The sequence below is a fragment of the Duganella sacchari genome (assembly GCF_900143065.1).
In the GTDB taxonomy this organism is placed as follows: domain Bacteria; phylum Pseudomonadota; class Gammaproteobacteria; order Burkholderiales; family Burkholderiaceae_D; genus Rugamonas; species Rugamonas sacchari.
On sequence record NZ_FRCX01000001.1, the window covers coordinates 397026 to 627711 of the forward strand.

The 230686-nt window shown below is 62.2% G+C and carries 203 protein-coding genes, 1 tRNA gene and 1 riboswitch (2 of these 205 only partly in view); of the genes, 75 read left to right on the top strand and 129 right to left on the bottom strand.

Annotation, left to right across the window (positions count from 1 at the left end):
• From BUA36_RS01940 to BUA36_RS01960, 6 genes are all read right to left on the bottom strand, one after another.
• Positions 1 to 1017 carry the 5' portion of a patatin-like phospholipase family protein gene (locus BUA36_RS01940; protein WP_072780887.1) on the bottom strand. Its footprint begins 90 nt before the window's first position, so 1017 of the gene's 1107 nt are visible here — the first part of the coding sequence; it begins with the start codon at positions 1015 to 1017; the stop codon falls past the left edge of the window.
• Between the two features lie 67 nt (positions 1018 to 1084).
• Complete coding sequence (locus BUA36_RS01945; RefSeq protein ID WP_072780888.1) at positions 1085 to 2548, bottom strand: catalase; 1464 nt, start codon at positions 2546 to 2548, stop codon at positions 1085 to 1087.
• Positions 2549 to 2972: 424 nt separating this feature from the next.
• Positions 2973 to 3251 (bottom strand): DUF3304 domain-containing protein, encoded by a 279-nt coding sequence (locus tag BUA36_RS01950; RefSeq protein ID WP_072780890.1) that lies wholly within the window; start codon positions 3249 to 3251, stop codon positions 2973 to 2975.
• Positions 3223 to 3429, bottom strand: a complete 207-nt coding sequence (locus BUA36_RS30615) for a hypothetical protein (RefSeq protein WP_167544235.1) — start codon at positions 3427 to 3429, stop codon at positions 3223 to 3225. The genes BUA36_RS01950 and BUA36_RS30615 overlap by 29 nt, the downstream gene beginning before the upstream one ends.
• A gap of 76 nt (positions 3430 to 3505) precedes the next feature.
• Positions 3506 to 6076 carry a cyanophycin synthetase gene (cphA, locus tag BUA36_RS01955; protein WP_072780891.1) on the bottom strand — a complete coding sequence of 857 codons (2571 nt, stop codon included), beginning with the start codon at positions 6074 to 6076 and terminating at the stop codon, positions 3506 to 3508.
• Positions 6077 to 6096: 20 nt separating this feature from the next.
• On the bottom strand, positions 6097 to 8259 hold the full coding sequence (locus BUA36_RS01960) for a cyanophycin synthetase (RefSeq protein WP_072780893.1): 2163 nt from the start codon (positions 8257 to 8259) through the stop codon (positions 6097 to 6099).
• 206 nt (positions 8260 to 8465) lie between these two features.
• On the opposite strand from BUA36_RS01960, the gene BUA36_RS01965 reads away from it, so the two are divergent.
• Entirely contained in the window at positions 8466 to 10736 is a 2271-nt protein-coding gene (locus tag BUA36_RS01965) for a cyanophycin metabolism-associated ABC transporter (protein ID WP_084559943.1), read from the top strand.
• A gap of 4 nt (positions 10737 to 10740) precedes the next feature.
• Positions 10741 to 11208 (top strand): cyanophycin metabolism-associated DUF1854 family protein, encoded by a 468-nt coding sequence (locus BUA36_RS01970; RefSeq protein ID WP_072780896.1) that lies wholly within the window; start codon positions 10741 to 10743, stop codon positions 11206 to 11208.
• Positions 11209 to 11247: 39 nt separating this feature from the next.
• Here BUA36_RS01970 and BUA36_RS01975 read toward each other — a convergent pair whose 3' ends face one another.
• Genes BUA36_RS01975 through BUA36_RS02010 form a run of 8 tightly spaced genes read right to left on the bottom strand, consistent with a single transcriptional unit; the run spans position 11248 to position 20525 of the window.
• Positions 11248 to 12489 carry an NAD(P)/FAD-dependent oxidoreductase gene (locus BUA36_RS01975; RefSeq protein ID WP_072780897.1) on the bottom strand — a complete coding sequence of 414 codons (1242 nt, stop codon included), beginning with the start codon at positions 12487 to 12489 and terminating at the stop codon, positions 11248 to 11250.
• A complete protein-coding gene (locus tag BUA36_RS01980) occupies positions 12486 to 12869 on the bottom strand; it encodes a RidA family protein (protein ID WP_072780899.1) in 384 nt (127 codons plus the stop codon). Before BUA36_RS01980 ends, BUA36_RS01975 begins: the two co-directional genes overlap by 4 nt.
• A 30-nt stretch (positions 12870 to 12899) precedes the next feature.
• Positions 12900 to 13733: a tryptophan 2,3-dioxygenase gene (gene kynA, locus BUA36_RS01985; protein ID WP_072780900.1), complete on the bottom strand. Its 834-nt coding sequence runs from the start codon at positions 13731 to 13733 to the stop codon at positions 12900 to 12902.
• Positions 13730 to 14986, bottom strand: a complete 1257-nt coding sequence (gene kynU, locus BUA36_RS01990; RefSeq protein WP_208861845.1) for a kynureninase — start codon at positions 14984 to 14986, stop codon at positions 13730 to 13732. Before kynU ends, kynA begins: the two co-directional genes overlap by 4 nt.
• Positions 14983 to 16146 carry an aminotransferase class I/II-fold pyridoxal phosphate-dependent enzyme gene (locus tag BUA36_RS01995; RefSeq protein ID WP_072780902.1) on the bottom strand — a complete coding sequence of 388 codons (1164 nt, stop codon included), beginning with the start codon at positions 16144 to 16146 and terminating at the stop codon, positions 14983 to 14985. Before BUA36_RS01995 ends, kynU begins: the two co-directional genes overlap by 4 nt.
• The gene (locus tag BUA36_RS02000) at positions 16143 to 17603 is read right to left on the bottom strand and encodes a M81 family metallopeptidase (protein ID WP_072780903.1); all 1461 of its coding nucleotides are present in this window, start codon (positions 17601 to 17603) and stop codon (positions 16143 to 16145) included. The genes BUA36_RS01995 and BUA36_RS02000 overlap by 4 nt, the downstream gene beginning before the upstream one ends.
• The gene (locus tag BUA36_RS02005) at positions 17600 to 18925 is read right to left on the bottom strand and encodes an MFS transporter (RefSeq protein WP_072780905.1); all 1326 of its coding nucleotides are present in this window, start codon (positions 18923 to 18925) and stop codon (positions 17600 to 17602) included. Before BUA36_RS02005 ends, BUA36_RS02000 begins: the two co-directional genes overlap by 4 nt.
• A complete protein-coding gene (locus tag BUA36_RS02010) occupies positions 18918 to 20525 on the bottom strand; it encodes a serine hydrolase domain-containing protein (RefSeq protein ID WP_072780906.1) in 1608 nt (535 codons plus the stop codon). The genes BUA36_RS02005 and BUA36_RS02010 overlap by 8 nt, the downstream gene beginning before the upstream one ends.
• A 50-nt stretch (positions 20526 to 20575) precedes the next feature.
• Between BUA36_RS02010 and BUA36_RS02015 the strand changes: the two genes are divergently transcribed.
• On the top strand, positions 20576 to 21184 hold the full coding sequence (locus BUA36_RS02015) for a TetR/AcrR family transcriptional regulator (RefSeq protein WP_072780908.1): 609 nt from the start codon (positions 20576 to 20578) through the stop codon (positions 21182 to 21184).
• Here BUA36_RS02015 and BUA36_RS02020 read toward each other — a convergent pair.
• From BUA36_RS02020 to BUA36_RS02070, 11 genes are all read right to left on the bottom strand, one after another.
• Entirely contained in the window at positions 21144 to 22187 is a 1044-nt protein-coding gene (locus BUA36_RS02020; RefSeq protein WP_072780910.1) for an enolase C-terminal domain-like protein, read from the bottom strand. The two genes, BUA36_RS02015 and BUA36_RS02020, sit on opposite strands and share 41 nt — an antisense overlap.
• Before the next feature lie 9 nt (positions 22188 to 22196).
• Entirely contained in the window at positions 22197 to 24440 is a 2244-nt protein-coding gene (locus tag BUA36_RS02025) for a TonB-dependent receptor (RefSeq protein WP_167544242.1), read from the bottom strand.
• Between the two features lie 232 nt (positions 24441 to 24672).
• Positions 24673 to 25710, bottom strand: coding sequence for a hypothetical protein (locus BUA36_RS02030; protein WP_229255587.1), 1038 nt, complete (start codon positions 25708 to 25710; stop codon positions 24673 to 24675).
• Positions 25711 to 25786: 76 nt separating this feature from the next.
• Positions 25787 to 27355, bottom strand: a complete 1569-nt coding sequence (locus tag BUA36_RS02035; RefSeq protein ID WP_072780913.1) for an oleate hydratase — start codon at positions 27353 to 27355, stop codon at positions 25787 to 25789.
• A 132-nt stretch (positions 27356 to 27487) separates the two neighbouring features.
• Entirely contained in the window at positions 27488 to 28774 is a 1287-nt protein-coding gene (locus BUA36_RS02040; protein ID WP_072780914.1) for a sugar MFS transporter, read from the bottom strand.
• A 34-nt stretch (positions 28775 to 28808) separates the two neighbouring features.
• Positions 28809 to 31337, bottom strand: a complete 2529-nt coding sequence (locus BUA36_RS02045; protein WP_072780915.1) for a glycoside hydrolase family 3 protein — start codon at positions 31335 to 31337, stop codon at positions 28809 to 28811.
• A gap of 24 nt (positions 31338 to 31361) precedes the next feature.
• Positions 31362 to 32729 carry a GH1 family beta-glucosidase gene (locus BUA36_RS02050; protein ID WP_072780917.1) on the bottom strand — a complete coding sequence of 456 codons (1368 nt, stop codon included), beginning with the start codon at positions 32727 to 32729 and terminating at the stop codon, positions 31362 to 31364.
• 5 nt (positions 32730 to 32734) lie between these two features.
• Positions 32735 to 34030 (bottom strand): glycoside hydrolase family 5 protein, encoded by a 1296-nt coding sequence (locus BUA36_RS02055; RefSeq protein WP_072780919.1) that lies wholly within the window; start codon positions 34028 to 34030, stop codon positions 32735 to 32737.
• A 98-nt stretch (positions 34031 to 34128) separates the two neighbouring features.
• Entirely contained in the window at positions 34129 to 35139 is a 1011-nt protein-coding gene (locus BUA36_RS02060; RefSeq protein WP_072780920.1) for a LacI family DNA-binding transcriptional regulator, read from the bottom strand.
• A gap of 82 nt (positions 35140 to 35221) precedes the next feature.
• Complete coding sequence (locus tag BUA36_RS02065) at positions 35222 to 36487, bottom strand: ABC transporter substrate-binding protein (RefSeq protein WP_072780922.1); 1266 nt, start codon at positions 36485 to 36487, stop codon at positions 35222 to 35224.
• Positions 36488 to 36717: 230 nt separating this feature from the next.
• Positions 36718 to 37083 (bottom strand): VOC family protein, encoded by a 366-nt coding sequence (locus tag BUA36_RS02070; protein ID WP_072780923.1) that lies wholly within the window; start codon positions 37081 to 37083, stop codon positions 36718 to 36720.
• Positions 37084 to 37209: 126 nt separating this feature from the next.
• On the opposite strand from BUA36_RS02070, the gene BUA36_RS02075 reads away from it, so the two are divergent.
• Genes BUA36_RS02075 through BUA36_RS02090 form a run of 4 tightly spaced genes read left to right on the top strand, consistent with a single transcriptional unit; the run spans position 37210 to position 39908 of the window.
• Positions 37210 to 38688: a pilus assembly protein TadG-related protein gene (locus BUA36_RS02075; protein ID WP_072780925.1), complete on the top strand. Its 1479-nt coding sequence runs from the start codon at positions 37210 to 37212 to the stop codon at positions 38686 to 38688.
• Positions 38685 to 39116, top strand: a complete 432-nt coding sequence (locus BUA36_RS02080) for a TadE family protein (protein WP_072780927.1) — start codon at positions 38685 to 38687, stop codon at positions 39114 to 39116. Before BUA36_RS02075 ends, BUA36_RS02080 begins: the two co-directional genes overlap by 4 nt.
• A complete protein-coding gene (locus BUA36_RS02085; RefSeq protein WP_072780928.1) occupies positions 39103 to 39681 on the top strand; it encodes a TadE/TadG family type IV pilus assembly protein in 579 nt (192 codons plus the stop codon). The genes BUA36_RS02080 and BUA36_RS02085 overlap by 14 nt, the downstream gene beginning before the upstream one ends.
• The gene (locus tag BUA36_RS02090; RefSeq protein ID WP_072780930.1) at positions 39672 to 39908 is read left to right on the top strand and encodes a hypothetical protein; all 237 of its coding nucleotides are present in this window, start codon (positions 39672 to 39674) and stop codon (positions 39906 to 39908) included. The genes BUA36_RS02085 and BUA36_RS02090 overlap by 10 nt, the downstream gene beginning before the upstream one ends.
• 244 nt (positions 39909 to 40152) lie before the next feature.
• Here the strand turns inward: BUA36_RS02090 and BUA36_RS02095 are convergent, their stop codons facing one another.
• Both BUA36_RS02095 and BUA36_RS02100 read right to left on the bottom strand, forming a co-directional pair.
• On the bottom strand, positions 40153 to 40428 hold the full coding sequence (locus BUA36_RS02095; RefSeq protein WP_072780931.1) for a hypothetical protein: 276 nt from the start codon (positions 40426 to 40428) through the stop codon (positions 40153 to 40155).
• Between the two features lie 142 nt (positions 40429 to 40570).
• A tRNA-Pro gene (locus BUA36_RS02100) sits at positions 40571 to 40647 on the bottom strand.
• Positions 40648 to 40795: 148 nt separating this feature from the next.
• Here BUA36_RS02100 and BUA36_RS02105 point away from each other — a divergent pair.
• Positions 40796 to 41542, top strand: a complete 747-nt coding sequence (locus BUA36_RS02105) for an SIR2 family NAD-dependent protein deacylase (RefSeq protein WP_072780932.1) — start codon at positions 40796 to 40798, stop codon at positions 41540 to 41542.
• A gap of 5 nt (positions 41543 to 41547) precedes the next feature.
• Here BUA36_RS02105 and BUA36_RS02110 read toward each other — a convergent pair whose 3' ends face one another.
• The 5 genes from BUA36_RS02110 to BUA36_RS02130 all read right to left on the bottom strand — a co-directional run bounded on the left by BUA36_RS02110 (position 41548) and on the right by BUA36_RS02130 (position 48833).
• Positions 41548 to 42255, bottom strand: coding sequence for a fumarylacetoacetate hydrolase family protein (locus BUA36_RS02110; RefSeq protein WP_072780934.1), 708 nt, complete (start codon positions 42253 to 42255; stop codon positions 41548 to 41550).
• Between the two features lie 86 nt (positions 42256 to 42341).
• The gene (locus BUA36_RS02115; RefSeq protein ID WP_072780935.1) at positions 42342 to 42953 is read right to left on the bottom strand and encodes a TetR/AcrR family transcriptional regulator; all 612 of its coding nucleotides are present in this window, start codon (positions 42951 to 42953) and stop codon (positions 42342 to 42344) included.
• 90 nt (positions 42954 to 43043) lie between these two features.
• Positions 43044 to 44480 (bottom strand): AdeC/AdeK/OprM family multidrug efflux complex outer membrane factor, encoded by a 1437-nt coding sequence (adeC, locus tag BUA36_RS02120; RefSeq protein ID WP_072780937.1) that lies wholly within the window; start codon positions 44478 to 44480, stop codon positions 43044 to 43046.
• A 1-nt stretch (position 44481) separates the two neighbouring features.
• The gene (locus tag BUA36_RS02125; protein WP_072780938.1) at positions 44482 to 47613 is read right to left on the bottom strand and encodes an efflux RND transporter permease subunit; all 3132 of its coding nucleotides are present in this window, start codon (positions 47611 to 47613) and stop codon (positions 44482 to 44484) included.
• 11 nt (positions 47614 to 47624) lie between these two features.
• On the bottom strand, positions 47625 to 48833 hold the full coding sequence (locus BUA36_RS02130; RefSeq protein ID WP_072780940.1) for an efflux RND transporter periplasmic adaptor subunit: 1209 nt from the start codon (positions 48831 to 48833) through the stop codon (positions 47625 to 47627).
• A 202-nt stretch (positions 48834 to 49035) separates the two neighbouring features.
• Here BUA36_RS02130 and BUA36_RS02135 point away from each other — a divergent pair, with 202 nt between their 5' ends.
• From BUA36_RS02135 to BUA36_RS02145, 3 genes are all read left to right on the top strand, one after another.
• On the top strand, positions 49036 to 51186 hold the full coding sequence (locus BUA36_RS02135; RefSeq protein WP_072780941.1) for a diguanylate cyclase domain-containing protein: 2151 nt from the start codon (positions 49036 to 49038) through the stop codon (positions 51184 to 51186).
• 100 nt (positions 51187 to 51286) lie between these two features.
• Complete coding sequence (locus BUA36_RS02140) at positions 51287 to 52783, top strand: ATPase domain-containing protein (protein WP_072780943.1); 1497 nt, start codon at positions 51287 to 51289, stop codon at positions 52781 to 52783.
• A 2-nt stretch (positions 52784 to 52785) separates the two neighbouring features.
• Positions 52786 to 54315: a hybrid sensor histidine kinase/response regulator gene (locus BUA36_RS02145; RefSeq protein WP_072780944.1), complete on the top strand. Its 1530-nt coding sequence runs from the start codon at positions 52786 to 52788 to the stop codon at positions 54313 to 54315.
• Here BUA36_RS02145 and BUA36_RS02150 read toward each other — a convergent pair whose 3' ends face one another.
• The 8 genes from BUA36_RS02150 to BUA36_RS02185 all read right to left on the bottom strand — a co-directional run bounded on the left by BUA36_RS02150 (position 54316) and on the right by BUA36_RS02185 (position 63473).
• A complete protein-coding gene (locus tag BUA36_RS02150; RefSeq protein WP_202413452.1) occupies positions 54316 to 55065 on the bottom strand; it encodes a hypothetical protein in 750 nt (249 codons plus the stop codon).
• 162 nt (positions 55066 to 55227) lie between these two features.
• Positions 55228 to 57135 (bottom strand): MFS transporter, encoded by a 1908-nt coding sequence (locus BUA36_RS02155; RefSeq protein WP_072780946.1) that lies wholly within the window; start codon positions 57133 to 57135, stop codon positions 55228 to 55230.
• 68 nt (positions 57136 to 57203) lie between these two features.
• Positions 57204 to 58766 (bottom strand): PepSY-associated TM helix domain-containing protein, encoded by a 1563-nt coding sequence (locus BUA36_RS02160; RefSeq protein WP_072780947.1) that lies wholly within the window; start codon positions 58764 to 58766, stop codon positions 57204 to 57206.
• Positions 58763 to 59032, bottom strand: a complete 270-nt coding sequence (locus BUA36_RS02165; RefSeq protein WP_072780949.1) for a hypothetical protein — start codon at positions 59030 to 59032, stop codon at positions 58763 to 58765. The genes BUA36_RS02160 and BUA36_RS02165 overlap by 4 nt, the downstream gene beginning before the upstream one ends.
• Positions 59022 to 59294 (bottom strand): hypothetical protein, encoded by a 273-nt coding sequence (locus BUA36_RS02170; RefSeq protein WP_072780950.1) that lies wholly within the window; start codon positions 59292 to 59294, stop codon positions 59022 to 59024. The genes BUA36_RS02165 and BUA36_RS02170 overlap by 11 nt, the downstream gene beginning before the upstream one ends.
• A 12-nt stretch (positions 59295 to 59306) precedes the next feature.
• On the bottom strand, positions 59307 to 61469 hold the full coding sequence (locus tag BUA36_RS02175; RefSeq protein ID WP_072780951.1) for a TonB-dependent receptor: 2163 nt from the start codon (positions 61467 to 61469) through the stop codon (positions 59307 to 59309).
• A gap of 85 nt (positions 61470 to 61554) precedes the next feature.
• Positions 61555 to 62835, bottom strand: a complete 1281-nt coding sequence (locus BUA36_RS02180) for a sensor histidine kinase (RefSeq protein ID WP_072780952.1) — start codon at positions 62833 to 62835, stop codon at positions 61555 to 61557.
• Positions 62835 to 63473 carry a response regulator gene (locus tag BUA36_RS02185; protein WP_072780953.1) on the bottom strand — a complete coding sequence of 213 codons (639 nt, stop codon included), beginning with the start codon at positions 63471 to 63473 and terminating at the stop codon, positions 62835 to 62837. Before BUA36_RS02185 ends, BUA36_RS02180 begins: the two co-directional genes overlap by 1 nt.
• A 143-nt stretch (positions 63474 to 63616) precedes the next feature.
• Between BUA36_RS02185 and BUA36_RS02190 the strand changes: the two genes are divergently transcribed.
• Together BUA36_RS02190 and BUA36_RS02195 are read left to right on the top strand one after the other, a co-directional pair.
• Positions 63617 to 64246 carry an energy transducer TonB gene (locus BUA36_RS02190; protein ID WP_072780954.1) on the top strand — a complete coding sequence of 210 codons (630 nt, stop codon included), beginning with the start codon at positions 63617 to 63619 and terminating at the stop codon, positions 64244 to 64246.
• Positions 64247 to 64372: 126 nt separating this feature from the next.
• Positions 64373 to 64927: an outer membrane protein gene (locus BUA36_RS02195; RefSeq protein WP_072780955.1), complete on the top strand. Its 555-nt coding sequence runs from the start codon at positions 64373 to 64375 to the stop codon at positions 64925 to 64927.
• Between the two features lie 50 nt (positions 64928 to 64977).
• On the opposite strand, the gene BUA36_RS02200 is transcribed toward BUA36_RS02195, so the two are convergent.
• The 6 genes from BUA36_RS02200 to BUA36_RS02225 all read right to left on the bottom strand — a co-directional run bounded on the left by BUA36_RS02200 (position 64978) and on the right by BUA36_RS02225 (position 71741).
• Complete coding sequence (locus tag BUA36_RS02200; protein WP_072780956.1) at positions 64978 to 65601, bottom strand: 4'-phosphopantetheinyl transferase family protein; 624 nt, start codon at positions 65599 to 65601, stop codon at positions 64978 to 64980.
• Between the two features lie 111 nt (positions 65602 to 65712).
• On the bottom strand, positions 65713 to 66792 hold the full coding sequence (locus tag BUA36_RS02205; protein WP_072780957.1) for an ABC transporter ATP-binding protein: 1080 nt from the start codon (positions 66790 to 66792) through the stop codon (positions 65713 to 65715).
• 25 nt (positions 66793 to 66817) lie between these two features.
• Positions 66818 to 68587: an ABC transporter permease gene (locus BUA36_RS02210; RefSeq protein WP_072780958.1), complete on the bottom strand. Its 1770-nt coding sequence runs from the start codon at positions 68585 to 68587 to the stop codon at positions 66818 to 66820.
• A gap of 12 nt (positions 68588 to 68599) precedes the next feature.
• Complete coding sequence (locus BUA36_RS02215; RefSeq protein WP_072780959.1) at positions 68600 to 69685, bottom strand: ABC transporter substrate-binding protein; 1086 nt, start codon at positions 69683 to 69685, stop codon at positions 68600 to 68602.
• Positions 69686 to 69708: 23 nt separating this feature from the next.
• A complete protein-coding gene (locus BUA36_RS02220) occupies positions 69709 to 70677 on the bottom strand; it encodes a Bug family tripartite tricarboxylate transporter substrate binding protein (protein ID WP_208861846.1) in 969 nt (322 codons plus the stop codon).
• Positions 70677 to 71741, bottom strand: coding sequence for a porin (locus BUA36_RS02225; protein ID WP_072780962.1), 1065 nt, complete (start codon positions 71739 to 71741; stop codon positions 70677 to 70679). Before BUA36_RS02225 ends, BUA36_RS02220 begins: the two co-directional genes overlap by 1 nt.
• Positions 71742 to 71934: 193 nt before the next feature.
• Here BUA36_RS02225 and BUA36_RS02230 point away from each other — a divergent pair, with 193 nt between their 5' ends.
• From BUA36_RS02230 to udk, 6 genes are all read left to right on the top strand, one after another.
• Complete coding sequence (locus BUA36_RS02230) at positions 71935 to 72648, top strand: response regulator (RefSeq protein WP_072780963.1); 714 nt, start codon at positions 71935 to 71937, stop codon at positions 72646 to 72648.
• Between the two features lie 5 nt (positions 72649 to 72653).
• The gene (locus BUA36_RS02235; RefSeq protein ID WP_072780965.1) at positions 72654 to 74093 is read left to right on the top strand and encodes a sensor histidine kinase; all 1440 of its coding nucleotides are present in this window, start codon (positions 72654 to 72656) and stop codon (positions 74091 to 74093) included.
• Between the two features lie 28 nt (positions 74094 to 74121).
• Entirely contained in the window at positions 74122 to 74463 is a 342-nt protein-coding gene (locus BUA36_RS02240) for a ribonuclease E inhibitor RraB (RefSeq protein WP_072780967.1), read from the top strand.
• A gap of 53 nt (positions 74464 to 74516) precedes the next feature.
• Entirely contained in the window at positions 74517 to 74819 is a 303-nt protein-coding gene (locus tag BUA36_RS02245) for an ArsR/SmtB family transcription factor (RefSeq protein WP_072780968.1), read from the top strand.
• Between the two features lie 63 nt (positions 74820 to 74882).
• On the top strand, positions 74883 to 75875 hold the full coding sequence (locus BUA36_RS02250) for a zinc-dependent alcohol dehydrogenase family protein (RefSeq protein ID WP_072780970.1): 993 nt from the start codon (positions 74883 to 74885) through the stop codon (positions 75873 to 75875).
• Positions 75872 to 76507: a uridine kinase gene (gene udk / locus BUA36_RS02255; RefSeq protein ID WP_072780972.1), complete on the top strand. Its 636-nt coding sequence runs from the start codon at positions 75872 to 75874 to the stop codon at positions 76505 to 76507. Before BUA36_RS02250 ends, udk begins: the two co-directional genes overlap by 4 nt.
• Here udk and BUA36_RS02260 read toward each other — a convergent pair.
• The gene (locus BUA36_RS02260) at positions 76500 to 78413 is read right to left on the bottom strand and encodes a methyl-accepting chemotaxis protein (protein WP_072780974.1); all 1914 of its coding nucleotides are present in this window, start codon (positions 78411 to 78413) and stop codon (positions 76500 to 76502) included. The genes udk and BUA36_RS02260 overlap by 8 nt on opposite strands.
• 145 nt (positions 78414 to 78558) lie before the next feature.
• On the opposite strand from BUA36_RS02260, the gene BUA36_RS02265 reads away from it, so the two are divergent.
• The 4 genes from BUA36_RS02265 to BUA36_RS02280 all read left to right on the top strand — a co-directional run bounded on the left by BUA36_RS02265 (position 78559) and on the right by BUA36_RS02280 (position 82468).
• Entirely contained in the window at positions 78559 to 79983 is a 1425-nt protein-coding gene (locus tag BUA36_RS02265; RefSeq protein WP_072780975.1) for a HAMP domain-containing sensor histidine kinase, read from the top strand.
• On the top strand, positions 79973 to 80536 hold the full coding sequence (locus BUA36_RS02270; protein ID WP_072780977.1) for a hypothetical protein: 564 nt from the start codon (positions 79973 to 79975) through the stop codon (positions 80534 to 80536). Before BUA36_RS02265 ends, BUA36_RS02270 begins: the two co-directional genes overlap by 11 nt.
• Positions 80533 to 81933, top strand: coding sequence for a sigma 54-interacting transcriptional regulator (locus BUA36_RS02275; protein WP_072780978.1), 1401 nt, complete (start codon positions 80533 to 80535; stop codon positions 81931 to 81933). The genes BUA36_RS02270 and BUA36_RS02275 overlap by 4 nt, the downstream gene beginning before the upstream one ends.
• Positions 81934 to 82141: 208 nt before the next feature.
• The gene (locus BUA36_RS02280; RefSeq protein WP_072780980.1) at positions 82142 to 82468 is read left to right on the top strand and encodes a BON domain-containing protein; all 327 of its coding nucleotides are present in this window, start codon (positions 82142 to 82144) and stop codon (positions 82466 to 82468) included.
• Between the two features lie 112 nt (positions 82469 to 82580).
• Here the strand turns inward: BUA36_RS02280 and BUA36_RS02285 are convergent, their stop codons facing one another.
• Together BUA36_RS02285 and BUA36_RS02290 are read right to left on the bottom strand one after the other, a co-directional pair.
• Entirely contained in the window at positions 82581 to 83903 is a 1323-nt protein-coding gene (locus BUA36_RS02285; RefSeq protein ID WP_072780982.1) for a homoserine dehydrogenase, read from the bottom strand.
• 22 nt (positions 83904 to 83925) lie between these two features.
• Positions 83926 to 85158: a pyridoxal phosphate-dependent aminotransferase gene (locus BUA36_RS02290; RefSeq protein ID WP_072780984.1), complete on the bottom strand. Its 1233-nt coding sequence runs from the start codon at positions 85156 to 85158 to the stop codon at positions 83926 to 83928.
• Between the two features lie 184 nt (positions 85159 to 85342).
• Between BUA36_RS02290 and BUA36_RS02295 the strand changes: the two genes are divergently transcribed.
• The 10 genes from BUA36_RS02295 to BUA36_RS02340 all read left to right on the top strand — a co-directional run bounded on the left by BUA36_RS02295 (position 85343) and on the right by BUA36_RS02340 (position 95551).
• Positions 85343 to 85735: an Mth938-like domain-containing protein gene (locus BUA36_RS02295; protein WP_072780985.1), complete on the top strand. Its 393-nt coding sequence runs from the start codon at positions 85343 to 85345 to the stop codon at positions 85733 to 85735.
• Entirely contained in the window at positions 85735 to 87396 is a 1662-nt protein-coding gene (locus BUA36_RS02300; RefSeq protein WP_072780987.1) for a glycosyltransferase family 39 protein, read from the top strand. Before BUA36_RS02295 ends, BUA36_RS02300 begins: the two co-directional genes overlap by 1 nt.
• Before the next feature lie 15 nt (positions 87397 to 87411).
• On the top strand, positions 87412 to 87783 hold the full coding sequence (locus BUA36_RS02305) for an SMR family transporter (RefSeq protein ID WP_072780989.1): 372 nt from the start codon (positions 87412 to 87414) through the stop codon (positions 87781 to 87783).
• A gap of 67 nt (positions 87784 to 87850) precedes the next feature.
• Positions 87851 to 88990, top strand: a complete 1140-nt coding sequence (locus BUA36_RS02310) for a DegT/DnrJ/EryC1/StrS family aminotransferase (protein WP_072780990.1) — start codon at positions 87851 to 87853, stop codon at positions 88988 to 88990.
• Positions 88991 to 88995: 5 nt separating this feature from the next.
• Complete coding sequence (locus BUA36_RS02315; protein WP_202413541.1) at positions 88996 to 90009, top strand: glycosyltransferase; 1014 nt, start codon at positions 88996 to 88998, stop codon at positions 90007 to 90009.
• Positions 90002 to 90934: a formyltransferase gene (locus BUA36_RS02320; RefSeq protein WP_072780992.1), complete on the top strand. Its 933-nt coding sequence runs from the start codon at positions 90002 to 90004 to the stop codon at positions 90932 to 90934. The genes BUA36_RS02315 and BUA36_RS02320 overlap by 8 nt, the downstream gene beginning before the upstream one ends.
• Before the next feature lie 41 nt (positions 90935 to 90975).
• A complete protein-coding gene (locus BUA36_RS02325; RefSeq protein ID WP_072780993.1) occupies positions 90976 to 92028 on the top strand; it encodes a bifunctional UDP-4-keto-pentose/UDP-xylose synthase in 1053 nt (350 codons plus the stop codon).
• 33 nt (positions 92029 to 92061) lie between these two features.
• Positions 92062 to 93006, top strand: coding sequence for a polysaccharide deacetylase family protein (locus tag BUA36_RS02330; RefSeq protein WP_072780995.1), 945 nt, complete (start codon positions 92062 to 92064; stop codon positions 93004 to 93006).
• Between the two features lie 21 nt (positions 93007 to 93027).
• Positions 93028 to 93483, top strand: coding sequence for a peroxiredoxin (locus BUA36_RS02335; RefSeq protein WP_267875096.1), 456 nt, complete (start codon positions 93028 to 93030; stop codon positions 93481 to 93483).
• Positions 93484 to 93739: 256 nt separating this feature from the next.
• Positions 93740 to 95551 (top strand): PhoH family protein, encoded by a 1812-nt coding sequence (locus tag BUA36_RS02340; protein WP_072780996.1) that lies wholly within the window; start codon positions 93740 to 93742, stop codon positions 95549 to 95551.
• Between the two features lie 73 nt (positions 95552 to 95624).
• Here BUA36_RS02340 and BUA36_RS02345 read toward each other — a convergent pair whose 3' ends face one another.
• Positions 95625 to 96272, bottom strand: coding sequence for a CCXG family PEP-CTERM protein (locus BUA36_RS02345; protein WP_072780998.1), 648 nt, complete (start codon positions 96270 to 96272; stop codon positions 95625 to 95627).
• A 280-nt stretch (positions 96273 to 96552) separates the two neighbouring features.
• Between BUA36_RS02345 and BUA36_RS02350 the strand changes: the two genes are divergently transcribed.
• Both BUA36_RS02350 and BUA36_RS02355 read left to right on the top strand, forming a co-directional pair.
• Positions 96553 to 96840, top strand: coding sequence for a type II toxin-antitoxin system HicB family antitoxin (locus BUA36_RS02350; RefSeq protein WP_072781000.1), 288 nt, complete (start codon positions 96553 to 96555; stop codon positions 96838 to 96840).
• 116 nt (positions 96841 to 96956) lie between these two features.
• Positions 96957 to 97517: a PEP-CTERM sorting domain-containing protein gene (locus tag BUA36_RS02355; RefSeq protein WP_072781002.1), complete on the top strand. Its 561-nt coding sequence runs from the start codon at positions 96957 to 96959 to the stop codon at positions 97515 to 97517.
• A 6-nt stretch (positions 97518 to 97523) separates the two neighbouring features.
• Here BUA36_RS02355 and BUA36_RS02360 read toward each other — a convergent pair whose 3' ends face one another.
• Positions 97524 to 97958 carry an acetyltransferase gene (locus tag BUA36_RS02360; RefSeq protein WP_072781003.1) on the bottom strand — a complete coding sequence of 145 codons (435 nt, stop codon included), beginning with the start codon at positions 97956 to 97958 and terminating at the stop codon, positions 97524 to 97526.
• Positions 97959 to 98028: 70 nt separating this feature from the next.
• Between BUA36_RS02360 and BUA36_RS02365 the strand changes: the two genes are divergently transcribed.
• Complete coding sequence (locus BUA36_RS02365; protein ID WP_072781005.1) at positions 98029 to 98229, top strand: heavy-metal-associated domain-containing protein; 201 nt, start codon at positions 98029 to 98031, stop codon at positions 98227 to 98229.
• On the opposite strand, the gene BUA36_RS02370 is transcribed toward BUA36_RS02365, so the two are convergent.
• The 13 genes from BUA36_RS02370 to BUA36_RS02435 form a co-directional block, all read right to left on the bottom strand.
• Complete coding sequence (locus BUA36_RS02370) at positions 98230 to 98952, bottom strand: glutathione S-transferase (protein WP_072781007.1); 723 nt, start codon at positions 98950 to 98952, stop codon at positions 98230 to 98232. It lies immediately after the preceding gene.
• A gap of 39 nt (positions 98953 to 98991) precedes the next feature.
• Positions 98992 to 101031, bottom strand: coding sequence for a TonB-dependent receptor (locus BUA36_RS02375; RefSeq protein ID WP_072781008.1), 2040 nt, complete (start codon positions 101029 to 101031; stop codon positions 98992 to 98994).
• A complete protein-coding gene (locus tag BUA36_RS02380) occupies positions 101028 to 105053 on the bottom strand; it encodes a cobaltochelatase subunit CobN (RefSeq protein ID WP_072781010.1) in 4026 nt (1341 codons plus the stop codon). The genes BUA36_RS02375 and BUA36_RS02380 overlap by 4 nt, the downstream gene beginning before the upstream one ends.
• Positions 105040 to 105375, bottom strand: a complete 336-nt coding sequence (locus BUA36_RS02385; RefSeq protein WP_072781012.1) for a DUF2149 domain-containing protein — start codon at positions 105373 to 105375, stop codon at positions 105040 to 105042. Before BUA36_RS02385 ends, BUA36_RS02380 begins: the two co-directional genes overlap by 14 nt.
• A gap of 1 nt (position 105376) precedes the next feature.
• Complete coding sequence (locus tag BUA36_RS02390; RefSeq protein ID WP_072781013.1) at positions 105377 to 105973, bottom strand: MotA/TolQ/ExbB proton channel family protein; 597 nt, start codon at positions 105971 to 105973, stop codon at positions 105377 to 105379.
• Positions 105974 to 106140: 167 nt separating this feature from the next.
• Positions 106141 to 106361, bottom strand: a riboswitch (cobalamin riboswitch).
• A gap of 52 nt (positions 106362 to 106413) precedes the next feature.
• Positions 106414 to 106800 carry a Cu(I)-responsive transcriptional regulator gene (gene cueR, locus BUA36_RS02395; protein WP_072781015.1) on the bottom strand — a complete coding sequence of 129 codons (387 nt, stop codon included), beginning with the start codon at positions 106798 to 106800 and terminating at the stop codon, positions 106414 to 106416.
• Positions 106797 to 109013, bottom strand: a complete 2217-nt coding sequence (locus tag BUA36_RS02400; RefSeq protein WP_229255588.1) for a heavy metal translocating P-type ATPase — start codon at positions 109011 to 109013, stop codon at positions 106797 to 106799. Before BUA36_RS02400 ends, cueR begins: the two co-directional genes overlap by 4 nt.
• Before the next feature lie 67 nt (positions 109014 to 109080).
• Positions 109081 to 109920: a FecR family protein gene (locus BUA36_RS02405; protein WP_229255589.1), complete on the bottom strand. Its 840-nt coding sequence runs from the start codon at positions 109918 to 109920 to the stop codon at positions 109081 to 109083.
• On the bottom strand, positions 109889 to 115075 hold the full coding sequence (locus BUA36_RS30890) for a beta strand repeat-containing protein (RefSeq protein ID WP_208861847.1): 5187 nt from the start codon (positions 115073 to 115075) through the stop codon (positions 109889 to 109891). The genes BUA36_RS02405 and BUA36_RS30890 overlap by 32 nt, the downstream gene beginning before the upstream one ends.
• 15 nt (positions 115076 to 115090) lie before the next feature.
• Positions 115091 to 116674, bottom strand: coding sequence for a ShlB/FhaC/HecB family hemolysin secretion/activation protein (locus tag BUA36_RS02420; protein WP_072781018.1), 1584 nt, complete (start codon positions 116672 to 116674; stop codon positions 115091 to 115093).
• 155 nt (positions 116675 to 116829) lie between these two features.
• A complete protein-coding gene (locus BUA36_RS30620) occupies positions 116830 to 123828 on the bottom strand; it encodes a YDG domain-containing protein (RefSeq protein ID WP_072781020.1) in 6999 nt (2332 codons plus the stop codon).
• A 258-nt stretch (positions 123829 to 124086) separates the two neighbouring features.
• On the bottom strand, positions 124087 to 126366 hold the full coding sequence (locus tag BUA36_RS02430; protein WP_072781022.1) for a CHASE2 domain-containing protein: 2280 nt from the start codon (positions 126364 to 126366) through the stop codon (positions 124087 to 124089).
• A gap of 9 nt (positions 126367 to 126375) precedes the next feature.
• The gene (locus BUA36_RS02435; protein ID WP_072781024.1) at positions 126376 to 127995 is read right to left on the bottom strand and encodes an HD family phosphohydrolase; all 1620 of its coding nucleotides are present in this window, start codon (positions 127993 to 127995) and stop codon (positions 126376 to 126378) included.
• A gap of 220 nt (positions 127996 to 128215) precedes the next feature.
• On the opposite strand from BUA36_RS02435, the gene BUA36_RS02440 reads away from it, so the two are divergent.
• Together BUA36_RS02440 and BUA36_RS02445 are read left to right on the top strand one after the other, a co-directional pair.
• A complete protein-coding gene (locus tag BUA36_RS02440) occupies positions 128216 to 129112 on the top strand; it encodes an MBL fold metallo-hydrolase (protein ID WP_072781026.1) in 897 nt (298 codons plus the stop codon).
• A gap of 10 nt (positions 129113 to 129122) precedes the next feature.
• Positions 129123 to 131447, top strand: a complete 2325-nt coding sequence (locus BUA36_RS02445) for a GspE/PulE family protein (RefSeq protein WP_072781028.1) — start codon at positions 129123 to 129125, stop codon at positions 131445 to 131447.
• Here BUA36_RS02445 and BUA36_RS29880 read toward each other — a convergent pair.
• The 4 genes from BUA36_RS29880 to BUA36_RS02465 form a co-directional block, all read right to left on the bottom strand.
• The gene (locus BUA36_RS29880) at positions 131330 to 131905 is read right to left on the bottom strand and encodes a hypothetical protein (RefSeq protein ID WP_139260328.1); all 576 of its coding nucleotides are present in this window, start codon (positions 131903 to 131905) and stop codon (positions 131330 to 131332) included. The two genes, BUA36_RS02445 and BUA36_RS29880, sit on opposite strands and share 118 nt — an antisense overlap.
• A gap of 89 nt (positions 131906 to 131994) precedes the next feature.
• A complete protein-coding gene (locus tag BUA36_RS02455) occupies positions 131995 to 132450 on the bottom strand; it encodes a GNAT family N-acetyltransferase (RefSeq protein ID WP_072781031.1) in 456 nt (151 codons plus the stop codon).
• A 10-nt stretch (positions 132451 to 132460) separates the two neighbouring features.
• Positions 132461 to 133312 (bottom strand): metallophosphoesterase, encoded by an 852-nt coding sequence (locus tag BUA36_RS02460; protein ID WP_072781550.1) that lies wholly within the window; start codon positions 133310 to 133312, stop codon positions 132461 to 132463.
• A gap of 173 nt (positions 133313 to 133485) precedes the next feature.
• Complete coding sequence (locus tag BUA36_RS02465) at positions 133486 to 133869, bottom strand: hypothetical protein (protein ID WP_072781033.1); 384 nt, start codon at positions 133867 to 133869, stop codon at positions 133486 to 133488.
• 103 nt (positions 133870 to 133972) lie between these two features.
• On the opposite strand from BUA36_RS02465, the gene BUA36_RS30135 reads away from it, so the two are divergent.
• Positions 133973 to 134389 (top strand): hypothetical protein, encoded by a 417-nt coding sequence (locus BUA36_RS30135; protein ID WP_139260329.1) that lies wholly within the window; start codon positions 133973 to 133975, stop codon positions 134387 to 134389.
• Positions 134386 to 134838: an AbrB/MazE/SpoVT family DNA-binding domain-containing protein gene (locus BUA36_RS02470; protein ID WP_072781035.1), complete on the top strand. Its 453-nt coding sequence runs from the start codon at positions 134386 to 134388 to the stop codon at positions 134836 to 134838. The genes BUA36_RS30135 and BUA36_RS02470 overlap by 4 nt, the downstream gene beginning before the upstream one ends.
• Positions 134839 to 134864: 26 nt before the next feature.
• Here BUA36_RS02470 and BUA36_RS02475 read toward each other — a convergent pair whose 3' ends face one another.
• The 7 genes from BUA36_RS02475 to rpsF form a co-directional block, all read right to left on the bottom strand.
• Positions 134865 to 135875: an inorganic phosphate transporter gene (locus tag BUA36_RS02475; protein ID WP_072781036.1), complete on the bottom strand. Its 1011-nt coding sequence runs from the start codon at positions 135873 to 135875 to the stop codon at positions 134865 to 134867.
• A 21-nt stretch (positions 135876 to 135896) separates the two neighbouring features.
• Complete coding sequence (locus BUA36_RS02480) at positions 135897 to 136523, bottom strand: DUF47 domain-containing protein (RefSeq protein ID WP_072781038.1); 627 nt, start codon at positions 136521 to 136523, stop codon at positions 135897 to 135899.
• Between the two features lie 61 nt (positions 136524 to 136584).
• Positions 136585 to 137970, bottom strand: coding sequence for a replicative DNA helicase (locus BUA36_RS02485; protein WP_072781039.1), 1386 nt, complete (start codon positions 137968 to 137970; stop codon positions 136585 to 136587).
• Between the two features lie 122 nt (positions 137971 to 138092).
• Positions 138093 to 138545 (bottom strand): 50S ribosomal protein L9, encoded by a 453-nt coding sequence (gene rplI / locus BUA36_RS02490; RefSeq protein WP_072781041.1) that lies wholly within the window; start codon positions 138543 to 138545, stop codon positions 138093 to 138095.
• Between the two features lie 27 nt (positions 138546 to 138572).
• The gene (gene rpsR / locus BUA36_RS02495; RefSeq protein WP_072781043.1) at positions 138573 to 138863 is read right to left on the bottom strand and encodes a 30S ribosomal protein S18; all 291 of its coding nucleotides are present in this window, start codon (positions 138861 to 138863) and stop codon (positions 138573 to 138575) included.
• A 15-nt stretch (positions 138864 to 138878) separates the two neighbouring features.
• Positions 138879 to 139184 carry a primosomal replication protein N gene (priB, locus tag BUA36_RS02500; RefSeq protein ID WP_072781045.1) on the bottom strand — a complete coding sequence of 102 codons (306 nt, stop codon included), beginning with the start codon at positions 139182 to 139184 and terminating at the stop codon, positions 138879 to 138881.
• A 21-nt stretch (positions 139185 to 139205) separates the two neighbouring features.
• Positions 139206 to 139586 (bottom strand): 30S ribosomal protein S6, encoded by a 381-nt coding sequence (gene rpsF, locus BUA36_RS02505; RefSeq protein WP_072781047.1) that lies wholly within the window; start codon positions 139584 to 139586, stop codon positions 139206 to 139208.
• 157 nt (positions 139587 to 139743) lie between these two features.
• On the opposite strand from rpsF, the gene BUA36_RS02510 reads away from it, so the two are divergent.
• Both BUA36_RS02510 and lexA read left to right on the top strand, forming a co-directional pair.
• On the top strand, positions 139744 to 140463 hold the full coding sequence (locus BUA36_RS02510) for a DUF5695 domain-containing protein (RefSeq protein ID WP_072781049.1): 720 nt from the start codon (positions 139744 to 139746) through the stop codon (positions 140461 to 140463).
• Between the two features lie 102 nt (positions 140464 to 140565).
• A complete protein-coding gene (gene lexA / locus BUA36_RS02515) occupies positions 140566 to 141204 on the top strand; it encodes a transcriptional repressor LexA (RefSeq protein WP_072781051.1) in 639 nt (212 codons plus the stop codon).
• On the opposite strand, the gene BUA36_RS02520 is transcribed toward lexA, so the two are convergent.
• The 21 genes from BUA36_RS02520 to BUA36_RS02620 form a co-directional block, all read right to left on the bottom strand.
• Positions 141131 to 141580 (bottom strand): hypothetical protein, encoded by a 450-nt coding sequence (locus tag BUA36_RS02520; protein WP_072781053.1) that lies wholly within the window; start codon positions 141578 to 141580, stop codon positions 141131 to 141133. The two genes, lexA and BUA36_RS02520, sit on opposite strands and share 74 nt — an antisense overlap.
• A 2-nt stretch (positions 141581 to 141582) precedes the next feature.
• Complete coding sequence (locus BUA36_RS02525; RefSeq protein WP_072781055.1) at positions 141583 to 142827, bottom strand: cystathionine gamma-synthase family protein; 1245 nt, start codon at positions 142825 to 142827, stop codon at positions 141583 to 141585.
• A 2-nt stretch (positions 142828 to 142829) separates the two neighbouring features.
• On the bottom strand, positions 142830 to 144356 hold the full coding sequence (gene purF, locus BUA36_RS02530; protein ID WP_072781057.1) for an amidophosphoribosyltransferase: 1527 nt from the start codon (positions 144354 to 144356) through the stop codon (positions 142830 to 142832).
• A 40-nt stretch (positions 144357 to 144396) separates the two neighbouring features.
• Positions 144397 to 144885: a CvpA family protein gene (locus tag BUA36_RS02535; protein WP_072781059.1), complete on the bottom strand. Its 489-nt coding sequence runs from the start codon at positions 144883 to 144885 to the stop codon at positions 144397 to 144399.
• Between the two features lie 14 nt (positions 144886 to 144899).
• Entirely contained in the window at positions 144900 to 145895 is a 996-nt protein-coding gene (locus tag BUA36_RS02540; protein WP_072781061.1) for an SPOR domain-containing protein, read from the bottom strand.
• A 22-nt stretch (positions 145896 to 145917) separates the two neighbouring features.
• Positions 145918 to 147207: a bifunctional tetrahydrofolate synthase/dihydrofolate synthase gene (gene folC / locus BUA36_RS02545; protein ID WP_072781062.1), complete on the bottom strand. Its 1290-nt coding sequence runs from the start codon at positions 147205 to 147207 to the stop codon at positions 145918 to 145920.
• A gap of 81 nt (positions 147208 to 147288) precedes the next feature.
• Positions 147289 to 148161, bottom strand: a complete 873-nt coding sequence (gene accD, locus BUA36_RS02550; RefSeq protein ID WP_072781064.1) for an acetyl-CoA carboxylase, carboxyltransferase subunit beta — start codon at positions 148159 to 148161, stop codon at positions 147289 to 147291.
• A gap of 123 nt (positions 148162 to 148284) precedes the next feature.
• A complete protein-coding gene (locus BUA36_RS02555) occupies positions 148285 to 148560 on the bottom strand; it encodes a hypothetical protein (RefSeq protein WP_072781066.1) in 276 nt (91 codons plus the stop codon).
• 1 nt (position 148561) lies between these two features.
• Positions 148562 to 148837 carry a BrnT family toxin gene (locus BUA36_RS02560; RefSeq protein WP_072781067.1) on the bottom strand — a complete coding sequence of 92 codons (276 nt, stop codon included), beginning with the start codon at positions 148835 to 148837 and terminating at the stop codon, positions 148562 to 148564.
• Between the two features lie 69 nt (positions 148838 to 148906).
• Complete coding sequence (gene trpA, locus BUA36_RS02565) at positions 148907 to 149704, bottom strand: tryptophan synthase subunit alpha (RefSeq protein WP_072781069.1); 798 nt, start codon at positions 149702 to 149704, stop codon at positions 148907 to 148909.
• 10 nt (positions 149705 to 149714) lie between these two features.
• Positions 149715 to 150935, bottom strand: coding sequence for a tryptophan synthase subunit beta (trpB, locus tag BUA36_RS02570; protein WP_072781070.1), 1221 nt, complete (start codon positions 150933 to 150935; stop codon positions 149715 to 149717).
• Entirely contained in the window at positions 150913 to 151611 is a 699-nt protein-coding gene (locus tag BUA36_RS02575; RefSeq protein WP_072781072.1) for a phosphoribosylanthranilate isomerase, read from the bottom strand. The genes trpB and BUA36_RS02575 overlap by 23 nt, the downstream gene beginning before the upstream one ends.
• Before the next feature lie 10 nt (positions 151612 to 151621).
• Complete coding sequence (truA, locus tag BUA36_RS02580) at positions 151622 to 152425, bottom strand: tRNA pseudouridine(38-40) synthase TruA (RefSeq protein ID WP_072781073.1); 804 nt, start codon at positions 152423 to 152425, stop codon at positions 151622 to 151624.
• Positions 152426 to 152476: 51 nt separating this feature from the next.
• Positions 152477 to 155170, bottom strand: coding sequence for a motility hub landmark protein FimV (locus tag BUA36_RS02585; RefSeq protein WP_072781075.1), 2694 nt, complete (start codon positions 155168 to 155170; stop codon positions 152477 to 152479).
• 196 nt (positions 155171 to 155366) lie between these two features.
• Positions 155367 to 156494: an aspartate-semialdehyde dehydrogenase gene (gene asd, locus BUA36_RS02590; protein ID WP_072781076.1), complete on the bottom strand. Its 1128-nt coding sequence runs from the start codon at positions 156492 to 156494 to the stop codon at positions 155367 to 155369.
• 24 nt (positions 156495 to 156518) lie between these two features.
• Positions 156519 to 157586, bottom strand: coding sequence for a 3-isopropylmalate dehydrogenase (leuB, locus tag BUA36_RS02595; protein ID WP_072781078.1), 1068 nt, complete (start codon positions 157584 to 157586; stop codon positions 156519 to 156521).
• Positions 157587 to 157598: 12 nt separating this feature from the next.
• Positions 157599 to 158246 carry a 3-isopropylmalate dehydratase small subunit gene (gene leuD, locus BUA36_RS02600; RefSeq protein ID WP_072781079.1) on the bottom strand — a complete coding sequence of 216 codons (648 nt, stop codon included), beginning with the start codon at positions 158244 to 158246 and terminating at the stop codon, positions 157599 to 157601.
• Positions 158247 to 158285: 39 nt separating this feature from the next.
• Complete coding sequence (locus tag BUA36_RS02605; protein WP_072781081.1) at positions 158286 to 158411, bottom strand: entericidin A/B family lipoprotein; 126 nt, start codon at positions 158409 to 158411, stop codon at positions 158286 to 158288.
• Between the two features lie 45 nt (positions 158412 to 158456).
• Positions 158457 to 159860 (bottom strand): 3-isopropylmalate dehydratase large subunit, encoded by a 1404-nt coding sequence (gene leuC / locus BUA36_RS02610; protein ID WP_072781082.1) that lies wholly within the window; start codon positions 159858 to 159860, stop codon positions 158457 to 158459.
• Between the two features lie 197 nt (positions 159861 to 160057).
• Positions 160058 to 161965, bottom strand: a complete 1908-nt coding sequence (locus BUA36_RS02615; protein ID WP_072781084.1) for a chemotaxis protein CheA — start codon at positions 161963 to 161965, stop codon at positions 160058 to 160060.
• Complete coding sequence (locus BUA36_RS02620; RefSeq protein ID WP_072781086.1) at positions 161965 to 162801, bottom strand: protein phosphatase CheZ; 837 nt, start codon at positions 162799 to 162801, stop codon at positions 161965 to 161967. The genes BUA36_RS02615 and BUA36_RS02620 overlap by 1 nt, the downstream gene beginning before the upstream one ends.
• A 267-nt stretch (positions 162802 to 163068) precedes the next feature.
• On the opposite strand from BUA36_RS02620, the gene BUA36_RS02625 reads away from it, so the two are divergent.
• The 6 genes from BUA36_RS02625 to BUA36_RS02650 all read left to right on the top strand — a co-directional run bounded on the left by BUA36_RS02625 (position 163069) and on the right by BUA36_RS02650 (position 167392).
• Complete coding sequence (locus BUA36_RS02625) at positions 163069 to 163536, top strand: universal stress protein (protein ID WP_072781088.1); 468 nt, start codon at positions 163069 to 163071, stop codon at positions 163534 to 163536.
• A 79-nt stretch (positions 163537 to 163615) separates the two neighbouring features.
• Positions 163616 to 164260, top strand: a complete 645-nt coding sequence (locus tag BUA36_RS02630) for a response regulator (RefSeq protein ID WP_072781089.1) — start codon at positions 163616 to 163618, stop codon at positions 164258 to 164260.
• 205 nt (positions 164261 to 164465) lie between these two features.
• Complete coding sequence (locus BUA36_RS02635; RefSeq protein WP_072781552.1) at positions 164466 to 165257, top strand: Crp/Fnr family transcriptional regulator; 792 nt, start codon at positions 164466 to 164468, stop codon at positions 165255 to 165257.
• Positions 165258 to 165436: 179 nt separating this feature from the next.
• Positions 165437 to 165637 (top strand): hemin uptake protein HemP, encoded by a 201-nt coding sequence (gene hemP, locus BUA36_RS02640; protein ID WP_072781554.1) that lies wholly within the window; start codon positions 165437 to 165439, stop codon positions 165635 to 165637.
• Between the two features lie 106 nt (positions 165638 to 165743).
• Positions 165744 to 166076: a hypothetical protein gene (locus BUA36_RS02645; protein WP_072781091.1), complete on the top strand. Its 333-nt coding sequence runs from the start codon at positions 165744 to 165746 to the stop codon at positions 166074 to 166076.
• A 14-nt stretch (positions 166077 to 166090) separates the two neighbouring features.
• Positions 166091 to 167392, top strand: a complete 1302-nt coding sequence (locus BUA36_RS02650) for a DUF2325 domain-containing protein (RefSeq protein ID WP_084559949.1) — start codon at positions 166091 to 166093, stop codon at positions 167390 to 167392.
• 96 nt (positions 167393 to 167488) lie between these two features.
• Here the strand turns inward: BUA36_RS02650 and BUA36_RS02655 are convergent, their stop codons facing one another.
• The 5 genes from BUA36_RS02655 to BUA36_RS02675 are packed head-to-tail and all read right to left on the bottom strand — an operon-like array spanning position 167489 to position 171907.
• A complete protein-coding gene (locus BUA36_RS02655) occupies positions 167489 to 168853 on the bottom strand; it encodes a sulfite reductase subunit alpha (protein WP_072781092.1) in 1365 nt (454 codons plus the stop codon).
• A complete protein-coding gene (locus tag BUA36_RS02660; protein ID WP_072781094.1) occupies positions 168850 to 169875 on the bottom strand; it encodes an FAD:protein FMN transferase in 1026 nt (341 codons plus the stop codon). Before BUA36_RS02660 ends, BUA36_RS02655 begins: the two co-directional genes overlap by 4 nt.
• A gap of 7 nt (positions 169876 to 169882) precedes the next feature.
• A complete protein-coding gene (locus BUA36_RS02665) occupies positions 169883 to 170722 on the bottom strand; it encodes a DUF4198 domain-containing protein (RefSeq protein ID WP_072781095.1) in 840 nt (279 codons plus the stop codon).
• Positions 170723 to 170731: 9 nt separating this feature from the next.
• Positions 170732 to 171241 (bottom strand): DUF2271 domain-containing protein, encoded by a 510-nt coding sequence (locus BUA36_RS02670; RefSeq protein ID WP_072781097.1) that lies wholly within the window; start codon positions 171239 to 171241, stop codon positions 170732 to 170734.
• An 18-nt stretch (positions 171242 to 171259) separates the two neighbouring features.
• Positions 171260 to 171907, bottom strand: coding sequence for a PepSY-associated TM helix domain-containing protein (locus BUA36_RS02675; protein ID WP_072781099.1), 648 nt, complete (start codon positions 171905 to 171907; stop codon positions 171260 to 171262).
• Positions 171908 to 172063: 156 nt separating this feature from the next.
• On the opposite strand from BUA36_RS02675, the gene BUA36_RS02680 reads away from it, so the two are divergent.
• Positions 172064 to 172561 (top strand): pyridoxamine 5'-phosphate oxidase family protein, encoded by a 498-nt coding sequence (locus BUA36_RS02680; RefSeq protein ID WP_072781100.1) that lies wholly within the window; start codon positions 172064 to 172066, stop codon positions 172559 to 172561.
• A 51-nt stretch (positions 172562 to 172612) separates the two neighbouring features.
• Here the strand turns inward: BUA36_RS02680 and BUA36_RS02685 are convergent, their stop codons facing one another.
• From BUA36_RS02685 to BUA36_RS30625, 6 genes are all read right to left on the bottom strand, one after another.
• The gene (locus BUA36_RS02685; protein WP_072781102.1) at positions 172613 to 173011 is read right to left on the bottom strand and encodes a KGG domain-containing protein; all 399 of its coding nucleotides are present in this window, start codon (positions 173009 to 173011) and stop codon (positions 172613 to 172615) included.
• 125 nt (positions 173012 to 173136) lie between these two features.
• Entirely contained in the window at positions 173137 to 173790 is a 654-nt protein-coding gene (pdeM, locus tag BUA36_RS02690) for a ligase-associated DNA damage response endonuclease PdeM (RefSeq protein WP_072781103.1), read from the bottom strand.
• On the bottom strand, positions 173787 to 176204 hold the full coding sequence (locus tag BUA36_RS02695) for a ligase-associated DNA damage response DEXH box helicase (RefSeq protein WP_072781105.1): 2418 nt from the start codon (positions 176202 to 176204) through the stop codon (positions 173787 to 173789). The genes pdeM and BUA36_RS02695 overlap by 4 nt, the downstream gene beginning before the upstream one ends.
• On the bottom strand, positions 176201 to 177820 hold the full coding sequence (locus BUA36_RS02700) for an ATP-dependent DNA ligase (protein WP_072781107.1): 1620 nt from the start codon (positions 177818 to 177820) through the stop codon (positions 176201 to 176203). Before BUA36_RS02700 ends, BUA36_RS02695 begins: the two co-directional genes overlap by 4 nt.
• Entirely contained in the window at positions 177813 to 178826 is a 1014-nt protein-coding gene (locus tag BUA36_RS02705) for a ligase-associated DNA damage response exonuclease (protein ID WP_072781109.1), read from the bottom strand. Before BUA36_RS02705 ends, BUA36_RS02700 begins: the two co-directional genes overlap by 8 nt.
• A gap of 79 nt (positions 178827 to 178905) precedes the next feature.
• Entirely contained in the window at positions 178906 to 179073 is a 168-nt protein-coding gene (locus BUA36_RS30625) for a hypothetical protein (RefSeq protein WP_167544243.1), read from the bottom strand.
• A 133-nt stretch (positions 179074 to 179206) separates the two neighbouring features.
• Here BUA36_RS30625 and msrC point away from each other — a divergent pair, with 133 nt between their 5' ends.
• Positions 179207 to 179713 carry a free L-methionine (R)-S-oxide reductase MsrC gene (gene msrC, locus BUA36_RS02710; RefSeq protein WP_072781110.1) on the top strand — a complete coding sequence of 169 codons (507 nt, stop codon included), beginning with the start codon at positions 179207 to 179209 and terminating at the stop codon, positions 179711 to 179713.
• Here the strand turns inward: msrC and BUA36_RS02715 are convergent.
• Positions 179710 to 180453: a GntR family transcriptional regulator gene (locus BUA36_RS02715; protein ID WP_072781112.1), complete on the bottom strand. Its 744-nt coding sequence runs from the start codon at positions 180451 to 180453 to the stop codon at positions 179710 to 179712. The two genes, msrC and BUA36_RS02715, sit on opposite strands and share 4 nt — an antisense overlap.
• Before the next feature lie 260 nt (positions 180454 to 180713).
• On the opposite strand from BUA36_RS02715, the gene BUA36_RS02720 reads away from it, so the two are divergent.
• A complete protein-coding gene (locus BUA36_RS02720) occupies positions 180714 to 183368 on the top strand; it encodes a TonB-dependent receptor (protein WP_072781113.1) in 2655 nt (884 codons plus the stop codon).
• 75 nt (positions 183369 to 183443) lie between these two features.
• Here the strand turns inward: BUA36_RS02720 and BUA36_RS02725 are convergent, their stop codons facing one another.
• From BUA36_RS02725 to BUA36_RS02750, 6 genes are all read right to left on the bottom strand, one after another.
• On the bottom strand, positions 183444 to 184676 hold the full coding sequence (locus BUA36_RS02725) for an RNA polymerase sigma factor (RefSeq protein WP_084559976.1): 1233 nt from the start codon (positions 184674 to 184676) through the stop codon (positions 183444 to 183446).
• A gap of 31 nt (positions 184677 to 184707) precedes the next feature.
• Positions 184708 to 185520: a YciI family protein gene (locus BUA36_RS02730; protein WP_072781116.1), complete on the bottom strand. Its 813-nt coding sequence runs from the start codon at positions 185518 to 185520 to the stop codon at positions 184708 to 184710.
• 34 nt (positions 185521 to 185554) lie between these two features.
• Positions 185555 to 185968 (bottom strand): YciI family protein, encoded by a 414-nt coding sequence (locus BUA36_RS02735; RefSeq protein ID WP_072781118.1) that lies wholly within the window; start codon positions 185966 to 185968, stop codon positions 185555 to 185557.
• A 13-nt stretch (positions 185969 to 185981) separates the two neighbouring features.
• Positions 185982 to 186455, bottom strand: coding sequence for a VOC family protein (locus BUA36_RS02740; protein WP_072781120.1), 474 nt, complete (start codon positions 186453 to 186455; stop codon positions 185982 to 185984).
• Between the two features lie 76 nt (positions 186456 to 186531).
• Complete coding sequence (locus BUA36_RS02745) at positions 186532 to 187923, bottom strand: heavy metal sensor histidine kinase (protein ID WP_084559950.1); 1392 nt, start codon at positions 187921 to 187923, stop codon at positions 186532 to 186534.
• A complete protein-coding gene (locus BUA36_RS02750) occupies positions 187923 to 188594 on the bottom strand; it encodes a heavy metal response regulator transcription factor (protein WP_072781123.1) in 672 nt (223 codons plus the stop codon). The genes BUA36_RS02745 and BUA36_RS02750 overlap by 1 nt, the downstream gene beginning before the upstream one ends.
• Positions 188595 to 188722: 128 nt before the next feature.
• On the opposite strand from BUA36_RS02750, the gene BUA36_RS02755 reads away from it, so the two are divergent.
• The 3 genes from BUA36_RS02755 to BUA36_RS02765 are packed head-to-tail and all read left to right on the top strand — an operon-like array spanning position 188723 to position 190807.
• A complete protein-coding gene (locus BUA36_RS02755; RefSeq protein WP_072781124.1) occupies positions 188723 to 189055 on the top strand; it encodes a CzcE family metal-binding protein in 333 nt (110 codons plus the stop codon).
• A gap of 4 nt (positions 189056 to 189059) precedes the next feature.
• A complete protein-coding gene (locus tag BUA36_RS02760; RefSeq protein WP_229255590.1) occupies positions 189060 to 189455 on the top strand; it encodes a DUF305 domain-containing protein in 396 nt (131 codons plus the stop codon).
• Positions 189452 to 190807 (top strand): YncE family protein, encoded by a 1356-nt coding sequence (locus BUA36_RS02765; RefSeq protein WP_072781127.1) that lies wholly within the window; start codon positions 189452 to 189454, stop codon positions 190805 to 190807. Before BUA36_RS02760 ends, BUA36_RS02765 begins: the two co-directional genes overlap by 4 nt.
• A gap of 43 nt (positions 190808 to 190850) precedes the next feature.
• Here BUA36_RS02765 and BUA36_RS02770 read toward each other — a convergent pair whose 3' ends face one another.
• Complete coding sequence (locus tag BUA36_RS02770) at positions 190851 to 191585, bottom strand: alpha/beta fold hydrolase (protein WP_084559951.1); 735 nt, start codon at positions 191583 to 191585, stop codon at positions 190851 to 190853.
• Positions 191586 to 191880: 295 nt separating this feature from the next.
• Here BUA36_RS02770 and BUA36_RS02775 point away from each other — a divergent pair, with 295 nt between their 5' ends.
• From BUA36_RS02775 to BUA36_RS02795, 5 genes are all read left to right on the top strand, one after another.
• The gene (locus BUA36_RS02775) at positions 191881 to 195120 is read left to right on the top strand and encodes an efflux RND transporter permease subunit (protein ID WP_072781129.1); all 3240 of its coding nucleotides are present in this window, start codon (positions 191881 to 191883) and stop codon (positions 195118 to 195120) included.
• On the top strand, positions 195110 to 196264 hold the full coding sequence (locus BUA36_RS02780; protein ID WP_072781131.1) for an efflux RND transporter periplasmic adaptor subunit: 1155 nt from the start codon (positions 195110 to 195112) through the stop codon (positions 196262 to 196264). Before BUA36_RS02775 ends, BUA36_RS02780 begins: the two co-directional genes overlap by 11 nt.
• Entirely contained in the window at positions 196261 to 197664 is a 1404-nt protein-coding gene (locus BUA36_RS02785) for an efflux transporter outer membrane subunit (RefSeq protein WP_072781132.1), read from the top strand. The genes BUA36_RS02780 and BUA36_RS02785 overlap by 4 nt, the downstream gene beginning before the upstream one ends.
• Positions 197665 to 197744: 80 nt before the next feature.
• The gene (locus BUA36_RS02790; protein WP_072781134.1) at positions 197745 to 198233 is read left to right on the top strand and encodes a Dps family protein; all 489 of its coding nucleotides are present in this window, start codon (positions 197745 to 197747) and stop codon (positions 198231 to 198233) included.
• Between the two features lie 74 nt (positions 198234 to 198307).
• Positions 198308 to 199771 carry an aldehyde dehydrogenase family protein gene (locus tag BUA36_RS02795; protein WP_072781135.1) on the top strand — a complete coding sequence of 488 codons (1464 nt, stop codon included), beginning with the start codon at positions 198308 to 198310 and terminating at the stop codon, positions 199769 to 199771.
• 3 nt (positions 199772 to 199774) lie between these two features.
• On the opposite strand, the gene BUA36_RS02800 is transcribed toward BUA36_RS02795, so the two are convergent.
• Positions 199775 to 201460, bottom strand: coding sequence for a methyl-accepting chemotaxis protein (locus BUA36_RS02800; RefSeq protein ID WP_072781137.1), 1686 nt, complete (start codon positions 201458 to 201460; stop codon positions 199775 to 199777).
• 187 nt (positions 201461 to 201647) lie between these two features.
• Here BUA36_RS02800 and BUA36_RS02805 point away from each other — a divergent pair, with 187 nt between their 5' ends.
• Entirely contained in the window at positions 201648 to 203267 is a 1620-nt protein-coding gene (locus BUA36_RS02805) for a sensor domain-containing diguanylate cyclase (protein WP_072781139.1), read from the top strand.
• Here BUA36_RS02805 and BUA36_RS02810 read toward each other — a convergent pair.
• The 8 genes from BUA36_RS02810 to BUA36_RS02845 all read right to left on the bottom strand — a co-directional run bounded on the left by BUA36_RS02810 (position 203227) and on the right by BUA36_RS02845 (position 212443).
• The gene (locus BUA36_RS02810; RefSeq protein ID WP_072781140.1) at positions 203227 to 204765 is read right to left on the bottom strand and encodes an HAL/PAL/TAL family ammonia-lyase; all 1539 of its coding nucleotides are present in this window, start codon (positions 204763 to 204765) and stop codon (positions 203227 to 203229) included. The two genes, BUA36_RS02805 and BUA36_RS02810, sit on opposite strands and share 41 nt — an antisense overlap.
• Entirely contained in the window at positions 204762 to 205502 is a 741-nt protein-coding gene (locus tag BUA36_RS02815; RefSeq protein ID WP_072781142.1) for an ABC transporter permease, read from the bottom strand. Before BUA36_RS02815 ends, BUA36_RS02810 begins: the two co-directional genes overlap by 4 nt.
• Complete coding sequence (locus tag BUA36_RS02820) at positions 205499 to 206494, bottom strand: ABC transporter ATP-binding protein (RefSeq protein WP_072781560.1); 996 nt, start codon at positions 206492 to 206494, stop codon at positions 205499 to 205501. Before BUA36_RS02820 ends, BUA36_RS02815 begins: the two co-directional genes overlap by 4 nt.
• Entirely contained in the window at positions 206491 to 207639 is a 1149-nt protein-coding gene (locus BUA36_RS02825; protein ID WP_084559953.1) for an ABC transporter permease, read from the bottom strand. The genes BUA36_RS02820 and BUA36_RS02825 overlap by 4 nt, the downstream gene beginning before the upstream one ends.
• The gene (locus BUA36_RS02830) at positions 207636 to 208562 is read right to left on the bottom strand and encodes a glycine betaine ABC transporter substrate-binding protein (RefSeq protein WP_072781146.1); all 927 of its coding nucleotides are present in this window, start codon (positions 208560 to 208562) and stop codon (positions 207636 to 207638) included. The genes BUA36_RS02825 and BUA36_RS02830 overlap by 4 nt, the downstream gene beginning before the upstream one ends.
• Complete coding sequence (locus tag BUA36_RS02835; RefSeq protein WP_072781148.1) at positions 208562 to 210811, bottom strand: TonB-dependent receptor; 2250 nt, start codon at positions 210809 to 210811, stop codon at positions 208562 to 208564. Before BUA36_RS02835 ends, BUA36_RS02830 begins: the two co-directional genes overlap by 1 nt.
• 98 nt (positions 210812 to 210909) lie before the next feature.
• A complete protein-coding gene (locus BUA36_RS02840) occupies positions 210910 to 211917 on the bottom strand; it encodes a glycoside hydrolase family 53 protein (protein WP_072781150.1) in 1008 nt (335 codons plus the stop codon).
• 250 nt (positions 211918 to 212167) lie between these two features.
• On the bottom strand, positions 212168 to 212443 hold the full coding sequence (locus BUA36_RS02845; protein WP_072781151.1) for a hypothetical protein: 276 nt from the start codon (positions 212441 to 212443) through the stop codon (positions 212168 to 212170).
• A gap of 154 nt (positions 212444 to 212597) precedes the next feature.
• On the opposite strand from BUA36_RS02845, the gene BUA36_RS02850 reads away from it, so the two are divergent.
• Positions 212598 to 213491 carry an ion transporter gene (locus BUA36_RS02850; RefSeq protein WP_072781153.1) on the top strand — a complete coding sequence of 298 codons (894 nt, stop codon included), beginning with the start codon at positions 212598 to 212600 and terminating at the stop codon, positions 213489 to 213491.
• A 4-nt stretch (positions 213492 to 213495) separates the two neighbouring features.
• On the opposite strand, the gene BUA36_RS02855 is transcribed toward BUA36_RS02850, so the two are convergent.
• Both BUA36_RS02855 and BUA36_RS30630 read right to left on the bottom strand, forming a co-directional pair.
• Positions 213496 to 214290, bottom strand: a complete 795-nt coding sequence (locus tag BUA36_RS02855) for a class I SAM-dependent methyltransferase (protein WP_072781154.1) — start codon at positions 214288 to 214290, stop codon at positions 213496 to 213498.
• Between the two features lie 272 nt (positions 214291 to 214562).
• Positions 214563 to 214739, bottom strand: coding sequence for a hypothetical protein (locus BUA36_RS30630; RefSeq protein ID WP_167544244.1), 177 nt, complete (start codon positions 214737 to 214739; stop codon positions 214563 to 214565).
• 207 nt (positions 214740 to 214946) lie between these two features.
• Between BUA36_RS30630 and BUA36_RS02865 the strand changes: the two genes are divergently transcribed.
• The 5 genes from BUA36_RS02865 (at position 214947) to BUA36_RS02885 (ending at position 220953) form a co-directional block, all read left to right on the top strand.
• Positions 214947 to 215294 (top strand): putative quinol monooxygenase, encoded by a 348-nt coding sequence (locus BUA36_RS02865; protein ID WP_072781158.1) that lies wholly within the window; start codon positions 214947 to 214949, stop codon positions 215292 to 215294.
• Positions 215295 to 215314: 20 nt separating this feature from the next.
• The gene (locus tag BUA36_RS02870; protein WP_072781159.1) at positions 215315 to 216064 is read left to right on the top strand and encodes an SDR family oxidoreductase; all 750 of its coding nucleotides are present in this window, start codon (positions 215315 to 215317) and stop codon (positions 216062 to 216064) included.
• 131 nt (positions 216065 to 216195) lie between these two features.
• Positions 216196 to 217140 carry an alpha/beta fold hydrolase gene (locus BUA36_RS02875; protein WP_072781161.1) on the top strand — a complete coding sequence of 315 codons (945 nt, stop codon included), beginning with the start codon at positions 216196 to 216198 and terminating at the stop codon, positions 217138 to 217140.
• Between the two features lie 193 nt (positions 217141 to 217333).
• A complete protein-coding gene (gene mutS, locus BUA36_RS02880) occupies positions 217334 to 220012 on the top strand; it encodes a DNA mismatch repair protein MutS (protein ID WP_072781163.1) in 2679 nt (892 codons plus the stop codon).
• Positions 220009 to 220953, top strand: coding sequence for a hypothetical protein (locus tag BUA36_RS02885; protein WP_072781164.1), 945 nt, complete (start codon positions 220009 to 220011; stop codon positions 220951 to 220953). The genes mutS and BUA36_RS02885 overlap by 4 nt, the downstream gene beginning before the upstream one ends.
• Before the next feature lie 3 nt (positions 220954 to 220956).
• Here the strand turns inward: BUA36_RS02885 and BUA36_RS02890 are convergent, their stop codons facing one another.
• Positions 220957 to 221502: an FKBP-type peptidyl-prolyl cis-trans isomerase gene (locus BUA36_RS02890; protein ID WP_072781166.1), complete on the bottom strand. Its 546-nt coding sequence runs from the start codon at positions 221500 to 221502 to the stop codon at positions 220957 to 220959.
• Positions 221503 to 221634: 132 nt separating this feature from the next.
• Between BUA36_RS02890 and BUA36_RS02895 the strand changes: the two genes are divergently transcribed.
• From BUA36_RS02895 to BUA36_RS02935, 9 genes are all read left to right on the top strand, one after another.
• Positions 221635 to 222546: an AraC family transcriptional regulator gene (locus BUA36_RS02895; RefSeq protein ID WP_072781562.1), complete on the top strand. Its 912-nt coding sequence runs from the start codon at positions 221635 to 221637 to the stop codon at positions 222544 to 222546.
• 93 nt (positions 222547 to 222639) lie between these two features.
• Positions 222640 to 223194: a carboxymuconolactone decarboxylase family protein gene (locus BUA36_RS02900; protein WP_072781167.1), complete on the top strand. Its 555-nt coding sequence runs from the start codon at positions 222640 to 222642 to the stop codon at positions 223192 to 223194.
• A gap of 2 nt (positions 223195 to 223196) precedes the next feature.
• The gene (locus BUA36_RS02905) at positions 223197 to 224267 is read left to right on the top strand and encodes an acyl-CoA dehydrogenase family protein (RefSeq protein ID WP_072781169.1); all 1071 of its coding nucleotides are present in this window, start codon (positions 223197 to 223199) and stop codon (positions 224265 to 224267) included.
• Positions 224264 to 225058 carry an ABC transporter ATP-binding protein gene (locus BUA36_RS02910; RefSeq protein WP_072781171.1) on the top strand — a complete coding sequence of 265 codons (795 nt, stop codon included), beginning with the start codon at positions 224264 to 224266 and terminating at the stop codon, positions 225056 to 225058. The genes BUA36_RS02905 and BUA36_RS02910 overlap by 4 nt, the downstream gene beginning before the upstream one ends.
• A complete protein-coding gene (locus BUA36_RS02915; protein ID WP_072781172.1) occupies positions 225055 to 226284 on the top strand; it encodes an ABC transporter substrate-binding protein in 1230 nt (409 codons plus the stop codon). Before BUA36_RS02910 ends, BUA36_RS02915 begins: the two co-directional genes overlap by 4 nt.
• Before the next feature lie 3 nt (positions 226285 to 226287).
• Positions 226288 to 227055, top strand: coding sequence for an ABC transporter permease (locus tag BUA36_RS02920; RefSeq protein ID WP_072781174.1), 768 nt, complete (start codon positions 226288 to 226290; stop codon positions 227053 to 227055).
• Positions 227056 to 227083: 28 nt separating this feature from the next.
• Complete coding sequence (locus tag BUA36_RS02925) at positions 227084 to 228205, top strand: cupin domain-containing protein (RefSeq protein ID WP_072781176.1); 1122 nt, start codon at positions 227084 to 227086, stop codon at positions 228203 to 228205.
• 18 nt (positions 228206 to 228223) lie between these two features.
• Positions 228224 to 228709: a DUF7931 domain-containing protein gene (locus BUA36_RS02930; RefSeq protein WP_072781564.1), complete on the top strand. Its 486-nt coding sequence runs from the start codon at positions 228224 to 228226 to the stop codon at positions 228707 to 228709.
• A 277-nt stretch (positions 228710 to 228986) separates the two neighbouring features.
• Complete coding sequence (locus BUA36_RS02935) at positions 228987 to 229238, top strand: hypothetical protein (protein ID WP_072781177.1); 252 nt, start codon at positions 228987 to 228989, stop codon at positions 229236 to 229238.
• Positions 229239 to 229405: 167 nt separating this feature from the next.
• On the opposite strand, the gene bamC is transcribed toward BUA36_RS02935, so the two are convergent.
• Entirely contained in the window at positions 229406 to 230605 is a 1200-nt protein-coding gene (gene bamC, locus BUA36_RS02940) for an NlpB/DapX family lipoprotein (protein WP_167544245.1), read from the bottom strand.
• A gap of 77 nt (positions 230606 to 230682) precedes the next feature.
• Positions 230683 to 230686, bottom strand: partial view of a 4-hydroxy-tetrahydrodipicolinate synthase gene (gene dapA, locus BUA36_RS02945; RefSeq protein ID WP_072781179.1) — the 3' end only. 872 nt of this gene lie beyond the right edge of the window; 4 of the gene's 876 nt are visible here — the last part of the coding sequence; its start codon lies beyond the right edge, outside the window; it ends in the stop codon at positions 230683 to 230685.

Consider the following 230686-nt stretch of genomic DNA (forward strand, 5'->3'; position numbering starts at 1 on the left):
GTCATAGCCCGCCTGCCAGCGCGCGCGGATGCCGGACGCGCTGAAGTCGATATCCTTGGTGTGATCCTCATTGCCGATGCGCGGCGCGCGCAGCGAGACTATATGCATATCCGTGCCGCAGCCCCATGACGCCAGCTCACGCACATCCGCCTGCGCCAGTTCCTGCTGCGGCAGATGCTTGGTCAGCTCGCGGATCACATGGCGCAGCCGGTGCAGCTTGCGCTGCTGCTCGATATTGCTGGCGCGGCTCGCGTACTGGATCTCCTTGTGCTTGTCCAGCACATCCATCACGCTTTGCGGCTCGCTGCCATCCGGGTTCCACACCTGCACGGAGAAGATCACCGAGCTGCGGCGCGGCTCATCATCGAGCACCGCCTCAATCGGCGTATTGGAATAGATGCCGCCGTCCCAGTAAGGCTCACCGTCGATGCGCACCGCAGGGAATGCCGGCGGCAGCGCACCAGACGCCATCACATGCTCGACGCACAGCGGCTCCCTGCGCGTATCGAAATAGCGCATCGCGCCGCTGCGCGCATTCACCGCGCCCACCGTCAGGCGCATATGCTTCGCATTGAGATAATCAAAGTCCACCAGCGCTTCCAGCGTGCTGCGCAAAGGCGTGGTCTGATAAAACGATGCATGCTCGATGCCGACCCGCGCTTCCGGATTCCACCACGACGCCAGGTTAGGCTCAAAGAACGCCGGTATGCCCTGCCCCACCGTAATCGCGTTGGCGATCGCACGCGGCATGGTGGAAAAGCCAAACGAGTTGCGCTCCATGCGATGCCAGAATTCGCGCAACTGGTCCAGCCGGCGCTCCGGCGGATTACCGGCGATGATGGCGCCATTGATCGCGCCGATGGACGTGCCGATCACCCAGTCCGGCTCGATGCCGGCTTCGTGCAAGGCCTGGTAGACACCCAGTTGATAGGCGCCCAATGCGCCGCCGCCCTGCAGGACCAGAACAATCTGGCCCGGCAAGGCGATCGACGGCGGGCAAGCGGGTTTGCGGCTCAAATCAGACCTCCACGGTGCACTGCAACATCACGATTGTAGTGCACTTCGTGGCCGGCTGCCGTCACCTTTAGGCCACGTTGACGCCGCGTGCTTTAAGTGCTGCGCGCACGCCCGCACCGTAGGCTGGATCGGCCTGGTCGAAATGCGCCAGTTGCCGGTTGATGATCTCGGCACTGACCTGGCTCAGCGGACCTGCGATGTTGGCGAACAGGTTTTGCTGCTCGTCCGCTGGCATCAGGCGGAACAGATCACCGGCTTGCGTGTAATCGTCCTCCTTGCCACGGCCATCGTAGCGCCCCGCCGCGCATTCCAGCGCCAGCGGTGGTTCGCCATGGCCCATGCCGTGTGGATTGCTGCCATTGGCCTGCACCGGATCATAGTTCTGCGAGGCGCCACCGTTGAACGTCGCCATCGCGCCATCGCGCTGCTGGTTGTGGAACGGGCAGCGCGGTGCGTTCACCGGCAGATGCTGGTGGTTGGTGCCGACGCGGTACAGCTGTGCATCGTGGTAAGCGAACAAACGCGCCTGCAGCATCTTGTCCGGCGAGTAGCCCAGGCCCGGCACCACGTTCGACGGCGACAACGCAGCCTGTTCCACTTCCGCGTGGTAGTTGACCGGATTGCGGTTCAGCTCCAGTACACCCACTTGCAGCAGCGGGAAATCCGCATGCGGCCAGACCTTGGTCAGATCAAACGGATTCCAGCCAGTGCGCGCTTCCCATGCCGCCAGCTCAGCCTCGGTAGCCACCTGCACCTTGACGTCCCAGCGCGGGAAGTCACCGCGTGCAATCGCGTTGAACAGATCACGCTGCGAGTAGTCTGGATCGGTGCCGGCAATGCGTACCGCTTCGTCGGCGCTCAGGTTCTTGATCCCTTGCTGCGTCAGGAAATGCCACTTTACATACACACGTTCACCGGCGGCGTTAATCAGGCTGTAGGTGTGGCTGCCGAAGCCGTGCATGTGACGGTAGCCATCCGGCGTGCCACGGCTGGAAAACAGCGTCGTCACCTGGTGCAGGCTCTCGGGCGTGCGGCTCCAGAAATCAAACATCGCGGTTGGCGATTTCAGATTGGTTTGCGGATCGCGCTTTTGCGTGTGGATGAAGTCCGGGAACTTGATGCCGTCCTTCAGGAAGAACACCGGCGTGTTGTTCCCCACCAGATCCCAGTTGCCTTCTTCGGTATAGAAGCGCAATGCAAAGCCGCGTGGATCACGCTCCGTATCAGCGCTGCCCTTCTCACCGCCCACGGTCGAAAAGCGCAGGAAGGTGTCGGTCTGCTTGCCCACTTCCGCAAACAGCCTGGCCTTGGAGTACTTGGTGATATCGCCGGTGACAGTGAACGTACCATACGCCCCCGAACCCTTGGCGTGCACGACACGCTCAGGAATGCGCTCGCGGTTGAAATGCTGGAGTTTTTCAATCAGATGGAAGTCCTGCAGCAGCACCGGGCCACGCGGGCCGGCGGTCAGGGAATTCTGGTTATCGGCGACAGGGATGCCGGAGGCGGTCGTGATAGGTGGTTGGCTCATACTATAGCTCCTCGTTATTTGATAGCGTGGAGCTATTTTACCCAGTGGGGTCAATAAATAAAATCTATATATATCTATGATATTTATAGATAATTTCTATCGAAATGCTTCCAGCTATATTGAAGTCCGGCGTTGGTCGATAGCGCGATGATGTCGCGCTGGCCCGTCTCCTGTAGCATATCGTCAGCCAGGAAAGCTTCTACCATCAAGTTGGATCGTCACCGTCGATGGATAACGCGTAGAGGCGACTGACACTGGAAAAGGCGGCCAGCGCGGCGCCAAGCTGATCTGTTATTGCTGTGATTTGCATATTAAAACACGGGATACCAAGTTACTTTTTTAACATTATCCCTCGGGAAAAGAAATTCCCGCGTTCAATTGCAATCTCACCAAAAATCACAGCAAATGACGCGTGTGGCTGCAATCATGGCTCATCGTTTGGTTTTCCGACAAAGGGAATCGGATGGGCTGCGTTATATGGGACGATAGACGTGACGATGACACGCACTTCATCATTTGGAAAAAAGTGGATGTAGATACTGCCTGTCTGACTATATTTTTCGACCTCCACTATTTTTTCTTTCACAATGTCCTGAATCCCCACAGGCATATTCCATCTCACCAGTACTTTCATTCCCGGATACCAAACGCGTGGGATAGAAGCACAGCAAATGTTAGCCACGCCAGCGCCCCAGCGATCCATCCCCCCCGCCCGCGCCGTCAACCGAAGCAGAGTAGATGTAATTGCCGGTATGGTTGACAATCCCGACCTGCGCGGGGGCCCTGTCGATGGCTTGCTGCAGCGGTTTGCCGGCCGTACATCCGGTAAATGCCAAAACTAAAACAACGGCCAATGGGAGTAAATATGCATGTCGCTTCATTTTCTCTTTCCTGATTATCTAGCACGGACGTAAAAAAGCCGACCCGCAGGCCGGCTTTTGAAGGAAGCTGAAATCCTCAGACTTCCTTGATGCGCTTGGCGATGTGGGCCAGTGCGTCTTCCACCTGGTCGATCAGGATCAGGCACAAGTCGCCGTCCTGCAGGCGCGACAAGGCGGTGTCGATGGCTTTGAACTCGCCGTAGATCTCTTCGATGTGCGACGTGCGCGGTGCGCCGTTCAGACCGGAGCGCAGCAGCGCGACGACTTCACCATCCACGCGGCCACGCTGGCAGGCGTCTTCGTACAGCAGCACGTCGTCAAACGCGCGGCCAAGGATTTCGGTCTGCTGCGTGATGTCCTGGTCGCGGCGGTCGCCGGCGCCGGAAATCACCACCACGCGGCGCTTGGCCGGAATGGTTTCGACAGCCTTTACCAGCGCCAGAATCGCGTCCGGGTTATGGCCGTAGTCGGCGATCAGCGTGGCGCCTTTGTAATCGAACACATTGAAGCGACCAGGCGCATTGTCGGAATCATTGGCGAAGGTTTTCAGGCCCAGGCGAATCGCGTCCCAGCTGATGCCCACGCCCCACGCGGCCGCCACCGATGCCATCACGTTCTCGACCTGGAAGCCGATCGCGCCATTGCGCGTGATCGGTACTTGCGACAGCGGGATGGTGTGCTGCTCGCGCCCTTCCGCCGCCACGATGTGGCCATCTTCCACGTACACGGTGCGGCAGCCTTGCGCCAGGTGCGTGGCGATCACCGGGTGCGTACGGTCCGCGCCAAAGAAGATCACCTTGCCACGGCAGTTCGCCGCCATGCCGGCCACGATCGGGTCCACTGCGTTCAGTACCGCAAAGCCGTGCTCCGAGACGTTCTGCACGATCACGCGCTTGAGTACCGCCAGGTCTTCCACGGTGGTGATGTAGTTAAGGCCCAGGTGGTCGCCCATGCCGATGTTGGTCACCACGGCGACCTGGCAGCGGTCGAAGGCCAGGCCTTCGCGCAGGATGCCGCCACGCGCAGTTTCAAACACGGCGGCATCCACGTCCGGATGCAGCAGCACGTTGCGCGCGCTGCGTGGACCGCTGCAATCGCCGCTGTCGGTCTGGCGGCCCTCGATGTAGACGCCGTCGGTATTGGTCATGCCGGTGCGCAGGCCGCTAGCGGTCAGCAGGTGCGCGATCAGGCGCACAGTGGTGGTCTTGCCGTTGGTGCCGGTCACCGCCACCACCGGGATGCGGCCGTTCTCGCCCGGCGCAAACATGGTGTTGACGATGGCCTCGCCCACCGCGCGGCCTTTGCCGAACGATGGCGCGATGTGCATGCGCAGGCCAGGTGCGGCGTTCACTTCCACCACGCCGCCACGCTGATTTTCAATCGGTTCCAGCACGTTGTCGCACACCACATCGACACCGCACAGATCGAGGCCGATCATTTGCGCTGCTTCCACCGCGCGTGCCGCCACTTCCGGGTGCACGTCATCGGTGACGTCGGTGGCGGTGCCGCCGGTCGACAGGTTGGCGTTGTTGCGCAGGATGACGCGCTGACCGTGCGATGGTACCGAATCCGCTTCCAGGCCTTGCAGCGCCAGGCGCGCAATCGCGATATCGTCGAAACGGATCTTGGTCAGCGAGGTCGAATGGCCGGAGCCGCGGCGCGGGTCGGCATTGACGATGTTGACCAGCTCACGCACGGTGTGCTTGCCATCGCCCACCACATGCGGTGGATCGCGGCGCGCTGCGGCCACCAGCTTGTTGCCGATCACGAGCAGGCGGTAATCGTGGCCTGGCAGATAGCGCTCAACCATGACGTCGTCACGGAATTCTTTGGCGGTGCGGAAGGCAGCTTCCAGATGCTCCCTGGTCATGATGTTGACCGTAACACCCTTGCCCTGGTTGCCGTCCTTCGGCTTCACCACGACAGGCAGGCCGATTTCCTGTGCGGCTTTCCAGGCATCGGCTTCGTCTTCCACCGAGCGGCCGATAGGCACTGGCACGCCGGCGGCATGCAGCAGCTTCTTGGTCAGCTCCTTGTCCTGTGCGATGGTCTCGCCAATCGCGCCGGTGGTGTCCATTTCAGCAGCCTGGATGCGGCGCTGTTTCGAGCCCCAGCCAAACATCACCATCGAACCTTCGGTCAGACGGCGGAAGGGAATGTCGCGTGCCACCGCAGCGTTGACGATGGCGCCAGTGCTTGGGCCGAGACGCACGTCTTCATCCAGGTCGCGCAGTTCTTCCAGCACGGCAGCCAGGTCGAATGGCGTGTCGTTCAGCGCCGCGTTGATCAGGGCTTCCGCCTGCTCGGTGGCGCGGCGGCCGACCGCTTCTTCGGTGTATTCGACCACGGTTTGGTAGATGCCGTCTTCCAGCGTGGCCGTGGTGCGGCTGAACGTGACCGGGCAGCCGGCTTGCGCTTGCAGGCTCAGTGCAGCCTTTTCCAGCACGCGTGCCAGCGGCACAGCGTCGGAGGTGCCGGTTGGATGCAGGGCGCCGATGGCCGGGAAGCGTGCGCGCAGGCGCTGTTCGAAACCGGCCAGCGTGGCGATCGATTGTTCTTCCGGCGGGCACGAGACGATGACTTCCACCGCAGTGTGGTGGCTCCAAAGATTCGGGCCGCGAAGGGCGCGGGTGCGTATAACTTCCATTCTTCTTGTTCTTTCAGTGATCAGTGATGCGTTTTCTTCGGGGCTGCCTCAAAGGTGCGCAGACCGGCGCCGATCAGTTCAGGCGTCAGGCCCAGCGCCCAGCCGGCGGCAATCGCAGCCAGCACAGCTTCCGGCGGCACCAGCGGCGACAACGGCAGGCTGGCCACCTCGGTGCTGCCTTCGGCCATGACGATGCAGTCGGCACGCAGGAACACCACGCGCTTGTTTTCCTGGCGATGCGCGGCGATGGCGGCCAGCTGTTCATCAACGCCGTAGAAAATCACGTCGCCGTCGCACAGGTCCGCCATCTCCACCACTTGCGGATCGGCGGCGTTCAGCACCGCTACACCGCTCGGCAGCACCACGTCCACTTGCGAACGCAGCACGCTGTACAGCTTGTCGGCACTGTCGATGTGGAATTCGCTCAGCTCTTCAAAATCGCTGACGTCGGTGACCACACCCACGGCGCATTTGTCGTAGGCCAGGCCTTCGCTCAGGATCATGCGCGCGCTCGATTCAAATACGCCTGCCTGGACACTCTTGTTGAGCAGCAGGCGCTCGCCGGTTTCCCAGTCGCCCAGACTATCGCGCGACAGTTCGCGGCCATTGACGAACAGGCCGTCGGCGCACGTCAGGCCGGTTTTCTTGCCACTGATTTGCAGCAGCCAGGCGATCAGGCGCGAGGCCACGGTGGTGCCATGCTTGCCGGTGATGCCGACGATCGGCATGCGGCCCGTCTCTTCGCCAAACAGGTGGTCGACAATCGCCTCGCCGACATTGCGTGGTTCGCCCACGGCAGGCTTGAGGTGCGCAAGCAGACCGGGGCTGGCATTGACTTCGATGATGGCGCCGCCCGTCTCGTGCAGCGGACGGGTGATGTCCGACGTCACCAGGTCGATGCCGGCGATGTCCAGGCCAACGATGCGCGCCGCCAACGATGCCATGGCCGCCACTTCCGGATGCACCTTGTCGGTGACATCCACGGCCACGTTGCCGTTCGGCTGGATCAGCACTTTATAGCCATCGGCCGGAACCGAATCCGGCGTCAGTCCCTGGCGCTGCAGTTCCAGCACGATCTCGCCGGAGGTACGCGGCGTCACCAGACCCAGTGGGAATTCTTCGGTGTCGCCACGGCGCGGGTCCGTATTGATTTGCGTATCGCACAGTTCCACGACGGTGGACTTGCCATCGCCATGCACCCACAGCGATTCACCGGACGCGGCAGCCACCATGCGGCGGCCCACCACCAACAGGCGGTGCTCGTCGCCGACGATGAAACGCTCCACGATCACGCTGCTGCTGTCGCCCTCTTCCGCGGCCAGATGGTAGGCGGCGGCGATGTCAGCTTCGTTGCTCAGGTTCAGCGAAACGCCACGGCCATGGTTGCCGTCGTAGGGTTTCAGCACGACTGGCAGGCCGATGTCCTGCGCCGCTTCCCAGGCCTGCTCAGCGCTGGTCACCAGCTCGCCTTCCGGTACTGGCACGCCACAGGACGACAGCAGGGTCTTGGTCAGGTCCTTGTCGCTGGCGATGCCTTCCGCAATCGCGCTGGTATGTTCGGTTTCCGCAGTCCAGATGCGGCGCTGTGCCGCGCCATGACCCAGCTGCACCAGGTTGCCATCGGTCAGGCGGATGAAGGGAATCTTGCGCACGCCAGCGGCGTCAACGATGTTGCCGGTGCTTGGGCCGAGGCACAGGCTCTCGACCATGTCGGTCAGCTTGGCAACGGTGGCGTCGAGGTCATAAGGCTGATCTTCGATCATGGCCATCAGCAGGTCGCGGCCAGCGGCCAGCGCGGCGCGGCCGACTTCTTCCTGGCGGGTGCGGAAGGCCATTTTGTACAGGCCACTGTCAGGGATGATTTCGCGGGTCTTGCCGAAGCCGGTTTTCATGCCGGCCAGGTTTTGCAGTTCCAGTACCACGTGTTCCAGGATATGGCCGGCATAAGTGCCGTCGCGCAGACGCTCCAGGAAGCCGCCATGCTCGCCCACGCCGCAGCGGTGGACGATCAGGCCCGGCAGGAGCGCCGTCAGTCGTTCGAACAGACCGGGCAACAAATTCGAGGGGAAGTTCTCCAGCTCGCCAATATCCAGCCACGCCTCGATCACTGGGCGATAGGTCCAGATGTTGGGTCCGCGCAAATGGGTTACGCGGAGAACTTCAATGTCTTTCTTCTTAGTCATGTATTGATTCTTGTAACTTTGTTATCGGCCTGTCCAGCCCGCGCCGTATTGTAAACCCTGTACCCTTGGCCTGCCGCTGTGCGGTATACTTGCCGCTACTGCAAAACATCTGGTTTTATTGTTTTCTGTCAAATGTTTAATCACTGACAGAATACCGTAAATGCGCCGATGTATCAGCCCTTTTCCCCTCAGGAGTACGCCGCACGATGACAACAGAACAACTTCCCACCGTATCCAGCTCTGGCGATCTCCCTGAACGCTGGCGTTCCGAGATACAGGCACAACTTTCCCAAGGGGAAAACGTTGTAAGTGCCTTGGAGGTTGACCTGGATCAGCAACTTCGTTTCGCGAAGGGTGTTGTGCTGGTCACGGCCCGCCGTGTTCTGGCGCGCGCACCAGGTGCAAACACGTGGCAATCGTGGCCATTTACGCCGGATCTGATGCTCAAGCACCACGATCATGCTGGCGTCGGCCATCTGGAGTTAATGAATAAGCAAGGCCGCCTGGCCGCCTGGCGTTTCACGCTGGGCCAGAACCTGGCGGCGATCCGCCTGATCGAACAGTTTGATGCCCACCTCGACAGCCACTCGACCGGCCAGCCGGTGGTGCAGGAAGAAAAAAATATCTGCCCAAGCTGCAAGGCGCCGCTGGAGCCGGACCAGGAAGAATGCCCGGTCTGCACCAAGGTGGTGTACACGCCGCCATCGACGTGGACGCTGTTCCGCCTGTGGCGTTTCGCCCGGCCTTACAAACTCCAGTTGGGGCTGGGCTTTGCGCTGATGCTGCTGTCCACTGGCGCGCACATGATCCCGCCCTACCTGACCATCCCATTGATGGACGAGGTCCTGATCCCCTACCAGAACGGCAAGGAAGTTGATCCGTCGCTGGTGGCGCTGTACATGTCCGGCCTGGTGGGCGCGGCCGTGATGGCGTGGATTTTCGGCTGGGGCAAAACCTATGTACTGGCGCTGGCCTCGGAGCGCATCGGCGCCGACCTGCGCACCACCACCTATGAGCACTTGCTGCGTCTGTCGCTGGAGTATTTCGGCGGCAAGCGTACCGGCGACCTGATGTCGCGTATCGGCTCCGAAAGCGACCGTATCTGCGTGTTCCTGTCGCTGCACCTGCTGGACTTCCTGTCGGACTGCCTGATGATCGTCATGACCGGCGTGATCCTGTTCTCGATCGATCCTTGGCTGGCCATCTTCACGCTGCTGCCGCTGCCGTTTATCGCCTGGATGATCCACATTGTGCGCGACCGCCTGCGCACCGGCTTCGAAAAGATCGACCGCGTATGGGGCGAAGTGACCAACGTGCTGGCCGATACCATTCCCGGCATCCGCGTAGTGAAAGCCTTCGCGCAAGAGGCGCGCGAAGCGACGCGCTTCCGCACCGCCAACAAGCACAATCTGGCGGTGAACGATAAGCTGAACCGCGTGTGGTCGCTGTTCTCGCCAACCGTGTCCTTCCTGACGGAGCTGGGCCTGCTGGTGATCTGGGTGTTCGGTATCTACCAGGTATCCAAGGGTCATATCACGGTGGGTGTGCTGTCCTCGTTCATCGCATATTCGAGCCGCTTCTACGGCCGTCTGGACTCGATGAGCCGTATCGTCTCGGTGACGCAGAAATCGGCATCGGCTGCCAAGCGTATCTTCGACATCCTGGACCACGTGTCGTCAGTGCCGGAACCGGCCAGGCCCGTCAAGCTGGATAAGGTCGAGGGCAATATCACGCTGCGCGAAGTGGGCTTCCGTTACGGGAACCGCGCGGTCAACCGTGGCATCGACCTGGAAATCAAGGCAGGCCAGATGGTGGGCCTGGTAGGCCATTCGGGTTCCGGCAAATCGACGCTGGTCAACCTGATCTGCCGCTTCTACGATGTGGCGGAAGGCGCCATCATGCTCGATGGCGTGGACATCCGCTCGTTTGCCGTGTCGGACTATCGCCGCAATATCGGCCTGGTGCTGCAGGAGCCGTTCCTGTTCTTTGGCACCATTGCCGAGAATCTGGCCTACGGCAAACCGGAGGCGACGCGTGAAGAGATCATTGCCGCCGCCCGTGCCGCGCACGCGCACGAGTTCATTCTGCGCCTGCCACAAGGTTATGACTCCATGGTCGGCGAGCGTGGGCAAGGCCTGTCGGGCGGCGAGCGTCAGCGCATCTCGATTGCACGTGCACTGCTCATCGATCCGAAAATCCTGATTCTCGACGAAGCCACTGCCTCGGTGGACTCGGAGACTGAAAAAGAAATCCAGAAAGCGCTGGACAATTTGGTCCAAGGCCGCACCACCATCGCGATTGCGCACCGCCTGTCCACCTTGCAGAAAGCCGACCGCCTGGTCGTACTGGATCGCGGCGTGGTCGTGGAGGATGGCCCGCACGATGAGCTGATGGAACAGAAAGGCGCCTACTACCGCCTGTATCAGGCGCAGGCGCGCAATGTCGACGCCGATCTGAACGACGGCATCAAGGAATAAGCATATGACGACGACATTTGAACTGACCCGCAATCCCTTTGGCCGCCTGGTCCTGACCACCACGGCAGGCGTGGTGCATGAAGGGGTATCGCCCGTGCGCGCCTTTCCCGTGCAGGCGCCGGACGACGGCATCTCGATGCTCAACAGCGATGGCAAGGAAGTGGCGTGGATCGACCGTATCGGCGACCTGCCAGCTGCCATTGGCGCGCTGGTCAGCGAAGAACTGGGCGGCCGCGAATTCATGCCGGAGATCTCGCGCATCAACAGCGTGACCAGCTTTGCGACGCCATGCACCTGGAACGTCGCAACCGACCGTGGCGACACCGAGTTCGTGCTGCGCGGCGAAGAAGACATCCGCCGTCTGACGGTCGACACACTGCTGATCTCCGACATCCACGGCATCCACTATCTGATCCGCGACATCCGCGACCTGGACAAGCACAGCAAGAAAATCATCGACCGCTTCCTGTAAAAAGCATGAGCGCTCAGGCACAGCGCTGGGCATCTACTGCTATCCTCCAAACCGCTGCGGAGCATAACCGTCCGCACTGATGAACGGCGTGCCGCCCTCGATCAAGTCGGCCAGCAGGCGCGCGCTTGCCGGCCCCAATGTGAACCCCTGATGGCCGTGGCCGAAGTTGAACCACAGGCCGGGATGACGGCCTGCCGGCCCAATGACGGGCAGCATGTCGGCCACGCAGGGGCGGCTACCCATCCACGGAGCTGATTCAACGGGCGTGCCCAGATCAAGCAATTGGCGCGCGGAGGCTTCGGCCTGGGCCAGCTGGCGCGGCGTGGGACGCGCATCAACGCCGGCGATTTCAGCGCCGGTTGTGATGCGCAAACCGCGGCTCTGCGGCGACATCACATACCCCCGTTCCGCATCCAGCGTGGGAACCGACGGCATGGCGCCGCCTGTGTAGTGACGGTGGTAGCCGCGTTTGACGAATAGCGGCAGCCGATAGCCGAATCGGCGAATGAGATTGTCAGACCAAGGTCCCAGCGCGATCACGACCTGTGCGGCGTCGATGGGGCCGTCCATGCTGTCGGCCTGCCATGCCGCGCCGCGCTGCCGCAGCGTCAATCCATCACCACGCACAAAATGCCCACCGCTTTGCCGGAACAGCGCGGCATAGCGCTCCACCAATTTGCCGGGGTCGGTCACACTCCACGAATCAGACCAATGCACCGCGCCGGCCAGCGTCGTGCGAAATCCCGGCTCGGCGCGTGCCAGCTCCGCACCGTCCAGCGCGCGGGAATCGATGCCGTACATGCGCTGCAGACGTTCAGCCTCCGCCAACGCCGCCGCAAACGACTTACCACTGCGAAAAGCCAGACGCAGCCCCGTGCGCCGCACCAGATCATCCGCATCGGCCAGGCGCAGCAGGCGCTCATGTTCGCTGGTCGCATGGGCGATCAATGCAGCGTAGTGGCGGCTGATTGCCGCGTGAGGGCTGGGCGCCGAGGCGCGCCAGTATTGCCACAACCTGGGCAGCACCGCCAGCGTGAACAGCGGATGGTAGTTGACGCTGGGCGCCAGGCCCAGCGCCGCCGCCAGCAGCGCACCGGCGCTGCGCGGCATCGGATACGGCTCCACCGCTTCCCGCTGAATCACGCCGGCATTGCCGTAAGACGTTTCCTGCCCCGGCATGCGGCGGTCCAGCAAGGTCACGGCGTGCCCGCGTAACACCAGCTCGAGCGCAGTACAGGTTCCCACCATGCCGGCGCCGATCACCAGTATCGGTCGCTTCATCGGCTTGCCACCTCGGAGTGCGGCTGCGCGTCGGCGCTGTCTGCGGCAATCACGGTGATCTCCACGCGCGCGCCGGGCAGCACCAGCGGTGCGACGACGGTGGTGCGGACCGGGTACGGCGCAGTGAAATGCTGCTGGTAGACAGCGTTAAAAGCCGCGAAGTCCTCCGGGTGCGTCAGGTAGACAGTGACCTGCACGACGTCACGCAGAGCCAGACCGGCGCCGTCCAGCGTTGCAGCTATGCGCTGCAGCGTCAACCGGGTCTGGGCTTCGATAGCGGATGGCATGGCGCCATCCGGCCCAAGCGGCAGCTCGCCCGACAGGAAAACCAGGCCGCCAGCGCGGCGCCATTTGGAAAAGGGAAGATTGTTATTGCTCATACATTGCCTCGGAGGTTGAAAAGAAACGGGTTACAGCGCCGTGCGCAGGGTCCACAATTCGGGGAACATCACCTGGTCCAGCATGCGCCGCAGATAGCTGACGCCAGACGTGCCGCCCGTGCCGCGTTTGAAACCAATAACGCGCTCGACCGTGCTGACGTGGCGGAAGCGCCACAGCCGTAATGCCTGCTCGATGTCAGTCAGCTTTTCGGCCAGCTGGTACAGATCCCAATGCAAATGCGGCGCCTGATATACGGCAAGCCATGCGGCCTCGACTTCTGGACTTGGCTCGTATGGCGCGCGCCAGTTGCGCTGCGTGTGCGACGCCGGCACAGGGATGCCGCGCCGCGCCAGCAGGCGCAAGGTTTCGTCATACAGCGATGGCTGGGCATAGGCCGCTTCAAGCTGTTGCCGCCTTGCGGCGTGGTGCGCGTGCGGCTCCAGCATGGCGGCATTTTTATTCCCCATCAAAAATTCAATCGACCGGTATTGCCAGCTCTGGAAGCCCGAGCTGTTGGACAGCGAGGGACGAATGGCGGCATATTCCGGCGGCGTCATGGTGGACAGCACGTCCCAGGCCTGTACCAGCTGCGCCATGATGTGCGAGACGCGCGCCAGCATCTTCAAGGCTGGCGCGCACTGGTCATCTGCAATGCAGGCCACCGCATCACGCAGTTCATGCAGCATCAGCTTCATCCACAGTTCACTGGCCTGATGCTGGACAATGAACAGCATTTCATTGCGGTCTGCTGACAGCGGATGCTGGGCGTTGAGGATGTCGTCCAGGTGCAGGTAGTCGCCATAACTCATGTCGCGGGAAAAATCGAGTTTGGCGCCATCTTCGTGGACACTGGCGGCGCTCATGTGACAGCTCCTTTACGGTGGTAGCGGGCCTGCCGCCAACTACCCGAGTCGAGCACCCGGGCCAGCTCCTGCACCGCGTCCCAGACGTCGACGTAGCGCGTGTACAGCGGCGTAAAACCAAAGCGCAGGATATCCGGCGCACGGAAGTCGCCGACCACGCCATGGGCAATCAGCGCCTGCATGACGGGATAGGCGTTGTCGGCATACGCCAGACAGACCTGGCTGCCGCGCAGCGCCTCGTCACGCGGCGTGACGAGCTCCAGTCCGTGTTCACCACAATGCGCCTCGACGAGCTCGATGAACAGCCGCGTCAATGCCAGCGATTTGCGCCGCAGCCCATGCATGCCGCCTGCGGCCAGCACGGTATCGACGCCGCATTCCAGCGCCGCCATGGCCAGCACGGCCGGCGTGCCGCAGAGGAAACGGCTGCTGCCAGGCGCGGGCGCATAGCTGGGCGTGAAGGCAAACGGCTCAGCATGGCCGAACCAGCCGCTTAACGGCTGCCGGCAAGTGTCAGCATGCCGGCCGTGGACCCATACGAACGCCGGTGCACCGGGGCCGCCGTTGAGGTATTTGTAGCCGCAACCCACGGCGAAGTCGGCGTCGTCGCCATTCAGGTCGACGGGAACCGCCCCTGCGGAGTGGGCCAGATCCCACAGCGTCAGCACGCCCTCCCGGCGCGCTTGCCGGTTCAATGCGGCCATGTCGTGCAGGCGGCCGGTGCGGTAATTCACATGCGTCAGCATCATGACCGCGATTCCGCCCTGCTCCAGCATTTCTGGAATCTGCTCCGGTACGTCAGCCAGCACCAGTTCACAACCATATTGACGCGCCAGGCTCTCTGCAATGTACAGATCCGTGGGAAAGTTGTGGCGCTCGGACAGGATGCGGCGCCGTTGCGGGCGTTTGGCCAGCGCCATTACCAGTGCGGCGCTGAGCGCCTTGTAGACGTTGACCGAGGTGGAATCCGCCACCACCAGTTCGCCCGGATTGGCGCCGACCAGGGTGGCGATCTTGTCGCCGATCCGCGCAGGCAACTGCGCCCAGCCCGCCTCGTTCCAGCTACCGATCAAGCCCTGTCCCCATTCGCGTTTGACGACCTCCTCCAGACATGCCGGCGTTGCGCGCGGCAAGGCGCCCAGCGAATTGCCGTCCAGGTAGACCACACCGTCGGGCAGTTCGAAGCGCTCGCGCAGGTGCGCCAGCGGATCGTCACGGTCCAGCGCCAGCGCCTCCTGGCGCGACGCGATCATGACCGGCCCCCGGTCTGCAAACCCATGCGCGCCGGTGCGCCCAGCAGGATGCGCCCCAGCGCCACCTGCAGGCGGCTGATGTCCGACTCCAGGTGATCGGCAAACGCGGCGACACGCAAGATGCCTTCCGGGCCGGCGCCGACATAATTTGAATACGCGATGAAAATATCTTCTTTCATGAGAGCTTCCTGTATGTTGCGCATGCGCTGCGCATCGTCAACGATGAATGCAGCAATCGGGCTGCCGTTGTCGTCAATGGCCAAGCCGAGGTGGCGCAGGCTGCGTTTGAGCAGCTGCGCATTGGTGTGCAGGCGTGCGCGCAGTTCGGGACGCAGGCGTACCAGCTGCAAACTGCGCGCTGTCATGGCCGCACCAGCGGAGCAGCCCAGCGCGGCGCCGCGTGCGGCCGGCGTCCGCCATAGACGCTCGATGACGGCGGCTGCGCCCAGCGCAATACCGCCGTGCGCGCCAAACGCCTTGGCCATCGAACCGCCGGCCACCACCCGGTCCCGCGCAATGCCGCACGCCTCCACCGCACCGCGTCCTTGCGCACCCAGCACGCCAAACGCATGCGACTCGTCCACGACCAGCCAGCCCGCGTGGCGCTTCAGCAGCGCGGCGTAGGCGTCCAGCGGCGCAATCGTGCCGCGCGTGGCGAACATGCCATCCGTGGCGACCATGGGCCGCCCGCCCTGCGGCAGTTTGCGCGCCAGTTGCCGTCCCAGATCCGCCGCGTCGCAGTGCAGAAAGGTATGCACGGGACGGCCGGAGGCGCGGGCGCCATCGCGCAAGCTGTAGTGCGCCGCTTCGTCAATGAAAATCGCGTCGCAGAAATCGGCCAGGGCCGGCATCGCAATCAGGCCAAACAGATAGCCGCTGCCGAAGTACATCGCGCCATCGACGTCGAAAAATGCCCGTGCGGCCTGCTCTGCTTCGAGATTCGCACCCAGCGCATAACCATAGTGCCGGCCCAGCTGCGAATGCACACCAAAGCGGCGCAGCGCAGCGACTCCGGCTTCGATCAGGTCTGGCTGGTCACCGAGGCCGAGGTAGCCCGATCCGCCAAAACTCAGCAGATGGCGGCCATCGACTTCGACCCAGGCGCAGCTGGGCGATCCCACGCGGCGCAGCGGGGCTATCGTCTTCGCTACTGCGCTCATGCCAGCTCCGGCGCCGGGTTGGCCACCGCGGGGTAAAACAGTTTGCTGCGCCGGCGGTAAGGCAAGTGCGCAAAGTCCATCGACAGCGCCGCGCCGGTCTCAATCACGTGGCAATTGCTGGAGAGCGCGGAAAACTCGGCGTAATAGTGGTGGCTGGATTTCACGGCAATCACGCGCGCCTCGTGCAGCGGTACGCCAAGGCCGGTGAAGGCGGTAGGCGACAGAGTTTGCTGGCGACGGCTGATCAGCACAATGTCCACCGCGCCGCAGCGCACCCAGGCCGCCCGCCCCAGCGGATCAACCATCGGCCCCACTTGCTGGCTATGCTGCTCGGCCAGACCAAGCACAGTCAGATCCAGCTGCAGCGGCGTACCGGACACCGGTCCGGCCTTGCCGCCGATGCTCAGATTGATGACCGCCCCCAGTCCCGCCTGGTGGCAGGCGTCGACCGCCTCCGGGTCCCACAGCATGCCGAACGCGCAGCGCAGCGTCGGACGGCGCAACAGGGCGGCCAGCAACGCGGTGTGGTCGCACGGCGCACCGCCGCCGGGATTGTCGCCGGCATCGGCCAGGATCACCGGATAGGGACCGGCAGGCGCCGGGTCGAGTACCTGCTCGACACTTTCCAGGCGCGGCAGCAGGTCGTGACGCAGCCGGTACAGCGTCTGCGCCAGTTCATGCGCGGTGCGCGCCGCCAGTTCGCGGTCATGGTCCGCCACCACCAGCACCTTGGTTCCCGCGTCCTGCACATCGCCCCACGGGAAGCCGTGCACATAGCTGGCGGACAGGATACCGGGACGGCGTTCAACCTCGCCCAGCAAGTCCACCAGGCCGCGCATCGGCTGTGCGGTGGTCGGATAAAAACCCACCATGGCGCAGTCGGCCACGGCCATCACCGGGCGGGTGGCGCCGGTGGCGGCTGCGCGGCACTGTTCGAACAATTCCACGGCGCGTGGTTCATAGTCAACGTGCGGATATTCGCGCATCAGGATGATGACATCCGCCTCCTTTGCCATGGCAGGGCTCATGTGGCAATGGGGATCGAGTTCAACGCCGATCACGCAGTTTGGCCCGGCGAAGGCGCGCACTGCGGCGATCAGCTCGCCCTCGCAATCGTCCACGCCCTCGGCCACCATGGCGCCATGCAGGAACAGCAGTACCATGTCGACCGGCATGGCACGCTCAAGCGCGGCCAGTATTTCGCCGCGCAATTGGCGGTAGGCAGCAGCGGCCACCACGCCTGCAGGCTGGGCAATCGCATACACGCCTTCATGCACCGTATCTCCGTATTGTGCGGCCAGGCGGCGCCAGTTCTTGACGATCGGCCCGACGTCGCTAAGCACGTCGTCTGCGATGGGGCCGCGCACGATGCCGAGTTCCTCGAACGAGCGCAACGTGGTGGGAAAGGTCGAAAAAGTATTGGTTTCCGTGACCAGCGCGGAAGTGAAGATTCTCATGCGTTGTTGTCCTTTATCGCTTGTGCGCTGCTCCGCGCAATTAATGGCAGCACGAGCAGCAACGCTGACAGCAGCGCCGCCGCCGGCACCGCAACAAACAGCGTTGCCAGACGGTGCAGCGCCGCCGGCGCGGGTGTGCCTTGTAACGTACCGACCCACTCCAGACCAAAGCCGACCACGATGCCGCCCAGCGACTGGCCCAGCTTTTCGGCTGAAAACAGGATGCCCAGGTACAGGCCCAGGCTTTCGCCACGGCTCGATGAATTCGTTGCGGCTTCCATTGCCAGCGTCGAGATGAGCACGGTCAGCGTGCCGCAGGACAGCCCGAACAGCGCGCCACCGGCCATCATCGACAGGTTTTCACGCGGGCCGGCGGCAAACCACAGCACGCCGGCGAACGCGGCCAGCAAGGCCGCGCCCAGCACCGCGTTGGGACGCAGCAGGCGTGCCAGCACCGGCGCTATCGCGACACCAAGCAGCAGCGACACGAAGATGGGCGTCAGCAGTGCTGACAGGTTTTCCGGGCCGGCCCGCAGCAAATGCTGGTTGGCATAGGGCAGCGCTGCAAACAGGGCGGTAGAACTGGTCCCCAGCAACACCAGGATCAGCACCACGCGATAGAACTCCCGGTTGCGCAAGGTGGCGCGCAGTGCCGCCAGCAGTGGCGCGGTGGCGTGGCTTTCCACGCCAGCCCGCAACGGCGTGCGGCGCACGGCCAGCCAGCACAGCACCAGCGCCAGCGCTGACGCAGCCGCCAGCACGGCGGCCATGCACAGATAGCCGCCACTGCCTGAGCCGAAAGCCGCCACCAGTTGCGGCGCCAGCACGGACACCGCCAGTCCGGCGAAGGTCTGCCCCAGCGCACGTGCCGACATCAGCGTGCTGCGGCCAGTAATGGTGTCCGTGATGTCGCCGGCAAGCGCGGTATGCGCCACGGAAAACACCGTCAACACCAGCGACTGGAGCACCAGCAGCACACCGATCAACGACACGCGCAATGGCAGCGCCAGGCTGTCGGTCGGCACGAACAGCAGCACCAGCACGGCAGGCAGCACCAGTGCAGTGACCGCCAGCAGCGCGCCACGGTTGCCGGCCTTGCGTGCCCAGCCATCCGTGCAGCGGCCGATCCACGGGTCCAGCAGCATATCGGCCACCTTGGGAATCGCCAGCAGCAGGCCCGCCAGCGCGGGCGGCACATGGGCGAACTCGGTCAGGTAGAACAGGAACAGCAAGGGCACCACGCCGGAACTCAGCGTTGAACCCAGCGTGCCCGCGCCAAAGCCGGCGCTCAGCACGCGCGATGGTGCGGAGGTGTCAGCCATGGTCGGCGCGCTCCTGCAGACGCAAGCGGCGGGTACGCGAGGTATCGAGCATCAGTTCACGGCCTCCCGTTGCGCCCTGCCGCAGCCGCAAGGTGCCATGCAGGGGCACATGCGGGTCCAGGCTGGAGAGCAGACAGACATCGCCACGCAGCGGCTGGAGCTTGAACACGTTGCGTCCATATAAACCCACGATGCGCAGCACATCGCGCTCGCCCGTTTCGACCACAATGTCGGCGCCCAGCTCGTCGCTGCGCCAGTTGCCGGAAAACGGTGCGACACTGCTGGCCGCCTGGACCGGTTGGCTGACGCGTTCGCAGCGGTGGGTCTTGCCCTGCTCCGTTACGTGAATCGCGGTCACGGCGCCACCGCTGTCGCGCACCGCGACGATGCCGAACACGATGATCGACAGCAGGTTCACCTTGAGCCCGGATTCGCCATCCCTCAGCAACGGCAACGGCATGCCAAAGCTCACCAGGTACAACTTGCCCTCACGCGCTTCAATCGCAAAGTGCCGGCCGCTCTGGTCGCAGTAATAGTCGCCGCCCAATGCTGCGCCGAGCTGCGGATCGGCCGGCTCGTCTTCCGGCGTCAATTGCGGTTCCAGCAGCGCAGTCAGCAATTTCTGGGCAATGTCGGCGGCGGTGACGTCGCTGCGGTTGCTCATGACGATGATCTGGATGTCCTGTTCCGGCGCGGCCAGCATCTGGCAGGTTCCCCCAACCACGCCGCCGGCATGGTGCAGCACCGTCACTCCGCGCCAGTTTTCGTGTATCAGTCCGAAACCGTAGGGGTTGATGTACCCATTGGATAGCGTGGTCGGCGCCATGAGTTCATCCGACAAGGTATGCGGCCACAACGCCGGATTGACCAGATGGCTCAGCCAGCGCTGCATATCATCCAGCGTCGACGCCACACCGCCCTCGCCCAGTATCACCGATGGGAACAGGCTCTTTGTGAAATGGCCGTCCGGATGGACCAGATGCGTGGTTGCGCTGCCCGGCAGCGGATCAAGGTCGGTACTCCACAGTACGGTGTCATACATCGACAGCGGTTCGAACAGCCGTTCGCGCATGGCCTGCGCCAGCGGCTTGCCGAGTACACGCTCGATCACCAGCGACAACAGGCGATAGCCGCCGTTGTTGTACATGAACTGCTCGCTGGTGCTGAAATTTTCTTCCTGCTGGCGGCACTGGTAATCAAACGCCGCCTCTTCCGGCACGATGGTCAGGCCATTGGACAGCAGCGACAGGTCCAGGTAGTCGCGCATGCCGCCGGTATGGTTCATCAGCTGGCGTACCGTGCGCGCGCCCTGCGACGCCGGCAGCTCAGGCAGCCAGCGCGCGATGGGTTCGTCAATCGACAGCTTGCCCTCGTTGCGCAGCAATAGCGCCAGCACGCAGCAGAAGTGTTTGGTCGTGGAGCCTATCCGCATCTTGGTCGCTGGCGTGTTCACCAGCCCCGAGTCCAGGCTGGCCAGGCCGTAGCCACGCCGCACCAGCGGCACGCCCGCCCGCTGCACGCTCACAATCACACCGGGACCGCCGTCGGTTGCCAGGCCGGACAGTACCGCATCAAGTTTTTCCATGTCATTACTGGTCATTGCTATCTCTTTCCATTTAAAATGAATAAACAATCATTCTTTTTATTTCCATGCCTAAACGCGATCCTGGCCATATGGCCGCCGTACGCCAGCAAATCCTCAGCGCCGCGCGCGCCGTGTTCGAACGCAAGGGGCTGTATGACGCTTCCATGAGCGACGTCAGCAAGGAGGCCGGCCTGTCGGTCGGTTCGCTGTATGTGCATTTCCGTTCCAAGGAAGCCATCCTGGTGGCACTCATCGAAACCGCCGAACTGAGTGGTGCACCATTTGCCGCCTGCGGCAGCGCTGCCGCTTTGCTGGAACTGGTGGAAACCATCCTGCACCGCCAGGAAGCGCCGGATACAGCGGGACAGGCGGCCCGGACTGCGCTGGAAGTGGCGGCGATTGCGCGCCGCAGTCCCGAAGTGCAGGCCGTGGTGATCAGGAACTACGAACAGTTGCGCAGCGCGGTGCTGGATGCTGTCGCCAGGGTCAACGCAGACGCCGCCGGACTGGATGCGGCCGACGCGCTGGCTGTTGGCGAGAGCCTGCTGTCGCTGCTGATTGCCGCACAGTCGCAAATGTTGATCGGCGTGCCGACCACCATCGATACCAAGATCGCGGCGGCACGCATGCTGATTAGCCGGCTGCATGCCACGCCTGTGCGGAAGAAACGCTAGCGGCAGTTGCCGCCGAGGCTGCAGGCGCATAGGCCGCCGGGTCGAAACTGATGCAGCCGTCCTCGTAGCGGGCGGACGGCACGCTGTCCGTACTCATCAACAGCGGCGCGTCGAGGTCCACCAGGTCGGCGTCCTGGGCCGCGATAAAGGCCGGCAGCAAGGCCCGTGAACGGCCGCCCATGCATCCCACCATGACGCCAAGGCCGAGGCGCCGCGCACTGGCGACGAGCGGCAGTGCTGCGGACAGTCCGCCACATTTGTCCAGCTTGATGTTGGCCACCTGGTAGCGGCGCGCCACCTGCTCCAGGTCGTGCACTGTCTGCAGCGATTCGTCGGCCGCCAGCGGAATCGGCGAGTGGAAGTGGTCCAGCACGGCATCAGCGTTGGCCGGCAACGGCTGCTCGATGAGCTCCACCCGGTGTTCCAGCAGGCAGCCCATGATGCGGTCCAGGTGCTCCACCGTCCATCCTTCGTTGGCATCGACAGACAGGCTGACGTCCGGCCGCGCGTGCCGAACGGCGGCGACGCGTTCGGCATCTTCGGCGCTGCCATCGAGTTTGAGCTTGAGCGCGCGGGCGCCAGGATAGGTCTGCGCCATGGCTGCCATCTGCCCGGCGGCGGCAACGCCCAGCGTGACCATGGTGGGCTTGGCCCGCAGACCTGGCAAATGAGCCAGCTGGTAAGCCGGGATGCCGCGCTGCGCTGCTTCCAGTTGCCAGACGATCCAGTCCAGCGCATTGCGGGCGCCGCCTGCTGGCATCTGCTGTATCCGGCGCCACATGCCCGGCAGGTCGCACGGCAGATCCGCCAGCCAGTCATGCACCTGCTGTTGCATGGTGGCGCCGGACTCGCCGCGGTAAAACACACCGGCCGCTTCCGCTTCGGCTGCCCAGCCCTGGTAACGGGCCGAGATCCGCAGCACCTGCTGGCCAGCCAGGGTGCGGCCGGCAATCGACAAGGGCTGCTTGAAAGAGACGTGTTCAATGAAGGTTGAAATCAGCATGGGACGCTCTCAAAAGAAGGCATAGGAAAACTGCACGCCCAGCGTGCGCGGCGCGGCCAGGTTGATGCGGGCCGGCCCGCCCATGGCGCTCAGCGTGGTATCGGCGGAGGTCTGCGCGCGGTGGTCCAGCAGGTTGCGCACAAAAAAGCCGATGCTGGCGCGCCCCAGTTCGATGCCACCACGCAGGTCGATCATGGTGTAGGCGGGCAACCGGTACAAAGGGTTAGCCGGCGGCCGCACGAAGGCATTGAAGCGCTCACCCGTGTAGCGCAGGGATGCGCCCAGGTAGGCATGGTTGCCGTCTACCGAAAAATCGCGGTCCACCTGCACCGCGCCAGCCACCCGCGCCGCGTCGGGCAGGCGCTCGCCGGCTTTGCCGCCGAGGTCTGGGCTGTCGTCACGGAGTTTCGCATCGATCAGACTGAGCGCGGCCGCCACGCGCACATCCTCGGCCGGCTTGGCGCGCAAGGTTGCTTCGATCCCCCGTGAGCGGGCGCGTCCTGCATTGCCGATGCCGGAAAACCCGGCGTTCGCGGTGAACACTTGCATGTCTTTCCAGTCGATCTGGTACACGGCCAGTTCGGCCGATACTTTGCCTGGTACCAGGTCGCCCTTCCAGCCGGCTTCGTAGCTCCACAGGGTATCGGACGCAAACGATGGTTTGTTGAGCGGCTCGCCCGTGAGCGGGTTGCGGATCACCGGCAGCGGTCCGCCGGGACGGTAGCCGCTGGCGGCGCGTACGTACAATGCGTGGCGTGGCGCCGGCCGCCAGCGTGCTGTCGCCATCCAGGTCGTCACATCTTCAGACGACTCGGCTGTCGGCTGCGGGGCTGGCGCGAACAGGCCGGCGAAGCGCTGATCGAGATGCTGGGTGTTATGGCTACGGCGTACACCCAGGGTCACGTCGGTGCGCTCGTTGAGGAAATACGTGCCGGTGCCAAACACGGCCGCTTCGCGGAAGGTGGAGGGAAATTGTGCATCCGCCAGCAAGGGCTGGACCGGTTCGAATGCCGCATTCAGTGGCTGCAAGTGCTGCGACTTGGCGCCAACCTCATTGGTATAGAACGCTCCCGCCAGCCATTCGAATACCCGGCTACGTGGTGACGTCAGCCGGATCTCCTGGCTTACCTTGCGGTTGTAGAAGCTGTAGTCCAGCGCATAACCCGGTGCGCTGATGCCTAGCGGCGCCAGATAAGGCACGTACAGTGCGGACGGATCGGCGCGGCCGTCATTGCGTGAACGCTGCCAGCCGGTAATCGCATCCAGCGTCGCCCAGTGCAGGTCGGCCTTGATCGCCAGCGACAACAGGTCGTTATGCACTTTGACCGGTTCGTTGACGAACAGCCGTTTGGTTTGCCGTCCATCCACTGGCTGCCCGGTCGCAATCTGGACATCTTCGGTGGACGAGCCGTCACGCTGCTGGGACTGGGTCAGCGCGGTAAGCCGCAGCGACAGATCCTTGCTCGGTGTCAGCAGCAGCGCCACGCGTGCGCCGTTGGTCAGCGAGCCATCAACTACCTGATCGCTATGGTTACGGTCGTGCACGAAACCGCCCTCCTTGCGCTGATACAGCGTGGCGCGCAGCGCGGCAACGCCATCACTCAGCGGCAGATTGAACACGCCGCGCGCCACGTGGCTCAATTCACCGTGCCGGGCGTTGGACAGTTCCGTGGTGACGTTGGTCACACGCTCATGCGTGTCCGGTTCGACCGCGACATACTTGATCAAGCCGCCCATCGCGCCAGCGCCATAGAGTGTTCCCTGAGGACCGCGCAAGACCTCGGCCGCCGCCAGATCGAACAGGCCCAGATCCAACGCACTGGAACCGCCACCCGCATAGCCGGAACTGGAGCCGAAGGGGACATCATCGATATACATGCTGACCGTGGCGCCAACCTGCGAACCGGTCGAGATGCCGCGCATGGTGACCTGGCTTTGTCCCGTACCACTGCCGGCTTCGTTGTAGTTCACGCCTGGCAGCAGCGCGGCCAGATCGGCCAGCGATTGATAGCCGGACCGCTCCAGAGCCTCGCCCCGTACCACATCTGCGGTGAGCGGCACTTCGCGCGCCGGCTCGCGGCGGCGCTGTGCCGTGACGACCACGGTTTCAATCGCCTCGGACGCCGCTGCGGCATCTGGGCGGGCATTTTGTGCCGCTACGGTGAAAGGGAAAGCGCCACATGCGGCAAGTACCGCAAGAGGCAGGGATCGGCCATGAAAGGTCCAGCCGGGACCAGGTATACGTCCACGCATCTTTGTCTCCATAATGAATGATTGTTCATTTTTTTATTGATTATGGATTCAGTATTCCGTCAACGCAAGAAGAATCTTTCAAATTGTTGCATGGCCGTTCGCCACGCCAAATGCTGGCAGAGCCGCTGTAACTGCTGGTCTTCAGGTGGATAGTGAGCGCGCCCTACTGCACGGGTGTGCATGACGATGCGGAGGAAGTGCAGGCAACGAACAGCGCCTGGTGTGCTCGGTCCTATGCAGAAACCGGTGGGTGCACCGGCGGGATTCTGACGCGCAGGGCGTCGACGAAAGCGTCGGGTTTGTCGAGGCTGAGGTAGATTCTGGAGACAGGCCGCACGCGGCCAAAACCGTTCGCCAGCTTGCTGTTTTGCTGCAGCTGAATCTCGACATTCAGGCTGCCAAACTGCCGGAAGCGCAGGATACCACGCTGGCGGCGGATGTCGTTGCTGCAGCGGACCACTGATTCGATCATCGCGTAAGGCACTTCGCGGTCGTCGGCAAACACGCCATTCCGGATCAGCAGTGCGTCGCTATCGAGCGAGATGGGCCGCCACTGGCTGGCGCGGTATTCCGCCACCAGATACAGCATCGACCACAAGCTCAGGATGTCCACCAGCCACGCCGCCCATGGTCTCACTGACATCAGGTGCAGCATGAAGTGCGACAACGGCATTTCAAACAGCATCACCATGATGAAGGCGAACTGGTTGGACACATTGCCGTCGTTCTTGTCATAGCTGAAGTGCTGCTCGCCGCGAAAGCGCAGTTGCTCGCCGTTGCGCATGAACAGTGCGTAGTACCAGATCCGCATTTCAAACAAGGCAAACGGCGCGAAGCCACTGTGTCCAAAGCGGCCACGAACGGCCGTCGCCAGCGCCTCGTCGGCATTTCCGCTCAATTGCAGCAAACCCTTTACGCGACGTGCGACCAGCACCAGCAAATAGATTTCCAGCGCACACTCGGCCAGCACCAGCAGCAGCCAGTAGCTTTCGATACCGCGCCACAGATGTTTGCTTTCATCGGGTATCACCGCGCGGCCCACCAGCAAACCCGCAGCGACAATGCCCAGCCATGCCATCAGGAAGCGCTTTAACGGCGGGCGAAACAGGAAGTAGTACAGCAGAGGAATGGAGAACAGCACGTCACCCAGCAAGGGCCACTCAGCCATGTTGCGGCCGTAGTCATTGGCGACAAACGGGATACGGAAGTAACAGTAATGCGCGAAGATGACAGTCAATACGATCAGAGAGAACCAGTGTTTTTTACTCATCCTGCCTGTCATGACGGCTCCTGTGGAGGGACAACATCAAGAGTATATCTCTCCACAAAAGACTTTGCTGGCGACCTTATTTAAAGGCCTTGATCAGCGCGTCGAACTTCACTTTCAGCGACTCGTCATGCGGCGTAATGGGTGGCACTTCGCGCTGGATTTCCAGCAGCTGGTAGACCGCCATCTGCGCCGCGCGCACCGAGTACTCTACCGTGAACACCACATCATCCGGCACCTCGACGAACTGGCTGACGAAGGCCAGGTTGCGCGAGCCTTTCGGCACCGGCAATGGACGGTCGCTGTACTGGCGCGGCATGAACATGCTGGTGATGTAAGGCATGCGGCATGGGATGCAGTTCGCCGTCGCCATCACTTCTTCATAATCGAAGTTCAGATGGCCGCACAGTTCGCGCAGTATCTCTTCACCACTGCACTCCGCCATCGGCTTGGCGACGAAGTTACCGACGCGGTCTGGATGCAGGCCATAGCCCCAGAACACCTGCACACCTTCCGGCTGGCCTACAAAGTGCGGCTGGTGCGCCAGCACCACGGACATGAACCAGTTGGAATCCTTGAACGTCACCAGCCCCCCGGTGCCCGCGCGGTTGCCAGTGAACTTCTCCATGCGGTCAAAGAACGCCGGCTGTTTCAGCGTCACGGTGAAGGACTCCCACCACGATTCGGGAATGCTGGAATTGAATGCGGCCGGATTGCCGAACTGCGGACGTCCTTGCGCCAGCTTTTCCCACAAAGCCCAGCCCTGGCTGTCGTCTTTATCCAGCTTGGGCGGTGCGCTGAACATGCTGCCGTAGCTGGAGGCATCCGTCATCGAGGCATTCTGGAAGAACACCAGGTCTTCCGGGCGCACGCGGAGGATCCTGGCTTCGCCATCCTGCGTGTAATGGATGGCGGTGACCGTCGAGGCGTCATCGGTCAATTCCAGATCATGCACCGTGCTGTTGAAGGCAATCTGCACGCCCTGCTGATGCAGCCAGTGCTGCAAAGGACGTACGAAGGAATCGTACTGGTTGTAGACCGTACGCTTCACGCCTTCCAGCGTCTCGATGCGCGAGAACTCCATCATGAAGCGATGCAGGTAGCGCTTGAACTCCACCGCGCTATGCCACGGCTGGAACGCAAACGTGGTCGCCCACATGTACCAGAATTTGGTGTCGAAGAATTCCGGCGACAGCCAGTCGGTAATGGCGCTGTTACCCAGCGTTGCTTCATCCGCTTCGGTGAGCTTGACCAGCTCCAGCCGGTCCTGCATGGAGAAGCCCATGGATGTGACATCAACCTTGAAGCGGTTGCGATCCACCAGCCGCGCGCGCGAGTGGGACTTGTTGGCTTCATTGAAGGCCACCGTCTCCTCATACACTGTGCGCCCAGGATGCTCCAGCGATGGGATGCTCTTGAAGAGATCCCAGGTGCATTCGTAGTTGTCGGTGGTGAGCATGCGGCCGCCGCGTAGCGTGTAGCCGCTGTCCGGGTTGCCGCCACCATCCAGGCTGCCGCCTGCCAATGGCATCGCCTCAAAGATGGTGATGTCGCTGCCGGCCACGCCACCGTCGCGGATCATGAATGCCGCCGCAGCCAGCGAGCCGATGCCGCCGCCGATCAGATAAGCTTTGATGGGATGATTCATGCGCCTACTCCTTTTCATTGATATGTCAATGATTTTAGGCGGCGAAAATATGCGAGGTCTGTGCGATAGATCAAAGAAAATAAAAAAGCTCCCCAAGCTGAGGGGAGCTTCTAAAAGGCGCTTCGGAAAAGCTTATTCCTCCGTGTACATATTCGCGTATTTCACGCCAAAGTACAGGATGAACAGATAGCAGGCCGCCGGCACCAGGAAGGACAGCTGCAGGCTGATGTTATCGGCCAGCAGGCCTTGCGCGAACGGCACCAGCGCGCCGCCCACAATCGCCATGCACAGCAGGCCCGAGCCCTGGCCAGTCAATGGACCCAGCTTGTTCAGCGCCATCGAGAAGATGGTCGGGAACATGATCGAGTTGAACAAGCCTACCGCCAGCAGCGACCACATCGCCAGCGCGCCGCCGCTAAAGATGGCCACCAGTACCAGAACAATCACGGCGGCGGCGTTGAAGGCCAGCGCCTTGCCTGGGCTGATAGTGCGCATCACTGCGAAGCCGATGAAGCGGCCGACCATGGCGCCACCCCAGTAATAGCTGACGTAAGGCGCGGCATCCGCTGCAGAAAGGCCGGCAACGTGTGCATCACCCATGAAGTTAATCAGGAAGCTGCCGATGCTGACTTCCCCACCCACGTACAGGAAGATGGCAACCACGCCCAGCGCCAGGTGGCGGTGCTTGAGCACCTCGGTGAAGCCGCCTTGTGCGCCGCCCGTTGCCGTATCGATGATCTTCGGCAGACGCGCCAGCGAGAACAGGATCGCCAGCACCAGCAGTGCGCCAGCCAGCGCCAGGTAAGGACCTTGCACGCTGGCCGCTTGTGCGTGGTGATAGGCTGCCAGCTGTTCGGTGGTCAGCTTGGCCAGGTCGGCCGAGCTCAGAACGCCACCGGCCAGGATCAGCATGCCGCCCAGCGTTGGCGCAACGGTGGTGCCCAGCGAGTTGAAGGCCTGGGTCAGCGTCAGACGGCTGGATGCCGTACGCGCGTCGCCCAATATCGCCACGTAAGGATTGGCGGCCACCTGCAGGATGGTGATGCCACCAGCCAGCACGAAGAAAGCAATCAGGAACAGCGTATAGCCGCTGGTTGCCGCTGGGTAGAACAGCGCGCAACCGGCCGCCGCAATCGTCAGGCCTGCCACGGCGCCGTTCTGGTAACCGATCTTCTTGATGAGCATACCGGCCGGCAGCGAAACAATGAAGTACGCGCCGAAGAAGCAGAACTGCACCAGCATCGCCTGCACATAGGTCAGCGTGTACACCGCCTTCAGGTGGGGAATCAGCACGTCATTCAGGGACGTCAGCAAACCCCACATGAAAAACAGGATAGTGACGATGACCAGCGGGCCGGTATTGCCGCCCGCCTGCGACTGCCCGGATGCTACCGGTGCAGCTTGCGAATAGTGTTCCATACTCTTACTTTCTCCTCGTTATACGCTTCTTTATTTATTTGAAGTCCCCACATGCCAGCGCATCCTTGTCCTTGGCAGCGCCGCCAACCACCTGGATGTTGGCAAACGTCGCCGCAAACGGTGCGTCGGCGGCCACGCTGAATGGCGTGCTCAGTGCCGCCAGCGGCAGTCCTTTGGCGCCGAAGCAGGCCAATGGAATCTTGACCGTCTGCTTGCCTTTGCCGGCCAGCTTCTGGAATACCGTGCTGGCGTCCAGCGCCACTGTCTCCATGCCAATGGAAACCTTGCCTTGCGGCGCAGCCGACACGATAGCATCAAACTGCAGTGCACCGTCAGCCAATGCGTAGGCAGGCACCTTGATAGCCTTGCTGGATTGTGCTTCCAGCTTGGCCGGACCGGTCCAGGTGAGGCGCTTGGCGTCCTGCTGGGTGTTGATCTGTGCAGTTTCCACTTTCACGGTGGGCAGGTTGTGTACCGCGTTCAGGTCGGCGCCCAGTGCGACGCGCTTGTCGCCGCTGGTGACGTACAGGGCGTAGGTCGAACGGTCAGTCGGGTTATAGATCGGCACCGCCAGCGATTTGCCGCAGCCGCCTTCCGGATAGCTGGTGTCCAGCGCCGCCACCGTGGTCTTGCTGCTGTAGTTCAGGCCATAGCCGTATTTGAACAGTGGATCGTAGTTGGCGTCACCCACGTTCAGCGGCGACTGGCACGCAGACTTCGGCCACGAGAAGGACAGCTTGCCGCGGAAGTCGGCGTTGATCTTGCCGTCGGCCTTGCGGAACAAGACATCGGACACACCCTTGCCTTCCGTGCCAGGCAGCCATGCGGCCACAAAGCTGTCCGACAAATTCAGCAGGTCATTGGTGTACAGCGGACGACCGGTGATCGCCACCGTCACCACTGGTTTGCCCTTGCCTGATACGGCCTGCAGCACCGCCAGGTCTTCCGGATGGCGTCCCGACAGGCGCAGCGTGCCAGCGGGACCGATGTCGCCATCGCCTTCCGCATACGGGGTCTCGCCGATGACCGCGATCACCGCATCAAACTTGCTGACATCAACCCCAGCGGCGTTTTCGCTATAGGTGACGTTGTCCTTGCCGGCAGCATCCTGGATACCTGCCAGGATGGTGTCGCTGACCGGATAGTCGCTGTTCTTGTTGTCGGTGCCCTGCCAGGTCAGCGACCAGCCGCCCGACTGGTTGGCCATGTTGTCAGCGCTCTTGCCGACCACGAGGATTTTCTTGCCGCGCGCAAGTGGCAGCACGCCGCCATTATTCTTCAGCAGGACCAGCGATTCACGCACGGCCTGGCGCGCCAGCGCGCGGTCTTGCAGCACTTCCTGCTTGCCGGCGTAGATGTTCTGCGACGGCTTCTTGCCATCGAACAGACCGGCGCGCAGCTTGACGCGCAGGATGCGGGTTACCGCATCATCGATACGCGACATCGGAATCTCGCCCTTCTCTACCTGCGCGATGGTGTTGGCGATGAAGGGCTTCCACTTCTCCGGCACCATCACCATGTCCACACCGGCATTGATGGCGGCGGCGCAGCTGTCTTCGGCGCAGCCTGGCACTTCGGTGATGGCGTTCCAGTCGCTGACCACCAGGCCATCAAAGCCCATCTTCTCTTTCAGTGCGACGGTCAGCAGCTCTTTACTGCCGTGCATTTTGCCGTGGTCCTTGCCGCCCTTGACGTCGTTCCAGCTATTGAACGACGCCATCACGGTCTGCACGCCTGCTTCCAGCGCGGGGTAGTAGCCCTGCGCGTGAATGTTAATCATCTCCGACATGGTGGACTGGTTGACGCCGCGGTCCTTGCCTTCGGCCGTGCCGCCATCGCCGACGAAGTGCTTGGCAGTTGCGACGACGGTGTTGTCCGATTTCAGATCGCCCTGCAGACCTTTGACGTAGACGCCCGAGTATTCTTTAACGATCGCCGCATCTTCCGAGAAGCTTTCGTAGGTGCGGCCCCAGCGATCGTCACGCACCACCGCCAGCGTTGGCGCAAACACCCAGTCGATACCGGTGGCACGCACCGCCTTGGCCACCGACTTGGCCATCTCGCCTATCAGCTTGGCGTCATGCGCGGCACCGAGGCCAATGTTATGCGGGAACAGCGTGGCGCCGTACATATTCGAGTTGCCGTGCATGGCGTCGATGCCCCAGATGACCGGCACTTGCACCTTCATGTCGGTGCTCATGGACGCGTCGTAGTAAGCGTCGGCCAGCTTGACCCAGTCCGCAGCGCTGGCATGCTTGTTCCCTTGCGGCCAGCTGCCGCCGCCATTCAGCACGGAGCCGATGTAGTACTTGCGGATGTCTTCAGGCGTGCTGAATTTGATTTCCGGCTGGGTCATCTGACCGATTTTCTGCGCCAGCGTCATGCCTGCCACGATCTGCTTGATGCGCGCTTCCATGGCCTTGTCCTGCTTGACGGCGCTGGTGATATGCGGCCAGTCGGTCAGCGGTTTGGCGGCCGGTGCGGCGACGGCGTTGATGCCCAGTGCCAGCGTGGCAGTGGCGGCCAGCACGGCGCGGCGCAGGATGTGGTTATGCGAATTCATTCAGTCTCTCTCCGTTTGTAGTTATCAGTTTTTGCCGCGCACGAAGGCGCTGTACCACTCGCCGCTCTGTTTGACGATGCGGCGCTGCGTTGCGTAGTCGATGTAGGTCAGGCCGAAGCGGCGCAGGTAGCCTTCTGCCCATTCAAAGTTGTCCAGCAGGCTCCAGGCGAAATAGCCTTTGATCTTGCCGCCGGCGGCGATGGCATCGCGCATCGCTGCCAGGTGGCGGATCAGGTAGTCGCGGCGTGCGGTGTCGGTCACCGCTCCATCTGCGCCGAGGTGGTCGTCGTAGGACGAACCGTTTTCAGTGACGTACAGGTCACCGGTTGGATAGTCGCGCGCGACACGCTCCAGCAGCGTAATCAAGCCTTCCGGCGAGACTTCCCAGCCAAAGTCGGTACGCTGGCGGTCTTGCGGATACACGATTTTGGTACGCAGCGGATATTCGTCCGGCGCGTCCTGCACAATCTCCGGGAAGTAGTAGTTCACGCCAAGGAAGTCGCATGGTGCAGCAATCGCCTCGATATCGCCTGCTTCGATCTTCGGCGCGTCGTTGCCGACCAGCGCCAGCGCTTCCGCCGGATAGCCGCGGCCATACAGCACGTCCAGGAACCAGCGGTTGCGCAGTGCGTCGTGACGCGACACGGCGGCGATATCGGCAGCGCTGTCGCTGGCGGCTTTCACCGGATGCAGGCTCAGGGCGATGCCCACTTTGGCGCCTGGCACATTGGCGCGGATCAGCTGCACCGCGCGGCCATGCGACACCAGCACGTTATGGCAGATCTGCAGGGCCAGTGGCAGCGACTTGTTGCCCGGTGCGTGCATGCCGTCCCAGTTGCCGTGCATGGCCGTGCACCACGGCTCGTTGTGGGTGATCCAGTGCTTGATGCGGCCACCCAGATGTTTGGTAATGACGTCCACGTACTGCAGGTAGGCGTCGATGGTGGCGCGGTTGTTCCAGCCGCCCTGGTCTTCCAGGTACTGCGGCAGATCCCAGTGGTACAGCGTGCACCACGGTTGCAGGCCGCGTGCCAGCATGCCGTCCACCAGCTTCGAATAGAACTCCAGTCCCTTCGGATTCGGCGTCGCATCCACGCCGTTGAAGATGCGCGTCCACGCAATCGAAAAACGGTACGAGTTCAATCCCATCGACTGCGCCAGGTCCAGGTCCTCTTCCCAGCGGTGATAGTGGTCGCAGGCGACCGCGCCGGTCGAACCGTCGCGGATCTTGCCCGGCGTGTCGGCAAAGGTGTCCCAGATCGACGGCACGCGGCCATCTTCAGCAACGGCGCCTTCAATCTGATAGGCAGATGTCGATACACCCCACAGAAAATCGCTGGCAAAGTCAGAACGTTTAATCGCCGTAGGCAGGTCAGTAAGAATCATGGTCATAGTTTTTATTTGGCGAATGGAGTTGGCGGTGTAGGTGAATTCATCCACTTGATGGCGGTTTGCTGCGGCTCGTACGGCACGCTGCCAAACAGGCGGAAAAGGTTTTCGATATCGGCCAGCGAGGCCTTGTTGAAGTCGAGTTGAGCAATCTTGACGCCGGGCGCGTTGGTGACCAGGCCCCAGGTGCCGGTGCCCTGCCCGCCCTGGTTGGTCAGCCGTTTGTAAGCCCATGCGGTCGAGGCCCAGCCATTGGCGACATAGGTGTCGTACGTCACGCGCATGACCTGGCCGCCGTTTTCAGCGCCCATGAAGGCCCAGGGCTGGAACTCGCCGACGAAGAAGGCGGTGTTCAGGCCTTCCAGCTTGGCCTTCCATTTGCACACGTTGTCGCCTTCGCCCACGCATTGCAGCCAGCCTTTATGTACGGCCAGTCCCGGTTTGCCCCAGCCGAAATGGCCGGGGTATGGATGCATTTCGAAGGCGACGTTGCGCATGCCGTGCTCGGACGGTTTGCCATACGCATCGATGCCCTTGCTATGGCCCGGCAGGATGATGACGTGGTTCTGGTCCACTTCGCGGATCGCCGTGTACAGCGTGCCCATGACCACGGCCAGATTCTCCGGCGTTGTGCCCCACGGTTCATTCAGGATGCTGTAGCCGGCCACCGCGCCACGGTCCTTGTAGCGCGCGGCGATCTGCTGCCACAGCCAGATGGTACGTTCCGGGTATTCCGGCGTGTCCCAGTATTTGTTCTTGCCGGCGCAGCCGCTGTGATGTTCCCAGCCCTGGCTGCCCACGGCGCCATGCAGGTCAAGGATCACATAGATGCCGCGCTTCTCGGCTTCGTCGATGGCGTTGTCCAGATACTTCCAGGCGTCGGCGCGCAGGTGGCGCGGATTTTTCTCATCCTCGATCACGCTGTAGATGAACGGCAGGCGCACCAGATTCAGATTCATCTTCGGCAGCATGTCCCAGTCGCGCTGCTGGATCCAGTTATCGCGGAACAGCGTGTACAGGCGCTGGCGCTCCTGGTAGCCGAAGCGCTTGTCGAGGACCGCCTCCAGCGTGCACTGGTCGCCGACAGACTTGTTCTCCTGCCCCATCATCCAGAATTCCTGGATCAGGTAATTACCCAGATTGACGCCGCGCAGTGCCGGCTGTCTGCCGTCAGCCGTCAGCCATTTCGTGCCTTCTGTATGCAGCATGGGCAAGGCGGTCTGCGCCTGCGCTGCAATGGCCAACTGCGCGGCCAGCAGCGCGGCCGCCAGGCCTGCTGTTCTGAGCAATCGTTGTGTAAACATCAGTCTCCCCGTTCCATTCAGTGGAATCGTTTCCAATATACCTCAAAAAAAGAGCATGCGACCAGCGCCTGCCCTCTTTTTTTACGTCTTTTTACTGCCTACTGCGGCGGCCGCGCCAGCGAAGCACGTTCCGCCACATGGATCTGGTACTCGCGCACCACCGGACGCTTTAATTCGTAGCACTGATTGAGCAGATAATTCAGCCCGTTCAGGGTCATCTCGCTCCACGGAATGTGCACGGTGGTGAGCTGCGGCGCGGTGAATTCCGCGCTGTGCGTGTCGTCGTAACCCAGTACCGACACCTGCTGCGGCACCTGCACACCAGCCTTCTGGAACATCGACAGCGCACCGACCGCCATTTCATCATTGGCGCAAAATACCGCGGTAAATTCCTCGCCCGATTGCAGCAGCTGCTCCGCGCACGCCAGCCCGCCTTCCGGCGTGAATTCGCCGTCCGCCATCCACATCTTGCTGGTGTCGATGCCCGCCTTTTCCAGTTCATCCTTGAAGCCAGCGATACGCTGCTGGTTATCGGGCGCCGCAGCGCGGCCGGCAATCACAGCGATCTTGCGGTGCCCCAGGTCCAGCAAGGTACGCGCCGCCAGCCGTCCACCGGCATCGTGGTTCACCGTGAAGCACTGGTCCGTGATACTCGCGAAGTCCTGGTTAATCACCACCACCTTCGACTGGAACGGCCCCAGTGCCAAGAAGTCTTCTTCTTCCATCGCATTGCTCATCACGATCAGGCCATCGCTGCCACGCTCGATCAGGAAGTTGACGCCCTCGATCGCCTGGTTGCGCGCATCGCCGTCACCGACGCCGAACGCCACCACCATGTTCAAGCCTGCTGCACGCAGGGCCGTGTAGATCGACTGCAGAATCGGCGTATAAAACGTCCCGCTCAGATACGGAATGTACACGCCCACCATCTGCGAGCTCCCCGACAGCAGCGAGCGCGCCGCGTGCGATGGTCGGAATTCCAGCTCCTCGATCGCCTTGCGCACTTTGTCCGTGGTGGATTGCGACACCGATCCCTTGCCGCTGATAACGCGCGAGGCGGTGCCCAATCCCACGCCCGCCAGCCGGGCTACGTCTTTGATGGTTGCCACGAGTTCCCTTATCTGTTCTGTCTATGCGGCGGCAAGGATAACCCACGCCCCAAAACATGACAAGCAGACCACTTTAGCCCAATTAGTCCTGCAGCGCAGATGCAATCCCCTTCTGCGCTCTTTCCACCGGCATGCGTGTGTTCCAGAACGTGGTCAGCACGTCCTGCAAGGCGCCATTCTGGTCGGGCGTGAGGAACACCTCGATCATGCCGACCGCACGGGATTTATCCTTGAGGATGGCCATGCCAGCCTGCGCGCAGACGTCCATGGTCGAGGTATCGACGTTGCTCAGAATCGGCAGGGAACCCTTGATCTTGTTGAACTCCAGCTGCGCGCCCGGCGCCAGCATGGTGGTTGCCAGCAGCTTCTGCGCACGCACCGCATCGGCATTGCTGGTTTTCGGGAAGACGAACGCGTCGCCCTGAATCAGATAGGGGACGTTCGCGCCGAGACCGGGAATACAGCCGAAGTCTTTGCCCGCCGTCTGTTTGGCGGCGGCGAATTCGCCCTTGGCCCAGTCGCCCATGATCTGCACACCGGCGCGGCCGCTAATCAGCATGGCGGTAGCGTCATTCCAGTTGCGGTTAGGCGAACCGGCATCGACATAGCTTTGCAAACGCTTGAAGGCCAGCAGCACTTTTTTAAAGGCTTCCGAATTGATAGCCTTGGGATTGCGGTCGCGCAGCACCTGCAAATACAAGTCCTTGCCGCCGACATTGGCCAGCATGGCCTGGAACAGGATGTTCTCCTGCCATGGCTGGCCGCCATGCGCCAGGCCAACCAGGCCGGCCGCCTTGAGCTTGTCCAGCGCGGCAAACAGCTCGTCCGGCGTAGCCGGTTCTTTCGTGATGCCGGCTTTTTTGAACGCCGCTTTCGAATACCAGATCCAGGTCGACATATGGATGTCCACCGGCACCGCATAGAAATGGCCCTTGACCTTGATAACATCCAGCACCGGCTGCGGCATCAGCTGATCCCAGCGATCCCGCGCGGCGATATCATCGACGTTGTTGAGCGAGCCCTGATCGATGAGATCGCGGAATTGTTTGGTGGTGTTGAACTGCGCGGCGGTCGGTGGATTGCCGCCGACGATGCGGTTGATGGCCACAGCCTTGGCCTGGTCCGCGCCCGCAATCGCGGTATCGCCCCACACGCCGCCGGCGGCGCGGAAGGCGTCGGCAAACTTGCGCACGGCGGCCGATTCGCTGCTGGAGGTCCACCAGTGCATCACCTCCGCCTTGGGGGCGGCTGCGGCGGCTGCCGCGCTAGCCTTGCCGGTGGCGCACAGCGCCAGCGAAGCGAGCAAGGTCCATGCGATGCGCGATGCGCCCGTACTCTGCTTGGTCATCCAGTCTCCGTATTTTTTATGGTGATGCCAGATACTACCGTCTTCCTGCCGGGAAAAAAACCGGCGCCGCCCAAGGCGCCGGCAACTTCGCGGGGCGAAGAGACGAGGGTGAGCGCCCAACAGATTGGAAACGTTCCCAATCACGGTTCAAAATATAGCACCCAATGATTTTGAGTGTCAACGGAAAAGGGGGCCGTAGCCCCCTTTCACCGGATTTCATACGCCTGGTTTCAGTTTTCCAGCGCCAGCACGCGCAGGCGGTGGCCATCGCGGTCCAGCGCCACGAAAGTGAAGCCGAAGTCCATGGCGACTGGCCGCTGGGCAATCGCCAGGCCGCGCGCCGACCAGTCGGCGTACATATCGTTGACCACGCTACGGTCCGGCACCGCAAATGCCAGCTCGCTGCCGCCGGCGAAGGCTTGCACGGTCGGTTCCGCCGTGTGGCGCGACCACAGGCCCAGCTTGAGGCCGGACGGCAGCACGAACAGCACAAAGGTCGGCGAGGTTTCCACCGGCTGCACGTTCAGCAGGTCTGCATAGAACTCGCCGCTGGCGGCAGGATTATCAACATACAACAGGACATAGTCTGGGCTCATTTTTATTCTCCGATCAAGGTTGGCAATGAAACTATGTTACGAGAGGGGCGTGACAGTTTCTGTCAGGAGCGTTGCCCCTTGTGCCGCATCAAATGCTGATGTTTCCTGCTGGATAGAATCGGACGCATGCGCCCTCTCCCCTATCCCCGCCCGGCACGCCAACGCGGCGTCATCGCCATCCTGTTCACGCTGATGGTGATGGCCTTGCTGAGCATGGCCGGACTGGCGCTGGACCTGGCGCTGGTCTACAACCGCAAGGCCGAATTGCAGGCGCTGGCGGACACTGCTGCGCTAGCTGCCGCCCGCGAACTCAACGGGACGGTGGCCGGCATCAACAACGCCGTCGCGGCGGCTGCCAGCGCCGCGCAGAATTATCCCTACCAGTACAACAAGCAGTCCGTTCCATGGTCCAGTGCAGCGCTGCGCTTTGCCGCCGCATCCAGCACGCCGGATGTGGGATGGGTCGATGCGGCGGGCGCGCAGTCCGCGCCGACCAGCATGTTGTTTGCGAAAGTCGATACCGCCGCACTGGACGCGACGGTGAGCAGCGTGGCCACCATCTTCATGCGTTTTAGCGGCAACGCGCCATCGGTGATCCAGGCGCCGGCGCGCGCGGTGGCGGGAAGGCTGAGCATCCAGGTCACGCCGCTGGCCATCTGCGCGCAAGCGCCAACTGCGGCCGCTTCACGCGCCAACAGCGGCAGCAGCACGTACAACGAGCTGGTGGAGTTTGGCTTTCGCCGTGGCGTCGCTTATGACCTGATGAACCTGAATCCCAACGGCACTACGCCGGCGAATTTCCTCATCGATCCCCTGTCACCACCGGGCATGGCGGGATCGTCGGCCAACTTTGGTACAGCGACAGTCGGGCCGTTTGTCTGCGCCGGCAGTATGCTCATGAGCAGCGTGATGGGTGGCGCCCTGCACGTGCAGCGCGGCTTTCCGCTGGCCGCGTTGTACACGCATCTGAATTCGCGCTTCGACAACTACAGCGGCGGCAACTGCACACCGGAAGGCGCGCCGCCCGACAGCAACATCCGCACTTACAGCTACCCCAGCATCACCTGGATGAGTACAGCGGCCACGACACAAACCGCCGCGAGCTGGACCAATGCCGGCACCCGGCTGTGGACACGCGCCGACCCGCTTCCCGGCGATCCCAGCAACACCGCGCCGCTGTATGGGCCGCTGTGGGCTTTCGCCAAGGCCGTGCCCTATTCCACCTACACCGCATCGCCAGTAGAACCAGCCAATGGCTACAACAGCTTCAGCACCAGCGCGTGGTCGACCCTGTACACGCCGGGGCCGCCAGCAGCGGTGGGCTATCCATCTGCACAGGCGAGCTCTACGCCGTATAGCACCACCAGCGGCGGCAACTACCTGGCGCCATCGGCTGCGCACCAGCCCGGCCTGTCCAGACGGCGTGTACTCAACGTTGCGCTGCTGTCGTGCCCTGTGCCGGCCGGGGCAACTACGCAGGCCAGCGTGCTGGGCGTGGGACGCTTTTTCATGACCGTGCCCGCGACGGCGACCAGCCTCCCCGCCGAGTTTGCCGGTGTGGCGGCGCCATCATCGCTGCCGGGCGCAGTGGAGCTACAGCGATGAAGCGGCAACGTGGCGCCGTCGTACTGGAGCTGGCATTAGTGCTACCTGTACTGCTGACCATGTTGACCATCGTCTTGTTCTACGGGCGCATCACCTACAACTACGACGTCGCGCAAAAAGCCGCTCGCGATGGCGCGCGTTATCTGGCCAGCGTTGCCGCCGCCAACATCAGAAACACCACCATGCTTGGCCATGAGCTCAACCTGACCCAGAACATGGTGCTGACTGAACTGGATGCGATGGCGGGCGATGCATTGGTATTTCTGACTTGTGATGGCACGCCTTGCCCCGGACTCACCGGCGCCTTGCCTGCACAGGTCACCGTGACCATCGTTGTACAGATACCCAATATATTGCCCGGCTATGCGCCAGACCTGCCCACTCAGCGGCTATATATCAGCCACACCATGCGCTATGTCGGCTACTAAACACCATCAACGCGGCGCCACCACGGCCGAATTCGCGCTCAGCGCAGTGATCTTCTTCACCGTGCTGTTCTTCGTGATAGAGCTCGCGCGCGTGGTGTACGTCTGGAACACCCTGCAGGAAGTCACGCGCCGCGCCGCCTATGCTGCAGCAGTCAGCGACTTCAGCAATCCCGCAGTGATGGACAGCGTCCGCCAGGCCGCCATTCTGCGCGACAGCAGCGGCCTGCTGCCACTAGGCGACCCCGTCACCGACGCCCACATCCGCATCGACTACCTGGCCCTCACCCGCAACGCCAACGGTAGCCTGGCCATGACGCCCATCCCCACCGCCAGTCTGCCCGCCTGCCCGGCACGCGTACACATCAACTGCATCGCCAACCCCAATGGCAGCAGTTGTATCCGCTTCGTCCGAGCCCGCCTGTGCGCGCCCGGCACCGACTGCGATGAAGTCCGCTACAGGCCCTTCTTCCCGCTCACCGGCCTTAGCCACGCCCTGCCCACCGCCACCACCATCAGCAAAGCCGAGTCCCTTGGCTACCAGCCCGGGAACACGTTATGCCCGTGAAATTTGACGATGAAGAGATGCCGGCCTATTATCAAAAAATGGAAGCGTTGATTGAAAAACTTGAAGCCGACGTGGCGGCAATAAAGATTGATCTGACCGTCATCAAGTCGAACTACGTCACCAAAGCGGACTTGGCCGAAGCTAAAAACAGCATCATTGTGTGGGTAGCCACCACCGTGATACTGGCGCAGTTACTCCCCCTTCTGCTGAAGAAATTCGGCCTGTGACGGGGCGATAGAGTGAATCAGCAAACGGCCCAGGCGACACCGGGTGGCCCGCATCTTGATTTATTGAATAAGCACGGCAGGGAAATATCGCTGCCAAAAGGGCAATGCTGATTGACCTTCGGGTATCTGCCCCAAAGAAGCACAGGCTCGCTGATAACAGCGCTCCATCAGGCCAGCATGGGTGGCAGGCTCATCAGCCTCAATTTCATTACACCGCGCCGCCCATTCAGAACTTCGCCGGGCACTATCTCTCGCCTTTGTACCAAACCCGAACACCAGCGAGGCTGGCACTACTAATTGTGATGACTGCGGCACACCATTGCACCAAGCCAGGATCTGCGATTCTGGCAAACGCAAGCGAGCCACACAAAATGGCAATCACTTTAACCAGCCCCTCTCTCAGTTCGAAAATACGCTGCCGCTCCTGATAATAAATACGATTCATCAGCGCACGCAATTGGATCGCTGCGCGGCGATTCCACAAATATTCAGCATCCAGGTTGTGAGCAAAGTCTTCCATGATGATTTCTTCCGTGGGGCTGCAGGCGGGGCGGAATGACTGGTTTTGTCAAAAATCTTATACCCAATCGTCGATTCGAAGCGCAGCACAAAAGAAAAAGGCCAATCATGTGATTGGCCTAAGTCTTTGATTTCTTTAGTGTTGGTCGGGGCGAGAGGATTCGAACCTCCGACCCCGTGCACCCCATGCACGTACGCTACCAGGCTGCGCTACGCCCCGACGAACAGCTAATTATAGCAGCGGGTTTAAGTATTTGTCATGTTTGCTTTGTGCAGCTACCATAGCCGTCATGAATCCTGCTGATCTTGCCCACGCCGCCGCCCTCCTCCATCAGGCTGATTTGCTGATCGTAGCGGCCGGAGCGGGCATGGGCGTGGATTCTGGCTTGCCGGATTTTCGCGGCAACCAGGGTTTCTGGAAAGCCTATCCGGCATTAGGCCGGGCGGGAATGGAGTTCACCAGCGCGGCGTCGCCCGCCACTTTCCAAGACGCCCCAACGCTGGCCTGGGGATTTTATGGGCACCGGCTCAATTTGTATCGCGCCACCATCCCGCACGCGGGCTTCGGCCTGCTGAAAAAATGGGGCGAGCGGATGGCGCATGGGTATGGCGTCTTTACCAGCAATGTGGATGGCCATTTTCAGGCGGCCGGTTTTGACGGGCAACGCATTTATGAATGCCATGGCTCTATCCATCATCTGCAATGCCTTGAACCGTGCGGCGGGCATATCTGGAGTGCCCAGGACTATGCACCACAAGTCGACAATGATGCGTGCCGCTTGCTTAGCGCAGCGCCGACCTGCCCTCATTGCGGCAATATGGCGCGGCCAAATATTCTGATGTTTGGGGATTGGGGATGGAACGAAGGACGCTCCGCACAACAGGAACGACGTCTGCACGCGCTGCTGCACAAGGCGCAGCGTCCGCTGGTGATTGAACTGGGCGCAGGCGTGGCGATACCATCGGTACGCCATTTCGGCCAGACGGTGCTCCAGCACCGCAATGGCCGCATGGTCCGCATCAATCCACGCGAACCACAGGTGGCCAGCACCAAGGATGTCGGGCTGGCAGCAGGCGCCCTCGCGGCACTGGCCGCGATAGACGCGCTGCTATAAACGATTTATACCAATTTGACAGTGATCGGCGACAGGCCTTCGACCTTGCCTTCCAATACCTGGCCACGCACCACCGCGCCCACACCTTCCGGCGTGCCGCTGAAAATCAGGTCACCCGGCGCCAGCGTGAACAGCGTCGACAGGTTGGCCATGGTTTCGCTGATGGACCAGATCAGATGCGAGATGGCGGAGGACTGTTTGGTCACGCCATCCACATCGAGCTGAATTGCGGCGTTGTTGATATCGCCCGCCTCCGCCGCGCGGTGAATCAGGCCGATTGGCGCGGAGAAGTCGAACGCCTTGCCGATTTCCCACGGACGGCCCGCATCGCGCATCTTGAATTGCAGGTCGCGGCGCGTCATGTCGAAGCCCACGGCGTAGCCAAAGATGTGCGATGCAGCGTCTTCCACCGAAATATTCGCACCACCTTTGCCAATCGCCACCACCAGCTCACATTCATAATGCAGATTGCTGGTCGCTGGCGGATATGGCAGCTCCAGCACGCGGTTAGGCGCCGCCGGCACCACAGCTTGCGCGTCGCCTGGTTTGCAGAAGAAGAATGGCGGCTCGCGGTCCGGGTCCGAGCCCATTTCACGCGCATGGCCGGCGTAGTTGCGGCCAACGCAGTAGACGCGGCGGACAGGGAACAGGTCGGACGTGCCGGCCACCGGCAGGCCAACGATGTCATGGGCGGGAATTACGTAGGAAGTCATGATGCTCCAATAGTCAGATAAGAGACATCAGGCATGGTACAACAGCAGCGGCCAGCATGCAGGCACGCGAAACAATACGAGACAAATCAGGTCAGCAGCAGCGCCTTCAGGGCCACGCGGTAGCCTTCGATCAGCGAGTCACGGTTCAGGTGCGGGCGATGCAGCGCCCGGATCGGCAAGCCATGGAACAGCGACACCAGCGTGTCAATGCGGCCTTCGAGCAGCGCATCGTCCACCGCCAGGCCGCGCCGCTCGCGCTCGCGCTTGATGAGGGGACGGAAGCGCTCCATCGCCGACACATCCGCCGCACGCATCGCCTCGGCGATCTTGGGATTGCGCGCCGCCTCGGCAAACATCTCCATCGGCAGCTGGAAGAAATGCGGGTCCAGGTTTTCGTCGATATGGCGTGGCGCCTCATCAATCATCGATTGCAGCGGATCGTCCTTGCTCTCCAGTTCACGCAACTGCGTGGTCACATGCTCCGCTTCCAGATCGACAAACGCCATGATGATGGCTTCCTTGCTGTCGAAGTAGTTGTAGATGTGGCCCGCGCTCATGCCCGCCTCTTTCGAGATTTCGGACATGCTGGCGCCATGGAAGCCGCTGCGCGCGAAGCACACCGCTGCCGCCTGCAATACCTGATTGCGGCGGCTTTGCGCGCGTTCAGGGTCTGTGCGTCGTTTGGCGGGGGCGTTCATGGGCGGTCCTTGGTCGATTCTTGCCTGGGATGGTCAATTTAACATGAGAATTTAGCGGCGGGCGCAAGATACCACACCCGCCGCCAAAGGTCAGCCTTTTGGCTGTGGAAGTTCCGGCTGCCAGCCGCCGCCCAGCACCTTGTACAGGCTGACGGCGTTGCTGGACTTGGCCAGGCGCGTGGTAATCAGGCCCTGCTGGGCCGAATACAGCGCGCGTTGCGACACCAGCGCGTTCAGGTACGAGTCCGCACCTTTGCGATAGCGTGCCTCGTTGATGGTGTAGCTTTTCTCAGCAGCCTGCACCAGCGCCTGCTGCGACGTCAGGCGATCATCCAGCGTGCCGCGCGTGGCCAGTGCATCGGCCACTTCGCGGAACGCGGTCTGTACCGCTTTCTCGTACTGCGCCACCGAGATGTCGCGGTCCGCCTTGGCGATCGTCAGGTTGGCGCGGTTGACGCCACCGTCAAAGATCGGCAGGTTGATTTGCGGCGCAAAGCTCCAGGTCGACGAACCCGCCTTGAACAAGCCGGACAAGGTGCGGCTGGCGCTACCGCCCGATGCCGTCAGCGAGATGCTCGGGAAGAAGGCAGCACGCGCTACGCCGATATTGGCGTTGGCCGCGCGCAGCGAACGTTCCGCTTCCTGTACGTCCGGACGTGATTGCAGCAGGTCCGATGGCAGGCCGGCCGGAATCGCGGCCAGCTGCGATACTTCGCTCAAATCACCCGTCGGCAGCAAGTTCTCAGGCACGGCGCTGCCGACCAGCAGCGCCAGCGCGTTCTGGTCCAGCGCCACTTGTGCCGTGTAGACCGCAGCATCGTTACGTGCGGTTTCCACGCTGGTCTGCGCATCGTACATATCGGTGCCAGCTACGACGCCGGAAGCAAAGCGCTTCTGGCTCAGTTCATACGTGGTCTGCTGCGACTTCAGGGTTTCCTGCGCCAGCTTCAAACGCTGCTGGTCAGCGATCAGCGTCATGTAGGCATTCGCCACTTCCGACACCAGCGTAATCTGCTGCGCGCGGCGCGCCTCTTCGGTGCCGAGATAGGTTTGCAGACCGGCTTCCGACAGGTTGCGCACCTTGCCGAAGAAGTCCAGCTCATACGACGCCATCGTCAGGCCGCCGCTGTACTGGCGGTTGATCGCCGCTTCGCCGGTGCCGGTCATGGTTGATGGCGTGCGCGATGCGCTCTGGTTCACATTGGCCGACAGCTTGGGCAGCAGCGCTGCTGTGTCGATGTTGTACTGCGCCTTGGCCTTCTCGATATTGAGCACCGAGACGCGCAGATCGCGGTTGTTGGCCAGCGCCAGCTCAATCACCTGGCGCAGCTTGTCATCGGCGAAGTATTCGCGCCACAGGATTTGCGATACCGGCTTGGCATCGGCCGCTGCTGCAGGCACGCCCTTGTAGGCATCCCCCGCAGGCCAGGCCTGCGCCACCGGTTGCGCCGGACGTTCATACACCGGCGCCAGGCTGCAGCCGGCCAACATCGCCAGCGCCGCCATCGTGAATAAAGACTTTTTCATATTAATGCACCTCTACAGTTGCAGGAGCAGCCTTCTTCGGCGCGAAGTAGCCGCGCACCAGCACAAAGAACAGCGGCACGAAGAAGATGCCCAGGAAGGTCGCCGACAGCATCCCACCCAGCACGCCCACGCCGATCGCGTTCTGGCTGCCGGAACCGGCGCCACTGCTGATCGCCAGCGGCAGCACGCCCAGGCCAAACGCGATGGAGGTCATCAGGATCGGACGCAGACGCAGCTTGACTGCCTGCAGCGTCGCTTCTTTCAACTCGATGCCCTGCTCTTGCAGCTCTTTGGCGAATTCCACAATCAGGATCGCGTTCTTCGCCGACAGGCCAATCACGGTCAGCAGGCCGACCTGGAAGTAGACGTCGTTCGACAGTTTGAAGCCCCAGGTTGCCAGCACGGTACCGACCACACCCAGCGGCACCACCAGCAACACCGAGAACGGCACCGACCAGCTTTCATACAGCGCGGCCAGACACAGGAACACAATCAGGATCGAGATTGCATACAACTGCGTGGTTTGCGAACCGGAGTCGCGTTCCTCGGTGGACAGGCCAGTCCACTCGTAGCCGATACCCGGCGGCAGTTGCTCCGCCAGCTTTTCGATTTCCTTCATCGCCGTGCCCGAGCTCTGGCCCGGTGCCGGCATACCGAGGATCTCGGTCGATGGCAGGCCGTTGTAACGCTCCAGGCGTGGCGACGCATAAATCCACTGACCGGTGGTGAAGGCGGAGAAAGGCACCATCTGGCCATCGGCATTCCGCACAAACCACTTGTTCAGATCTTCCGGCGTCATGCGCGATTCGGCCGCACCTTGCAGGTACACCTTCTTCACGCGGCCGCGGTCCACGAAGTCGTTGACGTAAGCGCTCCCCCAGGCGGTGCTCAGCACCTTGTTCACGTCCGCCACCGCCAGGCCGAGGGCAATCGCCTTCTGCTGGTCAACGGTGATCTTGTACTGCGGTGTATCTTCCTGGCCGTTAGGACGCACGCCGACCAGCACAGGGCTCTTCGACGCCATGCCCAGCATCTGGTTACGCGCAGCCATCAGCGCTTCGTGACCGACGCCGCCGATATCCTGCAGCTGCAAGTCGAAGCCGCTGGCGTTACCCAGTTCCAGCACCGCAGGCGGTGCAAACGCAAACACCATCGCATCCTTGATCTGCGAGAAGGTGCCCATCGCACGGCCCACAATCGCGTTGACGCGGTTGGCAGCGCCCGGACGCTCAGCCCAGTCCTTCATCCGCACGAAGGCGATACCGCTGTTCTGGCCATTGCCGCTGAAGCTGAAACCAGCCACGGCGAACACGGAAGCCACGGCATCCTTCTCTTCGGTCAGGAAGTGGTTTTCGACTTTCTCGATGACCTTCAGCGTACGCTGTTGCGTTGCGCCGGTCGGCAGCTGAATCTGCGAGAACAGCACGCCCTGGTCTTCTTCCGGCAGGAAGGAAGTCGGCAGGCGCATGAACACGACCGCCAGCACGGCAACGATCAGGCCATACACGGCCAGCGAACGGCCGCCGCGGTTCAGGATCGAACCCACGATGCCCTGGTATTTGGTGCTGCTGCGGTCAAAGGTACGGTTGAACCAACCGAAGAAACCTTTGTTGGTCATGTGGTGACCTTTTTCCACCGGCTTCAGGATGGTTGCGCACAGCGCTGGCGTGAAGATCATCGCCACCAGTACGGACAGCACCATCGCCGACACAATCGTGATCGAGAACTGGCGGTAAATCACACCGGTCGAACCACTGAAGAAGGCCATCGGCACGAACACGGCGGACAGCACCATCGCAATACCCACCAGCGCACCACTGATCTGGCTCATGGACTTGCGGGTCGCTTCCAGCGGCGACAAGCCCTCTTCCGTCATCACGCGCTCAACGTTTTCCACTACCACGATCGCATCATCGACCAGCAGGCCAATCGCCAGCACCACGGCAAACATGGTCAGCGTGTTGATCGAGTAGCCCAGCGCCGACAGGATCGCGAAGGTACCCAGCAGCACCACCGGCACCGCCATGGTTGGGATCAGCGTGGCGCGGAAGTTTTGCAGGAACAGATACATCACCAGGAACACCAGGATGATGGCTTCCACCAGCGTCTTCACCACTTCTTCAATCGACAGTTTGACGAATGGGGTGGTGTCGAAGGCCACTACGGCTTTCAGGCCGTGCGGGAAGTTCTTCTCCAGCTGGGCGACTTTAGCTTTGACGGCGTTTGCGGTTTCCAGCGCGTTGGCGCCGGTGGCCAGCTTGATCGCCATACCGGATGCCGCCTTGCCGTTGTAACGGGCCAGGATGTTGTAGGTCTCGCTGCCCAGCTCCATGCGGGCGACATCGCGCAGGTGCACGGTGGCGCCGTTGGTGGACGTCTTGAGCAGGATCGCGCCGAATTGTTCTGCAGTTTGCAGACGGCTTTGCGCGGTCACGGTCGCATTCAGCTGCTGGCCGGCGACGGCAGGCAGGCCGCCCAGTTCGCCGGCGGAGACTTCCGTATTCTGCGCGGTGATGGCGTTGGAGACGTCAGCAGGCGTCAGCTGGTAGCTTTGCAGCTTGGCCGCGTCCAGCCAGATACGCATGGCGTATTGCGAACCGAAGTTGGTCACGTCGCCCACACCTTCCACGCGCGAGATCGGATCGATCACGCTGGCGGCCACATAGTCGCCAATGTCGGCCTGCTTCATGGAGCCGTCTTCGGATACGAAGCCCAGCACCATCAGGAAGTTCTTGGTGGCCTTGGCAACCACCAGACCTTGCTGCTGAACGGCGGCTGGCAGCAACGGCGTTGCCAGCTGCAGCTTGTTCTGCACCTGCACCTGCGCGATGTCAGGATTGGTGCCGCTCTTGAAGGTCAGCGTGATGCTGACGCCACCGGTCGAATCGGACGACGAGGACATATAGCGCAGGCCGTCGATACCCTTCATCTTCTGTTCGATGATCTGGGTAACGGCGTCTTCCACCGTCTTGGCCGAAGCGCCTGGATACGAGCCGCTAATCGAGATGGATGGCGGCGCAATGCTTGGATACTGCGATATCGGCAGGCCGAGAATCGCAATCACGCCCGCGAGCATAATGACGATAGCGACCACCCACGCAAAAATCGGGCGATCAATAAAGAAACGGGACATGTGCTATCTCCTTATTGCGCGCTCTTGGCGTTTGCTGGCGTTGCGCCGCCGGCGGTGGCTACGTTGGACGCCGGCTTGGCGGCGTTGGCCGGTGCGCCCGGCTTCACTTTCTGCACGCCTTCCACGATCAGCAGATCGCCGTCATTCAGGCCGGACTTGACCAGCCACTTGGCGCCCAGCGTACCGCCGGTGACCAGGATGCGCTGCTCGACCTTGCCTTCCTTGTTCAGCACCAGCGCAGTAGCTTCGCCTTTAGGATTGCGGGTCACGCCCTGCTGCGGCACGGCGATGGCGTGTTCATTGACGCCGCTGTCGATCACTGCACGCACAAACATGCCAGGCAGCAGATCGTGCTTAGGATTCGGGAACAGCGCGCGCAGCGTGACGTTGCCGGTGCCCGGATCAACCGTCACGTCGGAGAATTGCAGCTTGCCGGCTTCCGCATATTTGGTGCCATCGGACAGCAGCAGCGTCACCTTGGCCTGGCCGCCATCTTTTTTCAGGCCGCCAGATTCGATTTCGCGCTTCAGGCGCAGCATGTCTTCGCTGCTCTGGGTGACGTCAACGTAGATCGGGTCCAGTTGCTGCACGGTGGTCAGCGCAGTGGTCTGGTTGGCCGTCACCAGCGCACCCGGCGTGACAGCCGAACGGCTGATGCGGCCACTGATTGGCGCGTCCACATGGGTGTAGTCCAGGTTGATCTTGGCCTGTTCCAGCGCGGCGGTGGCCGATTCCACATCGGCCTTGGCCTGCTCGTGCGCGGCGACGGCGTCGTCGTACTCTTGCTTGCTCACGCCTTCAATCGCTACCAGATCCTTGTAACGCGCCACTTTCGGCGCGGCGGTCATCAGGTTGGCCTTGGCCTTGGCCAGTGCCGCCTTGGCCGAGTTGTAGGCCGCCTGATAGATGGCCGGGTCGATCTGGTACAGCGCCACGCCGGCCTTGACGTCGGCGCCTTCAACAAACAGGCGTTTCTGAATCAGACCGTTGACCTGCGGGCGCACTTCAGCCACCTGATAAGCGGCGGTGCGGCCCGGCAGTTCGGTCGTGATTTGCAGCGCTTCCTGCGCCACTTTGAAAACGCCCACTTCCGCCACCTGCTGCTTGTGAGGTGCTTCGGTCGTGGATTTGGAGCAACCGGCCAGGACGGCGATTGCGGAGAGTATTGCTGCGGCGCCAGCGGTCCGCAGCAGAGTTTTTTTGCAGAAAAAGGCTTCCATGGAGTGAGCTTTCTGTATAAAAATTAAGCACAGACGATAGAATGAACGATCATTCTAATTAAGTCAAGCAACTTTCTTGTGCAACGCGGCAAAGTTAAGCGTGGTTTAAGCTGACGATTTTGTCTATGACACCGCTGTACGCCCAAGGCCCGGTGCTACAATCAGATAATTTCTGTGTGACATCATTTCGGCCCACCAGCGCATGCCTTTGCCGTCTTCCACCAGTACGTCCCGCCCCCGCCTCACCACCCTGGTCACCATCGGTGTCAGCGCCACGGTGCTGCTCACCGTGCTTGCCTTGCTGGTGCTGGTCGATCATTTCGCCATCAACTACGCGCGCCGCGAGGCCGAGCAACGTTTGCAGCAGCTCTCATGGCAAATGCGCGATTCGCTCAACGGCGTGGTGCGCAAGGCCGTCGGCGACGTGCAGCTATTGTCCGAGTTGCAGCAGGTGCGGCAGACACGCTCGCCGGACGAAGTGCGCAAGGTGCTGGAAAATCTGCAAAAAACCTTTCCCGATTACGCCTGGATCGGCCTGGCCAATCCAGACGGCACCGTGTACGCCGCCACCCAGAGCCTGCTGGAGGGCGTCAACGTCAGCGAGCGTGACTGGTTCAAGGGTGGCCAGGACAAGCTGTATGCGGGCGACTTCCACCCCGCCACGCTGCTGGGCAAAAAACTGCCGGCCAGCGCCGACCCATGGCGCTTTGTCGATGCGGCCGGCCCGGTGTACAGCCCGGACGGCACCTACCGCGGCGTGCTGTGCGTGCACATGAGCTGGGGCTGGGCACGCCGCATGGTGCAGACCATCTTCGCGCCGGCGGACCGCCAGTATTCAGCCGACATTTTCGTGGTGCGCGGCGACGGCACCGTCATGCTCGGCCCGCGCGGCATGGAAGAACAGAAGATCACCAGCGACAGCCTGACGCTGGCGCGCAGTGGCGCTTCCGGCGCCTTGCAGGAAACCTGGGCCGATGGCAAAACCTACCTGACCGGCTACGCGCGTAGCGGCAATCCTGAAGACGCGGCCACGCTGACCTGGTCGATACTGGTGCGCCAGCCGGAAGAACTGGCGCTGGCCGGCGCCCGCGCGCTGGAGCGCCAGATCCTGCTGCTGGGCGCGATCCTGGGCTCGGCGATGGCGATTGCCTCCGCGATTGCGGCACGCCGCCTGACCCGGCCACTCAATGCACTGAGCCGCGCGATTGAAGGCGGCCTGGCCACGCCGGGCGGCGCCACGCTGCCCGAGATCCGGCCCAGCGACAGTTATCACGAAGTGCAGGTGCTGTCGCGCGGCCTGGCCGAAATGCTGCGCAACGAACAGCTGCATGTCGACGAGCTGCACAAGCTGAACGAGAAGCTGGAATCCACCGTGGCCGAACGCACGCGTGAAATCGCCCGCAAGGCCTTGCAGCTGGAGCGCGCGCTGGCGCAGGAACAAAGCACGCAGCAGCTGCTGCAGGAACGCGCCGCCGAACTGCGGGCGATTCTGGACAACGCCCACGACGCCTTCATCGCGCTCGATCCGGGCGGTGTGGTGCGCGAGTGGAATCTGCAAGCGGAAAAACTGCTGGGTTGGCAGCGCAGGGAAGTCATCGGCCAGCCGCTGGCCGCGATGATGCTGCCGCCGCTGCTGCGCCGCGCCTACGAACGCGATATGCGTCTGCTGGCCGAGAGTGGCGACAGCGCGGCCTCGGTCCTGAGCCGGCGCGTCGAACTCGCCCTGCACAACCGCGACGGCAAGGAGCTGCCGGTGGAAGTCTCGCTGGCCTACGTGCCACGCAGCAGCGGCCACCTGTTCATCGCCTTCCTGCACGACATCAGCGAACGCAAATCGCTGTTCGCGTCGATGGAAGCCATGGCGCTGCGCGATACGCTGACTGGCCTGCCCAATCGCCGCGCGCTGATGCAGGCCCTGCCCGAAGCCCTGCGCCGCGCCAACCGCTCGCGCCAGAGCTGCGCCGTATTCTTCCTCGACCTGGACCGCTTCAAACAGGTCAACGACCGTTACGGTCACGACGAAGGCGACGAACTGCTGCGCCAGTTCGCCGAACGTGTCGGCGGCGCAGTGCGCAAGACCGACACTGTAGGCCGACTCGCGGGCGATGAGTTTGTCGTTATCCTCGAGATGCTGCACAGTGACGCCGATGCCCAGGAAGCCGCCGACAAATTACTGCCGATATTGCAGCAGCCGTTTGTGCTCAAGACCGCAACGGTAACCCTCAGCGCCAGCATCGGCATCGCCATCCACCACCCCGATGATCCACAGGATATCGAGATGCTACTGGGCCGCGCCGACCGCGCCATGTACCGCCACAAACAGCAAGGCATACAACAGCGCGCACGCCGCTGATACGCGACATTACACAGCAATATGTACGCTATCGTACACCTCCAATCTGCCAACTCCAGTAGTATCCAGAATAACTTTTGTTTCGTTTTGGATGCTACCCATGGAAGAGCAAAACAGCCTGACTACCGATTTTCTCGCCACCGGCGTGCCGGGCCTGGACGCCGTACTGGGCGGCGGCCTGACACGGGACCGGCTGTATCTGGTGGAAGGCGAACCAGGCACCGGCAAGACCACCCTGGCGCTGCAGTTCCTGAACGAAGGCGTGCGGCACGGCGAGTCCACGCTGTACATCACACTGGCCGAAACCGTCGTGGAATTGCGCAGCGTAGCGCAATCGCATGGCTGGAGGATGGATCACATCCACATCGAGGAAATCATCCCCGACGAAAAAATACTCGACCCGCAACAGCAGTACACCATCTTCCATCCATCGGAAATTGAACTGGGCAGCACTACCCAGCGCCTGCTGGCCGCCATCGACAAATACCAGCCACGCCGCGTGGTGCTTGATTCACTGTCCGAACTCCAGCTGCTGGCGGAAAGTCCGCTGCGCTATCGCCGCCAGGTACTCGCACTCAAACAGTATCTGAGCAGCCGTAACTGCACCACCATTTTCCTTGATGACCGCACTGCCCTCAGCACCGACCTGCAAGTGCGCAGCGTCGCCCACGCGGTGCTCACGCTGGAGCTGGTGGATCAGGCCTATGGCGCCGAGCGCCGCCGGCTGCGCGTGGTCAAATACCGCGGCGTGCAATTCCGTGGCGGTGCCCATGACTACAAGATCGTCAAGGGCGGCCTGCATGTCCACCCACGCCTGGTGGCTGCCCATACCCGCTCAGACAGCCAGCGTCGGCAACTCTCCAGCGGCATGCCGGCACTCGATGCCCTGGTCGGTGGCGGACTGGAAGAAGGCATGAGCACCTTGATCACCGGTCCATCCGGCACCGGCAAGTCTTCGCTGGCCGCCCAGTTTGTGTATGCGGCCACCCAGCGCGGCGAACGCTGTGCCATGTTCCTGTTTGAAGAAGCACGCAACAATCTGCTGAACCGCTGCGCCAACCTGGGGCTGCATCTGTCGGATGCCATCGATAAAGGCCTGCTCAGCATCCAGCAGATCGACCCGGCCGAACTGTCGCCCGGAGAATTTTCCACGGCCGTCATGCAGTCGGTGGATGACGGCGCGCGTGTCGTCGTCATCGACAGCTTGAATGGCTATCTGAATGCCGTGCCGGATGAACGCTTCCTCGTCATCTACCTCCACGAGCTGCTGACCTATCTGGGCCAGCGTGGCGTGGTCAGTATCATCGTCGGCGTACAGCAAGGCATGCTGGGAGTCGGCATGACCAACGCCGTCGACGCCAGCTACCTGGCCGACAACGTCATCATGCTGCGCTACTTTGAAGCTGATGGCGAAGTCCGTCAGGCCATCTCCGTCTTCAAAAAACGTGGCAGTTCGCACGAACGCACTATCCGCCGTTTTGAAATTGGCAAAGACGGCCTGCGCGTGGGGCCGGTGCTCAAAGACTTCCACGGCGTCCTGACCGGCGTGCCCACTTATCATGGCGCCGCTGGTGATAGCGCATTTACTGGCAAATAAGCATGGAAGCGCGCATCCTGATTTATGCGCCCACCGGCCAGGATGCACCGCTGGCCGCCAAGGTGCTGGCCATGGCCGCCATCGACAGCCATGTCTGCGTGACGCTGAAGGACCTGGAACAGCAACTGGCGCTGGGCGCTGGTGCGGTACTCACAGTGGAGGAAGCCCTGGCGCCGGGCGCTTATCAATTGTTACAAAGTTGCGTTGCAAGCCAGCCCGATTGGTCCGACTTGCCCATCATTTTATTGACCCATAACGGCGCCGACTCGCCCAGCGTGCGGCAAGCGGTGACCGGATTGGGCAATCTGAGCCTGATGGAGCGTCCGGTACGCACCCTGACATTGATCACCGCGCTGCACGCCACGCTACGCGCCCGCAACAAACAGTACCAGGCGCGTGAAGCAGCACGGCGCAAGGACGAATTCCTCGCCAGCCTGGGACATGAGCTGCGCAATCCGCTGGCACCGATACGCACGTCGGTCTCGCTGCTGGCGCACCTGTATCCAAACGCCGCACCGGTAACGCGCATCCGCGATATGGTCGAACGCCAGGTACGCCTGCTCACGCGCCTGGTGGACGACCTGCTTGACGTGGCGCGTATCACCAGCGGCAAGATCAGATTGCAAAAGCAGCTGGTGTCGCTGGCATCGGTGATGAGCCACGTCAGTGAATTGTGCCTGCAGGCGGCGGATGACAAGCGCATCCACATTGCCTGGCAACTACCGCCGAACGAAGTGATGCTGAATATCGACTATGCACGCGTGGTGCAGATCTACGCCAACATCCTGTCCAACGCCGTGAAGTTCACGCCACAAGGCGGGCATGTGGTGGTACGCGCGGGTATTGACGGTCATGAGCTGCTGGTCAACATCCGCGACAACGGTATTGGTCTCGATGCCGAAACCATCCCGCGCATCTTCCGCATGTTCGAGCAAAGCAAAACCGTCAATGGCCAGTTCTCCAGTGGCCTGGGCATCGGTCTGAGTCTTTCGCGCGAGTTCGCTGAAATGCACGGCGGGACCGTCGAAGCCTACAGTGAAGGCCCGGGAAAAGGCAGTGAGTTCGTGATTCGCTTACCGGTGCTGGATAGCGGCGATAGCCGCCAGCCCGTTCCGCTAACGCAGGAAGCAGGTACGGACGGCCATAAAATGCAGGTGCTGGTGGTCGACGACAACCAGGACGCCGCCGATTCATTGACAGCCCTGCTGGAGATCGACGGCTTTGACGCGTATGCCGTGTATGACGGCGCCGCCGCCATCATCGCCGTTGAAAAGCAGGCGCCCGACATGGTCATCATGGACCTCGGCATGCCCGGCATGGACGGCTATGAAACCGCGCGCGCCATCCGCCAGATGCCGGGCGCCGAACGCATCCTGCTATTGGCCCTGACCGGCTGGGGCCAGGGCGATGCACGCCGGCGCACCATGGAGGCGGGCTTCGACCATCATCTGGTCAAGCCCGTCGAACTGGAACAAATCGTCCGCCTGGCTGGCGCGCGGCACAACCGCGACCAGGTCCAGGCGGCGCGCTAGTTACTGCGGCTTGACGTTGACGACCGCGCCAGTCAGATACAGATCGTTGGTGCCTTCGAATGCCGAGTCGGTGCCCAGCACGATCCAGAACTTGCCGTCCATGTCGGCCTGCACAGGGATCACCTCGTCCGACTTGCGGGTGGCCTTGCCGTAAGCGGTGCCATCGCACTCCAGTCCATCGATACCCTGGCGGCCCAGCACCTTGCCTTGTTTGCCCGAGTTGCCCTGGTCGCCGTGATCGAAGTTCAGCACATAGCGGCCGTCGCTGCCCTTGACCAGCTTGGGCTCGAAATCAATCGCCGCGCCCACCATGAAGACGGCCTCGCCCCGCGCACCGCCAACACCCATGCAGCCGTTGGACGCGCTGGTGACATAGCTCATTTCAATGGTCAGGTTGTACTTCGCATTCGGCACAAAGCCGCTGAATTGGCGCTTGGCGTAGGTGAACACGTCATCGCTGTTGTTATGCGATCGCATATAGTAGCCCATGCCCGTGAATGGCACCGGCAGCTTGGACCAGCCAGCGCCGGTTTCAGTTGGCTCAGTGCCATCGTGGTAATCGGCGACGCCGGCGGTCCAGCCATCGATGCCCTTGTTGAAATCGATGGTGATGGTGGACGCGGTTGGCGTCGGCGCTGGCGCTGGAGCCGGCGAGCCAACCGGCTGCTTGGTGGAGGTGTTGTCGGACCCGCCGCAAGCGGTCAGCGCGAGCGCCAACGCCAGCGCGGAGATGCTGGTGTATTTCTGCATATTGTTTTCCCCTGGTGATTTTCGCGACGCTCTCGTGAAGCGCCGAAGCGAAGTCTACGGAAAACTTGTAAAGACAAAAAAGTAATTTGTAACCGGTGGTAAGTTACAATTTTTAACGTCTATGACATGGCAGATTTGGTAAAAGCGACATTATTTCCAGCGTTATTTCCAGTCCCCGCGCAGCGCTGCGACGCGCTGTTTCAGGTCCTCCGGCGTGACGTCCTGCGGCGCCACCGGCACGCCGACGGCAAGCGACAGGCGCGAACGCAGGCCGCTGCGGAAAGCGCGTTCGAAGACGTTTTCCTTGTTACGGCTCAGCATATGGCCCCACAGGCCGCGCAGCGCCATTGGAATCACCGGCACCTTGGTGCGTTCGACGATCTTGGCGATGCCGCCCTTGAATTCGTTGATGTCGCCGGTGCGCGTGAGCTGCCCTTCCGGGAAGATGCAAACCAGGTCGCCTTCGTGCAGTGCCTGGGCGATATCGATGTAGGCCTTCTCCATCAGCCACGGGTCTTCCTTGGCTGGTGCAATCGGAATCGCGCGCGCCGTGCGGAAGATCCAGCCTAGCAGCGGCAGCTTGAAGATGCGGTGGTCCATCACAAAACGGATAGGCCGCGGCGACGCAGCGCCAATCACGATCGCATCGACATAGCTCACGTGGTTACACACCAGTACCGCCGCGCCTTCCGCAGGAATACGCTGCGCATCCACCGTGTGCACGCGGTGGATGGTGTGAATCAGCAGCCAGGCCAGGAAGCGCATCAGGAATTCCGGCACCAGCGAGAAGATGTAGAGCGCCACAACGGCATTCAGCACGGCCGTCACCAGGAACAGCTGCGGGATCGACAGGCCCTGACCCAGCAGCACAATCGCCAGGCCGGCTGCCGCCACCATGAACAGCGCGTTCAGGATATTCATGCCGGCGATGGTGCGCGAGATGTGGGCCGGATCGCAGCGCAGCTGGATCAGCGCAAATAGTGGCACGATGAAGAAGCCACCGAACATGCCGATCATCAGCACGTCAAACAGGATGCGCCACATGCCATGATGCGCCAGCAGGGCCAGCGCATCCAGATGCGGCCCAGCCGCCAGCGCCATCGCGCTTTCATGGAAGGCCAGGCTGGCGAAATACAAATCCACGCCAAACACCGTCAGGCCGATCGAGCCAAACGGCACCAGGCCAATTTCCACCTTGTGGCCGGACAGGCGCTCACACAGCAGCGAACCGCTGCCCACGCCCAGCGAGAAGATCGTCAACAACAGCACGAAAGCGCCATGATCGCCATGCAGATAATCCTTGGCGTACACGGGGAACTGCGCCAGCACCAGCGCGCCGTAGAACCAGAACCACGAGTTGCCCAGCATGGACAGGAACACCGAGCGGTTCTTACGGGAGAAGTTGATGTTGCGGATGGATTCACCGATGAAGTTCCAGCTGATCTTGAGATCCGGTGCCGGTGCGGGCGAATTGGGAATCCGGTACGCCGCAGCCACGCCCAGGCCGGCGACCAGAATCGTGGCAGCCGCTTCCAGCATCAGGCCATGCGGCTGCTGCACCACCAGCACCGCACCCAGCACCTCGCCCATCAGGATGCCGACAAAAGTCCCCATCTCGGTCACGCCGTTGCCGCCGATGAGTTCTTCCGGCTTGAGCTGCTGCGGCAAGTAAGCATATTTGACGGGACCAAACAGCGTCGAGTGCACACCCATACCCACCACCGCAGCAATCAGCAGCCACAGATGATGCGTGACCCAGCCAATGCCGGCCAGGCACATGATGCCGACTTCGAGCCATTTGACGAAGCGCGTCAAGCGCGATTTTTCAAACTTGTCGGCCAGCTGTCCTGCCGTGGCGGAGAACAGCACGTACGGCAGAATGAACAGGCCGGGAATCAGGTTGGTGATGGTCGATGGCGCCAGCGTGGTCCAGCTCAGCGCATCGAACGTGATGATGACCACCAGTGCGGTCTTGAACAGATTGTCGTTGAACGCGCCTAAAAACTGGGTCCAGAAAAAAGGCGCGAAGCGGCGTTGCTTCAGCAGGGAAAACTGATTGGGCTGGCTCATATCCGTTCCATTTCGGTAAGATTGAGCGGATTATAACCGCATGCCGCACACAGCCGGCATGCGTCTGCTCAGGCAGCCCGCTGCTGTACTGGGGCTTGTACTGGCGGTGCCATACGCAGTGACCATACGCTGTGCGGATCACCGTGCTGGCCGCGATGCAGTACAGCGCGCGCCATCTTCCAGTACAGCGCTGCAAACAGCAGCGATACCAGCGCCACGCCCACCACGACGCCATCCCCTTGCAGCAGCGCCAGCAAAGGATTGACACCGGTGCTCCACCAGTGCGCTGCTGGCACGGCCAGCGCCAGCAGCGCACACAATGTCAGCAGCTCATGCGCTGCACGCGCCGGCGGACGGGCAAAAGCCCACAGCACGCAGCCAAAGAACACCGCGTAGTAGCTGCGCTCTTCCCACCACGGCAGCTGTCCGGCCGGCCCCAGCTTGTTCGCCACAAAGACCGCCGATACACCCGCCACACAGCCCAGGCACACACCCAGCGTGGCCTGCGCCATCAGCTTGCCGCTGCGCGGCTGCACCAGCTTCTGGCGTTTGCGGCGCGCCTCGATCCACAGCAGGTTGCCGCTATAGAACAGGAAGGCGCCGCCCATGCCCAGGATGAAGTACGTCCACTGCACCGCCGCATCGCCGAAACTGCCAAAGTGCAGGCTTTGCAAACTGCGCAGGAAGCGTGTGCCGGCACTGAAGTTCTGCGGCATCACCACCCGCTCGATCTTGCCAGTGCTGGTGTTCAGCGCCACCGCAGCCATGCTGGCCACCGTCTTCTGGTGCAGATGTCCATAGGCCTGCAGCTGCCCATTGGCGTCACCGGCATTGTGATAGACCAGCGTCTCTAGCTCGATGCCCGGCGCCTGGCGCTGCACTTCGGCCAGCAGCCGCGAAACCGGCAGCAACGGCGCTGCCACGCCAGCCGCCTTGGCCGGCGCCACCACGCTGATATCCTGTCCCACCAGTTGCAGCAGCTTGCCGTCAAAAATCAGATACTGGAATGGCGCCAGCAAAATCACACCCAGCGCCAGCACCGCGCCACTCCACGCATACATCAGGTGAAACGGCAGCGACAGGACGCCAATGGCGTTATGCGCGTCCTGCCACATGCGCTTGATGTTCTTCCCTACCCGCAGCGCGAACAAGTCCTTGAAGAAGGTGGGCGCGTAGATCACCACGCCGGTCGCCAGCGCCAGACCGTACAGAATGCAGATCACGCCCAGCACATAAATGCCCCAGCTGCGCGGCAGCCCGGCCGTGTAGTGCAGGCGGTAGACGAAGTCCACCAGTTGCGAGCGTTCCTTGAATTCTTCCAGCTTGCCGTTGGCGTCCAGACGGAAGTGACGATCGTCGAACTCCAGCACCAGGCGCGGCTCGTATTCGGATGGCATGCGCAGGTAAAAATCTTCTTTCGCCTTGGGATGCGCTTGCAGTACGGCGTCGATCAGCGCCTGCGGCTCCTGCCTTGGCACCGCCACCGCGGGCAACGGCGTTTCCCATGCGTGCAGTTCTTCATGGAACAGCGTCACCGCACCAGCATAAAACGCGATGAACAGGCAAAAGCCAGCCACCAGACCCACCCAGGTATGCACCGAAATAAAGGTGCGCAACGTCGAGGACTTCATGCGGCGATCCTTATCAGGCCACTGGCCTTGAGAAAATGCAGCGCGGCGTAGCCGGCAATGGTCATGCCGCCCATCCACAGCCAGGCGCGCAGGCCGGTCTTGAACAGGAAAGCCGCCGTCATCGTCGCGATCCACACCAGGAAAAACAGCAGCAGCCAGGGCAGCGTGGTGTTGACCTGGTCGTGGCTCAGCAACGCGGCAAAGCCCACCATCAGCACCGCCAGCGGCAAGCCGAGAAACGCAGCGGCAGTCGATTTACCCAACATGGCGGCCTCCCCTGCGACGCCACGCGTCCAGATACGGCAGCGCCACCAGCGTGCTCATAAAGCCGGCCAGTCCGATGCACACGCCGCACCAGGCGCCATACGCATCCACCGCGCTGGCCACGGAACCCGCCAGCAGCGGCACGGCCAGCCAGCGCAGGAAGGCCTGGCGACGCAACGCCGCCGGCCACAGGGACTGGTGCGGCGACGCCAGGTAAAGGCACAGCGCGGCAAGCGCCGCCACGCCTATGCAGATCCAGTTCATTTCAAACCTCCGTCAGATGCTGCCTTGCAGGCCAAAGCCGAATTGACGCGCCGGCCCCAGGGTCACTGCATAGCGGCCAGTCACCGTCTCCAGCCGGTTGGCCGTGATGTAGGTGCGGTTGGTCAGGTTGCTGCCATAAGCGAACAGGGTCAGGCCCTTGCTCAGCGCGTAGGTGGCCTTGCCGCCCAACGTGGTATGGCCATCGTTGCGGTCGAGGTTCTCCGGCGCGGTGTAGGTGCTGGCCGAATGCTGCAGGTTCATGTTCAGCATCCAGCTGCCCGGCGTCCAGCTGAAGCCGACCGACTGCGTCTGGCGCGGCGAACGAGAAAACTCATGACCGCTGTAATCCGCCGTTGGCGTGACAAATTCCAGGAACCTGGTGTGGGCGATGCCCAGTGCGCCAAACAGTTCCAGCTCACGCGTGACATGGCCACGCGCTTCCGTCTCCAGCCCTTGCAGGCGCGAACGGCCGGCATTCACGAAATAGGTATCGATCGAATTGCGGCCGATGTCCACCTGCTGGTCGTTCCAGTCGACGCGGTAGGCGTTCAGCGACACCATCAAGCCGTTGTCCAGCACACCTTTCAGCGAAGCTTCATAGTTCTTGGTGAACTCGGGACCAAATGGATGCGAGCCGCGCTGGTAGCTGTAATCGACACCGCCGTTGCGGTAGCCGCGCTGCGCGGTCAGACCGGCCACCCACTCCGGCGCCAGCGCATAGCGGATGCCGAACTTCGGCAACCACACCGAGTTGCTGGTGCCCATGGGCTGCAAGCCGTCTGGCGCAAAGGCGCCGGCGGCGATCAGCTGGGTGTAAACCTGGCGCGCCATCGGCGATGTGCCGTCGGTTTCCGAACCCACCACGCGGTCCTGGCGTTCACTCTCATAGCGCATGCCCGCAGTCAGCGTCAGCTTGTCGATCACGTAGTCGAACTCGCCGTACGCGGCGCGCGTCTTGCTGACATTGTCCTGCAACTGGCGGCGGCTGATGAAGTCCTTGCCAAACAAGGCATCGCACGCGGCAGGCGACGGACACTGGCCGACCAGGCTCAATACGTAGGACACCGGCACGATGAAGCTGTCGTCGCCGTTGTAGTACTGCTGCGAGTAGTACAGTCCTGCCACGCCTTTCAGCTGATGACCAAACAGCGCGGTATCAAAGTTGGCGCGCGCCTCCTGCACCCATTGACGGTCGATGTTCTCGCCGTGACGGTAGCCCTGCCGGAGTTCCGTGCCATCGTAGTCCTGCACCCGCTGATAGCGGTTGTGCGAATAGGTGGTCAGCAGCGTCACGTCGGCGCCACCGGCGCGGAAGGTCTGCTCCAGCGCGGCGGAGCGCGTATGGTTGCTGACGCCACTCAACTCGTTGGCCAGATTCTGGCGCGCCGCTGCGGGCACCGCCACCGCCTCCACTGTGCTGTAGCCCAGCAGCTGCTTGTCATCGACCAGCGTCACCAGCGCCTGGTAGGCATCGCCCCACGGCGTGATGCGCAGCTTGCCGCGCAGCGTGTGGCCATCATCCTTGTTGGCGCGCTTGTCGTCGCGGGTTGGGTTGTAGATATCGCCATCGCGCTTGCGCTGCTCCAGCGACAAGCGGCCAGCCAGCACCTGGTCGACAATCGCCCCGCCGCCGGCCATCGCCACGCGCCAGGCGTTCTGGTTGCCGGCGCTGACGCGGTAAGCAAAGTCGCGTGCATCGGAAGGATCGCGGGTTTTCAGCACCACCGCGCCGGCCAGCGAATTGCGGCCCTGGTTGGTCGATTGCGGTCCGCGCAGCACTTCCACGCGGTCGGCATCCCACACGCTCAGGCTGGCGATATCCTGGCCAAAGCCATCCTGCGGCACGCCGTCCACCACCATGGTGATGGTCTTGCTGGCGCCACCCGTCGGACCATAAGCCTGCACGCCGCGGATGGACAGGTTTTCAGCCGTGCCCACGTTGGCCATCTGCGATACCACCTCGCTCAGCGCCGTCATGCCCGATTCCGCGATCTGGCGGCGATTGCGCGCGCCCACACTGGCGCTGCTGTCGATCTCCGTACGCTTCAGCTTATCGCCGGTGATCACCACCTGCTCCACCGGCGCCGCCGGATCGGCCGTCGCCACCTCATCCGCAGTCGCCTGCCAGCTGGCCGTTATCCCGGCCAACGCCATCACCATCACTTTGACGCGCATTCTCTACTTCCCCTGTTTTTATTGAATGAGAATTATTACCAAACAAGGATATTAAATGAGAATCGTTTACATTCAAAATGGATTTTTAATGAATTGGCATTACAATTTGGATATGCGTGCCTGCCGCCAGCGCGGTATCGATGGTGATGCGGCCATTGCACGCATACACGCGCTCACGCATGCCGACCAGGCCGATGCCGGTGCAAACCTGAGTCGCATCAAATCCTTTGCCATTATCGGCGATTTCCATGCGCAGCTCGCCATCGGCCAGCGCCAGCGTGACCGAGGCCTGGCTGGCGCGTGCATGTTTGACGACGTTGGACAACGCCTCCTGAACGATACGATACGCGGAGATAGCAATTCCACCTTCCATGCGCGAGAAGTCCCCATGGCCGGCCATGGCGAAACGGCAACCGCTGCGCGCACTGTCATAGTGCCGCACCATCTCCTCCACTGCCCCATCAAGACCCAGCATGTCCAGCACTTCCGGCCGCAAACGACGCACCAGCGAGCGGCCGCTGTTGTACAAACCCAGTGTCAGCTTGATGATGGACTGGGCACGCTCGCGCACTTCCCCGTCCGCACTGGCGTCGGCAATGCGCTGCGCCTCCAGCCGCGCCGCGATCAGCGTCGCATTCAGCTCATCATGTATCTCCAGCGCGATGCTCTTGCGCTCATCCTCCACCGCCGAGTTGACCTTGCGGATCAGGCGCCGCTTCTCCGCATCGGCTTCACGCAAGGCCTGCATGCTCGCATGCAGCGAAGCATCCAGCCCTTTGGCCAGTTGCCACGCCAGCAGCACGCATGCCAACAGACCCAGACTACCGACCAGCAGCTCCACATAAAAGCTGTGCGTCTGCTTCAGCAACAGCGCCGACGGCGACATCGTCACGCGCACATAGCCCATGGTCTCCACCGTTGTCCCGGAGGCGCCGAATGGCCGATCCTTCTGATACGGCTTGCCGTCCGGCCCCAGCATCGCCACCCACATCAGCCGCTTCAGGACCGGCGCTTCAAAGTAGCGCAATTCCTGCCCGACGCCCGAGGCGCGCGCGGCCGCATGCACCAGCTCCCGCCGCTGTGCATCCACGACTTCGATGCGGTCGATGCTGGGATCTGCGCGCAGCAAACCGTTGATGGTCAGCCTGAGATCATCATAGCGGCGCGAGGCCAGACTGAATTCGCTGCTGTCCGCCAGCACCTTGGCCACCAGCGGCCCACGCTCCGCCATCTCCTCGCGCACTTCCGACAGGCGCGATTGATAGGCGTACCAGACGAAGGTGCAGAACAGGTATGCCAACGGAATGGCCGTCATCGCCAGCAGGCGCGTACGCACACTCCAGTGGCGCCATACGTGCCAGCGCATCAGGGCTCGATCAGGCCATGCTTGACCGCCAGCCTGGTGATATATGCCGGACGGTGCACGCCCAGCTTTTCCTTCACGGCCTGGCTGATATTGCTGATGGTCTTGGTGGAGACATCCAGCTTCTCGGCAATCTCCGCGTTGGTCAGGCCCTCGGCCATCAGCGTGAAGATTTCCAGCGCGCGCTCATCGAGTTGCGACTGCGGCGAGGCGTCGCCACGCACCGACAGATTCGCCAGGCGTTCAGCGATATGGGGCAGGAAGTACAGCTGCCCCGCCTGCGCGCGCCGCACCGCCGCAGCCAGGTCGGCCGGATCGCAGTCCTTGGTCATGAAGGCGCGCGCGCCCAGGCGATAGGTTTCCTTGATGAGCGCATCCTGGTCGAACTGGCTGAGGAAGACGATGGCCGCCTCCGGCGTCTGCGCCAGGATCTGCCTGGCCACATCCAGCCCGGTGAGCTGCTCGCCAAAGCGCATATCCAGCACGATGACGTCGGGCTTGAGCTGCGCGAACTGGGCCAGCGCCTCTTCCGGCGTACGCGCCTGCGCCACCACTTCCAGCCCCTGCCCTTCAAGGGACATGGCGAATCCCGTCATCACGATCGGGTGATCGTCTGCCAGCATCACACGTATTTTCTTCATTTTGCTACCTCTAAGAACTCGGGTTTTCCAGATGGTAGAAGCATATCACACTCACGATACGCAAAAAATGCTTTGAATTTACCATTCAGTGGAATAATATACTTCTAATACATAGTAATATTTCACACCACAAAGGAGCATCCATGAACCAAAGAAAGAACCTCACCGGTATGACGACCGTCGTAGCGCTGCATGTGGTTTTGTTGGCCGCTTTCCTGCATGGGTCCAAACTGAGCGTGTTCAAACCGGCTCCCCAGACGATCGATCTGGTGCCGAATCTGGAGCCGCCCGCACCCAAGCCGCGCGACCTGCAGGTGCAGGAGCCGCGTATGAAGGAGCCTGATGTCTTCGTGCCGGTGCCCGTGGTGGCGATTCCCACCGAGTCGCCGCCCACCATTGCGCGCCGCACGGAGACCGCGCCGGATACATCGCTGCCGCCCCCTCGTATCGTCGATGGCGGCGGTGGCGGCGTGACGCCAGCCAGACTGGCGCCTGCGGTGACGCCAGCCGTAGTGGACGCCCAGGCGTGCAGCAAGCCGGACTATCCCAAGAACGCGCTGCGCAACGGCGACACCGGCACCGTAATGCTGGCCTTCCTGATTGGCACGGACGGCAAGGTGGCAGATTCGCGCATCGAAAAGTCCAGCGGTTTCCGCGATCTGGACCGCGCCGCACAGGCCGGCCTGAGCCTGTGTCACTTCAAACCGGGCACGGTGGACGGCGTCGCCCAGCAGTCCTGGACACGGATGCAGTACGTCTGGAGCCTGGATTAGCTAGCACTACACGAAGTTCACTTGCAGGATTTGCTACTCTCCTCTATAATATTGCCCGCGCGAAACGGAGCACCCGCATGAAGCAGGATGCGCCGTTTCGCTTTTGTCACACTTTAGGGAAAACAAATGAACAAAATCGTTATCGCACTGATCGCTGCTCTGGCAGCTCCACTGGCAGCCCACGCTGAAGGCGCATACGTTGGTGGCAACATCGGCCGTGCAGAGCAAAAAGCTCACATCGATGGCTTCTCGGTAAAAGAAAGCACCACCGCATACAAACTGTACGGCGGCTACAACTACACCAAGAACTTCGGCGCGGAAGTTGGCTTTGTCGACCTGCGTGAAGCAGAAAAATCGGGCAACGGCGCACGCGTGTCGTCCAAGCCACAGAGCCTGTACGTAGCGGCTACCGGCACCCTGCCACTGGACGAGCAGTTCGCACTGTTCGCCAAAGTAGGCGTAGCACGTAACCACGTCAAGCTGGCTGGTTCGGGCCTGGGCTACAACTACAGCGGTTCGGAAAACCGCACCGCGCCATTCATCGGCGTAGGCGCTTCGTACGCCCTGAACAAAAACGTCAGCTTCGTTGCAGAATACGAAAACTTCGGCAAAGTAGCTAAAGACGGCAAAGACAACATCAAAGCTGACTTCCTGTCGGTTGGCGTGCGCTACGCCTTCTAAGCTTTATACAAGCATAAAAAAACCGGCGTTAAGCCGGTTTTTTTTCGTCTTCAGGGTAGCATCACCATCTCGATTTGCGGTGGCCGCGCCAAAGGCTGGGCACTGCATAGCGCCACCGACAGCTCCGGGTGGGGCAGCGTCACACAATGGCCGCCACTGATGTCGTTCAGTTTGAAGCGCGCTTCCTTCTCGCTCCACAAACGGTAAAACCCATCCACGCGCTCATCGCCGGACAGCGCCTGGATACGCGCCCACTGCGCCATCTCATCCACATCGAAAGCCTGCGCCGCCAATGCCGCCAAGTCGCGCGTGACATCGCGCATCTCGATATCCAGTCCCAGCGCGGTCTGCGCACTGACCGCGCAAGCGGCCCAACGCCCGCTGTGGGCGATGCTGAAACCGGGCGCCATGCCTTTGGCCACCGGTGCGACCAGCTTGGGCGCCTTGCCCACCTGCTCTTCCAGACGCACATCTTGCGGCGCCACGTTGAGGACACGGGCCAGTGCCGCCCGCGCCAGAATGCGGCCGACAATGAACTGGCGCTGACGCTGCGCGCGGACAAAGCGCTGGTGCCGCGCCATCTCGCCCGGCGTCAACCAGCCGCGATAGCGTTGCAGGTCCGCTTCCGTGACAGCATCGGCATCCACCATCCAAAGCGAAGCAAGTACTGTCATGAGGCGCTACCGCCTAACGTGCAAATCAATTGCTGCATGGTCGTCTGCCAGGGTATAAAAACCAGCGAATTATAAACCAGCGACCAGCGCTAACAATAAATTGCGGCGGTTTCAGAACACCCAGAGCTTATCGGCCGGCAGCTGTAGCCAGTAACGCCCAGGCTCCAGGCGGTACTTGGAATATGCCCGCAGGCTGAGCTCCACGCCTCCTTCGCCCTTGAACAGGCACTCGAAGCGGTCGCCCAGATACATGCAGGTCAACAGCGGCAGCTCGATGGCGTTATCCACCGGCGTGGCGCTGACCTTGACCTCTTCCACGCGAATGATGGTCGTGCCGTCGCCGCTGCCCGCACCAGCGCCGCGCGCACTGGCTTGCAGGCGGGCGCCGTTGATTTCCAGCTGCACCTGCTTGCTTTCGCGCTGAATCACACGCGCCGGCAAGCGGTTGTTACTGCCCATGAATTCCGCCGTGAACAAGGTGTCGGGCGTTTCGTACATGCTTTGCGGCGTGCCTTGCTGTTCGATCTTGCCGTTATTGAGCAGCAGGATGCGGTCTGAAATCGCCATTGCCTCCGCCTGGTCGTGCGTGACCATCAACGCGGACAGCCCCATACGCACAATCAGTTCGCGCAAGAAGGCGCGCGCTTCTTCACGCAGCTTGGCGTCCAGGTTGGACAGCGGCTCGTCCAGCAGTATCACCGGCGGGTTATAGACCAGCGCGCGCGCAATCGCCACGCGCTGCTGCTGGCCACCGGACAGCTGGTGCGGAAAGCGTTCGCCCAGATGGCCCAGGCCCAGGTTTTTCAGCACGTCGCTGACCTTGTCCTTGATTTCGCTGGCGCCTAGCTTGCGCAGCTTGAGGCCATAGGCCACGTTGTCGAACACGGTCTTGTGCGGCCACAGTGCATAGGACTGGAACACCAGGCCCAGGTTGCGGTTCTCGGCCGGCATTTCAAAGCCCCTGGCGCCGTCGAACACATTGCGCTCGCCGATGGCGATGGTGCCCGCCTTCGGACTTTCCAGACCCGCCACGGCGCGCAGCAGCGTAGTCTTGCCGCTGCCCGAAGGACCAAGCAGCGCCACCACTTCGCCCTTTTGCAGGTGCATGGACACGCCCTTCAGAATCGGATTGGCATGCGCGCCGGTGCCGTAGTCCAGGTGCAGCTCGTTGACGGTCAGTTCGTTAGTCATGATGTCTCGTTTCATGTTGATTCACTCAGTTGTGGAGTTTGACGCCAAAGCGCAGCGCGACACCCAGGCCGATCGCCACCAGCGAGATATTGATGAATGACAGCGCCGCCACCAGGTCAGTGGAACCGGTCGCCCACAGCGACACCAGCATTGCGCCGATCACCTCGGTGCCCGGCGACAGCAGGTACACGCCGGTCGAATATTCGCGTTCAAAAATCAGGAACACCATCAGCCAGGCGCCCAGCAGGCCGTACTTGATCAGCGGGACAGTGACGTCACGCGTGACCTTGCCGCGCGTGGCGCCGACAGCGCGTGCCGCCTCTTCCAGCTCCGGCCCCACTTGCAGCAGCGCGGTCGAAATCAGCCGCATGCCGTAAGCCAGCCACACCACCGAATACGCCAGCCACAAGGCAAAGATGGTAGAACGCAGCGAACGCAGTACCGGTATCGCCTGCTCGCTGAGCCAAAGCGCCACGCCGTTGTCTATGCCCTTCAACATGCCATCCAGCCAGCTCGGAACAAACAGGAACACCCACAGGAAGGACAGGCCGGCCAGCAGGCCAGGTACGGCACGCGGCACCAGCACGCTGTAGTCGAGGAAGCGGGTAATCATGTCCGGCTTACGGTGCATGGCCAGCGCAATCGCGCAGTAGCAGATCACCGCAGCGGCGCCGCCGATCACGCCGATCAGCACCGTGTTGAAGATGCCGCGCATCAGCGCCGGCTGCTCCAGGATTTCGCGGAAGTGCTGCAAGGTCAGTACATCCGCCAGCTTCACGCCCTCGCCCCAGTACTGCACGAAAGAGCGCAGCACGATGCCGGACATCGGCATGATGATGGTGAACATCAGCCAGCCGAAAATCAGCGCGAAGGCCAGCCATTTCCAGCGGCCCAGCGGCATGGCCTTGGAACGCGCGCCCTTGCCTTTGATCGATACGAACTTATTGGACGACTTGAGCAGCCAGCGCTGTACCATCACCAGCGGCATGGTCACCATCACCAGGCACACCGCGACAGCCGCCATCAGGTGGTACGACGGCGTTCCCAGCTTGTTGGTCAGCTTGTACAGATAGGTGGCCAGCACCATATGACCTTCCGGATCGCCCAGCACCAGCACCAGGCCAAACACTTCAAAGCCCAGGAAGAACACCAGCACGCCAGCGTAGGCCAGTGCCGGCGTAATCATCGGCAGCGACACATTGAACATCACCTGCAGCGGTGAGGCGCCCGTCACGCGCGCCGCCTCTTCCACATCAGAGCCCAGGCTTTTCAGCGCCGACGAAGCGTACAGATAAACGTGCGGCACGTGCGTCAGACCAGCGATCACCACGATGCTGGTGAAGGAGTAGATATTCCATGGGATGAAGCCGAGGATGTCCTTGGCCCACAGCGAATAGAAGCCCACCGGCCCCATCGCCACCACGTAGCCAAAGCCCATCACCATCGGCGAGACGAAGATCGGCACCAGCAGCAGCGGTGCGATGAAGCCCTTGCCCGGCAAATCGGTGCGGATCATGAGGAAGGCCAGCATGCCGCCCAGCGGCACGGCGATGATGGCCAGACCGGAAGCCAGCCAGAAGGCGTTCTTGAAGGCGACCGCAAAATCGGGGTCTTCAAAGATGAAGCGGTAGGCATCCAGGCCCAGCTCCTTGGCCGGCATGAAGAATGGCGCGTTCAAAAAGCTTTGATAGAAAATCAGGAACAGCGGCAGGAAAATGACGCCGGCAGCCAGCGTCACCACCACACCGCGCGGCCAGTTCAAGCCTGGCCGGCCGGAGTGAGCGAGAATTTGCATGATGTTGAGTCCTTACTTCTTGCCAGCGGTTTCTTTCCACTGCTTCAGGAAGGCCATGCGCTTGGCTGGCCCCAGGAATTGCAGCAGGATAGGATGCACCGGCACCGGCTTGATATTGTCCTTGCCGATCTGTTTAATCAGCTCGGCGGAGGTGGTCTCGCCAGTCACATCGGCGCGGATCGCGAACAGTTTGGAGTCGTTGGCGATGATGGTCTGGCCACGGTGCGACAGCATGTAATCCAGCCACAGCTTGGCGGCGTTGACGTTCTTGGCCGATTTATTGATGAAGAACACGCGCGACATCACCAGCGTGTAATCCTTCGGCAGCACCACGCCTATCGACGGATCGGTCTTGGCGCGCACCAGCGCATAGGAGCCCAGTACGTTGTAGCCGATCAGGTTCTCGCCGGACGAAATCCGCTCCATCATGGTGCCGGTGGACGATTGCACGCGCACCTTGGCCACGCCAAACGCATTTTCCATCTCAAGGAACTTGGGATTTTCACGCGCATCCTGCGTCATGAACATGAAGCCCACGCCGGATTTTTCGATATCGTAGGTGGTGACCTTGTCTTTGAATTTGGGCTGCTGTATCAGCTTGGTGAAGTCGGCGTGCGTTTGCGGCACTTCCTTGGCATCCACCAGGCGCTTGTTGTAGACGATGGCGGCCGGCTCGAAGGTGGTGCCGTAAGCCTTGTCGTCCCACACCGCCCAGCCAGGAATCTTGGCCGCTTCCACCGATTTGTACTGCAGCGCGTAGCCGTCCGACGCCAGGCGCATTTGCAGGTCCATGGCCGACGACCACATGGCATCGGCAGTGTTGCCGCCCGCCGCCACTTCGGAGATGAAGCGGTTATACACTTCGGTGGAATTCATGTCGTTGTATTCGACCGTAATGCCCGGATACAGCGCGCTGAAATCCTTGATCAGCGGCTGCGTGGCCTTGCTGTCGGTGGCGCCGTAGATCACCAGCTTGCCCTCTTTCTTGGCGGCGTCGATGATCTTCTGATAGTCGGCCGGATAGCCCGCCGGGACTTGCGCCAGCGCCGAACCGGCAAAAAACGCGCATGCAGCGGCCACAGTTGTTTTCAACATCATCGTAATCTCCATAGGTTTTTGTTTCAGCGCATCAGGCCTAATTCGGCTGCACGCTTACCGTAGTCATCCACGGCTTTCTTGACATAGACCGCCAGCGCATCGCCGGTCAGCCCAAAGGGATACAAGCCCGAAGCTGCGCGCATCTGCGCAAACTGCGGATTGGCCAGCACACGGTCGAACGCCGACACCCACTGGCGATAGTTGGCATCCGGCGCGTGAGGACTCATCCACACGCCACGGATAATCGGCCACACCACATCCACACCCTGCTCACGCGCAGTCGGCACATTGGCCAGCACGCCGGGCAAACGCTGCTCGGACAGCACCGCCAGCACACGGGTATTGCCGCTGGCCGCATACAGCGACGCTTCGCTGGCATCGCCCGACACCACCTGCACATAGTTCGCATGCATCGCGGTGAAGGCTTCGCCGCCGCCCTCCAGCGCCACGAAACGCAGCGCTTTCGGATCAATGCCGGCGCTCCTGGACACCAGCGCCATCTTCAGCCAGTCCTGGCTGCCGATGGTGCCGGAGACGCCAATCAGCACCTTCTGCGGATTGGCCTTGAGCGCGCCGATCAGGTCATGCAGCGTCTTGTAGGGTGAATCGGCGCGCACCGCGATCATGCCGTAGTCCGCACCCAATGCCGCCACCCAGCGCACATCCGACGCATTCACCTTGCCGAACTTGCCCTGTGCGAGATTCAGCAGCGAGCCGCCGGAAAACGCCACCAGCGTATTCGGCTCGGTACGGCGGCGCGACACCAGCGAGTGCCACGCCACCGCACCAATCCCGCCCGGCAGATAGGTGATATGCATATCGGATGGCGGCGGCTTGGGCGTGTCGCGCAGGCCGTACAAGCCCTTTTGCGCCAGCTTGCAGGTCAGGTCCATCGCGCCGCCCGGTTTGGACGGCACGATGCACTCCAGCCCTGCCGCCTGGGCCGCCACACCAAACAGCAGTGCGCAGATGAGTGCCAGCAGGTTTTTCATCAGAAGCGGTGCTGCATGCCGACCGTCAGGCCGCGCTGGCTGGTGCCATAGCCGGCATCATCGCGCGACAGGCCGGTGAGCTGGCCATTCTTCGCTTTGGCATAAGCGGCCGTCACGTGCAGGTCGGTGCGCTTGGACAGCGCGTAGCGGTAGCGCGCCACATACATGGTCGGATCGGCGTCCTTGCCGGCAGCGACGTTCTTGACGTTCACGTGGTAGATGGCGCCAGTCAGCGTGGTCACTTCGTTGGTCTTGTAGGCGACACCGGCCCAGGTGGTGGTGGCGTCGACATCGTCGGTGAGTGCCTTGCCCGCCACCAGCTTGTAGTCGCGCAGCACTGCCCACACCTTGACTGGGCCGGTTTCGTAATTGGCGCCGATGTGCCACACCGTGTTCTTGTCGCGGTTACCAGTGGCTGGCACCGTGTTGCCGTTGTTGCGTTCCCAGGTCGCCATCAGGTTTGCGCCGCCGAGTTTGTAGACGGTGCTGAAGCCCACCTTGGCGCTGTCCTGCGCACCGGTAGTCTGCTCGCCGGCCGCGTAGTTGGCGCCGATCTTCCAGTCGCCAAAGCTGCCCGCGTATTTGATGATGTTGTCGTACTGGGTGGTGAAGCCGTATTTACTTGGGCCGGTGGCGGGACCGGAAGTCGCCCAGGAGTAGAACGGCGCAAAGCCCATCGGGTCGAAAGCGATCACGGTGTCATACACGGTCGTGAACGAGCGGCCTATCACCACGCGGCCAAACGCGCCCTCCAGCCCAACGTTGGCCTGGCGCTTGAACAGCGCGCCGTCCTGCGCACCGGTATCCATCAGGATGCCGCCTTCCAGATTGAACACGGCTTTCAGGCCGCCGCCCAGGTCTTCGCTGCCGCGCAGGCCCCAGCGCGACGTGTTCATTCCGCCCGAGATCACGCGGGTCATGTTGCCACCGGTAGGCGTCTGGTTATTGGCGCTCTCCACGCCCACATCCAGCAGGCCGTAGACTTGGACATTGGACTGTGCGTGGGCGCTGCCGGCGGCAGCAAGCATCGCCAGGACCGCGAGGGTCAACGGGGATTTCTTCATGAATTGTCTCCAGATATAGTTTTATGTGTTCTGATTTTTGCAATCAGGCGTCCACTATAGGAGCGTCAATCTTTCAATTGCCTTTCAGTGTCTCCTGCTCACCACAAACCCGGCGGGGACTTCCTTTTTATCCGCCAGCAGCCCATGATGCTGGCCTTACCCTGCACTTATTTGACCGAACTGGCAAGACCCCATGCGCATACTGTTAGTTGAAGACCACACCGAATTACAGCATTGGCTGGCCAAAGCCCTGCGCGACGCCCATCTGACGGTGGAATGCGCCGACAATGGCGCCGATGCGGACGCGCTCTTGCACACGCAGGACTATTCGCTGGTCATCCTCGACCTGACCTTGCCGCGCATGGATGGCCTGGATGTGCTCAAGCGCCTGCGCGCGCGTGGCGGCCCGCGCGGCAAGACGCCGGTGCTGATCCTGACCGCGCGCGGCGGCCTGGAAGACCGCGTGCAGGGCCTGAACCTGGGTGCAGACGATTACCTGGCCAAGCCGTTCGAACTCGCAGAACTGGAGGCGCGCGTCAAGGCGCTGCTGCGCCGCAGCGTCGGCAACGAGACGCTGGTGCACAATTGCGGCGCGCTGAGTTTCGACACCGTGACCCGCATGTTCAGCTATGCCGGCAACGCACTGGCGCTGACGCCGCGCGAACACGCCGTGCTGGAGACACTGATTACCCGCACCGGCCGCGCCGTCGCCAAGGAAAAGCTGTTCGATGAAGTGTTCTCGCTGGGCGACGACGCCAATCTCGACGCCATCGATTTATACATCCACCGCGTGCGCAAAAAGCTGGACGTGGAAGGTCCCGATGCCGCCGTCATCACCACGCTGCGCGGCATCGGCTATCTGCTGCAGCCGCGTTCCGCAGTCGGCGGCCCGGGCGGAGCCGGCTAGCCGCCATGGCCTGGCTGCGCGCCCCGTCACGCCGCGTCGGTCCCGGCAGCCTGCGCGGCCAGCTATTGCGCTGGCTGCTGGGGCCTTTGCTGGTATTGGTGGCGCTGAACACCATCTCGGTCTACCGCAATGCGCTGGATGCCGCCGATGTGGCGTATGACCGCTCGCTGCTGGCGTCCACGCGCGCACTGGCGGAGCGCGTCTCGGTGGTGGACGGCAAAGTCGTGGCCGATGTGCCCTACGTCGCGCTGGACAGCTTCGAAACCGACACGCTGGGCCGCATCTACTACAAGGTCACCGGGATTGCCGGCGAAACCGTGTCCGGCTACAGCGACCTGCCGCCGGTGCCAGCCAACGTGCCGCGCTCGGAAGCCTATCCGGCGCTGGTGCGCTTTTACCACGCCAACTACAACGGCCAGCCGGTCCGCATCGCCGCGCTGCTGCAGCCCGTGTATGACGATTCCATGCGCGGCATCGCACTGATCCAGGTGGGCGAAACACTGGAAGCGCGGCGTGTGCTGTCCAACCAGATCCTGTTCGATACGCTGACATGGCAAGCCTTGCTGCTGGCCGCCGTGGCGCTGCTGGTGTGGTTTGCGGTGCGCCTCGTGCTGCAGCCGCTGATGCAGCTGAAGAGCGCTGTCGAAACGCGCGGTCTGAATGACGCATCCGACGTTGATCCGACGCTGGTGCACAAGGAGGTGCGCCCGCTGGTGGCCGCATTGAACAGCTCCCGCTCGCGCATGCACATGCTGATCAACAGCCAGCGCCGCTTCATCGCCGACGCCTCGCACCAGCTGCGCACACCGCTGACCGTATTGAAAACCCAGGCCGAACTGGCGCTGCGCGAATTCGACAAGGCAGGCGCCGATCCGGCCGCGCTGCGCGAGATCGTCTACAGCATGGCGGCCACCACCGACTCCACCGTCAACCTGGCCAACCGCCTGCTGACGCTGGCCCGCATTGAACATCGCGGCGAGGACAGCACCGCGCCGGTTTCACTGCACGACCTCGCCCGCCAGGTCGGCCTGGAACTGGCGATTGCCGCTGTCGCCAGAAACATCGACCTGTCGCTGGAGGCCGAGCAGGAAGGCACCGTCCACGGCCAGGCCTTGCTGCTGCACGAGATGCTGGCCAATCTGGTGGACAACGCGCTGCGCTACACGCCGCAAGGCGGCACCGTCATCTTGCGCGTGAACGAAGGCGCGGACAGCGTCACGCTGGAAGTCGAGGACAGCGGCCCCGGTATCGCCGCTGCCGAACGCGAACGCGTCTTCGCGCCCTTCTACCGCGCCGCCGCCACGCTGGAACGCAATCCCGGCGGCCATGGCCTCGGCCTCGCCATCGTGCGCGACATCGCCACGCTGCACGGCGCCACCCTCCAACTCGACGACGCGGCCGGCGGCCAGGGACTGAAGATCAGGATTATCTTCGCGACGCGGTAAAATACGCGTCTGCATTTAAGGAAGACTCATGATTAGCAAAGAAGATATGGTCACGCTGTTCGCGGACATGAAAGCCAACGCCCCCTGGGATATCAGCAAACCGCTGCTGTGGGGTTACTTTTTCGCCGACGCGGACAAGGCCAAGCTGGAAAAGGCTGCAGAGGAGCTGAAAGCCAAAGGCTACCAGGTGGTCGGCATCTACGATTCCAAACCGGAAGCGGAAACCCCGGCCCTGTGGTGGCTGCACATCGAGAAAGTCGAGAAACACACGGTCGACACGCTGCACGCCCGCAACCAGGAGTTCTACAAGTTTGCCGACGAACACCAGCTTGAATCCTATGACGGCATGGATGTGGGTCCGGCAAACTAGAATTTTCGCGACGGCCATATTCACATATCGGTAAATTCCGATATAATCGTCGCATGGAATTGCTCGACATATTCAAAGCCCTCTCAAACCGGACTCGCCTTGACATCTTGAAAGGCTTGAAAGATCCTGCGAAGAGTTTTCCGCCGCAGGATGAGGGCGACGTTCTCACGGTAGGCGTCTGCGTCAGCAGCATCCAGGAAGGCGTGGGGCTGTCGCAGTCCACGGTGTCCGACTACCTGGCCACACTGCAACGCGCGGGGCTGGTCGAGGCCAGGCGCATCGGCCAGTGGACCTACTACAAACGCAACGAAGCAACCATCAGTGCCCTGGCCGAGATCATCGGCAAAGAGCTGTAAAATTTTTTACCATTATATATCGATAATTCCCGATATCCCTTTTTAACGAAATAAGGATTTACCATGCAAGCAATCGTACTCAACTCGTTTGGCGGCCCCGAAGCGTTCCAGCTGTGCGAAGTGGCAAAGCCCGTGCCGCAGGCGGGGCAAGTGCTGGTCCGGGTCCATGCCACCTCCATCAATCCGCTGGATTACCAGGTGCGCCGTGGCGACTATCCCGGCCTGGTGCCACTGCCGGCCATCACCGGGCACGACGTTTCCGGCGTGGTCGAGGCGGTAGGGCCGTGCGTGACGGCCTTCGCTCCCGGCGACGCCGTCTGGTACACCCCGCAAATCTTTGATGGCGCGGGAAGCTACGCCGAGTACCACGTGGCCGCCGAAAGCATCGTCGGCAAGAAACCGCCCTCGCTGAGCCATCTGGAGGCGGCCAGCCTGACCCTGGTGGGCGGGACGGCGTGGGAAGCCCTGGTGGTGCGCGCCGCGCTGCGGGTAGGTGAAAGCGTGCTCATACACGGTGGCGCGGGCGGCGTCGGCCATGTGGCGATCCAGCTGGCCAAGGCCATGGGCGCACGGGTGTTCACCACGGTGCGCGCAGCAAACGCCAGCTTTGTGCGCGGGTTGGGCGCCGATGTGGTCATCGACTATGAACAGGAAGACTATGTCGATGCCGTCCTGCGGGAAACACACGGCCACGGCGTTGACGTGGTGCTCGACACCATCGGCGGCAACACTTTGTCACGCAGCCCGGACGCACTGGCACAGCTGGGCAGGGTGGTCTCCATCGTGGACATCGCGCAGCCGCAAAACCTGATCCAGGCCTGGGGCAAGAACGCCAGCTACCACATGGTCTTCACCCGGCAAAACCGCGGCAAGCTGGATGAACTGAGCGCGCTGGTAGAACGCGGCCAGCTGCGCCCGCACGTGGGCGCCGTCTACCCGCTGGCCGACATCCCGCTCGCCCATGCCCGGCTGGAAAGCGCCAACAATGGCCTGCAAGGGAAAATCGCGATTGCCGTCGTGCCAGCGGAAGCGCGCTTCCGGTATCATTCGGTATGAATACGATTTCTTTCCAACCGTTTATTATTGGTGTCGCTGGCGGTAGCGGCAGTGGCAAGTCAACAGTGTCCCAGCAAGTGCTGGCGTCATTTGGCGCTGAGATGGTCTCAGTCGTGATGCAGGACGACTACTACTGCGACCAGACCCATCTCACGCCTGAAGTCCGCCGCCAGCAGAACTACGACCATCCCCAGGCTTTCGACTGGCCGCTGCTGGTACAGCATGTCCAGTCCCTGCGCAACGGTGAAGCCATCGAGATGCCGGAGTACGACTTCACGCTCGACAACCGCTCCAACCGCACCATTCCCGTCAAACCAGCGCCGGTCATCGTCATCGAAGGCCTGTTTGCCCTCTATGACGAGGCCTTGCGCGACATGATGTCGCTGAAGATCTTTGTCGACACCGCCTCGGACATCCGCTTCATCCGCCGCATGCAGCGGGATATCACGGAGCGCGGCCGCTCAGTGGAAAGCGTGGTCGGCCAGTACCTGGACACCGTACGCCCGATGCACAAGCAATTCATCGAGCCGACCAAGCGCCACGCCGACCTGATTATTCCGCATGGCGCCAATGGCCCGGCGGTGGACATGATTACCACCAAGGTCGCCAGTGTGATCGGCCGGATCAAGTAGTCCTGACCAGCGCGCGCGCACTGCCGCGCGCTTCCTCTTCCAGTTTAAAGACGCTCACCACCTTCGCCAGGTTGGCGGCTTGCTCCTGCAGCGAGCCGGCCGCCGCCGCGGCTTGTTCCACCAGCGCGGCGTTCTGCTGCGTCGAACTGTCGATCTCCGTCACCGCCAGATTCACCTGCGCGATGCCTTCGCTCTGCTCGTGGCTGGCCGAGACGATTTCGCCCATGATGCTGGTCACCTGTTCAACCGAGGTCACGATACGGCTCATGGTGTCGCCCGCCTCGTCCACCAGCACGCTGCCGGCATCCACCTTCACCACCGAATCGTTAATCAGTTCCTTGATCTCCTTGGCCGCAGCAGCCGAGCGCTGCGCCAGCGTGCGGACTTCCGACGCCACCACGGCAAAGCCACGTCCCTGCTCACCCGCGCGCGCCGCTTCCACCGCCGCATTCAAGGCCAGGATATTGGTCTGGAACGCGATGCCGTCAATGACGGCAATGATGTCGACGATCTTGCGCGAGCTGTCCTTGATCGACTCCATGGTCTGCACCACGCGCCCCACCACCGCGCCACCTTCCGCCGCGATGCCGGCAGCCGACTGCACCAGCTGATTGGCCTCGCGCGCGCTGTCGGCATTCTGCGTCACGGTGGCCGTCAGCTGCTCCATTGCCGATGCGGTTTCTTCCAGGCTGGAGGCCTGCGCTTCCGTGCGCGAGGACAAGTCCAGATTGCCGCTGGCGATTTCGCTCGATGCGGTGGCGATCGTCTCGGTGCTGTCGCGCACCTGGCGGATGGTGCCGTTCAGCGACGACACGAAACGGTTAAAGCCATCCGCCAGCGCGCCGACTTCATCCTGGCTCTCCACCGGCATGCGGCGGCTCAGGTCGCCATTGCCGTCAGCGATCTCGCTAAGCAGCTGCGCCGCGCGCGCCACCGGTGCGGCAATCGCCATGCTCACCAGATAAATCACAAACATGCCGATGCCTCCGCCCACCAGGCCACCTACCAGCGCGGAAATCGTCACTGAACGCGTCACCTGGCCCAGCACTTCGGCTTCCGGCACCTCCGCGATCACATACATATTCAGCTCAGGCAAAAACGACGACGCCACCAGGCGCTTGCCGTCCGGCGCGGAATACGCAGCGCTGGCGTAACGTTCGCCTTTCAACAGTTCACCGCTCAACTTGTCGCTAAAGCCCGGCAGGTCCTTCATGAAGTGCTTGCCGTCGGCCAGCGCAGAATCGCGGTGCACGATCAGCATGCCGTTCGGCCGCGCCAGGTACACAAAGCCCGACTTGCCCACCTTGTAGCTGCGGATGGTTTCGGCCAGCTTGTCGACTGCCAGGCCCAGGCTGGTGATGCCGGTCTTGCCGTCGCCCGCGTCAAAGCGCGTGTTGATGAAGACGTTGTAGCTGCTGGCGCCCGGTTCCTTGTCCAGATTCAGCGAGTAGCGCTTGCCACTGGCCATGAAATCGTAAAACCAGTGGTCAGCCGCCGCGTTTTTGTCCAGCGTGCGGTTATAGCCCTTGTCGTCGTAGTATTTGCCGGTCGACGCCGACACCCACGACACCGCTGCCGCCCCCGTGCTGCGGCGCATGCTGGTCGCGTAGGCCTTCCACGCATCCTGGCCGCTATCGGGCAAACCGGCTTTTTCCCAGTCCAGCAAAAATGTGTTGGCTGAAATCGACAATGCGGCCGCCAGCGGCTCGCCGATCTGGCGCTGGATGTCGTTGCGGATCTCGCCGATCTCCGCCGGCAGCTCCTGCGTCACCACCCGTTCGCGGATGCCGTTGCCCGTCATGACCACGCTCAGCGTGGCGGACACTACCAGAAACAGCAGCAGGCAACAGGCCATGCTGAGCATCAGCTTGTTACGGATAGACAGACGGCGCAAGAAGTCAGGCATGTAGGGCTCCCGGGCAGCTTCAGTAGTGAAATGAGCGTATCGAAACAAGCCACTCTGCGCAAGCAAAAGCTGGTGTTCAATCGAACGGGCTGTTGCGCCCGTTTGGCCATATGATTTCGTCAATATGGCCTTTTTATAACCCACGATGCTCTCGAAACTCTCGTTTCGCCAGCTGCTATTGGGCGTCTTTTTGCTGATCGCCGTGCTGCTGAGCGCCGCCTCGCTGCACGCGCTGTGGACGCTGGACCGCCTGGCGGCGCACAGCCGCGATAGCGGACGCCACGCACTGGCCCTCACCGAAAACATCCAGCAACTGGCGGAACGCAGCGTCGCCATGACGCGCAGCGCGCGCCAGTATCTGGTGCTGGACGATCCGGCCTTCCGCAAGCGCTATGCCGACGCCTGGCGCGACGCCCAGCTGCTGCTGGATGCGGTCGCCACCGCCCTGCCCTACACGCCGCCGCCCGTGTTCGAACAATGGCGCGCTTCGGGCGAGCAGGCCTGGAATATCCTGCAAACGCCCTCGCGTCCGCGTTCCAGCGCCCGCCAGCAGGCGCTGGAACGCGTGCTGGCGCCGCTGCCCGGCGTCAACGACCAGCTCGCCGAAGAGGCCAAACAGGAGGTGGAACGCCGCAACAGCCTGCTGCTGGCCGAACTGGATCAGCGGCGCGCCGTGCTCAAGGCGCAAGTGATAGGCTCCATTGTGCTGGCGGCGCTGCTGGCCGGCGGCTTCGGCTTGTGGCTGTCGCGTCCGCTGGAGCAGATCGAGCAGGCCATCGACACGCTGGGCGAGAACCGCTACGACCAGGCCATCGACGTGCGCGGCCCAAGCGATCTGCACCGCGTGGGCCAGCAGCTGAATTGGCTACGCCAGCGCCTGGGCGATCTGGAGGCGGACAAGGCGCGCTTCCTGCGCCATATCTCGCACGAACTCAAGACGCCGCTGGCGGCCTTGCGTGAGGGCGTGGCCTTGCTGGAAGACGGCGTGGCTGGCGCGCTGTCGCCCAACCAGCGCGAGATCGCCGGCATCCTCAACCAGAACACGGTCGCGCTGCAATCGCAGATCGAAGCGCTGCTGCGCTACAACGCCGCCACCTTCGACGCCCAGCATGTGCAGCGCCAGCGCGTTGACATGAACAATCTGCTGACCCAGGCCATCGACAGCCAGCGCCTGCAGTGGCAGGCAGCGCGGCTGACCGTCATTGCTGAAGGGCGGGCCAGTCCGATCACGGCCGATGCCGACAAAATGGCCATCGTGCTGGGCAACCTGCTATCGAACGCGGTGCGCTTCAGTCCTGCCGGCGGCCTGATCAGCTTCCGCCTCGGCGAACTCAACGACAAGCTGCTGCTCGATTGCGTTGACCAGGGACCAGGCGTGGCGCCGGAAGACGCGGCGCGCATCTTTGAACCGTTTTACCAGGGACAGCGCCAGCCGCCCGGCGCGCGCCGGGGCAATGGCATCGGCCTGTCCATCGTGCATGAATACGTGGCCGCGCATGGCGGCGTCCTGAAACTGCTGCCGTCTGAACGGGGCGCCCACTTCCATCTTGAACTGCCTTATGAAAGCTAACTCCTGTCTCGTGCTGCTGGCCTGCCTGCCACTGGCAGCTTGCACCTTAAATTCGCCGATGCCGGCCGAACCGGCGCCGCTGCCGCCCCCACCACAGGTGGTAGAAGTGGTAACGCCGCCGCCACCGCCGCCCGATGAGGTGGGGCCGCTGCTCAGCTATCACCAGAGCCTGCGGCGCATGAGCCAGGGCGAGCTGGTCAAGGAGCTGAGCGGCCTCGGCCTGCAACAGCGCAGTCCGCGCGTCGCCCTCCAGATGGGCATGGCGCTGATGCTCACGCGCGGCAGCGGCGACCTGGCGCGCGCGCAGGCGCTGCTCGACAGCGTCGCCACTTCGGCCGATGTGGAGGCGGCGCCGTTCCGCGCGCTGGCGCAGCTGCTGTCCGCCAACTGCGCTGAAATGCGCCGGCTGTACGACCACACCGACCGCCTCACCGCGCAGCAGAAAGAAAGCCAGCGCCGCATCGACCAGCTCAATGACATGCTGGAAGGCCTGAAAGCCATCGAACGTACCTTGCCGGCCCGCCCGGCGTCCGGATCACAGGTGACCAAATGAGCACAACCCAAGGGCAAGGCGCCCACCTCCTGATCGTCGATGACGACGATGACCTGCTGCGGCTGCTGTCGATGCGGCTCAACGCCAATGGCTACCGCGTCACGGCGGTCGGCAGCGCCGAGGCTGCGCTGGCGCGGCTGTCGATCGAACTGCCGCGCCTGGTCATCAGCGACATCCGCCTGCCCGACCGCGACGGCATGTGGCTGTTCCAGGAAATCCGCCGCAGCTATCCGGCGCTGCCAGTGATCCTGCTGACCGCGCACGGCACCATACCGGACGCGGTGGAAGCCACCACGCTGGGCGCCTACGCCTATCTGACCAAGCCGTTTGACGCCAAGCTGCTGCTGGAACGCATCAGCCAGGCCCTGAGCCTGGCAGCGCCAGCCGCGCACGCAGCCGAAGGCAACGAGGAATGGCGCTCGGCCATCATCAGCCGCAGCCAGGGCATGGACGAGCTGCTGGCGGAGGCGCGGCTGGTGGCCGCCTCCGACGCCAGCATCCTGATCCGTGGCGAAAGCGGCACCGGCAAGGAGCTGCTGGCGCAAGCCATCCACAAGGCCAGCCGCCGCGCCAAGGCGCCCTTCATTGCGGTCAATTGCGGCGCGATCCCGGAAGCGCTGCTGGAGTCCGAACTGTTCGGCCACGTCAAAGGCGCCTACACCGGCGCCGTGAGCAGCCGCGAGGGTTTGCTGCAGGCGGCGGATGGCGGCACGCTGTTTCTTGACGAGATTGGCGACATGCCGCTGCTGCTGCAAGTCAAACTGCTGCGCGTGCTGCAGGAGCGCGTGGTACGCCAGCTGGGGTCGGATATCGCCAGACCGGTGGATATCCGCGTGCTGTCAGCCACCCACCGCGATCTCGACGCCGCCATGCTGGAAGGCCAGTTCCGTGAAGACTTGTACTACCGCCTCAACGTCATCACGCTGACCTTGCCGCCGCTGGCGCAGCGGCGCGAGGACATCGCCCCCATGGCCACGCAATTCCTGCAGACGCTGGCGGCCAAGTACGACAAGACCGTGCGCGGCTTCGCCCCCGATGCGCTGGAGGCGCTCACCACCTCGGCCTGGCCAGGCAATGTACGCCAGCTGTACAACGTCATCGAACACGTGTGTGCGCTGGCCACCGCGCCGCTGGTGCCCTTGTCGCTGGTGCAACGCGCGCTGCGCGTGCCGTCGCTGGAAGTGCTGAGCTACACGGAAGCGCGCCAGCGTTTCGAGCGCAATTACCTGGTTCAGCTGCTGAAACTCACGGATGGCAACGTGGCCGACGCTGCCCGTCTGGCCGAGCGCAACCGCACGGAGTTCTACCGTCTGCTGCAAAAGCATGAGCTGGACGCCAGCCTGTTCCGTGGCGATGTCGCCATCGAGCGACAAGAAGAGTCCGTTAAAAATCAATGACTTGGCAAATCGCGGCACGCCCGTGTCGCCGTTTCCCGACAAAAACCCGGCAATCTGGCCGAAAAATCCACAAGGTTGTGATTTCCCATTAGAAATTCATATCTAAGTCATTGAATTAGAAAGAAAAATCAGAGCTGGCACGGGGTTTGCAAAGGAGTGGGTAACGTCACAGACGTTTTATCCTCAAACTCGATAAAGGAAGCAAATCATGATGACCACTAAACTGATCGCCCGCCTGATGGTTGCCACCGCCCTGACCGCTGTTGCAGCAACCGGTACCGCATTCGCGCAACAGGAAGGTGCAATGGCTGGCGCCGCCAAAACCGGCACCGCCAGCAATGATGACGCCATCACCAGCAAGATCAAAGCTTCCCTGGCAGATCAAAAGCAAATCGGTGTGACCACCCAGGACGGCGTGGTGACCTTGAGCGGTAGTGTAGCGAACACCGACGTCGGCACCAAAGCCATCCAGGTGGCATCGGCTGTGCCTGGCGTGAAGGAAGTTAAAAGCGAACTGACCGTCGCTTCGAAGTAATTTCGTCAGTATTTGGTAGTTCCGAGCAGTAGCAGTAAGGGCACTAAATAGGAGTAGCTGCCCCAACCCTTTGCCGGACGGTGTGCGTAGACACCGTCCGGATTTTTTTTTATCAGCTCAGGTTTTCGAGACGGATCTTGGTCACGCTGCCGCACACGGTCGGCAGGCCTTCCATCTTGGCGATGGCGGCGGTGACGTGCTTCTCCTGCGTCTGGTGCGTCAGGAAGATGATGTCGGTACGGGTTTCGCCGTCCGCCGGTTCTTTCTGCAGCATGGCGTCGATCGAGATGCCCGCATCGGCCAGGATGCGCGTCAGGTCCGCCAGCACGCCTGGCTGGTCGCTCACGTTCATGCGCAGATAATAGCTGGTGGTCACTTCCGACATCGGCAGGATCTCGATGTTGGTCATGGCATTCGGCTGGAACGCCAGGTGCGGCACACGGTGCTCCGGGTCGGCTGTGGCCAGGCGCGTGATGTCCACCAGGTCGGCAATCACCGCCGACGCGGTCGGTTCCGAACCGGCGCCCTTGCCGTAGTACAGCGTCGCGCCGACAGCGTCACCCTGCACCAGCACGGCATTCATTGCGCCTTCCACATTGGCGATCAGACGCTTGGATGGTATCAGCGTCGGGTGCACGCGCAGCTCCACGCCTTCCTTGCCGTTGACCTTGGCGCGCTTGGCGATGCCCAGCAGCTTGATGCGGTAGCCCAGCTGCTCGGCGTAGCGGATGTCCACCGCGTTGAGCTTGGAAATGCCTTCCACATGCGCCTTGTCGAACTGCACCGGAATGCCGAACGCAATCGCCGACATGATGGTGGCCTTGTGCGCCGCGTCCACGCCTTCGATGTCGAAGGTCGGGTCGGCTTCCGCATAGCCCAGTTCCTGCGCCTGCTTGAGTACGGTGGCGAAGTCCAGGCCCTTGTCACGCATTTCGGACAGGATGAAGTTGGTGGTGCCGTTGATGATGCCGGCCAGCCAGTCGATGCGGTTGGCAGTCAAGCCTTCACGCAGCGCCTTGATGATCGGGATGCCGCCGGCCACGGCCGCTTCAAACGCCACCATCACGCCCTTGGCTTGGGCCGCAGCGAAAATCTCGTTGCCATGCACGGCCAGCAGCGCCTTGTTGGCGGTGACCACGTGCTTGCCGTTCGCAATCGCTTTCAACACCAGCTCGCGCGCCTGCTCGTAGCCGCCGATCAGTTCGACGACGATATCGATATCCGGGTCGTTGACGATGTCCATTGGGTTGGCCACCACGGCCACCTTGCCACCGGTGCGCGCCTTGGCGCGTTCCAGGTTGCGGGCCGAGACGGCCACCACTTCGATGCTGCGGCCGGCGCGGCGGCGAATTTCTTCCTGGTTGCGCTCCAGCACGTCAAACGTCCCACCGCCGACATTACCGACGCCCAACAAGCCTACTTTGATTGGTTTCATAATGTGTTTCCGTAGATCTGAATTAGAAGCTGGCGCCGTGGCGCTTGCGGTAGCTTTCCATGAACTTGGCCATGCGGCCGAAAGCTTCCACCATATCGTCCGAGTTCGGCAGGAACACGACGCGGAAGTGATCCGGCGCGATCCAGTTGAAGCCGCTGCCCTGAACGATCAGCACTTTGGTTTCGGCCAGCAGCTCGTACGCGAACTGCTGGTCATCCGCGATCGGATAGATCTTCGGATCGAGGCGCGGGAACATGTACAGCGCCGCTTTCGGCTTGACCACGCTGACGCCCGGAATCTCGGACAGCAGCTGGTAAGCCAGATCACGTTGCTTCAACAGGCGCCCGCCCGGTCCTACCAGGTCGTCGATGGACTGGTAGCCGCCGAGCGCAGTCTGGATCGCAAACTGCCCCGGTGCGTTGGCGCACAAGCGCATCGAGGCCAGCATATTCAGGCCTTCGATATAGTCTTTGGCGTGCGATTTCTCGCCCGACACCACCATCCAGCCGGAACGGTAGCCGCAGGCGCGGTAATTTTTCGACAGGCCGTTGAAGGTCACGAACAGGATATCGTCGGCCAGCGAGGCGATCGACACGTGCTCGGCGCCGTCATACAGCACCTTGTCGTAGATTTCATCGGCGTAGATGATGAGGTCGTGCTGGCGTGCCAGCTCGATGATTTGCAGCAGCAGCTCGACCGGGTACAGCGCGCCGGTCGGATTGTTGGGGTTGATGACCACGATCGCGCGCGTGTTCGGCGTGATCTTGCGGCGCATGTCCTCAATGTCGGGATACCAGTCCTGCTGCTCGTCGCAGATGTAGTGTACCGGCTTGCCGCCCGACAGCGACACGGCCGCCGTCCACAGCGGATAGTCGGGCGCCGGCACCAGCACCTCGTCGCCATTGTTGAGCAGCGCGTTCATCGACATCACGATCAGTTCGGAGGCGCCATTGCCCAGGTAAATGTCGTCGATGCTGACGCCACGGATATTCTTGCCCTGGGTGTAGTGCATCACCGCCTTGCGCGGCGCAAACATGCCCTTGGAATCGGTGTAGCCGGCCGCGTTGGACAGGTTGATTTTCATGTCCTGAACGATCTCGTCCGGAGGATCAAAGCCGAACACTGCCAAGTTGCCAATATTCAACTTCGTGATCTTGTGGCCCTCTTCCTCCATTTGCCGGGCTTTTTCTGGCACCGGACCGCGGATCTCGTAGCAGACTTCCGCCAGTTTGTTCGATTTTTGAATCGGTCGCAAAATAAAATCCTGTGTATGTGAGGCAAACTTCTCTGACCTGCCAAAACACCGGCGCCGGCCTTTGCTGCAATGCGAAAATAACCATTCTGCCGAAAGGCACTGATTTAAGCAACCTTTCAGGCCGTGGCCCCCTTGAAAACGATACAATAATGCTTCTTTTGCCGACCAAATCCGCGATTCCGTCATGAAGCTCCACCAAAGCGATACCCAAAAATACCAGACCGTCACCGGTTACGATGACAGCGGCGTTGAAATCAACGCCGAGCGCTACAACTACAGCCTCATCGTCCTGCCCGAAACCCCGCCACGCGCCTGGAATGCGCCCAGCTTTGATTCGCTGACCAAGGAGCACTTCGACCTCATCGGCGAAGACCATCCGGACGTGGTCATCCTCGGCACCGGCGACCGCCAGCGCTTCATCCACCCCAAGCTGACAGCCGCGCTGACCATGCGCCGCATCGGCGTGGAATGCATGGACAGCCAGGCCGCCTGCCGCACCTACAACATCCTGATGGGCGAGGGCCGCAAGGTCACGCTGGCCCTGGTGATTGACGCCAACAAGGGCAAAAGCGCCTGATGAACGACCTGTATAACTCCAAAAAACTCATCTGGTCGCTGCTGGCGGCGTTTGTCCTCGTCTGGCTGTATGTGCTGGGCGTACGCACGCTGGTGCCGCCCGATGAGGGCCGCTACGCCGAGATGGCGCGCGAAATGTGGGCCAGCGGCGACTGGATCACCACCCGCCTCAACGGCATCAAATACTTTGAAAAACCACCGCTGCAAACCTGGATGAACGCACTCTCCTTCGCCGCCTTCGGCCTCGGTGAGTGGCAGGCGCGCCTGTGGACCGGCCTGTGCGGCCTCGGCGGCGTGTTCCTCACCGGTTATGCCGGCCACCGCGTATTTGGCGCGCGCGCCGGCTTTTACGCTGCGCTGGCGCTGGGCTCGAGCCTGTTCTGGGTGGCTTGCGGCCAGATCGATTCGCTGGACATGGGCCTGTCGGGCATGACCACCATCGTGCTGTGCGCGGTGCTGATTGCCCAGCACGATGGCGCCACCGAGCGCGAGCGCCGTAACTGGATGCTGGTCTGCTGGGCCGGCATGGCACTGGCGGTGCTGGCCAAGGGCCTGATCGGCCTGGTGCTGCCGGGCGCCGTACTGGTGCTGTACACCGCCCTGTCGCGCGACCTGGCGATCTGGAAGCGCCTGCATCTGGTCAAAGGCCTGCTGCTGTTCTTTGCCATCGCCACGCCATGGTTTGTGCTGGTGGGCCTGAAAAACCCCGAGCAGCCGCACTTCTTCTTCATCCACGAACACTGGGAACGCTTCTTCCTCAAGACCCACCATCGCGAAGGCGCGTGGTACTACTTCCTGGTGCTGCTGATCCCCGGCATCATGCCGTGGCTGGGCGTGCTGCCGCAGGCGATGTTCCATGGCATCCGGCGCGAACCGGGCGTCGCCTTCCAGCCCAAGCTGCTGCTGCTGATCTGGGCCGTGTTCATCACCTTCTTCTTCAGCTACTCCAGCTCCAAGCTGCCGGGCTACATCCTGCCGATTTATCCGGCGCTGGCGCTGCTCATCGCTACCTACCTGGAAGGCGCCTCGCGCCTGAACCGCATGATCGCGGCCGGCCTGCTGATCCTGGTCGGCGTGGCCGGCCTGGCTGCCGTGCCGCAAATGGCCCAGATGGCAGTGCGCCATCCGGACGAGCGCATCTTGCTGGAAGCCTATCAGCCGTGGGTGCTGACCGCCGCCATCGTGGCTGCCGCCGGTGGCGCCATCGCCATGCTGCATGCGCGCCATCTGCGCCGCGACCTGGCCGTGCTGACGCTGGCAATTGCCGGCTTCGTTTCGGTACAGCTTATCCTCACCGGTTTCGAGCCTTATGGCAAAATGCGCGCCGGTAAGGAGCTGGCCATGAAGATGCTGCCGGAACTGCAGGCGGATACCAAGATCTACTCGGTCAACACCTATGAGCAGTCGATGACCTTCTACCTGCAACGCACGGTCACGCTGGTCGATTACTGGGATGAGTTCACGTTTGGCCTGCGCCAGCAGCCGGAGCTGTCGATCCCGACCGTCGAAGGCTTTATCGAGAAGTGGGAAGAACACAGCGCCGCCAACGTCAAGGCCCTGGCCATCGTCAGCGACGACGCTTATGAAAAACTCAAGGCCAAGGGCGTGACCATGCGCGTGATTGCGGAAGATACGCGCCGCCTGGTCATTACCAATCTGTAATGGTTAAATCGTTAAATGAATATTGCAACTTTTAGTTTTATCGTTGTGGGCGTCCTGCTCAACGCCGTCGCCCAGCTACTGCTCAAGGCGGGCGCCCGCAACGTCGGCGAAATCCACCTGACGCTGAGCAATCTGTTCAGCGTCGGCTGGCGCGTCGCCACCCAGCTGCCCATTATTGGCGGGCTGACCTGTTACGTATTGTCGGTGGTACTGTGGATTATCGCGCTGTCGCGCGTCGATGTTTCCGTGGCCTATCCTATGCTGTCGCTGGGCTATGTGGTCACGGCCTTCGGCGCCTGGTATCTGTTCGGTGAAGCACTGTCCGTGCAGCGCCTGCTTGCCATTTTTGTCATTCTGGTGGGCGTGGCCTGGCTGGCGCGTACCTGACGAACAATTTAGAATGCCGCAATACGTCTTAAACAAATAATACGAATAACGAGAGTACAACCACCTCATGAGCGCTGATCTGCCATTCCTGCCCTTCTCCCGTCCCACGATAGACGAGGCCACCATTACCGCCGTTGGCGAAGTCCTGCGCTCGGGCTGGATCACCAGCGGCCCGAAAGTGGCGGCGTTTGAAGCCCAGATGTCCGAGTACTTCGGCGGCCGTCCGGTGCGTACCTTCAACTCCGGCACCTGCACCATGGAGATCGCGCTGCGCATCGCCGGCATCGGCCCGGGTGATGAAGTCATCACCACGCCGATCTCGTGGGTGGCCACGGCCAACGTCATCATTGAAGTGGGCGCCACGCCGGTGTTTGCCGACATCGACCCGGTCACGCGCAACCTCGACCTCGACAAGGTGGAAGCTGCGATCACGCCGCGCACCAAGGCCATCATCCCGGTCTACCTGTCCGGCCTGCCGGTCGATATGGACCGTCTGTACGCCATCGCCAAAAAGCACAATCTGCGCGTGGTGGAAGACGCTGCGCAAGCGTTCGGCTCGGAATGGAAAGGTCAACGCATCGGCGCCTTTGGCGACTTCATCTCGTTCAGCTTCCAGGCCAACAAAAACATCACCACGGGCGAAGGCGGCGCGCTGGTGCTGAACAACCTGGAAGAAGCCCGACTGGCGGAGAAATACCGCCTGCAAGGCGTGACCCGCAGCGGCGTCGATGGCATCGACGTTGACGTCCTCGGCGGCAAATACAATATGAGCGACATCATGGCCGCCATCGGCCTGGGCCAGTTCGCCAATATTGAAAAGATCACCGCGCATCGCCGCGCACTGGCACGCCGCTACTACGAAGCGTTCGGCCCGGACTTTGAGGCGCAATCGGGCGCCCAGTTGCCGCTGCAGGCTTTTGATAGCAGCAACTACCACCTGTTTCAGATCATCCTGCCGGATAACGGCCCGACCACGCGCGCCGACTTCATGAACGCGCTCAAGGACCGCTTCAACGTCGGCACCGGCTACCACTACGCGCCGATCCACCTGTTCACCATGTACCGCGAGCGCGGCTTCAAGGAAGGCATGTTCCCGGTCGCGGAAAAAATCGGCCGCCTGACCGTCACCCTGCCGATGTTCTACGCCATGACCAGCGCCGATGTCGACCGCACGGTCGCCGCTGTGAAAGCGATCCTGATCAAATGACCGACATGACCATCGCCCAGATCAAACCGGAAGTCTCGGTCGTCATCCCGATCTACAACGAGCAGGCCGGCCTGGCCGCGCTGTTTGCGCGCCTATACCCGGCGCTGGACCAGCTTGGCACCACCTACGAGATCGTGTTCGTCAACGACGGCAGCCGCGACAACTCGGTGTCGATCCTGGCCGAGCAGTTCCGCGCGCGCCCGGACGTCACGCGCGTGGTGCTGTTCAACGGTAACTACGGCCAACACATGGCGATTCTGGCCGGCTTCGAACAGGCGCGCGGCGACATCATGATTACGCTGGACGCCGACCTGCAAAACCCGCCCGAGGAAATCGGCAACCTGGTGGCCAAGATCCGCGAAGGCTATGACTACGTCGGCTCGATCCGCCGCAAGCGCCAGGATTCGGCATGGCGCACCTACGCGTCCAAGGCCATGAACCACCTGCGCGAGCGCATCACCAACATCAAGATCACCGACCAGGGCAATATGCTGCGCGCCTACGGCCGCAACGTCATCGACCTGGTCAACCAGTGCGCCGAGGTGAATACCTTCGTGCCGGCGCTGGCCTACCGCTTTGCACGCAACCCGACCGAGATCACGGTCGAGCACGAAGAGCGCGCGGCCGGCGAATCGAAATACTCGCTGTACAGCCTGATCCGCCTGAACTTCGACCTGGTCACCGGCTTCTCGCTGGTGCCGCTGCAGTTCTATTCGATGATGGGCATGCTGATGTCGATCATCTCCGGCCTGCTGGTGCTGGTGCTGGTGGTGCGCCGCCTGTTCCTGGGCGCGGAAGCGGAAGGTCTGTTCACGCTGTTTGCGATTGCGTTCTTCTTCATGGGCGTAATCTTGTTCGGCATCGGTCTGCTGGGCGAATACGTGGGCCGCATCTTCCAGCAGGTGCGCGCGCGGCCGCGCTATGTGGTGCAGACCGTGTTGCAGCAAAAACCGGGCGAGGCACTGGACAGCGTGCCGGTCAGCGCCGAAAAACGTACTGTAGGCCGTCCTCATGAGTGATTTCGAGTCCCGCAAGCGCGCCGTTGTCTTCGGCTACCACAATGTCGGCGTCCGCTGCCTCAAGGTGCTGCTGGCCGGCGGCGTGGAGGTCGCGCTGGTGGTCACGCACGAAGACAGCGCCAGCGAGAACATCTGGTTTGAATCCGTGATCTCGCTGTGCGAGGCGGAAGGCATCCCCTACATCACGCCGGCCAACGCCAAATCGCCGGAACTGCTGGCGCAGGTCCAGGCGCTCCAGCCGGACCTGATGTTCAGCTTCTACTACCGCCACATGCTGCCGGCTGAACTGCTGGCCGTGGCGCCCGCCTTCAATATGCACGGCTCGCTGCTGCCGGAATACCGCGGCCGCGCGCCCGTCAACTGGGCCGTGCTGCATGGCGCCAGCGTCACCGGCGCCACGCTGCACGAGATGACCGTCAAGCCCGACGCCGGCGCCATCGTCTCGCAGATGGACGTGCCGATCCTGCCCGACGATACCGCGCATGAAGTGTTCGGCAAGGTGCAGGTGGCGGCCGAGCAGGCGCTGTGGCGCGTGCTGCCGTCGCTGCTGGATGGCAGCGCGCCGCGCCTGCACAACGACCTCAGCAAGGGCGGCTATTTCAGCGGCCGCAAGCCAGAAGACGGCCGCATCGACTGGCTGATGCCGGCCCAGGAAGTCTACAATCTGCACCGCGCAGTGGCGCCGCCCTACCCGGGCGCCTTTACCGATATCGACGGGGTGCGCTACGTGATCCAGCGCGCCCGCCTGAATGGCAATTTTGGCAATGTTGTTTCCCTCAGTTTGCCACCTGGCTTGACAGTAGTAGATAATTGCATCTTTGGCGTGTGCGGCGATGGCCGCATGCTGACGATTTCCGCTTTGACGGCCGATGGCGAACCCATCACGGCCGAGCAGTTGCAAACCCGCCTGGCCGCCCGCGTATAAAGCGGCGCCAGCGGACCTAGAACATTACCTGGACAATCAACATGAAAAAAGTACTCATCCTCGGCGTCAATGGCTTCATCGGCCATCACCTGTCGAAGCGCATTCTGGAAACCACCGACTGGCACGTGTACGGCATGGACATGAACACCGACCGTATCACCGACCTGCTGGAGAATGAGTCCTACAAGTCGCGCATGCACTTCTTCGAAGGCGACATCACCATCAACAAGGAATGGGTCGAGTACCACGTCAAAAAGTGCGACGTGATCCTGCCGCTGGTGGCGATTGCCACGCCATCGACCTACGTCAAGGCGCCGCTGCGCGTGTTTGAACTGGACTTCGAAGCCAACCTGCCGATCGTGCGTTCGGCTGCCAAGTACGGCAAGCACCTGGTGTTCCCGTCGACCTCGGAAGTGTATGGCATGTGCCACGACGAAGAGTTCGATCCGGAGAACTCGGAACTGATCTGCGGCCCGATCAACAAGCCGCGCTGGATCTACTCCAACGCCAAGCAGCTGATGGACCGCGTGATCTGGGGCTACGGCATGGAAGGCCTGAACTTCACCCTGTTCCGTCCATTCAACTGGATCGGCGCCGGCCTGGATTCGATCCACACGCCTAAAGAAGGTTCGTCGCGCGTGGTGACCCAGTTCTTCGGCCACATCGTCCGTGGCGAGAACATTTCGCTGGTCGACGGCGGCCACCAGAAGCGTGCGTTCACCGACATCGACGACGGTATCGATGCGCTGATGAAGATCATCGACAACAAGAACGGCGCCGCCACCGGCAAGATCTACAATATCGGCAATCCGGTCAACAACTACTCGATCCGCGAACTGGCCAACATGATGCTGGAACTGGCGCCGAAATACCCTGAGTACGCCGATGGCGCCGCCAAGGTGCAGATCGTCGAAACCACCTCGGGCGCCTACTACGGTGCGGGCTACCAGGACGTGCAGAACCGCGTGCCAAAGATCACCAACACCTGTGAAGAGCTGGGCTGGAAACCAACCACCACCATGGCTGACGCGCTCAAGAAAATCTTCGACGCCTACCGCAGCCAGGTCGCCGAAGCACAGAAACTGATGGACTAAGCATTGACCGCTAACGCAACTCACAAGCCGCTGATGGTGTTGAAGATTGATGTCGACACCTACCGCGGCACCCGCGAAGGCGTACCCAACCTGGTACGCATGCTCAAGGCGCACCACGCTGGCGCCACCTTTTTGTTCTCGCTGGGTCCGGATCACACCGGCTGGGCGCTGCGCCGCGCGCTGCGTCCAGGTTTCTTCAGCAAAGTCTCGCGCACCTCGGTGGTTGAACATTACGGTTTCAAGACCCTGATGTACGGCACCCTGCTGCCCGGCCCGGACATCGGCAAGCAATGCGCGGCCGAGATGCGCGCGGTGCAGGACGCCGGCTTTGAATGCGGCATCCACACCTGGGACCACGTGCTGTGGCAGGACAACGTCGCCAACCGCGACGCCGCCTGGTCGACCAGCATGATGCGCAAGGCCGCCGCCCGTTTCACGCAAGTGTTTGGCGTGGCGCCGCGTACCCATGGCGCGGCCGGCTGGCAGATGAACAACGGCGCCTTCCATGAGCATGACACGGCCGGCTATGGCTACGCCTCCGACGGCCGCTGCGTGCTGAACGCCAATGGCACGCTGGCCAATCCGGCCGATGGCCCGCACCGCCTGTCCGACGGCGGCCAGGTGCTGCAGCACATCCAGATGCCGACCACGCTGCCGACGCTGGACGAGCTGCTCGGTTGCGAAATCGATGGCGTCACTATCGGCACCGGCAATATCGCCGCCTTCCTGCTCAAGCTGACCGAAGGCGCCACGCGCGACCATGTTTATACTTTGCACGCAGAGCTTGAAGGACAGAAACTTGCCCCCATATTCGGGCAGTTATTGGCAGGTTGGCAAGCACAGGGATACCAGTTGGCGTCCATGTCCGACTACTATCAGAAGATCCAGCATCTGCCGATGCCGGTTTGCCCCATCACCTGGGGCGAGCTGCCGGGACGTTCTGGCCAGTTGATTACCCAGGGCGCAGCCCAAGCTTAATAACCCCTCCAGGAGACGCCAGTGGCTGACGCAATAAGCAATTTTTCCGCACCGATGACCAGCGGCCAGACCTTCGAGCTGTCCGGCCGGCCGGCACGTTACACCGTGCTGTTCTTCTACCCGAAGGACAACACCCCTGGCTGCACCACCGAAAACATGGCGTTCCGCGACCTGCACGAGCAGTTCCAGGCGGCCGGCACCGAAATCTACGGCATCAGCCGCGATTCGATCCGCTCGCACGAGGGCTTCAAGGCCAAGCTGGGCCTGCCGTTCGAACTCATCTCCGATCCGGAAGAAGCGCTGTGCCAGCAGTTCGGTGTCATGAAGATGAAGCAAATGTATGGTAAGACTGTACGCGGCATTGAGCGCAGTACGTTTGTGATTGACGCTCAAGGCCAATTGGTGAAAGAATGGAGAGGCGTGAAGGTAGCAGGTCACGTCGATGAAGTGCTGGAATTTGTAGCGCATCAGGCTTGAGTTGTAGCGTTGCAGCTTCCGGTTTACTCAACCAGCAGGAACGTAACCACATTTTGAGTCAGCACTGTACCTCTTACCCTCCTCGGTGGCCATCCGGCCACCCTGCGGTACTCACCGGGCTGCAACTATGCCCATCGGCAGTCTTTCACCTGTTTTCCCCTAAAGCATCCACCCCATCCGGTTTCCGCGCAGCTGTACGCTTGGCGGCGCGCGCCTATGGGCGGATTCCTCCAGTTAATTTTCGATTGAGATCCTGATGCCACTGCCAAAATTACCAAGTAAGCCAGCGACTATACTGCTGGCAAAAGATTACCCTAAGGCCAGCGGCCCACGTCCGTCTCCTGCCCTCGCGGCAGTCGCCGACATCGCGCCTGAGCCTGCACCAGCGCCGAAGAAGGCGGCAACCGTTAAAGCCGTTCCCGCAGCAAAGAAACCCGTCGTTGCCAAAGCCCCTGCCCCGCTCAAAGGCAAAGCTGTGGCCGCTGTACTGAAAGCCGCACCAGCGGTGCTGCAAGCCGCTGCCGACACCATCGAAGCCAAAGGCAAATCGTCGCCGCGTGGCAAAGTCACGCCGATTACGGCCGAGGCGCCACATCCCGCCAAGCACAAGGCGAACGAAGTGGCGATCAAGTCGTCCACCAGCCGCCATGCGGACAAGACCGGCACCACCAAGATGTTTGTGCTGGACACCAACGTGCTCATGCACGATCCATCGTCGCTGTTCCGCTTTGAGGAGCACGATGTCTACCTGCCGATGATGACGCTGGAAGAGCTGGACAACCACAAGAAGGGCATGACCGAAGTGGCGCGCAACGCCCGCCAGGTGTCGCGCACGCTCGACGCGCTGGTGTCCAATACCGATGACGACGCCATCGAAAACGGCATTCCGCTGTCCAAGCTGGGCAACAAGGACGCCAAGGGCCGTCTGTACTTCCAGACCCGCCTGCAAACGGCGGAGCTGCCAGTGGGTCTGCCTTCCGGCAAGGCCGACAACCAGATCCTGTCCGTGGTGCGGTCGCTGGAAGCGGAGCAGGAAGGCCGCGCCATCGTGCTGGTGTCGAAAGACATCAACATGCGTATCAAGGCGCGCGCGCTGGGCCTGCCGGCGGAAGACTACTTCAACGACCACGTGCTGGAAGACACCGACCTGCTGTACTCGGGCATCGTCCAGCTGCCGGACGACTTCTGGACCAAGCACGGCAAGGATCTGGAGTCCTGGCAGGAAAACAAGAACGGCCAGAGCGCCACGTTCTACCGCGTCACCGGGCCCTTCGTGCCGTCGATGCTGGTCAACCAGTTCGTTTTCCTGGAGCCGAAAAATGGCGAAGCGCCGTTCTATGGCCAGGTCAAGCAAATCAACGGCAAGACCGCCGTGATCCAGACCCTGCGCGATTTCAGCCACAACAAGAACAACGTCTGGGGCGTCACCGCGCGCAACCGCGAGCAGAACTTTGCCCTGAACCTGCTCATGAATCCGGAATGCGACTTCGTCACGCTGCTGGGCCAGGCGGGCACGGGTAAAACCCTGCTGGCCCTGGCGGCCGGCCTGGCGCAAGTGCTGGAAACCAAGCTCTACAACGAAATCATCGTCACCCGCGTGACGGTGCCGGTCGGTGAAGACATCGGTTTCCTGCCGGGCACGGAAGAAGAGAAAATGTCGCCGTGGATGGGCGCGTTTGACGACAACCTGGAAGTGCTGAACAAGTCCGACTCGGATGGCGGCGAATGGGGCCGTGCGGCAACGCAGGACCTGATCCGTTCGCGCATCAAGATCAAGTCGCTCAACTTCATGCGCGGCCGTACCTTCGTCAACAAGTTCCTGATTATCGACGAAGCGCAAAATCTGACGCCCAAACAGGTCAAGACGCTGGTGACGCGTGCCGGTCCGGGTACCAAGATCATCTGCCTGGGTAACATCGCGCAGATCGATACGCCGTACCTGACCGAAGGTTCGAGCGGCCTGACCTATGTGGTGGACCGCTTCAAAGGCTGGTCGCACAGCGGCCATGTGACGCTGGCGCGCGGCGAACGCTCGCGCCTGGCGGACCACGCCAGCGAAGTGCTGTAATGACGTAAATCGTTTAGATAGTTTTCAGCCCCGCCCGCAGCAATGCCGGCGGGGCTGTTTTTTTGGAGCCCGCTTAAGCCTGCTGTTTGCGGCGACGACGCGCAACCGCGCCAACCACGCCCAGGCCACCCAGCAACATGGCATAGGTTTCCGGCTCAGGCACGGCGGCAGCCAGCTGCAGCGAGCTATTGTTGAAGCTCTGGAATGCACCGCCATTCACCGCGTACTGCACCTGCTGGCCGCCGTCGCAGCAGCCTTCCAGGCCGTAGATGGTCAGCGTGTGATTGCCGGCCGACAGGGCCTGGTTATTGACCGCGAAGATGCCGCCAGTGTTGCTGTAGCTGCCAGCCCACCACATATCGCTGGTAGTCAGCGCGACCGACTGGCCGTCGAGGAACACGGCGCCGCCATTGCCGAAGTCAACACCGGCGCGGAACGAATACGTGCCGCCGGAACCAACACCGAAATTGATCGTGGACTTGAACGCAATATTGGTCGAGCCAGCGCCAAAGATGGCATTGTTCGACACATTGTCGTAGCTGCTCAGCACGGTCGAGCCGTATGGCGAACTGGCAACAGCCGCGTTGACGACGTCACGGTAATCGTTGGCGGTGGCTTGCACGCCCGCGTTCGAGTAACCAGTCTGGAAAGTGATGACGGCAGCTTCCGAGCTGCCATAAACCATAGCAACGGCCAGTGCGGCGAGTTTGACGAATTTCATATTGATCCCCGTGGAGGTTAGGTAAATAAAGCGTTGCGCTTGACCAGGTACGGGGATGGGGGACCTAGCTTGAGTATCTTTCTTTAAAGATACTTTAAATGCAATTGAGCATGGTTAGAATATTATCTGAGGCAATAATCCATGTCAATCACTCAAAACCTCAAACAGCGGGGTGTTTCCGTGCGTACGAAAGTGCTTGAAACCGGCGGCAACCTGTATGACACTAGACTTCCAAGTCGTTGATTTTGCCCGTGTTTGCTCTCAGCAGAGGTTAGACATCATGGACATCCCTATCCTGATCCAGAAGACGGTGGGCGCCAAGAAATACGGCGTGACGGTACCGGACATTCCTGGCTGTGTGACAACCGGTGACACAGTGGACAAGGCCATGAGCAATGCGACCAAGGCCATCTACGGCCACGTCGGCCAGCTGGTTGAGCAGGGCAAACCATTCGAAATCCGCCCTTCCGAGGTCGAAACCCTGTCGCAGGAACCCGATTATGCGGGTGGCATCTGGGCGCTGGTCAGCCTGGACCTGGCGCGCCTGGACGATCCGCCCGACGATTGAAATTAATTTTTTAGCATGTCTCCTTGTTGCAACCTTTTAAAATGCAAGCACTGAAATAATGACAACATTATTGCTGTATTTGCATTTTAAAAAATCTAAAACAAAGGGGATAAATCATGACCATTCGTATCGCCGTTTCGCGCGCCCTGCTGGGCGCTGTTGCCGTGCTGGCATTAGCCGGTACCGCTCAGGCAAGCAATATCCAGTATTTCGTCAACATTACCCAAGGCGCGGCCTCGATTACCGGGTCCATCACCACCGATGGCACGCTGGGCGACATTGGTGCAGCCAATTTGCTGGACTGGAATCTCTCGCTCAACGACGGTACGTCCAGCTTCACCCTGACCCACGGCAACTCCGCGGTGTACGCCTACTCCGCCTTTGTCGCCTCCAGCCACGATTTGTCGTTCAACTATTCATCCAACCATATCGCGCTGATTCAGAACCCCACTGTGGGCTCCGGCCACAATTACTGGTGCATGGATGGTTCTTCGGCGTATTGCAGTGGCAGCGCGGTGTCGTCGAATAACTGGCGCCTCGACGGCGCGCGGATCAGCAATGGCCCTTACACAGGCCTGCATGCGATCGCCTCCGTACCCGAGCCAACCACTTACGCCATGCTTGGCGCAGGTCTGGGCCTGCTGGCCTTCGCGGCCCGCCGCAAGCAGCAATCCTGACCGGCCCTACCGGCCGCTACGCAGATGGATCAAGGGATACGGACGCCCTTGTCCATCCAGCGCTGACCTGCCGGTGCGCGCAAAGCCCATCCGTTCGTAAAACGCTGCGGCGCCGGGATTCTGTTCATTGACGTCGGTCGCCAGCGCCGGCTGCAACGCCAGCGCATGCTCCACCAGCGCCCTTCCGACACCGCGGCCATGGCAGGCGGGATCGACAAACAGCGCCTCCATCCTGTCGCCATCCAGCAGCATAAAGCCCTGCACGACATCGTGCTGGTCCACCGCCAGCCACAAGGGCGCGTGCGGCAGGAAGCCGCGCACCTCTGCCTCAATAGCGGCGCGGTCCGGCGCGCTCAGGAAGTCATGGGTGGCGTCCACCGCGCGGCGCCAGATATCGACAGCGCGTTCGCCATCACTGGCCTGGGATAATCTGATTTTCATAAAGTGCTTGACCTTCCCATCGCAGGAAAGTTTACAGTGTGGTTATCGTAACCGTTTCAAGGAGTATGCAATGTATCAGCTTCACGTCGAAAACATGAGCTGCGGCCACTGCGTTGGTGCGGTGACCAAGGCGGTGCAGGCCATCGATGCCAGCGCCAAAGTGGAAATTGATTTGGCCACCAAGTCGGTCAGGATCGACAGCGCCACGCCACTGGCGCCGCTGAAATCGGCCATCGCCGATGCCGGCTATCCGGTCACCAGCGCAAGCTGATTATTTTTCCAGCTCGGGATAATAGCGGAAGATGCCGCTTTCGTTAAACGGTATCCGCCGCTTCGAGCGCAGATAGGCGGCGATATTGGGCCGCTGCGCCACCTTGTCGCGCAAGGCGAACAGGCCTTGATACGATGGCGCCAGCTTGGCCATCGTTTTCGGGAACGCATAGCTCAGTCCTTCAATCAGCTGGAACAGCGACAAATCCACATAGCTTAGACGCGCGCCGACGGCGTAGCCGCCACGGCCAGGATTGTGCTGTATCACGCCTTCAAAATAATCCAGGAACTTGGGTATGCGCTGCTCCCGGAAATCCCTGGCGCGCGCCCTGGCTTCCTTTTTCTGGTCTTCATAATATTTGCTGGTGGAGATCGGGTGGTGCGTATCATGCGCCTCCGCGACGATATCCGCGATGGTCAGCTGCAGCTGGTTGGCCCACAGCCGCCCTGCTTCCGCGCGCGGCGCCAGCTTGTGCTTTGCGCCGAGGAACAGCAGGATGTTGGTGGTCTGCCCGATCAGCAGTTCGCCCGCCTGCAGCACGGGCGGTGCGAACGATGGATGCGCGACCTTGTCGCCATTCAGGCTGGCCATCAATGCAGGCATGCCCTTCTTCTGCCGCGCCACATCGACGTACGGCACGCCTGCTTCCTCCAGCGCCAGCCGGACAAATTCACCGCGGCCTTGCAGGCCGTCCCAGTAGTAAAGTTGGTATGGAGTCGTCATCAGACCATGCTAGCACCGCCCCGGCCGAGGCGGCGCCCGTTAAAACACCGCTTTCAGCGTCAGGCGGAACGAACGACGTTCGGCCGGATGGTAGTGGATGTCGTTCACGCCCTCCGCCGGTTCGCCCGGCAGGCGCGAAGCGTAGTAGTAGTCCACATCGCTGACCTGGCGGTCAAACAGGTTGAAGGCATCCAGCTGCGCCGTCCAGCGGCGGTTGAATTTGTAGCCGACCCGCGCATACGCAATCGCCGTCGTTGCTGAACGCTGGCTGTTATCTTCAACCAGCGGACGCGGACCGAAGTAGCGCATCTGGAACGCCGCCGACCACGGTCCCAGATCGATCACCGTCGCACCAAGCGACGCCACCTTGCCGATCGCGCCCGGGATGTAGTCGCCCACCTCGTCATGCTCCGTGTAGCGGCCGCGCGAGTAGGCCAGGTCCAGATCGAACAGCAGCCACGCATTGGCGATGTAGTGGTTATTCCACTCGATGCCGGAACGGTAGCTGCCACGGCTCGGCGAGGTATCGCCAGCATCGCCGGAAAACACCAGCTCCGACTCCGAGCGCAGCTTCCACACCGCGACCGAGCTTTGCAAGCCAGGCAGGAACTCGGTGCGCGCACCAATCTCCGCGCCGCGCGTCTTGACCAGCGGCGTGACCGGATCGATAGGTTCGCGCTCCTTCGGCGTCAGATGCACCGTGGTGCCGCGCGCATCGTTGCTGTGAAAGCCTTCGCCGTAGTTGACGAAGAATTCGGTCCTGGCCCATGGCCCCAGCACCACGCTGAATTTCGGCGAGGTGGTGCCGGCACTGACCTTGCCCGAGTTTTCAGCGATATTGCTGTTCACATCAAAGCGATAGCGGTCATAGCGCAAGCCCGCCGTGGTGCGCAGCCAGTCACGCCACTGCACGGTGCTTTCCAGATAGGCAGCCAGGCTGCCCTCCTTCACCCTCGATTCCGTGATGGTGCGCAGCGTCTGCTGGTTGTGCGTCGCATATAGCGCCAGCGGCGACAGATAATCGTAGCGTCCCTGCACGCCAACCTTGTTGCTGACATCAACGCCACCCCAGTGGCTGAACCACGTCTGCGCCACGTCAAAACCACCCATGCGGCGTTTCTCCGTCTGCCGCGACTGATCGCCATTTTCAGGATCGTCGAGGAAATACGTGAAGTTGTTGAACAGCGTCAGACTCGATTGCACCAGATAAGCGTTCGCCTGGAACAGCGCATCGCTGCTGCGCTTGCGCATCGTCGCCGACACACTGTAGCGCGAGGTCCTGCCACCGTCGCTGGAATCGATGGCGCCATACGGATCGAGCGCGCCGCTCTGCACCGCACGCAGCGGAATCTGATTGCTGGCGCGCCAGGCGCCCTTGTAGAACATGCCGGTCACGCTGAACTGGTCATCGCTGGCGCCTTGCGCATAGCGCAGCACGCCCAGGCTTTTGTGGAACGCTTCCGGCTCCACCCACGGACCATTGTTATGTCCCAGTTCGGCGCCGTACACCAGATTGCCCGCGCCCAGCGGCGCCGAACCCGTCACCACCGAGCGCACGTAGCGGTTCTCGCCGAGCGTCACGCTGGCGGTGTTTTCTCTGAGCCTGTTCGCCAGCGTCATGTGCGCGGCGCCAGCGGAAGCGAAGTCGCCTTCATCCCCGTAATACGGACCTTTCTTGTAATTGATGCGGTCCACCAGCTCGGGGATCAGGAAGTTCAGATCCGTGTAACCCTGGCCGTGGGCATGGCTGCGCATGTTGACCGGCATGCCGTCGACAAACGTCGCAAAGTCCGTGCCGTGGTCCAGATTGAAACCGCGCAGGAAGTACTGGTTGGCCTTGCCGTCACCGGAGTGCTGCGTCACGATCACGCCCGGCACAAACTCCAGCAGCTCACCGGGCCGTAGCGCGGGACGATTGGCGATCAGTTCCGCCGTCACCGCGCCCTGGCTGGCGGCATTGGAGGTGCCAACGCCGTTATCGTAGTGGCCGCGCACTTCCACGGTGCTGGTATCCACAGGATCAGCGTAAGCGGCCAGCGGTAAAACCACCGCCAGCGCGACGAGGGATTTGTGCATCATAAGAAGCCTTTCAATTTCCGGAGTTTGTTACGCCGGCTGACATAGCCCACACCGACCAGCGCGGCGGCCAATGCCAGCAGCACCAGGGTGCCGACCGTCTTCTGCACCGGCGTCAGATTGGTCAGGGTCTGCATCTCAAAGCCGCTGACTTTGGCGTCGGCAGCTTCTGGCGTCGGCTTCGGTTGCGGCGCAGGCCTGGCCTTGGCCGGCGGCGATGGAGCTGGTTGCTGCGCCTCGGCCTTCGCCTGCAGCGCCTGCAGATCGGCGGCGGCGTTCTGCATCGCCACCTGCGGCGACGGCGCGGCGCCACCGGGACGTGCCGCCGCTGCCGCACCGCGTGCGATGGCCATATTGGAACCGACGTTGGGCACGAAATCCGGATTGAACTGCGGCGCCACCTTCAGCGTGGCCTTGCTGCACGAATCCGCGCTGCACGACACGCCAGCTTCCCTGATGGCCTGCGCATTCATCTGCGTCAGCCTGTTGCGCACTGCGTCGCCCGGCTTCCAGTAACCGCGTTCGATCGCGCTCAGCATACGGTCGGTGATCGCCTGGAATGCACGCAGGTTGCCAGCATTGGCGATGCGCTCGCGCACCTTGAGGCCATGGCGGTCTTCGACATAGGTGTCGTACATGCGCTGCCACTTGCCGCTGTCAACTACCTCGGGCACCGTCACCTGCCAGGCCCACAGGTAGTCCACCACACGGTTGAGATAACGCGCACCGGAGTAGCCTTCCTTGAGCATATTGTCAGCCCAGCGCGGATTCAGGTAACGCGCCTGCATTTCCTGGCCCATGTACTGCTCCAGCGTTTTGTGTGTGGCGCGGCGCGGATTGGCCAGGTCGCTGACCACCACCTCCGGCGTCCTGCCATCCACACTGCGAATCGCCATCGCGGTACCGCCCAGATACTGGAAGAAATCATCGTTATCCAGCGTCGCGAACAGATTGCTGGAACGGCTGTGCAGCGCGATCTGGCTGCCGGACAGCGCCTGCGTGAACAACTCGCGGCGCTGCTCAGGGCTGGCCTTGTCATTGCCCCAGTAACCGGCGCCGAACGGATGGCTCATGCGGTTGATGAACATATCCGCCACGTCCTTCTCGTTCTGCCAGGCGTTGGTGAGCGGGATCAGCTTTTCGATCTGCGTGCCATACGCGCCGCTCGGCAGGCCAAAAATGCGTACCGAGGCCATACGCTGCGCCTCCTCGGCCGTGATACCACGCCTGGCCAGCGCTGCGGCGACCTTGGCGCTATGTTGTTGCAGCACATTGCCGCCTTCATCCTCCTGCTTCTGCGCCAGCTGCGCGGCTTGATCCAGGAGCGCCAGCAGATTCGGGAACAGGTCGCGGAACAGGCCGGACGACACCAGCGTCACGTCCACGCGCGGGCGTCCCAGCTGCTTGCGCGAGATTGCCTGGACACCGGTCACGCGGCCGCGCTCATCCCAGCTGGGCCGCACGCCCATCAGCGCCATCGCCTGTGCCTCCATCACGCCTTCATGGCGCGAGGTCTCGACACCCCACAAATTCATGCTGAGCTTTTCCGGATAGGCGCCGTGCCGCTTGCGGTAATCCTCCACCAGCTGCTGCGCCAGTTTGGCGCCCGCCTCGTAGGTGGTCTTGCCCGGAATACGCGACGGATCAAGCCCGAAGAAGTTGCGCCCCGTCGGCAGCGCATTCGGATTGCGTAACAGGTCCGCGCTGGGACCCGTTGGAATATAGCGGCCGGACAGCGCCTGCATCAGACGGTCCAGTTCCAGCTGCGCGCTTTGCTCGATATCCGCTTCCAGCCGCGCGATGCGCGTGGCCTTCGGCTCGGCGCTGGCCTTGTCATCGAGACTAACGACAGCCCGCGCCATGGCATTGCGCTGTTCAGGATTCGGCGCAACGCCAAAGGTATGCAGGCCAAATGGCGTCAGCTTGCTGCCGATGTCGTCGAGATATTCCTCCAGGCCTTCCATATCCGCTTCCGACTTCAGCCCGGTCTTTTTCATGTCCTTCAACACACCACTTTTTGCAGCGAGACGGTTGATGGCTTTCAGATGGCTGGCCGCCAGCAGCGGGCTTTTCTGCTCGGCGACACGGTAGTCGTTCAGCAGCGCGCCCAATTCGCGCAGATCAGGATTCAGGCCCGCCACATCAAACGGCGGTGTCATATGGTCGATGATGGTCGCCATGCCGCGACGTTTGGCCTGGATGCCCTCGCCCACGTCATCCATCACATAGGGGTAGATGTTGGGCATGGCGCCAATCAGCGCTTCGGTCGGGTCGCTCTCCGACAGGCCGGCCTCTTTACCGCTCAGCCACTCCTGTGTACCGTGGGTGCCGATGTGCATGACGGCGTGGGCCCGAAAGTCTTTTTGCAGCCACAGATAAAACGCGATGTATTCATGCGATGGCGGCATGCTGACTTCATTGTGCAGCTTCTCCAGGTTCTGCTCCCACGCACGTCCCGGCTGCGGCGCCATGAGCACATTGCCAAAGCGGCGCGCCGGATAAACGAAGAATGCCTCGCCTTTCGCATTACGCCACAGGACCGGCGCCTTTTCCGGCTTGCCCCACGACTGCTCTATCGCTGCCCGCAGCGGCGCTGGCAGCGCGGCAAACCACTGCTGGTAATCCGACAGCGGCACCAGCAAGGCCTGGCCGCTTTCCGCCAGATGCTTCAGGCCCGCGCTGTAGTCGCTTTTGGACTTGCCGGGATAGTTGCCCCACTTCTGGATTTCGCCTTGCAGTTCCGCTTCGTTGCGAGGCAGCGCTTCGCCGGTGCGGTAGCCGTCATGCTTCAGGCGCTGCACGATCTGCCACAGGCTTTCCGGCAGCACGTTCAGATACGCGGCACCGATGGTCTCCGAACCATGCGGGTAGTTAAAGTAGATCATGGCGATGCGCTTGTCGCTATTGGCCTTCTGGCGCAGCGTCAGCCACGCCGCCACGCGTTCGTTGAGGCGCTCTATGCGTTCGGCGATCGGCGTCTCTTCCACATAGGCCAGGCCGGTCTGCGCATCGCTGATGCGCTCACGGCTGGCAACCACGGTCGGCTGGATCAGCCCCGCCGCTTCGGCGCCAGCCAGTTGCCAGGTACGCTCGATGATATCCAGGCCGACTTTGGATTCCTGCCATTGCGCCAACGTCTGCTGGCTCAGCGTGATCGCATTAATCGCCGGCACGCCGATCTTGTCGAGGATGGCGCCGACGCTGGAAGTACCGCCCACCTTCATGCCCAGTGCGACGATCAGGTCAACGCGGCTCTTGCCGTTTTCGTCCAGCAGCAGCTTGAGTGGGACTTCGTAGGGGTAGCCGAATACCGGCACCACGTTGTAGCCGCTGCTTTCCAGTCGCGCGGCGATGGCCGCCAGCGGCAGCGTTTGTCCGGCCACCAGGCTGGCGCGATAGAACGGTACGGCAATCCACGGCGCCCCCGGTTTGTAATGGCTATAACCACGCACGTATTCTTCGTGGCTGCCTACGGTGCGATTCGCGGCCACGTCGTACAAACCGGCTTCCGGCATCGCATGCACCGGCGCGGCGCTGACTCCGGAGCCGAAGTCACTGCGCAGTATGTAGCGCAGCATATTGCCGACGTTTTCCACGCCGCCTTCACTCTGATATGACTGGATATGCTTATCGTCACGCACACCCAGTTCGCGCAGGCTGTCATCCAGTGCGCCGCCGACCGCATACACCGGCTTGCGCGCTTTCTGCAATGCCTGCAATTCGCCACTCAGACCCGCTATCGCCTGGCGGCCTTTGACGTTGATGACCGCCACATCTGCGGTAGCCAGCGCACTGCGGTCGGCCGGCGTCAGGCTGTTGACGGGGATGATGCGTACGGCGACGTTCAGCTCTTTCAACTCTGCCTGCAAACCGCGCACCGCCAGCACGGCGGGACGCGACTCGATATCGCCCAGCATCAGCGCCAGCGTGCGCGGCGACTGTGCCGAATGAACATAGCCGCCAACGGCCAGCGACAGCAACAACAGCAACGACAGGGCCAGTGTCCAAAGCTTATTCCGGCACATAGATCACCTTCCCGTCCGGCAGCTGATAGGCCGTACCCAGACGCTTGCCGGAACCCGACAGCGGTTTGTCGCTCACTTTGCTGACCTTGATTTCGGCGCCCTTCTTGGTCAGCACCTCGACATGGCCGTCCGCCGATTTTTTGGCGATGGTGACTTCGGAGTTCGGGTCCAGCAAATCCATCATGTTCCAGGCGGAGAACAGCGCCAGCATCATCGCCACGATGAACACGATACTGGCGTCAAACAGATTGGCCACGCCGGACAAGGGATCTTCGCCATGCTCACCCAGCTTACTGTAGCGGTGCTTGTTCAGATAGCGCATATCAGGCCTCCGCGCGGACCAGGTGCGGCTTGGCGCCGTGCGATGCCAGCAGCGCTTCGGCGGCAAACGCAATCTCAGTCAGATCGCTGCGCAGCCAGTGCTCGCGCACCAGCGTCAGCACGTAGGCGCCCACGCTGCAGGCCAGGCCGACCACGGTGGCGGTGAACGCGGTGGTCATCGATTCCGCCATCTTCGGCAGATTGCCTTGTGCCAGACCGGCCAGCGAAATCCCCATCGGGATCAGGGTGCCCATCAGGCCCAGCGCGGGGCCGACGCGTACCACGAAGCGCACGCCATCCAGACGGCGCACGCCACTGGCATCGGCGCGCTGCACGATGCGTTCCAGGCGCACATCCAGTGCAGGATCGCCTTCCTGCGCAGTCAACACGGCAGACATCTCCTGCTTCGCAGTGGCGACCAGCATCCGCACGCCACGGCGGCGTTCCAGCCATTCGGCGCCAAAGCTGCCGAAGCAGAACAGCATATGCAGCACCAGCGCGGCAATGCCGAGCAAAACGGGGAGGTAAAGCACGTTGGAGATGGAGTACAGCAGCGTCTCGATCGCATGGATCGCCGCGTCAACAGGCAGAGTAAACATGGAGGTGTCCCGAAAAAGCAGCGCGCAAAGATACGCCGGCGACGCATGCGCAAGGCATGGCCACCAGCCGGCACTGCCGAGGCGCGCTGTATAAATGCATAAAAATGAATGGACTACAGATGCAATCAGCTCACCTCCCCGTGAGCGGATTGAATAGAAGCGCCGATGGCGCATCCCCCTGTTTGGCCGGTATCCGGGCTGGCAAGCGAATCCGCCCGGCCTTCCCATGCACGAGGCACAGTGGCATATACGAGGCGGATAGTCGACGCGGGGACGACGCTTGTTTACCGTTGCGGGGGCAGCACAGGTTGGCCCTGGAGGGCTCCCTGTTTCCCGTTTAACTGCACCTCTGGACAGAGGCGCGAGCACCAAAACGTGGCGAGATTATACGCGAAGCGCCTGACGCTTCTCAAACCATTTACAGCACAGCAGACGGCGTTTCACTGCGCCAGGCTTTGCAGGATCGGGCAATCGGCGCGGTCGTCGCCGTGGCAGCAGCTGGCCAGCGATTGCAGCGTGTCACGCATTTCGGTCAGTTCGGCGATGCGCTGATTGAGCGCATTGACATGCCCCAGCGCGATGGCTTTCACATCGGCGCTGGCGCGCGCCTTGTCCTGCCATAGCGACAGCAGGCCGGCGATCTGCTCCAGCGAAAAGCCCAGCGAGCGCGCACGCTTGACGAAGCGCAGCGTGTGCACATCGTTGTCGCCGTAGATGCGGTAGCCGGCATCGGTGCGCTTGCCGGCCGGGATCAGGTTGATGCTCTCGTAGTAGCGGATCATTTTGGCGGAGACCCCGCTGGCGGTGGCGGCTTGTCCAATGTTCATGCTTGATTCTCCGGTTTCCAGCGGCGCAGCAGCAGCGCATTGCTGATGACACTGACGGAACTCAGCGCCATCGCGCCGCCTGCTACCATCGGGTTGAGCAGGCCGAAGGCCGCCAGCGGTATGCCGATCAGATTGTAGATAAAGGCCCAGAACAGGTTCTGGCGGATCTTGCTGTAGCTGCGGCGCGAGATCGAGATGGCGGCCGCCACCAGTGCCGGATCGCCGCGCATCAGGGTGATGCCGGCAGCGTGCATGGCAACGTCCGTGCCGCTGGACATGGCGATGCCGACATCGGCCGCCGCCAGCGCCGGTGCGTCGTTGATGCCGTCACCAACCATGGCGATGGTGGCGCCATCCGTCTTCAGCGTGCCGATGGTGGCGGCTTTGTCGGCTGGCAGCATGTTGGCGATCACGCGCTTCACACCGAGCTGCTTGCCGACGGCATCGGCGCTGCCCTGGTTATCGCCGGTCAGCAGGATAGTCTGGATCTGCATGGCATGCAGCGCCTGCACGGCAGCCTGCGCCTGCGGCTTGATGCGGTCGCCGAAAGCCAGCAGGCCAAGCAAGCCGTCAGCGCCGGGCGCCGCAAGCCACGAGACGGTATGCCCCTGGCGCTCCAGTTCTTCAGCGCGGGCAGACAGTGCCTGCAGCGAGATGGCCTGCTCACGCATCAGACGCGTGCTGCCGAGGATGAGCTGCACGCCATCCACCGTCGCTGCGACACCGCGGCCGGGCAAGGCGCTGATGCCGGTCGCCACTGGCGCTGGCACGGCGCGGGCTTCAGCAGCCTGCTGTACGGCGCGGGCCAGCGCATGTTCGCTGCCGCGCTGGACAGCCGCAGCCAGCGACAGCAAGCGTGTCTCGTCGACGCCCGGCGCCGGCGCCAGCACCGCCAGCGATGGACGGCCTTCGGTCAGCGTGCCGGTCTTGTCGAAAGCCACGGTAGTGATGCGGTGGGCCAGTTCCAGCGCCTCGGCATCTTTAATCAGGATGCCATGGCGCGCCGCGACGCCGGTGCCGGCCATGATCGCGGCAGGCGTCGCCAGGCCTAAAGCACACGGACACGCAATCACCAGCACCGCCACGGCGTTGATGATGGCCTGCCCGGCATCGCCGACATACAGCCACCAGCCGGCAAAGGTCAGCAGCGCCAGCACCAGCACCACCGGCACAAACACCGCACTGACGCGGTCCACCAGATGCTGCACCGGCGCCTTGGCCGCCTGCGCATCCTCCACCAGACGGATAATGCGCGACAGCGTGCTCTCCGCGCCAATCGCGCTAACCCTCACCAGCAGCAGGCCTTCGCCATTGATGGCGCCACCCGTGACACGTTCGCCCGCATGACGCGCAACGGGCAGGCTCTCCCCCGTGATGAGCGCTTCGTCAACATGGCTGGCGCCTTCCATGACCACGCCATCGGCGGCAATCCGTTCGCCGGGACGCACCACGATGATGTCGTCCACACGCACTTCATGAATGGCGACATCCACATCCTGCCCGCCACGGCGTACGCGCGCGGACTCCGGGCGCAGCGTTTGCAGCGCGCGGATGGCGGCGGCGGTCTGGCGCTTGGCGCGCGCCTCCAGCCACTTGCCCAGCAAGACCAGCGTGATGACCACGGCCGACGCTTCAAAGTACAGATGCGGCATGTCGCCGCCCGCCAGCAGCTGGTAGATGCTCAGGCCATACGCCGCGCTGGTACCCAGTGCGACCAGCAAATCCATATTGCCGCTGCGGGCGCGGGCGGCCAGCCAGCCGGCGCGATAAAAGCGCGCGCCCAGCCAGAACTGCACCGGCGTGGCGAGCAGCCATTGAATGCGGCCATCCAGCATCCACTCAATGCCGGCCATTTCCAGCACCATGGGCAGCACCAGCGGCAAGGAGAACAGCGCGGCCAGCACGACGGCAAGGCCGCCCGTGGGCGCATAACGGCGATGGGCGGAAAGTGCTGCGGCCGGGGTCTGGGCATCAGCATCAGCAGCCGTTGCGGGCGCTGCATCGGCCGGCAGCGATGCTTCATAGCCGGCCTTGTCCACCGCCTGCTTGAGTACCGAAAAATCCAGTGGCTGTGCCGATTCCACCCTCGCCATTTCGGTGGCCAGGTTGACACTGACCTTGTCGACGCCTGGCACGGCAGCCAGTACGCGCTCCACCCTGCCCACGCAGGAGGCGCAGCTCATGCCGTCAATTTTGATCGCTTGCTGATTCATGGGACACCCGATGCTGTTTGTACACCTACAGCATCAAGTATCCCACGATTGGAAGGTCAAGGTTTTTTTAGCGGACTTCGCAATCCACGGAGTTGGACTTGGGCGGTGCGGCCGTATTGGCGCCCGGCTGGGACGAGGTAGGGTTAAATACGGGCGGTGGCGAGAACCTCAGGCCCGGATTCTGCGGAATCACGACCGCCTGCGTCGTAACGTTGGGCGTAAAGCCAAACTGGCCTGCGTTAAACGTCTGCGAGCCGCCCGAGTTGCTCAGATTGATAATGCCATCGATGACCTGCACATACAGGCCCGGTTTAATGGTAGGAGGCATATTCGGTACAGGCCCCTGCGCCAGCATCAGCGGCTGCACCGGCGCGGCGAGCGGGTCCAGCGCAGCAGTGCTGGCCAGCATATAGGCTTCACGCGCGGCGACGGCCTCCGCTGATGGCTCCACCCACTCGGCAATAAAGGTGGTGCCGCGAATACCGATGGTGGCGGTCGGCGTCTTCATCGCGAACTTTTCCTTGTTACGCTTGCCCAGCAGGCCCGTCACCGAACGCAGGCCGCCCTTGACCAGATTGAAGGAAGCGCTGTCGGCATTGGGGTTGCCCGCCTCAAAGCTGAAGTTCTCCACCTTGAACGTGGTCGATGGCTTGAGTGTGATCTCGCTGTTGTCGATGAATTTCACCATGGCGTAGGTATTCTTCTCCGTCACCAGCGTGTCGCCGCTCTCCACTTCTGATTTCATCGAGAGGATACGCACGGCCCCATCGGCTTTCTTTGCCATCAGCGGGCCGCTCAGTTGCACCACGGTGCCTGCCACCTGAGCGGCCCAACTGGCGCCGGCCATCCAGAACAGCACCAGCAGCATCAGCGCTTTAATTGCAGTACATTTTTTTAACTGATTCATTTTTAATCCCGCTCTTGTCTTTGGATGCGTCATCGGCCGATTTGTCAGTCGCCTTATCCTTCTTGTCGTCTGGCGTCGGCGTTGGCGAGGTGCCGCCCGACGTGGCGCCGCCGGATGCACTGCCGCTGCTCGAGGTAGTGCTGCCCGTTGACGCCGCCGATGCCAGCATGGTGATGACCTGGTTGCTTGCCTGCTGTATCGGCTTGACGGGTTCACTGGCCGTCGGTGGCGACAGCACCTGGCACAGTGCTGAATTCGGCGCGATGGTGCAGATGTCTGCCGATGGCGGCGGTGTCGGCGTTGGCGTCGGTACCGGTGTAGGCACTGGCGTCGGCGTCGGCACTGGCGTTGGCACCGGTGTCGGTACCGGCGTAGGCGTCGGCACTGGTGTAGGAACTGGCGTTGGCACAGGCGTTGGCACTGGGGTCGGTACCGGCGTCGGCACTGGCGTCGGAGTCGGCACCGGCGTTGGTACGGGTGTTGGAGTCGGCACCGGCGTTGGTACGGGTGTTGGAGTCGGCACCGGCGTCGGCACTGGCGTTGGCGTTGGCGTCGGCGTCGGCGTCGGAGTTGGCGGCTGCTGGTAGTTCGGCGTCACGCTGCCGTTCTTGTCGTGCACGCTGTTCGGATTCGTATTATTAACCTGGTACTGGGTCGCCGTGATCGATACCGTGCCATTGGTCGACGTCACCGTGCCGTTACTGCCGATGGTGATGGTATTGCTTGGATCGTAGCCCGTGCCCGCAGCCAGCGTGATCGAGCCCGAGGTCGACGTCACCGAACCATTAATCACCAGTGGACTATGCGTTTGCAGCGTGATCGAGCCGGAAGTCGTCTGCACACCATTCGGCGACAGATCGGCAATCGTCATGCCGCCCTGGTTATCGATGATGATGGCGCCGCCGTTACCCCCGCCCGCATCGACCTGCTGGACCTTGTGCACCGTCAGCACCGAGCTATGCAAGGTGTTATTGGTGTTGGCGATATTGATGGCGGCCGTGCTGCCGCTACCCGCCGTATTGAGCGCGTTGAGCGAAGACACATGCGTTACCAGCGCATTGCTGCTGCCGATGCCGCCGATGCCACCACTGGCTGTCATGGCCAGCGCATTGGCGCTCAGCGTACCGCCAGTCGCCGTACCGCTGCCAGTCACAATGCCGCCGCTCAGCACATCCAGCGTTACAGTGCCGTCGCTGCTGACACCATTGATGTCATACAGCTGGGTATAAGTCCCAGTGCCGCCCTGCAGGCGGCTAATCGCCAGCGTGCCGGTATTGGCGAAACTCAGGTTGCCGGTGCCGCTCTGCGACACCGCCAGATTGGTGATGGTATTGCCAGCATTGGTCAGCGTGATATTGCCTGTGCCACCGGTTTCGATGCCCAGGTCGCGGACATTGATGACGCCAGTCTGCGTGATATTGCCGCTGTAGCTCAGTAAGCCGATGCGGTTGGTCATGGCGTTGTAGTTCGCCGGCGACAGGCTCACCACAGCGATATCGCCCACGTTCAGCGCACTGTCACTGGAACCCAGTCCCAGCGTAGGCGCCACCAGGTGCGAGAAGTCATTCACCGCCACACAGCTGCCGGTGCCGCAGGTCACAGCACCGATCTTCATGCTGTAGCCGGCACTATACGGCCGCACGCTGGCTACCGAGGCCGTCACATCCGCCGCCAGCGTCAGCGTATTGGCGCCGATGTCAAACAGGCCCGCCGAGCTGGCCGTATTGACGGTGACCGTGTTGCCTTCCAGTGTTACCTTCTGCGTCTTGCCGTCGATGGCCCCCGCCACAGTCACGGTGGGCGCCTCGATTGCAAGCTGCCCCCCAGTCTGGGCGCCGGTCAGCGTAAGGCCATTGAGCGTCAGATCATTCTTGCCTTTGAAATCAAGCGACCCGACACTGCTCGCGCTCAGCGCGCCGATCTGGTTGTCCGTACCGGACAAATCAACCGTACCCGGCGTCGTCACGCTCAGTGATGGCGACAGCAGCGTGCTGGAGACTCCCTCGCTGATATTGCCGGTGCTGCTCAGCACAATGCCTCCGGTGGCCGAGGTGTTATTCAGGCTGACATTGGCCGCTGCCGAGTTGTAGGTAAAACTGCCACCGCTTGCCGAGCCGCCGACATTGGCCGCCAGGTTGGCGCCGGTCAGCGAGACTGCGTTACTGGCGATAGCGGTCAGGTTGGCCGCAGTGATCACGCCCGTACCGGTCACGTTGCTGCCTTGCAGCGTCACGCTCTGCGTTCCCGCATTCAAGGCGCCTGACACCGTCAGGTTGCCCACCGCATTGGCGTTGACCACCCCGTCGCCAAACGTGCCGGAGAGGGAAATCGCGTTCAGCGTCAGCGCACCATTATTCTTGACCACCAGTGAACCGATATTGCTCGCACTCAGCGCGCCGATCTGGTTGGACATGCCATCCAGGCGGGCCGCCTGCGGTGTGGTCACGCTCACGGTCGGTGTACTCAGCACCGCATAGTTATCCTGCTCGATATTGCCGCCAGCCGACAAGGTAATGCCCGTGCTGCCGCTGAGATTGCTATTGATGTTGAAACCGCCTGCGGCATTGAACACAAAACTGCCGCTGTTGGCGTGGCCGCTCAGGTCCGTCACCTGGTTGGCGCCGGTCAGCGATACTGAGCTGCCATAGGCTGTCAACTGGCCTGCCGTGAGCGCACCGGCGCCGCTGATCGTACCGGTGCCGGCGTCCAGGCTCAACTGGCCTTGCGTCTTGAGCGTACCAGTCGCAGCGATCGCACCGCCTTTCAGGTACAGCTGGGACACAGCAGTCGTGCCGCTGCTCAGATCGATGCCGCCGTCAATCGTGACGGTACCGGCAAAACCGTCGGCCCGGCCGATTTCCAGCGTGCCCGAACTCAGCGTTTTCAGTTCCGCTTCGCTCAGACTCAGCTTGCCGCTGGCCACCGCGCCCAGGCTGATATTGGTGGCGCTGCCATACGTGTCCACCGAGATGCTTTGCGCACTGACGCTGCCATTGACGCCACCAAGCGTCATGCTATCGCCGACCAGCGCTACCGTCGTGGTCGCGGATACATTGGCGCTACTGGTCGTGGTCAGCGTGCCGCTGCCATCCACGCTGACGCGTAAGTTGCGGGCGCCGCTCAGCGCCTTGCTCAGCGTGATGTCGCCGCCGCTCTCCAGCAGCAAGGTGCCGACGCCACTCAGGACGACATCGCCGCTGGTCGTGATATTGCCGGCCGCGCTATGGCCGATCGCCAGGTTGCCGCCGGAGATCGACCCGAGACCCGCAGCGCTCAGGCCCAGCTTGCCGCTGGCCGAACCGCCCAGCACCGTCTCGCGGTTGGCAGTGTAGGTGGACAACGATACCGTATCGGAGCCGTCGCTGGCGCCACCGCCGATGGTGCCTGCAGCGCCATTGAGGTTGATGTTATCGGCGACAAACGATAACAACGGCGAGCCGCTGCTGCCGGTACGCACCGCGCTATTGCTGCCCAGCGTGATATAGCCATCGGCCACCGTGGCGCGCGCGTCCAGGCTGCCGCCAGCCAGGTCGACCGTGCCATTAATGGTCACATAACTGCCTTTGAGCGTCGCGTCCGCGCCATAGGTGCGCAGGATGTCGGTGCCGCTATTGTCCGCCAGCGTGACGCCGCCCATGCCGGAAGCGCTGCCGCTGGCGGCATCATTGGCGCTCAGCGTGACACCGCCGTTCATGTACAGCGGTGCATTGACCTTGATGTCATTGCCGGCCTGCGCTGTCAGCGTTGCGCTGGACGTATTGGTGATGGCGCTGCTGAACGTGATGTCATGTTTCGCTTGCAGCACCACATTGGCGGTGGACTCCGAAATCAGGTCAGCGCCAATCGAGGTGGTCCCCGTGGACGGGCCAGCGCCAAACGTGGCGACGTCCGTCAGGCTCCCAGGCCGGCCGCTGACCACTTCAATATCGTACGGGTCCAGCAGCCAGGTGCCGGTCGCGCCTTTGGCAGCGCGGGTGCTCACGCGCGCGCCCGCCACATCGAGATAATTGGCCGAAGTTTCTATCTGCCCGCCATTGCCGCCGCTGGCGCCGCCACGGGCCGACAGCATGCCATGCATGCGCGTCGCCTCCTGGCTCCACACCACCACCGTGCCGCCATTGCCACGCTGGGTCGCATCCGCGCTGATGACCGCATCCTTGCCCACATAGGTGGCATCGGCGTTCATCACTGCGGCATTCTTGCCCTGGTAGTCGCCGCCCACCAGCACCTTGCCGCCGCCTGCCGCGCCGCTGGCATCGACCACGGCATTGCCGGTCACGCCCACTCGCTGCCCCAGCAGCATGATGTCGCCGCCCGTGTTCAGATTGCTGCCGGTGGCAGTCGTGGTACTGCCCGCTTCCACCAGCGTGGTGCCGCTGGCCTTGAGCACGATCTGGCCGTTCTCGCCGCGCACCGCGCTGTTTGCATTGATCACGCCGCGCTGGTTGACCAGCGCACCAAACACGCCCACGCGGCCACCCTGCGCCACAATGCTGCCCAGGTTAATCGCCTGGTCAGACGGCGCCGACACCACCACCTGCACATTCGGATCGCTGGAGTCGAACAGCTGCACGCTCTTGCCCGCCGCCAGCACCACATCGCCATTGTGCGACGAGATCACGCCACTGTTTTCCACTGCTGGCGCGACCAGGAAAATCTGGCCGCCGGACGGCGTGGTGATCGTGCCCTGATTGCTGACCTTGCCCGCGCTGGCATCACCGTTGAAGTTGTTTTTACCCGCCAGGAAATCCGTGTTCGAGAGGTTCAGACTGGAAGCCACCAGTCCCGCAACATCCACGCGCGAACCGGCGCCAAACACCACGCCGTTGGGATTAATCAGGAACACCTTGCCGTTCGACTGCAGCGAACCGAGAATCTGGCTCGGGTCCACGCCGCTGACGCGGTTCAGCACCTTGCTGTCGCTGCTCTGCTGGATAAAGCGGGTGATCTCGCCCGGTGCGATCGAGAAGCTGCGCCAGTCGATGATGGTGTTGGGCGTATTGGTGATCGAATACAGGCTGCCTTGCTGGTTGAAGGTGGCCATGCCGTGCACCACGGTTGGCGCCACCGGATTGGCCTGCGCGGTACTGAAGGCAGCGGCCACCACCATGGCCAGCGCCTTGCGGCGCAAATTGAATGGAGTATGCGGTTTCATCGTATTTATCTTGAATCAGTAGGCCAGGCCTAGACGCAGGTGCAAGCGGTTGGCGTCGGCGCGGGTGGTGGCGCCAGCACGCAGTACATGGCCGTAATCGAGTTGCAGGTTCACATAGGTCGACAGCACAAAGCGCGCACCGATACCGGCACTGGCGATCGAGGTGCTAACAATCTCGCCTGGCTGGGCCTTGTTGCGGTGCACGTAGGCGCTGTCGTAGAAGCCCAGCAGGCGGCAGTTCCAGCCTGCGCGCGAGCACAGGTTGGGCGTGTACGCTTCCAAGTTGAGGCTGGCGCCGGTATCGTTGGCGATTTCGCGCTCGATGAAACCACGCACCGACGTCGCGCCGCCGATACCGAACTGCTCGCCCGGGATCAGCGCGTCGCTGGTGTACTGGCCGTTGACAATGGCACGCAACTGCCACTGGTTCTCCAGCGCGCGGGTGATGCTGCCGCCAAAACGCAGCAGGGTGTAATCAGGCTTGGAATTGACGCGCGCCAGGTTGAAGGAAGCCGGGCCGCCATTCGATCCACCGGAAATATTGCGCAGCAAAGTGATCTGGCCGCCGACCTCGCCCAGCGCGATGGGCGCATTGGCCTGGTAGCTGATGCTGAGCGGGTGCACCGTCACATTGTTGCCCAGCTCAGTCCCCTGGTACTGCACGCTGTTCTTGAAGGCCTTCACGTCCACGCCATAGGACAGGCGCGACTCGATCTCACCGCGCTTGGCCAGCGCCTGGTTGTAGCGCGCGCCATACACGGCGCCCTTGCCGCTGACCGCCAGGTTCAATGCGCCCGCGCTAACGGTGCCGGAATCGACGTTGGAATAGCTGGCAAAGAAATCCAGCGAGTCGCCCAGGCCGTACAGCGGAATATGGTAGCCCGCGCCATACACCTTGACGCGGCCCGGCTCTTCGGCCGAGGTGGTGTACTGCAGCGACGCCAGATGGTCGCGGCCAAACAGATTGGCGTTTTGCAGGATCACGCCCAGGTGGGTCTTGCCGGTGGCTTCGGTGCCGGTGTTGTCGGCATTGGCCATCACCTTCCACGGCGATTCGTCTTTGACGTCCAGCACGGCATCGACTTCATCATCCTTCTCGCCGCTCTGCAGCTTCATCGTCACCTGCTTGGACGGGCTCTCGTTACCCTGCTTCAGGTTGGCCGATATGGTCTTCAGATTCGGCGAACGCCCCTCCTGCAGCGCCGGCAGGCTGCGGCGGATATTGGCTTCGTCAAAGTACTGGTTATTCTTGACCGAGACCCGGCCTATTTTGGTTTCCACCACACGCAGCACCACCACGCCGCCATTCAGTTCCTGCTCCGGCAACTCGATGGTGACCACATTGAAGCCGCGCTCATGGTAGACCGCCTCCAGTGCCTCCAGCGCGCGCTGCACGTCGCCGAAGTCGCGCTGCTTGCCGCTGTACTTGCTCAGCAGGGCATCGATTTCGGCAGGCGGCAACAAGGTATTGCCTTTGACTTCAAAACGGGAAATCTCAAACCGGATGGCGCTGTCGTCTGCCGTATCGGCCGCCCATGCCGAGGCAACGGCGGCAGCAAGTAAGGACCCTGCAAGCAGGCGCGTTAGGCTATATCTCATGTTGTGGACTCGTGGTGTTATCTGGCAGTTGAAACTGTCAATTTTGTCTTTTTGATATTTTGCAATAACAATCTTTCCTCGATGCTAGCATAGCCATCCCACGCTGCGCGGCGATTTTCCCCGAGCCGCCCCAAGTGTTGGATTCCCGCCTAGATTTAGTTGCAATACATTTTCTTGGTTTGCTCTTTCATCGACGCCACGCTGGTCTTGGCGTTTGCGTCGCCTTTCTTATCGCCAGGTACTTTGTCGTCAGGGGCACTGGTGCCACCGCTGGAGCCGCTGGAACTGGCAACCTTGGTATCCGGTACCGATGGCGTACTGCTCGTGGTGCCGCCGCTGACGATGGAACTGTTGATGATGTTCACCGTCGAATTGATCGCCTGCGTCACCGGCTGGCTATTCTGGTTTTGCGCATCCGCAGTGGCTTTGGCGGCCGCATCCGCAGCAGCCTTGGCGGCGGCATCGGCGGCCGCTTTGGCAGCAGCTTCGGCAGCGGCGTCGGCGGCCGCCTTGGCGGCAGTTTCCGCTGCAGCTTTGGCGGCGGCATCGGCGGCGGCTTTCGCGGCCGCATCGGATGCTGCAGCGGCCGCAGCCGCGTCGGCGGCAGCCTTGGCCGCTGCATCGGCGGCGGCTTTGGCGGCGGCGTCCGCAGCGGCCTTGCTGGCGGCATCCGCGGCAGCTTTGGCAGCGGCATCGGCAGCCGCCTTGGCCGCCGCGTCCGACGCGGCCTTGGCGGCGGCATCGGCGGCGGCTTTGGCTGCGGCGGCGTCTGCAGCTGCCTTGGCGGCAGCCGCTGCTGCTGCCTGCGCCGAGCCATCATTAATCGCCGGCACCGTACCACTGCCCAACGTGCTGCCCGTGGTACTGACCGAGCCATTGGGCGCCGACAGCGTCACGGGCGAGCCGCCGCTGCTGATCATGGTGCCGCTGCTGGCAGAGATGCTGCCATTGGTGGCCACTGCAGAAATACTGCCGCCGGACGGCACCGACAAGGTCCCGCCCAGCACAATGTTGGTGCCGGCCGTCAGGCCAATGCTGTGGGTGGAACTCAGCGCGGAACCGCTCCCCAAGGTGATGTCAGTGCTGGCGGCCAGCGTGATATCGGTGCCGCTGATGCTGTTGTTGATGGTCACCGGGCTGTGCGCGGTAATCGATACCTGCCCCGTGCCAGCGCCACTGTTGTAGGCCGTAATCGTGCCTGCCGTATGAATCCCGCCATGGTTGTCGATGATGATGTTGCCATGCGTGGTCAATGGCCCCAGCGCCAGCTCGCCGCTGGTCACGATATTGGTCAGCGCGATATTGCCCTGGCCATACACGGTGGCGGAAAACGCGCCCACATGGTTGCTGGCATTGGTCAGCGTAATGCCGCCGTTGGCGCTTGCATTCAACATGTCAGCCACCAGCTGGGTGCCGCTGTTCTGCGTGACCACGCCGCCCTCGCCCGCGTTCAGCGTCAGCGAGTGCGCGCGGATATTGCCCACCGCGATGTTGCTGCCACTGCTGACGTTGACCGTGCCATCGCTGTTGATCAGGCCGCCGGTCTGCGTCAGGCTGTTCACATCCAGCCGGCTATTGCTGCCCACGGCATTCAGCGCGCCGCTGCTCAGCACCAGGTTGCTGGCACTCAGCCTTCCCTGCAATTCAAGCGCGCCGCCGCTCTGCGTCAGTGCGCCATAGAAATTGGAAGTATCGCTGCCGCTGCCGGTCAGCGTCAGCTTGCCGCCCGTCAACGTCAGCGCCGTGCCATTGGACGACAGCGTGACCAGCGTGGTATTGCCAGCCGACGCATCGTAGGTGACCAGGCCGGCGCTATTGCCCAGCGAGGCCGCCAGCACATTGGCGGCATCCGGTGCAATGCCGTCAGCCCAGTTGCCGGATGCGCTCCACAGGCCGGCGCCGGTCGCGGTCCAGGTGGCCAGTGCGCGAGCCGTGATGTCGCCGCTGACGCCGGAAATCACATAGTTGCCGCCATCGTAGCCACCCAGGCTCAGCGCCGAGCCGCCCACCGTGACCGTCTTGGCCAGGCCCACATTCTTGTCGGCATAGGTGGCAGTTGCGCCGCTGCTCATGAGCGACACATCGTCATTCCCCAGCACGCCACTCAATGTCGCGCCGCCGAAGGTGCCAGTAGTTGTGTTGTTGTACTCGCGGCTGGCCAGCGATACCGCCAGCATGGCCGGGGTAATGTCCGCCAACAGACCGGCGGGATAGTTCATCACAACATAGTTGCCGGCATCGCTGCCGGCCAGCGTCACGCCGTTGACGGTCACACTCTTGGCAACGCCGACGTTTTTATCGGCAAACGTCGCATTGGTAGCGGCGATGCTGACCTGGTCGTTGCCAAACACGCCTGCAAGCATACCGCCCGTCACTGCGGCCTTGCGGCCATAGCTGTCGGATACCGCATCGTAATCGACGTTGTAGACGCGGCTGTTGGCAGTCATGCCATTAATCGTCAGCACGGCGGGCGTGATTTCGCCGGTCAGGCCGCTTGGCGCCACCAGCACATAATTGCCCGCGTCGGCGCCGGACAAGGTATAGCCATTGGTGTTGACCGTGACCAGCTTGCCGCTGCCGACGTTCTTGTTATCAAACGTCGCCGTGCCCGTGCCGCTGATGGACACCACGTCGTTGCCTAAAGCGCTCACGCCAGGCGTGCCGTTCAGCGTCGCGTCCACCTGGCCGTTGTAGCTGCGGGTCTGGGCGCTGAGGCCATCCACGCTCAGGCTGGCGGGCGTCACGGTGCCGGTGCCGCTGACGCCCGTGAGGGTGTAATTGCCGTGGGAGTTGCCGGTCAGCACGGCATCGATCAGGCTGACCGGCTTGTTGGTGCCGACATTCTTGTCGCTAAAGTGCACACCGCCGGTCACCCCCACCGTATCCGAGCCGACCAGATTGTTCACTACCGAGTTCAGCGTGCCACTGAAGAAACCGGTACCACCGTCATAGACTTTTTCAGCCGTGAACACCGCCGTCACCGGACGCGGCGTGATCTCCAGCTGGGCGCTTGTACCGCTATAGCTGATATCGTATTTGGTGGAATAAAAGCCGCCGACCGCGTAAGTGCCGGCGTTGGACGCACCGTCAAAACCCAGTGCGCCAGCAATGCCGGTCGGGACCGGGTCCGCCGTGCCGGCGAAGGCCGCTGATTGTCCATCGTAGACTTTGCTGACGCTGCTGCCGCCCGTCACATTCACCGTATAGGGCGTGAGGAAGGTTTTCAGCAGCGGCACCGTATGGCCTTCATAGATACGCCACGTATCGCTGAAGTCCATGCCGCTGAAACTGCCTTGCTGCTTCATCTGCGCCGTCGTCAGGCCCACGCCACCAGCTGCGTCCGAAGGCGTGCCAGCAGTCACCTGGTTGAAGTAGCCATGGGTCAGCGTGCCGCCCTCATACGAACCGACCAGACCGTTATAGCCATAGAAGCCGGACGAACTCACCGTACCGCTGCTGAACACATTGCTGATGCTGCCTGCGAACAGGTCACCCGCCAGTCCGCCAATATTGCCGTGGCTGACCGTGTTGTCAGCGCTATTGCCGCTGACATTGCCAGAAGCATAGGCGTTATTGATGCTGCTGTTGTTGGTGTTGCGTCCCACCAGGCCGCCAACATTGCGGCCGCCATTCACATTGCCGGTTGCGTAGGACAAGGTCAGCGCGCCGCCGTTGTTATCGCCGATGAGGCCGCCGACAATTTCGCCCAAGCTGTACACCGTGCCGGTCGCAAACGACTGCGTCACACTGCCAACGAAGTTGCCTTCCTTGGCATTGCTGCCGATCAGGCCACCTGTGTAGCCAAAGCCGGTACTGCTCACATTGGCACTGGACGACGAAGTACTGACCTGGCCGACGTTACGGCCGATCAGGCCGCCGATATTGGAGGCGTTGGCGCCAGCCTGGCCCGTCACTGTACCGCTGCTGGTGGCATTGCTCAGCAGGCCGCCATTGGTACCGAGCAGCCCGCCCACATTGCTGATGCCGGTCACCGTGCCACTCACCGCGAGGTTGTCCATGAAGCCGATACCGTCGGTAACAAAGCCCACCAGACCGCCGACATTGCTACTGCCAGTGACATTCACGTTGCTTAGCGTGAGATTTTTAATCGTGCCGCTCGCCAGCGCCGAGAACATCCCTACCGCATCCTCGCCAGGCCGGTTAATTTTCAGATTCGAGATGCTGTGATTGGCGCCATCAAATACCCCCGTGAACACGCCCGCACTCGCGATCGGCTTGAAGTTGGCGGACCAGCCTGCCGTGGCGCTTGCATCGATATCGTTGGCCAGCACGTAGGAGCGCGAATTGCTCAACGTTGCCGCGCCCTGCAAGCCATAGACGTCGGCCAGCTGGTACGGTGATTGCAGCGTGCCCAGGCCGCCAAGCACGCGCACAAAGCTGCCGCCCGTCAGCTTGAAATCCGCCGCGCTAAAGCCGGGCAAGGTGACACTGTTCTGTATCCACTGGCCGCCCAGCATTTCAAATCGCCCGCCCACCGACACCGCATCGGCAGAGATGGTGCCGACTGTACTCAGCGACAGACCACCGGTCGTGGTCATCGCAGACTGCATGTCGATATTGCGCTGCGCCGTCAACGCCAGGCTGCTGCCTATCGTCATTGGCGCGCTGACGACAATATCGCCCGTACCGGTGTGGACTGAATTGATCGACACATTGAGGCTGGCGGCCGTTGCGCTGTTCAGGTCAGCATTGGTCAGTGCCAGCGTATCAGTCGGGTTGCCCGTTGCGCCCAGGTCCACCTGGTTGCCGGTGCTCAGGCTGATGCTCGGCGCGTTCAGCGTACCGCCAGCCAGCGTCATCTTGCCGGCAAAGATGTTGATACCGGAACTGGAGCTCACCGTCCCTGCATTCGTCACGCGGTGATCGCCTTGCGGCACGGTCTGCAGACTCAGCACGCCAGGCACGGACAGCACCGCGCCGCTATTGATGGTCAGCCCGTTGGCCTGTCCTTGCAGCAGCACGCCGCCACCGCCCAGCGAGCTGGACAGGTTGAGGCTGCCATCCACAGTCAGCATGCCGGTGGCGGCCGTATTGGTCAGCGATGGGCCAATCGACAGCAGACCGTTGACCGGCACGCTGATGTTCTGCAGTTCGCTCTCGCTCAGGCCCAGTGTGCCACTGCTATCGGCCGAACTGCCGCCGACCAGCACATTGATCGCATCCTGGTAGGGCGTCAGACTCACCTGGTGCTGGGTGACGCCTTGAATAACGCCATTCAAATTCATCTTGTCCGCTACCAGCGCGATATTGCCGGCGGTGGTGGATACGGTGTTGCCGCTGTCGATGATCAGCGTGCCGCCGGCCTTGCTGGACTGGAGCTGGAGGTTGCCCCCGGCGTTGACATTGCCGCTCACCGTGATGTCGCCGTTAAAGGCAGTCGCCGTCAGCGAGCCAAATGCTGAGCTGGCGTCCAGGTGCACATTCACTGCAGTCAAGGTGACATTGCTGCCTTGCGAGGTGAGCGTGGCGGTGCCGCCGATGGTATTGGCGTTGTTATCCAGCAGGATGGCGCCGGCCGCGATGGCATCGATGCTGCTGACGGCCAGCGCGCTGATCGGGCTGGTGTCCTGCACGATGGCGCCGACCGAACTCATATGCAGCGCGCCACTCAGCGCGGTGATGGGAGCATTGAGGCGGATATCGCTGTCTGCCTGCAGTGTCAGGCTATGGGTCGAACTCCACGACAGAGGGCTGACCACCTTGATCTGACCGATACCGGTACCGCTGGCATTGCTGGTGCTAACGGTGACATCATTGGTCAGCAGCGCGGTCGTCAGCACACCGGTCTGCAGCAGCGAACCGGCGACAGCCGAGCTTTCAACAAACAGGCCGGTGCCGCTCAAGGTGTTGCTGCCACTGAGGCCAGCCGTCATCGCGGTACTCAGGTCGGCCGCGATATAGACATCACTCGGGTCCAGCAGCAGCGAACCATAGGCGCCTCGGGACGCACGGGTATCCACCGTGCCCTGCATGTCCAGATAGTGGCCCGAGGTTTCCACCATGCCCCCATTGCCGCCCTGCGCACCGCCGCGCGCGGAAATCGCGCCATACATCTGCGTGGTCTTGTCGCCCCACACGACAACCTTGCCGCCATTGCCCTGCGCAGTCGCATCGGCGCGCAACACGGCGTCCTTGCCCACGTATGACTGCTGCGCATTCATCACGGCCGCATTTTTGCCTTGATAATCGCCGCCCACCAGCACCGTGCCGCCGCCCGCTGCGCCGCTGGCATCCAACACCGCGTTGCCGGTCACACCGACTTTCTCGCCCAGCAGCTGGATGTCGCCACCCGTGTTCAGGTTGCTGCCCACGGCCGTGGTCGTGCTGCCCGCTTCCACCAGCGTGGTGCCACTGGCCTTGAGCACGATCTTGCCATTCTCGCCGCGCACTGCACTGTTGGCGTTGATGACGCCGCGCTGACTGACCAGCGCGCCATACACGCCCACACGCCCTCCCTGCGCCACGATGCTGCCCAGATTCAGCGCCTGGTCGGACGATGACGACACCACCACCTGCACATTGGGATCGCTGGAATCAAATAGCTGTACGCTATGGCCGGCCGCCAGCACCACCTCGCCGTTCTGCGTGGAGAGGATGCCGCTGTTTTCGACAGCCGGTGCGATCAGGAAGATCTGCCCGCCGGACGGCGTGGTAATCGTGCCCTGGTTGCTGACCTTGCCCGCATTGGCGGCGCCGTTGAAGTTGTTTTTACCGGCCAGGAAATCGGCATTCGAGAGATTCAGGCTGGAGGCCACCAGCCCTGCCACATCCACCCGCGAGCCCGCGCCAAACACCACGCCGTTGGGATTAATCAGGAACACCTTGCCGTTCGATTGCAGCGAACCGAGAATCACGCTGGGGTCTTGCCCGGTGATGCGGTTAAGCACCTTGCTATCCGTGTTCTGCTGCACAAAGCGCGCCACCTCATCGGCGCCGATCGAAAACCCCTGCCAGTTGATGATGGCATTTGGCGTGTTGGTGACCGTGTAGGTCTTGCCTTGCTGATTGAAGCTGGCCTGCCCGGCGATGACGGTAGGATTCACCGGCGCGGCATACGCGCTGCCATAGCAGGCAGCCACCAGCACCGCAATGGCCTTGCGGCGCAGCTTGTGGGAAGGGACACTAGCTTTCATGACGACATCCTCTAGCAGGGGCGGATTTCGGTTCCGCCCGTGTCCGAATAGTCGCCACAAGCGGCTGTGAGTTCTGATTTGTAAGGTGCGGGCACAGGGGCGGGGTGCCGAGGGGCTGAATTTAGCCAGTAGGAAACTTATGTTTTTTAAAGTCTAATCCCGTTTGCCGAGTTCGCCACCCTTTTTTGTGCGCTGCGGCTGGATTTTGTTGGAAAACTGTGGCTGCATTAATGCCCCAACATCATTGACGATTTTCTATTATTTGGTCTCGAAGGTGGTCACGCCGTCCCAGTCCGCGCCGGGCGGATGGGCGCGGTAATAGGCGATCCGCTCCACGTACAAATGGTACAGGCCGCGGTCTGGCGACAGCGCCTGCAGCTCCGCAATGATGGCGCTGGCGTCATCCCAGCGCTGGGCGCGCACGGCGGCCAGCGCTTCATGCCAGCGCGCGACTTCATGCCGGGTGGCATCGTCTGTATCCTTCTCCAGCGCAATCGGTTCAAAGATGGCCACCGGTTCGTTCTTGCCTTTGACGCGCACCAGGTCCAGCTCGCGATAGGTGAATTCTGTCGCGGCCGCGCGCGTGGCCTCGCCCACCGTGATGCCGACGCCATACACCTTGGTGATGCCCTCCAGGCGCGAGCCCAGGTTCACGGCATCGCCCATCACCGTATAGGCGCGGCGGATGTTGGAGCCCATGTCGCCCACGTGCATCAGACCGGAGTTGAGGCCGATGCCGATTTTCAGTTCCGGCCAGCCGCGCGCAATGAAGTCCTGGTTGAGGCGTTTGGCGCTGGCCTGCATCAGCAGCGAGGTAGCAACGCCACGGCTGGCGTGGTCGCTGAACGCTACCGGCGCGCCCCAGAACGCCATCACCGCGTCACCGATGTATTTGTCCAGCGTGCCCTGATGGGCGCTGCGGATGTCTTCCGACATCGCCGTCAGGTACAGGTTGATGTATTCGCGCAGCTGCTTGGGCGTCAGCCCTTCGGAGATGGTGGTGAAGCCGCGCACGTCGACAAACATCACGGTCAGCTCGCGGCTCTCGCCATCCATATTGTATTTTTCCGGATCTTCCGCCATCTCGGCCACCAGCTCGGGCGCCACGTACTCGCCAAAGCGCGACACCAGCGCCGCCCCTTTGCGCACCTCGAAGAAGTAGCCCCAGGCGACGTTCATCACGAACACACTGACAATCACAATCACCAGCATGGCCAGATCGAAGATCAGGTCCATCTCGCGGTACAGATAATAGTTGGCCGCCAGGGAGGCCGCCAGCACCAGCACGCCGGACAGGATCGCGCGCAGCGGCGACAGCGCCGCCAGGCCGAAGCTCAAGGCCAGGCCGACCATCAGTACCGAGGCGGCTTCCGCGATGAACGAGTAATACGGCCGCTGCTTGAAACGGTTGTCCAGCATGGAGCGGATCAGGTTGGCGTGAATTTCCACGCCGGGATATTCGGGATTGACCGGCGTGGCCCGCAAGTCGACCAGCCCCGGCGCCGTGGTACCGATCAGCACCACCGTGCCTTTCAGCAGCTCGACCGGCGCGCGGCCCGTCAGTACATCTGCCGCCGACACATAGCGGAACGAGCCGCCGCGCGGACCGCCAACGCCGCGGTACTGCACCACGGTGCTCATGCCGTCGCCGACCGGTATCAGGCGCTGCACGCCGCCGGGCATGATGATGGTCAGGTAGTCGTAGCCGCCGCTTTCGCGCTGCAGGTCCGACATCTTGTCCACGTTCTGGTCCAGCAGCGGCTTGACCGCCAGCGCATTCAGATACAGCGACGCCGTGGCCAGCGACAGTGACGGGTAATAGCTGTCGCCCACCTGCTGGATCAGGTAGGCCGTGCGGACAATACCATCCGGGTCGGTCACCACCGAGAAGCTGCCGGCGCCGGCGGCCGCCTGCGTCAGCACCGGCACGTTGGCCTCGAAGCCGGGGGCGTTATACGCGGTCAGTTCGCGGCCGTTCAGGTCCGCCTCGGTGAACAATGGCTTGGGCAGCGTGCCCTTGATCTGGTCGGGCGACAGGTTGAAGCCGAGGATGACGGGTTTCTCTTTGAGTGCGGAGGCAAACACGCCGTCGTAGTCCATCATCGGCTTCAGTTCTTCCAGGCGCTGGCGCAGCACCGGCACATCCTTGAGCTCAGTCCTGGACAGCTTTTCCAGCACGCTGTAGCCGGACGAAGTGTCCGGCTCGGGGAAGGAAATATCGTAGCCGACCGCCTTGGCCTGGTAATGATTCACCAGCTGCGAGATCAGCGTGCCCTGGACATTGCGGCTCCACGGGAAGCGGCCGAATTCGGTGAGCGACTTGCCGTCGATATCGACAATCACGATGCGCTTGTCCAGCACCGGTTTTTCCAGCTTCATGCGCTCGCCGGACCACAGATTGTCCAGCCGCGCCACGGTGTCGTTGCTGTACCAGCCCAGCGCGTAAAACACCCCCGCCATGGTGATGAGGATGCCCAGCAGCCAGCGCGGGCCGTACTTGGTCAGTGTCTTGGAAAATTTGGCGGGAAGCAGGCGCACGCGCTGTCCTTACGGGGTGTAGCCGGGAATCCTGGATTCGTCGATGTCGTCGATCTGCTTGGCGTCCATGTTTTTATGGGCGAATTCCAGGTAGATCCTGTTGCGGATGAAGATGTCGAACAGGTCCGGGTCGATGTGGCCATTGAGCGAGAAATTGCCCAGGATGCGCAGCGACTCCGACAGCATCTTGCCCTTCTTGTAGGGGCGGTCCTTGGCGGTCAGCGCTTCAAAGATATCGGCAATCGCCATCACGCGCGCCTGCACCGACATCTGCTCCTTGGTCAGGCCGCGCGGATAGCCTTTGCCGTCCATGCGCTCGTGGTGGCCGCCCGCGTATTCCGGCACGTTCTTGAGATGCTTGGGCCATGGCAGCGCCTCCAGCATCTTGATGGTCATGACGATGTGGTTGTTGATTTCCTTGCGCTCGCCCTCGGTCAGCGTGCCGAACTTGATGGTCAGGTTCATCAGTTCATTGTCGTCGAAGAAGTCGCGCTCGACGCCATCCGGGCCAACCCAGCGACGTTTGCCGATCTCGCGCACGCGCTCCTGGTCTTCCGGCTTCATGCCCTCGCCGCCGACGTTGGCAAAGCGGATGAAGTCGCGGTCGGCGCGCAGCGCGGCCTGCTGTGCGGCCAGTTCGGCGTCGATGGCGGCAACGTCGGCACCGGGCGCCCGCTGGTGTTTGAGCGCGGCGATTTCGGCGTCGCGCAGCAGCACTTCAAAGCGCGTATCGATCATGCCGATACGGTCGAAAATCGTCTCCAGCTTGGTGGCCTTGTCAACCACGTGCACTGGCGTGGTGATCTTGCCGCAGTCGTGCAGCAGGCCAGCCAGCCACAGCTCCTTGCGGTCGGCATCGTTCATGTGGAAATCGGCCAGCGGGCCGCTTTCCGTGTTGTGCACGGCCTCGGCCAGCATCATCGTCAGTTCAGGCACGAACTGGCAATGACGGCCCGTGTACGGCGATTTCTCGTCGATGCCGATATTGATGAGGTTGACCAGGGATTCCAGCAGTTCTTCCAACTGGGCGATCAGGCGCTGGTGGGTCAGCGCCACGGCCGCCTGCGCGGCCAGCGCCTCGATGAAGCGCTGGTCGGTCTGGGTGAACGCGCGGATCTCGCCCGTCTCGCTGTCCTTGGCGTTAATCAGCTGCAGCACGCCTACCAGTTCGCCTTCATGGTCGCTCATCGGCACCGTGAGGAAGGATTTCGAATGATAGTTGCGCATCTGGTCGAACTTCACCATGCCGGAGAAGTTGAACACGTCGGCCTTGTACACATCCTCGATGTTGACCGACAGGCCGAAGTGCGCCGCATAGGCGGCCACGGCCGACAGGTTTTTCTCGCCGCTGCCATCGTACAGCGGCACGCTGCCCGCCGTCACAGGCTGGCCGCTGGAGCCGCCCTGGTGAGTCTTGAGCGTGTCGTTGATGAGGATGTGGAAATTCAGGAACTGCTTGTCCTCGCTGGGACGGTACAGCGTGCCACCGTCAGCATTGGTCATGCTTTTGGCGACAATGAGTATACGCTCCAGTAAAGAGTCGGTATCGTGATTGCTGCCCAGCTGGACGCTGAGTTCGGTCAGCTGATCCAGGCGTTCGGCGATTTGCGTTTGATTCAACTCTTGCATGGTTGCTCTTTTTTATACCCGTTTAGACAAGGCGCGGCGACGCCCAAGTTGCAAGCGCAGTGTGGGAGTGTAGCTCTAGCGCAAGCTGTTGTACATCGGGAAATCATCGATGCGACGAATTTGCATCGGGTTTCCCTATGGCTGGAAAAAAAAGCTATTATCGACCGCAGGCAATGAGGCAACAACACACAACAAAAACAGCGATTACCAGGGATTGCGTATGAAATTCACATTTTGGGGAGTGCGTGGCTCTATCCCCTCCCCCGGTCCGCGTACAGCGCGTTATGGCGGCAATACCACTTGTATTGAAGTACGTACCGACAACGACACCCTGATTATTCTCGATGGCGGCACCGGCCTGTTCGCCCTCGCGCAGTCGCTGATCCAGAATAAAACCAAGCCCATCCACGCCAACATCTTCATCACCCACAGCCATTGGGACCACATCCACGGCCTGCCGTTCTTTACGCCGCTGTTCATCCACGACAGCCGCGTACGGCTGCATGGCGTGACCGATCCCGACACCGGCAACGGCATCGAACACGTGATGGGCGTGCAGCTGCAGAACAGCTACTTCCCCGTCAGCGAAACGCAGATGGACGCCACCATCGAATACCAGACGCTGGAGGTCGGTCAGCCAACCCTGGTCGGCGACGCCAGCGTCAGCAATGTGGTGATGAACCATCCCGTCATCGATCTCGGTTACCGCATCGACTGCAATGGCCGTTCGCTGTTCTTCACCGGCGACCACGAACCGCACTACAACATCCATCCGCCCGGCCATCCCGAACACGACACCTATGCGCGCTGGATGGAAGAGCGCAACGCGGCGATCGACGCCACCGTGCGCGGCGTCGATGCGCTCATCGTCGACTGCTCGTACACGCGCGAAGAATACCCGGCCAAACAGGGCTGGGGCCACGGCACGTTTGACTCGGCGTTCGCACTGGCGCTGCGCACCGGCGCCAAAGCGCTATACTGCACCCACCACGAACCAACGCGCAGCGACGACGAGCTGGAAGCCGTGTTCGCCGAAGTCATGGCGCGCCACGCCCCGCTGCTGGGCGATCTCAAGGTGCTGCTCGCATACGAAGGCATGGAAGTTAATCTGACATAGCGGAGCGCTCATGAATGCCGGCCAGCCCAGTGCACGACCTAGCGATGTCGATCTGCGGCTGGCCTTTTTCCAGAAGCTGCAAGCCGTCACCACCAAAATCCACGCCACCAGCAATCTCGATGAGATCATGCTCGACCTGGGCATGGAGTTCTGCGACCTGTTCAACTGCGACCGCTTCACGCTGTACGCGATGGACCACCAGAAGGACTACATCGTCTCCAAGGTCAAGACCGGCCTGACCTCGTTTCGCGACCTCAAACTGGCGATCACGCCGGCCAGCATTGCCGGCTATGTGGCGCTGACGCGCAAGACCGTCAACCTCGCCGACGTCTACGACCAGGCGGAGCTGGAACGCTACTCGCCCGAGCTGCGCTTCCAGCAGGGCGTGGACCAGCGTACCGGCTACCGCACCAAGCAGATGCTGGTGGCGCCGCTGATCGCGGTGCAATCGCGCGAGCTGCTGGGCGTGGTCCAGTTCATCAACAACCGTGACCGCGTGCCCTTCTCCAGCATCGCCGAAGACGGCGTCAAGGAGCTGTGCGAGACCTTGTCGGTGGCGTTTTCGCAGCGCCTCAAACCTCCGCAAATGGTACGCACCAAATATGACGGTCTGGTGACGGAGGCGATGATTTCGGCGCAGGAACTGGAACAGGCCACGCGCACCGCGCGCGCACGGGAAGTGGATATCGAAGATGTGCTCATCGACGAGTATGAGATCAAGCCGGCCGCCATTGGCGTGTCGCTGGAAAAACACTTTGCCGTACCCTACGAGCACTTTCGCGCCGACCGCATCAAGCCGGTCGACCTGCTGAAAAATCTCAAGCGCCAGTATGTGGAGGAATCCGGCTGGATACCGCTGGAAGAAAACAAGGACGGCTTGCTGGTGGCAGCGCTGGATCCCGAGCGGGTGGCGCACACCCACATCGTCAACCAGATCTTCCCGCGCGCCAAACCGGTGTACCGCGTCACCTCGCACCGCGAATTCCGGCAAATGGTGGAGCTGTTCTTCGGCCATGGCGACAGCGGCAGCGTGGGCGATCTGCTGTCCGGCATGGACGACGCCTACGACGAGGATGGCGAAGCGTCAGGCGAAGTCTCCGAGGCGGTGGAAAATGAGCTGGTCAAGCTGCTCAACAAAATCATCATCGATGCGTACCGCCAGGGCGTGTCGGACATCCATATCGAACCGCTGCCGGGCAAGGGCAAGACCGGCATCCGCTTCCGCAAGGATGGCACGCTGGTGCCGTATATCGAAATTCCCGCCAGCTACCGCAGCGCCCTGGTGGCGCGCGTGAAGATCATGTGCGACCTCGATATCTCCGAGCGTCGCAAGCCGCAGGACGGCAAGATCAAATTCAAGAAATACGGCCCGCTGGACATCGAACTGCGCGTGGCCACCATCCCGTCCGCTGGCGGCGTGGAAGACATCGTGATGCGGATACTGGCGGCAGGCGAGCCGATACCGCTCGACAAGCTGGGCGTGCTGCCGTTTAATCTGGAGCGCCTGCGCGCGACGATTGAAAAACCCTATGGCCTGTTCTTTGTCTGCGGCCCGACCGGCTCCGGCAAGACCACCACGCTGCACTCGGTGCTGAATTACCTCAACACCCCAGACACCAAGATCTGGACCGCAGAAGATCCGGTCGAGATCACCCAGAAAGGCTTGCGCCAGGTGCAGGTCAACCGCAAAGCGGGCCTGGACTTCGCCACCGTGATGCGCGCCTTCCTGCGCGCCGATCCCGACATCATCATGGTGGGCGAGATGCGCGACAAGGAAACCGTCGCCATGGGCATAGAAGCCTCGCTGACCGGCCACCTGGTGTTCTCCACGCTGCACACCAACAGCGCGCCGGAATCCATCGTGCGCCTGCTGGACATGGGCATGGACCCGTTCAATTTCTCCGATGCGCTGCTGGGCATACTGGCGCAACGCCTGGCCAAACGCCTGTGCGGCAAATGCAAGCAGGCGTATGAGCCGCCCGAGTCCGAGCTGCAGGCGCTGCTGAACGAATACTGCGAGGAGCTGCCGGACGGCGCCCGCGCTGCGGCGGTGACGGGCCTGCGCCAGCGCTATGCCAAGGACGGCAAGTTCACGCTCTACCGCGCGGTGGGCTGCGATGATTGCAACAAGGGTTACAAAGGCCGTATCGGCCTGCACGAGCTGATGACCGGTTCCGACAAGGTCAAGAAACTGCTACAGGAGCATGCGCGCGTTGCTCAGCTGCTGGCGGCCGCGCTGGAAGACGGCATGCTGACCCTGAAGATGGACGGCATCGAGAAAGTCCTTCTCGGGATTACCGACATCAAGATGGTGCGCGCGGTCTGCATCAAATAGCCGCGTGGCGTACGGCGGCGGTCCGCCAGTGCGCGCAGGCGTGCAAGGCCAGCCTTGACGTTGAACGAACGGCCTGCCAGCAGCGCGCTGACCATTTGCGTGGCCATCGCCAGCGCCGGCGCGGCGGCGGTTTGTACGGTGTACGGCAACACCAGGCGATAGCGTCCCTGCATGCGCGGCACCACGCCGACAAAACCGATCGTCACTTCATTCAGCGCCAGACGGCGCAATTCGATGGCGGCCTGCTGGACCAGCTCCACAATCGCCGGCACTTCATCGGCACGCTTGCCGACCAGGCCACGGAAACGGCTCAGTCCCGGCAAGGCGGCGTACAGGCGCTCTTGCAGTTTTTCAGTTGCTTCAGGTGTGACAGGGTCCAGCTCCAGGATACTCAGGAGACATGGCTGGGTGGAATAGCGGTTGTCGCTGTCCAGGTAACGTTGATCAATGATTTTCATGCCGAGCATTGTGCCGCGTACCTCACGTGCACGTAAGCAGTGCCCGCCGCGACCTGCTGTGGGATCAGACCTACAAGCAGAGCCTTGGGTTATAGCTGCTTCTCGAAACACACCGCCAGCGGGTTGCCGATGTATTTGCCGTAGTTGGCAATCCGTGTATAGCCACGTGCCTCGTAGAAATCCATCGCGCGGCGATTGACCAGCCGCGTCTCGAGCCAGAGCGCCTGGTAGCCCAACGCCAGCGCCTCGTCCTCCAGAAAGCGCAGCACAGCGCTGCCGACCCCGCTGGTGCCATGCCGCGCATACATGCGCTTGATCTCCGCCACGCCCGGCTCGATCGGCCGAAAGGCGCCACAGCCGAGCGCGGTACCGTCGTCATTGCGGGCGACGACAAAGCACGCCATCGGCCCGCGCACGTCCTCGACATCAAACGACGCCTTGCCGCTGTCGCCGGTGATGGCTTCCAGCGCGGTCGACAATTCCGCCATCAGCAGAACGGACTCAGGCGCAGTCGGATCTTCTTCACTCAGGTGGATAGTGTTCATGGTGGGTAGATTATTGCACAGTGCAAATGACCAGCTCCGGATCGGCGTTGATGCGCACGGGAATGCCGCTACAACCAACGCCGCGACTCACAATCAGATCTCCATTATCGCGCACTGGAAAGCGGCCATAGTAAAACGGCCGCGACAGCGGCCCTTGCGGCATCACCAGCGGCGTGCCGTCGGGCATGGCGATCTGGCCGCCATGCGTGTGACCAGCGAAGCCGATGTCGTAGCGCTGGCCTTGCAACATCAGCAAACCGTCAGGCGCGTGGACCAGCAGGATGCGGGTCGCTGCGGCGCCGGCAAACCCGGCGTTGCCGTCCGCCTCGCCGGTCCAGGGATCGTCCATGCCGCAGACCGACACCGTATCGAACGGCGCAGCCAGCGTCATCGCGCGGTTGACCAGCATGGTCACGCCAGCGCCTTCAAACAACTGCGCGATGTGCTGATCGTCGGTGGACAGGTCGTGATTACCGAACACGGCAAACTTGCCCAGAGGGGGTTTGCACGCCGCCAGGCCGGGGCACAGCACGGCAGCATGGCGCGCAGGCCCGGTCACATAGTCGCCGCCCAGCAGCAGCACGTCCGGCTGCTCGGCAGCGATGGCGGAAAACAGATCATCAAAAATCGTTTTGTGGGTAGGCCGCCCTGCATGAAAGTCCGACGCAAACGCAATCTTCAACGGCCGGTGCAAGCGCCGTTCCGCCGGCAGCGCGACACTATAGCGCGTGACGCCAAGACGACCGTGCAGGCCGCAGTGATAGCTCAGCGCACTCACCAGCCCGCCGAGCGTCGCCAAATCCAGCAAGGACTCCAGGCCGTGATGAATGCGGGAGTAACGTTTGCTGCGGGGAGAAGGCATGGGATTCGAGAAATAAAAACCCGCATGATAGTGCATCCGGATCAAACCGCGGCCAGCAAGAACAAAAAGATCGCGAGAGATTCTGATACCTCGCTATATGCTGGACACAAATATCTGCATCTATCTGATGCACTCGCAGCCACCGCAGGTCGTAGCGTGGAAGTATGTGATGACTAAATCTGGACGTCCGCAAGTATCTGAGGACGAAGTGCGCGGATGCGCTGTTCGGTGAAGTAGCCGCCACCTTCGGTGTAGCGCAGGTAGTGGCGGTTGCATTTTACGCAGCGCAGTACCTGGCTCAGGTTGGCGGGATAATAGCGTGGCGCGATGGGCGCGTCGGCGCTGTCGTAGCGTGTGCCGTTGGGGTGGTATTCGGCAAAGGTCGGCTCCGCATACGGATCTTCAACCAGTGTCGCCACTTCTTCAAACTGTTCCAGCGTCAGAGAATACGGCACCGTCTGCCACGCAAAAAGTGCCGCATCATGGCAACTGCAAGGTACGGCCACAGCCTCCGATACCGCCGCCAGTTGTTTCAGTTCCGCAAAATCAATCGCCATCACATTCACTCTTCAAGAAGGTTTTTGATTTTACTGCAATCCAAATCAATCCGTTGTCGGCAGAAGAGACTACATTGACGGCAAATCACTCGGCGTCAAGCAAATGGAACTACGCATCCTGACCAGGTTATTTCCACTGCTGATGGCAGTACTCGAATTCTTGCTACGCGCCAGTGCAAATGGTGAAGATCCATGGGAGTTCATCGGACCGACAATTGGCGGCGCAGCACTAGGGATGCTTTTACCACTTACACGTACCACAATTTCAGTTGAGTCCAGAGTCAAAAATCCTCATGCAGATATTGGGAAAGTCCATATCAGCGATCATCATTGGGCACAAAGCATTAATATTCTATTGTGGATAGGGCTTGCCGCATGGGCTGTCAGCCTGTACTTGGGCATCAATCACGGCAGCCTGTATTTTCCTCAAGTAGATGGCGTGCGGACATCCATTTTGATTGGACTTATACTTTGGCTATGCGCGGTTAGTGTCGATTTTCTACGCGGAGGAAAACTATGAGCTGGCAGATATTAGGGCAGGCTCTCGGCATGCTGGCTGCCGGCCTGCTTGTCACTGTAGTGCTAAGTATTGCATTACCGGCCATTCGCGACCATTTTTTCCCGCACAAGCCAGAGAGTGACTACACGTATCTTATTCAAGCCCGGGATGGCAAAAAAACCATCGTCGTCATGCCGCCGGATATGCCCGAGACAGAGCAACAGGAGCTGATGCGGAGAGCCTATTCGCAACTGAGCCTGCCGCCACAATCTCATTACGCAGTCCCAATGCCAGATGACAGCGCAAGTTTATGGAAGATGCGCCGCCACACTACCCGTCTCGTTCAAAGCGACAACGCGCAAGCGATCGCCATTCCTTCTGAAATCGCCTATACGCGCCCAGATATCGAACTGGACATCCAACGCGTCGGCGACGAATTGCGCATTCGCCCCCGGCAGCCAGTGCAATAAAAAAGGGAGCCGAAGCTCCCTTTGTTTTACATGATGTGGTGTCCCACCCACCAGGCGATCGCCGCCACGAAGGCGGACGCTGGAATCGTGAAGACCCAGGCCCAGACGATATTGCCGGCCACGCCCCAGCGCACTGCCGACATTTTCTGCGCCGAGCCGACACCGACGATCGCGCCGGTGATGGTGTGCGTGGTCGAGACCGGTACGCCGAAGTGCGAGGCGATCAGCAGCGTGATGGCGCCGCCGCTCTCGGCGCAGAAGCCACCCACCGGTTTCAGCTTGGTGATTTTCTGGCCCATGGTCTTGACGATGCGCCAGCCGCCAAACAGCGTGCCGAACGAGATCGCGCCATAGCATGACACGATCACCCACAGCGGTGGCTCGGCGCCGCCAGCCGGCACCTGGCCGACCGCGATCAGCAGCATCCAGATGATGCCGATGGTTTTTTGCGCGTCATTGCCGCCGTGGCCCAGGCTGTACGAAGCAGCCGATACCAGTTGCAGGCGGCGGAACCATTTGTCGACGCGGCGCGGCGTCGAGCGCACGAAAATCCATGACACGATCAGCATGATGATGGAGCCGAACACAAAGCCCATCAGCGGCGAAATCAGGATCCACTGGACCGTCTTCCACAGGCCGCCGCCGACCAGCGCGCTGGTGCCGGACTTGGCCACTGCTGCACCGACCAGGCCGCCGATCAGCGCGTGCGAGGACGACGACGGGATGCCGTAGTACCAGGTGAACAGGTTCCACACGATGGCGCCGGTCAGCGCGCCAAAGATGACGTACTGGTCAACAATGCCGGGATCGATGGTGCCCTTGCCCACCGTGCCGGCCACGTGCAGGCCGACCACAAAGATTGCCACGAAGTTGAACAGCGCCGCCATGGCCACCGCAGTTTGCGGTTTCAGCACGCCGGTCGAGACCACGGTCGCGATCGCATTGGCGGCGTCATGGAAGCCATTCATGAAGTCAAATATCAACGCCAGGCCGATCAGCAGCACCAGGACGTAGATACTGATTTGTAGGGTATGCATGTTGGATTATTCTTCTTGTAATCAGGCGTTTTCGACGATGATGCCTTCGATGATGTTGGCCACATCTTCGCAACGGTCGGTCACGGTTTCCAGGATTTCGTAGATGGCTTTCAGCTTGATCAGGTTGCGCACGTCCGGTTCATCGCGGAACAGCTTGGACATGGCGGCGCGCATCACATGGTCGGCGTCCGATTCCAGGCGGTCGATCTCTTCGCACACGGCGACGATCTGGCGCGAGTTGTCCATGTTATGCAGCATGCTAACGGCTTCCTTGACCTTTTCGGTGCAAGCCAGCACCAGTTCGGCCAGGCGCTTGGCTTCCGGCGTGACCGAGTGCAGGTCGTACAGCGACACGGTTTGCGCAGCATCTTCCAGCAAGTCGAGGATGTCGTCCTGGCGCGTGATCAGCTTGTGGATGTCATCACGGTCGATCGGCGTGATGAAGGTTTTGTGCAGCAGGTCGACGGTCTGGTAAGTGATCTTGTCCGCTTGCTTCTCGATGCTTTCAATCGCGTGCACGCGGTTTTCCAGGTCATCGAAATTCGACATCAGGCCCACCATTTCTTTTGCGCCTTTGACGCACAGCTCGGCGTGCTGATTAAACAGGTCAAAGAATTTGCCCTCGGTGGGCATCAAACGTCCAAACATATTTTTCTCCGTTCATTACTACTGCAGATCGCCGACCGGTTGTGCCGGGTCGGCGTTAAGATTAGTCGCCCTGGTAAATACCCAAACTACCAGAGTAATTGCCAAACTTGGTATAAGCGCCGATCCAGGTCAGACGCACTGCGCCGATTGGACCGTTACGCTGTTTACCGATAATGATTTCAGCGGTGCCCTTGTCCGGCGAGTCGGCGTTGTACACCTCGTCGCGGTAAAGGAAGATGATGACGTCCGCATCCTGCTCGATAGCGCCGGATTCGCGCAAGTCGGACATGACGGGACGTTTATTGGGGCGTTGTTCCAGCGAGCGGTTCAACTGCGACAGCGCGATCACCGGGCAGCCCAGCTCTTTGGCCAGGCCTTTCAGCGAACGCGAGATCTCCGAAATCTCGGAGGCGCGGTTGTCGCCGGCCTTGGAACCCTGCATCAGCTGCAGGTAGTCGACAATGATCAGGCCCAGCTTGCCGCACTGGCGCGCCAGGCGGCGTGCGCGTGCGCGCATCTCGATCGGATTCAGTGCCGGCGTTTCATCGATGAAGACCTGGGCGTCGTTCATCTTCTGGATTGCGTGCGTCAGGCGCGGCCAGTCTTCGTCGTTGAGGCGGCCGGTGCGCAGACGGTGCTGGTCCAGCTGGCCAACCGAACCCAGCATACGCATCGCCAGCTGGGCGCCGCCCATCTCCATCGAGAAGATCGCCACCGGCAAACCGGCTTCAATCGCGACGTTTTCGCCGATGTTGACCGAGAATGCGGTTTTACCCATGGACGGACGGCCGGCCACAATCACCAGGTCGCCGCCTTGCAGGCCCGAGGTCATGCGGTCGAGGTCGATGAAGCCGGTCGGCACGCCGGTAATTTCGGACTGGTTGTCGCGCGAGTACAGTTCATCGATACGTTCGACCACCTGGGTCAGCAGCGGCTGCACCGCCAGCCAGCCAGCGGCGCCACGGGCGCCCTGCTCGGCAATCGCAAAGATGCGCGATTCGGCTTCGTCGAGGATCTCTTTGGTTTCCTTGCCCTGCGGGCTGAACGCCTGGCCCGAGATATCGTCGGCCACGGTAATCAGCTGGCGCAGCACCGAGCGGTCGCGCACGATCTCGGCATAGCGGCGGATGTTGGCGGCCGATGGCGTGTTCTGCGCCATGGCGTTCAGGTACGTCAGGCCACCGACGTCGTCGGCCTTGCCCAGCTGGGTCAGGTTCTCGAAAACGGTGATCACGTCGGCCGGCTTGGAGGCGTTAATCATCCGCACGATCTGCTCGAAGATGATGCGGTGATCATAGCGGTAGAAGTCTTCCGGCTGCATCATGTCGGCAATACGGTCGAACGCCGAGTTATCGCGCAGCAGGCCGCCGATGACGGACTGTTCTGCCTCGATAGAGTGTGGCGGGACGCGAAGCGAATCGACTTGCGGATCGGAGGGGGCGTTCATGGCGCGAATTATACCTGCTTGCTTGTGCCAAATTACAAAATTATGACGATAAAAAAGCCGGGGCTAAGCCCGGCTTTTTCAAGGTGTTGCATATTCGACAGGCGTTGCCGCCCGGTCGAATCTTAGGCAGCTTCGCCCACTACAGCAACGGTCACTTCTACCACCACGTCGGTGTGCAGAGCAACGGCTACTGGGAACTCGCCAGTGGTCTTCAGCGGACCGGTTGGCAGACGAACAGCCGATTTTTCAACAGCGAAACCGACTTTCGACAGGGCTTCAGCGATGTCGAAGTTGGTTACCGAACCGAACAGACGGCCATCAACGCCGGCTTTTTGCGAAACGGTCACGGTCATGCCGTTCAGTTTCTCGCCTTGGCCTTGAGCCACAGCCAGCTTGGCAGCAGCAGCTTTTTCCAGTTCAGCGCGTTTGGCTTCGAATTCCGCGATGGCCGATGCGGTAGCGCGGCGGGCCATTTTTTGCGGGATCAGGAAGTTACGTGCGTAGCCGTCTTTAACTTTAACGACTTCACCCAGGTTGCCCAGGTTGACAACTTTTTCCAACAGAATGATTTGCATAGTTCTTCTCCAGTTACTCTGCCGCGATTAAGCGTTGTGCAGATCGGTGTACGGCAGCAGGGCCAGGTAACGTGCGCGTTTGATCGCGGTGTCAACTTGACGCTGGTAGTGAGCTTTGGTGCCGGTCAGACGTGCTGGCATGATTTTGCCGTTTTCCTGGATGAAGTCTTTCAGGGTGTCTACGTCTTTGTAGTCCACTTGTTCTACGCCAGCGGCGGTGAAGCGGCAGAACTTCTTGCGCTTGAACAGTGGGTTTTGTTGCTTACGCTTTTCTTTCAGCTTGAGCTTGTTTTTGTCGAACTTTTTACCGAATGCCATTTTAGGCTCCTGTATTTAAATTGAGCTGTCAGGGACAGCACTAAAATCAATGATGTGAAACACCAGGCTTTTGCTATTGCGGCTTTTCTTGTTGAGGAAACCGGAAAACTGGTACAAGCCTCCCAGCGGCGTCTGACTGAAACGGCCTGAAATCTCGCCCGCAGCAACTGCGTGGACTTCAAACTCGGACAATCGGGCGATGCCCGCCTCCATCTGCTGCGACCGGTGCTGGAGTACAGCATTCACGATCGGCATGCCTGCCGGGGTGTAACGGATTGCATCCCGTTCGGCGATGAGGGCGATGAACTGGAGCTGGTTCAGCGCGGTTCCTTCTCAGAACAATTAAGCAGCTGGAGCAGCAGCGGCAGCTTCTGCGCGATGCGATTTCGCTGCATCTTCGCGTTGTACCGACTTCATCATCGGCGAAGGAGCGGTTTCCGCTTTCTTCATCTTGACGGTCAGGTGACGCAGAACGGCATCATTGAATTTGAATGCGGTTTCCAGCTCAACCAGGGTCTCGTTGTCTGCTTCGATGTTCAGGCAGATGTAGTGAGCTTTAGCCAGTTTCTGGATCGAGTAAGCCATTTGACGGCGGCCCCAATCTTCAACACGGTGAACGTTGCCGCCGCGGGTCGTTACGGTGGTTTTGTAACGCTCGATCATGGCGGGCACTTGCTCGCTCTGGTCCGGGTGGACGATAAATACGATTTCGTAGTGACGCATGTATAACTCCCTTAAGGACTTGATGATATAGCCCACCCTGGCGTCAAGACAGGTGTGGGAAGAGGTAAGCCCGCGACTATATCAGCTTTTCCAGCGGAACGCCAGCATGGCGTGGCAGCTGCTACAGTGGCACAATTGCCTTTACAACAGGATTGCCATGAAATCACTGCTTGCCCTGCCCCTGCTGGCCGCCCTCGCCTTGCCGGCCGGCGCAGCGCCGATCAGGACCAAGGCTTACAGCACGCCCCAGCTGCTGTTCGCGCTGCGCACCGACACGCAAACGCTGGCGCGCATGGTGCCGGTGCTCGACCCCAGCTTCGATTTCATGCCGGGTCCGCGCGAGGAGGAACGGCAAGCCGACGGCTACAGCCACCTGGGCGACCTGTCGCTGAAAACCCGCGTGGCCGGCGGCGACTGGCAAAGCTGGTCGTCCTACGCCGCCCGCAAACCGGTCAAGCCGGCACTCATCACGCGCACCCTGGCGGCGGCTGACATCACGCCCACCATGGGCGCCGGACTGCCGTTGAAGATCGAACGCCGCTGGCTGTACGAGCGCGGCGCGCTGGTGCTGCGTTTCACGCTGACCAACCGCAGCAAGCAGCCGGTCGAGGTGACCGAACCGGGCATGCCCATGGTGTTTGACGGCAGCATGGTGGCCGTGCGCCCGCGCGTCGGCGATAACAGCTCGGTGATGGTGACGCGCCAGGACCAGCAGCCGCCCGCGCTGCGCCTGGAGCCGGACGCCAAGACGCCGCTGACCCACTGGGCGTCGCTGACCGCAAGCGATCAGGAGTTTTCCGCCTGGGTCACGGACGGCTTCACACTGGCGCCCGGCGCGCAACGCTCCATCGGGGTCCGCTTCCTTGTACAGAAGTGAAGTTTTTTCACTTTATTTCGCTGAAAGCAAGAATTTCCCTTGCATTAGCAGCCATACTGTACAAAAATACAGACTGTCTATATAAACAGGCTACCGTACTCCATGCTTAAGCTCACCGCACGCCAGGAACAAATCCTGAATCTGATCAAGGACGCGATTGAAAACACCGGCTTCCCGCCGACCCGCGCCGAAATCGCCAATGAACTGGGCTTTAAATCCGCCAATGCCGCCGAGGAACATCTGCAGGCGCTGGCCCGCAAGGGCGCCATCGAAATCGCCGCCGGCACCTCGCGCGGCATCCGCCTGCTGGGTGTACACGCTGAAACGCCATCCTCAAAAGTGCCTGCTGCGCTCATGATGTCGCTGCCGTTGATCGGCCGCGTGGCCGCCGGCTCGCCTATCCTGGCGCAGGAAAACCTGGAAACCAGCTACAGCGTCGATCCCGCCATGTTTGCGGCGCGCCCGGACTACCTGCTGAAAGTGCGCGGCGAGTCGATGCGCGATGCCGGCATCATGGACGGCGATCTGCTGGCCGTGAAAAAAGTGGACAGCGCCAAGAATGGCCAGATCGTCGTGGCCCGCATTGGCAGCGAAGTCACCGTCAAGCGTTACCGCAAGACCGGCTCGACCATCGAGCTGCTGCCGGAAAACCCGGACTTCAACGTGATTACGGTCGATCCGGAAGCCGATGAGTTTGCACTGGAAGGTCTGGCAGTAGGCCTGATGCGGACCTGGCACTAAGCCATTCCCCCTGCGCCAGCAAGACCAGATCGGCTTGCTGGCGTGCCTCTTGTGCGATCTGCACAAATACCTGGTTCATCAATTGCTGCGCAGCCGCCATTTCGGCTTCATTCATGGCGTCGGCCACCTCGGCGGGAATGTTGCGCCCGACTGGCAGCGCAGCCTGGTAGTTGGCGGCAAAGCGGCCATAGCAGATCAGCCAGGCGCTGCGGTCAGCGCGCGTGAGCATGGCGCCCGGCTCGCCGCACTGAAAGCGCGACAGCGCGACGTCGGCGCCATCGTAGTGATGCATGTAGTAGTCAATCTCAGCGCGGTGATCGCCCGCCCGGGCCGTGGCAGCTGCCACGATCAGGCCGGTTGCGATCAGCGCCCTCATCGTCAGCAGCCTTCCAGCGCCGTGCAGAAGTCGTCCAGCAGATCGTCGGTATCCTCGATACCAACCGAGACGCGGATCAGCGATTCCGCAATCCCCATTGAGGCGCGGCGCTCGGCGCCCATCTCGTAAAAAATGGTGTGCGCCACCGGGATAATCAGCGTGCGGTTGTCGCCCAGGTTCGATGCCGGAATCGCCAGCTTCAGGCGGTTCAGGAAGTCGAAGCAGTCCAGGCCATCCTTGAGCTCAAAGCTCAGCAGCGAACCGTGCGCGCGGAACAGCTCGGCGCTGATGCCGTGCTGCGGGTGCGACTTTAGGCCCGGATAGTAGACTGCGGCAACGCGCTCATCCTTCTCCAGCATTTCCGCCAGCGCCAGCGCGTTGGTGGTGGTGCGCTGCATGCGCAAGGCCAGCGTTTCGGCGCCGACCGCAATATGGTGCGCGGCGTCCGGCGCCAGCGAGGAACCGAAGTCACGCAGTGCCTTGGCGCGGATCTGCGCCAGGCCCCACTGCAGCGGCGCAGCTTTCTTGTAGTTCTCGTAGATGTTCGGGAAGCGGGTCCAGTCGTAGGCGCCGGTATCGGTCAGGCTGCCGCCCAGCGCATTGCCGTGGCCGCCGATCGATTTGGTCAGCGCGTTGACCACCAGGCCCGCATGCACCGACTTCGGCTGGAACAGGTAAGGCGTGGTCATGGTGTTGTCCACCACGTACAGAATCCCGCGTGCCTTGCACAGTTCGCCGATGCGCTTGAGGTCCGCCACTTGCGTGCGCGGATTGGCGATGGTTTCCACGAACACCACGCGGGTGTTCTCGGTGATGGCCGCTTCCACATTGGCCACCTCGGTCGCATCCACGAAGGACACGCTGATGCCCTGGCTCATGGCGGTCTGCCACAGGCTGTTGGTGTTACCGAACAAGAAGGACGACGACACCACGTGATCGCCCGTGCGTAGCAGCGCCTGCACCACGGCGCCGATCGCGCCCATGCCGGTGGCGAAGCAGATCGTACCGACGCCCTGCTCCATCTTGTTGACCTTCTCTTCCAGCGCCGAGATGGTCGGGTTGCCCTGGCGGCCGTAGCGGAAGCCCGGCTCTTTGCCCTGGAACACCGACGCCAGCTGGCGCACATCGGCATAGCCGAAGGCCACCGAGGTGTGGATAGGCTTGTGCAGCGAACCGTGCTCGATGCCCTTCTGACGGTCGCCGTGCAGAATGGTGGTGGTGAAACCGTAGTTCTTCTTGTCGCCCATGGTTACGCTTCGGTCGCCGCCAGATTCAGGTTCAGCTGCGAACGGCCTGCGTCTTCCGGTACGGCGGCCTTGCTTGGATGATGACGCTCGTATTCCAGTTTATCCAGATACTCGCGCGTCACGTCGCCGGTCACATACACGCCGTCAAAGCACGAGGCCTCGAAATTGGTCAGCGCCGGATTGACGTCCGAGATGGCGCGCTTGAGTGCGTCCAGATCCTGGTACACCAGTGCGTCCGCAGTGATCTCGCGGCAGACTTCTTCCACGGTGCGGCCGTGGGCGATCAGTTCGTCGCGGGTTGGCATGTCGATGCCGTACACGTTCGGGTAGATCACTGGTGGCGCCGCCGAGGCGAAGATCACTTTCTTGGCGCCGGAATCGCGCGCCATCTGCACGATCTCGCGGCTGGTGGTGCCGCGCACGATGGAGTCATCCACCAGCAGCACGACCTTGTCCTTGAATTCGTCCGGAATCGCGTTCAGCTTCTGGCGCACGGATTTCTTACGCGCTGCCTGGCCCGGCATGATGAAGGTACGGCCAATGTAGCGGTTCTTGATGAAGCCTTCGCGGTATTCCTTCTTCAGCGCCAGCGCCAGCTGGATCGCGGCAGGACGCGAGGAATCCGGAATCGGCATCACCACATCGATATCCTCGGCCAGACCTTCGCGCTTGATTTTCTCGGCCAGGTATTCGCCCATTTTCAGGCGGGTGTTATAGACCGAAGCACCGTCGATGACCGAGTCAGGACGGGCCAGGTACACATACTCGAACACGCACGGATTCAGCGATGGATTGTCGGCGCACTGGCGCGAATGCAGCTGCTTGTCGTTGTCGATGAAGATGGCTTCGCCCGGCGCGATGTCGCGCACGAAACGGAAGCCCATGCCTTCCAGCGCCACCGACTCGGAAGCGATCAGGTATTCCACGCCGTCCGGGCTTTCATTGATGCCCAGGCACAGCGGACGGATGCCGAACGGATCGCGGAACGCCAGCAGGCCGACGCCGGCGATCTGCGCCACAGCAGCGTAGCCACCCCGCACACGGCGGTGCAGCACGGCCACGGCCTTGAAGATGGTGTCGGCGTCAATCGAGATGCCAACCGTGGCTTTCTCGATTTCGTGCGCCAGCACGTTCAGCAGCACTTCCGAATCGGAGTCGGTGTTGATGTGGCGACGGTCGTTCTTGAACATCTCGAGCTTGAGCTGTTCCCAGTTGGTCAGGTTGCCGTTGTGGGCCAGCGTGATGCCGAACGGCGCGTTGACGTAGAACGGCTGCGCTTCTTCCTCGCTCGACGAGCCGGCAGTTGGGTAGCGGCAGTGGCCGATACCGGAGTTGCCTTGCAGCGTACGCATATTACGGGTACGGAAAACGTCGCGCACCAGGCCGTTGGCCTTGTGCATGGCGAACATGCTGCTGTGATTGGTCGCGATACCTGCCGCATCCTGGCCGCGGTGCTGCAACAGCAGCAAGGCGTCATACAGCATTTGGTTGACAGGTTGATGGGAAACGACGCCGACAATGCCACACATGATGGTGCTCCTGGACTGGTACTACAGATTTAAAGAATTTTCAAAAATTCATATGCTGCGTCATCGCAGCGGGAAGATACGGCAGGACCATGCGCGCGCCGGTTTCGGCGTATGGACTCAAGACTGCATGCTTCCAAAAATCCTGCTTGGGCAATGAGGTCATCTCACACAAGATGACGGCTGCCAACACAATTACAAGCCCGCGCGCCGCACCGAACACCATACCCAGCGTACGGTCGATCAGGCTCAGGCCGCCTGCGTCGATCAAGGCGTCCAGCGCCAGCGACAACAGGCCCATTAAAATCCGGGCACCGATAAACAGTGCGAGAAAGGCAATGATGAGCCGCAGCACATCACCCGGCACCGCCGGTGGCAGCATCTGCGCCAGCGGCGCCGCATAGGCGTTGGCGGCAACAAACGCAATCACCCAGCTCAGCAGCGACAGCACTTCCTTCACCAGGCCGCGCACCACGCCAATGATGACCGACGCCGCCAGCACGAAGATCACCAGGTAATCAAAAATCGTCACGGCGCGGCGCTAGCTCAGACAGTTTCCAGGCGGCCGTTCAGGCCCATGCTGCTCAGCTTGGCTTTCACCTTTTCTGCTTCTTCCTTGCTGCTGAACGGGCCCACGCGCACACGGGTGATGTCGCCCGATGGCGTCTTTTGCGTGAAAGAGCTGATGCCGGCGCTTTTCAGTTTGGCGCGCAGTTCATCAACCTTGGCCTGGTCGCTCAGTGCCGCAACTTGCAGTACGAATTTTTCAGACGATGGTGCGGCCGCTGGCTTGCCTTCCAGGATGGCCAGTGCGCGTGCATCTTCAGTCTTGACCGGCGCTGCGGCTGGCTTTTCTGCCGCCTTGGCTTTGGCTTCGGCGAGTTTGCGTTCGGCGTCCTTTTCCGCCTTCAGTTTGGCTTCGGCTTTGGCGTCCGCCTCCTGGCGGGCTTTCAGTTCGCGCTCGGCTTTGGCATCTGCCAGCAGCTTGGCCTGAGCTTCCGCTTTGGCCTGCGCCTTGGCTTTGGCGTCGGCTTCCTGTTTGGTGGTATCGACGGCAGCCACGGCAGGGGCCGGGGCCGGGGCCGGCGTCGGAGCGGCAGCGGCGGCTGGTTTGGCGGCAGGCTTCACGTCCTCGACGATTTCTTCCTTGCTGTCCAGCGAGGCCGATGCCGCGACCGGCGCCGGTGCGGGCACGGCGTCTACCGTTTTCTCTTTGGACGGAATTTTGATATCGATGTCGGACGACAGCGGCTTGGGCTCGGAGTCGAGCACCATCGGCAGCACCACGGCAACCGTCAATGCCAGCGCAATCGCGCCAACCAGACGGCGGCGTGCGCGTTTCTTTTCCGGCAACACGGCGTCATCTTCTTCACGCTCGCGCGTGCGGCGCCTGGTGGCGCCACCGCCGTCGGCAGATGAGGCGCGCTTGGCGCGGGCACGCTCCGTTGCTGCGCGATCATCTGGGCTGGTGTAATAGCCGCTGTCTTGACCAGCGCCAGCTGAGTCTTGCTTGTTTTTACCGAGTTTCGAGAACAAGCCCATGCGTGATTTCAGTCCTGTGCGTTCAATGGAGTGAGGATTTTCGCGCCGCCATGACACCGGCGACGGTCAGGAAAGATCCAAAGACCACAATTCTATCATCCTCACCGGCTCGGCTGACGGCATTTGCGTATGCTGCGCCCGGATCATCGAACACATTGATGGTGCGTTCATCACGCTCAGGCTGCACGGCCAGCACCTTGGCGGCCAGTTCCGAGGCGGTCGCCGAGCGTGGCGATGGCAGCGTCGCCAGGCACCAGTGGTCCACGTGCTCGGACATGGCAGCGATCACGCCATCGATATCCTTGTCGTGCATGGAACCGAACACGGCGTAGGTGTAGCGGTGGAAACCCATATTGCCCAGGTTCTGGTTCAGCGCTGCGGCAGCGTGCGGGTTGTGCGCCACGTCGAGGATGGTGGTCGGGCGGCCAGGCAACACCTGGAAGCGGCCCGGCAATTCCACCGTCACCAGGCCGGTACGCACTTCCTGCGCGCCGACTGGCAGCTCCAGCTTCAACGCTTCCAGCGCAGCCAGTGCGGCGCAGGCGTTGAGGATCTGGTTGGCGCCACGCAGGCTCGGATAGGCCAGCGAATTGCGGCGCTGGCCGCGGCCGCCATAGCTCCACTGCTGCTTGTCGCCCGAGTAATTGAAATCGCGGCCCATGAGCCACAGGTCGGCGCCGATGGCTTCGGCATGGTCGATCAGCGATTGCGGCGGCACGGGGTCGGAGCAGATCGCGGTTTTACCGGCGCGGAAAATGCCGGCCTTCTCGAAGCCGATCTTCTCGCGGGTATCGCCCAGGTAGTCGGTGTGGTCGATGTCCACGCTGGTCACGATGGAAACGTCGGCATCGACGATGTTGACGGCGTCCAGGCGACCGCCCAGGCCCACTTCCAGGATCACCACATCCATGCCCGCTGCCGACAGCAGCTTCATGATGGCCAGCGTGGTGAACTCGAAATACGTCAGCGTGGTATCGCCGCGCGCGGCCTCGACCGCATTGAAGGCCGTTACCAGCGTGTCGTCGCTGGCCATGTCGCCATTCACGCGGGCACGCTCGTTAAAGTCGAGGAAGTGCGGCTTGATGTACAGGCCCACCTTGTAGCCGGCGCGCATCAGCACCGATTCCAGCATGGAGCAGGTCGACCCCTTGCCATTGGTGCCAGCCACCATGATGACGGGGCAGCTAAAGCTCAGCTGCAAGCGTTCCTTGACGGCGAGAACACGGTCCAGGCCCATGTTGATGACGGTTTCGGCGTGGCGCGATTCAAGCAGCGCAAGCCAGGCGGGCAAAGTAGTTGGGAGGTTCGACATGATGGTGACTCTGAAATGAAAACGGCGCGCAGGCCGGATGATATCCGATTGCGCGCCGTCGCGTGAGAGGGTTAGCCGTTTTTAGGCAAGCACTTCCACAGGTTGATTTTGCAGCAATGCCAGCAGGCGGGCGATTTCTTCGCGCATCTTGCGGCGGTCAACGATCATGTCGACAGCGCCCTTCTGCACCAGGAACTCGGCGCGCTGGAAGCCTTCCGGCAGCTTTTCACGCACGGTGTTCTCGATCACGCGCGGACCGGCGAAGCCGATCAGCGCTTTCGGTTCAGCGATCACGACGTCGCCCATGAACGCGAACGAGGCGGACACACCACCCATGGTCGGGTCGGTCAGCACGCTGATGAATGGCAGCTTCTTGTCCGACAGCTTGGTCAGCATGGCGGTGGTCTTGGCCATCTGCATCAGCGACAGCAGACCTTCTTGCATACGGGCGCCGCCAGTGGCGGTAATGCAAATGAACGGTACTTTCTGTTCCAGAGCGACCTGGGCGCCGCGCACGAAGCGCTCGCCCACCACGGAGCCCATGGAGCCGCCCATGAATTCGAATTCGAAGCACGCCACCACAGCCGGCAGGCTCATGATGGAGCCGCCCATGACGATCAGCGCATCGGTCTCGCCGGTGGCTTCCATCGCTTGCTTGAGGCGGTCTGGGTATTTTTTGCTGTCTTTGAACTTCAGCGTATCGACTGGCAGGGTATCCATGCCAATTTCATAACGGCCGCCGGCATCGAACAGGCTGTCGAGGCGCTCGCGGGCGCGGATGCGCATGTGGTGGTCGCATTTAGGGCAAACGTGCAGGTTCGACTCCAGGTCGGTGCGGTACAGCACGGCTTCGCACGACGGGCATTTGACCCACAGGCCTTCTGGCATGGTCTTGCGGGCGCCGGCGTCGGAACGCTGGATACGTGGGGGCAGCAGTTTTTCCAACCAACTCATAAATTCTCCTTGCAGCTATCTCGTGGGCCGAAGTGTAGCCGTTTCCCGCCGCCCTGTCGAACATTGCCTTACAATAATTTTGAGCATTCGTCATGACCAACCGGGGCGTTTAGAGGGAAACCACTACGCCGTCCGAGGGAGCGTGCCCTCAGCCTCCAGCGTTTTCCTGAGCTCTTCGCGTTCTTTCAGGGTCAGAATACCAAGGTTGGCTTTATAGCCAGATCCAGCCATGTGCCGTAGATACATGCCTATCATATCTTGCGCCGGCAAGCCGTACGGCCGACCCAGCGCTTCAAAATACTCGATGGAGCGGAAATCAAGCCTGAAAGTAATTTCCTCACTCAACTGCTCAAAATATGGATTCGGCATCCATCCGCCGTGCTGCTCCTCTTTACGCATTTTAGTCACCTCTAAAATATTCAATTTCCTCAATGGGCAAGACCTTAGGTGCCGAGATAATGCGCACCTTGCCATTCCGATAGCAATGACTGACCAGAAGCAAACGGTCCTGACTGCTGCGGCCAAGTTGAAGGAACCGATCTTCCAAATCAGAGTGACTCAGGTCGAAACGCAATCCGCCACGCGGGTCATCAAAGACCGTTGAAGCTTCTTCAAAGCTTACGCCATGAGTGCGCAAGTTGAGTCTAGCTTTACGGGGATCCCATTCGAAGCACACGACCGCTCCCTTTCAACATAGCGAGTACTTGACTATGTATCAAGGTGAGCAGTCGGGATTTGCGTGACGTCAGGCGTCGAGGGCGGTGCGGATGGTGGTGGTGAAGGCTTGAACGGCAGCGACGGCGTGGTCTTTGCCGGCGGTTTCAATTTCCTGGATGATGCGGCTGCCGATCACGACCGCATCGGCCACTTCGGCCACGGCGCGCGCGGTGGCGCCGTCGCGGATGCCAAAGCCAACGCCGATCGGCAGCTTCACATGCTTGCGGATCGCCTGCAGGCGGTTGGCCACGTCGACGGTGTCGATATTGCCCGCCCCCGTCACGCCCTTCAGCGAGACATAGTAGCTGAAGCCGCCCCCAACCTTGGCGACCTGCGCGATGCGCTGCTCGGTCGAGGTCGGCGCCAGCAGGAAGATCAGGTCAAGCTCGGCCGCACGCATGGCGGCGGCAAACGCCTCGCACTCTTCCGGCGGATAGTCGACCACGATGGCGCCATCCGCGCCCGCCGCCTTCGACTGCTCGATGAAGGCTTCCGGGCCGATACGTTCGATCGGATTGGCATAGCCCATCAGTACCACCGGCGTAATCTGGTTGGTCTTGCGGAACTCGGCCACGTAGCCAAACACGTGCTTGATGCCGACGCCATGGGCCAGCGCCCGCTCGCACGCGCGCTGGATCACCGGGCCTTCCGCCATCGGATCGGAAAACGGCACGCCCAGTTCCAGGATATCGGCGCCGCCAGCGACCAGTGCATGCATCAGCGGCACGGTCAGCTCAGGCGCAGGATCACCGGCCGTGATAAAGGTGACGAGCGCGGTTTTGTTTTGCGCTTTCAAGGCGCTGAAGGTTGCTGCGATTTTGGACATGTCGGTTTCCTTAGTTGAAGTTCAGACCCATACGCTCTGCGACCGTATGCATGTCCTTGTCACCCCGGCCCGACAGGTTGGCCAACACAATTTTATCCTTCGGCAGCGTGGCCGCCAGCTTGGCCGCGTAGGCCAGCGCGTGCGACGACTCCAGCGCAGGAATGATGCCCTCGATATGGCAGCAATCGTGGAAGGCTTGCAGCGCTTCTTCATCCGTGATCGAGACGTACTCGGCACGGCCACTATCCTTCAGGTAGGCGTGCTCCGGGCCGACACCCGGATAATCCAGGCCCGCCGAGACCGAATGCGTCTCGATGATCTGGCCATTTTCGTCCTGCAGCAGATAGGTGCGGTTGCCATGCAAAACACCCGGGTAGCCCTTGGTCAGCGACGCGGCATGCTTGTCGCCATCCAGCCCCTCGCCCGCCGCTTCCACACCAACCAGGCGCGTGCCGGTCTCGTCAATGTAGGGATAGAAAATGCCCATGGCGTTGGAACCGCCACCGATACAGGCCACCACGTAATCCGGCTGGCGGCCGGTCATTTCCGGCATCTGCACCAGGCACTCTTCACCGATCACCGACTGGAAGTCGCGCACCAGCATTGGGTAAGGATGCGGACCGGCCACCGTGCCGATGATGTAAAAGGTGTTTTCGATATTGGTCACCCAATCGCGCATCGCTTCGTTCAAAGCATCTTTCAGCGTCTTGGAACCGGACTCCACCGGCACCACCGTGGCGCCCAGCAGCTTCATGCGGTAGACGTTCTGCGCCTGGCGCTTGACGTCTTCGCTGCCCATGTAGACCACGCATTCCAGGCCAAAGCGCGCGCAGATGGTCGCGGTCGCGACGCCGTGCTGGCCAGCGCCCGTCTCGGCGATGATGCGCGGCTTGCCCATGCGCTTGGCCAGCAAGGCCTGGCCGATCACGTTGTTGATCTTGTGCGCGCCCGTATGGTTCAGGTCTTCGCGCTTGAAGTAAATCTGCGCGCCGCCGGCCAGCTCGGACCAGCGCTTGGCGTGATAAATCGGCGACGGCCGGCCGACGAAGTGCTTGAGCTCGTAACGGAACTCGTCAAGGAATTCGGGATCTTTGCTGTAGCGCGCATAAGCTTCGTTGAGCTCGGCCAGCGCGTACGTGAGGGTCTCGGCGACAAAGCTGCCGCCGTAAGGGCCAAAGTGACCTTTGGCGTCAGGTAATGCGTAATCTTTAGCGTGGAACAGCGCTTTCATGATGGGTTTCGCTTTCTAAAATGGTATCTCCTGCGCGCACCGCCGCGACAAAGTCGGCGATCTTGCGCGCATCCTTGATTCCCTTGGACGCTTCAACACCAGAGCTGATGTCTACCGCGTAGGGACGTACATCGACCACCGCGTCAGTCGCGTTGTGTACGCTCAAGCCACCACTTAAAACGACCCGAGGCGCGAGATCTTTTGGAACGAGAGACCAATCAAAACCCTTTCCTGCGCCACCGTAGGCGTCCACATAAGTATCCAGCAACAGGCTGGTAAAGAATGGACTGGCGGCGCGGTTTGCCTGCTCGTATTCTAGCAGTTCATCCGGGCGCGTGTCAGGTTTGACGCGGAACACCTTCATGAACTGTCGTCCGGCCGCCGCGCCAATGGCCGCAGCCTGCTCCACGGTTTCATCGCCGTGCAGTTGCAGCAAAGACAAGGGCGCGATGCGCACGGCAGCCGCCACTTCTTCCGGCGAGGCATTCACAAACAGGCCCACCGTGCTGATGAATGGCGGCACCACGCGCATCAGCTCGGCGGCGCGCTGTGGCGTCACATAGCGCGGGCTTTTGGGATAGAACACGAAACCGATCGCATCGGCGCCTGCGGCCACCACGGCCTGGATGTCTTCCTCACGGGTCAGGCCGCAGATTTTGATACGGGTGCGTGGCATCGTCTATCCTTTAGAACCAGGGCATCTGGCTCACCGCTTCCTGCGGCAGGCCCCATTTTTCATCGTAGTCAATTTTGGCCAGGTAGAGGCCGTCCGGCATGAAGGTCGGCGCGGCCACCTGGCGGTTTTTCGCGGCCAGCAGCTCGCCCATCCAGTGGACATCCTCACGCCCCTGGCCGATGTAGACCAGCGAGCCCACCAGGTTGCGCACCATGTGGTGCAGGAAGGCATTGGCTTTCAGCGTAAAGATGATCAGGTCGCCCTGGCGGCGGATCTGAATGTCGTGCATCAGCTTGACCGGCGACTTGGCCTGGCAGTACGCCGCGCGGAAGCTGGTGAAGTCATGCGTGCCGATCAGCGGCTTGACCGCCTCCTGCATGCGCTCCACATCCAGCGGGTGGTGGTAGAAACCGGCACGGCCATTGAGCAGCGCAGAGCGCACCTGGTGGTTGTGCAGGACGTAGTGATAGGTACGCGCCTGGGCGCTGAAGCGGGCATGGAAGAAGTTCTCGACGGCCGGGTCACCGTCCAGCACCTTGGCCCAGCGCACCCCGATTGACGGCGGCAGGAAGGCATTCACGCCGCGTACCCAGGCATGCGGCATGCGGTTCAAGTCGGTATCGAAATGCACCACCTGCTCGGCAGCGTGGACGCCGGCGTCCGTACGGCCGGCGCACGTGGTGGCCAGCGGCACTGTCGCGAACTCCAGCAGTGCCTGCTCCAGTTTATCTTGTACGGTGAGGCCGTGTTCCTGCTTCTGGTAGCCGTGCCAGGCCTGGCCGTCGTACTGGAGCCCTATTGCGATCCGTTTCACTACTGCCCAATCTTATAATGTCTGAGTCAGCCATTATATAACGGCACGCTTTCAGCCCAGCTTGGCCTTCATATCGTTGGCCTTGACCACCTGGTCGGGATTGCCGCCGCGCAGCACTTCATCGAGCAGCTCGCGCGCACCTTCCTTGTCGCCGATTTCCTGATAGGCGATGGCCAGGTCCAGCTTGGTATCCATTTCCATGTGATGGGCGGACAGCGGCTCGTTGTTGGCGGGGGCCGGTGCGGCGGGCGCTTCCAGCGCCGCAGCGGTATCGCCGCCCAGCGCGTCGCTGAGGTCCAGATCGATGCTGGACAGGTCAAAGTCCGGCGCCGCCGGGGCAGGCGCTGGCGTGATGTGCTCCACCTCGCCCGGCAGATCCAGCGCGGTGTCGAAGTCCATCGCCGGCGTGTCCACTTTAGGTGGCTCGGTGAAGGCAGGCACTTCCGGGATGTCAAAGCCGGCCAGGTCCAGATCCAGCGGATCGGATACTTCCGCAGGCTTGGCGGTTTCCACGGCCGGCCTTGCCGGCAGATCCAGGCCGAAATCCAGGTCCATATCATTGATCGGCGCCGGTGGGGCTGGCATTTCAATCGCAGGCGCGGGCGCTTCGACCGGTTCGAAGTTCAAACCGCCCAGGTCAAAGTCCATCAGGTTGTCCGACTCCGCCGCCACCGAGGCAGGCGATACCGAAGCATCGGCCGCCTGCGGCAGCGCGGTGTCCAGATCGGCGCCAAAGTCCAGCGGCTCCGCAGCTGGAGCTGGAGCAGCATCCTGGCTCAGGTCCAGATCCAGTGCCGACGGTGCAGCGGCTTCAGCTGGCGTGTAGGTATTGAAATCACTGCCGAAGTCCGACGCGGCGGCGGCCGCAGCAGCACCCGCCACGGCTGCCGTGGTGACCGGGGCCGTATCAAACGCCGTATTGCCGCCGTCTTTGCCCTCGGTGTAGAGAGGGTTGGCAGGATCCAGCGCCTGCCCCATGGCGGCGACCTGCGCCCACTCGTCGCCCTGGCCACGGGTCAGCGAGTATAGTTCGGAGGCCTGGGTTTCAAACGCGCGCGCGTCCTTGCGGGCGACGTAGATTTCCAGCAGTTTCAGGCGCACAGCATGGCGCTCCGGATGGGTGCGCAGTGCTTCTTTGAGAATTTCTTCCGCCTGCGCATCGCGGCCGTAGGCGATGTAGACGTCGGCTTCCGCCACAGGATCCACCTCATTGGTGTCCAGCTGGCTGGCCGATGGTGCGAAATTGGAATTGAATACGCTGTTGTTGGTGTCCACGCTCTGGCCACCGGCATCAGCGATCAGCGGCTGTGGTGGCGGCAACGCGGTATCGCCGAGAATCGACGCCTCATCAGGCGGCACGATGAATTTCTTGCGACGGCGCGATGCCATGATACCCACCGCGCCCAGCAGCAAGGCCGCAGCGGCCGCGCCCACGTAGTTGATGTTGTCCATCAGGACTTCAAAGAAGCTCGGCTCGGCCAGTTTCTTCGGCGGCAGCACCAGCGTGCGCTTGGGCTTGTGTTCGGCAGGCGGCGCTTCCGCCGCCATCGAAGCCGAAGCTGATGCCGATGCCGAAGCTGGCGGCGGCTTGACCTCGGTAGCGGCCTTGTTCTTGACGGTCATCAGCTTCTCAAGGTCGCTGACGTTCTTTTCCAGCTCCTTGACGCGGGCGGCCGCTTCATCCACCTGCTTCTGCTTGGCGATCTTGTCCTCTTCCGCTGCCTGGCCGGTCTTGCCTTGCTGAGGCGCGGCGGTGGTGGCCTTGGACAGCGTCAGCTTGTCCTTGGCGGTGTTGGCGGCATTCGGCTTCTCTTCTACCTTGGCGGTAATTTTGCCTGAGACGTTCTGCGACGCATCCGCTTCCTTGGCCGGCGTGCTGGCAGCGACCTGGCCGGCCAGCTTGGCGCGGTAGGCGTTGAAATCGGTAGCATGCGCGACGACCACGCCGCGCGCTTCGTCACCGCCCACAGCGCGGATGGCGTCAGCGTCCGGCACGGCAAGGATCTGGCCCGATTTCAGGCGGTTCATATTGTTGCCGCTGAAGGCTTCCGGATTGGCGCGGTACAGCGCCACCAGCATCATGTCCAGCGACACATCGACCGGCTTGACCTGGTTGGCGATGCGGGTCAGATTATCGCCCTGCTTGACGGTGTACTCGCTAGCCGCCTGCTTGACCGGCGCCGCTGGCTTGCGTGATGGCGCGGCAGCCGGCGCTTGTGCCTGTGGCGCTGCCGGGTTTGCAGCCGATGCTCCAGCAGCGGGCGCTGCGGCACGGTTGGCGACATCGACCGGCGCCGTCACTTGTGGCGCTTGCGTGGCGCGCAGGTCTGGCGGGTCCAGCAGGAAGGTGTATTCGCGGACCATGCGGCCGCCGTTCCAGTTCAGTTCCAGCAGCATGTCAACGAACGGTTCGTTGATCGGCTGGCTGGAGCTGACTTTGATGACCTGTTTGCCGTTGCGCGGCTCGACTTCAAAACGCAGCGACATCAGCGCCGGGTTGAAATCGATATTGGCCGAGCGGAAGGCATCGGCCGGCGCCAGCCTGGCGACCAGCGCGCTGGCTTCCTCCGGGGTCACTGCAGTCAGTTCGATTTCCGCCCGCAGTGGCTGGCCCAGCGACGACAGGACAGTCAGCTTGCCCAGTCCCGCCGCATTTGCTGACGCGGCCAACAACACGGCGCTGGCAACCGCGCTGGTGAGTGTCTTCAGCGCGAACGAAACAATGGGGCGATTTTGTACAGGCATAGTGGGTGTTTTTATGATTGTCAGAGAGAAAATGTTACTTTCCCGGATATACCAACATAACATCATGCTTAGGAGCATGCAAGCTTTGCACCACTGTAAACCAACAAAAGGGGTTTCCCCTATGAGAACACATAGGAAAAACCCCTTCTCTTACCACGATGGAGCAGCCTGAACGGCCGTGCCACGTTTTGCGGGTTTACTGGTCCAGCACGATGCGCAGCATGCGGCGCAGCGGTTCGGCCGCGCCCCACAGCAGCTGGTCGCCCACCGTGAACGCCGACAGGTAATCCGGACCCATGCTCATCTTGCGCAGACGGCCCACCGGGATCGTCAGGCTGCCGGTCACGGCCGCTGGCGACAGATCCTTGACCGATGCTTCACGCGTATTCGGCACCACTTTCGACCATTGATTGGCCGATGCAATGATGTCGGTGATTTCATCCAGCGGCACATCCTTGGTCAGCTTGATGGTCAGCGCTTGCGAGTGGCAGCGCATGGCGCCGATACGCACGCACAGGCCATCGACCGGAATCGATTTCGAGCCGAAGTCGGCGCCCAGGCCCAGGATCTTGTTGGTCTCGGCGCCAGCTTTCCACTCTTCCTTCGACTGGCCATTGCCCAGATCCTTGTCGATCCAGGGGATCAGGTTGCCAGCCAGCGGCGCGCCGAACTGCTTGATCTCTTCCGCCGACAGGCCATGCTGGGTCGCCAGCACCTGACGGTCGATTTCCAGGATGGCTGAAGCAGGATCGTCCAGCAGCGGCTTGACGGCGCCGTTGATGGTGCCGAACTGGGTCAGCAGTTCCCGCATATGCTGCGCGCCGCCGCCCGAAGCTGCCTGGTAGGTCATCGAGGTCATCCACTCGACCAGGCCTTGCTGGAACAGGCCGCCCAGGCCGATCAGCATGCACGACACGGTGCAGTTACCACCGATGAAGTTCTTCACGCCCTTGCCCAGCGCGTCCTTGATGACGTGCATATTGACCGGATCCAGCACGATGACCGCGTCTTTTTCCATGCGCAGCGTCGACGCCGCATCGATCCAGTAGCCGTTCCAGCCGGCCGCGCGCAGTTTCGGGAACACTTCGGTGGTGTAGTCGCCGCCCTGGCACGAAATGATGATTTCGCATTTCTTGAGTTCGTCGATATCGGTGGCGCTTTTCAGCTTGGTTTCATTCTTGGCCATGGCTGGCGCATTGCCGCCCGGATTAGAAGTGGTGAAGAACACTGGTTCGATGTGAGCGAAATCGCCCTCTTCCTGCATGCGTTGCATCAGGACCGACCCCACCATGCCGCGCCAACCTACCAGACCTACGAGTTTCATTTTTCTTCCTTTGTGTGTAATGCGTTACAGTGCCGCGACGACCGCGTTGCCCATCTCTTCGGTACCGACCTTGGTGGTGCCCGCTTCATAGATGTCGGCGGTGCGCAGGCCTTGGGCCAGCACTTTCTTGACGGCGCTTTCGATGCGGTCGGCCTGCTCAACCTTGTTCAGCGAGAAGCGCAGCATCATGGCGGCCGACAGGATGGTGGCCAGCGGATTGGCGATGCCTTTGCCGGCGATGTCCGGCGCCGAGCCGTGCGATGGTTCGTACAGGCCCTTGTTGTTGGCATCCAGCGATGCCGATGGCAGCATGCCGATCGAACCGGTCAGCATGGCCGCCGCGTCCGACAGGATGTCGCCAAACATATTGCCGGTGACGATGACGTCAAACTTCTTCGGCGCGCGCACCAGCTGCATCGCGGCGTTATCCACGTACATATGGTCCAGCGCCACGTCCGGGTATTCCTTGTGGACGTCGGTGACGATGTCTTTCCAGAACTGGAAGGTCTCCAGCACATTGGCCTTGTCCACCGAGGTCAGGCGCTTGCCGCGTTTTTGCGCTGCCTGGAACGCCACGTGGGCGATGCGGCGGATTTCGCCTTCCGCATAGCGCATGGTGTCGAAGCCTTCGCGCTGGCCCTTGAACGGACCGTCGGGGCACTCGCGCACGCCGCGCGGCTGGCCGAAGTAAATATCGCCGGTCAGTTCGCGCACGATCAGGATGTCCAGGCCCGACACCACTTCCGGCTTCAGCGTCGAGGCGCCCGCCAGTTCCGGGTACAGGATGGCCGGACGCAGATTGCCGAACAGGCCCAGGTTCTTGCGCAGGCCCAGGATCGCCTGCTCAGGACGCAGCGGACGATCCAGCGTGTCGTACTTCCAGTCGCCGACGGCGCCAAACAGCACGGCGTCCGCGTCCTTGGCCAGCTTGAGCGTGGCGTCCGGCAGCGGATGGCCGCTGGCTTCGTAGCCAGCGCCGCCGACCGGGGCGGTTTCCATCTCAAATTTTTCGCCCAGCGCGTTCAGTACCTTGACCGCTTGGGTGACGATTTCCGGACCGATGCCATCGCCCGGGAGGATTGCAATTTTCATGAGTTGTTTTCTTTAGATGACGTTAGCCAACCAGGGTTGGTTTGCCAGATGGCGCTCTTCGAATCCACGGATGGTGTCGGCGTGGCGCAGCGTCAGGCCGATATCGTCAAGCCCGTTCATCAGGCAGTATTTGCGGAAGGCGTCGATCTCGAATGGGTAGGAGAGACTGCCGTTGCTGGTGGAAATGCGCTGCTGCTCAAGATCCACCACCAGCTTGTATCCGGGGAAGGCCTTGACTTCATTGAACAGATGATCGATCTGCGCTTCAGTTAATACGATGGGCAGCAAGCCGCTCTTGAAACAGTTGTTGAAGAAGATGTCGGCAAACGATGGCGCAACGATGGCGCGGAAGCCGTACTGGTCCAGTGCCCAGGGCGCATGCTCGCGCGAGGAGCCGCAGCCGAAGTTCTTGCGGGTCAGCAGGATCGAGGCGCCCTGATAGCGCGGCTCGTTCAGCACGAAGTCTGGATTCAGTGGACGATTGCTGTTGTCCATGCCCGGTTCGCCGTGATCGAGATAGCGCCACTCGTCAAACAGGTTGGGGCCAAAGCCGGTGCGGTGGATGGACTTCAGGAACTGCTTCGGGATGATGGCGTCGGTGTCGACATTCGCGCGATCCAGCGGCGCAACCAAACCTTCGTAAATGGTAAATTTTTCCATGATCGTATTTTGTGGACGGGCGCCTGGCCCGCCGGTTCTTTAATGGCCTGAGGCGCCCTGCACTGCCTGCCCCGCTTTTTGGATGTCCTTGCCCATGCCGGAAATGGTGTTGCAGCCGGTCAGGATGAAGGTAGCGATAATGGTCAGTGCGAAGATCTTTTTCATGATGTTTTCCTAGTTTCAGTGCGGCGCCTCAGCCGCTTTTAAAATTCAGTGCAGTGTGCGGACGTCGACGAAGTGGCCGGCGATCCCGGCTGCCGCTGCCATGGCCGGCGACACCAGATGGGTGCGGCCGCCCTGGCCTTGACGGCCTTCGAAGTTACGGTTGGAGGTCGACGCGCAGCGCTCGCCCGGTTCCAGACGGTCGGCGTTCATGGCCAGGCACATCGAGCAGCCCGGCTCGCGCCATTCGAAGCCGGCGGCCTTGAAGATCTGGTCCAGCCCTTCGCGTTCCGCCTGCTCTTTGACCAGGCCCGAGCCCGGGACCACCAGCGCCAGCTTGACGTTGGAGGCGCGCTGCTTGCCACGCACCACGGCGGCGGCGGCACGCAAGTCTTCAATGCGCGAGTTGGTGCAGGAACCGATGAACACCTTGTCGATGCGGATGTCTTCGATGGCGGTGTTGGGCTTCAGGTCCATATACACCAGTGCCTTCTCGATGGCGCTGCGCTTGACGCTGTCTTTTTCGTGGTCCGGGTCCGGCACGCGGCCGTCGACCGGCAGCACCATTTCAGGCGACGTGCCCCAGGTGACCTGCGGCTTGATGTCGGCAGCGTTGAGCGTGACGACGAGGTCGAACTTGGCGCCCGCGTCGGTGTGCAGCGTGCGCCAGTAGTTGACGGCCAGATCCCAGTGCGGACCGGCCGGCGAGAACGGACGGCCTTTGACGTAGTTGATGGTGGTGTCGTCGACGCCGATGATGCCGGCGCGGGCGCCCGCTTCAATCGCCATATTGCAGACCGTCATACGGCCTTCCATCGACAGCGCACGGATGGCCGAACCGCCGAATTCAATACAGTAGCCGGTGCCGCCTGCGGTGCCGATCCTGCCGATGATGGCCAGCACGATGTCTTTCGCGGTGACGCCGTCCGGCAGCACGCCGTCAACCTGCACCAGCATGGCCTTGGATTTCTTTTGCAGCAGGGTCTGGGTCGCCAGCACATGCTCCACTTCCGAGGTGCCGATGCCATGCGCCAACGCGCCAAACGCGCCGTGGGTCGAAGTGTGCGAGTCGCCGCAGACCACGGTCATGCCCGGCAAGGTCGCGCCCTGCTCAGGGCCGATCACATGGACGATCCCCTGGCGCTTGTCGTTCATGTTGAAATAGGTCAGGCCGTAGGACTTGGCGTTCTTGTCCAGCGTTTCAACCTGCAGGCGCGAAACCGGATCGGCAATGCCTTCGGCGCGCGAGGTGGTTGGCACGTTGTGGTCGGCCACCGCCAGGTTGGCGGACAGCCGCCATGGCTGGCGATTGGCGGCGCGCAGGCCGTCAAATGCCTGCGGGCTGGTCACTTCATGCACCAGGTGGCGATCAATGTAGAGGATGGTCGTGCCGTCTTCTTCGGTACGGACCACGTGGGATTCCCAGAGTTTGTCGTAAAGCGTCTTCATGATGTTTTTTACGTACTGCTACTATTATCCAACTTGATTATGCCATATTGTGCAATGCAATAGCAGCCACCGCGGTCCAGCCTCATGAGCCCGACGCCTTCTGCATACCGATTCACTTGGTATGACCCCTTGTTCTTTACTGCGAAAAAAAAGCCTGCGTGAACGCAGGCTTTTTGGTCTTCTGACCCGAGTCTACCGACTCAGGCCGCCATGCGTACACTACCTCGACAACCGTCCATTAGGAACGATAGGCCTACCACTAGCACCAGCTCGCCCTCTGCAGAGCGCGCCGTGCCGGTAATGCCCTCGACGGTAATCGCGGTCATCGGTTTAATCACCAGGTCAGCAGTGCCATCCACCGCTTCCACGGCCAGGATGTACGGCTGTGGTGCCGAGACAACAATGCCCACCTTCTCGCGGCAGCTCTCGTAGCCCAGCGAATCGGCCAGCGAACGCACTGGCAGCGGACGGCCCTGATCTTTCAGCACCGGTGCGCCGCCAACTTCCATGAACACTTCCGGCAGCTCGACCACGCGCTGTACCACGGCCATCGGCAGCGCCAGTGCAGCGCCCGAGGTCGAGACCAGCATGGTCGGCACGATCGACAGCTCGATCGGCAGGCGGATGGAGAACTTGGTGCCCTTGCCCAGCTCGGACTCGATCTGGATGGCGCCACGGTTTTTCTCCACGGCGGTCTTCACCACGTCCATGCCGACACCGCGGCCGGACACGCTGGACGCCACTTCCTTGGTCGAGAACCCTGGCAAGAATACCAGCTGCAGGCAGTCGTCGGTGGATAACTGCGCCGATTCGGAGATCAGGCCTTTCTGCAGCGCCTTCGCGCGCAGCTTGACCGGGTCCATGCCCTTGCCGTCATCCTGCAGCACGATCATGACGCTGTTGGCTTCCTGCCATGCCTTGAGCTGGATGAAGGACTTGATCGGCTTGCCGGCAATCGCGCGCTCTTCCGGCGTTTCGACGCCGTGGTCCAGCGAATTGCGCAGCATGTGCACCAGCGGATCGTACAGCGAATCGACCACCACGCGGTCGACTTCGGTCTCCGCACCTTCGATGTTCAGATCGACTTCCTTGCCCAGATCCTTGGCCAGTTCGCGCACCAGGCGTGGGAACTTCTGGAACAGGCGGCCAACTGGCTGCATGCGGGTCGCCAGCGTGGCGCGTTGCAGTTCGGTCGAGTAGCGCGAGGCGCGTTCCAGCGTTTCCGCCAGCGTCGACATCAGCGTCTGCGCCTGGCCTTCAAACTTGAACTGCATCAGGCGTTCCAGCAGCACGGCAGCCTGGTTGGCGGCCTGCACGGATTCGCCCGCCACTTCCAGCAGCGCATCGAGCTTGACGGCGTCGATACGGATCGATTCTTCCTTGGCGGGTGCGGATTGTGGACGTTCTTCCCTTTTCTCGGCCACTTCGCGCTTGGCAGACGGCGCTACTTTGACTTCCGCAGCGACGGCGGCAATCTCGGCCGAGCTCGGCGCAACCGTTGCCGGTGCAGCGGCGGCGACCTGTGCCGGCGCAGCGGCAACCGGTGCTGGCGCGGAACGGGTATAGCTGCCCGCCGGCATCACGACTTCGTACATGCCTTCCCAGTCCAGGCCATCCGGCGAGGAAACGGCGGCCGGCGTTGCCGCAGCAGCTGGCGCCGGCGCCGGTGCAGCAGCTGCCGGGGCCGGCGCTGGTGCGGCGGCCTTGGCTGGCGCGGTGTCGGTCTTGCCGGCGATGGCGTCGTTGAGCAGGGTTTCCAGGTCTTTCGGCAGCGCGGGCAGGCTGTCCGGCTCGGCGCCGTTGTTCAGTTCAGCCAGCTGGTCGGCGACAAAGCCCGATGCTTGCAGCGCGGCCTCGATCGACAGCGGCGTCACCGGTGCGGCTCCGGTGCGCAGCGCATCAAACAGGTTTTCGGTCAGGTGACAAGCCGTCACCATCGCTGGCAGGCCCATGAAACCGGCGCCGCCCTTGATGGTGTGGAACGAACGGAACACTGCATTGAGTGTCTCTTTATTGTCCGGGTCACGTTCGAGCCGCAGCAGATGCTCTTCTACATTGACCGCCAGATCCATCGCCTCGACGACGAAATCCCTCAGCATATCGTCCATTAGAACCCCAGATCGGCAAGAAGGTCGTCAACACTATCCTGGCTCAGCGCAACGGTCGGCGCCGAGGGGCCCTGCATCAGAGATACTTCTTTTTGCGCAATTTTTTCCTTGACGCTAGGCGGCGCATTGTCTTTCAGCAGCTGCGCCAGTTCGGATTCCACCGTTTTGGTGATGTGCACCACTTTCTTGATCAGCTGGCCCGTGATGTCCTGGAAGTCCTGCGCCATCATGATGTCCAGCAGGCGGGCTTTTTCCGCTTCCGTGGCCGCCGAGACGGCCACCGCGAACTTTTGCGAATCGCCGGCCAGCTGCTTGAACTGTTCCAGGCTCAGCTTGCCGGCGAACAGGTCGGCCCAGCGGTTTTCCATGTCTTTGGATTGTTTCGACAGCACGTCCTGTTCCGGCATGCCTTCGTCCAGGGTGTTGAGCACCTTGTTGGCGGCCTGTTCGGTCAGCGAGGCCACGTATTCGAGGCGGTCCTGGGCGTCGCTGATCTGGGTGGCGGCTTCGGTCAGCGCCTTGTCGTAGCCCAGTTCACGCAACGAATCGTGCAGCAGGCGCACAATCCCGCCCAGACGTTCGAACATCTGGCCCTTGTCGACATTGCCATCCTCTTCCTCGCCACCGGCTTCGGCGGCAGCGGCGGGCGCCGGCGCAGGCTCGGCGGCGGCCGCATCGGGCGGGCGGGCCGCAGCGACTTCTTCAAACAGACTTTCCAGATCATCTTCCGCAGCGGCGGCCGGCGCGGGTGCTGGCGCTGGAGCGGGCGCAGCTGCTTTGCTCTGAGCGGACACTTCTTCAAATAATGCGTCGAAATCGTCAGCGGCGTTAGTCATAATCCCTGCTTCTCCATATTTGGTAAATTTGCTGCCCTAAACTAGCTGTATTTGGAGATACTAACATTGGATAGAACAAGGAAGTAAGCCGCGCGACACAAAAGTAGTGCTTTGGTGCAAAAAAATCCTGTAAAAAGGATAAAAGCCCACACCTGTGTCCCCAGCTAAAGCGCTTTTATTTGATAAACATCAAGTCTTTCCATAGTATCAATAATGTAAATCGGGACTACAATAAAGTAGTGCGTTGATTCAGCAAGGAGGTCCATCATGTACCGCAAAATCCTGATCACCACCGACGGTTCGGCCGTCTCCAGCAAGACCGCCTGCGCCGGCGTGCAGTTTGCCGAACAGCTGGGCGCGGAAGTGCTGGTACTGTTTGTGGCGCCCGAGTACCAATACCCGATTTACGTGGAAATCATTCCGCCCAGCTACCCCAGCGAAGACGAATACCGCGCCGCCATGCAGCGCGCGGGCCGCGAGCACACGCAGGATGTGGTCGATTCCTGCGCCAAACGGGGCGTGCGCTGCGAAGCCATGGCCGCGTTCCACGAAAGCGCCGCGGCGAAAATCGTCGATGTCGCGCAACAGCACGGCTGCGACCTGATTTTCATGGGCTCGCATGGCCGCAGCGGCTGGGGCCAGCTCTTGCTGGGCAGCGTGACCAACAAGGTGTTGCAGCATTCCAGGATACCGGTGCTGGTACACCGGCTGATTAAGGAGCCCGGTAGCAAATAGCCGGTGCGGGGCCGCCTTTTATAGTAAGCTTGCAAGCTTGTTTTAATCATAATAACTATTCACTTTAAACGGCCCCTACATGATTCGGATAGTCATTGCAGACGACCACACCATCATGCGCGAGGGTCTCAAGCGCATCCTCGACGGCGCGCCGGATATCGACATCGTCGGTGAGGCCATCGATGGCTTTGAGGTACTGGGCCACGTGCGTCAGGGCGGCTTCGACCTGCTGCTGCTGGACTTGTCCATGCCCGGCCGCAGCGGCGTCGACCTGATCCGCCAGATCAAGGCCGAGGCGCCCAAGCTGGCCATCCTGATCCTCACCATGCACGAAGAGGAACAATATGCGGTGCGCGCAATCCGCGCCGGCGCCCAGGGCTATCTGACCAAGGAAAGCGCCGGCACCCAGCTGGTGGGCGCGATCCGCAAGGTGGCTTCCGGCCGGCCCTACATCAGCACTGAGGTGGCCGAGCAACTGGCGCTCAACATCATGATGCCGCACGAATCGCTGTTGCATAAACAGCTCTCGGACCGCGAATTCGAAGTATTTTCGCTGCTGGTGGCCGGCCGCTCGATCACCGAAATCGCCAACAGCCTGCACCTGAGCGTTAAAACCGTCAGCACCCACAAGACCCGCATCATGCAGAAGATGGGCATGGCCTCGCTGTCGGAGATGGTGCAGTACGCCGTCGCCCATCGCCTGCTGTCGCCGTTCAAGACCTGATTTCACGCTGCCGAGTAGGAATGCTCCTACAAAGCAGGGCCGAGCTCCTACGGTCAGATTCAGCCATTGCTGATATCTAAGCTACGCCTGTGTTGGCATACTGAAACCATACCGCACAGCACCCTAGCCCACAGGAGAACCTACCATGCTGTCTACGCAAACGTCTGATATACGCCCAGCCGCGACGACGCTGCAATCGTCGTCGATGGAAGCTGGCCGCCAGCGTCAGGGACGGCTCTGGTCCAATCTCAAGGAAGTGTGCGACATCCTGCACATTCCCTCAGCCAACTCCATGGCCACCGAAGAACTGCTGTTCCAGCACGTGCAGTTCAAAACCGGGCAACGCATCCACACCATCGGCCAGACCTTCGACACGCTCTACATCGTCAACTCCGGCTTCCTCAAAACCGTCCTCATCGATGAATACGGCAACGAACAGGTGCTGAGCTTTCCCATGAAAGGCGACCTGCTGGGCGTGGACGGCATCCACGCCCGCCAGTACTCGTCCGAAGCGGTGGCGCTGTCCGATTGCGACCTGATCCTGCTGCCGTTCAAAAAGCTGACCGCGCTGGGGCGCGTGCACCTGGAGCTGGAAAACATGATGTACGGTGTCATGAGCCGCGAACTGGTGCGCGAGCAAGCCATGATCGGCATGCTGGGCGCGTTGAGCGCCGAAGCGCGCGTGGCCCGCTTCCTGGTCGCGCTGGCCGACCGCTTCGCCCAGATGGGCTACTCGAGCAAGCTGTTCAACCTGCGCATGACACGCCATGAAATCGGCAGCTACCTGGGCCTGACGCTGGAAACCGTGAGCCGCACGCTATCGGCCTTCAATGAAATCGGCCTGATTAGCGTCGACCAGCGCACCATCGGCATCAAAGACCCGGAAGCCCTCAAGACTTTGCGCCGCCTGCCCCCCTCGCGCTCCCGCGGCAAGCCCGCCGCGCGCGGCAAGAACGGCGAAACCGTACCGTCCGGCCAGTTGCTGGCGGCTTTGTAGCACCCTGCAGTACTTCGCAACAAACCTCCCGTTTTACCCAGCCTTGGGCCCGGTCGCTGACCGGGCCCTTTTTTTAACGATTTTATAACTCAAAGCACAGAAAAAGGCTTGCATTCCGTCCCGGCTTCCACAATAATGAATGCAAATACGAATCATTCTTATTTATGGAGAACCAGACGATGATTACCACTACCCCTGCAATGCCACCCGCCATCGCTGCCCACCCAGTGGCCACCGCCGCTGCCCAGGCAATCAAGCCGGTCAAGCGCGTCAGCAGCGCCAGCCTCATGGATGGCGGCCGCGAAATGGAAATCGAACATGGCGGCCGCGTCTACCGCCTGCGCATCACCCAGCTGAACAAGCTGATCCTGACCGCATAACCGCCCCGATTAACTGTGCGTTAAAGGGCGCCGCCGCGCCCACTCTCCCCCTTGAGTAGCCAGCCCTCCTGCCAGCCACACTCTGTTTCCCGACCAGGAGCGTCTGATGGCCATCGAACATAGCAACCCGATTTTCCTCGCCCCATCGCATGGCGGCAACAATCCCGAACTCATGCTGTCCGCCGTGCTGCATCTGATGTCGCACTACACGGCCGGCAGCGAAGCGGCTGGCGGCTGCGTCAAGCTGGCCTCGGTGATCGAGCGCCATCTGAAAGCGCTGGCCAGCCTGCCAGACCTGGCGCCGGTGCTGAGCGCGACTTGCCAGCAACTCTCCGAACAGTGGGCAAGCGAGGTCGAGCGCAACATGCACGAACAGGAAAAAACCAACTTCCTGAGTCGCATCATGGCCCGCGCACGCACGGCGCCATCGGTGGCCTGAGAGGACCTGGCCTTATGTGCGAGAAACACGATCCACTGGCGGCCATCATAGCCGCCGCCATGCCACAGGTGGCGGGACCGGTCGGCGCCGCGCGCCCCACCGAACAGGTCAGCAAGCAGCAAGTCATCAAACCCGCCATCAACAACATCATGAGCGTGCTGGCCAAAGAGCCGGAAGCGCAGGCCTCGCGCCGCCGCCGGCTGTGGGAACTGGGCCACGCCTGCCACTGCCCGCTGGTGGGCGTCGGCTTCCCGCTGGGCGTGCTGCGCAAGCTGGTCAACAAAGTCACCAATGGCAAAGTGGTGGCCGATGACTACGAAGTCCACGTTGGCGCCGTGACCGAATGCTCAACGCGCAACCGTTTGTCCGAAGCGCTGCAAAAAGAACTGGAGCGCCGCTACGCGCCCGTGCTGCTGCGCTTCCGCAACGCCAAGACAACCGACCAGGTCGCTGAGCTGTGGCGTAGCGCCGTCGCCAATGGCGATGTGGCGGGCGCCTTCTGGGCCGGCCTCACGCATCCGCGCTGCACAGCCGAACTGGAAGAGCAGATGTGCCGCGACCTGCACATGGTGCAGCACCAGGCCGGCGCTTGCGTGCGTGCCGACATCACCAAATTCAACGCCTCGCTCGAAGAAAACAAGCGCCTCACGCACGACCTCAACAAAGCACAGCAACGCAACACCGCGCTGATGGCCGAAAAAGCCGCCGAGGCCGAAAAACACGCCGCCCAGCTCATGCAGATGCGCGCGCAAGTGGTCGGCAAAGACAGCATGGTCGACTCGCTCAAGGTCGAACTGGAGCAGCTAAGAGAATCGATCCCCGGTCTGGAATCGCGCGCCAAGCTGGCCGAGCGTCTGGGCCAGATGGAAGAACGCGAACGCGCGATGCGCAACCAGATTGCCGAACTGAAGCTGGAACTGGCGCGTGCCGCCGAACAGCCGGCAGCGCCGGCGCCGTTACAGGAAGCAGCGCGCCAGGTCGTCGAGCACGTCATGAAAATGCCCTTGCGCCTGAGCGACCGCGCCGTACTGTGCGTGGGCGGGCGCAACGGCAACGTCGCCAGCTATCGCGAACTCATCGAGCGCGAAGGCGCGCAATTTGCGCACCACGACGGCGGCCTCGAAGACAACGCCAACCGCCTGGAAGCGAGCCTGGCCGCAGCCGACCTCGTCATCTGCCAGACCGGCTGCATCAGCCATAGCGCGTATTGGCGCGTCAAAGACTACTGCAAGCGCAACGGCAAGCGCTGCGTCTTCATCGACAACCCCTCCATCTCCAGCCTGGCGCGCGGCCTGGAACAAGCCGGCGCCGAATAACTCCGGGGTCAGGTCCGTCATTTCTACACGACCTCTGCCGTAGCGCACGCTACGGCAGAGGTCGTGTAGAAATGACGGACCTGACCCCGGATTGTTTTAGTAGACGTCGCGGCGGTAGCGGCCGGTCGCGGTGAGCTGGTCCAGCGCTTCACGGCCTAGCGCGGCTTCGAGTGCGGCGTCGACGCCGCCGGCCATGCCGTCCAGGCTGCCGCAGATGTAGATGGCGGCGCCTTGCTCTATCCAGGCGCGCACGTCGGCGGCCTGGGCCGCCAGGCGGTCCTGGACGTACAGGCGCTCTGCCTGGTCGCGCGAGAACACCATGTCCAGTTTTTCCAGCATGCCGTCATGCTGCCAGCCGTCCAGCTCGGCGCGGTAGTGGTAGTCGTGGGCGGCGTTGCGTTCGCCGAACAGCAGCCAGTTGCGGCCCTGCCCCGCCATTGCGCGCGCTTTCAGATGGCCACGCAGGCCGGCGATGCCACTGCCGTTGCCAATCAGGATCAGCGGCCGTTCGGCATTCGCTTCCAGGCGGAAGCGCTTGTGCTGGCGTAGCCGCAGCTGTACGGCCGCGCCCAGCGGCGCTTGCTGCGTCAGCCAGCCGGAGGCGATGCCGTGGCTGCCATCTTCATGCGTGTGCAGACGTACCAGCAACTGCACGCTGCCGTCGGCCGGAATCGAGGCGATCGAGTAGTCGCGCGCGTTGGCGGGATCGGCCGGTGCGGCAATCTGCACCAGGTCGCCCGACTGCCACGCCGGCAAGGCGCCTTGCTCGGGCGTGAGTGCGAGGTGGTAGATGGGCGCGCCTGCGCTGCCCGCATTCAGTTGCACGCGCTCGATCAGGCGCCAGGCGTCAAACGCTGGCGCGCTCCAGTCCGGCGCGTCGCTGGTGCCGGCCAGGTGGCTCAGGTGCTGGCGCCATTGTGCGATCGCTTCGGCGGAACTGCGGTTGACTTCGACGCGCGGGAACAGGCTTTGCGCGCCCTGCGCCTGCAGCCACTGGTCCAGCGCACGGCCGAAGCCGCAGTAGTGCACATAGGCGCTGTCGCCCAGCGCCAGCACGGCGTAGTGCAGCTGCGGCAGCGGCAAGGTGGTGGTCATCAGGCGGCCCGCAAAGGCGGCCGCCGCATCGGGCGCATCGCCTTCGCCGTAGGTGCTGACCAGGAACAGGATGCGTTCGGCCTGCTGCAGGTCGGCGGCGCTCAGGTCGGACAGCTCGCTCAGTTGCGCGGGAATGCCGGCCAGCTTCAGTGTGGCCAGCGTTTGCTGCGCCAGCTCTTCGGCATTGCCGGTCTGGCTGGCGTACGCGATGATCCAGCCGGGCGCTGCCGCCGCTGCCGCTTTGGCGCGCGCAGCTGCTAGCCGCTTGCGGCGCGTGCGCAGGTAAGGCGCCAGGCACACCAGCGCGTAGCCCACGCCCATGCCTGCCACCAGCATCCATCGTGTGGGGTCGTTGGTCCAGATCATTCGTCTAACATGCTGCGTAAATGGGAACTCAGGTATTCGGTGAAACTGCCGTCCGCCTGGCGTACGACGAAGCGCGCGGCCAGGCCTTGCAGTTCGGCCAGTTGCAGGCCGTCGCGGCTGCCGAGCACGGTCAGCGCGGTTGACCATGCATCGGCCGCCATGCACTGCGCGTGCACCACGGTGACCGAAGCCAGGTCGTTGGCAATCGGCATGCCGCTGCGCGGGTCGATGGTGTGGGAATAGCGCTGGCCATGGATTTCAAAATAGCGCCGGTAGTCGCCCGAGGTGGCGACCGCCAGGCCATGCAGCGCCAGCACCAGTTCGTCCGGCGCGGCCACGCCAGGCGCAATGTCAGTCACCTGCTCCAGCATCACCCACCACGGCTGGCCGTCCGGCTTGACGCCAGCGCCGCGCAGTTCACCGCCGACTTCGACCAGGTGATGCGCAAAGCCCTGCGTTTTCAGATACCAGGACAAGCGGTCGACGCTATAGCCCTTGGCCACGGCCGACAGATCCAGCTGCACGCCGCCCGGCTGCAAGGCGCGGCGGCCATTGCGCTCCAGTTGCACGGGACGCGCCGCCAGTTGCGCACGCGCCACCGTCACTTCGTCCGCGGATGGCGGCACAAAATCCGGCTGGTCAAAGCGCCCATACGGCCCGAAGCCCCACAGGTTGACCAGCGAACCGGCGCACGGATCGTAAGCGCCGCCCGAGTCGCGCGCCACGCCCATCGCATACGACAGCACGTCAAAAAACGCCGGCGGCAGCAGTTGCCAGCTCTCGGCCGGCGCGCGGTTGAAGCGGCCCAGGTCGGATTCGGCTTCCCAGTGGCTCATCTGCGCCACAATGCTGTCGAGCTGTTGCTGCAAGCCGTCTTGCAGATGGCCGCAGGCAGCCGCTGGTGCAGCCACCAGCCGCACCGACCAGCTGGTGCCCATGCTGTGCCCCGCATACTCGCGGAGCACGCCGCCTGCTGGCGCCGGGTCGTCGGCAATTGCGTGAGGCAGTAAAACCCGGCGCATGCCAGCCTTATTCCGGCAGGATGTCCACGATCGCCGCGTAGGTCGCGCGGCGCGGTGGCATCTGCGGCGGCTGGCCCGGCGCTTGCGGCGCCGCTGCCGGCCAGCTGCTGCTGACCATGTACGCACCCGCCGCCGGCAGCACCAACGTCAGTTCGCCGTTGGCATCGGTGGTCTTGCGGATCTCGCCCAGCGTGCCACGGTACTTCACGCCGCCCGGGATCAGGCTGACGCCCTGGTTTGCCGCTGGCTTGCCGTCCAGCAGGAAGCGGAAGGTGGCCTTTTCGCCAGCGCGCAGCTCGGTCGGATGGGTGACCGCCACCAGTTCCAGGCCCTTGCCCGTGGGCTTCAGCACTTCCTTGCTGGCGTCGCCATTCGACACGAACGTCTCCAGACGGCTTTCGGTGCGCGACAGCTTCACCTCGCTCGCATCGGCCGGCACATCCTTGGCCAGCGATTCTTCAGTGCCGCGGAAGCGCTTGACGTTGCCTTCCTTGTCCTTGTAGCTGCCAAACACGCTTTGCGATACCAGCGCAATCTTGTAGGTGCCGGTCTTCACCAGCTTCAGATCGAAGGTATTGCGCAGCTTGCCGTTGTTGACGTTCTCGGGCGCCAGCTTGGCGCCATCCGGGCCGGTGATGTCGATGCCGTCCAGCTTGAGCGGCTGGTGGTCGATGTCAAACAGGCCTTCGGAAATGGCCGCATCCACGGTCACCCAGGCGTTGCCGTCACGGCCCGCTTCCACCTGGGTCGACGACGGCAGCAGCCACGGCTTGTGCGCCTGCGCGCTCAGCGACACCAGGGACATGCCGGTCAGCGCCAGCGCGATCAACGTTTTTTGCAGGTTCATCTCTCAGCCTTATGGTTTGACTTGCACGACGACGGTACCCAGCTCCTCTTTGCCCTGACCGGTCACGGTCACGGCGGATTTTTGCGGCCATACCAGCGGCACCTTGACCACTTCGCGGCCCCCCGCTTCACGCGCCGCTTCCACCAGCACCGTGTACTGGCCGGCCGGCAGCTTGTCGAGCGCGCCTTTCGGGGCATTCAGCGTCAGCTCGCCGGGGGCCTTGGTGGCGCCGGACACGCCATCCACCGGCATGGTCAGCTCACGGCCGCTCTTGCGCCACCACTGACGCATGTCCTTGAGCCACTTGGTGCCCGCATTGTCCTTTTTCTTGGTGTCGTACAGCACCGCCAGGTTGGCCACCACCTGCTGGTCGGCATTTTCCAGCCAGGCAGCGATGTAAGGACGATGGTATTCAGCCACGTTCAGCTGCGGCACGTCGAGTTTGAGCGCCAGATCGGCGGCCATGGCCGAAGCACTGGCAAGTGGCAGACTAAGCGCGATGGAGTAGCGTAATTTCATGGAATACCTGTGGTGAGATTAATGGATGAACAGCAGTGCAATCACAACGGGAATCAGCACACCGAGGCCCACCATCGGCCAGGTGAACGGGCGGTTCGCCGCGTGGAATTTCAGGATCAGCAGGCCGGTGATGCAAAACACCAGGCAGGTGACGGCAAAAATATCGATGAACCAGTTCCATGCGGGGCCGGTATTGCGGCCCTTGTGCACGTCGTTGAGCCAGGAAATCCAGCCGCGGTCGGTATTTTCGAATTCGGTCGCGCCATCTTCCAGGCCGATGCGTACCCAGGCATCGCCGCCGGCCTTGGGCAGGGGCAAATAGACCTCATCGGCCGCCCACTCGGCAATCCGGCCGCCCGGCTGGACGTTAAACGTGCTAGCCAGCCACTGCTCGACCTTGACCGGCAGCGGCTCCTTGGCGCCGTCATGCTGCTCGGCGTAGGCGCGCAGCTCGGTGGTCAGCGCTGCCGGCAGCTGCGCCTGCTTGCGCACGATGCTGGGCTTGGCTTCGATCTGCGACGCGTGGTTCAGCGTGATGCCGGTAATCGCGAACAGAAACATCCCAAGCAAGCACATCGCCGAGCTGATCCAATGCCACTGGTGCAAATGCTTCAGCCAGACTGCGCGGCTGGCATTGCGGATGGAGCTGGCGCTTTGTACGCTCACTGATATGTCCTTCGGTGAAAAAGACAAATGATAATGATTATCATTTGATGAGTCAATCCAACTTTGTGTATCTATTATGTAAAGTTACGCACAGTGAAAGCTGGGCGCGGGCGCTAAGGTGGAGCCATCCCCCACTTTTTATCATGGAGGCGCACCATGCCGCTGTACTCGCAAGACCAGATCCACACCATCGCCGCCAAGATTAAAGACGTGCGCTTCGGCATGTTCACCACGGTGGACGACGACAATGTGCTGACCAGCCGCCCGCTGACCAGCCAGCAAATCGATAACGAAGGGAATATGTGGTTCTTTACCTCGGACGAAGCGCCGTTCACGCACCATCTGGAACACCATCCGGATGTGAACGTCAGCTTTTCCAATCCCGACGACCACCTCTACCTGTCCGTCACCGGCCAGGCCTACCTGCTCAAGGACCGCGCCAAGGCGCGCGAGCTGTGGAATCCGCTGGTGCGCGCCTGGTTCCCTGGCGGTCTGGACGACCCGCACCTGGCCATGATACGGGTACGCATCCAGTCCGCCGAATACTGGGACGCCAACGCCAGCAAGATGAAACAGCTGGTGCAGCTGGCCACGGCCGCCATCACGGGCCGCGCGGCGGTGGACATGGGCAAGCACACCACCATCTGCCTGTAAACCCAAAAAACCGCAGGCACAGGCCTGCGGTTTTATCGAGTATCAAGCGGCTCAGGTATCGGAGGACGAACCGCCAGAGCGGCTACCACCACCGGCGCCGGCAGGGCTGTCGCGGTTACCCAGCGCGAGATCTTCGGCCTTGGCAGCGTTGGCGCCCGCGCTGCTGTTGCCCGCGCTACTGTTGCCCGCATTCGTGCGCGCTGCGTTGCCCGGCGATGCGGCGCTCTGACGGCTACGGCCAGCATCATTCTTGTGGCTCATGGCGCCGGCGCGGCGTGCTTCTTCCGACGTGAATTCATGCGCCGTGCCCTTGGCATGCGCCGCCCGGCCACCTTCGGCAGCGATCTCGCGCTGCTGGGCCGGATCCATGGATGCGAAACCGCGTTTGCTGGTATCGCTCTGCTGGCTGCCTGATTTGCCGCCCTGTTTATTCTGGTCGTTGCTTGCCATGATGATCTCCTGATAGTAGTTGCCCCTGTTTGCATCACAGGAGCACCCATCCTAGTTCACTGTTCAGCCACACAATATAGGACTGGCGCAGCAAGCCATGTAGGAACTCTCCGGCTAACGGTAAGTCAAGATAGTGGTACTTCCAGTACCGCCTCGCCACTGGTCACAAACACCCGTTCTTGCGCCTGCGGCATCACTGGATGCCCACCAGTAAAAGCGCCAAACGAGGGCAGCACCAGCTGCTGTTGCGCCATCAGAAAGCACGGCAGCAACAAGGATTCCCAGCCAGAACGCAAACGGTAGACCGGATGCACGTGACCAGCCATCACAAACGCTGGTACCAGCACATCCGGGTGATGGCAGAACGCGAACGGCCCCACCGCATGCGGTTCGTCCACCATGTGGATGCCGAGCTGGGCAGGCGGATCGCCCGCGTGCGCGTCGTGGTTGCCGCGCACCACCGTCAAACGCACACCGTGATGGCGCTCGCGCCACGCCTGCATGGCCGCCAGCGTGGCGGGCGCATGGGCTGCGCGCGCATGCAGAAAGTCGCCCAGGAACAGCACGTGGCGGGCGCCATATTGTTCCAGCAAGACGTCCAACGCGCGCAGATTGGCCGTGGTAGTGCCGGCCGGCACCGGCACGCCCAGCGCGCGGAACGAGGCCGCCTTGCCGAAGTGGATGTCGGCCACGATCAGCATGTCTTCACGCGGCCAATACACCGCTTTTTGCGGCAACAGCAGCAAGCGTTCATTGGCGATGGTCAGCATCAGGCTCATGGTCCGGCCGCCTTGTCCAGTTCGCGCACCAGGCGCGCTACGCGGTCTGACAGCTTCTCGGTGCTGAGTTTTTCGCGGAAGCGCTCCACCATCAGCGCAAAGCCAAACGGCGTCGCCCGGCGGATCGCATGGAAGCGCACGCTGCGCGCCTGCAACGCCAGCAGCGTTGCGCGCAGGCGCCCCAGTTCCAGCTCCTGCTCCAGCACCTCACGTTGCGCCTGCGTCAGCAGCAGATTGCTGGCATCGTGCTGGCTGAACACGGCAAAGAACAGCGAGGACGAGGCCTGCAACTGGCGCGCGCTCTTGTGCTGTCCCGGATAGCCCTGAAACACCAGTCCGGCAATGCGCGCGATCTCGCGGAAACGCCGTTGCGACAGCTCGGTCGCATTCAGACTGGCCAGCACATCTTCCAGCAGACGGTCGGTGCTGAACAGGCCGACCGCGGCGCCGTGCTGCTGGTCCAGCAGCGCGCCCCAGTCGACCTCCTGCGCCGACAGCAGCTCAAAACCATAATCGTTGACGGCAATCGAAAACGTCACCGGCATCACGCGTCCGACACGGTAAGCCAGCAATGACGCCAGCCCGACGTGCACCGAGCGCCCGGCAAACGGAAACAGGAACACATGCCGCCCTTCGCGGCTGTGCATGGTTTCGACCACAGTGCTGGCTTCAGTGGGCAGCGACGACCAGCGCTGCTGGATCTCCAGCAGCGGCCGGATCGCCTGCATTTCCGGCCCGTCATAACGGCCCTGCGTGGCCAGCTGCAATTGCGCCAGCGACGCGTGCGCGAGTTCCGACGACATTGGCATGCGCCCGCCCTGCCAGCGCGGCACGGCGCCACGCGCACCGGTGGCGCGGCGCACATAGGCCGTCATCTCATGCAGCCGCACAAACTCCAGAATCCGCCCCGCGAACAGAAAATGATCGCCCTTGCGCAGGCGCGAGATGAACGATTCCTCCACGCTGCCCAGCCGTCCGCCGCTGACGTACTTCACCTGCAACGACGCGTCGGACACGATGGTGCCAATGCCCATGCGGTGGCGCCGCCCCAGCGCCGCATCCGGCACGCGGTACACGCCCTGCTCGTCCGGCAGCACGCGGCGATATTCGGGATAGGCGGTCAGCGACTGCCCGCCGCGCGCGACAAAATCCAGCGCCCATTGCCACTCCTCGTCATTGAGCAGGCGATAGGACCAGGCGCTGCGCACCTCGGCCAGCAACTCCCCGGCGCGGAAACCGCCGCCCAGCGCGATCGTCACCAGATGCTGGACCAGCACGTCCAGCGGCTTCTCCGGCACCGGCCGCGCCTCGATATCGCGCGCCGCCACCGCCTGGATCGCGCCGGCCGCCTCCAGCAACTCCAGGCTTTGCGTCGGCACCAGCGTCAACCGCGACACGCGTCCCGGCGCGTGGCCACTGCGCCCCGCGCGTTGCAGCAGGCGCGCAATGCCTTTGGCGCTGCCGATCTGCAGCACGCGCTCGACCGGCAGAAAGTCCACGCCCAGGTCCAGGCTGGACGTGCACACCACCGCTTTCAGCTGGCCCTGCTTGAGGCCCTGCTCCACCCACTCGCGCACTTCCTTGTCCAGCGAACCGTGGTGCAAGGCAATCAGGCCGGCCCATTCCGGCCGCGCATCCAGCAGGTGCTGATACCACAGCTCCGCCTGCGAACGCGTGTTGGTGAACACCAGCGTGGTGGCATGCCGCTCGATTTCGGCCACCACCGGCAGCAGCATCTGCATGCCCAGATGCCCGCCCCATGGAAAGCGCGACGGATGCTCGGGAATCAAGGTATCCACCACGATGTCCTTGGCCACATGGCCCTCGACAATGACGCCGTCCGGCGCGAGCACATCGCGCGCCTGCGCCAGATTGCCCAGCGTGGCCGACAATCCCCACACCAGCAGCGCCGGGTTCCAGCGCCGCAAGCGGGCCAGCGCCAGCTGGGTCTGCACGCCGCGCTTATTGCCCATCAACTCATGCCATTCGTCGATGACCACCATCACCAGCTGCGCCATGCGGCTGGCCGCGTCGGGATGGCTCAGCATCAAGGTCAGGCTTTCCGGCGTGGTAATGAGTGCATCGGGCAGACGCTTGTTCTGGCGCGCGCGCTGGGCCGAGCTGGTATCGCCGGTGCGGGCCTCGACCTGCCACTGTGGCGCGGCGTCCTGCAGCGCGCGCAAGGTGTCGGCCGCCAGGGCGCGCATCGGCGTAATCCACAGCACGCGCAAGCCGCGCCCGGCAGGCGCCGCTGCTGCGCGTTCCATCGCCGCGAACCACACGGCATAGGTCTTGCCGGCACCGGTGGTGGCGTGCAGCAGCCCCGAGCGGCCGGCGGCGGCAGCGTCCCACACCGCGCGCTGAAACGGAAATGCCGTCCAGCCGCGCGCATCAAACCAGGCTTCAGCGTTCATGGTGTCAGCAATAAATTCTTCAGCGATTCCAGCGTATCCGCCTCATCGATGGATTTGTCCTCGCGCCGCCGCAGGATGCGCGGAAAGCGCACCGCGATGCCGGACTTGTGGCGCGGCGAACTGGCGATGCCCTCAAAGCCAATTTCAAACACCATGCTGGGCGTGACGCTGCGCACCGGGCCGAATTTCTCAATCGTGGTTTTGCGGATGGCCTGGTCGACCTGCGCGATTTCCGCATCGGTCAGACCAGAATAAGCCTTGGCAAACGGCACCAGCCTGCGCTCGTCATCCCACACTGCAAAGGTGTAGTCCGTGTACAGCGAGGCGCGGCGGCCGTGGCCGGCCTGCGCGTAAATCAGCACCGCGTCCACGCTGAACGGATCGATCTTCCACTTCCACCACGTGCCGGCATTCTTGGTGCGGCCCACACCGTAGCGCGCATCCACCGCCTTCAGCATCATGCCTTCCACGCCGCGTTCACGCGATTCGTGGCGGATCACGGCCAGCTGCGCCCAGCTGTCCGCCACAATCAGCGGCGACAGGCGCAGCTGCGGCGCACCTTGCAGGCTGCCGATCAATTCCTCCAGCAGCATGCGCCGCTCGGACTGCGGCAGGTCGCGCAGGTCGCGCCCGTCCAGTTCCAGCAGGTCGTAAGCCACCATCACGGCCGGCAGTTCACCCAGCAAGCGCGCCGAGACCTGCTTGCGGCCCATGCGCTTTTGCAGCGCGGCAAACGGCGCCGGCGCCGCGCCACCGGACCAGATCAGGATTTCGCCATCCAGCACCACGCCGTCCGGCAGGCGCAAGGCCGCGAGTTCCGGAAAGCGTTCGGTAATCAAATCCTCGCCGCGCGACCACAGCCAGTTCTTGCCCTCGCGCCGCACCAGCTGGGCGCGCATACCGTCGTACTTCCATTCGACCTGCCAGTCTTCCAGCTCGCCCAGCGTGGCCGGATCGCGTTCGAGCGGATGCGCGAGGAAAAACGGATACGGCTGGCCGCCGCGCTGCGCCCGCTCCTCCGGGGCATGCTCCGCAATCAGCTGCGCAAAGCCGCTGGCCGTCGGGCTGACACTGCCATCGGTCCAGCCCATGAGCCGCTGCGCAATGAGTTTGCTGTCGAGGCCGGCCACGGCGCTCAGCGCGCGCGTGACCAGCAAACGCGAGACGCCGACCCGAAAGCCGCCGCCGATCAGCTTGATGAGCAAAAAACGCTCGCGCGTGTCGATCTGGTCCCAGAAAGAAAACAGCGCGGCGCGCACCGCTTCCGGTGCGGCGCCGCGCAACGGGGCAATACCCAGTTCCACCCAGTCGGCCAGACTGGTTTCCACCGCATGCCGCGGCGGCGGCAAAATATGCGCGATGGTTTCCGCCAGGTCGCCCACGGCGTGATAGCACTCGTCAAACAGCCACTCCTCCAGGCCCGCATACTCCATCGCGTACTGGCGCAGCAGCTTGGTCGGCACCGCCTGGCGCGGCTTGCCGCCGGCGAGGAAGTACACCGCCCAGGCCGCATCGGACGCCGGCGCGCTGCTGAAATACGCTTGCAGCGCCGCCAGCTTGCGGCTGGTGGAGGTGGTTTCGTCCAGTTCGGCGTAGAGATGGGCGAAGTCACGCATGGGCGGCTCCCGCATCTTCCGCTTCGTCATCGCCGTATTCGGTATCGAAGCCGCTGGCCTGCAAGCCATGCTGCTGCAACCAGCGCACCAGCACGGCAATCGAACCATGCGTGACGATCACGCGCTGCGCACCGGTGGCCGAGATCGCCTCCAGCAGCCCCGGCCAGTCCGCATGGTCGGACAGCACGAACCCCCGGTCCACGCCACGCCGCCGGCGCGCACCACGCAGCTGCATCCAGCCGCTGGCAAACGCATCGCTGAAATCGCCAAAGCGCTTGATCCATGGCGAGCCAGCCGCCGACGGCGGCGCAATCGCCAGCGAGCGGCCGATGTCCGGCTTGGCCACATCGCCCACCATCATGGTCGGCGGCAGGCGCACGCCGCCATCGCGATACACCTGGTTGAGCGTCTGCACCGCGCCGTGGCAGATGATGGGGCCGACCGTCGGGTCCAGCCCGCTGAGGATGCGCTGCGCCTTGCCGAAGCTGTAGCCCAGCAGGACGCTGGCGCGGCCCTGCGCCGCGTTGGCGCGCCACCAGCGGTTGATGTCGTCGAAGATTTCCTGCTGCGGCTGCCAGCGGTAAATCGGCAGGCCAAAGGTCGATTCGGTGATGAAGGTATCGCAGCGCACCGGTTCGAACGGCGTGCAGGTGGCGTCGGCTTCCACCTTGTAGTCGCCGGATGCCACCCACACTTCGCCGCGGTGCTCCATGCGTACCTGGGCCGAGCCCAGCACATGGCCGGCCGGGTGCAGTGAAATGCTGACGCCGTTATGCACCAGCTTTTCGCCATACGCCAGGCCGGTGACGTTGATCTGCCCCAGCCGCGACTTCATCACGTTCACGCCCGGGGTCGCCGCCAGGTAGTGCTGGTGGCCGCCGCGTGCGTGGTCGCCGTGGGCGTGGGTGATGACGGCGCGCTCCACCGGCCGCCACGGGTCGATGTAAAACTGACCGGGTACGCAGTACAACCCTTCCTTGCGCACGACTACCATGTCTGCGGGCATAAAGCAGCTTTCTGATGAACGATGGCTGATTCTTGCGTCCGCGCGCGCTGCCGTCTGTCAGTCAGCGCACCGATGTCCGTCACATGCTATCGATCAGCTCCGCCATAAAGCCGACGTTATCGTTTTCTTCGCGATCAATGACGATGCGTTCGTCGCCGATCATGAGCAAGGCATCGAGGTCGATACGTGGCGGGGGAAGCTCGGGCCGGGGCTCGGGCGGTTTGGCTTTTTTCTTTTTGGAAGACATGGCTGCTCCCTGTGGATGGCACGTAGATGGCATGCTGCCAAACAGGATAATCGCTGGCTCCCGCTTGCGCTATCGGATACTGCCTACAAATGGGGTAGGATATAGCCCTGCTTTTTTAATCCCTGACCAGATCATGACTTTCACTCTCAGCGACACCACCTACGGCACCGACAGCGCCGATGCCAAAAACGCCATGTACAACGACCTGCGCCCGCAACTGCAAGGTCTGCTGCATGGCGAAACCGACCTGATCGCCAATACCGCCAACTTCAGCGCGCTGGTTTTCAACAGCATGCCCGGCCTGAACTGGGCCGGCTTCTACTTCCTCAAGGGCGATGAGCTGGTGCTGGGGCCGTTCCAGGGCAAGCCAGCCTGCATCCGCATCAAAAAAGGCCGCGGCGTGTGCGGCACCACCGTAGTGGAAGGCAAATCCATCGTCGTGCCCGATGTACATGCGTTTCCGGGTCACATCGCGTGCGACGTCAACTCGCGCTCCGAACTGGTGGTGCCGGTACGCGGCCCGGACGGCGCCATCGCCGGCGTGTTCGACCTCGACAGCCCGCTGCCCAACCGTTTTGACCAGACCGACGCCGACGGCATCGAGTCGCTGGTCACACTGCTGGAAGCCACGCTGGCCTAAACCGCGCTCAGCTCGGCCACGAAATCGTAGGCATCGCCGCGGAAGTAGGAGCGGCAAAACTCCACCACCCGGCCGTCGGACAGAAAGCCCAGCCGTTCGACGGCCAGCCCCGCATCGCCCTCCTTTGCGTCCAGCAAGCGCGCCTGCTCCGCGTTCAGCAGCAGCGCCGACAGCCGCTGCAAGGCCCGCACCGGCCGGTTGCCGCTGCGCTGCAAGGCTTCATACATGGATTTATCGACCGCCTCCAGCGACGGCAGGCAATGGCCGGCCACGGTCGCATATTCCAGGCACATCGGCCGCTCATCGGCAAAGCGCACGCGGTTGAAGCGGTACACGGTTTCGCCCGGACGCAGGCGCAAACGCAGCGCCTCATCCGGCGTCGCCGTGCCCGCGCTGCGGTGCAGCCATGCGCTGTGCGGACGCCGGCCGCGCGCGTGCATGTCCTCGGAAAACGAGCTCAGCCGGGAAAAATTCTGCTCGATGCGGGTGTGGTTGATGAAATTGCCGGAACCGGGACGCCGCACCAGCAGCCCTTCCGCCACCAGGCCATCGAGCGCCTTGCGCACCGTCAGCCGCGACACGCTCAGGTCCGCCGCCAGCTTGCGCTCGGGCGGCAAGGCATCGTCCGGCTGCAGCAGGCGCTGGGCGATTGCCTCCCGCAGCGTCCGCTGCAATTGCTGATACAGGGGCAGGCTGCCGCCCTCCCCCACTACTTTTATGATATTTGCCAACGTCAGCATAATTCCCTCATATTAGTACCAATTTAGTACCGAATATCCCCAGTTGTCTTGATTTATTTATAATTAATTGCACTGTATTGGTGAATATTAGGCTATTTTTTGTTCATAAAACACCACAACTGCAAAATTTTCTATAAACTGGTAGTAGTTTGGTATGAGGTTTTACCGTATATTGGCCTCAAATTGGTTCTACGACGAGGTTTACAAGGGGAGTCTCGCGAGGGATTCATGACAAGAAGTGAATATGGAGATTGAAATAAATGTCTGAACAGTACGGAAGTAACAAGCCCACCGGCCTGACACCGATTGCTGCCGCAGTCGGCATGATGATCGTCCTGGCCGCCAGCCCAGCCTTCGCGCAACAGGATACGCAGCCTGTTGACACCGCTGCGATCGTGACCGTCTCCGGCGTCCGCGCCGCGCTGGAGCAGTCGCTGAAGCAAAAACGCAATGCCGATGCCGTGGTCGAAGTGGTGACCGCCGAAGACATCGGCAAGATGCCGGACAAAAACGTCGCCGACGCCATCCAGCGTCTGCCGGGCGTGAACATTCAATCGTCGGCCGGTGGTGAAGGCGGCTTTGGCGAAAACGACCGCGTCAGCCTGCGCGGCACCAGCCCATCGCTGCAGCAAACCCTGTTCAACGGCCACGCCATCTCGACCGGCGACTGGTTCGTGCTGAACCAGGTTGGCGGCAGCGTCGGCCGTTCCAGCAGCTTCTCCCTGCTGCCGTCGGAACTGGTGGGCTCCATCGTGGTGCAGAAATCGCAGACCGCCGACCTGGTGGAAGGCGGCGTTTCCGGCGCCATCAACGTCATCACCCGCCGTCCGCTGGACTTCAAAAAACAGCTGACGCTGGAAGCTTCGGTCCAGGGCGCCTACAACGACCTGGCCGGCAAGACCGAACCCCAGTTCTCCGCCCTGCTCGGCTGGAAGAACGACACCAACACCGCTGGCGTGCTGCTGCAAGCGTTCTCGGAAAAAACCACGGTGCGCCGTGACGGCCAGGAAGTCCTGGGCTACTCGACCATCGCCGCCGACAGCAAGGCCGCCAAAGCGATTCCCGCGTTGGCCGGCCTGCGCATCCCGACCTTCATCGGCGCCACGCTGTTCGAACAAAAGAAAAAACGTGAAGGCGGCGCTTTCGACGTCGAATTCAAGCCGTCCAAAGAGCTGACGTTGGACCTCAACGGCTTCTACTCCAAACTGAGCGCACCGCACCAGAACACCAACTGGCTGGCCGCGCCTGGCAACCAGATCAACCGCGACGGCACCATCCCGACCGCCTACAACATCAGCAACGGCACCGTGACCTCGGCCAGCTTTGCCACCAACTCGGGCGAAGTGGACAACATCTACCGTCCTGACGCGGGCGGCAAGTCCTGGTACCTGGACTTCAACTTCAAATGGCGCGCCACCTCGGACCTGACCTTCTCCGGCAAGGCCGGCCGTACCTACGGCGTGGGCTGGGACCGTGACGACGTCTACTACCAGAACAACGTCAGCGGCGGCATGACCTACAAGCTCAACGGCCTGTCGCCCGCCGACGTCTCCTATCCGGGCGGCATCACCAACAAGCCGGGCAGCACTGCCTGGGCCGGCGGCGGCGAATCGCAATCGGTGGACAAGGAACGCTACGTCCAGCTGGACGGCGACCTGCGCATCAGCGAAGGCATCTGGGATTCGGTCAAATTCGGCGCCCGCTTCACCGACCACAAACGCAGTGCCGAGCACCCGTTTGAAACCCGTCCGGGCGCGCTGGGCTTCAGCAACCCAGGCCCGGCCTGGAACGGCGAGATGTATCCGAGCGACTTCGCCTCCAACCTGGGCGGCAACCTGTCCACCAACTACTTCAAGTACGATGGTGCAGCGCTGGGCGCATGGGGTGCGGCCGCCGGCAACCGCCTGTTTGACTATGTGCGTCGCCACAACTGGACCGACGAATTCAAGGTCAACGAGAAAACCAGCGCCGTCTACGGCATGGCCAACCTGACCGGCGACAGCTGGAGCGGCAACTTCGGTGTGCGCGGCGTCCGCACCAAGCAGACCTCGATCGTCAACCAGTCGGGCGGTGTCACGCCGATCACCGGTTCCGACTGGGGCCCATACACCCAGACCACCTTCGAACGTACCTACAACGACGTGCTGCCTAGCGCCAACGTCAAGTTCGACGTGAACAAGGACCTGGTGGTGCGCGCGGCGATTGCCCGCGCCATTTCGCGCCCTGACTACAGCGCGCTCGGTGGTTCGGTATCGCTGAACGACGACGCGCTGAGCGGCAACGGCGGCAACGCCCAGCTGGACCCGATCCGTTCCAACAACGCGGAAATCAGCACCGAGTGGTACTTCGCGCCGAAATCCTCGCTGACTGCGGGCCTGTTCTACATGGACCTGACCTCGGTGGTTGCACTGGGTACCTTCACCGGCACCTACTACAACAACAAGCTGGGCAAGCAGGCCGTGTACCAGATCACCCAGCCGTACAACACCACGGGCAAGAACAAGGGCGTGGAGCTGAGCTACCAGCAGCCGCTGTTCGGCAACTTCGGCAGCCTGATCAACTACACCTATGCTGACGGCAAACAGGCCGACGGCAGCGAGCTGGTCAACTCGTCGAAGAGCACCTACAACGTCACCGGCTACTACGAAGACGACAAGTTCAGCGCGCGTCTGGCGTGGAACTACCGTTCGGCCTACAAGGCCGGCGTGGACCGTGGCGCCAGCCAGCACGTGAAAGGCGCAGGCAACCTGGCGGCATCGTTGAACTACAAGATCAACGAACAGCTGACCGTCACGTTCGATGCCCTGAACCTGACCAACACCACCATCAAGATGTACGCAGAAAACACCGACCAGCCACGTGCGTTCTACTCGAACGGCCGCACGTTCTACCTCGGTCTGCGCGCCAAGATGTAACCATCCGGGGTCAGTTCTTGCAATCCAACACGGCCCCAGCTGTAGTAGCTGCTACAGCTGGGGCCGTGTATGAATTCAAGAACTGACCCCGTTTTGTGCGCGCGCCAGCAGCAGCTGGCGTTCGCGTTCGTTGTGTGTCAGTGCGGCGGCGCGCTCGAATTCGAGGCGCGCCTCCGCTGTTCTCCCCAGCCTGGCCAGCAGGTCGCCACGCACGCTGGGCAGCAGATGGTAGCTCTTCAATGCGGGCGCATCCATCAAGCCATCCACCACCTCCAGTCCCGCCTGCGGTCCATACGCCATGGATAACGCCACGGCACGGTTCAACTCGACAATCGGCGACGGCGACAGCTGCGCCAGCGCGTCATACAGCGCGGCGATGCGCTGCCAGTCGGTATCGGCGCCACGGCGCGCCCGCGCATGGCAGGCGGCGATCGCGGCTTGCAGACCGTATGGCCCCAGGCCCCGGCCGGTGCGTTCGGCACGCGCCAGCGCCGCCAGGCCGCGCCGTATCAGCAGCTGGTCCCAGCGCGTACGGTCCTGTTCCATCAGCAGTATCGGCTCGCCTTTCGGGCCGACCCGGGCGCGGGCGCGCGAGGACTGAATTTCCATCAGCGCCACCAGGCCATGCACCTCCGGTTCGTCCGGCGTCAGCTCGGCCAGGATACGCCCCAGCCGCAGCGCCTCCTCGCACAGCGCCGGACGCATCCAGTCGGCGCCAGCGCTGGCGGAATAGCCTTCGTTGTAAATCAGGTAGATTACTTGCAGCACCGAGGCCAGGCGCTCGCCCAGCTCGTGCGTGCGCGGCGCCTCAAACGGCACCTTGGCCTCGGACAGGGTGCGCTTGGCGCGCACGATGCGCTGCGCCACCGTCTTTTCCGGCACCAGGAAGGCACGCGCGATTTCGTCGGTGCTGAGGCCGCCCAGCAGGCGTAAGGTCAGCGCCACGCGGCCATCGGTGGGCAGCACCGGATGGCAGGCCACAAACACCAGCCGCAGCAGATCGTCGCCAATATCGTTGTCCAGCGCGTTTTCCACCGCCGCCTCCAGGTCCGGTGCGGCGGCCTGCAATTGCAGGTCAATCTCGTAACTGATCTGGGATTCTTTTTCCTGATGCATCTGGCGATGGCGCAGCAGGTCCAGCGCACGGTTTTTGGCCACCGCCATGAGCCAGGCGGCCGGCTGGTCGGGCACGCCGGTATCCGGCCAGCGTTCCAGTGCCTGCACCAGCGCATCTTGCGCAAGTTCTTCGGCCGGCCCGACATCGCGCAGCATGCGCGCCAGCACGGCGATGATCTTGGCCGACTCCATGCGCCACACCGCCTCGATGATTTTATGAACGTCAGCCGCCACGGGCTGCTTTGCTGAAAGCGTTGCGCAGGCCGGCCTCCAGCAATTCGGCGCGCAGGCGTTCTTCCGCCGCCACCATCTCCGGCGTGAACTCCGCGTGCGACTTGCGCTCGCAGGCTTCACGGATTTCCAGGGTCAGGTCGCCCGGCATCGGATAGGGATAGGCCTTGGCCCAGGCAATCGCCGCCTCGCGCGAAGCCGCCTGCAGCATCCAGTAGCCCGCGATGAGTTCCTTGATTTCCGTGAACGGGCCATCGACCACCGAGGTTTTCGAGTTGGCATAGTGGACCCGCACTGCGGAGCTGCTGCCCATCAGGCCCTCGCCCGCCAGCAGCACGCCCTGCTGCACGCCCGCCTCATTGGCCGCGTTCATCACATCGATGACTTCGGGCGGCGGCGCCAGATCGGACTCCAGCTCCGCATCCGAACGCAGGAACACCACGTAGCGCGTCAGCTCCTGTTTGCGGTCCGGGATGGTGCCGGCCGCCGTGCCCCGTTCATCAAAGCCGAGGCAGGCGCCGGGGCAGCCCGCATCGCGGATTTCATAGACTGCGCCGCTGTCGAACAGGGGCCACCAGCGCACCTGTTCCACAATATCTTCGCGCGATTCTGCTTCCAGCTGCACGAAGCCGGCCACCAGCTCCCTCGGCGGGAATGGGCCGTGAACCTCGCTCCACTCGCCATCGCGGCGCAACAGCCGCACGGCTTCCGCACTGGGGCGAAGAAACGTGCCCGGCTCCAGCGCCGGCGGCTGTATCCCTCGTTCCGTGCTCTGATTTGCACGGCGCAATACCATGAATTCCATTGCAAACTCCTGACTAGACTCAGGTATTAAGGTATCACAGGCGAGCGCGTAAAGCTTCTTCCTGCGCTGCCAGTTCCGGCGTCACAGCCTCACCGAAATCACTCATCTCAAACACCTGGCGGATTTCAATGTCGGACGGGCCATCGAACGGATTCGGGCAGCGCTTCATCCATTCAATCGCCTCTTCCTTCGACTTCACCTGGATCAGCCAGAAGCCCGCAATCAGCTCCTTGACTTCGGTGAACGGTCCATCGGTCACGGTGCGGGTCTTGCCATCGTAGTGGATGCGCGCGCCTTTCGCGCTCGGATGCAGGCCTTCGCCCGCCAGCAGCACGCCGGCATTGACCAATTCCTCGTTGAACTTGCCCATGGCCGTCAACAGCTCGGTACTGGGCAGCTTGCCGGCTTCCGAATCCGCGGTCGCCTTTACAATAATCATGAAACGCATGGCTGTCCCCTTCTTAGCACGGTGGCATTTGCTGTTTCATCGCAGCCGCCATTTCTTCCGGCGTCATGTCCTTGATGTGGGTGGCAATCGCCCAGTGGTGGCCGAACGGGTCAGTCACCTGGCTGTAGCGGTCGCCCCAGAACATGTCCGTGGGCGGCATCCGCACCGTGGCGCCGGCCTGCACCGCCTGCTGGAACGCGGCGTCGGTATCGGCCACGTACATATGCAGCGTGACCGGGCTGCCGCCCAGCGCTTTCGGCCCCTTGCCGCCTTCGTACTCCGGAAAGTCATCCGCCAGCATGACGGTGGAATCGCCGATCTTGAGCGCAGCGTGCATCAGCTTGCCGTTGGGGCCGGGCATCCGCATGATTTCCACCGCGTTGAACGCCTTTTTATAGAATTCAATCGCGTTGGCCGCGCCTTCGCACGCCAGGTGCGGCGTGATGGTGTACATACCCTGAGGAATAGGATTTACTTTCGCATTCATGTCAGTCTCCTTGGTTGAGTCGATCGGTGCTTCTATCCCTACGACGAAGCAGCATCGCAGAATTCGACACGCTTTTTTAGTTTTTTTTGAAGAACAGCGTAAATACTGTGCACTCGCCCGGCTGGCTGTCCACCGAGATCTTTCCACCATGCAATTCCATGATGGCGCGCACGATGGACAGGCCAAGGCCGGCGGAATGGGACTGGTCGGAACGCGCCTGGTCAGCGCGGTAATAGCGGTCGAATACATGGGGCAGATGTTCGGGCGCGATGCCGGGGCCGGAATTGCTCACCGTCAGCGCGACGCCATCCGCGACGGCGCGCGCCGCCAGCGTCACCGTGCCGCCGGCCGGCGTGTAGCGGATGGCGTTCGACACCAGGTTATTTACGGCGCGGCGCAGCAGCACCGGATCGACCTCCGCCCGCAGCGGCGCGGCATCGACGCTCAGGCGCACGCCCACATCGTCCGCGAGGATCTCAAAATAGTCGTGGATGCGCCGCAGCTCCACCTGCAGGTCCAGCGTTTCGCGCTGCAGCGCCAGCTGGGCGTTATCGACGCGCGCGAGGAACAGCGTGTTCTCGATCATGCGCGCCAGCCGCTCGTACTCTTCCAGATTGGACGCCAGCAGTTGCTGGTACTCTTCCGGCGTGCGCGGGCGCGACAGCGCCACCTGCGTTTCCAGCATCAGCGTGTTGACCGGCGTACGCATGTCATGCGCCAGGTCGGCGGCAAAGCCGGACAGGCGCTGCACGCCATCCTCGAGCCGGTTCAGCATGGCGTTATAGGCCTCACCCAGTTCGCGCAGCTCGACCGGCGCGTCCTTGACCGACAGCCGCGTATTCATGCGGCTGGTGCTGATATCGTTGGCCTTGGCGACCACGGAACGCAGCCGCCGCATGCTATGGCGCACCGCCACATAACCCAGCAGCGTGGCCAGCAGTGCACCGCCGCACAGCGCCACCAGCAGATCGATGGCATAAGTGCTGAGCAGCTTGAGCCGGTCGGAGCGCTCGCGCGCCAGCGTAATCTGTACCGGATCGGCGCCCGCCACGCCCGCCGCGCGCACCATGCGGCCGATGCCCGTGGCGGGCTGCCAGTCATGGATGTCCGCCAGCGTCAGCACGCGCTGGGCCGGCACGCTGTCCACCTGCGGCAGCGGGCGCGAAGTCACCGAGGTTTGCAGCAGTTGGCGGCCATCGGCGGCATTCACCCTGAGCATGAAGTCATGATGGCCAAACAGCGCATCGGTAAGCGGCTTGCCATCCCGCGCGATGGCGTCCGCCGACGGCAGGCTGGCGACGATGCGGCGCAGCTGTCCGGCCTTGGCAATAAGCTCGGCGTCGTCGCGGTTGGCCATCTGCTGCTGCAAGGTCAGATACAGATACGCGCCCACCGCCACAAAGCTGGTCACCACCACCGCTGACAGCAGCATGGCCACGCGCAGCGTCAACGACATCGGCCGGCGCATCAGGCACGCTCCTCCAGCAGATAGCCCATGCCGCGCACCGTCTGCACCAGCTTGCGCGGGAACGGATCGTCCACCTTGGCGCGCAGGCGGCGGATCGCCACATCGACCACATTGGTGTCGGAATCAAAGTTCATGTCCCACACCATGGAGGCGATCTGCGTGCGCGACAGCACCTCGCCCTGGCGCTTGGCCAGCAGGTGCAGCAGGGCGAATTCCTTGGCCGTGAGCTCGATGCGCTGGCCGCCGCGCATCACACGGCGGCGCAGCACATCGATTTCCAGATCGGCCACGCGTATCACTTCCGCTTCGCGCACCGGCCCGCGCCGCATCAGCGTCTTGATGCGGGCCAGCAGTTCGGCAAATGCGAACGGCTTGACCAGGTAATCGTCCGCGCCCAGTTCAAGGCCCTTGACGCGGTCCACTACATCATCGCGCGCGGTGAGGAACAGCACCGGCGTTTCCTTCCGCTCGCGCAGCTTGCCGAGCACCGTCCAGCCGTCCATCTGCGGCAGCATCACGTCCAGCACGATCAGTTCATAGTCATGCTCGAGCGCCAGCGCCAGCCCATCGACGCCATTGCGCGCCAGGTCCGCCACATAGCCGGATTCGTGCAGGCCCTTGACCAGATAGTCGCCCGCCTTCGGTTCGTCTTCAACAATCAGTATCTTCATGATGCCCTCATTGTCGGCCTTTTACAGGGCCGCAGGGATTACAAATCTGTCATTTGGACGTCATCTTCCTGTCAGCACCCGCTCCTTAGACTGGCCTCCATCTTCACTCAACCACGAAAGGAAGCACCATGTTCAACGCACTGCGCACCACCTTGATCGCCGCTGCCATCGCCGCCAGCACCGGCGCCGCCCACGCCACCGTCAACCCGCATCCGGAATTCGGCATGCGCACCGCCGCTGCCAACGCGGATCAGCGCATCACTATCAATCCTTCCACCAAATGGGTCAACGTGAACAACGGCGACACCGTCACCTTCGACATCAACGGCAAAAGCGTCACCTGGCATTTTGACACGCTGCACAGCGAAGAAGCGTTCGACCTGTCGAAAATCGCGCCCGACGCCATCCCGGCCGGCGTGGTGACGGTGTACGTCGGCAGCAATCCCTTGTACCGCGGCTGATCCCGTGCGCGCCGCAATCACCGCAGTCCTCCTGCCGCTGGTGGCGGCCGGAGCGCAAGCGCAGGAACACCACCATCACGGCAGCGCCGCCGCCGAGGCAGCGCCACCCGCCGCCTTCGTTGCCAGCAGCGCCAAGTCATTCAGCGCGCTGATGGACGACGCCATGGCCGTGATGGACGCCGGCATGCAGCAGGCGCCCATGAACGGCGTGGCGGAGCACGACTTCGTCACCATGATGATGCCGCATCACCAGGGCGCCGTCGATATGGCCAAAGCCGTGCTGCTACACACCCAGGACCCGGAAATCCGCAATCTGGCGCTCGGCATCATCGCCGAGCAGCAGAACGAGATCAATGTCATGCAGGCCTGGCTGCAACGTCACAAGGAGACTACCCAATGAAGCAACTCGCACTTGCCGCAGCTGCCGCGCTATGTTGTACCTGTGCCGCCGCAGCGCCTTCGCCGCTGGACCGCTTCTACACCGCCGACCAGAATACCAACACCATCTCGGTGTTCAACCCCGCCAGCAATATGCTGCTTGGCCAGATCAAACTGGGCAACGCGCGGCCAGACGTGCTGTCGCCGTTGTACCGTGGCGAAATCAATGTCCATGGCCTGGGCTTTTCGCCCGATCACAAAACCCTGATCGCAATTGCCAATGGCTCCAACTCGGTGACCTTCATCGACACCGCCACCAACAAGGTCAAAGGCAAAACCTATGTAGGCCGCTCGCCGCATGAAGGCTTCTTCACCGCCGATGGCAAGGAGGTATGGGTGGTGGTGCGCGGCGAGGACTACATCTCCGTCATCGATCCCGTCACACTCAAGGAGACGCGCCGCATCCAGACCGACCTGGGACCGGGCATGGTGCAGTTCCATCCGGACGGCAAGCTGGCGTTTGTGGTATCCAGCTTTACGCCGACAGTGGATATCATCGATGTGGCCTCGCATGCCGTCATCAAGCGCATCAGCGTGGCCAGCCCGTTTTCGCCCTTCCTGCAATTTACGCCGGACTACAGCGAGATCTGGATGACGCACAAGGACGTCGGCAAGGTCACGCGCATCAGCACTACGACACTGGAAGTCACCGGCGTGATCGACACCGGATTTATTACCAACCACCTGGCGTTTGCCAAAGTGGGCGGCGAGGTGCGCGCCTATGTCACGGTGGGTGGCGAGAACGCGGTCAAGGTCTACAGCACTGGCAAGGAAGCCAGGCTGCTGGCGACCATTGCCACCGGCGCCCTGCCGCATGGCGCCTGGACCTCGGACGACAACACCCGCGTCTACGTCGGACTGGAAAACGGCGATGGCGTGCAGGTCATCGACACTGCCACCAACCAGATCATCGCTACGATGGGCGGTGGGCAGGCGCCGCAAGCGCTGGTCTACCTGTCCAACGTTGCGGCCAGCGCCGACGACCGCGCCAACCTGGTGCCGCGTGTGAATCAGGACGCGCACAACATCCAGCTCAAGCCGACCGGCGATGCTGGCAAAGGCTTTATCGTCGTGCGCAACCTGGGCGTGGTGGACGCCATCGAAGCTTTCCTGTACAAGCTGAAGCCGGACGCGCAATACGACGTCTACATCAGCGGCCAGGCCGCACCGATCGGCAGCTTCCGCACGAATGCCATGGGCATGGCCAACGGCACCATGATCGGTCCGGTGCGTTCAGCTGCCGCCAGCGATACCCCCTCCACCATCACGGTGAAGGAGGCCGGCGGCGCGGCGGTGCTGGTTAGCGTGCGCTGAACCCTTAAGTGGTAAGGCTGGCGTATCGCTTAAGGTTGCGGGGTTATTTGGCCGCGCCCAGGATAAGGTTCGCAATCTCGTCGGCGTGCGAGATCATCGAGAGATGGCTGGATTGCAGCTCGATGGTCTTGGCGCCCATGCGCCTGGCCAGGAAGCGCTCCAGTTCCGGCGAGGTGGTACGGTCATTGGCCGACACCGCGTAGTACGTCGGCTTGACCTTCCACGCCGCCGCCGTGGTGCGCGAAGCAAACAGCGTCTGCGAAATCCGCCCCTGCCCTGCATACAGCACGCGGGCGCGCGCCGGCTCCAGGTCCCCCGCGAAGTCGCGCACAAACGCCTCCTCGCTCAGTTGCGCAAAGCCGTCCGGCGTCTTGACCAGACCCTTGCTCGCCGGCGCCGCCGGGAAGGTCGACGCCAGGGCCGCATAGTCCTCGCCCGCATCCGGAGCGCGCGCTGCCACATACACCAGCGCCGCCACCTTGGCATCCGTGCCCGCTTCGCTGATCACGGTCCCCGCCCACGAGTGGCCGACCAGAATCACCGGACCATCCTGCTGCGCCAGCGCACGACGGGTCGCGTCAGCATCGTCAGCCAGCGACGTCAGGGGATTCTGCACCGACGTCACATGCTTGCCGGCCTTCTGCAAACGCGCGATCACATCGTTCCAGCACGAGCCGTCCGCATAGGCGCCATGCACCAGCACGATGTTGTTGACGGCCGCTGTCGCGCCGCCGGAAAGCAGCGCCGAGAGGGCGCCAGCAAATATCAGCTTTTTCATGTATGTTCCTTGTTGGTTGAGAGCGAGTCCAGTATAAAAATCCCCCTCTGACCACAAGATGACGCCCGCATTACAAACAGATTACATTCCAGCAGATACACAACGATACATTACAGAAACAATTCTTAAGTCAGCCGTAACCATTAAGCAGCTAAAATTTCAGCAATGTAGTAACTTACTTTACTGCAATATCGCATTCATTAGCCTGGCTCATAAGGTCATGCGATGCCGCCGCATTAATCAAAAAGAGTACTGCGCCATGTTGCGCGGTTAGTCCGTCCCTGGGGGAAACCTTGTGTTAATTGATATCGTCCGCGTGGCGCTTCGGCGCCCCTATACATTTGTGGTCATGGCTTTGCTGCTGCTGATCGCTGGTCCGTTGGCCGCCTTGCGCACGCCGACCGACATCTTCCCCGACATCAAAATCCCGGTGATTGCGGTGGCATGGCAGTACACCGGCCAACCGCCCGACCAGATGGCCGGCCGCATTTCCACGCTGTTCCAGCGCGCGCTGACCACCACTGTCAACGACATCGAACACATTGAAGCCAACACCTTCACCGGCGTCAGTATCGTCAAGATCTTCTTCCAGCCTGGCGTCAACGTGGCCGTGGCCAATGCCCAGGTGACAGCAATCTCGCAAGCCTTGCTGAAGCAGATGCCCGCCGGGATTACGCCGCCGCTGATCATCAACTACAACGCTGCGACGGTGCCGATTCTGCAGGTAGCGCTATCTGGCAAAGGCCTGTCCGAACAGCAGCTGTCCGACCTGGGTACCAACACCGTGCGGACGCCGCTGGTCAGCGTGCCTGGCGCCGCGATCCCGCTGCCGTACGGCGGCAAACAACGCCAGGTGCAGATTGACGTCGATCCTGCGCTGCTGCAGGCGCGCGGCCTGTCGGCGCAGGATATCGCCAACGCACTGGCCGCACAGAACGTGCTGACCCCGGTGGGTACGCAGAAAATCGACAGCCTGGAATACACCATCCAGCTCAATAGCGCGCCATCGGCCATCGCCGACCTGGCCCGCCTGCCGGTGAAGGTGGTCAACGGCGCCACCATCTACCTGGGCGACATCGCCAATGTCCACGACGGTAACGCGCCGCAGACCAACATCGTGCACGTCGATGGCAGCCGTTCGGTGCTGATGTCGGTGCTGAAGAACGGCTCCGCCTCCACGCTGGCGATTGTGGACGGCATCCGCGCCAAGATCGAGGCGCTCAAACCGGGCTGGCCGGAAGCATTGAACGCCACGCCGATCAATGACCAATCCGTATTCGTACGCGCCGCCATCAAAGGCGTGGCATCGGAAGGCGTGATCGCCGCCGTGCTGACCAGCCTCATGATCCTGCTGTTCCTGGGCAGCTGGCGCTCGACCATCATCATCGCGGTCTCGATTCCGCTGTCCATCCTGGGTTCCATCATCGCCTTGTCCGCCATCGGCGAATCGCTCAACCTGATGACGCTGGGCGGCCTGGCGCTGGCCGTGGGCATCCTGGTGGACGATGCAACCGTCACCATTGAAAACATCAACTGGCACCTTGAACACGGCAAGCCGGTGGAAGCCGCCATCCTTGACGGCGCGGCGCAGATCACCACCCCGGCCTTCGTGTCACTGCTGTGTATCTGTATCGTGTTTGTGCCGATGTTCTTCCTGGACGGCGTCTCGCGCTTCCTGTTCGTACCGATGGCGGAAGCGGTGATCTTCGCCATGGTCTGCTCCTTCATCCTGTCGCGCACCCTGGTGCCGACCATGGCCAACTACCTGCTCAAGCCGCACGACACGGGCGAAGGCCACGCCCACGGCCACGGCGGCCATGGCAAGCCTGCGCCGTCAAGCAATCCGCTGGTACGCTTCCAGCGCGCGTTTGAAGCCCGCTTCGAACGCGTACGCACAGGCTATATGGGCATCCTGCAATACGCCATCGCCCACCGTCCGAAATTCATCATCGGCTTCCTGGTGGTAGTGGTGGCGTCGTTCTCGATGGTGCCTTTCCTGGGCAGTAATTTCTTCCCGTCGGTCGACTCGGGCCAGGTGCTGATCCACGTGCGCGTGCCGGTCGGTACCCGTATCGAAGAAACCGCAGCGCGCTTCGCCAAAATCGAGCAGGCCATCCGCCGCGTGATCCCGGCCAAGGAAATCGTCACCATGACCGACAACATCGGCATGCCGGCCAGCTCGATCAACACCGTGTACAACAACACCGGCATGATGGGCACGCAGGACGGCGACTTCCAGATCGCCCTCGGCGAAGAACACGCGCCGACGGCGGAATATGTGCGCAAGCTACGCCGCGTGCTGCCGGAAGAATTCCCGGACACCACCTTCTCGTTCCCGCCAGCGGACATCGTCAGCCAGATTCTGAACTTTGGCTCGCCAGCGCCGATTGATATCCAGATCCGTGGCGCCAAGATCGACGACAACTACGTCTACGCCGACAAGCTGCTCAAGCGCATCCGCGCCATCCCTGGCGTGGCGGACGCGCGCATCCAGCAGTCCAACAAAGCGCCGGTGTTCAAGGTCGATGTCGACCGCACGCAGGCGCAGCAACTGGGCCTGACCACCCGCGACATCACCAACAGCATGGTGGTCAACCTGGCCGGTTCCTCGCAGGTTGCACCAACCTTCTGGCTGAACCCGGCCAACGGCGTGAGCTACCCGATTGTCATGCAGACCCCGCAGCCGCAGCTGGATTCGCTGTCGTCGCTGGCCAATCTGCCGGTCGGTAACGGCGCCAATACGGGCAACGCAACGCTGGGCGGCGTGGCACGCTTCGAACGCGGTACCGCACCGGCGATCGTGAGCCAGTACGATATCGCGCCGATGGTGCAGATCTACGCGACCACCCAGGACCGCGACCTTGGCTCTGTCGCCAAGGACATCAACAAGGTGCTGGAAGATACCAGGGCCGATCTGCCAAAAGGCACCACCGTGCAGATGCTGGGCCAGGTCAAGACCATGGATCGCGCGTTTGCCGGCCTGCTGTTTGGCCTGCTGGGCGCCGTGGTGCTGATCTACTTCCTGATCGTGGTGAACTTCCAGTCGTGGCTGGACCCGGCGGTGATCGTCTCGGCGCTGCCTGCCGCGCTGGCCGGCATCGTCTGGATGCTGTTCGCAACGAATACCACGCTGTCCGTGCCTGCCCTGACGGGCGCCATCATGTGCATGGGTGTAGCCACCGCCAACTCGGTGCTGGTGATCTCGTTTGCGCGTGAACGCCTGGACGAACTGGGTGACGCTACCGCCGCCGCGCTGGAAGCGGGCTCGGTGCGCTTCCGTCCCGTGCTGATGACCGCCCTGTCCATGATCATCGGCATGCTGCCGATGGCGCTGGGCCTGGGCGACGGCGGCGAGCAGAATGCACCACTGGGCCGCGCCGTGATCGGCGGCCTGATTTTCGCCACCACAGCGACGCTGCTGTTCGTGCCTGTACTGTTCAGCATCGTGCACAAGAAAAAAGCCGCACCGGGTACGGCACCTGATACCAAATCCAACGACCAACCTATTTCCGGAGCACCTGTCCATGCAAACTAAAACTTCTCGTATGGGTCACAAGCCGCTGGCCCTGGGTCTGATCGTCCTCGCTGCCGCGCTGGTTTCGGCCGGCATCCTGAGCCGCCGTTCGCAAGCGGAGCAGGTCAAGGAAGCCAATGCCCCGGTGATCCCTACCGTCAGCATCCTGACCGTGGGCCAGGTCACCGGCGCGCCGCTGGAACTGTCGGCGCGTATTGAGCCGTGGGCGCGTGCACCGATCTACGCCCGCGTCAGCGGCTATCTGAAAAACTGGAACGTCGACATCGGCGCGCCCGTCAAATCGGGCCAGACGCTGGCCGACATCGAAACGCCGGACCTCGACCAGCAACTGCTGCAAGCCAAAGCTGAACTGGCAACCGCACGCAGCAACCTGACGCTGGCCACCAGCACCGCCAAGCGCTGGCAAGGCCTGCTGGCGGCGGACGCCGTCTCGCATCAGGAAGCCGATGAAAAAGCTGGCGACCTGGCGGCCAAGCAGTCCGCCGTCAACGCCATGCAGGCCAACGTGGACCGCGTGCAGGCCTTGCAGCGCTACACCCGCCTGGTGGCGCCATTCGATGGCGTGGTCACCGCACGCAATACCGATGTGGGCGCGCTGATCAGCGTCGGCGGCGTACCGGGTAGCGAATTATTCGTGGTGTCCGACATCAGCCGCCTGCGCGTGTACGTCAACGTGCCGCAGCGCCAGGTCGCTGCGATCAAGGTCGGCGACAAGGCGGAACTGAGCGTGCCTGAACGCGCGGGCAAAGTCTTCACCGCGACCGTGCAGTCGCTGTCGCAATCGATCAACGCCAGCTCCGGCGCCATGCTAGTGCAGCTGACCGTGCAGAACGACAACCGCGAGCTGCTGCCAGGCGGTTACGCCTCCATCCACTTCGACGCGCCGGTGGCCGGCAGTGCCCTGAGCATCCCGCCAAGTGCGCTGATCTTCAACAAGGCCGGCACGCAGGTGGCGACGGTAGGCAACGACAACCGCGTGGTGATGAAGCAGATCACGGTCGGCCGTGACCTGGGCAGCGCGCTGGAAATCGCTTCCGGCATCGACCGCAATGACCGTGTCATCGCCAATCCGCCAGATGGCGTGTCCACCGGCGACGCTGTCCGCGTAGCTGCCGCCGCCACGACGACGAAGGCCAAGCTGTGAAGATTATTTACGCTACTACCTTAGCCCTGGCGCTGGCCGCCTGTGCGCAAGCGCCGGTGCAGCAGCCGCCTGCCGTACCGATGGCCGACAGCTTCCGCGACATTCCCGCAGGCTGGGCCGATGCCAACGCCAAAACGCCATTGATGCCAGCCGACTGGTGGACCATGTATCAGGACCCGCAGCTGGATGCGCTGGAGCAGCAGCTCATCGCCAACAGCCCGGACCTGGCCAGCGCCTTGGCGCGCTACAAGCAGGCGCAGGCCGCAACGGGCGTACTGCGTTCGGCCGAATCGCCGCAACTGGGCGCCTCGCTGAATGGCCAGCGCATCCGCCAGTCCGATCTCAAGCCGCTGCGCGGCGCCACCTCGCCTGCTGAATACAACAGCGGCACGCTGACGCTGGACTTCGGCTACGAAGTCGATCTGTGGGGCCGCATCAGCAAGCAAGTCAGCGCTGGCGAGGCGCAGGAACGTGCTGCCAATGCGGACCTCGCGGCGGCGCGCCTGTCGCTGCAGATCCAGCTGGCCGATGCGCTGCTGGCACTGCGCGGCGCCGATGCCGACATCAAGCTGCTGCGCGAAACCGAAGCCGCCTACAAGCGCCAGGCCGACCTGATGACCCAGCGGCATGACGGCGGTACTGCCTCCGGCCTCGATCTGGCGCGCGCAGAAACGCAGCTCGAATCCACCCGCTCCCTGCTGCGCCAGCGCCAGGCGCAGCGCAGCGTACAGGAACATGCGGTTGCCGCGCTGGTGGGCGCCAATGCGGCCAGCTTTACGGTAGCGCCGGCGCCGGACGCCAGCTTCACCGCGCCTGTGGTGCCGGTAGGCCTGCCATCGCAACTGCTGCAGCGCCGCGCCGACATCGCCGCCGCCGCACTGCGCGTGGCGGCCGCCAGCGACCAGGTAGGCGTGGCGCGCACTGCGCTGTTCCCGTCGTTGACGCTGGGCGTGCAGGCCGGCCTGCAGTCGAGCAACTTCGACCAGTTCGCGCGCGTCTCCAACCTGTTCTGGGCAGTCGGCCCGACCATCGCTGTCAGCCTGCTGGACGGCGGCCGCCGCAAAGCGCAAATCGCCAGCGCCGAAGCGGTACTGGACGAAGCGGGCCAGCGTTACCGCGCTGTCGTGCTGACCGCCTTCCAGCAAGTGGAAGACCAGCTCGCGCTGCTCAACAACTACGACGAAGCCGCCAGGTTTGACCACTCGGCAGCCGATGCCGCGCGCCGCGCGCTGGACCTGGCCAAGAAACGCTACGACCAGGGCGCTGCCAGCTACCTGGAAGTGGTGACGGCACAAACGGCGTACCTGCAGGCGCGCCGCAGCGAACTGGATCTGACCACGCGCTACCGCCAGGCCGGCGTGCAGTTGGTGAAGGCCGTCGGCGGCGGCTGGTCAGCCTGAGAAGGCTATGACCAGCGGGACAGGCAGACAAGGCGGCATAGCGCTACAATGGCTGGGTCAGTAACCAACCAAGGAGCTACATGATGGGTGTTAAAGCGATCAAGATTGATATTGGCCTTTCCGAGAAAAGCCGCGCCACCATCGCCGATGGTCTGTCTGGCCTGCTGGCCGACAGCTACACGCTGTACCTGATGACCCACAACTTCCACTGGAACGTGAAGGGTCCGATGTTCAACTCCCTGCACCAGATGTTCATGACGCAGTACACCGAACAATGGGCAGCGCTGGACCAGATCGCGGAACGCATCCGCGCACTGGGCTACCCGGCGCCGGGCACCTACGCCCAATTCGCCAAGCTGGCCACGATCAAGGAAGTGGAAGGCGTGCCGGCTGCGCTGGACATGGTGCGCCACCTGGTCGCCGCGCAGGAAGCCACGGCCCGCACCGCGCGCAAGCTGCTGCCGGTCGTCGGCAAGGCTGACGACCAGCCGACCGCTGACCTGCTGACTCAGCGCCTGGACGTCCACGAGAAAACCGCGTGGATGTTGCGTAGCCTGCTCGAAGAGTAATTTAGAGGGTTTCTGCCAGTCTGGCGCGTGGCAATCATGCTACGCTTGCTCTTCCAATAATAAGGAGAGCTTGCATGAACCAGCCACGCGACTCGTTTGCTGCAACGGCCAACGCCAATCTGGAGACCATCACCACCGCGTTCGACGCGCAACTCGCTACCGCATTACGCTGGCGCGAGTCCACCGCGGCCGAACGCCTGGCCCGCGTCAAGCGCCTGCGCGACGCCATCCTCGCCCGCCGCGAGGCGATCTACACCGCCTTTGAAAAAGACTTCCGCAAGCCGCCCGCCGAGGTGGAAGCGTCCGAACTGCTGCCGGTGCTGGATGAAATCCGCCACGTGCTGGGCCGCCTCAAACGCTGGATGAAACCGCACAAGGTCTGGCCGACCAGCACCATGCTGGGCACCTCGGCCAAGGTGCAGTACCAGCCGCGCGGCCGCGTACTGATCGTCGCACCGTGGAATTACCCGTTCAGCCTTTGCCTTGGCCCACTGGTCTCTGCCATCGCGGCGGGGAATACGGCCATCATCAAACCTTCCGAAATGACGCCGGCCGTATCGGCCTTGCTGGTGGAGCTGATGGCGGACGTGTTTCCGCCAAACGAAGTCGCCATCTTTGAAGGCGCGGCGGAGACCTCGCAGGCGCTGCTGGCCCTGCCCTTCGATCACATCTTCTTCACCGGATCGCCCGCCGTCGGTAAACTGGTGATGGCTGCCGCTGCCAGACACCTGACCAGCGTGACGCTGGAACTGGGCGGCAAGTCGCCCACCATCGTTGACCAGACGGCCAACCTCAAACTGGCGGCGGAAACCGTCATGTGGGGTAAGTTCATCAACAACGGCCAGACCTGCGTGGCGCCCGACCATGTGTATGTGCACGAAGCCGTGAAAGACGCTTTCGTCAGCGCCTGCCGCGCAGTGCTGCAAGCGCGCTACGGCGAAACGGACGCGCAGCAGAAGCAAAGCCCGGACCTGGCACGCGTGGTCAACCTGCGCCACACGCAGCGCGTAGCGGGCCTGCTTCAGGATGCGGTGCAGCGCGGTGCGAAAGTCAGCTGCGGTGGCGTGGTCGATGAAGCCGCGCACTATGTGGCGCCAACCCTGCTGGAGCATGTACCCGCCGATGCGGAAATCATGTCGGAAGAGATTTTTGGCCCACTGCTGCCGATCATACCGTACAACGATCTGGATCAGGTCATCGCCACCATCAACGCCGCACCGAAGCCGCTGGCCTTATACATCTGGAGCCGCGACCAGGGCAATATCGGCCGGGTACTGCAGCGCACTAGCTCAGGTGGCGCCTGCGTCAACCACTGCGTGGCGCATTTCGCGCACGGGAACCTGCCGTTTGGCGGGGTGAATAACTCGGGCATCGGCAATGCCCACGGCGAGTATGGCTTCAAGGCGTTCTCGCACGAACGGGCGGTGTTGAAGTCGTCGCCAATCATGACGATCAAACTGTTCTTCCCGCCCTACACCAGCAAGCGCAACTTCATCATCCGTAAAACGGTGGACATGCTGCGCCTGCCGCTGCTGTAAGCATCAGAACTCTTCCCACTCATCCGCTGCCGCCGCTTTGGATGCAGGCTTTGCGGCCTTCGGTGCAGGACGGCGCAGCGGCTGGGTGGTGGCAACCGCAGTAGAACGTACCGCTGCCGGTTGACGGCGTGCCACCGCGCTGCTGCCCGCCACCTGGAATACCGCCACCATCTCCGCCAGCTTGACGGCCTGCTCCTGCATGGCCTGCGATGCGGCAGCTGCTTCTTCCACCAGTGCGGCATTCTGCTGCGTGACCGTATCCATCTCGGCCACCGCAATATTGATCTGTTCAATGCCGGTTTCCTGCTCCAGGCCGGCCTGGCTGATCTCGCTGATGATATCGGTCACACGGCGCACGCTGGTGACGATGTCTTGCATGGTTTCGCCAGCCTCGTTGACCAGCGCACTGCCGCTGCCCACCTTCTCCACCGAATCCGTAATCAGCGCCTTGATGTCCTTGGCCGCTGCGGCCGAACGCTGCGCCAGGTTGCGCACCTCGGTTGCCACCACGGCGAAGCCACGGCCCTGCTCACCGGCGCGCGCTGCTTCCACCGCGGCATTCAGCGCCAGGATGTTGGTCTGGAAGGCGATACCGTCAATCACGCCAATAATGTCGGCAATCTTGTCGGACGATTGGGTGATGGACCCCATGGTGTCAATCACGCGCGTCACCAGTTCACCGCCTTTGACGGCGATGTCGGACGCCGATACCGCCAGCGCATTGGCCTGGCGCGCATTCTCGGAATTCTGGCGCACGGTGGAGGTCAGTTCTTCCAGCGACGACGCCGTCTCTTCCAGATTGGCGGCCTGCTGTTCGGTGCGGCGCGACAGGTCGAGGTTACCGGCGGCGATCTCGCTGCTGGCAGTCGCAATTGCATCGCTGCCTTCGCGCACGCTGCGCACCGTACCGGCCAGGCGCTCCTGCATCTGCGACAGCCCTTCCATCATCTCGCCCATTTCATCCTTGCGGCCTTGCTCGATATGGTTGGAGAGATTACCGCCGGCCATCGCATGGAAGTGCGTCCGCACCTGGTCCAGTGGTCCCATTACCGCGCGCAGCAGCAGCACGCCGGACACCGCCGCCAGCACGATGCCGACTACGATGGCGGCTACCGCCAGCATCATATTGCGGTCGTAGGACGCCTGGCTTTCGTCGTACTGCTCGGCGGTGGACTTGAGCTGGTAGGTCGTCAGCTTTTCCGAGGCATCGGTATACAGGCGGAACAGGCGCGTCACCTCGCCCAGCATCAGGCGGTCGATCTCGGCCTGGTTCTTGTCGCCGAGCGCCTTGATGGCAGCCTGCAGGCCATCCTTGAGCAAGGCCTGGCGCGTGGACTCGACCTGGTCGGCCAGCGCCTTCTCGCCATCGCCGAACGGCAGGGCCAGATAGCTCTTCCAGAATTTTTCATTCCCGTCGATGAAGTCCTGCGCGCGCTTCAGCGTTTCCTGCGCGTTGGCCGCATCCGGCTTCAGCGCCACGCGGTCCAGCGACAAGCGGGCGCGGTCAATCTGGATCTGCGCTTCGTAAATGGCTTTCATCGACACCATGGAATTGGCATACACGTCTTTCAGAACATTGTTCGACGTGTGCAGCGCCAGCACGCCACGGGTGCCAATGAAAATGATCAGAATTCCCAGCAAAGCCATGGTGGCGATCAAGCGGGTGCGAATGGTCAAATTGGCAAACATAATTGTTTCCTATCGTTTTAAGCGTTGTGTAACATTTAACCAGCTTAAACCAATAATTTCCATATAACAAGATCAATAAACTAGTTGAAGATTTGTGGGCAACGCCGCACCCAGCACGGCGCTAGGTGGCGCGGCAAAGCGATATACTGGTTTTTACCAGCCATAGACGTGCAAGTCAGGAGCGAGCATGCGGCCTATTCCCGGTTTCTTTTACAGCTTCAAATTCAAGATCAGCGCCTTGGTGATTGCGCTGGTGTTGTTTGCCGGCATAGGCGCTGGCGGCGTCTCGCTGCTGATTGCCGAATCCGAACTGCGGCAGGTAATAGGCCGCCAGGAGCTATCCCTGCTGACCGGGGCCGCCGCGTTCATCGACAACGACCTGCAGGATAAACACGAGCTGCTCAAGGCCATCAGCGAGGAGATCGACGCGCGCGGCCTGCCGGTGGATCAACTCCAGCCGCTGCTGGAAGCGCATGAGACGCTGCGCGATGCCTTCTTCAACGTCACCGCCTTCGACCTCGCTGGCAACCTGGTCGCCAGCCTGCGCAATCGCCAGACGCGGCAAATCAACATCGCCGAACGCGAATATTTTCGCGACACTCTCAAGCTGCATGAAGGCGTGATTTCGGCGCCCTTCAAAAGCACGCTTTCCGGACAGCCGGTAGTGGTACTGACGCAGCCGCTGCATGACGCGGACGGTAAGGTCATCGGCATCATCCTGGGCGCCATCGATCTGCTGCGTCCTTCATTTTCCGCACAGCTGGATGCACTGCGCGCCGGTGCGGATGGCTATCTGTTCATCGTCACCAGCAAAGGCGTCATGGTGCACCACCCGGACAAGGCACGCATACTCGAAACCAGCGACGATGCGCCAGGCTCGCTGCTGGAAGCCGTGCTACGCAACGACGAAGGCTGGGAAGACGGCGTGCTGGATGAAGGAGTGCCGGTACTGCTGGTGCACAAGCGCTTGCGCGAGGTGGACTGGGTCATCGGTTTGTCTTATCCGGTACGCAGCGCGTTTTCGTCCATGCTCAGCGTGCGTCTGCGCGCACTGATGGGCGCTGCCATGCTGACCGCCATTGCAGGCCTGTTCGGCTGGGCGATCACCAAAGGGCTGCTGCGTCCATTGCGGCGGCTGCACCGCCATGTGGAAGACATCAGCGCCGGCCGTGCCGATATCGCCGTATTTGACGTCGCGCGCCGCGATGAATTCGGCCATTTGAGCCGGGCGTTCTATGGCTTGTCGCAACGGCGCGCGGAGGCGGAGCAGGAATTGCACCGGCTGGCGACTACCGACGTGCTGACCGGCTTGAATAACCGCCGCATGTTCGATGCGTTTCTGCCGCAGGCGCTGGCACGCGCTGCGCGCTCGGGCCAGCCGGTGGCACTGGCGATGCTGGACATTGACCAGTTCAAGGACATCAACGACACGCTGGGCCATGCCGGCGGCGACCAGGTGCTGATCGAGTTCGCGCGGCGCCTGACAGCCACCGTACGCACCACGGATACGGTGGCACGGCTGGCCGGCGACGAATTCGTGATCGTGTTTGAACAGCTGTCTTCAACCCTGGAAATGGATGTACTGGGCAAGCGCATCATCGACGCCATGCAGCCGCCGTTCTTCATCAGCACCTTACAGCGCGAGGTACGCGCCAGCATCGGCATTGCCATCTGCGGCAATTCGATGGCGACCAGCGAAGACCTGATGCGCGCCGCCGACCAGGCCTTGTACGGCGTGAAGGCCGCTGGTCGCAACGGCTACGCCATCAATCCAGTCGGTGCGGAGCGGATTGTCCGGGTGCGGTGAGCTGGGCTTCGACGCGGCCTATGCCCTCTTCGCCCTGGATGATGGCAGTGACGGCGGCAATATCCGGCGCCAGGATGCGGTCCTCCGTGTACACGTCCACATGCTCGCGCAACAGCGCCAATGCGGCACGGGTGCCACAGGCCAGCGATTCCGGCGCATGAAACGACAATGCCTGCCCTGCTGTCAGATATTCCAATGCCAGTATGCGCTCGCTGTTTTCGATGACTTGCAAGGCCTTCAGCGCGGCTGGCGTGGCCAGGCTCAGATGGTCCTCCTGCAGCGCCGACGTGACATAGTTATCGACCACCATCGGCTGCGACAGCACCTTGTTTTCCGCCACCAGCGATGCAGCGACATACTGCACGATCATCAGGCCGGAATTGACGCCGCTGTCCTCGACCAGGAAGGCTGGCAGGCCGCTGACCAGCGGATTCACCAGACGGTCGATGCGGCGCTCGGCGATGCCGCCCAGTTCCGCCAGCGCGATCGTCAACAGGTCTGCTGCAAACGCCAGCGACTGGCCATGCGGATTCGCTTGCGACATCACGCGGTAATTGTCCGGCGTTCCCGTTACCAGCGGGTTGTCGGTAGCGGAAGCCAGTTCGATGTTGACCTGCCTGGCCACATGCGCAAGCTGGTCGCGGGTGGCGCCATGCACTTGTGGAATCGCGCGCAGGCTCAATGCATCCTGCAAGCGCAATCCTTGCGAGGCTTGCAGCAGCGCGCCGCCGTCCAGCAGTGCGCGCAAGTTGCGACCAACGGCCTGCGCGCCAGCGTGTGGCTTGAGTGCGAGCGCATCGCTATCGAATGCCGCAAGCTGCCCACGCAAGGCCTCGAAACTCATGGCAGCAACGATGTCGGCCCACTTCTGCAAACGCTCGGCACGCGCCAGCGCTACACACAGCAGACCAGTCATGCAGGGCGTGCCGTTGACGAGGCTGAGGCCATCCTTGGCCGCCAGCGACAGCGGCGCCAGTCCTGCATCCATCAGTGCCTGACGTGCGTCCTGCACGATGCCGCCGGAGCGCAGCTGCCACAAGCCAGTCAACGGCAAGCCGATATGCGCCATATGCGTCAGGTAGCCCACCGAACCGCGCGCTGGCACGACGGGTATCAGGTTCTGGTTCAGCAGCGCCGTCAGGCCTTCCACCAAAGCTGGGGTGATGCCGGATTTGCCATGGCTGTAATTGGCCACCTGCGTGCACATGATGGCGCGTACCAGTTCATCGTCCAGCGGAGCACCAACACCGCAAGCGTGGCTCTTCAAGGTATTGAGTGATAGCGCGGCCAGTGCCTGCGGGGCCAGTATCTGTTCGCACAGCGCGCCAAGGCCGGTATTGATGCCATAGGCGCGCGTGCCATCATCAACAATGCGGTCGACAATGCGCCGCGCGTCATGCAGACGCTGTAGCGCAGCATCGCCCAGCGCCAGCTTCGCGCCGCGTGCAACCTGTGCCACTTCTCGCCAGTCGAGCGGGCGATCATCAAGCCTAATCATGCCCGCCACGGTGTAAGGCGGCGCTGCAGCACCCGCATGGAATAGTCGCTGCACAGCGCCAGCAACGCCACGGCCAGCGCACCTTCCATCACCTGCGAAGCATTGTCCACCGCCAGGCCCGAAACGATGGGCGTACCCAGGCTAACACCGCCCGTGATCGGCGCCAGCGACGCTGTCGCTACCGACAAGATCAAACTGGTGCGGATGCCGGCCAGCATGCCAGGCAGCGCCAATGGCAGCTCCACCGTCAGCAATTGACGCCATGGTCCCATGCCCATGCCTTCGGCGGCACGGCGCACGTCGGCGTCGATCTCGCGCCAGCCGGTCAGCGTAGCTTGCACGGTCGGCATCAGGCCATAGGTGAACAGCGCGAACATCATGGCCTGCGGTCCGAAACCGACGACCGGCGTGACGAGAAACAGCACGGCAATGGGCGGCAGCGTCTGACCGATGGTGGCGGTGTTGGCGATCAGCGGCAGCAAAGGTTTGCCAGCGGTACGCGTGGCCAGTATCGCCAGCGGTACCCCCAGCACAACGACAAAGGCCATGGCTGTCAGCACAATCAGCACATGGCTTTGTGCGGCATCGAGTAGTTGGATGCGTTCATACAGCACCGGCTGGTCTGGTCCGGCCAATGGCGCCAGTACCGCGCGCCACCAGTCTTCTTGACGATAGACCAGCCATAACGCCGGCCAGCATAGCAGCGCCAGCGCCGCTTCGATGCGCGAGCGTGTCATGCTGCCAGCACACGATTGACGTGCGATGCGGCAGCGGGTGTCTGCGCCAGCGTCAGATCTGCCAATGCCACCAGGCCGGCCACGGCTCCCGCGTGGTCCACGACCGGCAGCAAAGGTTGGCCATCCAGCAGTTTGCTCAGCGCCGTGCGCGCGCCAGTGGTGAGCGTGACGCTTGCGGCTCCCTCGTTCAACGCTTTGGCAGCAGCGGCAAGGCTGGCCGCATCGGTGCGTACGAAGTCCGCGACGCTATGCCGCGCCAGGCGGCGCAGTGCAGGCTCCTGGCCAAAGAACTGCGCCACAAACGCATCGGCTGGTTGTCGCAGCATGGTATCCGGGTCGGCGTATTGCACCACCGCGCCGTCGCGCATCAGGCAGATTTTATCGCCAAGGCGTATCGCTTCATCGATATCGTGGGTGACGAAGAGGATGGTTTTGCGCACATCGCGCTGAATGCGCAGCAGTTCTTCCTGCAGCTGCTCGCGGGTGATCGGATCGACCGCGCTGAAAGGTTCGTCCATGAGCAGCACTGCGGGATCGGCCGCCAGCGCGCGTGCGATTCCCACGCGCTGCTGCTGTCCGCCGGACAGCAGGCCAGGATAGCGGCTGCCAAACCGCTCCGGATCCAGGCGCACCAGCTCCAGCATTTCATCGGCGCGGCGCAGGCGTTTGGCTTTATCCCATCCCAGCAACTGCGGCACCACGGCCACATTCTCGCGCACGGTCATGTGCGGGAACAGCCCCACGTTCTGAATCACATAGCCGATGGAGCGGCGCAGCAGTACCGGATCGCTTTCCAGCGCATTGCGGCCGTCTATGATGATCTGCCCTGCACTCGGTTCCGTCATGCGGTTCACCGTGCGCAGCAGCGTCGATTTGCCGCAGCCGGACGGGCCAATCAGCACCACCAGTTCGCCATCGGCGATATCCAGATTGACGTGCCTGAGCGCTTGCACGCCGTCATATTGTTTTTCGATGTTACGCAGGCTGATCATGCCACTCTCCCCTTCGGCGCCAGGCGCCATGCCAGCAAACGCATGACGGCATCGGCAGCAAAGGCCAGCGCCACAACCGGCAAAGACCCCAGCAGCACCAGATCCGGCACCGCCTGCTCCGTGCCGCGCAGCAGAAAATAGCCCAGGCCTCCAGCGTTGATGAGTACCGCCACCGTCGCCAGGCCAATCAGCATCAGCATCGCGCCGCGTACGCCTTCCACAAAGAACGGCGCCGCCAGCGGCAGCTCCACCCGCCAGAACATCTGCCATGCACTCATGCCGACACCGCGCGCCGCATCCAGCATGGCGGGCGGCACGGCGCCCAGACCCGTGTGCGTGTTGACGACCACAGGCCACAGACCATATAGCACCATTGCCAATATGGCCGGCTTGGCTCCCAAGCCCACGATCGGCAACAGCAGTCCAAACAAGGCAATCGACGGAATGGTTTGCAGCAGACCGGCAGCGCCCAGCAGCACGCTCTCCAGCGCCCTTTTGCGCGCAGCCAGCAAACCGATGGCGGCGCCCAGCAACATCGCCGGTGGCAGCGAAACCGCTACCAGCAGCAAATGCTGCAGCAGCTCATCACGGAAGACGTCTGCCGCCATCTGATATTCCATCACCACGCCCAAATGCTGGTACGGCGCGGCGAATGCCAATGCCGCCAACGCCAGCACCGGCAACGCCAGCCAGCGTGGCGCTTCCGCGTACAGGGCAAAGGCGCCGATGTACACCGCCGCCAATGTGCCCCATGCCCCACCAGCAATGGCGACACGCGCCCATTCCTGATCGCCCGACAGCGCCACAGCGCCCCATGTCAACGCTGCATAGCTGGCCGATGCTGCCCAGGCCAGCGACAGCGCCAATGCCGGTGCGCGCACACGTCCACGCGCAAGCCAGACGGCTAAAGCTTGCAGCAGCCAGCCACTCACAATCAGCGCCGCCCACATGCCGCCCAGACCAAAGACGGTCAACTCATCGCCATCCGGCGCTACGCGGTTTGGATGCAGCACGACAAATGGCCACTGCAAAGACAGCAAACCGATGACCACCGCAGTCAGTGCAATGGCGTTCGGCCGCGCTGCCGCCAGCGGCCAGTTCAAGCCTGTCTTGCGGGATAGAGGTAAAGGAAGTGCTGCGCTCATTTCAGGAATCCTTTCTCACGCAGGTATTTCTCCGCCACCTTGGTGCCAGGTTCGCCGCCAACCACAATGCGGGCGTTGAGGCGCGATAGCGTGGCGGTATCCAGCGTGGCAAAAACAGGCTCGATGATGGCCGGAATGGCCGGATATTTTTTCAAGGCCTCGCTGCGGATGGTGAGCAAAGGCTGGTAGATATCGGCAGCGGCGCCGGTGTCATTCAGCCCCACCAGTCCCATCGCCGCCAGCTGGCCATCGGTGCTGTAGGCCATGGCCGCATTGGCGCCGCTGGTGCCGCGTGCGGCAGCGGACTCGGTCTGCGCCGTATTCCCCCCCGGCAGAATGATCAACTGCGACGGCGCCAGCTTGAAACCGTAAGCGTGTTCAAACGCCTTCAATCCATCGGCACGGTCAACAAATTCCTGGCTGACGACCACCTTGAACGGCTTGCCAGCATTGATGTACGCAGCCAGCTGCGTCAGCGACGTGATGCCCTGCGCAGCCGCCAGCTTGGCCGGCATTGCAAAACCGTAGGTCACGTTGGCGGGTGCAGGCTTGAGCCACACAATGCCGTTCTGCGCCAGGTCCGCCGCCGCGCCGGCCGCGTGGCCACTGGCGGCATCGCGGAACGTGCCCGGTGTAAAACGGACGTTCTTGATCAGGTAAGGCGCATTGCCGGTGTATTCGGGATAAACATCAATCTCTCCCGCCAGCAAAGCCTTGCGCACCACCTGCGTGGCGCCGGTGCCGCACTTTTCAATCACCTTGATGCCATGGGCTTTCAATGTCAATCCCACCAGAGGGCACAGCAGCGCACCCTCCGTATCGATCTTGGAGCCGATCACGATGGCGTCTCCGCTGGCAGCCCATGCCGGGGCCGACAACAGCAGCACCGATGCTGCAAGCCGTGTTGTCAGCCACTGGTACATCAGAAGCGCGCCTTGACGCGCAAGCCCACCGTACGCGGACGAATCATGTACAGGTTATCGCCCGGCTGAATCGCGATGGTGTTGGTGGTCACGTCGCTAATCTTGGCGCCATTGGTCAAGTTGGTGCCAAACAGGCCGAATTCATATGGCCCGGTTTTGTAGACCGCCGTCGCATTCAAGGTATTCGACGAAGGGATACGCGAATAGCTGCCCTGCGACGAGGCGAAGTTGGTGTACGCCTCGCCACGGTGCGCATAGTTGGCCGACAGCGCAATCTCTTCCTTGCCTGCCAGCGGGATCGTGTAGTTGGCAGTCGCGATAGCGGCAAACTTCGGTGCATATGGCACGCGTGCATCGGCCGGGATGTTCTGCGCCGGGATGCCGGTGACTACCGTCTCAGTGGCGTAAGCATGGTTGAAGGTCGCGCTCAGGCCAACCGAGGCCTGGCGGGACACCTTGAAGAAGCTCTCCAGTTCCACACCTTCGCTACGGATCTTGCCGGCGTTCTGCGTGAAGTAGTAGGTGCATGGCAGCTTGTCGAAGACCTGCACGTCCTTCCACTTGATCAGGTAAGCACTGGCGTTGAAGGTCACGCGGCGATCAAACAGCGTGTTCTTGGAACCGGCTTCAAAGTTCCACAGGCTGTCCGGCGAGAAGGTCGACGGCGCATTCACGCCGCAGAAGTTGAACGGCACGGGCTGATTGTTACCGCCATAGCGGAAGCCCTTGCCCACCGACGTGTACAGCGTGTGGTCTTCATCCAGGCGATACGCTGCGGCGAAGCGCGGATTGGCGCCCTTGGACGTTTCGCTGCTGGTGCTCACTTCCGGCTGCGCGCTATGCGGTGCGGCTGGCGTGGAGTTGACCAGATTGCCGAACAGGCCAGTGAACTTCAGGTCGAAGTCCTGCGTGCCGCGGAACAGACGCAGGCCGGCCGTCAGGTCCAGCTTATCCCACACGGTGTAAGTCGCTTCCGCAAACACTGCCGCTTCGCGCGACTTGATGTTCTGCGTGCCGGAGAAGTAGTCGTCGGGCGTGAACGCATTATCGTTCTGCTGCGAGTTATAGCCAGGGAAGTTGTGGGCGGTGGCGAAGCGTGCATCAAAGCCTGGCGTAGGCTGATCCTGGCGCAGATCGCGCTTGCCTTGGGTGTAGAAGGCGCCTGCGGTCCACTTGAGCGGGCCGCCCGGTTTCGACTGCAGGCGGAACTCCTGCGCGAAATCCTTGAGCGCGTTGCCGATCACGTACGACGATCCGATCAGCGGCGACTGGCCGCCAAAGATGAAGGCCGTGGCCTTGTACTGGCCCGAGTTGACGTACAGCGTATCGCGTTGCAGATAAGAGCTGGACGACACCAGCTGCGCCACACCCGCATCGTAATTCAGCGTCAGGTTGTACAGCTGCAGATTGTCGTTGCTGGTCTGCGGCGTCAGCGAAGTGGTGGTGTATGGCGCCAGGCCGGAATAAGCGTCATTGATGCCGCCCTTGATGTTGGAGGCGATGATGCTGGCATCGATCAGCAGATCCGGCGTCGCGCGCAGGCGTGCGGCCACGCGGGCCTGATTGGTCGACACGGCGTTCGTGGTGCCACCGGTCTGCTCGTTGCGCACATAGCCGGAATCGTTTCCAGTATAGCCTGTCAAACGCAGTGCCAGCACATCATCCTTGACCGGCACGTTGACCGTGGCGCGCAGATTGTGATTGGTACCGCCAAATTTGGAGGTGCGCGAACCGACTGCTTCCACCGAACCAAAGAAGTCATTAAACTCGGGCTTTTGCGTAATCTGGCGCACCGTGCCCGCCATGGCGCCTGCACCGAACAGCGTACCTTGCGGACCTTGCAGCACTTCCACGCGTTCCAGGTCCAGCACTTTCAGGTCCGGGTTGGACGACTTCAGCGTCACCGGCATTTCATCGATATACACCGCCACCAGCGATGCATCCTGCACTTCGGACGGCACAATGCCGCGTACTACCAGGCCGCGCATGGTGATGTTGTTGACGCCAGGCCCCTGCTCCTGCACCGACATGGCCGGCACCAGGTTGGCGATATCGGTCAGATTACCCTGGCCATACTTGGTCAGGCTCTCCGGCTTCAGCACCGTGATCGCAGCAGGCACCTGCTGCACATCGACCGCGCCGGTGCGGGTTGCGGTCACTTCGACCTTCTCAATTTTGTCGGAAACATCCTGCGCATGCACGGCGGCGAACGCACCGGCCGACACCACGGCCATCAAAGCTTTACTCATCAGCAGTCCTTGGTTGTTTTACTTTGCGAAAAAGTATAGACAAGCCTTGATCTGCTGAAAACGAAAATAAACGATCTTCCTTATAATAATTTCTTCCGCTATCGGGCGCGGAAGGCTTCCATGGCCTTGGTTGGACGGCCATCGGCGCCCCAGGCGCTCAATTCGTAGTGGCTCCAGCTGCGCGCACCCTGCGGTTCCCAGTAAATCACGCCCAGCCCTTTGTGGTCCGGCACCGCCCTCACCTTCTGCTGCACCGCCATCAGCATGTCATAGGTATTTTGCGGCTGACTGTCCTCGCCGCCCACCTCCACCACCATGACCTCCTTGCCGTAACGCGCTGCCATGTCGTTCATATTGGCAGCCAGGTCGTTGATCGACAAGGTGTAGTCCGGGCGGCCATCCAGCCAGTAGGGATAGTAGGACAGGCCAATCACATCGTACCTGGCGCCATGCGCTTTCGCGTTATCGAACCAGGTGCGGAACCACTTGTTGTCATGGCCGCGGTCCAGATGCAGCACCACCTTGGAGGCCGGGCTGACAGCCTTGATGGCGTCATAGCCCTGGTTAATCAACTGCGCCAGTTGCGGCCAGTTGTCCGTGTGGCCTTCCGGGTAGATCATGCCGGTGCGCGTCTCATTACCCACCTGTACCCACTCGGGCGTCACGCCGGCCTGCTTCATGGCTTGCATGACATCGTAGGTGTAACTGTAGACATCCTTCAGCAGCTGCGGGAAATCGTGATTGGCCCACGCCGCAGGCTTGCGCTGCTGCTGCGGGTCGGCCCAGCTGTCGCTGTAATGGAAGTTGAGCATGACGCGCATGCCCATCTTCTGCGCACGCACCGCCATGGCCACGGTTTCGTCCTTGCTATTGTGGCCGCTGGCGCTGTCGTCAGACGGATTCACCCACGTGCGCAGGCGGATGGTATTGATGCCGAGATCCTTCAGGATCTGCAGGCAGTCCTCCTCCTTGCCCTGGGCATTGCGGAATTTGTAGCCAGTGGCTTCCATCTGCGGCAGCCAGCCGACATCGGCGCCTTTGACGAAAGAGTCAGCATGGGCAGCGAAGGATGCCGCCATCAACATCAAGATCAGAATTTTTTTCATGCACCCATGCTAGCGTAAGGCCGGACATCGCAGGCATAAGAAGATTGAGATGATTCATGCAAATTCGATATGCGAGACTGGCACACGACGATCATCGCCGCTTTATCGCATCAAAATAAAAGCCGTTCCAGTGAACGACGATGACGCCTGATTTTTTGAGAAACAGGTGCGTGCAGCGAGCATCAATAGAGGTCACGGGATCGGGCAAACCCAGAGCCGCAACACGCATGTTCCCCAACTCCCTGAATGATTAGACCAGGTCGTCCTGCGATCGCTCGTAAGAAGGCGCATCGCAAGTCTCGCCGTTGAATAAGAAAGCGTTCTTAGTGATCGTCACTGTCTTCCCGACGAAACCCTGCGCCTCTTTATCGGACATTGCAGCAATATCAGAAGCGCCAAGAACTTTAGAGATACGCCAACGCCCGTAGATATCCAAGTTCATCGCCGAAGTACTATCGGCAGCCGCAGCTCGCAAGCTCACGCAGTTCCAGAGGACCGCAAGCAAAACTATTTTAGATGGTTTCATATTATCCTCATTGTTACGGCAGTTCCATTCCAGCGAAACTGGGGCTACCCACCGTATGCTGTGAGGCCGCGAATAGTGATGATTTCGCTCAACACCTCAGCAACGGGGCAATGACGGCGCTGTCCTGCTGATTTTGCCGGTAAGATGGGGCACTATGGCTAACGAGAACAAACATCAAACCCCTGCGCCTGCCGCGCGGTCATCTGATCCAAATCAGCGCCTCGGCAAGCCTGATGGTGGCTGGCGGGCGTCGCTATATGCGGTCATCTTTGAATCGGACACCCCCACGGGCCGCGCATTCGATCTGGCGCTGATCGGTGCCATTCTGCTCAGTGTACTGGTGGTGGTGATGGCCAGCGTGCGGCCGTTCGCGGCGCAGCACGGCGACTGGCTGGAGGCGGCGGAATGGTTCTTCACCGTGCTGTTCACCATCGAGTACGTGGCGCGCTGCGTCTGCGTGAAGCGTCCGGCCGTGTATGCGCGCAGCTTCTTCGGCGTGATCGACCTGCTGTCGATATTGCCGAACTATGTATCGCTATTCTTCCCCGGCGCGCACGTGGTGCTGGGCTTGCGCATACTGCGCCTTCTGCGCATCTTCCGGATTCTGAAACTGACGCTCTACATCCAGGAATACAGCATGCTGGGCGAGGCGCTCATGGCCAGCCGCCGCAAGATCTTCATCTTCCTGTCGGTCGTGTTCCTGATTGTGTTCTTGCTGGGCACCGTAATGTATGTGGTCGAAGGCCCAGAGAACGGCTACACCAGCATTCCCACCGCCGTCTACTGGGCCATCTCGACCATGACTACCGTCGGCTTTGGCGACCTGGTCCCCAAAACCGACACCGGCCGCACCATCGCCTCCTTCATGATGCTGCTCGGCTGGGGCATTCTGGCCGTCCCGACCGGCATCATCAGCTCGGAAATCACCTACCAGCGCGGCCAGCCACGCTCCTCGTCCCGTGCCTGCCCCAACTGCTTCACCACAGGCCATGATGCAGACGCCCGCTTCTGCAAGGGCTGCGGCACGGCGCTGGAGCAGCACGATTGAGGTGTTACGGCTTCATCGCGCGCGTCGCCAGGAAGGTCGGCAGATAGCGGTCGATCACAAAGCGCGGGCGTGGCTGATGGTCTTCGTAAAAACCCGTCAGCACAAAGCCCGCCGCCAGTTGACCGTTGATCTGATCGCCCAGGCTATGGCCGAACACCAGCGCTTCGCCGCGCTGCTGCCTGGCAGCCAACGCCTCCGCCTCCAAGTCGTCGACATCGGAATAAGGGATTGAAAAACGCGGACGTATCAGTCCCTGCTCCGCATAGGCGGGATCGCGGTCGCCTACAAACACCACCGGGTTGTAAAAACTGCTCAGCAGCCTGCCGCCACGACGCAATACACGGAAGCACTCGCGCCAGACCGGGAGCACATCCGGCACGTACAGGTTGGAGATCGGGTGAAACACCACATCGAATGCGTCATCGGCGAAGGCCGACAGATCGCGCATGTCGCCCTGTACGACCTTGAGCGTCAGGCCATCGCGCTGCGCCACCATGCGGTCTTGCTGTAGCTGCAGGTCAGAAGCATCGAACACGGTGACGTCCGCACCGGCCGCCGCCAGCACAGGCGCCTGCTGGCCTCCGCCCGAAGCCAGGCACAAGATGCGCAGGCCGCGCACATCATCCAGCCAGCCGGCCGGCAATGCACCAGGCGTCAGCCGGACCTGCCAGCTGCCATTGCGGGCAGCAGCGATTTCCTCCGCAGTGACGGGCTGCGACCATTCGCAGTTCTGCGCAGCCTGACGATCCCAGGAAGTACGGTTGTGGTTATACACATCAATTTGATCAGTATGCGGCATAAGGTTTTCCTTAAAAACGAGGGGAAAACTGCCCGCGATACTGCCGCCGCAGAATGGCACAAAGCGCTGGCGTGGCCTGCAGATGCAGGCGCGCGGAAGCGATGCTGAAGATGAACGTCAGTATGCGGCTGACAGGTCGCATTGGGCAGCGATAGTCAGATAGATGCAAGGGCATCAGCGCATTACTTGTTCATGTCGTCATGCTCCGGCGAAGTGGAAGAGTGAAAATTCTAACACGCACCACAGGCTGGCGTTGGCCGGCTGCGCGAAACTCATCGGCCGTAGAGACATTCGATCAGCAATTGCATGCCGGCGCTCAGCGCGATCACGGCAAATACCAGATACCCGGCCCGCAGGGATTTGCGCTGCGCCCGTAACAGCCTTTGCGTAGCAATAGATTCTTCACATCCGTCGTCGCTGCGTCTTGGATCGAAAGTCTCGTCATACATGGCGGCCCTCCTCATCGTTAGCCTGCCAGGAGATTAGCGTGGAGCGTCTAAAGGTTTTATAAAGATCTGCCTCGCCGCAGTATTTTTATCGTAAACGGCTGTTTATTTGATTCACAAAATATGAATTAGTCATACATATATAGACCATCGATTCACAACCAAGGAATGAATATAGTGATCTCACACCAACTCATCTGAGAGCCAGCAATGACTACCTTGACCCACCCTGCCAGTGAAACCGTCGCCTTCGTCGTACGCCTACCGGCGCGCCCGGAGAAACGCGAACAAATGCGCGCCATGCTGTTCGACGTGGTCGACAACATGGCGAAAGAGCCGGACTTCATCAACACCTGGGTGCATGAAGACCAGGCCGAGCCGGACACCATCGTCCTGTACGAAACCTGGGCCTGCAGCCGCGAAGCCTTCCTGGCCCGGCACCTGAACAAGCCTTATCGCCAGGCTTACGAAGCGGCCCTGCCTGAGCTGCTGGCCGGCGAACGCACCATCACCTTCCTGACCGAACTGCGCGCCTATCCAAGCCGCACGCAAAACTAACTTCACTCTGGAGCATCAACATGAAACGCTTTGAAAACAAAACCGTCCTCGTCACCGGTGGCAACAGCGGCATCGGTCTGGCTACCGCAACCCAGTTTGCCAACGAAGGCGCCCGCGTCATCATCACCGGCCGCGACCTGGCAACACTGGAAGAAGCCCGGGAACAACTGGGCAGCGATGCGATCGCACTGCAATACGACCAGGGCAATATCAGCGATGCCAAACAGCTGGCCACCGAACTGAAGGCACAAGGCATCCACATCGATGCACTGTTTATCAATGCCGGTGTTGCGAAATTCGCCCCGTTCAGCGACGTCGACCAGGCGCTGTGGGACAACACCTTTGACGTCAACGTCAAAGGCGCTTACTTCACCATCCAGGCGCTGACGCCGTTGTTCAACCGTGGCGCGGCCGTGGTCCTGAACGGCTCCATCAACGCCCACATCGGCATGCCAACATCTTCGGTGTACGCAGCCAGCAAAGCGGCATTGATCTCGCTTGCCAAAACCCTGTCCTCGGAGCTGGTGGGCGTTGGTGTGCGCGTGAACGTGGTCAGCCCTGGCCCGGTCGCCACTCCACTGTATGGCCGCCTGGGCCTGCCGGAAGCGCAACTGAGTGCAATGGCCGCAGGCATACAGCAACAGATCCCGCTGAAACGCTTCGGCACGCCGGATGAAGTCGCTGGCGCCGTGCTCTACCTGTCGTCGCCTGAAGCAGCCTTCGTGGTCGGCACCGAACTGATTATCGACGGCGGCATGAGCCAGCTGTAATTCCTGACCGGAAGGCAGGAAAACCGCCGCAGGTAACTCTTTAGGGTATTGGAAACGACACCTACGAAGAATTAGCCTGAGGTTTCATGCCTTCCGCCTGATATCAATGATCTCACTCTCTGGAGAAGAATATGTTTAACGCTTTTAGCTCTGCCCGCCGCCTTGGTCTGCGTCTGATCGCGGCGTCCGCCCTGTCGTTGTCCGCCCTGGGCGCCCATGCGGCTGCGCCGATTGACGTCAAAGTCGACGGCTTTACCGACAAGTACGCACAGGTCAACGGCGTGCGCCTGCACTACAAGGTGGGCGGCCAAGGTACGCCAGTGGTACTGCTGCACGGCTACGGCCAGACCGGCCATATGTGGATACCCGCAATGCGCGAACTGGTCAAAAATCACACCGTCATCGTACCGGACCTGCGCGGTGCGGGCGGCTCCGAGAAAGCGGAGCAAGGCTATGAAAAGAAAAACCTGGCGATCGACATCCACGAACTGGTGAAAACCATCAGCAGCGAACCGGCAGCCGTGGTCGGCCACGACATCGGCATGATGGTGGCCTATGGCTACGCCGCGCAGTTCCCGGCTGACACCAGCCGCCTGGTGGTCATGGACGCCTTCGTTCCCGGCGTTGGCGACTGGCGCAATGCTTTCCCACCGGGCGCCGTGTGGCACTTCCACTTCTACGGCGAGACGCCACTGGCACTGGTCAAAGGCCGCGAACGCATCTACTTCGAACACTTCTGGAATGACTTCTCGGCCAACGGCGGCAAGTCCATCAAAGAAGCAGACCGCAAGCTGTACACCAACGCCTATGCACAACCAGGCGGCATGCGCGCCGGCTTCGCCTATTTCAGCAACTTTGAACAGGACGCCGCCGACTTCGGCCCGATGAGCAAAACCAAGCTGACCATGCCGGTGCTCACCATCGCCGGCGAAAAATCAGCAGGCGCCTTCCTCGGCACGCAAGCCCAACTGTACGCAAACAACGTACAGAGCGTCATCATCAAAGGCTCCGGTCACTGGCTGATCGACGAAGCGCCTGAACAGGTCGTCCCGGCGTTGGTGGCGTTTATTAACTAGGGATATTTACTGGAACGATGTGCCGCAGGCATATCGTTCCAGCACTACCTCAAATACTCGCTGCAACTCACTGATTTACGTGGTTTGGCTTAGCCCAGTGCCCTCTCTGGCTGCAGCGCACGGCGAATTCACCAGCGGCGGCGCTGAAAGCGGTAAAATGATGGGTTATCTCGCACCATCATTTGAAGAACCAATGACCACCGTCCCGAACGAAATCAACGCCGCAGCCGTCAAGAACAGCCCGACCGAAAAATTGACCCCAATGATGCAGCAATATATGGGCATCAAGAGCCAGCATCCGGATATGCTGGTGTTCTACCGCATGGGCGATTTCTATGAGCTGTTCCACGAGGACGCGGAGAAGGCGGCGCGTATCCTCGGCATTACGCTGACGGCGCGCGGCTCGTCCGGTGGTCAGCCGATCAAGATGTGCGGCGTGCCTTTCCATTCGCTGGAAGGCTATCTGGCCAAGCTGGTCAAGATCGGCGAATCCTGCGCCATCTGCGAACAGATCGGCGATCCGGCCACCAGCAAAGGGCCGGTTGAACGCAAGGTGATGCGCGTGGTCACGCCAGGTACGCTGACCGATGCCGACCTGCTGCCGGAAAAAGCTGAACGCCCACTGCTCTCGCTGTGCATCATCAGCCAGCGCAAGGTGGCGACGGCTGGCCTGGCATGGCTGTCGCTGGCCAGCGGCGCGTTGCGCCTGATGGAATTCTCGGGCGACAGCCACACGGTCAGCGCCCGCATTCAGCAGGAACTGGAACGCATCTCGCCAGCCGAGATCCTGCGCGGCGATAACGGTGAACTGTTCGAGGAATACACGGCTTGCCACGTCAACCGCGTGCCGGAGTGGCACTTCGATGTGGTCAGCGGCCACAAGGCGCTGCTGGAGCAGCTGTCCGTTTCGACGCTGACCGGCTTTGGCGCTGATGGCCTGGGCGCTGCGTTCGGCGCAGCGGGCGCGCTGCTGCGTTACGCGCAGTCGACGCAAGGCCGCGGCCTGCAACACGTGCGTACACTGACCACGGAAACAGAAAATGAATTCATCGGTCTGGATGCCGCCACGCGCCGCAACCTGGAGCTGACCGAAACCATCCGCGGCCAGGAATCGCCGACGCTGTTCTCGCTGCTGGACCACTGCCGCACGGCGATGGGTTCGCGCCTGCTGCGTCACTGGCTACACCACGCGCGCCGCGACCAGAACATCGCCCGTTCGCGCCACGAAGCCATCGCCGCGCTGGCACAGGCGGATGCCACGGGTTCGCTGTCGCACACGCTGGCGCAAGTGCCGGATATCGAACGCATCACCACCCGTATCGCGCTGCTGTCGGCCCGCCCGCGCGATCTGGCCAGCCTGCGTGATGGCCTGACGCAGCTGCCGTCACTGCGCCACTGCATGCAGCGCACGCTGAGCGACGCCAATGGCCTGCTGGCGGCCATCCACGCCGACCTGGCCACACCAGAAGCCTGCCTCGATCTGCTGCAACGCGCCGTCATGCCGGAACCGGCGGTGATGGTGCGTGACGGCGGCGTCATTGCGCGCGGCTTCGACGCCGAGCTGGATGAACTGCGCGGGCTGTCGGAAAACGCCGGCCAGTACCTGGTTGACCTGGAGACGCGCGAACGCGCGCGTACCGGCATCACCAATCTGCGCGTCGAGTACAACAAGGTCCACGGCTTCTACATCGAAGTCACCAACGGCCAGGCCACCAAGGTGCCGGACGATTACCGCCGCCGCCAGACGCTGAAGAACTGCGAACGCTACATCACGCCGGAGCTGAAGGCTTTTGAAGACAAGGCCCTGTCGGCACAGGACCGCGCACTGGCGCGCGAGAAGATGCTGTATGACCAGCTGCTGGGCGACCTGGCGCCGTTTATTGGCACGCTGCAAACCATCGCCAAGGCGCTGGCGCAGCTGGACACGCTGACCGCCCTCACCGACCACGCGCTGCGCCACAACTGGTGCGCGCCGCAGCTGGTGGACACTCCTTGCATCAACATCAAGGAAGGCCGCCATCCGGTGGTGGAAAACCAGATCGAGCGCTTCATCGCCAATGATTGCCGCTTTGTCGATGAGCGCCGCCTGCTGCTGATTACCGGTCCTAACATGGGCGGTAAATCGACCTTCATGCGCCAGGTGGCGCTGATTACGCTGCTGGCCTACATGGGCAGCTACGTGCCAGCGCAGAGTGCCGTGATCGGACCGATCGACCGCATCTTCACCCGTATCGGCGCTACCGACGATCTGGCCGGCGGCCGCTCGACCTTCATGGTGGAGATGACCGAAGCAGCGGCGATCCTGAACGGCGCCACCGAACACTCGCTGGTACTGATGGATGAAATCGGCCGTGGCACCTCGACCTTCGACGGCCTGGCGCTGGCGTGGGCGATTGCACGCCACCTGATCGAAACCAGCCGCAGCTTCTCGCTGTTCGCCACCCACTACTTCGAGCTGACGCAGCTGCCGGAAAGCCACCCGACCGCCAGCAATGTGCACCTGTCGGCAGTGGAGCACAAGGACACCATCGTCTTCCTGCACGCTGTTCAAGACGGTCCTGCTTCGCAAAGCTACGGTCTGCAAGTGGCGCAGCTGGCCGGCGTGCCGCAGCCGGTCATCAAGGCCGCGCGCAAGCACCTGGCGCGCCTGGAAGCGCAGGCGCTGGACGCCAAGCCGCAGCTGGACCTGTTTGCCGCGCCAATCGCCGACGCCAACGACGAAGAAATCGAACCCGCCGCACCTGCCGTCAACCCGGCCATGCGCGAGCTGCTGGACGCCCTCGACGATCTCGACCCGGATGCGTTGACGCCGCGCGAAGCGCTGGACCGCCTGTATCAGATCAAACGCCTGACGGAATCGGCGCAAGCATGATCCCGCGCGCGCGCCGCCTGCTGTGCATCGCCCTCGCCGCTACAGCCGCGACGACAGCGCATGCCGCACCGCAGGCCGCGCGCGGATTCCAGTTCAGCGTCATCGGCCATCCTTTGCAGCATGGCCGTGACGAAGCGGCGCTCAAACGCGCGATTGCCGAGGCGGCGCAAAGCGATACCGCGTTTGTGGTCGCCACCGGCATCAAGGCCCGCAACGAGCCTTGCAGCGACAAGCTGTATGCACAGCGCCATGCGGTACTGAATGAGTCTCTGCAGCCGATGATCGTCTCGCTGGCCGGCAGCGACTGGAGCGCGTGTATCAATTCCGCCGGCCGCTCGAATGCGATTGAACGCCTGAACCGCCTGCGTGAGCTGTTCTACGTTGACGGCGAATCGCTGGGCGCACACCATTTGACGGTCACGCGATTGTCGTCCACGGCCAAGTTCCGCAGCTATGCGGAAAACGCGCACTGGGAATACAGCAAGGTGCTGTTCGCCACCATCAACCTCCCCGCCAACAACAACCACTATCTCCCGGAAGCGGGCCGCAACAGCGAGTTTGAAGACCGTCTGGTTGCCAACCGCGCCTGGCTGCACCGCCTGTTCACGCTGGCCGAACGACAAAAGATGCAGGGCCTGGTGCTGTTCTCGGACGGCGATCCCGGCGTGACGGCAGAAGAAGGCTTCTCGCTGCTGCCGAGTTTTCAGAGCAAACAGGATGGCTTTGCCGAAATGCGCAAGCAGATTCGCACACTGGCTGAAAAATACAAAGGGAAGGTGCTGCTGATCGACGCCCAGAAAGGCGCTGGTGGCGAGCCTGCCATTCAATGGCGCGGCAATGTGGGACATCTGAACATGGCCGCCGATTGGGCCGAAGTCCAGGTAACGCCCGGCGCCGGCGCCCTGTTTTCTGTCAAGGGCAGCAACGCCGAAGCGCAGTAAAGCTTAGTGAATCGGGTGGATGGCGACGTGATCGCCTTCGTCGCCTTCATCATCTTCGTCATCGTGGTGATGACCGTGAGCGCCGTGCACGTGGCCATGGGCGATTTCTTCGTCGGTGGCTTCACGCACATCGACCACGTTCAGCGAGAAACGAAGCGCCATGCCGGCCAGCGGGTGGTTACCGTCCAGGACTACCTTGTCGTCAGCGATATCGGTGACAGTGAAGATCATGGCTTCTTCTTCGCCAGCGTCGCCGTCCGGCATGCCTTCGAACTGCATGCCGACTTCCAGCGGCTCTGGCAGGCGCTTACGCTCTTCCACCTTCACCAGCGAGGCGTCGTAGTCGCCGAATGCGTCTTCCGGTTCGATCTGGATAATCGACGCGTAGCCGACTTCTTTGCCATCCAGTTCTTCTTCGATTTTTGGCAGGGTGTTCTCGTAGCCACCGTGCAGATAGACCATCGGTTGACTGCCGTCTTCGATCAGATTGTCCTGGGCATCGGACAGTTTGTAATTCACAGTCACGACTGTATTCTTGGCAATCTTCATGTTGCACATCCTTTCGTTAATATAGCCCCGGATTATACCTTGGATCGCAAACCGGCCGCTCCTGCGCCAGCCGCATAAGGATATGCCGAATCCGTTCTGGCAGCCGTGCGCCAGCCGTTCTACAATCATGGCATGCAAGCCGCCACCTCCGACAAACTCGCCCAATGGCTGCTCAGCAGCATAGAGCTGGACGCCGCCGCACTCCATGTCGGCCGCTACTGCGGCCCATGGCGGGCATCGACCAGCGGCCAAGCCCAGGCCAGCTTCCATCTGGTGCTGGAAGGAGAATGCTGGCTGCATCGGGAAGACCAGCCGCCGCTGCATCTGCGTGCGCGCGACGGCGTGTTCCTGATGAGCGACCTGCCCCACTTTCTGAGCCCATCGAGCGATCCGCATGCACCGGCGCAGCCGCAGACCATGCGCGCGCTCGGCGTGCCGCCAGCGCCGGACAGCATCGGCATCGCGTGCGGCATCTTCAGTTTCAGCGGCGCGCTGAGTCCCCTGGTCATCAACTCCTTCCCCGCAGTGCTGGTGTGCCGCAATGGCGATGCGGCGCTGGGACATACGGCCGCGCTGTTCGACATGATCCTGGCGGAAGGCGGCGGTGGGCCGGAACGCCCGACACCGCTCATCGCGCGGCTGGTAGAGCTGCTGTTCTTTTACCTGATCCGCCATGCCAGCCAGCGCGAAGCGCTGAGCGCCGGACTGCTGGCACTGGCCCAGCGCGCGGAATTCATGTCGCTGCTGGACCAGATGCTGGCCAGCCCCGGCGAGGACTGGTCGATCGCCCGCATGGCATCGGCCGCCCATATGTCGCGCGCGGCCTTCTGCAAACACTTCACCGATATTGGCGGCGTGCCGCCAGCGCAGTTCCTGCTGCGGCTGCGCATGCGGCTGGCGGCGCAGCGCCTGAACGCGGGCGACTCGGTGGAGCAGGCGGCCAGCCACGTCGGCTACCAGTCGCATGCGGCGTTCACGCGCGCCTTCAAGCGCATCGTCGGCGAACAGCCGGGCGCCTACCGCCGCCAGCTGCGCGCCGCATAAAAAGACGTTTGAACACAAAACCGCGACTTTTGGATATGGTGGCGAAACGGCGGGACACTGATAATATGCTGTCACTGTTTATGAAAGCCCAACATGTCCCGTCTGCCGCTGCAAACCCTGGAGACCGCGCCCGAAGACAGCCGCCCCTTCGTTGAGAAGGCGATTGCCAACAACGGCTACCTGCCCAATCTGATCGGCGTCCTGGCCAACGCGCCAGTGGCGCTGGAGACTTATATGACCGTCTCCGGCATCAACGCGCGCGCCAGCCTGTCGCTGGCGGAACGCGAAGTGGTGCAGATTACCGCCGCGCGCATTCACGGCTGCGATTTTTGCGTGGCCGGCCACACCGCCATCTGGCTCAAGAAAGCCGGCCAGTCCGCCGAAGCCGTGCGCGCGCTGCATGAAGGCGCGGCCACCGGCGACGCCAAGCTGGACGCGGTCGCGGCATTTGCCAGCGCCGTCATCGCCCGCCGCGGCGCCGTCGATGACGCCGACCTGCAAGCCTTCCTGGCGGCCGGCTACCACCAGCAGCAGGCGCTGGAAGTGGTGCTGGGCATCAGCCTGGCCACGCTGTGCAACTTCGCCAACAGCCTGGCGGGCACGCCCGTCAATCCACAGCTGCAACCTTACCTGCCCGGAGCTGTGTAAGCATGGCCGCCCTGTACGACTGGCTGGCCAGGCACGCGGAAGCGCTCGATCAATCGGAAGCGCTGGCAAATGAGGTATTGCCGGCGCTGGCCGCGCATGGCTGTTTCCGCAGCGGCGTGCCGCTCGCTTCCGGCGGCGCTGCTGGCCAATATGGCGATGTGCGCGACGCCATCCTTGGCATCGCCGACATCGCGCGTCATTCGGTGACGGCGGCGTTTGTGTACTGGGGCCAGCGCAGCTTTATCGAGTATCTGCTGCAAAGTCCCAACACGGCGCTGCGCGAGCGCCTGCTGCCGGCACTGCTGGACGGCACGCTGGCGGGCGCCACCGGCTTGTCCAACGCGATGAAATTCCTGTCGGGGATGGAGCCGCTGTCGGTCCACGCCACGCCAGCGCAAGACGGCTGGACATTGAAAGGCAAGCTGGCCTGGATTACCAATCTGCGCCCACCGCATTTCGTCGCCGCAGCGGCCGTCGCGCCAGTGAATGGCGAAGCACCATTCGTGGCCATGTTCAGCAGCGAGGGGGCCGGCGTACAGCGCAGCGGCAACCTGCAACTCATCGCCCTGCGCGGCAGTAATACCGCAGCGGTGCAACTGGACGCGGTGCGGGCCAGTCCCCAGGACATCATCGCGCCGCAAGCCCCGGAATGGCTGGCGCGCGTGCGCCCTGCCTTCCTCGGCATGCAATGTGGAATGTCGATCGGCCTGGCCTCGGCAGCGCTGGACAAGGCAGCCCAGGTGGCGGCCAGCGGACGCGGTCAGCTCAGCGACAACATCGCCAGCGCCCAGCATGCACTGGCGGCGCTGACGCAGCAACTGCTGGACGGCGTAGCGGATGGACGTTTCGTCACCGCCGCCCCGGCCATGTTCAAACTGCGCATCGCCATGGCAGACCTGGTGCAGCAAGCTGTCAGCCTGGAGCTGCAAGCCAAGGGCGGTCACGCTTACCTGATGCAGGAAGAAGATGGCTTTGCACGCCGCTGGCGCGAGTCGGCGTTCATCCCGGTGATCACGCCGAGTATCACGCAACTCCAGGCGGCGCTGGCCAAACATGCCGCCGCCACGCAATGAGCGGCGCCGGCTGGGCGCTGCACGCCGGCAGCCTGGCTTACGCCTACGCTGGCGGCGCCGCCGTTTTCAAGGACGTCTCCCTGGGCGTGCGTCCCAGGGAAATCGTCGCCCTGCTGGGCGGCAGCGGCTGCGGCAAGTCCACCTTGCTGCGCGTGCTGGCCGGCCTGCAGCCGCCGAGCGCGGGCACGGTGCAGTTTCTCGGCGCGCCGTTGACAGAGCCGAATCCGCGCAGCGCGCTGGTGTTCCAGCAAGCCAGCCTGCTGCCATGGCTGAACGTCACCGCCAATGTCGGCTTTGGACTGGATTTCAGCCATCAGCCCAGGATCTCCCGCAGCGAGCACGCCCAACGCGTGCAGCAGGCGATTGACGCCGTTGGCCTGGCCGGCAGCGAAAAGCACTATCCGTCCGCGCTGTCGGGCGGCATGGCGCAGCGCGCCGCACTGGCGCGCGCGCTGGCACGCCAGCCGGAACTGCTGTTCGCCGACGAACCCTTTTCCGCGCTGGACGCCATCACCCGCGCCGGCATGCAAACCTTGCTGGTCGATGTGGTCCATCGCTGGCACACGGCGGCGCTGCTGGTCACGCACGATATCGATGAAGCCATACTGGTGGCGGACCGCATCCTGCTGATGGGCGGTAGTCCCGGCGGCATCATCAGGGAATGGCAGGTCGACCTGCCACGTCCACGCCTGGCCGACAGCGCCGCCGTCAGCCAGCTACGCAATGACATCCTGAGCACCCTGCAAGGCGTGCGCAGCGCCGCATCCACTCCTGTAGAAAGCACCATATGAACGATAAAGTCCACATCTGCGCCGCTTCCGATTGCGACTGCGGCATGAGCCGCCGCGACTTCCTGCGCGTGTCCGCCTTGAGCACGGCCAGCATCGCCGCCCCGCTGCTGTTCGCCGGCGACGCCATGGCCCAGCAAGGCCCGAAAGGCGACGACCAGCCAGTCAAGATCGGCTACCTGCCAATTACCGATGCCACGCCGCTGCTGGTGGCCCATGGCCGCAAGCTGTTTGAGGCGGAAGGCCTGCAAGCCGAAGCGCCACGCCTGTTCCGCAGCTGGGCGCAAATCATCGAGGCCTTTGTTTCCGGCCAGGTCAATGTGATCCACCTGCTGTCGCCAGCCACCATGTCGGTGCGCTACGGCGCCAAATTCCCGGCCAAGGTGGTGGCCTGGAACCACATCAACGGTTCCGCGCTCACCGTCGCCAAGGACATCAACAAGGTGACAGACCTGGGCGGCCGCAGCGTGGCGATTCCGTTCTGGTACTCGATCCACAACGTGCTGCTGCAGCAGATCCTGACCAGGAATGGCCTGACGGTGGTCAGCAAAGGCCGCGAGACGGCCATCGGGCCGAAAGAGGTCAACCTGGTGGTGCTGGCGCCGGCCGAGATGGTGTCGGCGCTGGCCAGCAAATCGATCGCCGGCTTTATCGTCGCCGAGCCGTTCAACGCGCTGGCGGAAACCAATGGCGTCGGCAAAATCCTGCGCTTCTCGGGCGACGCGTGGAAGAACCATGCCTGCTGCGTCACCTTCCTGTCGGAGCGCGACATCAGCACCCGCCCGGAATGGGCGCAGCGCGTGACCAACGCCATCGTCAAGGCGCAGCTGTGGACGCGCTCCAACCAGATCGACACCGCGCGCCTGCTGTCCAGCAGCGATAGCCACCGCTACACGCCGCACGCGCTGCAAGTGCTGTCGAAAGTATTGACGGTGACCGACTACGCCGAATACGAAAAGAGCGGCGTCATCGTGCACAAGGACTGGAACCAGCGCCGCATCGACTTCCAGCCCTTCCCCTTCCCTTCGTACACGGAGCAGATGGTGCGCGCCTTGCAGCAGGTGCGCGTGGAAGGCGACACCAGCTTCCTGCACAAGCTGGACCCGGCCTTTGTCGCCAAAGACCTGGTGGACGACCGCTTCGTGCGCAAGGCGATTGCCGCTGTCGGCGGTCCGGCCGCGTTTGGCCTGCCGGCCAATCTGATGCGCAGCGAAACGCTGGCGATCTGACGCATGACCGCACCTGCTCACTGGTCCGCGCGTTACGGCCTGCCGTTGCTGGGCTTTGCGGCTGCGCTGCTGCTGTGGCAAGCCGGCGTCACCGCGCTGGAAAAGGATACGCCGATTGCCGCCGCGTTCGCGCCACTGGAAGCTGCGCGCGCCCTGCTGCACATGGTGGAAGGTCCGGACATCTGGCGCGATATCGGCCTCAGTCTGCGCCGCGTCGCCTACGGCCTGGCGGCTGCGGCGCTGATCGGCATTCCGCTCGGTGTGCTGGTCGGCAGCTCGCGCCGTTTCGCGGCGGCCGCCATGCCGCTGTTTCAGCTGCTGCGCATGGTGTCGCCGCTGTCGTGGATGCCGCTGGCGGTAATGACGCTGGGCGTGGGCGACGCGCCGGTGTACTTCCTGCTGGCGTTTGCTGCCGTCTGGCCGATCCTGCTCAACACCGCCACCGGCGTGGCGCGGCTCGATCCGAACTGGCTGCTGCTGGCGCGCAGCCTGTCGGCCACACGCACGGAGACGGTACTCAAGGTGGTCCTGCCGGGCATTACGGCCGACATCCTGACCGGCGTGCGGCTGGCCATCGGCATCATCTGGATCGTGCTGGTGCCGGCCGAGATGCTGGGCGTATCGGCCGGCCTGGGATATTTCATCCTCGACGCGCGCGACCGGCTGGCCTACAACGAGTTGATGGCAGCGATTGTGCTGATCGGGATACTGGGCTTTGCGCTGGACTGGCTGGCACGCGCCGCCCATGCGCGCTGGCTGCACACCCATTAGCCGGCCGGGGTGGAGGTTATAATGGCGTATGAAAAAATTACCTCTCCTCGGCGACATCACGCCAGCGCAGTTCCTGCGCGACTACTGGCATAAAAAGCCACTCCTGATCCGCAACGCCGTCCCCGGCTTCAAGCCGCTGCTCAGTTTTGACGCCCTGGCCAAGCTGGCCGCCACCAACCACGCGGAATCGCGCCTGGTGACCGGCTTCGATGGCGAGTGGTCGATGCAGCACGGCCCGCTGGAAAGCCTGCCGGCGCGCGACAAGCGTGAGTGGACCATGCTGGTACAGGGCGTCAACCTGTTCGACGCCAGGGCTGATGCGCTGCTGCGCCAGTTCCGCTTCCTGCCGGACGCGCGCCTGGACGACCTGATGGTCAGCTTTGCCACCGATGGCGGCGGCGTCGGTCCGCACTTCGATTCCTATGACGTCTTCCTGCTGCAGGCACAGGGCCAGCGCCACTGGCGCATCGGCGCGCAGAAAGACCTGTCGCTGATCGACGGCTTGCCACTCAAGATTCTGGCCAACTTCCAGCCGGAAGAAGAATTCGTGCTGAACCCGGGCGACATGCTGTACCTGCCGCCGCACTACGCGCACGACGGCGTCGCCATCGGCGATTGCCAGACCTATTCGATCGGCTTCCGCTCGCCGTCGTATCAGGAACTCGGCGAAAACTTCCTGCAGTTCATGGCTGATTCCATCGACCTGCCGGGCCGCTATGCCGATCCGGAACTGGAGCCAACCAGCAAGCCGGCCGAGATTCCGCGCCAGATGCTGACCGCGCTGACCGAAGAACTGAACAAGGTACGCTTCACCGAAGAAGACATCACCATCTTCTTTGGCGAGTATATGTCCGAGCCCAAGCACAATGTGTTCTTCACTGGCCCGGCCAAGCCGCTCACCGTGGGCAAATTCGGCGAAGCCGTGATGAAAAAAGGCCTGTCGCTATCGGCCAAGACGCAAATGCTGTACCGTGGCAAGCACGTCTTCATCAACGGCGAATCGTTCGGCGTAGGCAAGGCCGACAAGGCCACGCTGGAGCTGCTGGCCAACAACCGCCGCCTCGACGCCGAGACATTCGCGGCCGCCTCGGACGACGTGCTGGAAGCGCTGTACACCTGGTACCAGGACGGCTGGGTCGAACTCGGCTAATTTCATTTGGGAGGCAATGTGGACAGACTGGTTATTCCCTTCACCACGCGGGCGGAATTTCAGCAGCACCTGGCCAGTTGCCTGTCGCGCGCCCAGCAGACGCTGCAAATGTTCGACCCGGACTACCGCATCTGGGAAATGGGCAGCAGCGCCACCGACGGCCAGCTGCGCCGCTTCCTGCAAGGCGGCGGCCGCTTGCAGCTGGTGGCGCATGATGGCCGCCAGATGGAACGCGATGCGCCCCGCTTCCTGCGCCTGCTCAAGGATTACGGCCATTTGATCGAAGTACGCCGTACCAGCCAGCAATTGCGCCAGCTGACGGACTCCTTCTGCATCGCCGATCAGCGCGATATCGTGCGCCGTTTTCACGCCGATCATTTCCGTGGCGAAGCGGTTTTTAATGGTCCGCAAGATGTCCAGACGAGCTTGGAACGTTTTCTTACAATTTGGATAGAATCCCAGCCCGGATTGTACGCAAACTCAACTGGATTATCAGCCAGTTAGGAGTAAAATGCGGGCAGCACGGTAGTTGACGGGACAAAGTAGCAAGCTAGATCGAAAACGAAATGTTGCGATATCGCAAAATAGTTATGGGTTTGGCTCGTTGTCCTATTGCGATGCACTAAAAATCGCTATAATATTCGGCTAGGAAGTTTCCGTTGTCTAGTAGGCACCTTTTAAAGGTACGAAAGGCCTTCGAAGACGACCTAATGAGCGATAATTACCGGTAATTATTAATCGCAAGACTGTGTTTAATTTTTGAATTAACTAAGGAAAACCCATGAAAAAATCCCTGCTGATCGCCTCCCTGCTGGCTGTTGCTCTGGCTGCTTGCTCGAAAAAAGAAGAAGCTCCTGCTGCTCCAGCTCCAGTAGCTGCTCCAGAAGCCGCTGCTCCAGCTGCTGCTCCAGCACCAGCTCCAGCTGCTGACGCTGCTGCTGCTGCTTCGCAAGCTGCTTCGGCTGCTGCTGACGCTGCTGCTGCTGCTTCGCAAGCTGCTTCGGCTGCCGCTGCTCCTGCTGCTTCGAAGTAATATCAGCTTGAGAAAAAAAACCGGCCTGCGGGTCGGTTTTTTTTCGTCCCGAGTTTTATATTGCTTAAAACTTGAGCATAAAAAAACCGCCAGCACTAAGCGCGATGTAAAGCGCGTTCAGGCTGGCGGTTTTTAAAACGCCGCGATTAGCGGCGAGTTATATTCAATTACTTCAATTGCTCGTGCAGCAGGGTAATGATCTTTTCGCCGACCGGGCTGCTTTCCGGCTGACCGGCATTGCTCAATACCTTGACCACACTGGTATTGCCTTCTGCGGCTTTTACCGAAATACGGTAGCGTTGCGCTTCCTTATCCGCCTCATCCGACGAGCCCCAGCTAAACAGCTTGCTGAAGAAGCCTTTGGATTCCGCTGCATCATTGATATAACGCACGAAGTAAATACCCTGGGTACGGTCGCGGTCTTCCACGGTGAAGCCGGCGCGGTCCAGCGCCAGGCCTACACGGCGCCAGGCGCGGTCGAAGCCCTCATCCACCTGGACAGCGCGGTCTGCACCGGCGCCAGTCAGCGAAGCGTGCTGCGGCTGGACGATGGCGCCGTCCACGGCGGTCTTGGCTTGCGCCAGCTGCTCGCCGCCATTGCCCAGCTTGTTCAGCAGGCGGGCCAGGAATTCGGCTTCCAGGCCTGGGTCGTTAGGACGCGGCATCCACTTGGTGGTTTCCTTGTCGCTGCCGGTGGCGATTTCCTGCACGCCGCGGTGGCTGATGTAGATTTCGCTGGAACCGTCGGCACGGCGCTCGATACGGGTGCGGAACTTGTCGCGCTCGCCGCTCGAATACATCGAGTCGAACACCTTGCCCAGCGTATTGCGGATGAAGTCCTGCGGAATCTTGGCGCGGTTTTCATTCCATTCGGTTTCCATGATGCCGGCCGAAGGCAGTTCCTGCGACAGCGTGAAGCCCGAATCTTCCCAGAACTGCTTCAGCTGCGGCCACAGTTGCTCTGGCGTCTGCTTGATAATCAGCCAGCGCTGGTTGCCATCACGCTCAACCTTGATGTCGTTCAGGGCTTGCGGCACCACCGTGCCCGCAGCCGGCTGGCCTGGCACGATGACGGCGGTTGGGTTCAGGGCGCCCGACTGGGCCGCCTTGGAGGCGTTGTAGCTGGACGCGGTTGCCACACCGTTGCTCGAATCCGGCAGCGAGTAGCGGTTGTCTTTCTGCAGCTGGGTCAGATCCGGCGGCACGTCCAGGGTGCTGGCCTTCTTGGCCGATTTGTAATCGACCTTGTCGTTGCCAACCACCGAGCTGATCATGCCGCAGCCGGTCAGGCTGGTCACGCTGGCTACCATGGCGCCAACTACCAGCGCGCGCTGCGAGGAAATAAAAGCTGTCTTGCGAATAGTCATGTCGTTACTGTTTAAGAAGCTGAGGTGCAGCAAAATATGATCCGACCCAAGTCGGGGCTAGTTTTTTACAGACGGGATCAC

Excerpts from the sequence above, each read along its gene's own strand:
- BUA36_RS01945 (WP_072780888.1), bottom strand. The coding sequence starts at position 2,548 with ATGAGCCAACCACCTATCACGACCGCCTCCGGCATCCCTGTCGCCGAT.
- BUA36_RS01950 (WP_072780890.1), bottom strand. The coding sequence starts at position 3,251 with ATGGATCGCTGGGGCGCTGGCGTGGCTAACATTTGCTGTGCTTCTATC.
- BUA36_RS30615 (WP_167544235.1), bottom strand. The coding sequence starts at position 3,429 with ATGAAGCGACATGCATATTTACTCCCATTGGCCGTTGTTTTAGTTTTG.
- cphA (WP_072780891.1), bottom strand. The coding sequence starts at position 6,076 with ATGGAAGTTATACGCACCCGCGCCCTTCGCGGCCCGAATCTTTGGAGC.
- BUA36_RS01960 (WP_072780893.1), bottom strand. The coding sequence starts at position 8,259 with ATGACTAAGAAGAAAGACATTGAAGTTCTCCGCGTAACCCATTTGCGC.
- BUA36_RS01965 (WP_084559943.1), top strand. The coding sequence starts at position 8,466 with ATGACAACAGAACAACTTCCCACCGTATCCAGCTCTGGCGATCTCCCT.
- BUA36_RS01970 (WP_072780896.1), top strand. The coding sequence starts at position 10,741 with ATGACGACGACATTTGAACTGACCCGCAATCCCTTTGGCCGCCTGGTC.
- BUA36_RS01975 (WP_072780897.1), bottom strand. The coding sequence starts at position 12,489 with ATGAAGCGACCGATACTGGTGATCGGCGCCGGCATGGTGGGAACCTGT.
- BUA36_RS01980 (WP_072780899.1), bottom strand. The coding sequence starts at position 12,869 with ATGAGCAATAACAATCTTCCCTTTTCCAAATGGCGCCGCGCTGGCGGC.
- kynA (WP_072780900.1), bottom strand. The coding sequence starts at position 13,733 with ATGAGCGCCGCCAGTGTCCACGAAGATGGCGCCAAACTCGATTTTTCC.
- kynU (WP_208861845.1), bottom strand. The coding sequence starts at position 14,986 with ATGATCGCGTCGCGCCAGGAGGCGCTGGCGCTGGACCGTGACGATCCG.
- BUA36_RS01995 (WP_072780902.1), bottom strand. The coding sequence starts at position 16,146 with ATGAGCGCAGTAGCGAAGACGATAGCCCCGCTGCGCCGCGTGGGATCG.
- BUA36_RS02000 (WP_072780903.1), bottom strand. The coding sequence starts at position 17,603 with ATGAGAATCTTCACTTCCGCGCTGGTCACGGAAACCAATACTTTTTCG.
- BUA36_RS02005 (WP_072780905.1), bottom strand. The coding sequence starts at position 18,925 with ATGGCTGACACCTCCGCACCATCGCGCGTGCTGAGCGCCGGCTTTGGC.
- BUA36_RS02010 (WP_072780906.1), bottom strand. The coding sequence starts at position 20,525 with ATGACCAGTAATGACATGGAAAAACTTGATGCGGTACTGTCCGGCCTG.
- BUA36_RS02015 (WP_072780908.1), top strand. The coding sequence starts at position 20,576 with ATGCCTAAACGCGATCCTGGCCATATGGCCGCCGTACGCCAGCAAATC.
- BUA36_RS02020 (WP_072780910.1), bottom strand. The coding sequence starts at position 22,187 with ATGCTGATTTCAACCTTCATTGAACACGTCTCTTTCAAGCAGCCCTTG.
- BUA36_RS02025 (WP_167544242.1), bottom strand. The coding sequence starts at position 24,440 with ATGCGTGGACGTATACCTGGTCCCGGCTGGACCTTTCATGGCCGATCC.
- BUA36_RS02030 (WP_229255587.1), bottom strand. The coding sequence starts at position 25,710 with ATGAGTAAAAAACACTGGTTCTCTCTGATCGTATTGACTGTCATCTTC.
- BUA36_RS02035 (WP_072780913.1), bottom strand. The coding sequence starts at position 27,355 with ATGAATCATCCCATCAAAGCTTATCTGATCGGCGGCGGCATCGGCTCG.
- BUA36_RS02040 (WP_072780914.1), bottom strand. The coding sequence starts at position 28,774 with ATGGAACACTATTCGCAAGCTGCACCGGTAGCATCCGGGCAGTCGCAG.
- BUA36_RS02045 (WP_072780915.1), bottom strand. The coding sequence starts at position 31,337 with ATGAATTCGCATAACCACATCCTGCGCCGCGCCGTGCTGGCCGCCACT.
- BUA36_RS02050 (WP_072780917.1), bottom strand. The coding sequence starts at position 32,729 with ATGACCATGATTCTTACTGACCTGCCTACGGCGATTAAACGTTCTGAC.
- BUA36_RS02055 (WP_072780919.1), bottom strand. The coding sequence starts at position 34,030 with ATGTTTACACAACGATTGCTCAGAACAGCAGGCCTGGCGGCCGCGCTG.
- BUA36_RS02065 (WP_072780922.1), bottom strand. The coding sequence starts at position 36,487 with ATGACCAAGCAGAGTACGGGCGCATCGCGCATCGCATGGACCTTGCTC.
- BUA36_RS02070 (WP_072780923.1), bottom strand. The coding sequence starts at position 37,083 with ATGAGCCCAGACTATGTCCTGTTGTATGTTGATAATCCTGCCGCCAGC.
- BUA36_RS02075 (WP_072780925.1), top strand. The coding sequence starts at position 37,210 with ATGCGCCCTCTCCCCTATCCCCGCCCGGCACGCCAACGCGGCGTCATC.
- BUA36_RS02080 (WP_072780927.1), top strand. The coding sequence starts at position 38,685 with ATGAAGCGGCAACGTGGCGCCGTCGTACTGGAGCTGGCATTAGTGCTA.
- BUA36_RS02085 (WP_072780928.1), top strand. The coding sequence starts at position 39,103 with ATGTCGGCTACTAAACACCATCAACGCGGCGCCACCACGGCCGAATTC.
- BUA36_RS02090 (WP_072780930.1), top strand. The coding sequence starts at position 39,672 with ATGCCCGTGAAATTTGACGATGAAGAGATGCCGGCCTATTATCAAAAA.
- BUA36_RS02095 (WP_072780931.1), bottom strand. The coding sequence starts at position 40,428 with ATGGAAGACTTTGCTCACAACCTGGATGCTGAATATTTGTGGAATCGC.
- BUA36_RS02105 (WP_072780932.1), top strand. The coding sequence starts at position 40,796 with ATGGGCGTGGATTCTGGCTTGCCGGATTTTCGCGGCAACCAGGGTTTC.
- BUA36_RS02110 (WP_072780934.1), bottom strand. The coding sequence starts at position 42,255 with ATGACTTCCTACGTAATTCCCGCCCATGACATCGTTGGCCTGCCGGTG.
- BUA36_RS02115 (WP_072780935.1), bottom strand. The coding sequence starts at position 42,953 with ATGAACGCCCCCGCCAAACGACGCACAGACCCTGAACGCGCGCAAAGC.
- adeC (WP_072780937.1), bottom strand. The coding sequence starts at position 44,480 with ATGAAAAAGTCTTTATTCACGATGGCGGCGCTGGCGATGTTGGCCGGC.
- BUA36_RS02125 (WP_072780938.1), bottom strand. The coding sequence starts at position 47,613 with ATGTCCCGTTTCTTTATTGATCGCCCGATTTTTGCGTGGGTGGTCGCT.
- BUA36_RS02130 (WP_072780940.1), bottom strand. The coding sequence starts at position 48,833 with ATGGAAGCCTTTTTCTGCAAAAAAACTCTGCTGCGGACCGCTGGCGCC.
- BUA36_RS02135 (WP_072780941.1), top strand. The coding sequence starts at position 49,036 with ATGCCTTTGCCGTCTTCCACCAGTACGTCCCGCCCCCGCCTCACCACC.
- BUA36_RS02140 (WP_072780943.1), top strand. The coding sequence starts at position 51,287 with ATGGAAGAGCAAAACAGCCTGACTACCGATTTTCTCGCCACCGGCGTG.
- BUA36_RS02145 (WP_072780944.1), top strand. The coding sequence starts at position 52,786 with ATGGAAGCGCGCATCCTGATTTATGCGCCCACCGGCCAGGATGCACCG.
- BUA36_RS02150 (WP_202413452.1), bottom strand. The coding sequence starts at position 55,065 with ATGCAGAAATACACCAGCATCTCCGCGCTGGCGTTGGCGCTCGCGCTG.
- BUA36_RS02155 (WP_072780946.1), bottom strand. The coding sequence starts at position 57,135 with ATGAGCCAGCCCAATCAGTTTTCCCTGCTGAAGCAACGCCGCTTCGCG.
- BUA36_RS02160 (WP_072780947.1), bottom strand. The coding sequence starts at position 58,766 with ATGAAGTCCTCGACGTTGCGCACCTTTATTTCGGTGCATACCTGGGTG.
- BUA36_RS02165 (WP_072780949.1), bottom strand. The coding sequence starts at position 59,032 with ATGTTGGGTAAATCGACTGCCGCTGCGTTTCTCGGCTTGCCGCTGGCG.
- BUA36_RS02170 (WP_072780950.1), bottom strand. The coding sequence starts at position 59,294 with ATGAACTGGATCTGCATAGGCGTGGCGGCGCTTGCCGCGCTGTGCCTT.
- BUA36_RS02175 (WP_072780951.1), bottom strand. The coding sequence starts at position 61,469 with ATGCGCGTCAAAGTGATGGTGATGGCGTTGGCCGGGATAACGGCCAGC.
- BUA36_RS02180 (WP_072780952.1), bottom strand. The coding sequence starts at position 62,835 with ATGCGCTGGCACGTATGGCGCCACTGGAGTGTGCGTACGCGCCTGCTG.
- BUA36_RS02185 (WP_072780953.1), bottom strand. The coding sequence starts at position 63,473 with ATGAAGAAAATACGTGTGATGCTGGCAGACGATCACCCGATCGTGATG.
- BUA36_RS02190 (WP_072780954.1), top strand. The coding sequence starts at position 63,617 with ATGAACCAAAGAAAGAACCTCACCGGTATGACGACCGTCGTAGCGCTG.
- BUA36_RS02195 (WP_072780955.1), top strand. The coding sequence starts at position 64,373 with ATGAACAAAATCGTTATCGCACTGATCGCTGCTCTGGCAGCTCCACTG.
- BUA36_RS02200 (WP_072780956.1), bottom strand. The coding sequence starts at position 65,601 with ATGACAGTACTTGCTTCGCTTTGGATGGTGGATGCCGATGCTGTCACG.
- BUA36_RS02205 (WP_072780957.1), bottom strand. The coding sequence starts at position 66,792 with ATGACTAACGAACTGACCGTCAACGAGCTGCACCTGGACTACGGCACC.
- BUA36_RS02210 (WP_072780958.1), bottom strand. The coding sequence starts at position 68,587 with ATGCAAATTCTCGCTCACTCCGGCCGGCCAGGCTTGAACTGGCCGCGC.
- BUA36_RS02215 (WP_072780959.1), bottom strand. The coding sequence starts at position 69,685 with ATGATGTTGAAAACAACTGTGGCCGCTGCATGCGCGTTTTTTGCCGGT.
- BUA36_RS02220 (WP_208861846.1), bottom strand. The coding sequence starts at position 70,677 with ATGAAAAACCTGCTGGCACTCATCTGCGCACTGCTGTTTGGTGTGGCG.
- BUA36_RS02225 (WP_072780962.1), bottom strand. The coding sequence starts at position 71,741 with ATGAAGAAATCCCCGTTGACCCTCGCGGTCCTGGCGATGCTTGCTGCC.
- BUA36_RS02230 (WP_072780963.1), top strand. The coding sequence starts at position 71,935 with ATGCGCATACTGTTAGTTGAAGACCACACCGAATTACAGCATTGGCTG.
- BUA36_RS02235 (WP_072780965.1), top strand. The coding sequence starts at position 72,654 with ATGGCCTGGCTGCGCGCCCCGTCACGCCGCGTCGGTCCCGGCAGCCTG.
- BUA36_RS02240 (WP_072780967.1), top strand. The coding sequence starts at position 74,122 with ATGATTAGCAAAGAAGATATGGTCACGCTGTTCGCGGACATGAAAGCC.
- BUA36_RS02245 (WP_072780968.1), top strand. The coding sequence starts at position 74,517 with ATGGAATTGCTCGACATATTCAAAGCCCTCTCAAACCGGACTCGCCTT.
- BUA36_RS02250 (WP_072780970.1), top strand. The coding sequence starts at position 74,883 with ATGCAAGCAATCGTACTCAACTCGTTTGGCGGCCCCGAAGCGTTCCAG.
- udk (WP_072780972.1), top strand. The coding sequence starts at position 75,872 with ATGAATACGATTTCTTTCCAACCGTTTATTATTGGTGTCGCTGGCGGT.
- BUA36_RS02260 (WP_072780974.1), bottom strand. The coding sequence starts at position 78,413 with ATGCCTGACTTCTTGCGCCGTCTGTCTATCCGTAACAAGCTGATGCTC.
- BUA36_RS02265 (WP_072780975.1), top strand. The coding sequence starts at position 78,559 with ATGCTCTCGAAACTCTCGTTTCGCCAGCTGCTATTGGGCGTCTTTTTG.
- BUA36_RS02270 (WP_072780977.1), top strand. The coding sequence starts at position 79,973 with ATGAAAGCTAACTCCTGTCTCGTGCTGCTGGCCTGCCTGCCACTGGCA.
- BUA36_RS02275 (WP_072780978.1), top strand. The coding sequence starts at position 80,533 with ATGAGCACAACCCAAGGGCAAGGCGCCCACCTCCTGATCGTCGATGAC.
- BUA36_RS02280 (WP_072780980.1), top strand. The coding sequence starts at position 82,142 with ATGATGACCACTAAACTGATCGCCCGCCTGATGGTTGCCACCGCCCTG.
- BUA36_RS02285 (WP_072780982.1), bottom strand. The coding sequence starts at position 83,903 with ATGAAACCAATCAAAGTAGGCTTGTTGGGCGTCGGTAATGTCGGCGGT.
- BUA36_RS02295 (WP_072780985.1), top strand. The coding sequence starts at position 85,343 with ATGAAGCTCCACCAAAGCGATACCCAAAAATACCAGACCGTCACCGGT.
- BUA36_RS02300 (WP_072780987.1), top strand. The coding sequence starts at position 85,735 with ATGAACGACCTGTATAACTCCAAAAAACTCATCTGGTCGCTGCTGGCG.
- BUA36_RS02305 (WP_072780989.1), top strand. The coding sequence starts at position 87,412 with ATGAATATTGCAACTTTTAGTTTTATCGTTGTGGGCGTCCTGCTCAAC.
- BUA36_RS02310 (WP_072780990.1), top strand. The coding sequence starts at position 87,851 with ATGAGCGCTGATCTGCCATTCCTGCCCTTCTCCCGTCCCACGATAGAC.
- BUA36_RS02315 (WP_202413541.1), top strand. The coding sequence starts at position 88,996 with ATGACCATCGCCCAGATCAAACCGGAAGTCTCGGTCGTCATCCCGATC.
- BUA36_RS02320 (WP_072780992.1), top strand. The coding sequence starts at position 90,002 with ATGAGTGATTTCGAGTCCCGCAAGCGCGCCGTTGTCTTCGGCTACCAC.
- BUA36_RS02325 (WP_072780993.1), top strand. The coding sequence starts at position 90,976 with ATGAAAAAAGTACTCATCCTCGGCGTCAATGGCTTCATCGGCCATCAC.
- BUA36_RS02330 (WP_072780995.1), top strand. The coding sequence starts at position 92,062 with ATGGTGTTGAAGATTGATGTCGACACCTACCGCGGCACCCGCGAAGGC.
- BUA36_RS02340 (WP_072780996.1), top strand. The coding sequence starts at position 93,740 with ATGCCACTGCCAAAATTACCAAGTAAGCCAGCGACTATACTGCTGGCA.
- BUA36_RS02345 (WP_072780998.1), bottom strand. The coding sequence starts at position 96,272 with ATGAAATTCGTCAAACTCGCCGCACTGGCCGTTGCTATGGTTTATGGC.
- BUA36_RS02350 (WP_072781000.1), top strand. The coding sequence starts at position 96,553 with ATGGACATCCCTATCCTGATCCAGAAGACGGTGGGCGCCAAGAAATAC.
- BUA36_RS02355 (WP_072781002.1), top strand. The coding sequence starts at position 96,957 with ATGACCATTCGTATCGCCGTTTCGCGCGCCCTGCTGGGCGCTGTTGCC.
- BUA36_RS02360 (WP_072781003.1), bottom strand. The coding sequence starts at position 97,958 with ATGAAAATCAGATTATCCCAGGCCAGTGATGGCGAACGCGCTGTCGAT.
- BUA36_RS02365 (WP_072781005.1), top strand. The coding sequence starts at position 98,029 with ATGTATCAGCTTCACGTCGAAAACATGAGCTGCGGCCACTGCGTTGGT.
- BUA36_RS02370 (WP_072781007.1), bottom strand. The coding sequence starts at position 98,952 with ATGACGACTCCATACCAACTTTACTACTGGGACGGCCTGCAAGGCCGC.
- BUA36_RS02375 (WP_072781008.1), bottom strand. The coding sequence starts at position 101,031 with ATGATGCACAAATCCCTCGTCGCGCTGGCGGTGGTTTTACCGCTGGCC.
- BUA36_RS02380 (WP_072781010.1), bottom strand. The coding sequence starts at position 105,053 with ATGTGCCGGAATAAGCTTTGGACACTGGCCCTGTCGTTGCTGTTGTTG.
- BUA36_RS02385 (WP_072781012.1), bottom strand. The coding sequence starts at position 105,375 with ATGCGCTATCTGAACAAGCACCGCTACAGTAAGCTGGGTGAGCATGGC.
- BUA36_RS02390 (WP_072781013.1), bottom strand. The coding sequence starts at position 105,973 with ATGTTTACTCTGCCTGTTGACGCGGCGATCCATGCGATCGAGACGCTG.
- cueR (WP_072781015.1), bottom strand. The coding sequence starts at position 106,800 with ATGAACATTGGACAAGCCGCCACCGCCAGCGGGGTCTCCGCCAAAATG.
- BUA36_RS02400 (WP_229255588.1), bottom strand. The coding sequence starts at position 109,013 with ATGAATCAGCAAGCGATCAAAATTGACGGCATGAGCTGCGCCTCCTGC.
- BUA36_RS02405 (WP_229255589.1), bottom strand. The coding sequence starts at position 109,920 with ATGAATCAGTTAAAAAAATGTACTGCAATTAAAGCGCTGATGCTGCTG.
- BUA36_RS30890 (WP_208861847.1), bottom strand. The coding sequence starts at position 115,075 with ATGAAACCGCATACTCCATTCAATTTGCGCCGCAAGGCGCTGGCCATG.
- BUA36_RS02420 (WP_072781018.1), bottom strand. The coding sequence starts at position 116,674 with ATGAGATATAGCCTAACGCGCCTGCTTGCAGGGTCCTTACTTGCTGCC.
- BUA36_RS30620 (WP_072781020.1), bottom strand. The coding sequence starts at position 123,828 with ATGAAAGCTAGTGTCCCTTCCCACAAGCTGCGCCGCAAGGCCATTGCG.
- BUA36_RS02435 (WP_072781024.1), bottom strand. The coding sequence starts at position 127,995 with ATGCAAGAGTTGAATCAAACGCAAATCGCCGAACGCCTGGATCAGCTG.
- BUA36_RS02440 (WP_072781026.1), top strand. The coding sequence starts at position 128,216 with ATGAAATTCACATTTTGGGGAGTGCGTGGCTCTATCCCCTCCCCCGGT.
- BUA36_RS02445 (WP_072781028.1), top strand. The coding sequence starts at position 129,123 with ATGAATGCCGGCCAGCCCAGTGCACGACCTAGCGATGTCGATCTGCGG.
- BUA36_RS29880 (WP_139260328.1), bottom strand. The coding sequence starts at position 131,905 with ATGAAAATCATTGATCAACGTTACCTGGACAGCGACAACCGCTATTCC.
- BUA36_RS02455 (WP_072781031.1), bottom strand. The coding sequence starts at position 132,450 with ATGAACACTATCCACCTGAGTGAAGAAGATCCGACTGCGCCTGAGTCC.
- BUA36_RS02460 (WP_072781550.1), bottom strand. The coding sequence starts at position 133,312 with ATGCCTTCTCCCCGCAGCAAACGTTACTCCCGCATTCATCACGGCCTG.
- BUA36_RS02465 (WP_072781033.1), bottom strand. The coding sequence starts at position 133,869 with ATGGCGATTGATTTTGCGGAACTGAAACAACTGGCGGCGGTATCGGAG.
- BUA36_RS30135 (WP_139260329.1), top strand. The coding sequence starts at position 133,973 with ATGGAACTACGCATCCTGACCAGGTTATTTCCACTGCTGATGGCAGTA.
- BUA36_RS02470 (WP_072781035.1), top strand. The coding sequence starts at position 134,386 with ATGAGCTGGCAGATATTAGGGCAGGCTCTCGGCATGCTGGCTGCCGGC.
- BUA36_RS02475 (WP_072781036.1), bottom strand. The coding sequence starts at position 135,875 with ATGCATACCCTACAAATCAGTATCTACGTCCTGGTGCTGCTGATCGGC.
- BUA36_RS02480 (WP_072781038.1), bottom strand. The coding sequence starts at position 136,523 with ATGTTTGGACGTTTGATGCCCACCGAGGGCAAATTCTTTGACCTGTTT.
- BUA36_RS02485 (WP_072781039.1), bottom strand. The coding sequence starts at position 137,970 with ATGAACGCCCCCTCCGATCCGCAAGTCGATTCGCTTCGCGTCCCGCCA.
- rplI (WP_072781041.1), bottom strand. The coding sequence starts at position 138,545 with ATGCAAATCATTCTGTTGGAAAAAGTTGTCAACCTGGGCAACCTGGGT.
- rpsR (WP_072781043.1), bottom strand. The coding sequence starts at position 138,863 with ATGGCATTCGGTAAAAAGTTCGACAAAAACAAGCTCAAGCTGAAAGAA.
- rpsF (WP_072781047.1), bottom strand. The coding sequence starts at position 139,586 with ATGCGTCACTACGAAATCGTATTTATCGTCCACCCGGACCAGAGCGAG.
- BUA36_RS02510 (WP_072781049.1), top strand. The coding sequence starts at position 139,744 with ATGAAATCACTGCTTGCCCTGCCCCTGCTGGCCGCCCTCGCCTTGCCG.
- lexA (WP_072781051.1), top strand. The coding sequence starts at position 140,566 with ATGCTTAAGCTCACCGCACGCCAGGAACAAATCCTGAATCTGATCAAG.
- BUA36_RS02520 (WP_072781053.1), bottom strand. The coding sequence starts at position 141,580 with ATGAGGGCGCTGATCGCAACCGGCCTGATCGTGGCAGCTGCCACGGCC.
- BUA36_RS02525 (WP_072781055.1), bottom strand. The coding sequence starts at position 142,827 with ATGGGCGACAAGAAGAACTACGGTTTCACCACCACCATTCTGCACGGC.
- purF (WP_072781057.1), bottom strand. The coding sequence starts at position 144,356 with ATGTGTGGCATTGTCGGCGTCGTTTCCCATCAACCTGTCAACCAAATG.
- BUA36_RS02540 (WP_072781061.1), bottom strand. The coding sequence starts at position 145,895 with ATGGGCTTGTTCTCGAAACTCGGTAAAAACAAGCAAGACTCAGCTGGC.
- folC (WP_072781062.1), bottom strand. The coding sequence starts at position 147,207 with ATGTCGAACCTCCCAACTACTTTGCCCGCCTGGCTTGCGCTGCTTGAA.
- accD (WP_072781064.1), bottom strand. The coding sequence starts at position 148,161 with ATGAGTTGGTTGGAAAAACTGCTGCCCCCACGTATCCAGCGTTCCGAC.
- BUA36_RS02555 (WP_072781066.1), bottom strand. The coding sequence starts at position 148,560 with ATGCGTAAAGAGGAGCAGCACGGCGGATGGATGCCGAATCCATATTTT.
- trpA (WP_072781069.1), bottom strand. The coding sequence starts at position 149,704 with ATGTCCAAAATCGCAGCAACCTTCAGCGCCTTGAAAGCGCAAAACAAA.
- trpB (WP_072781070.1), bottom strand. The coding sequence starts at position 150,935 with ATGAAAGCGCTGTTCCACGCTAAAGATTACGCATTACCTGACGCCAAA.
- BUA36_RS02575 (WP_072781072.1), bottom strand. The coding sequence starts at position 151,611 with ATGCCACGCACCCGTATCAAAATCTGCGGCCTGACCCGTGAGGAAGAC.
- BUA36_RS02585 (WP_072781075.1), bottom strand. The coding sequence starts at position 155,170 with ATGCCTGTACAAAATCGCCCCATTGTTTCGTTCGCGCTGAAGACACTC.
- asd (WP_072781076.1), bottom strand. The coding sequence starts at position 156,494 with ATGAAACTCGTAGGTCTGGTAGGTTGGCGCGGCATGGTGGGGTCGGTC.
- leuB (WP_072781078.1), bottom strand. The coding sequence starts at position 157,586 with ATGAAAATTGCAATCCTCCCGGGCGATGGCATCGGTCCGGAAATCGTC.
- leuD (WP_072781079.1), bottom strand. The coding sequence starts at position 158,246 with ATGGAAAAATTTACCATTTACGAAGGTTTGGTTGCGCCGCTGGATCGC.
- BUA36_RS02605 (WP_072781081.1), bottom strand. The coding sequence starts at position 158,411 with ATGAAAAAGATCTTCGCACTGACCATTATCGCTACCTTCATCCTGACC.
- BUA36_RS02615 (WP_072781084.1), bottom strand. The coding sequence starts at position 161,965 with ATGGACGATATGCTGAGGGATTTCGTCGTCGAGGCGATGGATCTGGCG.
- BUA36_RS02620 (WP_072781086.1), bottom strand. The coding sequence starts at position 162,801 with ATGACTAACGCCGCTGACGATTTCGACGCATTATTTGAAGAAGTGTCC.
- BUA36_RS02625 (WP_072781088.1), top strand. The coding sequence starts at position 163,069 with ATGTACCGCAAAATCCTGATCACCACCGACGGTTCGGCCGTCTCCAGC.
- BUA36_RS02630 (WP_072781089.1), top strand. The coding sequence starts at position 163,616 with ATGATTCGGATAGTCATTGCAGACGACCACACCATCATGCGCGAGGGT.
- BUA36_RS02635 (WP_072781552.1), top strand. The coding sequence starts at position 164,466 with ATGGAAGCTGGCCGCCAGCGTCAGGGACGGCTCTGGTCCAATCTCAAG.
- hemP (WP_072781554.1), top strand. The coding sequence starts at position 165,437 with ATGATTACCACTACCCCTGCAATGCCACCCGCCATCGCTGCCCACCCA.
- BUA36_RS02645 (WP_072781091.1), top strand. The coding sequence starts at position 165,744 with ATGGCCATCGAACATAGCAACCCGATTTTCCTCGCCCCATCGCATGGC.
- BUA36_RS02650 (WP_084559949.1), top strand. The coding sequence starts at position 166,091 with ATGTGCGAGAAACACGATCCACTGGCGGCCATCATAGCCGCCGCCATG.
- BUA36_RS02655 (WP_072781092.1), bottom strand. The coding sequence starts at position 168,853 with ATGATCTGGACCAACGACCCCACACGATGGATGCTGGTGGCAGGCATG.
- BUA36_RS02660 (WP_072781094.1), bottom strand. The coding sequence starts at position 169,875 with ATGCGCCGGGTTTTACTGCCTCACGCAATTGCCGACGACCCGGCGCCA.
- BUA36_RS02665 (WP_072781095.1), bottom strand. The coding sequence starts at position 170,722 with ATGAACCTGCAAAAAACGTTGATCGCGCTGGCGCTGACCGGCATGTCC.
- BUA36_RS02670 (WP_072781097.1), bottom strand. The coding sequence starts at position 171,241 with ATGAAATTACGCTACTCCATCGCGCTTAGTCTGCCACTTGCCAGTGCT.
- BUA36_RS02680 (WP_072781100.1), top strand. The coding sequence starts at position 172,064 with ATGCCGCTGTACTCGCAAGACCAGATCCACACCATCGCCGCCAAGATT.
- BUA36_RS02685 (WP_072781102.1), bottom strand. The coding sequence starts at position 173,011 with ATGGCAAGCAACGACCAGAATAAACAGGGCGGCAAATCAGGCAGCCAG.
- pdeM (WP_072781103.1), bottom strand. The coding sequence starts at position 173,790 with ATGAGCCTGATGCTGACCATCGCCAATGAACGCTTGCTGCTGTTGCCG.
- BUA36_RS02695 (WP_072781105.1), bottom strand. The coding sequence starts at position 176,204 with ATGAACGCTGAAGCCTGGTTTGATGCGCGCGGCTGGACGGCATTTCCG.
- BUA36_RS02700 (WP_072781107.1), bottom strand. The coding sequence starts at position 177,820 with ATGCGTGACTTCGCCCATCTCTACGCCGAACTGGACGAAACCACCTCC.
- BUA36_RS02705 (WP_072781109.1), bottom strand. The coding sequence starts at position 178,826 with ATGCCCGCAGACATGGTAGTCGTGCGCAAGGAAGGGTTGTACTGCGTA.
- BUA36_RS30625 (WP_167544243.1), bottom strand. The coding sequence starts at position 179,073 with ATGTCTTCCAAAAAGAAAAAAGCCAAACCGCCCGAGCCCCGGCCCGAG.
- msrC (WP_072781110.1), top strand. The coding sequence starts at position 179,207 with ATGACTTTCACTCTCAGCGACACCACCTACGGCACCGACAGCGCCGAT.
- BUA36_RS02715 (WP_072781112.1), bottom strand. The coding sequence starts at position 180,453 with ATGCTGACGTTGGCAAATATCATAAAAGTAGTGGGGGAGGGCGGCAGC.
- BUA36_RS02720 (WP_072781113.1), top strand. The coding sequence starts at position 180,714 with ATGTCTGAACAGTACGGAAGTAACAAGCCCACCGGCCTGACACCGATT.
- BUA36_RS02725 (WP_084559976.1), bottom strand. The coding sequence starts at position 184,676 with ATGGAGTCGGCCAAGATCATCGCCGTGCTGGCGCGCATGCTGCGCGAT.
- BUA36_RS02730 (WP_072781116.1), bottom strand. The coding sequence starts at position 185,520 with ATGGAATTCATGGTATTGCGCCGTGCAAATCAGAGCACGGAACGAGGG.
- BUA36_RS02735 (WP_072781118.1), bottom strand. The coding sequence starts at position 185,968 with ATGCGTTTCATGATTATTGTAAAGGCGACCGCGGATTCGGAAGCCGGC.
- BUA36_RS02740 (WP_072781120.1), bottom strand. The coding sequence starts at position 186,455 with ATGAATGCGAAAGTAAATCCTATTCCTCAGGGTATGTACACCATCACG.
- BUA36_RS02745 (WP_084559950.1), bottom strand. The coding sequence starts at position 187,923 with ATGCGCCGGCCGATGTCGTTGACGCTGCGCGTGGCCATGCTGCTGTCA.
- BUA36_RS02750 (WP_072781123.1), bottom strand. The coding sequence starts at position 188,594 with ATGAAGATACTGATTGTTGAAGACGAACCGAAGGCGGGCGACTATCTG.
- BUA36_RS02755 (WP_072781124.1), top strand. The coding sequence starts at position 188,723 with ATGTTCAACGCACTGCGCACCACCTTGATCGCCGCTGCCATCGCCGCC.
- BUA36_RS02765 (WP_072781127.1), top strand. The coding sequence starts at position 189,452 with ATGAAGCAACTCGCACTTGCCGCAGCTGCCGCGCTATGTTGTACCTGT.
- BUA36_RS02770 (WP_084559951.1), bottom strand. The coding sequence starts at position 191,585 with ATGAAAAAGCTGATATTTGCTGGCGCCCTCTCGGCGCTGCTTTCCGGC.
- BUA36_RS02780 (WP_072781131.1), top strand. The coding sequence starts at position 195,110 with ATGCAAACTAAAACTTCTCGTATGGGTCACAAGCCGCTGGCCCTGGGT.
- BUA36_RS02790 (WP_072781134.1), top strand. The coding sequence starts at position 197,745 with ATGATGGGTGTTAAAGCGATCAAGATTGATATTGGCCTTTCCGAGAAA.
- BUA36_RS02795 (WP_072781135.1), top strand. The coding sequence starts at position 198,308 with ATGAACCAGCCACGCGACTCGTTTGCTGCAACGGCCAACGCCAATCTG.
- BUA36_RS02800 (WP_072781137.1), bottom strand. The coding sequence starts at position 201,460 with ATGTTTGCCAATTTGACCATTCGCACCCGCTTGATCGCCACCATGGCT.
- BUA36_RS02805 (WP_072781139.1), top strand. The coding sequence starts at position 201,648 with ATGCGGCCTATTCCCGGTTTCTTTTACAGCTTCAAATTCAAGATCAGC.
- BUA36_RS02810 (WP_072781140.1), bottom strand. The coding sequence starts at position 204,765 with ATGATTAGGCTTGATGATCGCCCGCTCGACTGGCGAGAAGTGGCACAG.
- BUA36_RS02815 (WP_072781142.1), bottom strand. The coding sequence starts at position 205,502 with ATGACACGCTCGCGCATCGAAGCGGCGCTGGCGCTGCTATGCTGGCCG.
- BUA36_RS02820 (WP_072781560.1), bottom strand. The coding sequence starts at position 206,494 with ATGATCAGCCTGCGTAACATCGAAAAACAATATGACGGCGTGCAAGCG.
- BUA36_RS02825 (WP_084559953.1), bottom strand. The coding sequence starts at position 207,639 with ATGAGCGCAGCACTTCCTTTACCTCTATCCCGCAAGACAGGCTTGAAC.
- BUA36_RS02830 (WP_072781146.1), bottom strand. The coding sequence starts at position 208,562 with ATGTACCAGTGGCTGACAACACGGCTTGCAGCATCGGTGCTGCTGTTG.
- BUA36_RS02835 (WP_072781148.1), bottom strand. The coding sequence starts at position 210,811 with ATGAGTAAAGCTTTGATGGCCGTGGTGTCGGCCGGTGCGTTCGCCGCC.
- BUA36_RS02840 (WP_072781150.1), bottom strand. The coding sequence starts at position 211,917 with ATGAAAAAAATTCTGATCTTGATGTTGATGGCGGCATCCTTCGCTGCC.
- BUA36_RS02845 (WP_072781151.1), bottom strand. The coding sequence starts at position 212,443 with ATGAAACCATCTAAAATAGTTTTGCTTGCGGTCCTCTGGAACTGCGTG.
- BUA36_RS02850 (WP_072781153.1), top strand. The coding sequence starts at position 212,598 with ATGGCTAACGAGAACAAACATCAAACCCCTGCGCCTGCCGCGCGGTCA.
- BUA36_RS02855 (WP_072781154.1), bottom strand. The coding sequence starts at position 214,290 with ATGCCGCATACTGATCAAATTGATGTGTATAACCACAACCGTACTTCC.
- BUA36_RS30630 (WP_167544244.1), bottom strand. The coding sequence starts at position 214,739 with ATGTATGACGAGACTTTCGATCCAAGACGCAGCGACGACGGATGTGAA.
- BUA36_RS02865 (WP_072781158.1), top strand. The coding sequence starts at position 214,947 with ATGACTACCTTGACCCACCCTGCCAGTGAAACCGTCGCCTTCGTCGTA.
- BUA36_RS02870 (WP_072781159.1), top strand. The coding sequence starts at position 215,315 with ATGAAACGCTTTGAAAACAAAACCGTCCTCGTCACCGGTGGCAACAGC.
- BUA36_RS02875 (WP_072781161.1), top strand. The coding sequence starts at position 216,196 with ATGTTTAACGCTTTTAGCTCTGCCCGCCGCCTTGGTCTGCGTCTGATC.
- mutS (WP_072781163.1), top strand. The coding sequence starts at position 217,334 with ATGACCACCGTCCCGAACGAAATCAACGCCGCAGCCGTCAAGAACAGC.
- BUA36_RS02885 (WP_072781164.1), top strand. The coding sequence starts at position 220,009 with ATGATCCCGCGCGCGCGCCGCCTGCTGTGCATCGCCCTCGCCGCTACA.
- BUA36_RS02890 (WP_072781166.1), bottom strand. The coding sequence starts at position 221,502 with ATGAAGATTGCCAAGAATACAGTCGTGACTGTGAATTACAAACTGTCC.
- BUA36_RS02895 (WP_072781562.1), top strand. The coding sequence starts at position 221,635 with ATGCAAGCCGCCACCTCCGACAAACTCGCCCAATGGCTGCTCAGCAGC.
- BUA36_RS02900 (WP_072781167.1), top strand. The coding sequence starts at position 222,640 with ATGTCCCGTCTGCCGCTGCAAACCCTGGAGACCGCGCCCGAAGACAGC.
- BUA36_RS02905 (WP_072781169.1), top strand. The coding sequence starts at position 223,197 with ATGGCCGCCCTGTACGACTGGCTGGCCAGGCACGCGGAAGCGCTCGAT.
- BUA36_RS02910 (WP_072781171.1), top strand. The coding sequence starts at position 224,264 with ATGAGCGGCGCCGGCTGGGCGCTGCACGCCGGCAGCCTGGCTTACGCC.
- BUA36_RS02915 (WP_072781172.1), top strand. The coding sequence starts at position 225,055 with ATGAACGATAAAGTCCACATCTGCGCCGCTTCCGATTGCGACTGCGGC.
- BUA36_RS02920 (WP_072781174.1), top strand. The coding sequence starts at position 226,288 with ATGACCGCACCTGCTCACTGGTCCGCGCGTTACGGCCTGCCGTTGCTG.
- BUA36_RS02925 (WP_072781176.1), top strand. The coding sequence starts at position 227,084 with ATGAAAAAATTACCTCTCCTCGGCGACATCACGCCAGCGCAGTTCCTG.
- BUA36_RS02935 (WP_072781177.1), top strand. The coding sequence starts at position 228,987 with ATGAAAAAATCCCTGCTGATCGCCTCCCTGCTGGCTGTTGCTCTGGCT.
- bamC (WP_167544245.1), bottom strand. The coding sequence starts at position 230,605 with ATGACTATTCGCAAGACAGCTTTTATTTCCTCGCAGCGCGCGCTGGTA.